This window comes from Nocardioides kongjuensis, assembly GCF_013409625.1.
Taxonomy (GTDB): Bacteria; Actinomycetota; Actinomycetes; order Propionibacteriales; family Nocardioidaceae; genus Nocardioides; species Nocardioides kongjuensis.
Map to the genome: position 1 here is coordinate 5284017 of NZ_JACCBF010000001.1, position 230686 is coordinate 5514702.

Annotated in this window: 205 protein-coding genes, 1 tRNA gene, 1 pseudogene and 2 riboswitches (1 of these 209 running past the window's edge); of the genes and pseudogenes, 133 read left to right on the plus strand and 74 right to left on the minus strand. The window is 72.4% G+C overall.

The genetic code is table 11. From position 1 onward, the window contains the following. The first annotated feature begins 174 nt into the window (after positions 1–174). Genes truA through BJ958_RS25420 form a run of 4 tightly spaced genes read left to right on the plus strand, consistent with a single transcriptional unit; the run spans position 175 to position 2590 of the window. Positions 175–1053, plus strand: coding sequence for a tRNA pseudouridine(38-40) synthase TruA (gene truA / locus BJ958_RS25405; protein ID WP_179729551.1), 879 nt, complete (start codon positions 175–177; stop codon positions 1051–1053). Further along, positions 1050–1649 (plus strand): methyltransferase, encoded by a 600-nt coding sequence (locus BJ958_RS25410; protein WP_179729552.1) that lies wholly within the window; start codon positions 1050–1052, stop codon positions 1647–1649. Before truA ends, BJ958_RS25410 begins: the two co-directional genes overlap by 4 nt. Before the next feature lie 24 nt (positions 1650–1673). Then, positions 1674–2348, plus strand: a complete 675-nt coding sequence (locus BJ958_RS25415; protein ID WP_179729553.1) for an SIMPL domain-containing protein — start codon at positions 1674–1676, stop codon at positions 2346–2348. Between the two features lie 2 nt (positions 2349–2350). Further along, a complete protein-coding gene (locus tag BJ958_RS25420) occupies positions 2351–2590 on the plus strand; it encodes a hypothetical protein (RefSeq protein ID WP_179729554.1) in 240 nt (79 codons plus the stop codon). On the opposite strand, the gene BJ958_RS25425 is transcribed toward BJ958_RS25420, so the two are convergent. Beyond that, positions 2580–3254: a maleylpyruvate isomerase N-terminal domain-containing protein gene (locus tag BJ958_RS25425; protein WP_179729555.1), complete on the minus strand. Its 675-nt coding sequence runs from the start codon at positions 3252–3254 to the stop codon at positions 2580–2582. The two genes, BJ958_RS25420 and BJ958_RS25425, sit on opposite strands and share 11 nt — an antisense overlap. Before the next feature lie 74 nt (positions 3255–3328). On the opposite strand from BJ958_RS25425, the gene BJ958_RS25430 reads away from it, so the two are divergent. The 6 genes from BJ958_RS25430 (at position 3329) to BJ958_RS25455 (ending at position 10365) form a co-directional block, all read left to right on the plus strand. Continuing rightward, positions 3329–3877 (plus strand): PadR family transcriptional regulator, encoded by a 549-nt coding sequence (locus BJ958_RS25430; RefSeq protein WP_179729556.1) that lies wholly within the window; start codon positions 3329–3331, stop codon positions 3875–3877. Further along, positions 3874–4599 carry an ATP-binding cassette domain-containing protein gene (locus BJ958_RS25435; protein WP_179729557.1) on the plus strand — a complete coding sequence of 242 codons (726 nt, stop codon included), beginning with the start codon at positions 3874–3876 and terminating at the stop codon, positions 4597–4599. Before BJ958_RS25430 ends, BJ958_RS25435 begins: the two co-directional genes overlap by 4 nt. Further along, the gene (locus BJ958_RS25440) at positions 4596–7325 is read left to right on the plus strand and encodes an FtsX-like permease family protein (protein WP_179729558.1); all 2730 of its coding nucleotides are present in this window, start codon (positions 4596–4598) and stop codon (positions 7323–7325) included. The genes BJ958_RS25435 and BJ958_RS25440 overlap by 4 nt, the downstream gene beginning before the upstream one ends. A gap of 53 nt (positions 7326–7378) precedes the next feature. Further along, on the plus strand, positions 7379–9079 hold the full coding sequence (locus tag BJ958_RS25445) for an ATP-binding cassette domain-containing protein (protein ID WP_179729559.1): 1701 nt from the start codon (positions 7379–7381) through the stop codon (positions 9077–9079). Continuing rightward, positions 9076–10113, plus strand: coding sequence for a GNAT family N-acetyltransferase (locus BJ958_RS25450; protein ID WP_179729560.1), 1038 nt, complete (start codon positions 9076–9078; stop codon positions 10111–10113). The genes BJ958_RS25445 and BJ958_RS25450 overlap by 4 nt, the downstream gene beginning before the upstream one ends. A gap of 69 nt (positions 10114–10182) precedes the next feature. Continuing rightward, positions 10183–10365 (plus strand): DUF5302 domain-containing protein, encoded by a 183-nt coding sequence (locus BJ958_RS25455; RefSeq protein WP_141800140.1) that lies wholly within the window; start codon positions 10183–10185, stop codon positions 10363–10365. 9 nt (positions 10366–10374) lie between these two features. On the opposite strand, the gene BJ958_RS25460 is transcribed toward BJ958_RS25455, so the two are convergent. Beyond that, entirely contained in the window at positions 10375–11562 is a 1188-nt protein-coding gene (locus BJ958_RS25460) for a S1C family serine protease (RefSeq protein ID WP_179729561.1), read from the minus strand. A 324-nt stretch (positions 11563–11886) separates the two neighbouring features. On the opposite strand from BJ958_RS25460, the gene BJ958_RS25465 reads away from it, so the two are divergent. Next, on the plus strand, positions 11887–12939 hold the full coding sequence (locus BJ958_RS25465) for a type IV toxin-antitoxin system AbiEi family antitoxin domain-containing protein (RefSeq protein WP_179729562.1): 1053 nt from the start codon (positions 11887–11889) through the stop codon (positions 12937–12939). A gap of 151 nt (positions 12940–13090) precedes the next feature. On the opposite strand, the gene BJ958_RS25470 is transcribed toward BJ958_RS25465, so the two are convergent. Next, complete coding sequence (locus BJ958_RS25470; protein ID WP_179729563.1) at positions 13091–14719, minus strand: long-chain-fatty-acid--CoA ligase; 1629 nt, start codon at positions 14717–14719, stop codon at positions 13091–13093. 92 nt (positions 14720–14811) lie between these two features. Here BJ958_RS25470 and BJ958_RS25475 point away from each other — a divergent pair, with 92 nt between their 5' ends. Together BJ958_RS25475 and BJ958_RS25480 are read left to right on the plus strand one after the other, a co-directional pair. Continuing rightward, positions 14812–18669, plus strand: a complete 3858-nt coding sequence (locus BJ958_RS25475) for a Pls/PosA family non-ribosomal peptide synthetase (RefSeq protein WP_343052805.1) — start codon at positions 14812–14814, stop codon at positions 18667–18669. 1 nt (position 18670) lies between these two features. After that, a complete protein-coding gene (locus BJ958_RS25480; protein WP_179729565.1) occupies positions 18671–19972 on the plus strand; it encodes a M1 family metallopeptidase in 1302 nt (433 codons plus the stop codon). Positions 19973–19979: 7 nt separating this feature from the next. On the opposite strand, the gene BJ958_RS25485 is transcribed toward BJ958_RS25480, so the two are convergent. Both BJ958_RS25485 and BJ958_RS25490 read right to left on the minus strand, forming a co-directional pair. Beyond that, the gene (locus tag BJ958_RS25485) at positions 19980–20612 is read right to left on the minus strand and encodes an HAD family hydrolase (protein ID WP_179729566.1); all 633 of its coding nucleotides are present in this window, start codon (positions 20610–20612) and stop codon (positions 19980–19982) included. A gap of 14 nt (positions 20613–20626) precedes the next feature. Next, positions 20627–21916 (minus strand): citrate synthase, encoded by a 1290-nt coding sequence (locus BJ958_RS25490; RefSeq protein WP_179729567.1) that lies wholly within the window; start codon positions 21914–21916, stop codon positions 20627–20629. 314 nt (positions 21917–22230) lie between these two features. Between BJ958_RS25490 and rplM the strand changes: the two genes are divergently transcribed. From rplM to BJ958_RS25525, 7 genes are all read left to right on the plus strand, one after another. Next, positions 22231–22674: a 50S ribosomal protein L13 gene (gene rplM, locus BJ958_RS25495; protein ID WP_141800134.1), complete on the plus strand. Its 444-nt coding sequence runs from the start codon at positions 22231–22233 to the stop codon at positions 22672–22674. Positions 22675–22713: 39 nt separating this feature from the next. Further along, entirely contained in the window at positions 22714–23214 is a 501-nt protein-coding gene (rpsI, locus tag BJ958_RS25500; RefSeq protein ID WP_179729568.1) for a 30S ribosomal protein S9, read from the plus strand. A gap of 102 nt (positions 23215–23316) precedes the next feature. After that, complete coding sequence (glmM, locus tag BJ958_RS25505) at positions 23317–24672, plus strand: phosphoglucosamine mutase (protein ID WP_179729569.1); 1356 nt, start codon at positions 23317–23319, stop codon at positions 24670–24672. Positions 24673–24723: 51 nt separating this feature from the next. Beyond that, on the plus strand, positions 24724–25623 hold the full coding sequence (locus tag BJ958_RS25510; protein WP_179729570.1) for an ABC transporter ATP-binding protein: 900 nt from the start codon (positions 24724–24726) through the stop codon (positions 25621–25623). Beyond that, positions 25620–26411 (plus strand): ABC transporter permease, encoded by a 792-nt coding sequence (locus BJ958_RS25515; protein ID WP_179729571.1) that lies wholly within the window; start codon positions 25620–25622, stop codon positions 26409–26411. Before BJ958_RS25510 ends, BJ958_RS25515 begins: the two co-directional genes overlap by 4 nt. A gap of 62 nt (positions 26412–26473) precedes the next feature. Continuing rightward, on the plus strand, positions 26474–28711 hold the full coding sequence (locus BJ958_RS25520) for a hypothetical protein (RefSeq protein WP_179729572.1): 2238 nt from the start codon (positions 26474–26476) through the stop codon (positions 28709–28711). Between the two features lie 10 nt (positions 28712–28721). Next, positions 28722–30143, plus strand: coding sequence for a serine/threonine-protein kinase (locus tag BJ958_RS25525; protein ID WP_179729573.1), 1422 nt, complete (start codon positions 28722–28724; stop codon positions 30141–30143). On the opposite strand, the gene coaA is transcribed toward BJ958_RS25525, so the two are convergent. Continuing rightward, a complete protein-coding gene (coaA, locus tag BJ958_RS25530) occupies positions 30130–31125 on the minus strand; it encodes a type I pantothenate kinase (RefSeq protein WP_179729574.1) in 996 nt (331 codons plus the stop codon). The genes BJ958_RS25525 and coaA overlap by 14 nt on opposite strands. 74 nt (positions 31126–31199) lie before the next feature. Between coaA and glmS the strand changes: the two genes are divergently transcribed. From glmS to tsaD, 10 genes are all read left to right on the plus strand, one after another. Further along, the gene (gene glmS, locus BJ958_RS25535) at positions 31200–33044 is read left to right on the plus strand and encodes a glutamine--fructose-6-phosphate transaminase (isomerizing) (RefSeq protein ID WP_179729575.1); all 1845 of its coding nucleotides are present in this window, start codon (positions 31200–31202) and stop codon (positions 33042–33044) included. A gap of 13 nt (positions 33045–33057) precedes the next feature. Beyond that, entirely contained in the window at positions 33058–33411 is a 354-nt protein-coding gene (locus BJ958_RS25540; protein WP_179729576.1) for a holo-ACP synthase, read from the plus strand. Next, entirely contained in the window at positions 33411–34847 is a 1437-nt protein-coding gene (locus BJ958_RS25545) for an NAD(P)H-hydrate dehydratase (protein WP_179729577.1), read from the plus strand. The genes BJ958_RS25540 and BJ958_RS25545 overlap by 1 nt, the downstream gene beginning before the upstream one ends. Before the next feature lie 5 nt (positions 34848–34852). Then, positions 34853–36016 carry an alanine racemase gene (gene alr, locus BJ958_RS25550; protein WP_179729578.1) on the plus strand — a complete coding sequence of 388 codons (1164 nt, stop codon included), beginning with the start codon at positions 34853–34855 and terminating at the stop codon, positions 36014–36016. Continuing rightward, positions 36013–37110 carry an alpha/beta fold hydrolase gene (locus BJ958_RS25555; protein ID WP_179729579.1) on the plus strand — a complete coding sequence of 366 codons (1098 nt, stop codon included), beginning with the start codon at positions 36013–36015 and terminating at the stop codon, positions 37108–37110. The genes alr and BJ958_RS25555 overlap by 4 nt, the downstream gene beginning before the upstream one ends. Further along, on the plus strand, positions 37107–38033 hold the full coding sequence (gene tsaE / locus BJ958_RS25560) for a tRNA (adenosine(37)-N6)-threonylcarbamoyltransferase complex ATPase subunit type 1 TsaE (protein WP_179729580.1): 927 nt from the start codon (positions 37107–37109) through the stop codon (positions 38031–38033). Before BJ958_RS25555 ends, tsaE begins: the two co-directional genes overlap by 4 nt. Positions 38034–38186: 153 nt before the next feature. Beyond that, the gene (locus tag BJ958_RS25565; RefSeq protein WP_179729581.1) at positions 38187–39338 is read left to right on the plus strand and encodes a glycoside hydrolase family 16 protein; all 1152 of its coding nucleotides are present in this window, start codon (positions 38187–38189) and stop codon (positions 39336–39338) included. Positions 39339–39379: 41 nt separating this feature from the next. Continuing rightward, the gene (tsaB, locus tag BJ958_RS25570) at positions 39380–40003 is read left to right on the plus strand and encodes a tRNA (adenosine(37)-N6)-threonylcarbamoyltransferase complex dimerization subunit type 1 TsaB (protein WP_179729582.1); all 624 of its coding nucleotides are present in this window, start codon (positions 39380–39382) and stop codon (positions 40001–40003) included. After that, positions 40000–40458 (plus strand): ribosomal protein S18-alanine N-acetyltransferase, encoded by a 459-nt coding sequence (rimI, locus tag BJ958_RS25575; protein ID WP_179729583.1) that lies wholly within the window; start codon positions 40000–40002, stop codon positions 40456–40458. The genes tsaB and rimI overlap by 4 nt, the downstream gene beginning before the upstream one ends. Further along, positions 40455–41519: a tRNA (adenosine(37)-N6)-threonylcarbamoyltransferase complex transferase subunit TsaD gene (tsaD, locus tag BJ958_RS25580; RefSeq protein ID WP_179729584.1), complete on the plus strand. Its 1065-nt coding sequence runs from the start codon at positions 40455–40457 to the stop codon at positions 41517–41519. Before rimI ends, tsaD begins: the two co-directional genes overlap by 4 nt. 353 nt (positions 41520–41872) lie before the next feature. Here the strand turns inward: tsaD and BJ958_RS25585 are convergent, their stop codons facing one another. Further along, the gene (locus BJ958_RS25585) at positions 41873–43048 is read right to left on the minus strand and encodes a THUMP-like domain-containing protein (protein WP_179729585.1); all 1176 of its coding nucleotides are present in this window, start codon (positions 43046–43048) and stop codon (positions 41873–41875) included. 35 nt (positions 43049–43083) lie between these two features. Continuing rightward, on the minus strand, positions 43084–45213 hold the full coding sequence (locus tag BJ958_RS25590) for an MMPL family transporter (RefSeq protein WP_179729586.1): 2130 nt from the start codon (positions 45211–45213) through the stop codon (positions 43084–43086). 198 nt (positions 45214–45411) lie between these two features. Here BJ958_RS25590 and groES point away from each other — a divergent pair, with 198 nt between their 5' ends. Both groES and groL read left to right on the plus strand, forming a co-directional pair. After that, complete coding sequence (groES, locus tag BJ958_RS25595) at positions 45412–45705, plus strand: co-chaperone GroES (RefSeq protein ID WP_179730389.1); 294 nt, start codon at positions 45412–45414, stop codon at positions 45703–45705. 81 nt (positions 45706–45786) lie between these two features. After that, the gene (gene groL / locus BJ958_RS25600; RefSeq protein ID WP_179729587.1) at positions 45787–47412 is read left to right on the plus strand and encodes a chaperonin GroEL; all 1626 of its coding nucleotides are present in this window, start codon (positions 45787–45789) and stop codon (positions 47410–47412) included. 155 nt (positions 47413–47567) lie between these two features. On the opposite strand, the gene BJ958_RS28870 is transcribed toward groL, so the two are convergent. After that, the gene (locus tag BJ958_RS28870) at positions 47568–47903 is read right to left on the minus strand and encodes a YciI family protein (protein ID WP_179729588.1); all 336 of its coding nucleotides are present in this window, start codon (positions 47901–47903) and stop codon (positions 47568–47570) included. A gap of 51 nt (positions 47904–47954) precedes the next feature. Between BJ958_RS28870 and BJ958_RS25610 the strand changes: the two genes are divergently transcribed. The 3 genes from BJ958_RS25610 (at position 47955) to BJ958_RS25620 (ending at position 51315) form a co-directional block, all read left to right on the plus strand. Continuing rightward, positions 47955–48815 carry a GNAT family N-acetyltransferase gene (locus tag BJ958_RS25610; protein ID WP_246319100.1) on the plus strand — a complete coding sequence of 287 codons (861 nt, stop codon included), beginning with the start codon at positions 47955–47957 and terminating at the stop codon, positions 48813–48815. Positions 48816–48898: 83 nt separating this feature from the next. Further along, a complete protein-coding gene (locus BJ958_RS25615; protein WP_343052806.1) occupies positions 48899–50311 on the plus strand; it encodes a cytochrome ubiquinol oxidase subunit I in 1413 nt (470 codons plus the stop codon). Beyond that, entirely contained in the window at positions 50308–51315 is a 1008-nt protein-coding gene (locus tag BJ958_RS25620) for a cytochrome d ubiquinol oxidase subunit II (protein ID WP_179729590.1), read from the plus strand. The genes BJ958_RS25615 and BJ958_RS25620 overlap by 4 nt, the downstream gene beginning before the upstream one ends. Before the next feature lie 11 nt (positions 51316–51326). On the opposite strand, the gene BJ958_RS25625 is transcribed toward BJ958_RS25620, so the two are convergent. Then, on the minus strand, positions 51327–51797 hold the full coding sequence (locus BJ958_RS25625) for a cupin domain-containing protein (RefSeq protein ID WP_179729591.1): 471 nt from the start codon (positions 51795–51797) through the stop codon (positions 51327–51329). Positions 51798–51861: 64 nt separating this feature from the next. Between BJ958_RS25625 and BJ958_RS25630 the strand changes: the two genes are divergently transcribed. Next, positions 51862–52458, plus strand: a complete 597-nt coding sequence (locus BJ958_RS25630) for a TetR family transcriptional regulator (RefSeq protein ID WP_218865971.1) — start codon at positions 51862–51864, stop codon at positions 52456–52458. Here BJ958_RS25630 and zwf read toward each other — a convergent pair. Next, entirely contained in the window at positions 52427–53905 is a 1479-nt protein-coding gene (gene zwf, locus BJ958_RS25635; RefSeq protein ID WP_179729593.1) for a glucose-6-phosphate dehydrogenase, read from the minus strand. The two genes, BJ958_RS25630 and zwf, sit on opposite strands and share 32 nt — an antisense overlap. Positions 53906–53947: 42 nt before the next feature. On the opposite strand from zwf, the gene guaB reads away from it, so the two are divergent. The 5 genes from guaB (at position 53948) to BJ958_RS25660 (ending at position 58025) form a co-directional block, all read left to right on the plus strand. After that, entirely contained in the window at positions 53948–55474 is a 1527-nt protein-coding gene (gene guaB, locus BJ958_RS25640) for an IMP dehydrogenase (protein ID WP_179730391.1), read from the plus strand. A gap of 72 nt (positions 55475–55546) precedes the next feature. Continuing rightward, the gene (locus BJ958_RS25645; protein WP_179729594.1) at positions 55547–55921 is read left to right on the plus strand and encodes a hypothetical protein; all 375 of its coding nucleotides are present in this window, start codon (positions 55547–55549) and stop codon (positions 55919–55921) included. Between the two features lie 30 nt (positions 55922–55951). Further along, positions 55952–56116 carry a GNAT family N-acetyltransferase gene (locus BJ958_RS25650; RefSeq protein ID WP_179729595.1) on the plus strand — a complete coding sequence of 55 codons (165 nt, stop codon included), beginning with the start codon at positions 55952–55954 and terminating at the stop codon, positions 56114–56116. Positions 56117–56208: 92 nt separating this feature from the next. Beyond that, positions 56209–57315, plus strand: coding sequence for a GuaB3 family IMP dehydrogenase-related protein (locus BJ958_RS25655; RefSeq protein WP_179729596.1), 1107 nt, complete (start codon positions 56209–56211; stop codon positions 57313–57315). After that, positions 57315–58025: a carbon-nitrogen hydrolase family protein gene (locus BJ958_RS25660; protein ID WP_179729597.1), complete on the plus strand. Its 711-nt coding sequence runs from the start codon at positions 57315–57317 to the stop codon at positions 58023–58025. Before BJ958_RS25655 ends, BJ958_RS25660 begins: the two co-directional genes overlap by 1 nt. 21 nt (positions 58026–58046) lie before the next feature. On the opposite strand, the gene BJ958_RS25665 is transcribed toward BJ958_RS25660, so the two are convergent. Next, positions 58047–58625 carry a TetR-like C-terminal domain-containing protein gene (locus BJ958_RS25665; RefSeq protein WP_218865972.1) on the minus strand — a complete coding sequence of 193 codons (579 nt, stop codon included), beginning with the start codon at positions 58623–58625 and terminating at the stop codon, positions 58047–58049. 100 nt (positions 58626–58725) lie between these two features. On the opposite strand from BJ958_RS25665, the gene BJ958_RS25670 reads away from it, so the two are divergent. The 7 genes from BJ958_RS25670 to BJ958_RS25700 all read left to right on the plus strand — a co-directional run bounded on the left by BJ958_RS25670 (position 58726) and on the right by BJ958_RS25700 (position 65386). Beyond that, on the plus strand, positions 58726–59877 hold the full coding sequence (locus BJ958_RS25670; RefSeq protein WP_343052807.1) for a phosphotransferase family protein: 1152 nt from the start codon (positions 58726–58728) through the stop codon (positions 59875–59877). Further along, positions 59874–61049 (plus strand): Rv3169 family protein, encoded by a 1176-nt coding sequence (locus BJ958_RS25675; protein WP_179729599.1) that lies wholly within the window; start codon positions 59874–59876, stop codon positions 61047–61049. The genes BJ958_RS25670 and BJ958_RS25675 overlap by 4 nt, the downstream gene beginning before the upstream one ends. Positions 61050–61077: 28 nt before the next feature. Continuing rightward, positions 61078–62532 (plus strand): aldehyde dehydrogenase, encoded by a 1455-nt coding sequence (locus tag BJ958_RS25680; protein ID WP_179729600.1) that lies wholly within the window; start codon positions 61078–61080, stop codon positions 62530–62532. Positions 62533–62607: 75 nt separating this feature from the next. Further along, a complete protein-coding gene (locus BJ958_RS25685) occupies positions 62608–62997 on the plus strand; it encodes a nuclear transport factor 2 family protein (protein WP_179729601.1) in 390 nt (129 codons plus the stop codon). Continuing rightward, the gene (locus tag BJ958_RS25690; RefSeq protein ID WP_179729602.1) at positions 62990–63985 is read left to right on the plus strand and encodes a phosphotransferase family protein; all 996 of its coding nucleotides are present in this window, start codon (positions 62990–62992) and stop codon (positions 63983–63985) included. Before BJ958_RS25685 ends, BJ958_RS25690 begins: the two co-directional genes overlap by 8 nt. Further along, the gene (locus tag BJ958_RS25695) at positions 63982–64740 is read left to right on the plus strand and encodes a methyltransferase domain-containing protein (RefSeq protein ID WP_179729603.1); all 759 of its coding nucleotides are present in this window, start codon (positions 63982–63984) and stop codon (positions 64738–64740) included. The genes BJ958_RS25690 and BJ958_RS25695 overlap by 4 nt, the downstream gene beginning before the upstream one ends. 73 nt (positions 64741–64813) lie before the next feature. Next, complete coding sequence (locus tag BJ958_RS25700) at positions 64814–65386, plus strand: lipocalin/fatty acid-binding family protein (protein WP_179729604.1); 573 nt, start codon at positions 64814–64816, stop codon at positions 65384–65386. Here BJ958_RS25700 and BJ958_RS25705 read toward each other — a convergent pair. Both BJ958_RS25705 and BJ958_RS25710 read right to left on the minus strand, forming a co-directional pair. Next, on the minus strand, positions 65376–68390 hold the full coding sequence (locus tag BJ958_RS25705; RefSeq protein WP_179729605.1) for a BTAD domain-containing putative transcriptional regulator: 3015 nt from the start codon (positions 68388–68390) through the stop codon (positions 65376–65378). The genes BJ958_RS25700 and BJ958_RS25705 overlap by 11 nt on opposite strands. 32 nt (positions 68391–68422) lie before the next feature. Continuing rightward, a complete protein-coding gene (locus BJ958_RS25710; RefSeq protein WP_179729606.1) occupies positions 68423–68809 on the minus strand; it encodes a cupin domain-containing protein in 387 nt (128 codons plus the stop codon). A 180-nt stretch (positions 68810–68989) separates the two neighbouring features. Here BJ958_RS25710 and BJ958_RS25715 point away from each other — a divergent pair, with 180 nt between their 5' ends. The 7 genes from BJ958_RS25715 (at position 68990) to BJ958_RS25745 (ending at position 79430) form a co-directional block, all read left to right on the plus strand. Beyond that, on the plus strand, positions 68990–70621 hold the full coding sequence (locus BJ958_RS25715) for a succinic semialdehyde dehydrogenase (protein WP_179729607.1): 1632 nt from the start codon (positions 68990–68992) through the stop codon (positions 70619–70621). Beyond that, a complete protein-coding gene (locus tag BJ958_RS25720; protein WP_179729608.1) occupies positions 70618–72333 on the plus strand; it encodes a GMC oxidoreductase in 1716 nt (571 codons plus the stop codon). Before BJ958_RS25715 ends, BJ958_RS25720 begins: the two co-directional genes overlap by 4 nt. A 295-nt stretch (positions 72334–72628) precedes the next feature. Further along, on the plus strand, positions 72629–74212 hold the full coding sequence (guaA, locus tag BJ958_RS25725) for a glutamine-hydrolyzing GMP synthase (RefSeq protein ID WP_179729609.1): 1584 nt from the start codon (positions 72629–72631) through the stop codon (positions 74210–74212). A 71-nt stretch (positions 74213–74283) separates the two neighbouring features. Further along, positions 74284–74703, plus strand: coding sequence for a hypothetical protein (locus BJ958_RS25730; protein WP_179729610.1), 420 nt, complete (start codon positions 74284–74286; stop codon positions 74701–74703). Positions 74704–74842: 139 nt separating this feature from the next. Continuing rightward, entirely contained in the window at positions 74843–77449 is a 2607-nt protein-coding gene (locus BJ958_RS25735; protein ID WP_179729611.1) for an EAL domain-containing protein, read from the plus strand. Beyond that, positions 77446–78333, plus strand: a complete 888-nt coding sequence (locus tag BJ958_RS25740; RefSeq protein WP_179729612.1) for a DUF1295 domain-containing protein — start codon at positions 77446–77448, stop codon at positions 78331–78333. The genes BJ958_RS25735 and BJ958_RS25740 overlap by 4 nt, the downstream gene beginning before the upstream one ends. After that, the gene (locus BJ958_RS25745; protein ID WP_179729613.1) at positions 78330–79430 is read left to right on the plus strand and encodes an FAD-dependent oxidoreductase; all 1101 of its coding nucleotides are present in this window, start codon (positions 78330–78332) and stop codon (positions 79428–79430) included. The genes BJ958_RS25740 and BJ958_RS25745 overlap by 4 nt, the downstream gene beginning before the upstream one ends. A gap of 147 nt (positions 79431–79577) precedes the next feature. Here BJ958_RS25745 and BJ958_RS25750 read toward each other — a convergent pair whose 3' ends face one another. Then, entirely contained in the window at positions 79578–79721 is a 144-nt protein-coding gene (locus BJ958_RS25750; RefSeq protein ID WP_174245237.1) for a GPGG-motif small membrane protein, read from the minus strand. 89 nt (positions 79722–79810) lie between these two features. Beyond that, complete coding sequence (locus BJ958_RS25755) at positions 79811–80251, minus strand: DUF5709 domain-containing protein (RefSeq protein WP_179729614.1); 441 nt, start codon at positions 80249–80251, stop codon at positions 79811–79813. A gap of 43 nt (positions 80252–80294) precedes the next feature. On the opposite strand from BJ958_RS25755, the gene BJ958_RS25760 reads away from it, so the two are divergent. After that, positions 80295–80900, plus strand: a complete 606-nt coding sequence (locus tag BJ958_RS25760) for a DUF4126 family protein (RefSeq protein ID WP_179729615.1) — start codon at positions 80295–80297, stop codon at positions 80898–80900. A 20-nt stretch (positions 80901–80920) separates the two neighbouring features. On the opposite strand, the gene BJ958_RS25765 is transcribed toward BJ958_RS25760, so the two are convergent. Beyond that, the gene (locus tag BJ958_RS25765) at positions 80921–82087 is read right to left on the minus strand and encodes an ROK family transcriptional regulator (protein ID WP_179729616.1); all 1167 of its coding nucleotides are present in this window, start codon (positions 82085–82087) and stop codon (positions 80921–80923) included. Positions 82088–82240: 153 nt separating this feature from the next. On the opposite strand from BJ958_RS25765, the gene BJ958_RS25770 reads away from it, so the two are divergent. The 3 genes from BJ958_RS25770 to BJ958_RS25780 are packed head-to-tail and all read left to right on the plus strand — an operon-like array spanning position 82241 to position 85427. Further along, entirely contained in the window at positions 82241–83332 is a 1092-nt protein-coding gene (locus BJ958_RS25770) for a sugar ABC transporter substrate-binding protein (protein WP_179729617.1), read from the plus strand. Then, positions 83332–84156, plus strand: a complete 825-nt coding sequence (locus tag BJ958_RS25775; protein WP_179729618.1) for an ATP-binding cassette domain-containing protein — start codon at positions 83332–83334, stop codon at positions 84154–84156. The genes BJ958_RS25770 and BJ958_RS25775 overlap by 1 nt, the downstream gene beginning before the upstream one ends. Then, positions 84153–85427, plus strand: coding sequence for an ABC transporter permease subunit (locus tag BJ958_RS25780; protein ID WP_273520271.1), 1275 nt, complete (start codon positions 84153–84155; stop codon positions 85425–85427). Before BJ958_RS25775 ends, BJ958_RS25780 begins: the two co-directional genes overlap by 4 nt. On the opposite strand, the gene BJ958_RS25785 is transcribed toward BJ958_RS25780, so the two are convergent. The 4 genes from BJ958_RS25785 to BJ958_RS25800 all read right to left on the minus strand — a co-directional run bounded on the left by BJ958_RS25785 (position 85424) and on the right by BJ958_RS25800 (position 92627). Next, entirely contained in the window at positions 85424–88024 is a 2601-nt protein-coding gene (locus BJ958_RS25785; RefSeq protein WP_179729619.1) for a bifunctional FO biosynthesis protein CofGH, read from the minus strand. The genes BJ958_RS25780 and BJ958_RS25785 overlap by 4 nt on opposite strands. 116 nt (positions 88025–88140) lie before the next feature. Then, on the minus strand, positions 88141–90276 hold the full coding sequence (locus tag BJ958_RS25790) for an MMPL family transporter (protein WP_179729620.1): 2136 nt from the start codon (positions 90274–90276) through the stop codon (positions 88141–88143). Between the two features lie 165 nt (positions 90277–90441). Continuing rightward, entirely contained in the window at positions 90442–91590 is a 1149-nt protein-coding gene (locus BJ958_RS25795; RefSeq protein ID WP_179729621.1) for an acyl-CoA dehydrogenase family protein, read from the minus strand. Beyond that, complete coding sequence (locus BJ958_RS25800; RefSeq protein ID WP_179729622.1) at positions 91590–92627, minus strand: LLM class F420-dependent oxidoreductase; 1038 nt, start codon at positions 92625–92627, stop codon at positions 91590–91592. Before BJ958_RS25800 ends, BJ958_RS25795 begins: the two co-directional genes overlap by 1 nt. 153 nt (positions 92628–92780) lie before the next feature. Here BJ958_RS25800 and npdG point away from each other — a divergent pair, with 153 nt between their 5' ends. After that, positions 92781–93485, plus strand: a complete 705-nt coding sequence (gene npdG / locus BJ958_RS25805) for an NADPH-dependent F420 reductase (protein ID WP_179729623.1) — start codon at positions 92781–92783, stop codon at positions 93483–93485. 72 nt (positions 93486–93557) lie between these two features. Here the strand turns inward: npdG and BJ958_RS25810 are convergent, their stop codons facing one another. From BJ958_RS25810 to BJ958_RS25820, 3 genes are read right to left on the minus strand one after another with little or no spacing between them, the layout of a single operon-like run. Beyond that, a complete protein-coding gene (locus BJ958_RS25810; RefSeq protein WP_179729624.1) occupies positions 93558–94100 on the minus strand; it encodes a YbaK/EbsC family protein in 543 nt (180 codons plus the stop codon). Then, positions 94097–94414: a hypothetical protein gene (locus BJ958_RS25815; protein WP_179729625.1), complete on the minus strand. Its 318-nt coding sequence runs from the start codon at positions 94412–94414 to the stop codon at positions 94097–94099. The genes BJ958_RS25810 and BJ958_RS25815 overlap by 4 nt, the downstream gene beginning before the upstream one ends. After that, positions 94411–95613: a PspC domain-containing protein gene (locus BJ958_RS25820; protein WP_179729626.1), complete on the minus strand. Its 1203-nt coding sequence runs from the start codon at positions 95611–95613 to the stop codon at positions 94411–94413. The genes BJ958_RS25815 and BJ958_RS25820 overlap by 4 nt, the downstream gene beginning before the upstream one ends. Positions 95614–95757: 144 nt before the next feature. Between BJ958_RS25820 and BJ958_RS25825 the strand changes: the two genes are divergently transcribed. Genes BJ958_RS25825 through BJ958_RS25840 form a run of 4 tightly spaced genes read left to right on the plus strand, consistent with a single transcriptional unit; the run spans position 95758 to position 98966 of the window. Continuing rightward, entirely contained in the window at positions 95758–97062 is a 1305-nt protein-coding gene (locus tag BJ958_RS25825; RefSeq protein ID WP_179729627.1) for an ATP-binding protein, read from the plus strand. Next, positions 97055–97714: a LuxR C-terminal-related transcriptional regulator gene (locus BJ958_RS25830; RefSeq protein WP_179729628.1), complete on the plus strand. Its 660-nt coding sequence runs from the start codon at positions 97055–97057 to the stop codon at positions 97712–97714. The genes BJ958_RS25825 and BJ958_RS25830 overlap by 8 nt, the downstream gene beginning before the upstream one ends. Further along, positions 97711–98574, plus strand: a complete 864-nt coding sequence (locus BJ958_RS25835; protein WP_343052808.1) for a M15 family metallopeptidase — start codon at positions 97711–97713, stop codon at positions 98572–98574. The genes BJ958_RS25830 and BJ958_RS25835 overlap by 4 nt, the downstream gene beginning before the upstream one ends. A 32-nt stretch (positions 98575–98606) precedes the next feature. Continuing rightward, positions 98607–98966: a hypothetical protein gene (locus BJ958_RS25840; RefSeq protein WP_179729629.1), complete on the plus strand. Its 360-nt coding sequence runs from the start codon at positions 98607–98609 to the stop codon at positions 98964–98966. 220 nt (positions 98967–99186) lie between these two features. Here the strand turns inward: BJ958_RS25840 and BJ958_RS25845 are convergent, their stop codons facing one another. After that, positions 99187–100251 (minus strand): type IV toxin-antitoxin system AbiEi family antitoxin domain-containing protein, encoded by a 1065-nt coding sequence (locus BJ958_RS25845; RefSeq protein WP_179729630.1) that lies wholly within the window; start codon positions 100249–100251, stop codon positions 99187–99189. 389 nt (positions 100252–100640) lie between these two features. On the opposite strand from BJ958_RS25845, the gene pcrA reads away from it, so the two are divergent. Then, positions 100641–103082, plus strand: coding sequence for a DNA helicase PcrA (pcrA, locus tag BJ958_RS25850; protein WP_179729631.1), 2442 nt, complete (start codon positions 100641–100643; stop codon positions 103080–103082). Positions 103083–103178: 96 nt separating this feature from the next. On the opposite strand, the gene BJ958_RS25855 is transcribed toward pcrA, so the two are convergent. After that, positions 103179–104330 (minus strand): M23 family metallopeptidase, encoded by a 1152-nt coding sequence (locus BJ958_RS25855; RefSeq protein WP_218865974.1) that lies wholly within the window; start codon positions 104328–104330, stop codon positions 103179–103181. 341 nt (positions 104331–104671) lie between these two features. Here BJ958_RS25855 and sucC point away from each other — a divergent pair, with 341 nt between their 5' ends. Then, the gene (gene sucC / locus BJ958_RS25860; RefSeq protein WP_179729632.1) at positions 104672–105838 is read left to right on the plus strand and encodes an ADP-forming succinate--CoA ligase subunit beta; all 1167 of its coding nucleotides are present in this window, start codon (positions 104672–104674) and stop codon (positions 105836–105838) included. Positions 105839–105855: 17 nt separating this feature from the next. Next, positions 105856–106752, plus strand: coding sequence for a succinate--CoA ligase subunit alpha (sucD, locus tag BJ958_RS25865; RefSeq protein ID WP_179729633.1), 897 nt, complete (start codon positions 105856–105858; stop codon positions 106750–106752). A 65-nt stretch (positions 106753–106817) separates the two neighbouring features. Here the strand turns inward: sucD and BJ958_RS25870 are convergent, their stop codons facing one another. From BJ958_RS25870 to BJ958_RS25885, 4 genes are all read right to left on the minus strand, one after another. After that, positions 106818–106985 (minus strand): hypothetical protein, encoded by a 168-nt coding sequence (locus BJ958_RS25870; protein ID WP_179729634.1) that lies wholly within the window; start codon positions 106983–106985, stop codon positions 106818–106820. A gap of 172 nt (positions 106986–107157) precedes the next feature. Next, positions 107158–108597: a hypothetical protein gene (locus tag BJ958_RS25875; protein WP_179729635.1), complete on the minus strand. Its 1440-nt coding sequence runs from the start codon at positions 108595–108597 to the stop codon at positions 107158–107160. After that, entirely contained in the window at positions 108590–109099 is a 510-nt protein-coding gene (locus BJ958_RS25880; protein WP_179729636.1) for a SigE family RNA polymerase sigma factor, read from the minus strand. The genes BJ958_RS25875 and BJ958_RS25880 overlap by 8 nt, the downstream gene beginning before the upstream one ends. Positions 109100–109189: 90 nt before the next feature. Beyond that, positions 109190–111139 carry a SigE family RNA polymerase sigma factor gene (locus BJ958_RS25885; protein ID WP_179729637.1) on the minus strand — a complete coding sequence of 650 codons (1950 nt, stop codon included), beginning with the start codon at positions 111137–111139 and terminating at the stop codon, positions 109190–109192. Positions 111140–111276: 137 nt separating this feature from the next. Between BJ958_RS25885 and BJ958_RS25890 the strand changes: the two genes are divergently transcribed. The 5 genes from BJ958_RS25890 to BJ958_RS29255 all read left to right on the plus strand — a co-directional run bounded on the left by BJ958_RS25890 (position 111277) and on the right by BJ958_RS29255 (position 116171). Continuing rightward, the gene (locus tag BJ958_RS25890) at positions 111277–112596 is read left to right on the plus strand and encodes a cell division protein PerM (protein ID WP_179729638.1); all 1320 of its coding nucleotides are present in this window, start codon (positions 111277–111279) and stop codon (positions 112594–112596) included. Between the two features lie 18 nt (positions 112597–112614). Continuing rightward, positions 112615–113238 carry a phosphoribosylglycinamide formyltransferase gene (gene purN / locus BJ958_RS25895; protein WP_343052831.1) on the plus strand — a complete coding sequence of 208 codons (624 nt, stop codon included), beginning with the start codon at positions 112615–112617 and terminating at the stop codon, positions 113236–113238. A gap of 12 nt (positions 113239–113250) precedes the next feature. Continuing rightward, a riboswitch (ZMP/ZTP riboswitch) is annotated at positions 113251–113326 on the plus strand. A 28-nt stretch (positions 113327–113354) separates the two neighbouring features. After that, entirely contained in the window at positions 113355–114956 is a 1602-nt protein-coding gene (gene purH / locus BJ958_RS25900; protein ID WP_179729640.1) for a bifunctional phosphoribosylaminoimidazolecarboxamide formyltransferase/IMP cyclohydrolase, read from the plus strand. A 31-nt stretch (positions 114957–114987) separates the two neighbouring features. Further along, positions 114988–115857 (plus strand): bifunctional methylenetetrahydrofolate dehydrogenase/methenyltetrahydrofolate cyclohydrolase, encoded by an 870-nt coding sequence (locus tag BJ958_RS25905; protein WP_179729641.1) that lies wholly within the window; start codon positions 114988–114990, stop codon positions 115855–115857. After that, positions 115746–116171 (plus strand): DUF3017 domain-containing protein, encoded by a 426-nt coding sequence (locus tag BJ958_RS29255; RefSeq protein ID WP_179729642.1) that lies wholly within the window; start codon positions 115746–115748, stop codon positions 116169–116171. Before BJ958_RS25905 ends, BJ958_RS29255 begins: the two co-directional genes overlap by 112 nt. Before the next feature lie 76 nt (positions 116172–116247). On the opposite strand, the gene BJ958_RS25915 is transcribed toward BJ958_RS29255, so the two are convergent. Continuing rightward, complete coding sequence (locus tag BJ958_RS25915; RefSeq protein WP_179729643.1) at positions 116248–117234, minus strand: malate dehydrogenase; 987 nt, start codon at positions 117232–117234, stop codon at positions 116248–116250. A gap of 96 nt (positions 117235–117330) precedes the next feature. On the opposite strand from BJ958_RS25915, the gene BJ958_RS25920 reads away from it, so the two are divergent. Continuing rightward, on the plus strand, positions 117331–117987 hold the full coding sequence (locus BJ958_RS25920) for a hypothetical protein (RefSeq protein ID WP_179729644.1): 657 nt from the start codon (positions 117331–117333) through the stop codon (positions 117985–117987). Between the two features lie 20 nt (positions 117988–118007). On the opposite strand, the gene BJ958_RS25925 is transcribed toward BJ958_RS25920, so the two are convergent. Further along, positions 118008–119090 carry an MIP/aquaporin family protein gene (locus BJ958_RS25925; RefSeq protein ID WP_179729645.1) on the minus strand — a complete coding sequence of 361 codons (1083 nt, stop codon included), beginning with the start codon at positions 119088–119090 and terminating at the stop codon, positions 118008–118010. 154 nt (positions 119091–119244) lie between these two features. Between BJ958_RS25925 and BJ958_RS25930 the strand changes: the two genes are divergently transcribed. The 8 genes from BJ958_RS25930 to BJ958_RS25965 all read left to right on the plus strand — a co-directional run bounded on the left by BJ958_RS25930 (position 119245) and on the right by BJ958_RS25965 (position 129936). Next, on the plus strand, positions 119245–121434 hold the full coding sequence (locus tag BJ958_RS25930; protein WP_179729646.1) for an NADP-dependent isocitrate dehydrogenase: 2190 nt from the start codon (positions 119245–119247) through the stop codon (positions 121432–121434). Positions 121435–121469: 35 nt separating this feature from the next. Further along, entirely contained in the window at positions 121470–122105 is a 636-nt protein-coding gene (locus BJ958_RS25935; protein WP_281367468.1) for a DNA alkylation repair protein, read from the plus strand. Between the two features lie 65 nt (positions 122106–122170). After that, entirely contained in the window at positions 122171–125680 is a 3510-nt protein-coding gene (locus BJ958_RS25940) for an ATP-binding cassette domain-containing protein (protein ID WP_179729647.1), read from the plus strand. A 61-nt stretch (positions 125681–125741) separates the two neighbouring features. After that, positions 125742–126971, plus strand: a complete 1230-nt coding sequence (locus tag BJ958_RS25945; RefSeq protein WP_343052809.1) for an MFS transporter — start codon at positions 125742–125744, stop codon at positions 126969–126971. 66 nt (positions 126972–127037) lie between these two features. Beyond that, the gene (trpS, locus tag BJ958_RS25950) at positions 127038–128126 is read left to right on the plus strand and encodes a tryptophan--tRNA ligase (RefSeq protein ID WP_179729648.1); all 1089 of its coding nucleotides are present in this window, start codon (positions 127038–127040) and stop codon (positions 128124–128126) included. After that, positions 128126–128632 carry a 2'-5' RNA ligase family protein gene (locus BJ958_RS25955; RefSeq protein ID WP_179729649.1) on the plus strand — a complete coding sequence of 169 codons (507 nt, stop codon included), beginning with the start codon at positions 128126–128128 and terminating at the stop codon, positions 128630–128632. Before trpS ends, BJ958_RS25955 begins: the two co-directional genes overlap by 1 nt. Before the next feature lie 18 nt (positions 128633–128650). Then, positions 128651–129712: a YihY/virulence factor BrkB family protein gene (locus tag BJ958_RS25960; RefSeq protein ID WP_179729650.1), complete on the plus strand. Its 1062-nt coding sequence runs from the start codon at positions 128651–128653 to the stop codon at positions 129710–129712. Further along, on the plus strand, positions 129709–129936 hold the full coding sequence (locus tag BJ958_RS25965; protein WP_179729651.1) for an SCO4848 family membrane protein: 228 nt from the start codon (positions 129709–129711) through the stop codon (positions 129934–129936). Before BJ958_RS25960 ends, BJ958_RS25965 begins: the two co-directional genes overlap by 4 nt. An 8-nt stretch (positions 129937–129944) precedes the next feature. Here BJ958_RS25965 and BJ958_RS29260 read toward each other — a convergent pair whose 3' ends face one another. From BJ958_RS29260 to BJ958_RS25985, 4 genes are all read right to left on the minus strand, one after another. Continuing rightward, entirely contained in the window at positions 129945–131225 is a 1281-nt protein-coding gene (locus BJ958_RS29260) for an adenylate/guanylate cyclase domain-containing protein (RefSeq protein WP_179729652.1), read from the minus strand. Positions 131226–131355: 130 nt separating this feature from the next. Further along, complete coding sequence (locus BJ958_RS25975; RefSeq protein ID WP_141800047.1) at positions 131356–132099, minus strand: succinate dehydrogenase/fumarate reductase iron-sulfur subunit; 744 nt, start codon at positions 132097–132099, stop codon at positions 131356–131358. Continuing rightward, positions 132096–134159, minus strand: a complete 2064-nt coding sequence (locus tag BJ958_RS25980; RefSeq protein WP_179729653.1) for a fumarate reductase/succinate dehydrogenase flavoprotein subunit — start codon at positions 134157–134159, stop codon at positions 132096–132098. The genes BJ958_RS25975 and BJ958_RS25980 overlap by 4 nt, the downstream gene beginning before the upstream one ends. A 13-nt stretch (positions 134160–134172) precedes the next feature. Next, positions 134173–134814, minus strand: a complete 642-nt coding sequence (locus BJ958_RS25985) for a succinate dehydrogenase cytochrome b subunit (RefSeq protein ID WP_246319103.1) — start codon at positions 134812–134814, stop codon at positions 134173–134175. A 282-nt stretch (positions 134815–135096) separates the two neighbouring features. Here BJ958_RS25985 and BJ958_RS25990 point away from each other — a divergent pair, with 282 nt between their 5' ends. Both BJ958_RS25990 and BJ958_RS25995 read left to right on the plus strand, forming a co-directional pair. Continuing rightward, positions 135097–137391 carry an FdhF/YdeP family oxidoreductase gene (locus BJ958_RS25990; protein ID WP_343052810.1) on the plus strand — a complete coding sequence of 765 codons (2295 nt, stop codon included), beginning with the start codon at positions 135097–135099 and terminating at the stop codon, positions 137389–137391. Next, positions 137375–138364: an FUSC family protein gene (locus tag BJ958_RS25995; RefSeq protein WP_218865976.1), complete on the plus strand. Its 990-nt coding sequence runs from the start codon at positions 137375–137377 to the stop codon at positions 138362–138364. The genes BJ958_RS25990 and BJ958_RS25995 overlap by 17 nt, the downstream gene beginning before the upstream one ends. Here the strand turns inward: BJ958_RS25995 and BJ958_RS26000 are convergent. Further along, on the minus strand, positions 138354–139244 hold the full coding sequence (locus tag BJ958_RS26000; protein WP_179729655.1) for a LysR family transcriptional regulator: 891 nt from the start codon (positions 139242–139244) through the stop codon (positions 138354–138356). The genes BJ958_RS25995 and BJ958_RS26000 overlap by 11 nt on opposite strands. Before the next feature lie 54 nt (positions 139245–139298). On the opposite strand from BJ958_RS26000, the gene BJ958_RS26005 reads away from it, so the two are divergent. Then, on the plus strand, positions 139299–139880 hold the full coding sequence (locus BJ958_RS26005) for a DinB family protein (protein ID WP_179729656.1): 582 nt from the start codon (positions 139299–139301) through the stop codon (positions 139878–139880). A 35-nt stretch (positions 139881–139915) separates the two neighbouring features. Next, the gene (locus tag BJ958_RS26010; protein WP_343052811.1) at positions 139916–140548 is read left to right on the plus strand and encodes a DUF1345 domain-containing protein; all 633 of its coding nucleotides are present in this window, start codon (positions 139916–139918) and stop codon (positions 140546–140548) included. A gap of 17 nt (positions 140549–140565) precedes the next feature. Here BJ958_RS26010 and BJ958_RS26015 read toward each other — a convergent pair whose 3' ends face one another. After that, entirely contained in the window at positions 140566–141615 is a 1050-nt protein-coding gene (locus BJ958_RS26015; RefSeq protein WP_179729657.1) for a glycosyltransferase, read from the minus strand. Positions 141616–141709: 94 nt separating this feature from the next. On the opposite strand from BJ958_RS26015, the gene BJ958_RS26020 reads away from it, so the two are divergent. After that, entirely contained in the window at positions 141710–142096 is a 387-nt protein-coding gene (locus BJ958_RS26020; protein WP_179729658.1) for a VOC family protein, read from the plus strand. A gap of 8 nt (positions 142097–142104) precedes the next feature. Here BJ958_RS26020 and BJ958_RS26025 read toward each other — a convergent pair whose 3' ends face one another. Then, positions 142105–142545 carry a hypothetical protein gene (locus tag BJ958_RS26025; RefSeq protein ID WP_179729659.1) on the minus strand — a complete coding sequence of 147 codons (441 nt, stop codon included), beginning with the start codon at positions 142543–142545 and terminating at the stop codon, positions 142105–142107. A 168-nt stretch (positions 142546–142713) separates the two neighbouring features. Here BJ958_RS26025 and BJ958_RS26030 point away from each other — a divergent pair, with 168 nt between their 5' ends. From BJ958_RS26030 to BJ958_RS26050, 5 genes are read left to right on the plus strand one after another with little or no spacing between them, the layout of a single operon-like run. After that, complete coding sequence (locus BJ958_RS26030; RefSeq protein ID WP_343052812.1) at positions 142714–144447, plus strand: methylmalonyl-CoA mutase family protein; 1734 nt, start codon at positions 142714–142716, stop codon at positions 144445–144447. Further along, positions 144444–146618, plus strand: a complete 2175-nt coding sequence (gene scpA, locus BJ958_RS26035) for a methylmalonyl-CoA mutase (RefSeq protein ID WP_179729661.1) — start codon at positions 144444–144446, stop codon at positions 146616–146618. Before BJ958_RS26030 ends, scpA begins: the two co-directional genes overlap by 4 nt. Then, complete coding sequence (gene meaB, locus BJ958_RS26040) at positions 146618–147607, plus strand: methylmalonyl Co-A mutase-associated GTPase MeaB (RefSeq protein WP_179729662.1); 990 nt, start codon at positions 146618–146620, stop codon at positions 147605–147607. The genes scpA and meaB overlap by 1 nt, the downstream gene beginning before the upstream one ends. A 19-nt stretch (positions 147608–147626) precedes the next feature. Beyond that, positions 147627–148811, plus strand: a complete 1185-nt coding sequence (locus BJ958_RS26045; RefSeq protein WP_179729663.1) for an amidohydrolase — start codon at positions 147627–147629, stop codon at positions 148809–148811. 38 nt (positions 148812–148849) lie between these two features. Then, entirely contained in the window at positions 148850–149452 is a 603-nt protein-coding gene (locus BJ958_RS26050) for a DUF3060 domain-containing protein (protein WP_179729664.1), read from the plus strand. Positions 149453–149509: 57 nt separating this feature from the next. Here the strand turns inward: BJ958_RS26050 and BJ958_RS26055 are convergent, their stop codons facing one another. From BJ958_RS26055 to BJ958_RS26070, 4 genes are all read right to left on the minus strand, one after another. Further along, positions 149510–150802: an ABC transporter permease gene (locus tag BJ958_RS26055; RefSeq protein WP_179729665.1), complete on the minus strand. Its 1293-nt coding sequence runs from the start codon at positions 150800–150802 to the stop codon at positions 149510–149512. Continuing rightward, on the minus strand, positions 150799–152010 hold the full coding sequence (locus BJ958_RS26060) for an ABC transporter permease subunit (RefSeq protein WP_273520241.1): 1212 nt from the start codon (positions 152008–152010) through the stop codon (positions 150799–150801). Before BJ958_RS26060 ends, BJ958_RS26055 begins: the two co-directional genes overlap by 4 nt. Continuing rightward, on the minus strand, positions 152007–153521 hold the full coding sequence (locus BJ958_RS26065; protein ID WP_179729666.1) for an ABC transporter ATP-binding protein: 1515 nt from the start codon (positions 153519–153521) through the stop codon (positions 152007–152009). Before BJ958_RS26065 ends, BJ958_RS26060 begins: the two co-directional genes overlap by 4 nt. Positions 153522–153659: 138 nt before the next feature. Further along, positions 153660–154748, minus strand: coding sequence for a BMP family ABC transporter substrate-binding protein (locus tag BJ958_RS26070; RefSeq protein WP_273520239.1), 1089 nt, complete (start codon positions 154746–154748; stop codon positions 153660–153662). 160 nt (positions 154749–154908) lie between these two features. Here BJ958_RS26070 and BJ958_RS28290 point away from each other — a divergent pair, with 160 nt between their 5' ends. Together BJ958_RS28290 and BJ958_RS26080 are read left to right on the plus strand one after the other, a co-directional pair. Further along, on the plus strand, positions 154909–155370 hold the full coding sequence (locus BJ958_RS28290; protein WP_379146101.1) for a cytidine deaminase: 462 nt from the start codon (positions 154909–154911) through the stop codon (positions 155368–155370). Beyond that, positions 155367–156653, plus strand: a complete 1287-nt coding sequence (locus tag BJ958_RS26080) for a thymidine phosphorylase (protein WP_179729668.1) — start codon at positions 155367–155369, stop codon at positions 156651–156653. The genes BJ958_RS28290 and BJ958_RS26080 overlap by 4 nt, the downstream gene beginning before the upstream one ends. On the opposite strand, the gene BJ958_RS26085 is transcribed toward BJ958_RS26080, so the two are convergent. From BJ958_RS26085 to BJ958_RS29265, 3 genes are read right to left on the minus strand one after another with little or no spacing between them, the layout of a single operon-like run. Next, positions 156654–158072, minus strand: coding sequence for a YlbE family protein (locus BJ958_RS26085; RefSeq protein WP_179729669.1), 1419 nt, complete (start codon positions 158070–158072; stop codon positions 156654–156656). After that, entirely contained in the window at positions 158069–159544 is a 1476-nt protein-coding gene (locus BJ958_RS26090; protein WP_179729670.1) for an AllF/FdrA family protein, read from the minus strand. The genes BJ958_RS26085 and BJ958_RS26090 overlap by 4 nt, the downstream gene beginning before the upstream one ends. Next, entirely contained in the window at positions 159541–160290 is a 750-nt protein-coding gene (locus tag BJ958_RS29265) for an oxamate carbamoyltransferase subunit AllH family protein (RefSeq protein WP_179729671.1), read from the minus strand. The genes BJ958_RS26090 and BJ958_RS29265 overlap by 4 nt, the downstream gene beginning before the upstream one ends. A gap of 191 nt (positions 160291–160481) precedes the next feature. Between BJ958_RS29265 and BJ958_RS26100 the strand changes: the two genes are divergently transcribed. The 12 genes from BJ958_RS26100 to bar all read left to right on the plus strand — a co-directional run bounded on the left by BJ958_RS26100 (position 160482) and on the right by bar (position 176319). Next, a complete protein-coding gene (locus BJ958_RS26100; protein ID WP_179729672.1) occupies positions 160482–161711 on the plus strand; it encodes a PucR family transcriptional regulator in 1230 nt (409 codons plus the stop codon). Between the two features lie 189 nt (positions 161712–161900). After that, positions 161901–163265 (plus strand): uracil-xanthine permease family protein, encoded by a 1365-nt coding sequence (locus tag BJ958_RS26105; protein ID WP_218865977.1) that lies wholly within the window; start codon positions 161901–161903, stop codon positions 163263–163265. Then, entirely contained in the window at positions 163262–164128 is an 867-nt protein-coding gene (locus BJ958_RS26110) for an FAD binding domain-containing protein (protein ID WP_179729673.1), read from the plus strand. The genes BJ958_RS26105 and BJ958_RS26110 overlap by 4 nt, the downstream gene beginning before the upstream one ends. Further along, positions 164125–164625, plus strand: a complete 501-nt coding sequence (locus BJ958_RS26115) for a 2Fe-2S iron-sulfur cluster-binding protein (RefSeq protein WP_179729674.1) — start codon at positions 164125–164127, stop codon at positions 164623–164625. The genes BJ958_RS26110 and BJ958_RS26115 overlap by 4 nt, the downstream gene beginning before the upstream one ends. Continuing rightward, positions 164622–167012 (plus strand): aerobic carbon-monoxide dehydrogenase large subunit, encoded by a 2391-nt coding sequence (gene cutA, locus BJ958_RS26120; protein WP_179729675.1) that lies wholly within the window; start codon positions 164622–164624, stop codon positions 167010–167012. Before BJ958_RS26115 ends, cutA begins: the two co-directional genes overlap by 4 nt. Next, positions 167009–167641, plus strand: coding sequence for an SRPBCC domain-containing protein (locus BJ958_RS26125; RefSeq protein ID WP_179729676.1), 633 nt, complete (start codon positions 167009–167011; stop codon positions 167639–167641). The genes cutA and BJ958_RS26125 overlap by 4 nt, the downstream gene beginning before the upstream one ends. 61 nt (positions 167642–167702) lie before the next feature. Beyond that, complete coding sequence (locus tag BJ958_RS26130; protein ID WP_179729677.1) at positions 167703–169088, plus strand: amidase; 1386 nt, start codon at positions 167703–167705, stop codon at positions 169086–169088. 237 nt (positions 169089–169325) lie between these two features. Further along, positions 169326–171404, plus strand: a complete 2079-nt coding sequence (locus BJ958_RS26135; protein WP_179729678.1) for a hydantoinase/oxoprolinase family protein — start codon at positions 169326–169328, stop codon at positions 171402–171404. Position 171405: 1 nt separating this feature from the next. Then, positions 171406–173403, plus strand: coding sequence for a hydantoinase B/oxoprolinase family protein (locus tag BJ958_RS26140; protein ID WP_179729679.1), 1998 nt, complete (start codon positions 171406–171408; stop codon positions 173401–173403). Positions 173404–173422: 19 nt separating this feature from the next. Next, the gene (locus tag BJ958_RS26145; protein WP_179729680.1) at positions 173423–174163 is read left to right on the plus strand and encodes an SDR family oxidoreductase; all 741 of its coding nucleotides are present in this window, start codon (positions 173423–173425) and stop codon (positions 174161–174163) included. A gap of 90 nt (positions 174164–174253) precedes the next feature. Continuing rightward, on the plus strand, positions 174254–175189 hold the full coding sequence (locus BJ958_RS26150) for a carbamate kinase (protein WP_179729681.1): 936 nt from the start codon (positions 174254–174256) through the stop codon (positions 175187–175189). 23 nt (positions 175190–175212) lie between these two features. After that, a complete protein-coding gene (bar, locus tag BJ958_RS26155; RefSeq protein ID WP_179729682.1) occupies positions 175213–176319 on the plus strand; it encodes a barbiturase in 1107 nt (368 codons plus the stop codon). Between the two features lie 77 nt (positions 176320–176396). Here the strand turns inward: bar and BJ958_RS26160 are convergent, their stop codons facing one another. Both BJ958_RS26160 and BJ958_RS26165 read right to left on the minus strand, forming a co-directional pair. Beyond that, positions 176397–176801, minus strand: a complete 405-nt coding sequence (locus BJ958_RS26160) for a VOC family protein (RefSeq protein ID WP_179729683.1) — start codon at positions 176799–176801, stop codon at positions 176397–176399. A 61-nt stretch (positions 176802–176862) separates the two neighbouring features. Then, complete coding sequence (locus BJ958_RS26165) at positions 176863–177609, minus strand: helix-turn-helix transcriptional regulator (RefSeq protein WP_179729684.1); 747 nt, start codon at positions 177607–177609, stop codon at positions 176863–176865. A 124-nt stretch (positions 177610–177733) separates the two neighbouring features. Between BJ958_RS26165 and BJ958_RS26170 the strand changes: the two genes are divergently transcribed. The 4 genes from BJ958_RS26170 to BJ958_RS26185 are packed head-to-tail and all read left to right on the plus strand — an operon-like array spanning position 177734 to position 182260. After that, complete coding sequence (locus tag BJ958_RS26170; RefSeq protein WP_179729685.1) at positions 177734–178213, plus strand: (2Fe-2S)-binding protein; 480 nt, start codon at positions 177734–177736, stop codon at positions 178211–178213. Further along, the gene (locus BJ958_RS26175) at positions 178210–180663 is read left to right on the plus strand and encodes a xanthine dehydrogenase family protein molybdopterin-binding subunit (protein ID WP_179729686.1); all 2454 of its coding nucleotides are present in this window, start codon (positions 178210–178212) and stop codon (positions 180661–180663) included. The genes BJ958_RS26170 and BJ958_RS26175 overlap by 4 nt, the downstream gene beginning before the upstream one ends. After that, on the plus strand, positions 180660–181517 hold the full coding sequence (locus tag BJ958_RS26180) for an FAD binding domain-containing protein (protein WP_179729687.1): 858 nt from the start codon (positions 180660–180662) through the stop codon (positions 181515–181517). Before BJ958_RS26175 ends, BJ958_RS26180 begins: the two co-directional genes overlap by 4 nt. Before the next feature lie 2 nt (positions 181518–181519). After that, positions 181520–182260 carry an SRPBCC family protein gene (locus BJ958_RS26185; protein WP_179729688.1) on the plus strand — a complete coding sequence of 247 codons (741 nt, stop codon included), beginning with the start codon at positions 181520–181522 and terminating at the stop codon, positions 182258–182260. Between the two features lie 46 nt (positions 182261–182306). Here BJ958_RS26185 and BJ958_RS26190 read toward each other — a convergent pair whose 3' ends face one another. From BJ958_RS26190 to BJ958_RS26220, 7 genes are read right to left on the minus strand one after another with little or no spacing between them, the layout of a single operon-like run. Further along, positions 182307–183014 (minus strand): hypothetical protein, encoded by a 708-nt coding sequence (locus BJ958_RS26190; protein WP_179729689.1) that lies wholly within the window; start codon positions 183012–183014, stop codon positions 182307–182309. Next, a complete protein-coding gene (locus tag BJ958_RS26195) occupies positions 183011–183937 on the minus strand; it encodes a vWA domain-containing protein (protein WP_179729690.1) in 927 nt (308 codons plus the stop codon). Before BJ958_RS26195 ends, BJ958_RS26190 begins: the two co-directional genes overlap by 4 nt. Then, positions 183934–185004: a VWA domain-containing protein gene (locus BJ958_RS26200; protein WP_179729691.1), complete on the minus strand. Its 1071-nt coding sequence runs from the start codon at positions 185002–185004 to the stop codon at positions 183934–183936. Before BJ958_RS26200 ends, BJ958_RS26195 begins: the two co-directional genes overlap by 4 nt. Continuing rightward, positions 184977–185501, minus strand: a complete 525-nt coding sequence (locus BJ958_RS26205; RefSeq protein WP_179729692.1) for a hypothetical protein — start codon at positions 185499–185501, stop codon at positions 184977–184979. The genes BJ958_RS26200 and BJ958_RS26205 overlap by 28 nt, the downstream gene beginning before the upstream one ends. After that, positions 185485–186375 carry a DUF58 domain-containing protein gene (locus BJ958_RS26210; protein WP_179729693.1) on the minus strand — a complete coding sequence of 297 codons (891 nt, stop codon included), beginning with the start codon at positions 186373–186375 and terminating at the stop codon, positions 185485–185487. The genes BJ958_RS26205 and BJ958_RS26210 overlap by 17 nt, the downstream gene beginning before the upstream one ends. 7 nt (positions 186376–186382) lie before the next feature. Continuing rightward, the gene (locus BJ958_RS26215) at positions 186383–187441 is read right to left on the minus strand and encodes an AAA family ATPase (RefSeq protein WP_179729694.1); all 1059 of its coding nucleotides are present in this window, start codon (positions 187439–187441) and stop codon (positions 186383–186385) included. 30 nt (positions 187442–187471) lie between these two features. Beyond that, entirely contained in the window at positions 187472–188287 is an 816-nt protein-coding gene (locus BJ958_RS26220; RefSeq protein WP_179729695.1) for an RDD family protein, read from the minus strand. Positions 188288–188342: 55 nt separating this feature from the next. On the opposite strand from BJ958_RS26220, the gene BJ958_RS26225 reads away from it, so the two are divergent. The 6 genes from BJ958_RS26225 to hemQ all read left to right on the plus strand — a co-directional run bounded on the left by BJ958_RS26225 (position 188343) and on the right by hemQ (position 195020). Next, the gene (locus tag BJ958_RS26225; protein ID WP_273520219.1) at positions 188343–189347 is read left to right on the plus strand and encodes a stage II sporulation protein M; all 1005 of its coding nucleotides are present in this window, start codon (positions 188343–188345) and stop codon (positions 189345–189347) included. Positions 189348–189370: 23 nt separating this feature from the next. Further along, positions 189371–190714: a protoporphyrinogen/coproporphyrinogen oxidase gene (locus BJ958_RS26230; RefSeq protein WP_179729696.1), complete on the plus strand. Its 1344-nt coding sequence runs from the start codon at positions 189371–189373 to the stop codon at positions 190712–190714. Between the two features lie 63 nt (positions 190715–190777). Beyond that, positions 190778–191491, plus strand: coding sequence for a hypothetical protein (locus BJ958_RS26235; protein WP_179729697.1), 714 nt, complete (start codon positions 190778–190780; stop codon positions 191489–191491). 62 nt (positions 191492–191553) lie between these two features. Next, positions 191554–193617, plus strand: a complete 2064-nt coding sequence (locus BJ958_RS29270) for a histidine kinase (RefSeq protein ID WP_179729698.1) — start codon at positions 191554–191556, stop codon at positions 193615–193617. Continuing rightward, positions 193614–194273 carry a response regulator transcription factor gene (locus BJ958_RS26245; protein ID WP_179729699.1) on the plus strand — a complete coding sequence of 220 codons (660 nt, stop codon included), beginning with the start codon at positions 193614–193616 and terminating at the stop codon, positions 194271–194273. Before BJ958_RS29270 ends, BJ958_RS26245 begins: the two co-directional genes overlap by 4 nt. A 21-nt stretch (positions 194274–194294) precedes the next feature. Further along, positions 194295–195020 carry a hydrogen peroxide-dependent heme synthase gene (gene hemQ, locus BJ958_RS26250; RefSeq protein ID WP_179729700.1) on the plus strand — a complete coding sequence of 242 codons (726 nt, stop codon included), beginning with the start codon at positions 194295–194297 and terminating at the stop codon, positions 195018–195020. Positions 195021–195051: 31 nt separating this feature from the next. Here hemQ and BJ958_RS28305 read toward each other — a convergent pair. Together BJ958_RS28305 and lysX are read right to left on the minus strand one after the other, a co-directional pair. Further along, positions 195052–195672: pseudogene (locus BJ958_RS28305) on the minus strand (DUF998 domain-containing protein); the annotation flags it as partial. Next, positions 195666–198935, minus strand: coding sequence for a bifunctional lysylphosphatidylglycerol synthetase/lysine--tRNA ligase LysX (gene lysX / locus BJ958_RS26255; RefSeq protein ID WP_179729701.1), 3270 nt, complete (start codon positions 198933–198935; stop codon positions 195666–195668). The gene lysX and the pseudogene BJ958_RS28305, both read right to left, overlap by 7 nt. Before the next feature lie 185 nt (positions 198936–199120). Between lysX and BJ958_RS26260 the strand changes: the two genes are divergently transcribed. From BJ958_RS26260 to msrB, 3 genes are read left to right on the plus strand one after another with little or no spacing between them, the layout of a single operon-like run. Further along, on the plus strand, positions 199121–199570 hold the full coding sequence (locus BJ958_RS26260; protein WP_179729702.1) for a cysteine dioxygenase: 450 nt from the start codon (positions 199121–199123) through the stop codon (positions 199568–199570). Further along, positions 199567–200016, plus strand: a complete 450-nt coding sequence (locus BJ958_RS26265) for a rhodanese-like domain-containing protein (RefSeq protein WP_343052813.1) — start codon at positions 199567–199569, stop codon at positions 200014–200016. Before BJ958_RS26260 ends, BJ958_RS26265 begins: the two co-directional genes overlap by 4 nt. Positions 200017–200052: 36 nt before the next feature. Beyond that, the gene (msrB, locus tag BJ958_RS26270; protein WP_179729703.1) at positions 200053–200466 is read left to right on the plus strand and encodes a peptide-methionine (R)-S-oxide reductase MsrB; all 414 of its coding nucleotides are present in this window, start codon (positions 200053–200055) and stop codon (positions 200464–200466) included. Here the strand turns inward: msrB and BJ958_RS26275 are convergent. Next, entirely contained in the window at positions 200429–201178 is a 750-nt protein-coding gene (locus tag BJ958_RS26275; protein WP_179729704.1) for a TetR/AcrR family transcriptional regulator, read from the minus strand. The two genes, msrB and BJ958_RS26275, sit on opposite strands and share 38 nt — an antisense overlap. 104 nt (positions 201179–201282) lie before the next feature. On the opposite strand from BJ958_RS26275, the gene BJ958_RS26280 reads away from it, so the two are divergent. The 3 genes from BJ958_RS26280 to BJ958_RS26290 are packed head-to-tail and all read left to right on the plus strand — an operon-like array spanning position 201283 to position 205136. Then, positions 201283–202749: an MFS transporter gene (locus BJ958_RS26280; protein ID WP_179729705.1), complete on the plus strand. Its 1467-nt coding sequence runs from the start codon at positions 201283–201285 to the stop codon at positions 202747–202749. Positions 202750–202789: 40 nt separating this feature from the next. Beyond that, positions 202790–204016 (plus strand): zinc metallochaperone AztD, encoded by a 1227-nt coding sequence (gene aztD / locus BJ958_RS26285; RefSeq protein WP_179729706.1) that lies wholly within the window; start codon positions 202790–202792, stop codon positions 204014–204016. A 28-nt stretch (positions 204017–204044) separates the two neighbouring features. Then, positions 204045–205136 (plus strand): DNA polymerase domain-containing protein, encoded by a 1092-nt coding sequence (locus BJ958_RS26290; protein WP_179729707.1) that lies wholly within the window; start codon positions 204045–204047, stop codon positions 205134–205136. On the opposite strand, the gene BJ958_RS26295 is transcribed toward BJ958_RS26290, so the two are convergent. The 6 genes from BJ958_RS26295 to pdxY all read right to left on the minus strand — a co-directional run bounded on the left by BJ958_RS26295 (position 205133) and on the right by pdxY (position 208657). Next, positions 205133–205393 (minus strand): hypothetical protein, encoded by a 261-nt coding sequence (locus BJ958_RS26295; RefSeq protein ID WP_179729708.1) that lies wholly within the window; start codon positions 205391–205393, stop codon positions 205133–205135. The genes BJ958_RS26290 and BJ958_RS26295 overlap by 4 nt on opposite strands. Positions 205394–205506: 113 nt before the next feature. Beyond that, a complete protein-coding gene (locus tag BJ958_RS26300) occupies positions 205507–206034 on the minus strand; it encodes a hypothetical protein (protein ID WP_179729709.1) in 528 nt (175 codons plus the stop codon). Positions 206035–206076: 42 nt separating this feature from the next. Then, positions 206077–207189 carry an ATP-dependent DNA ligase gene (locus tag BJ958_RS26305; protein ID WP_179729710.1) on the minus strand — a complete coding sequence of 371 codons (1113 nt, stop codon included), beginning with the start codon at positions 207187–207189 and terminating at the stop codon, positions 206077–206079. Positions 207190–207231: 42 nt separating this feature from the next. Beyond that, positions 207232–207636, minus strand: coding sequence for an HNH endonuclease signature motif containing protein (locus BJ958_RS26310; RefSeq protein WP_179729711.1), 405 nt, complete (start codon positions 207634–207636; stop codon positions 207232–207234). Between the two features lie 44 nt (positions 207637–207680). Next, positions 207681–207756: transfer RNA gene (locus tag BJ958_RS26315), tRNA-Thr, on the minus strand. A 37-nt stretch (positions 207757–207793) separates the two neighbouring features. Beyond that, positions 207794–208657 carry a pyridoxal kinase PdxY gene (pdxY, locus tag BJ958_RS26320; protein ID WP_179729712.1) on the minus strand — a complete coding sequence of 288 codons (864 nt, stop codon included), beginning with the start codon at positions 208655–208657 and terminating at the stop codon, positions 207794–207796. Between the two features lie 134 nt (positions 208658–208791). Between pdxY and BJ958_RS26325 the strand changes: the two genes are divergently transcribed. Together BJ958_RS26325 and BJ958_RS26330 are read left to right on the plus strand one after the other, a co-directional pair. After that, a complete protein-coding gene (locus BJ958_RS26325; protein WP_179729713.1) occupies positions 208792–210447 on the plus strand; it encodes a GMC family oxidoreductase in 1656 nt (551 codons plus the stop codon). After that, the gene (locus tag BJ958_RS26330; RefSeq protein WP_273520206.1) at positions 210444–212006 is read left to right on the plus strand and encodes a succinic semialdehyde dehydrogenase; all 1563 of its coding nucleotides are present in this window, start codon (positions 210444–210446) and stop codon (positions 212004–212006) included. Before BJ958_RS26325 ends, BJ958_RS26330 begins: the two co-directional genes overlap by 4 nt. A 30-nt stretch (positions 212007–212036) precedes the next feature. On the opposite strand, the gene BJ958_RS26335 is transcribed toward BJ958_RS26330, so the two are convergent. Beyond that, complete coding sequence (locus BJ958_RS26335; protein ID WP_179729714.1) at positions 212037–212480, minus strand: Hsp20/alpha crystallin family protein; 444 nt, start codon at positions 212478–212480, stop codon at positions 212037–212039. Between the two features lie 77 nt (positions 212481–212557). Here BJ958_RS26335 and BJ958_RS26340 point away from each other — a divergent pair, with 77 nt between their 5' ends. After that, positions 212558–212845 (plus strand): MerR family transcriptional regulator, encoded by a 288-nt coding sequence (locus BJ958_RS26340; RefSeq protein WP_179729715.1) that lies wholly within the window; start codon positions 212558–212560, stop codon positions 212843–212845. Here the strand turns inward: BJ958_RS26340 and BJ958_RS26345 are convergent. From BJ958_RS26345 to BJ958_RS26370, 6 genes are all read right to left on the minus strand, one after another. Beyond that, positions 212833–213618 carry a dioxygenase family protein gene (locus BJ958_RS26345; protein ID WP_179729716.1) on the minus strand — a complete coding sequence of 262 codons (786 nt, stop codon included), beginning with the start codon at positions 213616–213618 and terminating at the stop codon, positions 212833–212835. The two genes, BJ958_RS26340 and BJ958_RS26345, sit on opposite strands and share 13 nt — an antisense overlap. 69 nt (positions 213619–213687) lie before the next feature. Then, a complete protein-coding gene (locus BJ958_RS26350) occupies positions 213688–214350 on the minus strand; it encodes a uracil-DNA glycosylase (RefSeq protein WP_179730407.1) in 663 nt (220 codons plus the stop codon). A 361-nt stretch (positions 214351–214711) separates the two neighbouring features. Further along, positions 214712–216163, minus strand: coding sequence for a pyridoxal phosphate-dependent decarboxylase family protein (locus tag BJ958_RS26355; protein WP_179729717.1), 1452 nt, complete (start codon positions 216161–216163; stop codon positions 214712–214714). Further along, complete coding sequence (locus BJ958_RS26360; RefSeq protein ID WP_179729718.1) at positions 216153–217460, minus strand: MFS transporter; 1308 nt, start codon at positions 217458–217460, stop codon at positions 216153–216155. The genes BJ958_RS26355 and BJ958_RS26360 overlap by 11 nt, the downstream gene beginning before the upstream one ends. Continuing rightward, the gene (locus tag BJ958_RS26365; protein WP_218865980.1) at positions 217457–218641 is read right to left on the minus strand and encodes an alpha/beta fold hydrolase; all 1185 of its coding nucleotides are present in this window, start codon (positions 218639–218641) and stop codon (positions 217457–217459) included. Before BJ958_RS26365 ends, BJ958_RS26360 begins: the two co-directional genes overlap by 4 nt. A 70-nt stretch (positions 218642–218711) precedes the next feature. Beyond that, a complete protein-coding gene (locus tag BJ958_RS26370) occupies positions 218712–220136 on the minus strand; it encodes a trehalose-6-phosphate synthase (protein WP_179729719.1) in 1425 nt (474 codons plus the stop codon). Between the two features lie 100 nt (positions 220137–220236). On the opposite strand from BJ958_RS26370, the gene BJ958_RS26375 reads away from it, so the two are divergent. Both BJ958_RS26375 and BJ958_RS26380 read left to right on the plus strand, forming a co-directional pair. After that, positions 220237–221517, plus strand: a complete 1281-nt coding sequence (locus tag BJ958_RS26375) for a sensor histidine kinase (RefSeq protein WP_179729720.1) — start codon at positions 220237–220239, stop codon at positions 221515–221517. 10 nt (positions 221518–221527) lie between these two features. Beyond that, on the plus strand, positions 221528–222190 hold the full coding sequence (locus tag BJ958_RS26380; protein ID WP_179729721.1) for a response regulator: 663 nt from the start codon (positions 221528–221530) through the stop codon (positions 222188–222190). Here the strand turns inward: BJ958_RS26380 and BJ958_RS26385 are convergent. Then, positions 222175–223185: a Gfo/Idh/MocA family protein gene (locus BJ958_RS26385; protein WP_179729722.1), complete on the minus strand. Its 1011-nt coding sequence runs from the start codon at positions 223183–223185 to the stop codon at positions 222175–222177. The genes BJ958_RS26380 and BJ958_RS26385 overlap by 16 nt on opposite strands. Before the next feature lie 120 nt (positions 223186–223305). Here BJ958_RS26385 and napA point away from each other — a divergent pair, with 120 nt between their 5' ends. The 5 genes from napA (at position 223306) to BJ958_RS26410 (ending at position 226898) form a co-directional block, all read left to right on the plus strand. Further along, a complete protein-coding gene (napA, locus tag BJ958_RS26390) occupies positions 223306–223608 on the plus strand; it encodes a nucleoid-associated protein NapA (RefSeq protein ID WP_179729723.1) in 303 nt (100 codons plus the stop codon). Between the two features lie 3 nt (positions 223609–223611). Beyond that, on the plus strand, positions 223612–224145 hold the full coding sequence (locus tag BJ958_RS26395) for a LytR C-terminal domain-containing protein (protein WP_179729724.1): 534 nt from the start codon (positions 223612–223614) through the stop codon (positions 224143–224145). A 71-nt stretch (positions 224146–224216) separates the two neighbouring features. Next, complete coding sequence (otsB, locus tag BJ958_RS26400; RefSeq protein WP_379145852.1) at positions 224217–225068, plus strand: trehalose-phosphatase; 852 nt, start codon at positions 224217–224219, stop codon at positions 225066–225068. Between the two features lie 78 nt (positions 225069–225146). Next, positions 225147–225291, plus strand: a riboswitch (SAM riboswitch). 10 nt (positions 225292–225301) lie between these two features. After that, complete coding sequence (gene thrC / locus BJ958_RS26405) at positions 225302–226588, plus strand: threonine synthase (RefSeq protein WP_179729726.1); 1287 nt, start codon at positions 225302–225304, stop codon at positions 226586–226588. Between the two features lie 31 nt (positions 226589–226619). Further along, positions 226620–226898: a MoaD/ThiS family protein gene (locus BJ958_RS26410; RefSeq protein WP_179729727.1), complete on the plus strand. Its 279-nt coding sequence runs from the start codon at positions 226620–226622 to the stop codon at positions 226896–226898. Positions 226899–226961: 63 nt separating this feature from the next. Here BJ958_RS26410 and BJ958_RS26415 read toward each other — a convergent pair whose 3' ends face one another. After that, positions 226962–228563, minus strand: a complete 1602-nt coding sequence (locus BJ958_RS26415) for an AMP-binding protein (RefSeq protein ID WP_179729728.1) — start codon at positions 228561–228563, stop codon at positions 226962–226964. 88 nt (positions 228564–228651) lie between these two features. On the opposite strand from BJ958_RS26415, the gene BJ958_RS26420 reads away from it, so the two are divergent. Continuing rightward, on the plus strand, positions 228652–229119 hold the full coding sequence (locus BJ958_RS26420; RefSeq protein WP_273520198.1) for an OsmC family protein: 468 nt from the start codon (positions 228652–228654) through the stop codon (positions 229117–229119). A gap of 3 nt (positions 229120–229122) precedes the next feature. Here BJ958_RS26420 and BJ958_RS26425 read toward each other — a convergent pair whose 3' ends face one another. Next, on the minus strand, positions 229123–229791 hold the full coding sequence (locus BJ958_RS26425) for a hypothetical protein (protein ID WP_179729730.1): 669 nt from the start codon (positions 229789–229791) through the stop codon (positions 229123–229125). An 87-nt stretch (positions 229792–229878) separates the two neighbouring features. Between BJ958_RS26425 and BJ958_RS26430 the strand changes: the two genes are divergently transcribed. Further along, on the plus strand, positions 229879–230686 hold the 5' portion of the coding sequence (locus BJ958_RS26430; RefSeq protein ID WP_179729731.1) for an SGNH/GDSL hydrolase family protein. The gene runs 29 nt beyond the window's last position; 808 of the gene's 837 nt are visible here — the first part of the coding sequence; it begins with the start codon at positions 229879–229881; its stop codon lies beyond the right edge, outside the window.

A 230686-nucleotide genomic window follows, 5' to 3' on the forward strand; every position in this document is an offset into this window, starting at 1 on the left:
GCGTGGTCTGGACTGAGCGGAGCGAGCGACCGAGGAACGAGGGAGCGAGCGCAGCGAGGGAAGACCACGCGCCAAAGGGCGCCCGACATGCGAGCGAAGCGAGCCAGACAAACACCGTGAGTTGTGTTGGGCACCGCACCAACCCCGCGCAAAAGGTTCCCCTAGGCTGACCCGGTGCGCCTGCGGATCGACCTCGCCTACGACGGCGGTGACTTCCGGGGCTGGGCGTCACAGCCGGGACTGCGCACGGTGCAGGCCGAGCTGACCGCCGCACTGACGACCGTGCTGCGGCTGCCCGAGGGCTCGCTGCGGGTGACCTGCGCGGGCCGGACCGACTCGGGCGTGCATGCCCGCGGGCAGGTCGTGCACGTCGACGTACCCGAGGACCCGGAGGAGGGCTCGCCCACCGCGGCCCGCCAGGTCACGCAGCTCGACGTCCTCGCCCGGCGGGTCAACGGGGTGCTCGACAAGACGGTGCGGGTACACCGGATCAGCGAGGCGCCCGACGGGTTCGACGCGCGGTTCGCGGCGCTGTGGCGGCGCTACGCGTACCGGATCGTCGACGACCCGGCACGCGCGGACCCGCTGACCCGCAACCACGTGCTCTTCTGGCCGCGCCGGCTCGACGTCGCCGCGATGGACGAGGCCGCACGCTCGCTCGTCGGGCTCCACGACTTCGCCGCGTTCTGCAAGCACCGCGAGGGTGCCACGACGATCCGCACCCTGCTGGAGTTCGGCTGGACCCGCACCGACGACGGCCTCGTCGTCGGGCACGTGAAGGCCGACGCGTTCTGCCACTCGATGGTGCGTGCGCTGGTCGGCTGCATGATCGCCATCGGCGAGGGGCGCCACGACCCCGCCTGGGCAGTGGAGATCCTCACCGGGCGCCGGCGCGACCAGGGCGTGATCGTCGTACCGGCGCACGGGCTGACCCTGGAGGAGGTCGCCTACCCCGACGCCGCCGGGCTGGCGGCGCGGGTGGCGCAGACCGCGGCCCGTCGTACCCACGCGGAGACGGACGGAGCCGAAGGGGCCGAGGGGGCCGAAGGGTGAGCGACGAGCACTACTTCTCCGCCGACCCGTCGGTCGCGTTCCAGCGCGCGCCGGTCGAGGCCGACGTCTGGGGCCACGGGCTGCGGCTGGTCAGCGGGTCCGGTGTGTTCGCACAGGGCCGTCTCGACATCGGTACGTCGGTCCTGTTCCGCGAGACCGAGCCGCCCGCCGGTGGGCGGATCCTCGACCTCGGCTGCGGGTACGGCGTCATCGGGATCGCCTGCGCCGTCGCGGCCCCCACGGCCACGGTCACCGCGGTCGACGTCAACCAGCGCGCCGTCCTGCTCGCCAACGAGAACGCGGCCGCACTCGGTCTCGCCGACCGCTACACCGCGCTGGTCCCGGAGCAGGTCGACCCGGCGGAGACCTACGACGAGATCTGGTCGAACCCGCCCATCCGGATCGGCAAGACGGCGCTGCACGAGCTGCTGCTGACCTGGCTGCCGCGGCTCGCGCCCGGGGGTCGCGCGGTGATGGTGGTCGGCAAGAACCTCGGCGCCGACTCGCTGCAGCGGTGGCTCGGCGAGCAGGGGTACCCGACCGAGCGGATCGCCAGCGCCAAGGGGTTCCGGGTCCTCGAGACCCGTCGCGCCTGACCGGGCGGTGCCTAGAGTGGCGCCATGCCGACCGAGTTCACCGTGCGCGGGTCGCACTCCGCCTTCCAGCCGCCCGAGCGCGGCACCGCGCAGGTCACGCTGTCCTTCCAGGGCCCCGCGCTGCAGCCGGTCTACGACCGCGTCGCGGCCGACCTCGAGGCCGTGAAGGCATCGGTCCGGGAGCTTCACGACCCGGCCGCCGGTCCCGTGACCTGGTGGTCCACCCAGCACGTGCGGACCTGGGCCGAGCGGCCCTGGAACCAGGACGGCAAGCAGCTCCCGCTCGTCCACCACGCCAGCGTCGGTGTGCAGGTGAAGTTCCGCGACTTCGCGCGGCTCACCAGCTGGGTGGGCGGGCTGGTCGGTTCGGCCGAGGGCTTCCATCTCGACGGCGTGCAGTGGGCCCTGACCGAGGCGCGCCGGGTCGAGCTCGAGCACACCGTCCGCGCCCGCGCCGTGCAGGACGCCGCCCGTCGTGCCCAGGAGTACGCCGACGCGCTCGGCCTCGGACCGGTGCGGCCCGTCGCCGTGGCCGACGCCGGCATGCTCGGCCCGGGCATCTCGCCGATGGGCGGCGCCGCCCCGGCGGCGTACCTGAGGATGGCGGCCAAGGACACCGGCGGTGGCGCCGAGCTGGAGCTCTCGCCCGAGGACATCGAGGTCTCCGCGGAGGTCGACGCCCGCTTCGTCGCGGACTGATCGTGCCCGCTCCCACGCTGTCCGACATCGCCCGGCTGCTCGACCGGCGCGGCGAGCTGACCCACGAGCGGGCCGCCGTCCTGCAGCAGGCGGCCGCGGCCGACCGCCCGGAGCGCTACAAGTGCACCCACCCGGAGCTCGCCGGCGCCGGGTGGTCGCACCCGTGGCCGGACGAGGAGATGTACCCGCACGCCTGCTGCCGGCTGCACGAGCACTGCCCGGCGGAGTGGGTCAGGACGTGACCTTCGCCTGGGCGAGCACGTCGGCAGCCGGACCGGCCGCCGGCATCCGGCCCCAGAGCATGAGCAGCAGCTCCGCGGCCGGGGCGGCCAGCTCGACCGGCTCCCCGGCGGCGTCGGGCTCGAGGACCAGCGAGCGGTCCAGGTCGGTGGCGACCAGGCGCACCGGCGCGGGCAGCGGCTCGGTGCGGCCGAGCCGCACCTGGCGGGGGTAGAAGAGCGTCGCGACCTCGTCGACGCCGTCCCAGCCGAGCTCGGGGCTCACCCGCCATTCGGCCGTGCGTGCCTGGGAGTCGAGGGCGTCGTGCAGGTGCATGGTGACCTCGTGGAGCTGGCGCCGCCGCCAGAAGCCGGCCCGCGAGTCGGGGCCGAAGGTCCACACCGGTGCGTCGGGTGCCGTGTGCCGGAGCACCTCGAGCAGACGACCGGCCGCCGCCCGGTAGCCGTCGACCAGCGCATCGCGCTCCAGCCCGGGGGCCGGGGTGTCGCCGTCGGGGGAGTGGTCGGTGACGGCGTGCGTCGCCCAGGCGTGCACCCACCGGGTGTGCTCGCCCAGGTCGGCGAGCGTCCAGCCCGGGCAGGCCGGGACGGGGGCGGCGAGGTCGCCGGTCGCGAGCACGTCCGCGAAGTCGCCGGTGGTCTTCTCCAGCAGGTCGATCCACTCCATGGCGAGATCCTTGCAGGCGCCGACGACGGCGTGCCGCTGGACATATGGATACGCCGTATGCATACTCCGTACTCATGTCCATCAAGCACGGTCTCCTGGCGCTCCTGGCGCCGGGCCCGAAGTACGGCTACCAGCTCAAGGCCGAGTTCGAGGCCACGACCGGGTCGGCCTGGCCGCTGAACATCGGGCAGGTGTACTCGACCCTCCAGCGCCTCGAGAAGGGCGGCCAGATCGAGGCCGACGGGGAGCCGGACGACGACGGGCGCGTGGTCTACGCGCTCACCCCGGCCGGGCGCGAGGAGCTCGCCGGCTGGTTCAGCTCGCCGATCGCGCAGGAGTCGCGCCCGCGCGACGAGCTCGCGATCAAGCTGGCGATGGCGGTGAACACCCCGGGCGTCGATGCGCGCGAGGTGGTGCAGGCCCAGCGCCGCCAGGCGATGAGCTCCCTGCAGTCCCTGACCCGCGTCAAGGCGTCCGTCCCGGACGAGGACCTGGCCCGGGTGATGGTGGTCGACTCGCTGATCTTCGCCGTCGAGGCCGAGGTCAGCTGGCTCGACCGGTGTGAAGCCCGGCTCCGCAAGGCCCGAACCGCAAAGACCCCCGAGAAGGAGGCCGTCCAGTGACCGCCAACCCCGTCCTGGAGATTCGCAACGCCGGCAAGGTGTACGGCGTCGGCGAGACCCTGGTGACCGCCCTGCACGCCGCCACGCTCACCGTGGGCGCGGGCGAGCTGGTCGCCGTACGCGGTGCCTCGGGCTCCGGCAAGAGCACCCTGCTGCACCTGGCCGGCGGCCTCGACGCCCCCAGCTCCGGCGACGTCCTCGTCGAGGGCCAGTCACTGGGCGGCCTGTCCCGCAAGGACCTGGCCCGGCTGCGCCGCCGCTCGATCGGCTACGTCTTCCAGGACCTCAACCTGGTGCCGTCGCTGAGCGCTGCCGAGAACATCGCGCTGCCGCGCGAGCTCGACGGCACCTCGGCCACCGAGGCCCGGACCGAGGCGCTCGCCGCGCTCGAGGAGATCGGGCTGCGCGAGGTCGCCGACCGGTTCCCGGACGAGATGTCCGGCGGCCAGCAGCAGCGGGTCGCGATCGCCCGCGCCCTGATCGGACCGCGGCGCCTGGTGCTCGCAGACGAGCCGACCGGGGCGCTGGACAGCGAGACCGGAGAGGGCGTGCTGCGCCTGCTCCGGGCGCGTTGCGACGCCGGTGCCGCCTGCCTGCTGGTCACCCACGAGCCCCGGCACTCCGCCTGGGCCGACCGCGTGGTGTTCATCAGCGACGGCGCCATCGTCGACGAGACCACCGCCGACGCGCCGGCCGTCCTCGACCTCGGGGCGCTGACGTGAGCGTGTGGAAGCCCGCCCGGCGGATGGCGCGACGCTCGATCCGCCGCAACCTGGCGCGATCGATCCTGATCGCGCTGCTGATCGGGCTGCCGGTCGCGGTGGCCACGTTCAGCGACGTGCTCTACCGGTCGAGCGACTCGCCGGTGGCGTACGCCGAGCGGAACCTCGGCAGCGCCGACGCCAAGCTCGTCGTCACGCCGGCGGAGCGGATCAAGTACTTCGAGCTCGTCTCCGAGTGGAGCGGTGGCTACGACACCGTGGGCGAGCGCGATCCCGCCACGGTCGACCTGGACCGCCTGCTGCCGCCCGGCACCCGGACCGAGGTCGCATCGTCCAACGACGGCGGGGCGTTCCTGCTGCTCCGCAAGGGTGACCGGTACGCCGAGGCGTCGCTCGCCGAGGCCACGATGCCGTCGGCCTTCCAGCCCGATCGCGTGCAGCTGCGTGACGGGAAGTACCCCGGGCCCGGCGAGGTCGCGATCACCCAGGGGGCCGCGGACAAGCTCCGCGTCGGCCCGGGCGACGTCGTCACCGATGATCTGACCGGCACCCGGATCACGGTCAGCGGCGTCGTCCGCGACGAGCAGTGCCTGCGCTGCACCGACGTCTACGCCCAGCCGGGGCAGGAGATCGTCCCGAGGCGCCAGGCTGACGGGCCCTACGACACCACCTCGACCTACCTGGTCGACCTGCCTCCCGGCGTCAGCGCGAACGCACTCGCCCACCGGCTCGCGGAGCACGGGGTCGTGCTCTACCCGCGCGACACCTACGTCCACCGCGACCAGTACCAGGCCTGGGACGAGCCGGTCACCCTCGACCAGGTGCGCGGAGCCGCGCTCACCACCCTGATCGTGGGCCTGGGCCTGCTCGAGGTGATCCTGCTCGCCGGCGCGGCCTTCGCGGTCGGTGCCCGCAAGCAGGTCCGCGACATGGGCCTGATCAGCGCCGGGGGTGCCTCGCCGCGCCAGCTGCGCGCGGTGCTGCTCGTCCAGGGCGCCACGCTCGGCGTGATCGGGACCGTCGGTGGTGTCGCCGTCGGCCTGGTGGTCGCACGGCTCGGCTGGCCGTTGTGGGAGTGGCTGAACGGCTCGACGATCCCGGTCTTCCGGCTCGGCCCGGAGGTGCTGATCGCGGTCGTGGTGGGCGTGCTGTCCGGAGTCCTCGCGGCCGTCGTCCCCGCCATCGGCGCCGCGCGACGTCAGCCTCTGGACGCGCTGTCGGGGAGGTTCCGCATCACCCGGGAGCGATCGCGCCGGGTCGCGCTCGTCGGCGCCCTCGGGATCGGGACCGGCATCGTCCTGGGCCTGGTCGGGAGCGGCATGATGGCCTCCGACTTCGCGGCGTACGCCGACGCGCTCACCACGGCCCGGCTCACGGGGATCTCGCTCCAGCCGCCCAGCCCGACCGTTCCGATCGCCCTCGTCCTCGCCGGGGCGGTCCTCGGCGTTGCCGGCCTGGTGCTCGCGATGCCGTCGCTCCTCGGCCTGCTCGGCAGGTTCGGGGCCCGGCTGCCGCTGCCCGGACGGTTGGCAGTACGCGACGCCGACCGGCACCGGCACCGCACCGGACCGGCGACCAGCGCGATCATGCTGGCCGTCGCCGGCTCGGTGGTCGCGGCCTTCGCGATGACCGGGTCGGCACGGGCCGACGAGGCCCTCTGGTTGCCGGACCAGCCGGAGCACACGATGCGGGTCTACACGCAGTACGGCACCGACCAGGCCGAGAACGCGGCGATCACCAGCGCCGCGGTCGAGCGGGCGGCAGCGGTCCTCCCCGAGGCCCAGGTGCTGGCCCCCTCCGAGCTCGGCTACGCCATCCCGGAGTCCCAGCAGGAGCAGGGCCTGGCGCCGATCCAGCCGATCTGGTTCGACGACCACGTCGGCTGCGACTCCAGTTGCATCACCTACGGAAGCGCCGGCACGGCGGCGATCGCGGACCCGACGCTGGTCCGGCTCACCCTCGGGAGGGACCTGAACGCCGCGGAGCGGGCGGCCCTCGAGCGGGGTGAGGTGCTCGTCACCTCGCCGTCGATGATCGACGCCGACGGCAACGCCACGGCGAGCCTCTTCTACAAGGACGAGGCCGGCTCGGAGGCCAGCTCGGAGGAGGACGCCCCGACGCTCGCGCTGCCCGCCGTCGCTGCGCCGCGCACGACCTTCTACACCTCGCTGCCCGGCGTCTTCATGAGCGCCGAGACGGCCGCCGCGAACGGACTGGTGACCAATCCCGAAGCCACCCGGCTGATCGCCTACGCCTCCGACGCCACGCCGGCGCAGGTGAAGGCCGGGCTCCGCGCTGCGCGGGAGGGACACCGGGCGGGCGCCTCGATCGGTGAGCCGTACCACGACGACCACCGCCTCGGCCTGCTCGTCGTCGGCGGCATCGCCACGCTGGTCACCCTGATCGGCGTCGCCATCGCCGTCGCCCTCTCCGCGGCCGAGGGCCGGCGCGAGCTGGCGACCCTGTCCGCGGTGGGAGCCGATCCCGCCGTACGACGCCGGCTGGCCGGCGCGCAGGCCCTGGTCATCTCGGGGGTCGGCGCTCTGGTCGGGGTGGTGCTCGGGAGCTTCGTGTCCTACGCCCTGCGGGCGACGTTCGGCGCGCCGTCCTTCACGGTGCCCTGGGCGAACCTCGCGGGCGTGGGGCTCGGGGTCCCGGTGCTCGCGGCACTGGTCACGGCGGCGTGCACGCGCTCGCGGGTGCCGATGCTCGAGCGCCGGGCGTGATTCGGGGTTAATCGGTTCGCAGCCGGCGGCCTCTTCGCGGACAATCGACCCTCGTGGGTCATGTGGAGGTCGCCGGCGTCCGGTACGAGCTGCCCGACGGGCGGGTGCTGCTCGACGACGTGTCGTTCCGGGTCGGTGAGGGCGCCAAGGTCGCGCTGGTCGGCGCCAACGGCGCCGGGAAGACCACGCTGTTCCGGATCATCACCGGCGACCTGCAGCCCCACGCCGGCGCGGTGACCCGCTCCGGCGGGCTCGGGGTGATGCGGCAGATGGTGGACCGCGGCCTGGGCGAGGAGCCGACGATCGCCGACCTGCTGCTCGGTCTCGCGCCCGAGCGGGTCCGGCGCGCCGCCGCCGAGGTCGACCGCTGCGAGCTGGCGCTGATGGACACCGACGACGAGGCCACGCAGCTGGCCTACGCGCACGCCCTGGCGGAGTACGCCGACGCGGGCGGGTACGACGTCGAGGTGGTCTGGGACGTGTGCACGGTCAAGGCGCTGGCGCTGCCCTACGACCGGGCGAAGTACCGCGAGCTGCGCACGCTCAGCGGCGGCGAGCAGAAGCGTCTCGTGCTCGAGTACCTCCTCGCCGGACCGGAGGAGGTGCTGCTGCTCGACGAGCCCGACAACTTCCTCGACGTACCCGGCAAGATCTGGCTCGAGCAGCGCATCGCCGCCTCCGACAAGACGATCCTGTTCATCAGCCACGACCGCGAGCTGCTGGCCAACGCCGCCACCCACGTCGTCACCGTCGAGCTCGGCGCGGGCGGCGGGGGCAACAGCGTCTGGACGCACCCGGGCGGCTTCGCGTCGTACCACGAGGCGCGCAAGGACCGCTTCGCCCGCTTCGCCGAGCTGCGTCGTCGCTGGGACGAGGAGCACGCCAAGATCAAGGCCCTGGTGCTGCGGCTGAAGATCAAGGCCGAGTACAACGACGGCATGTCCTCGCAGTACCGGGCGGCGCAGACCCGGCTGCGCAAGTTCGAGGAGGCCGGCCCGCCGACCGAGCAGCCGCGCGAGCAGCAGGTGACGATGCGGCTGTCGGGAGCGCGCACGGGCAAGCGCGCGGTCGTCTGCGAGGAGCTCGAGCTCACCGGGCTGATGAAGCCGTTCGACCTCGAGGTCTGGTACGGCGACCGGCTGGCTGTGCTGGGCTCCAACGGCTCCGGCAAGTCCCACTTCCTGCGGCTGCTCGCCGCGGGCGGCACTGATCCCGACGTCGAGCACCGGCCCGTGGGCGACGTGCCGATCGCACCGGTCGCGCACACGGGCCGGGCCCGGCTGGGTGCGCGGGTGCGGCCCGGCTGGTTCGTGCAGACCCACGAGCACCCCGAGCTGGTCGGACGGACCCTGGTCGAGATCCTGCACCGTGGCGACGGCGTTCCCAACGGTCGGCAGGGGATGGGCCGTGAGCAGGCGAGTCGGGTGCTCGACCGCTACGAGCTCGCGGCCAGCGCCGAGCAGCCCTTCGAGTCGCTGTCGGGCGGGCAGCAGGCCCGCTTCCAGATCCTGCTGCTCGAGCTGTCCGGCGCGACGCTGCTGCTGCTCGACGAGCCGACCGACAACCTCGACGTGCAGTCCGCCGAGGCGCTCGAGGAGGGGCTGGCTGCCTTCGACGGCACCGTCGTCGCGGTCACCCACGACCGGTGGTTCGCCCGCGGGTTCGACCGGTTCTGCGTCTTCGGCGCCGACGGCACGGTCTACGAGTCCGACGGCCCGGTCTGGGACGAGGGACGGGTGGCGCGGGCCCGGTGAGCGACCTGCAGATCACCCAGATCGGTCCCGACGACGAGCCCGGGCTCGCCGCCTGGTCCGCCGTGGTGGCCGCCTCGGAGCGTCACGAGCTCGGAGTGCACGCCACGACGGCCACTGCGCAGGAGCAGGCCGTGCTGGTGCGCGACGCCGGCCGGCAGCGGCGGGTGGTGCTCCTGGCGGGGCGCGTCGGCGGGGAGACCGTCGCTGCCGGCTGGCTGTCGCTGCGCCTGCTCGACAACCTCGACGGCGCCGAGATCGACGTCCACGTCCGTCCCGACGTGCGACGGCGCGGACACGGTTCGCGCATGCTGCGCCGGGTCGAGTCGGTGGCCGCCGCGGCCGGCCGGTCGCGCTTCGACACGCGCGCGCAGTGGCTCGAGGGAGGTCCCGCCGACGGGGCGGGGATGCCCGGGATGGAGTTCGCTCGGGTCCACGGCTACCGCTTCGGCATCGGCGAGGTGCAGCGTGAGTTGCCGCTGCCCGTTGCGGCCGACCACCTCGCGCGGCTCGCCGCCGCGGCCGCACCGCACCACGCGGCGTACCGGATCCGGACCTGGTCCGGCCCGGTGCCCGAGGACCTGGTGGCCGGTTGGCTGGCCGTGTCGACCACCCTGATGACCGAGGCGCCTGCGGGCACGGTCGAGCGCGAGGACCTCACCGCGGACGTCGCGGCGCACCGGGAGGCGGAGGCTGCGCAGGCACGCCAGCGGCGCACCCCCTGGCACGCCGTCGCCCTCGACCCGTCCGGCGAGGTGGTCGCGCAGTCGATGCTGATGGTCCCCGAGCACGACCCGGTCTTCGTCCACCAGTGGGGCACGCTCGTGCGTCGCGACCATCGGGGCCACCGGCTCGGGCTGGCCCTGAAGGTCGCCAACCTGCGTGCCCTGCAGCACGATCTCGACACCGAGGGCCGTCGGGTGGTCACCTGGAACGCCGAGGACAACGGTCCGATGATCGACATCAACGAGCGGCTCGGCTTCGTGGCGACTGCCCGGTCGGCTGACCTGCAGAAGATCGTCGCCCCGCCCCGTTAATCCCTTGGTTCCCGGGCGACGGGATGCAACGGTGGGGGAGTCACCCTCAGTTGCTGCGGAAGGACGACCATGACTGCCAACGGCGCGAACGACGATCTCAAGGCGAAGATGCGCGAGGCCCTCGACCGCAAGAACCACAAGGAGCAGGGCGTCCACGCGGACGGGCCCACCAAGGAGAAGGCCCACGGCTCCGAGGTGGTCGGCGGTGCGCCCAAGATGCACCGCCGCAAGGCTGGGGGCGGCGGCTCCTAGGCCCAGGTCCTAGGAGTCCGAGCCGAGCTTGAGCTCGGTCGTGCTGTCCTTGCCGTCACGCAGGTAGGTCACCTTGACCGTGTCGCCGGGGCGGTAGGCGCGGATCGTCGCGATCAGTGCCTCGCTGCCGTCGATCTGGTGCGAGTCGATCGCGGTGATCACGTCGTCCTGCTTCAAGCCGGCCGCGGCCGCGGCCGAGCCCTTCTCGAGCTGGGCGATGCGGGCTCCGGTGAGCGTCGTGTCGCTCGAGCCCGCCGTACCGGACACGTCGGAGACCTGGATGCCGAGCCGGGCGTGGGTCGGGGTCTCGCCGGCGCGGAGCTGGTCGATGATCGGCAGCACCTCGTCGATCGGGATCGCGAAGCCCAGCCCGATCGAGCCTGCCTCGGCGCCCTGACCGGAGCCGGTCGAGCGGATCGAGGCGTTGATGCCGACCAGCTGGCCGTCCATGTTGACCAGCGGGCCGCCGCTGTTGCCCGGGTTGATGGCCGCGTCGGTCTGGATGGCCGGGTACGCCGTGGCGTTGCCCTGCGCGTCACGCGCGACCTCGACCGGGCGGTCGAGCGCGCTGACGATGCCGCTGGTGACCGTGGCGTCGAGGCCGAACGGCGACCCGATCGCCACCACCTGCTCGCCCACGTCGAGGTTGCTCGACTTGCCGATCGTGATCGGCTTGAGGTCGGAGACGCCCTCGACCTTGACCAGGGCGGTGTCGGTGAGCGGGTCGGTGCCGACCACCGTCGCCCGCACCTTCTTGCCGTTGCTGAACGACACCGTCACCTCGGCCTGGTCGGCTGGGATCTGCCCACCGAGCGTCACCACGTGGTCGTTGGTGAGGATCGTGCCGCTCGTGTCGAGCACGACGCCCGACCCGCTTCCGGCCGCCCCGCCGCCGCTGACCTCGAGGGCCACCACCGACGGCAGGACGGCCGCCGCGACCGACTCCACGCTGCCCGACGCCGGCTTGGGGTTGCCGTTGTCGACCACGGAGAGCGGTGCGGTGGCGGAGCCGCCGGAGCCGCCCGTGGCGTTGTCGTAGATCGCGGCCGTCGCGATCCCCGCCCCGCCGCCGACCACCAGGGCGCCGGTCAGCACCGCCACTGCGAACCCGGACCGGCGCGGACGTCGCTGTGGGGGCGGCGTCTGCCCGAACGGGGCCGGCGGGAACGGGGGCGGCGGCGGCAGCAGCTGGGTCATGCCTCCACTGTGCGAGCGGTCCCTGTGAGCGCCCTGAGTGCGCGTTGAGGACTTCTGATGAGTGGTGCCCGGCGGCGCGGCCCGGTCGGGCTGTAACACGTTGATCACTGCACTTCCCCGCGCCAGTCAGCAGATCTGGGCCATGTGACGGGCGTTTTCTGCTGGGAACGGGCGACCAGTGGCGCGAACCACGTGTTACATCACCCGCCACACGAGCCCCGCGCCAGGACACCGGGCCTCCCCAGAGGGCCTCGGCCTCGAGGTGGTCCACAGGCCGGCCGGACCGTACGGACGCCGGGGCTTCGGGGGCGGATCGTGTCCGGGGTGAACGCTCGGGTCGTAGCACTGATGGGTGCGCAGTGGGGACTGGTCACCAGGCGGCAGGCGATGCGAGCCGGCATGGCCGGGCACCGGATCGACAGCCTGGTTCGCTCAGGAACGTGGGTCGCGGTGCGACGCGGGGTGTACGCCGAAGCGGCGTACGTCGCTGCGCTGACGACGCACGTGCAGCGGCGAGTGCTGGCCGACCGCGCGGTGAGCCTGCGGATCCACGGCCCCCATGCGATGTCCCATCACTCCTCGGCCCACCTCCAGCAGCTGGACGTGCTCCGCGAGCAGGAGCCGCGCACACACATCGGCCGGCCCGGCGTCGCGGGTTCGCACGTGCGCGACGCGGTGCAGTACCACCTGGCGCCGTATGCGTCCGATCAGGTCGTGCACGTCGACGGCGTGCCGGCGCTCGATGGGGCGCGGACGAGCCTCGACATCGCTCGCGAGCACGGCTACCTGCACGGTCTGGTCGCCGCGGACTCGGCCCTCCGGTCGGGTGCGACGCGCGCCGACCTCGAACGAGCGGCGAGTGCGATGACACGGTGGCCGCACGTGAGCGTGGTGAACGATGTCGTCGCTTCCGCATCGCACCTGACCGACTCGATCGCGGAGTCTCTCGGCCGGGACTTCGTCACCGAGCTCGGGTACGGCGTGCCACAGCCGCAGTTCGGCCTCACCGCCGACGGTCGGACCGCGTGGTGCGACCTGCGCCTGGGAAGGCACTTCTTCGAGGTCGACAGCAGGCTGAAGCTGCGCCTCGTGAGCGCAGGCGGCTTCTCCGTGAAGGACCCCGAGGAGACGCTGTGGGAGGAGAAGCTGCGCCAGGACTTCGTCACCGGATTCAAGACCGGCATGTCACGGCTGACCTGGAATGACTTCTTCGGTCGGCAGCGCCGGATGGCGCTCGAGCGCTGTCGGCGCGAGTACCTCGACACCTGTTCCCGCTTCGGCATCGACGCCTCCGACCTCGCGCCGTTCCGTCCACGGCACCCCAAGCCGCGGCTCGTCGTACGACGTGGACCGGTGCTGCCGCCGTGGTCGCCGTGACGGCCGGGGCGCGGGCTGTAACACGTGGTTCGCTGCTCTGCTCGGCGCTTGTCCGCAGGGATGGGCCGGAAAGTGGGCGGATCCTGCTGAGAACCGCCGACCAGTGAGGCGGACCACGTGTTACAGCCCGCCTGGCCGGGCCGCGCCGCCCTCAGACCTGGCGGGCCTGGTCCTCCCAGTACGGCTTGCGCAGCTCCCGCTTGAGGATCTTTCCGGTGGGGTTGCGGGGGAGCGCGGTGATGATGTCGACGGACTTCGGCGCCTTGTAGTGCGCGAGCCGCTCGCGGGTCCACTCGATCAGCTCGGTCTCGGTGGCGTCCGAGCCCTCCTTGAGCGCCACGACGGCCTTGACCGACTCGCCCCACGTCGCATCGGGTACGCCGATCACCGCGACCTCGAGGACACCCGGGTGCTCGGAGAGGACCCGCTCGACCTCGGGGGAGTACACGTTCTCGCCGCCCGTGATGATCATGTCCTTGAGCCGGTCGGAGACGAAGACGTAGCCGCCCTCGTCGACGTGGCCCATGTCGCCGGTGCGGAACCAGCCCTCGGCGGTGATCACCTCGGCGGTGGCCTCGGGCTTGTTGAGGAAGCCCTTCATCAGCTGCGGGGTCTTCAGCCAGATCTCACCGTGCTCACCCACGCCGACGTCCGTCAACGACGCCGGGTCGACGATGCGGACCTCGCACTCCGGCAGCGGCTTGCCGGCCGAGACCAGCCGCTCGGGGTGGCCGGACGACTCGGCGGTGCGGTGGTCCTCGGGCATCAGGTGGGTGGCGACGCCGGCGACCTCGGTCAGGCCGTAGACCTGGATGAAGTCGGTGTCGGGCCAGGCCTGCATCGCGGCGCGCAGCAGCGGCGGCGGCATCGGCGCGGCGCCGTACGTGTAGGTCTTGAGCAGCCCGAAGAGCTTGACCGCGTCGGGGCCGGCCTGCAGCACCTGGGCGAGGACGGCCGGCACCAGGAAGGTGCGGTTGGCGCCGGCCATGATCGCGCCGGCCAGCGAGGCCGCGTCGGGCTCGCGGGTCATCACGCTGGGGATGCCGTCGTGGATGCCGAACAGGACGTAGGACGACCCGCCGACGTGGAAGAGCGGCATCGCCACCATCGACTTGTCGCCGGGCTCGAACCCCCAGCCGTCGTGTCCGTTGATCGTGTGCCGGACCATGTTGCGGTGCGTGAGCATCACGCCCTTGGGCCGCCCGGTCGTGCCGGAGGAGTACATGACCAGGCACACGTCGTCCTCGAGCACGTCGGGCCCGTCGTCGCACGGCGTGGACGAGGCGAGGAACTGCTCGTACTCGTCGTCCTCGCCGCCCTCGGGGGTGACCTCGATGATCTTCTGCACGTTGGGCAGCCGGTCGCGGATCGCCGCGATCGTCGGCATCAGCTCGCGGCCGACGAAGAGCACCTTCGCGCCGGAGTCGTTGACGGCGTAGTCGATCTCGTCGCCGGCCGAGCGCCAGTTGATGATCGCGTTGGCCGCGCCGATCGATCCCGCGGCGAGGCTGATCTCCACGCAGGCCGGGTGGTTCTTGTCGAGGAAGGACACGACGTCGCCGCGCGCGATGCCGAGGTCGCGCAGTCCGCCGGCCGCGCGGTGCACGCGGTCGTGCCACTCCTTCCAGGTCCAGGTGCGGCCGAGGTAGGTCATCGCCTCGGCGTCCGGCGTGGCCTCGGCCCAGTAGTTGAGCCGGTCCTCGACGTAGGTCGGCTCGGGCGGCGTTGCGGGCGGCCAGGCCTTGGTCGGTGCGGTGGTGGACTCCGTCGTCGCGCTCACCTCGCAGATTGTGTCCCAGGTCACAAACCGGCACAACCAGCCGCGCCCCGACACGCCATCCTCCGTTCACCTGCATCGACGAGGATCGAGAGGTGAACCCCCTGCTCCGCGGCGCCGAGGCACCCGCGCCGCGCACGCTCGTCGAGGCCTTCCGGCGCACCGCGGCCGCCCACCCCGACGCGATGGCGCTCGACAGCGGCAACGACACCGTCACCTACGCCGAGTTCGCGGAGGCCGCCGAGGTCGTCGCCCTCGAGCTCGCGGAGCTCGGGATCGGACCGGGGGACAAGGTCGGCGTCCGGCTGCCGTCGGGCACGACCGACCTGTACGTCGCCATCATGGGCGTCCTGTTCGCCGGCGCGGCCTACGTCCCGGTCGACGCCGACGACCCCGAGGAGCGCGCCCGCCTGGTGTTCGGCGAGGCGCAGGTCGCCGCGCTGATCGGCGCGGGCCTGGTCATCGAGTCCCGCCGCGAGGCGGCAGCGCGGGCCCGGCGCGACCCCACGCCGGAGGACGACGCCTGGGTGATCTTCACGTCCGGCTCGACCGGCACCCCCAAGGGCGTCGCGGTCACCCACCGCAACGCCGCGGCCTTCGTCGACGCCGAGTCGCTGATGTTCCTGCAGGACGACCCGGTCGGCCCGGCCGACCGCGTGATGGCCGGCCTCAGCGTCGCGTTCGACGCGAGCTGCGAGGAGATGTGGCTGGCCTGGCGGTACGGCGCCTGCCTGGTCCCCGCGCCCCGCGCGCTGGTGCGCAGCGGCGTCGACGTCGGCCCGTGGCTGACCGCCAACGACATCACCGTCGTCTCCACGGTCCCGACCCTGGTCAGCCTGTGGCCCGACGACGCGCTCGAGCGGGTCCGGCTGCTGATCCTCGGCGGCGAGGCGCTCCCACCCGAGCTGGCCGCTCGCCTGGTCAGGCCCGGTCGCGAGGTGTGGAACACCTACGGCCCCACCGAGGCGACCGTCGTCGCGTGCGGCGCCCTCGTCGACGCCGAGGGGCCGGTGCGGATCGGCCTCCCGCTGGCGGGCTGGGACCTGGTCGTGGTCGACCCGGCGAGCGGCGAGCCCGTCGGGGAGGGCGAGCGCGGCGAGCTGATCATCGGGGGCGTCGGCCTGGCGCGCTACCTCGATTCCGCCAAGGACGCCGAGAAGTACGCGCCCATGCCGACGCTCGGCTGGGAGCGCGCGTACCGCAGCGGCGACATCGTCGTCAACGACCCCGCCGGCCTGCTCTTCGCCGGCCGCGCCGACGACCAGGTCAAGGTCGGCGGGCGCCGGATCGAGCTCGGCGAGATCGACTCCGCGCTGCTCGCGCTGCCCGGGGTGAGCGCGGCCGCGGCCGCCGTGCGCCGCACCAGCACGGGCAACCAGCTCCTCGTCGGCTACGTCACGACCACCGCGGAGTACGACGCTGCTGCGGCCACCGCCCACCTGCGGGCCACGATGCCGGCCGCGCTCGTTCCCCGGCTCGCCGTGGTCGACGACATCCCGACCCGCACCTCCGGCAAGGTCGACCGTGACGCGCTGCCGTGGCCGCTGGCCGCCGCCGACCCCGCGGACGCCGGCCTGCACGGCACCGCGGCCCGGATCGCCGAGGTCTGGCAGAAGGTGATCGGTGCCGCGCCCGACGGCCCGGGGTCCGACTTCTTCGACCTCGGCGGCGGCAGCCTGACCGCCGCGCAGGTGGTCACCCTGCTCCGCGCCGACCACGCCGAGCTGACCGTCGCCGACCTCTACGAGAACCCCACCGTCGACGGCCTGGCCGCGTTCCTCGACTCCCTGGAGCCGAGCGCACTGGCCGAGCAGAGCCGCAAGGTGAAGCCGATCCCGCGCAAGACCCAGGTCGGCCAGGTGCTCGCGGTCCCGTTGCTGCGCGCCCTGGCGGCGCCGCGCTGGATCGCCGGGATCCTCACCCTCGCGCGGCTGGGCCACGACGTCCTCGACGTCGCCTGGCTGCCCGTCGTGCCGTGGTGGGCGCTCGCCCTGCTGCTCGTCGTCCTGGTCAGCCCGCCGGGACGGATGTTCGTGGCCGCCAAGCTCGCCCAGGCGGTGCTCGCGGGGGTGAAGCCGGGGGCGTACCCGCGTGGCGGCAAGGTGCACCTGCGGATCTGGACCGCCGAGCGGCTGGCCGACGAGCTCGGCGCGACCCGGCTCGCCGGGGCGCCGTACATCACCTGGTACGCGCGCCTCCTCGGCGCCAAGGTCGCCCGCGGCGCCGACCTGCACTCGCTGCCGCCCGTCACCGGCCACCTGACCGTCGGCAAGGGCGCCTCGATCGAGCCGGAGGTCGACCTGACCGGGTACTGGATCGACGGCGACACCCTCCACGTCGGCGGCATCCGGATCGGGCGCCAGGCCCGGGTCGGCACCCGGTCCATGCTCTGCCCGGGCGCGGTGGTCGGGGACGGTGCCGAGGTGGCGCCGGGCTCGGCGGTCTTCGGCGAGGTGCCGACCGGGGAGTTCTGGTCCGGGGCACCGGCGGTCCGGATGAGCTCGGTCGCCCGTGGCCCGTGGGCCGAGCGCCCGCCCGCGTCCCGCCGTTCGCTGCGCACCTGGGCGGCGGCGTACGGCGTCGTCGCCGGCCTGCTGTCGTGCCTGCCCGCCGTCGCGGTGCTCGTCGTGGCCGTCCCGGTCCTGCTGCTCGCCGACATCGGCGGCACGACCAGCGCCGGGGACGCGGCCGCCGCGCTCGCGCCGTGGTTGCTGCCCGCCGTGCTCGCCGGCTTCGTGGTCCTGGCCGCCCTCGTCCTCGGCGCCGTGCGGCTCCTCGCCCTCGGCGTGAAGGCCGGGGCGCACCCGCTGCAGAGCCGACCGGCGCTGTGCGTGTGGTCGACGATCCGGGTGCTCGACGAGGCCCGGACCTGGCTGTTCCCGCTCTACAGCTCGCAGCTCACGCCCGGCTGGCTGCGACTGCTCGGCGCGAGGATCGGCAAGGACGTCGAGGCCTCGACCGCGCTGATGATCCCGTCGCTGGTGAGCGTCAGCGACCAGGCCTTCCTCGCCGACGACACGCTGATCGGCGGCTACGAGCTCGGCGGCGGCTGGCTGCGCGCGGAGCGGGTCAAGGTCGGCAAGCGCGCCTTCGTCGGCAACTCCGCGATGGCCGCGCCCGGCCGCAAGGTGCCGAAGCGGTCGCTGGTCGCGGTGCTCTCGGCGGCCCCGGCCCGCGGCACGGTCAAGGCCGGCGAGTCCTGGCTCGGCAGCCCGCCCGCACCCCTGCGCCGTGCCGCCCAGGGATCCGCCGACGAGCGCACCTACGCCCCACCGACCCGGCTCAAGGCCGCCCGTGCCTGCTGGGAGGTCGCCCGGCTGCTGCCCGTCACGCTCGCGGTGTCGCTGCACGTCGCCGTCGTCCTCGCGACCCTCGCGGTGTGGGACCGGTGGGGTGCGCTCGCCGGACTGCTCGTCGTACCGCTCCTGCTGTGGGCGGCCGGCCTCGTCGCCGGCGTGGTCGCGGTGCTCGCCAAGTGGCTGCTCGTCGGCCGGGTCCGCGCCGGGTCGCACCCGCTGTGGAGCTCGTTCGTGTGGCGCAACGAGCTCGCCGACACCTTCGTCGAGGTCGTCGCGACGCCGTGGTTCGCCGGCCTCGCGACGGGCTCGCCGCTGATCGCGGTGTGGTTCAGGGCGTTGGGCGCGAAGGTCGGCCGCGGCGTGTGGTGCGAGTCGTACTGGTTGCCCGAACCCGACCTCGTCGACCTCGGCGATGGCGCGACCGTCAACCAGGGCAGCGTCGTGCAGACCCACCTGTTCCACGACCGGCTGCTCGCCACCGACACCGTCCGGCTGCACCGCGGTGCCACGCTCGGGCCCAACTCGGTGGTGCTGCCTGCGGCGTCGTTGGGCAAGCACGCTACGGTCGGCCCGGTGTCGTTGGTGATGAGGGGGGAGTCGGTGCCGGACAAGACGCGCTGGATCGGCAACCCCATCGGTCCGTGGGCCGAGTGAGATGCCGCACCTGCCCACCGCAGACCCGTACCTGCCCGGCCACGGCGACCCGTCGTACGCCGTGCGGCACTACGACCTCGACCTCGCCTACGTCCCCGACGGCAACCGCCTGACCGGTACGGCGGTCCTCGACCTGGTCGTTCGCGAGCAGACCGCACGCCTGGTCCTCGACCTCGCACACCTGCGGGTGTCGAAGCTGCGGATGGAGGGCGCCCGGGTCAAGAAGTGGTCGGCGCGCGGCCACCGGCTCGTCCTGCAGCTCGACCGCCCGGTCGACGCCGGCACGGAGCTGACGCTGACGGTCGTGTATGGCGGATCGCCGAGGCCCGTCATCGACAAGCACCAGGGTGACGCCGGTTGGGAGGAGCTCGAGGACGGCGTGATCGTCGCGGCCCAGCCGCACGGCGCGCCCACGTGGTTCCCGTGCAACGACCGGCCCGACGACAAGGCGACCTACCGGATCGCCCTCGCCGCGCCCGCCGGCTACACCGTGGTCGCCAACGGCACCCTCGCCGCGCACCAGCGCCGTGCCAGCGGCGAGAGCTGGACCTGGGTGATGGACCGGCCGATGGCGACCTACCTCGCGACCGTCCAGATCGGCCGTTACACCACGACCGAGCACGACGCCCGCACCCGCACCATCGGGCCTCCCGATGCCGACCTGGTCGACTCCTTCGACCAGCAGCCCGCGATGCTCGCCTTCTTCGAGCGCGTCTTCGGGCCCTACCCCTTCGACGCGTACGCCGCCGTGATCACCGACGACGACCTCGAGATCCCCCTCGAGAGCCAGAGCCTGTCGACCTTCGGCCGCAACTTCTGCTCCTCCGACTGGTCCCAGGTCCGGCTGATCGCCCACGAGCTCGCCCACCAGTGGTACGGCAACGCCGTCACCCTGCGTCGCTGGCAGGACATCTGGCTGCACGAGGGTTTCGCCTGCTACGCCGAGTGGCTGTGGTCGGAGGAGAGCGGCGGCCCGCGCACCTGCGACGAATGGGCCCGCCACCACCACGAGCGGCTCGTCGACCTGCCCCAGGACCTGCTCCTCGCGGACCCCGGCCCGGAGCTGATGTTCGACGACCGCGTCTACAAGCGCGGCGCTCTCACCCTCCACGCCCTGCGCGTCGCGGTCGGCGACGACGCCTTCTTCGCCGTCCTGCGCGACTGGGCCTCCTCCCGCGCGGGGGAGTCGGTCACCACCGAGGACTTCCTCGAGCTCGCCTCCGCGCACACGGGTGCCGACGTGGCGGCGCTGCTGCGGCCGTGGCTGTACGACGTCGCTCTGCCGCCCTACCCGCGGGGCTGACGGTCCGCTAGGCGGGCGCCAGGCCAAGCGTCACGAGCTCCTCGCGCAGCGAACAGGCGTCGGTGAACACGATCCCGGCCATCCCGACCGTCCGCGCCGCCTCGACGTTCGACGCCTTGTCGTCGACGAACACCAGCTGCTGCGGCGCGAGGCCGGAGCGCTGTGCGGCGAGCAGGTAGATCCGCGGGTCGGGCTTGGCGATGCCCTCGGTGCCCGAGACGACGACGTGGTCGAGCAGGTCGAGGAGCTCGAAGCGTCCGGCGGCATGGGCGTGGTAGAGCTCGTGGGACCAGTTGGTCAGGCCGCACTGGGGCACACCGGCGGCGTGCAGGTCGCGCACGACGGCGACGGACGCGGGGAGCTCGGTCAGCGCGGCGGCGAAGTTCCGGTGGTAGGCGCGGGCGTGCGCCGACCACTCCGGGTGGGTGCGGTCGAGCTCGGCGAGCGCCTCGGCCCAGGGCCGCCCGGCGTCGCAGGCGTGGTTCCAGGAGCCGAAGTCGAACTCGGTGAGGAACCGGTGCGCCTCGGCCTCGCCGACCCCCGCGGCCACCGCGTCGAGCGGGCGCCAGTCGATGAGGACGTTGCCCAGATCCCACACGACCCCGACCACTGCGGTGGTCGGGGTCGGGTCACGATGCATCTGCGGGGGCGTGGTCAGGCCCAGCGCTCCTCGGCGGGAACGAAGGTCAGGCCGCGGTCGCCGGTGTAGATCTGCTTCGGGCGGGCGATCTTCTGCTCCTTGTCGCCGGTCAGCTCCAGCCACTGCGCGAGCCAGCCGGGGGTGCGACCGATGGCGAACAGGACCGTGAACATCTCGGGCGGGAACTCGAGCGCCTCGTAGATCAGGCCGGAGTAGAAGTCGACGTTGGGGTAGAGGCGCCGCTTGACGAAGTACTCGTCCTCGAGCGCGATCTTCTCCAGCTCCTGGGCGACCTCGAGCAGCGGGTTGACCCCGGTGACCTCGAAGACGTCGTCGCAGGCCTTCTTGATGATCTTGGCGCGCGGGTCGTAGTTCTTGTAGACCCGGTGGCCGAAGCCCATCAGGCGCTCTTCGCCGTTCTTCACGCCCTCGATGAAGGCGGGGATGTTGTCCTTGGTGCCGATCCGGCGCAGCATCCGCAGCACCGCCTCGTTGGCGCCGCCGTGCAGCGGGCCGAAGAGGGCGCCGATGCCGGCGGCCACGGCGGAGTACGGGTCGACCTGCGAGGAGCCGACCGAGCGGACCGCGTTGGTCGAGCAGTTCTGCTCGTGGTCGGCGTGCAGGATGAAGAGCACGTCGAGCGCCTTCACGATGCGCGGGTCGCCGGCGTACTTCGACTCGCTCATCTTGAACAGCATCGAGAGGAAGTTCTCGGCGTACGACAGCTCGTTGTCCGGGTAGACGTACGGCTTGCCCTGCGCGTGGCGGAAGGCCCAGGCCCCTAGCGTCGGCATCTTGGCGATCATCCGGACGATCTGGATGTGCCGGTTCTCCGGGTCCTCGATGCGGGCGGACTCCGGGTAGAACGTCGAGAGGGCCCCCACCGACGCCATCAGCATCCCCATCGGGTGCGCGTCGTAGCGGAAGCCCTCCATGAAGCCCTTCACGTTCTCGTGCACGAACGTGTGGTAGGTGATCTCGTGCACCCAGGCGTCGTACTGCTCCCTGGTGGGCAGCTCGCCGTGGATGAGGAGGTACGCCACCTCGAGGAAGTTGGACTTCTCGGCGAGCTGCTCGATCGGGTACCCGCGGTACTCGAGGATGCCCTTGTCGCCGTCGATGTAGGTGATGGCGCTTCGACAGGAGGCCGTGTTCACGAAGCCCGGGTCGTAGGTGGCGAGGCCCGGCTCGTCGTCGTTGAGCTTGATCTGCCCGAGGTCGGCGGCCTTGATGGTGCCGTCGGTGATCGGGATCTCGTACTCCGCGCCGGTGCGGTTGTCGCGTACGGTGAGAGAGTCAGTCACCCTTGCAACCTAGTCGCCCACGTCACCGTGCCAAAAGGCGGTGTCCCGAAGCGTGGTTCCGGGGCCCGGGATTTGCCCGTCGGTGACGCAGCACCGTAGCCTTGCAGGTCGCGTCTTCTGCCGCTTCGTACGCCGCCCTCCGGGCCGGTCGTCGGGGCAGACCCGGATCGCTCACGGATCGTCGAGAGACGAGCGTGCGTGGGCCGGGCTGAGTTCGTCAGGAGACGTCGCCCGAGCGGCCCACCCGGACCGTGACGGCACACCCGGGCGGCGACCGTCGTGCGGGCAACGAACTAGCAAGGAGGGTACGCACCATGCGCACCTACGCTCCGAAGCCCGGCGACGTCGAGCGCGCCTGGCTCGTGATCGACGCGACCGACGTCGTCCTCGGTCGCCTGGCTGTCACCGCCGCCAACCTGCTGCGCGGCAAGCACAAGGCGATCTTCGCTCCGAACGCCGACACCGGTGACTACGTCATCGTCATCAACGCCGACAAGGTCGCCCTGTCCGGCAACAAGCGTGCCGACAAGATGGTCTACCGCCACTCGGGCTTCCCGGGTGGTCTGACCGCGACCCCGATCGGCGAGGTCCTCGACAAGGACGCCCGCAAGGCCGTCGAGAAGGCCGTGTGGGGCATGCTGCCGAAGAACCGTCTCGGCCGGCAGATGATCAAGAAGCTGAAGGTCTACAGCGGCCCGGCTCACCCGCACCAGGCCCAGAAGGCCGTCCCCTACGAGATCTCCCAGATCTCCCAGTGACTTCTCGACAGATCTGAACGGACTGAGGACTAATCAATCGTGACTGAGAACACCACCGAGGTCGAGGAGACCTTCGAGACCGACGAGCAGGGTGTCGCCTACACCAGCGAGACCGCTCCGTCGGCCGTCGCCGACAACCGCCCCGTGACCGTCGCCCCCGGCGCGGCCACCGGTCGCCGCAAGGAGGCCGTCGCCCGCGTGCGCATCGTCCCCGGCACCGGCAACTGGACCATCAACGGTCGGACCATCGAGGACTACTTCCCCAACAAGCTGCACCAGCAGGTCGTCAACGAGCCGTTCGCGGCTCTCGGCCTCGAGGGCCGCTTCGACGTGATCGCCCGCATCCACGGCGGCGGCATCACCGGTCAGGCCGGCGCCCTGCGCCTCGGCGTGGCCCGCTCCCTCAACGGGGTCGACGTCGAGGCCTACCGCCCGACGCTGAAGAAGGCCGGTCTGCTGACCCGCGACGCCCGTGCGACCGAGCGCAAGAAGGCCGGTCTCAAGAAGGCCCGCAAGGCTCCGCAGTACTCGAAGCGCTGATCTCTCCGGAGATCTCACGACAGGGCCACGCACCGCAGCCGCGGTCCGTGGCCCTGTCGCCATTTCCAACCGAATTCCACCGAACAACCGCAGGGGGAGCACGTGCCGCGCATCTTCGGGACCGACGGCGTCCGTGGCCTGGCCAACGACAAGCTGACGGCCGAGCTGGCCGTCGACCTGGGCAGCGCCGCGGCCCGGGTGCTGGTCGAGCACGGCGGCTACAGCCGCCCCCGCCCGCTCGCCGTGGTCGGTCGTGACACCCGGATCTCCGGGCAGTTCCTCGAGCACGCCGTGGTCGCGGGCCTCGCCTCGGCCGGGGTCGACGTGCTGCGCCTGCGGGTGCTGCCGACGCCGGGCGTCGCCTACTTCACCGACGCGCTCGGCGCCGACGTCGGCGTCGTCATCAGCGCCTCCCACAACCCGATGCCCGACAACGGCATCAAGTTCCTCGCCCGCGGCGGCGTCAAGCTCGACGACGCCCTCGAGCGCGAGATCGAGGCGCTCCTGGGCCAGGACTGGGACCGGCCCACGGGTGCGTCCGTGGGCCGCGTGACGCCGTACGGACCCACCGTCAAGGAGTACGTCGACCACCTGGTCCGCACCCTCGACGCCCCGATGGGCAAGCCGCTCGCCGGGCTCAAGCTGGTCCTCGACTGCGCCCACGGGGCCGCCAGCGAGGTCGGCCCGCGCGCGCTCACCGCGGCCGGCGCCGAGGTCGTCACCATCGGTGCCTCGCCCGACGGCCTCAACATCAACGACGGCTGCGGCTCCACGCACCTCGAGCCGCTGCGCAAGGCCGTGCTCGAGCACGGTGCCGACGCCGGCTTCGCGGTCGACGGCGACGCCGACCGCTGCCTGGCCGTCGACCACACCGGCGAGGTCGTCGACGGCGACCAGATCATGGGCATCCTCGCCCTCGCCCTGCGCGAGGCGGGCGGCCTGGTCGACGACACGCTCGTCGCCACCGTGATGAGCAACCTCGGCCTGCTCCAGGCGATGGAGCAGGCGGGCATCGACGTCGTGCAGACCGCCGTCGGTGACCGCTACGTCCTCGACGAGATGCGCCGCGGCGGGTTCAGCCTCGGTGGCGAGCAGTCCGGTCACGTCATCATGCGCGAGCACGCCACCACCGGCGACGGCATCCTCACCGCACTCCACGTCGCCCGCCGGATGGCCACCACCGGTCGTTCGCTGCGTGAGCTCGCCGGCGTGATGACGCGCCTCCCGCAGGTGCTCGTCAACGTCGCCGGCGTCGACCGCGCCCGCACGGACGACCCGGCGCTGCTCGAGGCCGTGGCCGGCGCCGAGGCCGAGCTCGGCACGTCCGGCCGGGTGCTGCTGCGCCCCTCGGGCACCGAGCCGCTGGTCCGGGTGATGGTCGAGGCCCCCACCGCCGAGCAGGCCGACGCGGTCGCGCAGCGGCTCGCGGACGTCGTACGGGAGCGCCTGGCGCTCTGAGCGGGTTGCCCGGGGTGACGACCCGTTGCGCCTGACTGGCAAGGTGTCACCATGAGTGCCCCCTCGCTGGCCATCGAAGGCCTCACCAAGCAGTTCGGTGCGGTCCGCGCGGTCGACGACCTGACGTTCACCGTGCGGCCGGGTGTGGTCACCGGCTTCCTCGGCCCGAACGGCGCAGGGAAGACGACGACGCTGCGGATGCTGCTCGGCCTGACCAGGCCGAGCGCGGGCCGGGCGCTGGTGGGCGACAGGGAGTACGCCGCCCACCCGCGGCCCGGACGTGTCGTCGGGGCCGCACTGGAGGCGTCGAGCTTCCACCCGGGGCGCACCGGCCTGGCCCACCTCGAGGTGTTCGCGCCGCAGGTGGGGGTCTCCCGCAACCGCTGCCGGCAGCTGCTCGAGGCGGTCGGCCTCGACCACGCGGCCAAGCAGCGGGTCGGCAAGTACTCCCTGGGCATGCGCCAGCGCCTCGGCCTGGCGACCGCGCTGCTCGCGGACCCGCCGGTCATCGTCCTCGACGAGCCGACCAACGGGCTCGACCCCGAGGGCATCGTGTGGATCCGCCGGCTGCTGCGGCAGTTCGCCGGCGAGGGGCGCACGGTGCTCGTGTCCAGCCACCTGCTGCGCGAGGTCGAGGCCAGTGTCGACGAGGTGGTGGTCATCGCCGAGGGCCGGCTGCGGCACGCCTCGACGCTCGCCGAGCTGCGCACCCGGGCCACGCCGGCGGCGTACGTCGCCGGACCGCGCCCCGAGGCCCTCGCCGCTCTCGCGGCCGACCGTGGCTGGGTGGCCACCGCGAACGGCGACGGGCTGGTCGTCGACGGTGCGACCGCGGCCGAGGTGGGTGCCGCAGCGCACGCGGCCGGGATCGAGCTGCACGAGCTGGTCCGCCGCGACGTCGACCTGGAGGCGCTCTTCTTCGAGCTCACCCGGCCGGAGGCGGAGCGATGAGGGCGGCGCTGCTGGCGGAGTACCGCAAGCTCGTCACCACCCGGATCTGGTGGCTGATGCTCGTCGTGATGGTCGGCTACCTCGCCTTCATCGGCGTCGCCGTCGCTGCCTCCTTCGTCTTCGTCCCCGACGGCGCCGAGGCGCCGCTCGTGGGGGAGGACGCGGCGCGGGCGACGTACGCCCTCGTCAACGGCGTCGGCTACGTCTTCCCCCTGGTGATCGGCAGCCTCGCGATGACCACCGAGTTCCGGCACAAGACCATCACGCAGAGCCTCCTCGTCGAGCCGGACCGCACGAGGTTCCTGCTGGCCAAGCTGGCCTCCGTCGTCCCGATCGGGCTGGTGGCCGGCCTCCTCGGCCAGGGCGCCGTGGTCGCCGGCGGGGCCCCGCTGCTCGCCGCGCAGGGCGACGGCGCCTTCCTCGGCGACGGCGACGTGCTGTCCGGGCTGGCGCTCGGCGTGGTCGTCGTGGCGCTGTGGGCCGTCATCGGCGTCGCCTTCGGCAGCTTGGTGCCCAACCAGGTCGCCGCGATCGTGGTCATCCTCGCGTTCACCCAGTTCGTCGAGCCGATCGCCCGGCTCGGGCTCGGCCAGGTCGACGCGCTCGCCGGCGCCGCCGCCTACCTGCCCGGTGGCGCCGCCGACTCGCTCATCGGCGCATCCTTCCTCGGCAGCACCGGCACCGTCGACCTGCTGCCGCGGTGGGCGGCGGCCCTGGTGCTGGTGGGGTACGCCGCCGGGTTCGCGGTGATCGGCAGGCTGACCACCCTGCGTCGTGACATCGGCTGAACCGGAGACCTCCTCGCCCTTAGGCTGACCTCGGGTCTCGGGACGACCTCGTGGGGGATGGCATGGCGAGACTGCGGGCATGGGCCCTGGGGACCGCAGGTGTGCTGGTCGGGAGCCTGCTGGCGGTGCTGGGGACCGCGGGTTCTGCGGGCGCCGCGGCCGCGCCGTGCACCGGTGCGGTGCCGCCGGGCCTGACGCGCTTCGTCTGGGACGGGAGCACCGGCAACGGTCGTTGGGACACAGCGACGAACTGGACCGTCGAGGGCGTGGCCGACAACGACGGCAAGCCGAACTACTTCGGGACGCCGGCCAGCGACGACAGCACGACGGGCTACGTGTGCATCCCGTCGGGCAGCGGCACCATCAGCCTCGACGGGACGGTCAACGTGCACGTGATCGCCTTCGTCGTCGGTTCCGACACCACCCTCGACGCTACGGGGAACGCGCGCATCTGGGTCTACGGCCACACGGATCCCGCCAAGGACTTCGACTCCTCGATCGCGGCGACTGCCAGGGTCAGCCTGCGGAATGCGACGCTCGGTGGGCCCGGGGCGATCGACGTCGCCGGAACCGTCGAGTGGGGGCGTGCGGGCAGCGGTGTCTCGACGCTCGACAACGACCTGTGCGCCTTCCTCCAAGGAATGGGGCAGGCGGTCCAGGCATGCTCGGGCATCGCGGTGTCGGGCGTCCTGAGCGTCCAGTCGGGGGGCCTGCTCGAGGTCGGGGGCCGCGGCGTCAACCTCTTCGACGGCTACTCCGTCGACGTCCAGTCGGGTGGTCGCCTCAGGATCTCCGGATCCGGGTACGTCGCCGCCGACCGCGACACCGCGATCACGATCGAGTCCGGCGGAACCCTCGAGCTGGCGGGCGACGCCAGCGTGTTCGAGGGCAAGACCAACAACCCCCTCGACACCGACCTGGCCGCGCTGACCAACAACGGGACCGTGGTCAAGTCGGCCGGCACCGGGGCGAGCGCCCTCAACGTCGACTACACGGGCAGCGGGAAGGTCGACGTGCGCACCGGCGGCCTCAGCATCGCCGGCACCGCGCCGATCACCGGCGACCTGCGCGCCGGCGCGCGCCTCGGTACGGCGTCCTGCGGTGACCCCGGCCCGGCGAGCGACGCCGCCCGCCCGTGCCTGCCCGCCACCAGCGCCAAGGACCCCCAGGTCGCCGTGCTGTCGCCGCAGCAGGCCGTGTCCGGCGTCGTGCTCCAGGAGGGGGCGGTCCCTGCGGCGAACGGGGACCTCCAGCCCGCCGTCAGCATCGCGGCCCCGGCCGTGCCGAGCACGCTCTACCTCGAGCTGCAGGACTCCCGGCCCGCGGCGGAGCTGACGGTCTTCCGGTCCCGCCCCGGGCTCCAGCAGCGGATCCCGCTGTGCGGTGCCGGGGGAACGCTGCCGGCCGGTGTCAGCGCCTGCATCGTCGGGCGCCGCGGCTCCGGCGGGCGCTCCCAGCTCGAGGTCGTCACGACCGACCCCAGCGGCCTGTGGAGCCTGCGTCCCTCGGCGGTCGACTTCGTGCGCCTGGTCGACCCGCTGGTCGGTGCCCGCGAGGGTTGCGCGGTCAGCCAGCCGTCGTACCCGTTCGTCGCCCGGGAGCAGGTCCGGCTGCTGCAGGGCGGCGGCTACGCGCTCTACTTCTCCGCCACGGAGACCGCCGCGACCGCCGGGGCGCCGGTTCTCACCGGTGTCGCCGGGCCCGGCGTCACGCAGGTGCCGATCCCGGTGACGGGCAACGGCTGGGTCGCGGTCGTCGCGACGGGCGTCAACGGACAGCCCGAGTCGACCGGGTCGTTCCGGGTGGTCGCCACACCGGCCGTGAGCTTCCGCAAGCGCAGCCGCGCGGCGGTCGCCGGCCGGCCGTTCGTGATCGAGGGCCGGGTCAAGCCGAAGGGGCGTCGTACCGTCGACCTGTACGCCGTCCGTGTCACCGGCAGCAGCGGGATCCTGGCCCGCACCAAGGTCCACGTGCGTACCGACAGGAAGGGCCGGTTCCGCGTCGTCCACCGGCCGAGCAGGGCCGGGCGCTGGGTGTACGCCGTCCAGGTGCGCGGCAAGGGCGCGCTGAGCACGGCGATGTCGCGGCAGGCCGTCCGGGTCAGCGTCCGCGCGCCCGCCCCGGCCCCGGCGCCGACCGTGGTCCGCAACGTCCGGGCCGCCGAGACCACCACGACCGCACCGTCGGCGCCGTCCCCCGGGGCCGAGCCGCCGGTCGACCCGCTGGACCTGATCGGCCCCTTCTACCCGGGCCGGGTGCAGCGGGCCGCCGCGGCCTGCCGGTTCCAGGTCGCCCGGTGAGGTGCCGATGATGTTCGGCGTCGTCGCCGATCGGTACGAGCTGCTCGAGATCGTCGGTAGCGGTGGCATGGGCGTCGTGTACCGCGCCCGCGACCGGGTCCTCGGCCGCACCGTCGCGGTCAAGGTGATCCGCCAGGAGCTCGTCGACGACGAGTTCGTCCGGCGCTTCGAGCGCGAGGCCGCGATCCTCGCGCGGGTGCGCTCGCCGCACATCGTCGTCGTCTTCGACTACGGCAGCAGCGACGGCCAGTTCTACCTCGTCACCGACTTCCACGCCGACGGCGACCTGGTCGGCTGGCTGGAGCAGCACGGCCCGATGCCGCCGCGGCTCGCGGCGGAGGTCACCGCCGCCGTCGCCGAGGGGCTCGCCGACGCGCACGCCGCCGGCGTGGTCCACCGCGACGTGAAGCCCGGCAACGTGTTGCTGTGGCGTCGCGGCGAGCAGCTGCTCCCGGTCCTCGCCGACTTCGGCATCGCCACCGCCGAGGACGGCGGGATCACCGTCACCGGCGGCGTTCCGGGCAGCCCGCCGTTCATGGCGCCCGAGCGGCACCTCGGGCAGGCGGCGACGGCGGCCACCGACATCTACGCCCTCGGCTGCCTGCTCTACAACCTGCTGACCGGCCGGCCGCCGTACGACGGCACCAGCTTCCAGGCCGCGAACGCCCACATCAACGACCCCGTCCCGCACCTCCCGGCCGACCTCGAGCGGGTCGCGGGCCTCGACGCGATCGTCGCGCGGTGCATGGCGAAGGCACCGGAGGACAGGTACCCGACGGTCAGCGAGGCCGCCGAGGCGCTGCGAGCGTGGATCGCGGCCGGTACGCCCGTCCCGACGGCCCCGGCCACCGTGACCACGCCACCGCCGCTCCCGCCCGAGCCCGGGCCGGGACCAGCACGACGGCGGGTCCTGCCCGTGGTGCTCGCTGCCGCGGCACTGGTGGCGGTGCTCGGGGGCGGGGCCTGGTGGCTGGGGCGCGACGAGCCGTCGGTGGCCGGGGCTCGGGATCCGGTGACGACCGGGACACCGACCGTCGAGCCCGAGGCCCGGTTGATCCCGGTGGACGGAGCGTGCGGCTACGTCGTGACGGTGCAGGGCAGGGAGGTCCAGGTCGCCTGCCGGTGGTTCGACGTGCGGGCCCGGGGGCTGAGTGCCGGTGCGTCGGTCACGGTCGAGCTCGAGCTCGCGGTCGACGGCAGGTACTCCGACGACGTGGCCCGGACCCGCCGCACCGTCGCGGCCGACGGGACCGTTGATGTCGGGCAGCACGAGGCCGTGAGCGAGTACGACGGCCTGTGCCCGAGTGGCACCTGCGCCGGTGGGTTCCCGGTGGCCGACCGGGCGACCGGGGCGCGGCTGACCGTCCGCGACGAGGACGGGAAGCGGCTCGTGCGTGTGAAGTACGTGCTCGCGGACCTCAGATCTTCCTGAGCCGCACGTACTGCACCGCGTGGTCCGCCGCCTTGCGCAGCACCAGCGTCGCCCGGGACCGGGTCGGCAGCACGTTCTCGGTCAGGTTGGGCCCGTTGATCGAGTCCCAGATCCGGCGCGCCTCGTCGACGGCGGAGTCGTGGCTGAGGGCGGCGTAGCGGGCGAAGTAGGAGTTGGGGTCGCGGAACGCGGTCTCGCGCAGCCGCAGGAACCGGTCGACGTACCACTCCCGGATGTGGTTGGTGTTGGCGTCGACGAAGATGGAGAAGTCGAAGAAGTCCGACAGGCCCAGGCCGGTGCGGCCGTCCTCGCGGACCCGGGCGGGCTGGAGGACGTTGAGGCCCTCGACGATGACGATGTCGGGCCGTTTCACGACGACCCTCTCGTCGGGTACGACGTCGTAGACCAGGTGGGAGTAGACCGGCGCCTCGACCTCGTCCTTGCCGGACTTGATGTCGATGACGAACTTGAGCAGCTTGCGGCGGTCGTAGGACTCGGGGAAGCCCTTGCGCTGGAGCAGCCCGCGCGCCTCGAGCTCGGCGTTGGGGTAGAGGAAGCCGTCGGTGGTCACCAGCGCGACGTTGGGGTGCTCGGGCCAGCGGGCCAGCATCTGCTGCAGCACGCGCGCGGCGGTCGACTTCCCGACCGCCACGGAGCCGGCGAGGCCGATCACGAAGGGTGTGCGCGGGGGAGTGCGACGGTGCAGGAACTGCTCCTGCTCGTGGTGCAGCCGGGTCGCGGCGTTGACCCGCAGCGACAGCAGCCGGGACAGCGGCAGGTAGACGTCGCGGATCTCGTCGAGGTCCAGCGAGTCGCCCATGCCGCGCAGTCGGACGACCTCCTCGCTGGTCAGCGGGCTGCCCTGCTGGCGCCACTCGTTGGCCAGGTCGGCCCAGGTCGCACGGTCCAGCTCGACGTACGGCGAAGCCTCCCGCGACGACTCCTCGCCGTGGTGGGTGTCCGCCGGGGTGCCCGTCGTCATGGCGCCGATTGTTCCAGCCGGACCCGGAGGTGGGTCCGGCGCATCCCCGATCCGGACCCGTAGACTGGCCGATCATGTGCGGGATCGTCGGATACGTCGGGCCTCAGTCGGCCCAGGACACCGTCATCGACGGTCTCCGCAGGCTCGAGTACCGCGGCTACGACTCCGCGGGGGTCGCCGTCGTCCACGAGGGCACGCTGAGCGTCGAGAAGCGGGCGGGCAAGCTCGCCAACCTCGAGAAGGTGCTCGGCGAGCAGCCGATGCCGGTCGCCGAGGTCGGCATCGGCCACACCCGGTGGGCCACCCACGGCCCGCCGAACGACGTCAACGCCCACCCCCACACCGGCCCCGCACGCCGGGTGGCGCTGGTGCACAACGGCATCATCGAGAACTTCCTCGACCTGCGTGCCCGCCTCGAGGCCGACGACCACGAGCTGCTCTCCGACACCGACACCGAGATCGTCGCCCAGCTCCTCGAGCTGCAGGTCCAGTCCGGGGAGGACCTGACCACCGCGATGCAGCGCGTGTGCCAGACGCTCGACGGCGCGTTCACGCTGGTCGCGATCGATGCGGGGGAGCCCGGCAAGGTCGTCGCCGCGCGCCGCAACTCCCCGCTGGTGGTCGGGCTGGGCGAGGGCGAGAACTTCCTCGGCTCCGACGTCGCCGCCTTCATCGAGCACACCCGCGAGGCGCTCGAGCTCGGCCAGGACCAGATCGTCGTGATGACCCGCGACGCCGTGGAGGTCACCGACTTCTGGGGCCGCCCGGTCGAGGCGCGCCGCTTCCACGTCGACTGGGACCTGTCGTCGGCGGAGAAGGACGGCCACGACTGGTTCATGCGCAAGGAGATCTTCGAGCAGCCGCGGGCCGTCGCGGACTCCCTGATCGGCCGTCGTACGCCGTCCGGGCAGCTGCAGCTCGACGAGATGCGCCTGGCCGACGAGGAGCTGCGCGACGTCGACAAGATCATCATCATCGCGTGCGGGACCTCGTTCTACGCCGGCATGGTCGCCAAGTACGCCATCGAGCACTGGACCCGCACCCCGGTCGAGGTCGAGCTCGCCTCCGAGTTCCGCTACCGCGACCCGATCATCGACTCGACCACGCTGATCGTCGCCATCAGCCAGTCCGGCGAGACCGCCGACACCCTGCAGGCTATCCGCCACGCCCGCTCGCAGCGGGCCAAGGTGCTGGCGATCTGCAACACCAACGGCTCCTCGATCCCGCGCGAGTCCGACGCGGTGATCTACACCCACGCCGGCCCCGAGATCGGCGTCGCGTCGACCAAGGGCTTCCTGACCCAGCTGGTCGCCTGCTACCTGCTCGCGCTCTACATCGCCCAGGTCAAGGGCACCCGGTTCGGCGACGAGATCGACGAGATCATGCGCCACCTCGAGGCGATGCCCGACCACATCGAGACCGTCCTCGGCACCGCGGAGCAGGTGTACGCGCTCGCCGCCGACCACGCGAGCACCCGCTCGGTGCTCTTCCTGGGCCGGCACGCCGGCTACCCGGTCGCCCTCGAGGGCGCGCTCAAGCTCAAGGAGCTGGCCTACCTGCACGCCGAGGGCTTCGCCGCCGGGGAGCTCAAGCACGGCCCGATCGCGCTCGTCGAGGACGGGCTGCCGGTGCTGTGCGTCGTACCCCCCAAGGGCCGCGACCACCTCCACGGCAAGATGCTCAGCGGCATCCAGGAGGTGCGCGCCCGCGGCGCCCGCACCATCTGCCTGGCCGAGGAGGGCGACCACTCCATCGAGCCGTACGCCGACGCCCTGATCCGCCTGCCCAAGGTGCCCGTGCTGCTCCAGCCGCTCGTCTCGATCGTGCCGCTGCAGCTGTTCGCCTGCGAGTTGGCCACCGTGCTCGGCCACGACGTCGACCAGCCGCGCAACCTCGCCAAGTCCGTCACGGTCGAGTGACGGGGCTGACCTGATGCCTGTCGTCGGCGTCGGCATCGACGTGTGCGAGATCGCCCGCTTCGAGGAGTCCTGCCGTCGTACGCCTGCCCTGGTGACCAAGCTGTTCACCGAGGCGGAGCGCGACCTGCACATCCGGTCGATGGCGGCCCGGTTCGCGGCCAAGGAGGCGCTCGCCAAGGCCCTGGGCGCCCCGCGGGGGATGTCGTGGCACGACGCCGAGGTGGTCTCCGAGGAGTCCGGCCGGCCCCGGTTCGTGCTGCGCGGCACCGTGCTCGCCGAGGCCGACGCGCTCGGCGTCACCTCGGTGCACCTCTCGCTCACCCACGACGGCGGCATCGCGTCGGCCGTGGTCGTGCTGGAGTCCTGATGCTGCACGCGCACACCGTCGAGCAGGTCCGGGCCGCGGAGGCCGACCTGCTCGCCCGGCTGCCCGAGGGTGCGCTGATGCAGCGTGCCGCCGCCGGGCTGGCGTACGCCGTGCTCGACTTCCTCGGCACCGCCTACGGCCGCCGGGTGCTGCTGCTCGTCGGGTCCGGTGACAACGGCGGTGACGCCCTCTACGCCGGCGCGCTGCTCGCCCGGCGCGGTGTCCAGGTGGAGGCGTGGCTGCTGTCCGACGCAGCCCGCGCCGCCGGCGTCGACGCGCTTCGGGCCGCCGGTGGCACGGTGCTCGCAAGCCCACCGATTGGGCAGAGACCGCACGCCCCGGCCTCCGAATTCCGCGGTTTGGTCCCAAACCGCGCAACCTTCGACGTGGTGGTGGACGGCATCGTCGGCATCGGCGGACGGCCAGGCCTGCGTCCCGAAGCAACGAAAGCGCTCGAAATGCTGGCCGGGATCCCGGTCGTGGCCGTCGACACCCCCTCGGGCGTCGACGTCGACACCGGCGAGACCGACGGGCCCCACGTGGTCGCCGACCTGACCGTCACCTTCGGCACCCACAAGACCTGCCACCTGGTCGACCCGGCCGCCCGGGCGTGCGGCGCGGTCCACCTCGTCGACATCGGCCTCGACCTGCCCGACGCCCCGGTCGAGGCACTGCAGGCCGCCGACGTCGCGGCGCTGCTCCCGCGTCCCGCGGCCGACGCCCACAAGTACACCCGCGGCGTCGTCGGCGTCCGCGCCGGCTCCGCCACCTACCCCGGTGCTGCCGTGCTCAGCGTCTCCGGTGCCGCGTGCGGGCTCGCCGGCATGGTCCGGTACGACGGCGACCCGGCGGCCCTCGACCAGGTCCGCGCCGCGCACCCCGAGGTCGTCGGTCCCGGCCGGGTGCAGGCGTGGGTGGTCGGCTCCGGCAGCGACGCGGGCGCCGAGGACGCCGTACGCCGCTCGGTCGCCGACGACGTGCCGCTCCTGATCGACGCCGACGCGCTCGCCTTCGCCGACCTCGCCCGCGGCCGCGCGACCGTGCTCACCCCCCACGCCGGCGAGCTGGCCCGGCTGCTCGACGTCGAGCGTGCCCAGGTCGAGGCGCGGATGCTCGAGCACGCCCGCCTCGCCGCGCGCCGGTACGACGCCGTGGTGCTGCTCAAGGGCCGGCACACCGTCGTCGCACGACCCGACGGGCAGGTCCGGGTCACCACGACCGGCACCCCGTGGCTGGCGACGGCCGGTGCCGGCGACGTCCTCGGCGGCCTGGTCGGCGCGCTGCTCGCCGCCGGCCTCGACCCCTTCGACGCCGCCTCGGCCGGCTCGTGGCTGCACGGCGCCGCCGCGACGCTGGCCGCCCAGGACGGCCCGATCGTCGCGAGCGACGTGGCGGCGGCCCTGCCGGTGGTCCTCGGGTCCCTGGTGGGAACATAGGCAGCATGGAGCGCCCGCCCCTCGGCCCGGCCGGGATCGTCGTCGACCTGGCGGCGGTCCGGGCCAACGTGCGGGTGCTGCGCGCCACGGCCGGCGTACCGCTCATCGCGGTCGTGAAGGCCGACGCCTACGGACACGGCATGGTCGCCTGCGCCCGGGCCGCGCAGCAGGGCGGCGCGCAGTGGCTGGCGACGGCGACCGTCGAGGAGGCGCTCGCCCTGCGGGCTGCCGGTCTCGACGGACCGGTGCTGTGCTGGCTCAACGGCCCGGGGAGCGACTTCGCCGCGGCGGCGGCGGCCGGCATCGACCTGACCGCCCACAGCGTGGCCGACCTCGACGCCATGGCCGGCGCGTTCGCCGGCCGCACCACACCGGCGCGGGTCCAGCTCAAGGTCGACACCGGCCTGTCGCGCAACGGCGCGCCCCGGGCGGCCTGGGCCGAGCTGTTCGCCAGCGCCCGGGCCGGTGAGGAGGCCGGGACCTGGCAGGTCACCGGCGTCTGGTCGCACTTCGCCTGCTCCGACGAGCCCGACCACCCCGCCAACGACCGCCAGGAGCAGGGCTTCCGCGAGGCGCTCGCGCTCGCCGAGGAGCACGGCCTGCGACCGCAGCTGCGCCACCTCGCCAACTCCGCCGCCGCGATCCTGCGGCCGTCGTCCCGCTTCGACGCCGTGCGCTGCGGCCTCGCGGTCTACGGACTCGACCCGGCGCCGGGGGAGGCCACCGACATCGGGCTGGTCCCGGCGATGACCGTCACCGCCCCGCTGCTCTCGGTCAAGGACCTCGTCCCCGGGGATGCCGTCTCCTACGGCCAGCGGTGGGTCGCCGAGCAGCCGACCACGGTCGGCCTGGTCCCGGTCGGGTACGCCGAGGGCATCCCGCGCAACGCGGGTCGGCCCGACGCCCCGGACCAGGCCGCGACGGTCGGCATCGACGGCAAGTGGCGACCGATCCGTGGCACGGTGTGCATGGACCAGGTGGTCGTCGACCTCGGGGGCGACCGTCCCTCACCCGGCACCGAGGTCGTCGTGCTCGGCCCGCCGGGCGCCGGGGGCCCGACCGCCCAGGACTGGGCGGAGGCGTGCGGGACCATCAACTACGAGATCGTCACCAGGATCGGGGGCCGGATGTCCCGCAGGTACGTCGACTCCGAAGGAGCCGTGGGATGAGCCGCCGCGGACGCGTCGTCGGGTCCCTCGCGGGCGCCCTCGGTGTCGCCGCAGGCACGGCGGCCGTCGGCATCCTGCGCCAGCAGCGGGCGATCAGCCGCCGGGCGGGCGAGGACATCCCGTTCGGGTCGCTGCGCTCGACGCCGGTGACGGTGGTCGCCGACGACGGCCTGCCGCTCCACGTCGAGGTCGACGAGGTCGAGCCCGTCGCCGGGTCCGGCCCGGTCGACCGGCTGCTGCGTCGTACCAGGTCCGACACGCCCCCGGTCACCGTCGTCTTCGTCCACGGCTTCTGCCTCAACCTCGACTGCTGGCACTTCCAGCGGGCGGCGTACCGCGGCCTGGTCCGCACCGTCTACTACGACCAGCGCTCCCACGGCCGCTCCGGCAGGTCCGACCGTGCCCACGCGACCATCGACCAGCTCGGCCGCGACCTGCACCGGGTCCTCGAGGAGGTCGTGCCCGACGGTCCGGTCGTGCTGGTCGGCCACTCGATGGGCGGCATGTCGATCGTCGCCTTCGCCGAGCAGTTCCCGGAGCTGATCGGCACCCGCGTCGTCGGCGTCGGCCTGATCTCGACCACCGCCGGCGGCCTCGACCCGAGCAGGATGCTGCTGCCCATGCTGCCGGCCCGCCTCGCCGGTCCGCTGGCGGGCAGCGCCATCCGCACCCTGCACCTGGGCCACCGCGCCGTCGACTCCCTGCGTCGTGCCGGCAGTGCCGTCGCCACTGTCGCCACCGACCGGTTCGCGTTCGGGGGCGACGCCCCGCGCGGCTACGTCGAGTTCGTCGACGACATGCTCGCCGCGACCCCGTTCGAGGTGGTCGCCGCCTTCTTCCCGCACTTCGCCGGCCTCGACAAGTTCGACTTCGTCGAGGTGCTCGGCCGGGTCCCCACCTCGGTCATCTGCGGCACCGACGACCGGCTGACGTCGATCGGTCATGCCCGCAAGCTGCAGTCGCGGATCCCCGGGTCACGGTTGCTCGAGTGCGAGGGAGCCGGTCACATGGTGACCATGGAGCGCCACGAGCTGGTCAACGCCGAGCTCGACCAGCTGATCACCGCCGCCTCCGCGAGGGCAGCGACGCGATGACGCTGGAGACGAGGCGCGTCGGCCCCGAGGCCGCCGCGGAGGTGCTGGCCGTGGTGAAGGCCGCGTTCGCGGACCGCCCGGCCCTCGACCCGCCGGCCGACGCCCTGGCCGAGACCGAGGACTCCATCGCCGCGATGCTCACCCCGAGCGGCGGTCTGCTCACGCTCGACGACGGGCGCCCGGTCGGCGCCCTGGTCCTCGACCCGGTCGAGGACGACGTCTACCTGCGCCGCGTGAGCGTCGACCCGGCCGCCCAGGGCCACGGCCTCGCGCACGGCCTGGTCCGCGCCGCGCTGCTCGACATCGCCCGCGCCGGTGCCCGCCGGGTCCGGCTGCTGGCCCGCCAGGAGCTGCCGCGCACCATCGGGTTCTGGCGTGAGCTCGGCTTCGTCGAGACCGGCCGCCACGCGCCGTACGTCGAGATGGCGCGGCCGGCGCCGGTGGTCGTCGACGTGCCCGGTGCCGACGACATGCGCGAGCTCGGCCGCCGGGTGGCGGCGTACCTCACCGGTGGCGACGTGCTCGTCCTCAGCGGTGAGCTCGGCGCGGGGAAGACCACGTTCACCCAGGGCCTCGGTGAGGGGCTCGGCGTGCGGGGCGGGATCACCTCGCCCACCTTCGTCATCTCGCGGGTGCATCCCTCGCTCGGCGACGGTCCCGAGCTGGTCCACGTCGACGCCTACCGCCTCGGCGGCCGGGCCGAGCTCGACGACCTCGACCTCGACACCGACCTCGACGAGGCCGTCACCGTCGTGGAGTGGGGGACCGGGATCGCCGAAGGCCTGGCCGAGGCCCGGCTCGAGGTGCGGATCACCCGTGCCACGGGACAGACCGTCGCCGACCCCGAGGCCGACCCGCGCGTCGTCGAGCTCGACGGCATCGGCGCCCGGTGGCTCGACACCGACCTGCGACCGATCGGCTGACCGGACCCGGGACTTCGTCCCTCGCGGGCGGGGACCCCCCGCCCGGACCCGATGGCCCGTTGAGGGCAGCGGAGTCGGGCCGCGCACCCGATCCGTCGACCCCTTCCTGATTCCTACGGTGATGACCGAGGGAATTCTTGGGGGGAACGAACGATGCGTTCTGTACGACTGCTCCTGGTCGCCGTGCTGGTGGCCGCCACGATCGGCCTGGTCGAGGGCCCGGCCTCTGCCGACGAGGCCCGGCCGGTGCTGGACCGGGTCGCCTCGCGCGCCGGCCAGCACGTGGTGTTCAAGGGCCGCGCCAAGCCGCGCCAGGTGGTCAGGCTGCAGGCCCGCGGGCCGTCGTACTGGACCACGGTCGGCAAGGACCGCGCCTCCCGCAAGGGCGCCTTCCGGATCTCCGTCCCCTATCCCGACCAGCCGCGCACCTTCCGGGTCGTGGCCGGCGGCAAGGTCAGCGGGACCCGCAAGGTCGTCCCGGTCGCCACGTCCTCGCTCAAGCCGAAGCCGCCCGCGCCGAGCGACACCTGCGGGGTCCGGCCCGAGCGGGCCGAGGGCGGCTACTACGCCTGCACCTTCCGCGACGACTTCGACGGCACCGCGCTGGACCGCAGCAAGTGGATGGTCCAGGAGACCCGGATCAGCGGCATGTACGGCGGCAGCCAGGGCTGCTACGTCGACAACGACCGCACCGTCGGCGTCTCGTCCGGCCTGCTCCGGCTGACCTCGACGATCCTGCCCGAGCAGTTCCTGTGCCGGAGCCCGTACGGCTCGTGGATGACCAACGCCGAGGTGTCCACCGTCGCCACCCGGTCGATGTTCACCCAGGCCTACGGCCGCTTCGAGGCGCGGATCAAGATGCCCGCCGAGTCCGGGATCGCCGGCTCGCACTCGGCGTTCTGGCTCTACCCGCAGGACCAGGCCTACGGTCGCTGGCCCGCCTCGGGTGAGGTCGACATCGCGGAGTGGTTCTCGGGCCTGCCCGCCAACGTCTACCCGTCGGTGCACTACGCCGGTGAGAACACCGCCCTGAGCTCCGGCTACTCGTGCCGGATGCCGACCTCGTCGACGGCCTTCCACGACTACGCGGTCGAGTGGACGCCGAGCGTCATGCGGTTCTACTACGACGGCACCCTGTGCTACTCCCACTCCTGGACGCCGACCGGGATGAGCGCACCGCAGCCGTTCGACAAGCCGTTCTACGTCGTCCTCACCCAGGTCTGGGGCCTGGGCTGGAACACCCGTGCCGCCGGCATGCCCGACACGTCCACGCTGCTCGTCGACTGGGTCAAGGCCTGGGAGTAGGCGTGGCGGTGGGCGGGCCACCGGGCCGGTAGCCTCGGAGCGTGCTGCTCGCCTTCGACACCGCCTCCTCGACGGTCACCGTCGCGCTCCACGACGGGACCGACGTGGTCGCCTCGGCGACCTCCGGCCAGGGCATGAAGCACGGCGAGCAGCTCGCCCCGCTCATCGAGCAGGTGCTCGCGCGCGCCGGTGCGGAGCCGGCCGCCCTGACCGGCATCGCCGTCGGCGTCGGTCCCGGCCCGTTCACCGGGCTCCGGGTCGGCCTGGTCACCGCCCGCACGATGGCCCACGTGCTCGGCGTACCCGTCCATGGGGTGTGCTCGCTCGACGTCCTCGCCCTCGAGGCGGTCGAGACCGGTGCCGTCACCGGCGCGTTCGTCGTCGCCTCGGACGCCCGGCGCAAGGAGGTCTACCTCGCGTCGTACGACGCCCGCGGTGCCCGCCTCGACGAGCCGGTCGTCGACAAGCCGGTCGTGCTGGCCACGGACGCACCGGTGGTCGGCGAGGGCGCACGCCTCTACCCCGACGCGTTCCCCGACGCCCGCGGTCCCGAGCGGCCCGACGCCGCCTGGCTGGCGCGCGGCGTGGTCGCCGGCCGGTTCACGGTCCTCGGCTCGGAGCCGCTCTACCTCCGGCGTCCCGACGCGGTGGCGTCCGCGCGATGAGCACCACCACCCGCCCCGCAGCCGCCGCCGACGTCGCGGCGATCGTCGCGCTCGAGGCCGACTCCTTCCCGCTCGACCCCTGGTCGGAGAACCTGGTCGGCGAGGGTGTCCGCGGGGCGCTGCCGACCGTCACCTACCTCGTCGCCGAGGACGACGGCACGTTCGCCGGCTACGCGGTGCTCAGCGTGGTCGACGTCGACGCCGAGCTCCAGCGGATCGCGGTCCCCGAGGAGCTGCGTCGTACGGGCGTCGCCACGGCGCTGCTCGCCGCCGTCCACGCCGCGGCGGCTGACGGCGGTGCCGAGCGGCTGCTGCTCGAGGTCCGCGAGGACAACCTGGCAGCGCGCCTCTTCTACGAGCGGCACGGGTTCGCCGAGCTCGGGCGACGCCCGCGCTACTACCGCGACGGCACCGACGCGCTGGTGCTGAGCGCACCCGTCACAATGGTCCCGTGACGACCCGCGACGAACCCCTGGTCCTCGGCATCGAGACCTCGTGCGACGAGACCGGTGTCGGCATCGTCCGCGGCCACACCCTGCTCGCCGACGCCGTCGCGAGCAGCGTCGAGGAGCACGCGCGGTTCGGGGGCGTCGTCCCCGAGGTCGCGAGCCGGGCCCACCTCGAGGCGATGGTGCCGACCATCCAGCGCGCCTGCGACACCGCCGGCGTGGCGCTGTCCGACGTCGACGCGATCGCAGTGACCCACGGCCCCGGCCTCGCCGGCGCGCTGCTCGTCGGCGTCGCGTCCGCCAAGGCGCTCGCGCTCTCGCTCGGCAAGCCGATCTACGGCGTCAACCACCTCGCCGCCCACGTCGCCGTCGACCAGCTCGAGCACGGTCCGCTGCCCGAGCCGTGCCTCGCGCTGCTCGTGTCCGGCGGGCACTCCAGCCTGCTCAAGGTCACCGACATCACCGGCTACGACGGCGGCGTCGACCCGATGGGCGCCACCATCGACGACGCCGCCGGCGAGGCCTTCGACAAGGTCGCGCGGCTGCTCGGGCTGCCGTTCCCCGGCGGCCCCCACATCGACCGGGCGGCTCGCGAGGGCAACCAGGTCGCCATCGACTTCCCGCGCGGTCTCAGCACCCGTCGCGACCTGGAGCGGCACCGCTTCGACTTCTCCTTCTCCGGCCTCAAGACGGCCGTCGCCCGCTGGGTCGAGGCCCGCGAGCGCTCCGGCGAGCCCGTGCCCGTCGCCGACGTCGCCGCCTCCTTCCAGGAGGCCGTGTGCGACGTACTGGTCCGCAAGGCCCTCGACGCCGCCAGCAGCGAGGGCATCGAGGACCTGATGATCGGCGGCGGCGTCGCCGCCAACTCCCGGCTCCGCGCACTCGCCGAGGAGCAGGCGACCAAGCTCGGCATCCGGGTCCGCGTCCCGCGCCCCGGCCTGTGCACCGACAACGGCGCCATGGTCGCGGCCCTCGGCTCGACCATGGTCGCCCGGGGCCGGACGCCCTCGACCCTCGACCTGCCGGCCGACTCCAGCCTGCCGGTCACCGAGGTGCTGGCGGGCTGAGGCTCTCGTCGCCCCGGGGTGATACGGATCGCCTCGCGGGCGGCGGCCGCCCGACGGCGCTGTAACACGTGGTTCGCCGCTCTTCGCGCCCCGTGTCGCCTGTAGCGGACCCGTACAGGCTCCCTTTCCGGTGGTCTTGGGGCTGGTAGTGCAGCCAACAACGTGTTACAGCGCTTCGAGGGGCGGTCGGCCGGCCGGAGGGCGCTGTAACACGCGGTTCGCCGCTCTTCGCGCCCTGCGTCGCCTGTAGCAGACCCGCACAGACCCCACTTCCGACGGTCTTGGGGCGGCTAGTGCAGCGAGCAACGTGTTACCAAGTCGCCAGCCGAGCCGCCCACGCCGCGACCGGACCCTCAGAACGGCTCGACGAGCAGCGCCGTCCCCTCACCGGACACCCGGGTCAGCACGATGGTCGCCTCGGCGTCGCCGCTCAGTGCGAGGCGCTTGCGCAGTGCCTCGGGGGAGACGTCGACGCCGCGCTTCTTGATGGTCAGCCGGCCGATGCCGCGTTCGCGCAGGGCTGCCTTGAGCTGCTTCTCGCGGTAGGGCAGGGTCTCGAGGACCCGGTAGCTGCGGGCGAACGGCGTACGGAACGGCTGGTCGGCGGTCACGTAGGCGATCTTCGGGTCGACCAGGCCACCGTCCACGCCGGCCGCCACGGCGGTGACCAGGCCGGCGCGGATCACCGCGCCGTCGGGCTCGTAGAGGTAGCGGCCGACCGCGCGCACCCCGACGACACCCGGGCCCGGGTCCTCCTCGTCGGTGATCGTGGCCAGGCCGCCCTCACCGATCACGGTCGCGCGGCGGGCGACGGTCGCCGTACGGCCCGCCCACAGGGCGGCCTCCTTGACCTCCCCGTCGTCGCTGACCCACTCGGCCTCGACGCCGTCGGGCACCAGCGCGTGCGGGATGCCGGGAGCGACCTTGACGCAGGCATCGCGGCGGAGCAGGTCCTCGACCCAGGTCCACGGCGGGGTCCAGTCCTCGACCCGGAAGCTGCGCCCGGCCCCGGACCGCCGCGCCGGGTCGGCGAAGGCGAGGTCGAAGCCGCTGTGGTCGACGGTCGTGGCGTCGGCGACCTGGACGGCTCCGGGCAGCCCGAGCGCGGCCAGGTTGGCCTCGGCGACGGCCACCCGCACCGGGTCCAGGTCGACGCCCGCGCACACGATGCCCGCCGCAGCGGCGGCGACCAGGTCGCCTCCGATCCCGCAGCCCAGGTCCACGAGGGTCTGCGTCCCGAAGGCCGCGGCGCGCCCGGCCCGGTGCCGGGCGACCCGCAAGCGTGTCGCCTGCTCGAGGGCGTCGGGGGTGAAGTACATGCGCGCTGCCAGGTCGCCGAACTTCGCGACCGCCCGTCCGCGCAGCTCCACCTGGGTGAGCGCCGTCGCGGCCCGCTCCGGTGTCGTCGTACGACGCAGCGCGGAGCCGGCCGCAAGCGCAGGTGTGCCGTCGGCGACCAGGGTGGTGGCCTCGGCCAGCAGCGCCTGCCCCTCGTCGGTCAGCAGCCACCGGAAGTCGTCGAGGTCCACCCCCCGATCCTGTCAGGTCCCCTCAGGGCGTCGCCTCACGGCGTGGGGACGAGCTCCCTCTCGGGCTCCTCGTCGCGCTTCTCGTCGCCGTGGCCCGGCCACCACGCGGCGTGGCCGATGAGCGCGGTGAGCGCCGGCGTGAAGAACATCGCCATCACGAAGGCGGCGACGCAGATGCCGAACGCGATCGCGAAGCCCATCGAGGTCATGAACGAGTTGCCGGCCAGCATCAGCGAGGCGAAGGTGCCGGCCAGGATCAGGCCGGCCGCGGCGATCGTCGGGCCACCGTGGTGGATCGCCTTCGCCGCCGCCTCGCGTGGGGTCAGGCCCTCGCGGGCCTCCTCGCGCAGCCGGGCCACCATCAAGATGTTGTAGTCGGTGCCGAGCGCGACCACGAACAGGTAGATGTAGATCGGCAGGATGAAGATCAGTCCGTCCGCGCCACCGATGAGCTGGAACACGATCGTCGTCGCGCCGAGCGTCGCCGCGAAGCCGAGGCCGACCGAGACCATGAGGTACCACGGTGCGACCAGCGAGCGCAGCAGCAGCGCGAGGATGATCAGGATGATCGCCGCGGCGACGGGGAAGACCACCTTGTAGTCGCGGTTCATCGCGGCCTGGAAGTCGACGAAGATCGCGGTCAGCCCGCCGACGTACGGCGTCGTGCCGTCCGGTGCTGCCTTCTCCGCTGCCGGACGCAGGCCCTCGCGTACGTCGTCCAGCGCGTCGTCGGACGACGGGTCGTGCTCGAGCGTGGTCATGAAGATCGCGGTCCTGCCGTCGGGCGCCGGGATCGGGTCGGCGACGTCGCTGACGCCCTTCGCGTCGGCCAGGGCGGCCTTGAACGCCGGGAAGGTCGCGGGGTCGAGCGCCTCGTCGGAATGCAGCACGACCGGGGCGGGCTGGGTCGCGCCGGCGGAGAAGCCGCCCTCCTCGAGGGTCTTCGAGGCCTTCGCGGACTCGATGTTCTTCGCCGAGCTGGACGAGCCGATGTCGAAGGTCGGCGTGAAGCTGAGCGCGAAGATCGAGAGCACCAGCAGGGCACCGCCGGAGACGAGCGCGTAGCGGACCGGGCTGCGGCCGACGGCGTTGCCGATCTTCTCGAACCGCGCACCCTTGGACGCGATCCGCCACTTCTTCGACGGCCAGAAGAAGGCGCGCCCGACGACGGTGGCGAAGGCCGGGATGAGGGTGAGCGCCGCGACGACGGACACCGCGACCGCGATCGCGAGCGACGGCCCGATCGAGCGGAACATGCCGAGCGTCGAGAGGAGCAGGGCCATGAACGCCGCCACGACGGCGCCGCCCGCGGAGGCGATCGCCTCGCCCGCCCGCTCGATGGCGTGCGCCACCGCTGCGCGGTGCTCCTCGCCCTCGCGCAGGCGCTCGCGGTAGCGGAAGACGAAGAACAGCACGTAGTCGGTGCCGACACCGAACAGCACCACGATCAAGATGACCGTCGTCGACGGGTCCTTCTGCAGGCCGAACACCTTGGCGGCGATGTCGATCAGGCCATTGGCCATCGGGGTCATGAACGCGATCACGGCCACCAGGGGCAGCAGCGTGATCAGCACGCTGCGGAAGATGATGCTGAGGAGCAGCACGATGAGGACGACGGTCGCGAGCCCGACGATCGCCTCGGCGTTTCCGCTCGACTGGATCTGGTCGTAGCTCTGGGGCAGGGAGCCGGTCGTCTGTGCTCGCAGGCCCGTGCCGTCGGTCGCCTTCTTCAGCTCGTCGCGCAGGTCCTTGACCTGGTCGAGCTCCTTCTCGTCCTGGCCGGTCACGCCCTCGGCGAGGGCGAGGTTGGAGATCGCGACCTCGCTCGTGGGGGAGAGCAGCGGCTCGCCGGCGGAGGTGAACACCTTCGGCAGGTCGAGGCCCTGCATGATCTCGCCGATCTTCGCGACGTCGGTCTCGGCGAGCTTCGCTCCGTCGGTGCGGTCGAAGACCACGGTCGCGCCGGAGTCGGTCTGGTCGGGGAACGCGTCGGCCATCAACGTGGCCGCCTTGATGGAGTCGTAGGAGTCAGGGAGGAAGTCCGCCTGGTCCGTGGTCGCCTCCACCTTGGGGTGGAACATCACGACGAGGACGGTCGCGACCAGCCACGCGGCGATGACGTACCAGGGGCGACGGGACACGAGACGGCCGAGGGCACCGAACATGCCAGGAACGCTATCGGCGCCCAGGGGGCTCGGGTCAACCGACTTTGGTAGGTCCTCGCCACATCCCGGAGCGGGGTGCCTCTGGCACTCCCTTGCGGAGAGTGCTAGTTTCGTTTCTGGCACTCTCACCGCGAGTGTGCCAGCGCAGGTCACCTGCAGGACACACCCAGACAGTCTTAGAAAGTGGAGGTCGACATCGTGTCGGTCAACATCAAGCCGCTCGAGGACCGGATCGTCGTCAAGCCCCTCGAGGCCGAGCAGACCACCGCCTCGGGTCTGGTCATCCCCGACACCGCCAAGGAGAAGCCCCAGGAGGGCGAGGTCCTGGCCATCGGCCCCGGCCGCGTCGACGACAACGGCAACCGCGTCCCGCTCGACGTCGCCGTGGGTGACAAGGTCATCTACAGCAAGTACGGCGGCACCGAGGTCAAGTACGCCGGCGCCGAGTACCTCATCCTCTCGGCCCGCGACGTCCTCGCGGTCATCGCCTGAGCTGAGTCTCGTACCGCCCGGGACGTCCGCATCCGTGCGTGACGTCCCGGGCGTTCGGCTTTCCACCCAAGGAGTGAAGTAGTGCCCAAGATCCTGGAGTTCGACGAGAACGCCCGGCGCGCCCTCGAGCGCGGCGTCGACGCCCTCGCCAACACCGTCAAGGTGACCCTCGGCCCGAAGGGCCGCTATGTCGTGCTCGACAAGAAGTGGGGCGCCCCGACCATCACCAACGACGGCGTGACCGTCGCGCGTGAGGTCGAGCTGGACGACCCGTTCGAGAACCTCGGTGCCCAGCTCACCAAGGAGGTCGCGACCAAGACCAACGACGTCGCCGGAGACGGTACGACGACCGCCACCGTCCTCGCCCAGGCGCTGGTCCACGAGGGCCTGCGCGCCGTCGCCGCCGGCTCGAACCCGATGGGTCTCAAGCGCGGCATGGACGCCGCCGCGGCCGCCGTGGCCGACGCCCTCAAGGCCGCCGCCCGCGAGGTCGACGACGAGAAGGACATCGCCTCCGTGGCGACCGTCTCCTCGCGCGACAGCCACATCGGCGACCTGCTCGCCGAGGCGTTCGGCAAGGTCGGCAAGGACGGTGTCATCACCGTCGAGGAGTCGAACACCCCCTCGACCGAGCTCGAGTTCACCGAGGGCATGCAGTTCGACAAGGGCTACATCTCGGCGTACTTCGTCACCGACGCCGAGCGCCAGGAGGCCGTGCTCGACGACCCGTACATCCTCATCCACCAGGGCAAGATCAGCGCGATCGCCGACCTGCTGCCGCTGCTGGAGAAGGTCGTGCAGGCCGGTCGTCCGCTGTTCATCCTCGCCGAGGACGTCGAGGGCGAGGCGCTCTCGACGCTGGTCGTCAACAAGATCCGCGGCGCTTTCAACGCCGTCGCGGTGAAGGCCCCGGCCTTCGGCGACCGCCGCAAGGCGATGCTGCAGGACATCGCGGTCCTGACCGGCGGCCAGGTCGTCTCGCCCGAGGTCGGCCTCAAGCTCGACCAGGTCGGTCTCGACGTGCTGGGCCAGGCCCGCCGCGTCGTGGTCACCAAGGACAACACCACGATCATCGACGGTGCCGGCTCGGACACCGAGGTGGCGGGTCGCGTCGAGCAGATCAAGAAGGAGATCGAGGCGTCCGACTCCGACTGGGACACCGAGAAGCTCCAGGAGCGGCTGGCCAAGCTCTCCGGCGGTGTCGTGGTGATCAAGGTCGGTGCGCACACCGAGGTCGAGCTCAAGGAGAAGAAGCACCGGATCGAGGACGCCGTCTCCGCGACGCGCGCCGCGATCGAGGAGGGCATCGTCCCCGGCGGTGGCTCGGCGATCATCCACGCCGCGGCCGCGCTCGACGGCGACCTGGGCCTCACCGGTGAGGAGGCCGTCGGCGTCCGCATCGTCCGCAAGGCCGTCGAGGAGCCGCTGCGCTGGATCGCCGAGAACGGCGGCGAGAACGGCTACGTCGTCACCCACAAGGTGCGCGAGCTCGGCGTCGGCAACGGCTACAACGCCGCCACCGGTGAGTACGGCGACCTGCTCGCGCAGGGCGTCATCGACCCGGTCAAGGTGACCCGCTCGGCGCTGGCCAACGCGGTCTCCGTCGCCGGCATGCTGCTGACGACCGAGACCCTGGTCGTCGACAAGCCCGAGGACGAGGAGCCCGAGGCGGCCGGTCACGGCCACGGGCACGGCCACGGCCACTGAGCCTCGCTCGAACGCTTCGGCCCGCCGCACCTCCGGGTGCGGCGGGCCGCTGCGTCTTGTGCCGGGTCGGCGGTTTCCGGGTGCTGGTTCGGGCCGGGTCGGCGAGTTCCAGGAGCCGGCTCGGGCCGGGGCGGCGGAGCGGGGCGGCCGAGCGGTCAGTCCCGGCCGCGCAGGAAGCTGACCCGCATCGGTCGCAGCTCGGGGGTCATCAGTCCGCCCGCGACCGCGGGGTCGGCCATCATGATCGCCCGCGCCGCGTCCTCGTCGTCGGCCTCGAAGATCGAGATGCCGGTGTTGACGTCGCCGAAGGTCGGGCCGGCGAGGACCAGCACGCCGTCCTCGAGGAGCTGGGCGAGGTAGCCGGCGTGGGTCTGCATCAGTGCTGCCTCCTCCTCGGTGATGGTGGCGACGAAGCGCTCCCGCGGCGGGTGGAGGAGGTAGATCCAGCTCGGCACCGTGCCACGGTCGCACAGCGTCGGCGGTGTCGTCACCCGAAACATTGATGATCGCCCCGGGACATGGATGTCTGGCATGGTGAGGACATGTTGTGGCGCGTGCGAGCCGGACTGCCCGACCGGCCCGGAGCCCTGGCGCAGCTGGCGGCTGCCTGCGGCCGGGCCGGGGTGAACATCCAGACCGTCCAGGTCTTCCCCGAGGGGACCTCGGTCACCGACGAGCTGGTGCTGCAGGTGCCGCAGGACTGGACGCCAGCGCAGCTGCGCGAGCTCGTGACGGCGGCGGGCGGCGAGGCGGTGAGCGCCGTGCCCGTGACCACGGCGGCGCTCGAGGACCAGCCGACCCGCTACGTGCAGGCGGTGCGCGCGATCATCGCGCAGCCGGCGACCTTCCCCGAGGTGGCCGCGCACCTCTTCGACGCCGACGTCGCGCCCAGCGACGGGTCGGAGGACGTGCTGGAGATGACGATCGGCGCGTCCACGACGATCCAGGTGCGCCGCAACACCCCCTTCACGTCCATCGAGCGCGCCCGGGCCGCGGCGCTGGCCGAGCTGGTGGGGGAGGTGCTGGCCGCGCAGGCCCCGCCGGCGCCGCACCAGCCGGCTGCCGGGGACCCCGACTTCGTCACGAACGGCGCTGTCGTGTCCGCGCTGGCGGGAGGCAAGGTCACCGGCCGGGCCGAGTTCACGCCGAGCGAGGGCGACGAGCCGTGGCCGGTGGACCTGTGGGTCGACCCGGCCTGGCACCGCCGCGGTGTCGGCACCCGGCTGCTCGCCGACATCGCCCGGGCTGCGCGCTCCGCCGGCGCGGAGGAGATCGTGCTGACCGCGCCCTCGGACACCAAGGCGGTGCTCCCGATGGTGCTCGCCGCGGGCATGCGCGGCCGGATCCGGATGGCGGGGGAGTCGCTCACCGTGCGGATCGCGCTGAGCGACCTGCGCCGCTGAACCGGTCCTGACGGGGGCTCGTGTGGCCGACACGACACCCGCCGTCACTTTGTGAACACATTCACAAGCGGTACGGTCGAGGAGTGCTGACCCCCCACGTCGTCACCGCCACCCTCGCCCGCCTCGCCACCGAGGCCGAGCCGCCCGGCCTGCTTCCTGCCCGCGAGCAGATGGCCCTCTCGCTGGGCTGGCACATCGTGCTCGCCTGCTTCGGCGTCGCGTTCCCCGCGATGATCTTCGTGATGCACCTGCGCGGCATCCGGCGCAACGACGCGGTCGCGCTCGGCCTCGCGAAGCGCTGGGCCAAGGTCTCGGCGGTCCTCTTCGCGATCGGCGCCGTGTCCGGCACCGTGCTCAGCTTCGAGATGGGCCTGCTCTGGCCCGGCCTGATGGGGACGTACGGCGACGTGCTCGGCCTGCCGTTCGCGTTCGAGGGCCTGGCGTTCTTCCTCGAGGCGATCTTCCTCGGCATCTACCTCTACGGTTGGGGCCGGATGCCCGCCAAGCGGCACGTGCTGATGGTCCTGCCGATGGCGATCACCGGCATCATCGGCGCCTACTGCGTGCTCGCGGTCAACGCCTGGATGAACGTGCCGACCGGCTTCCGGCTCGTCGAGGGCCAGGTCACCGACGTCGAGCCGTGGAAGGTGCTGTTCAACCGGCACGCCTTCCTCCAGTTCGCCCACATGTGGGTCGGTGCCTACATGCTGACCGGGTTCTCGGTCGCGGGCGTGTACGCCGTCGGCATGCTCCGCGGCCGCCGCGACGCCCACCACCGGCTCGGCTTCCTGGTCCCGTTCGTGTTCGCGTCGGTCGCAGCCGTGACCCAGCCGTTCGTCGGTCACGTGCTCGGCTTCGGCCTCGACGAGCGGCAGCCCGCCAAGCTGGCGGCGTTCGAGCTGGCCGAGACCACCGAGAGCCCGTCGCCGCTGCGGCTCGGCGGCATCCTCGTCGACGGCGAGGTCAAGGGCTCGATCGACATCCCCTACCTCGGCTCGCTGATCGCGATGAACTCGCCCGACAAGCCGGTCCCCGGCCTCGACACGATCCCCGAGGAGGACCACCCGCCGGTCAACATGACCCACCTGGCCTTCCAGACCATGGTCGGCATCGGCACCCTGCTCGCGGCCGCGGTCGTGCTGTTCTGGTTCCAGCGCCGTCGAGGGCGCGACCTGCTCGAGAGGCGCTGGTTCCTGCGCTTCGTCGCCGCCGCCGGACCGCTCGCGGTGATCGCCCTCGAGGCCGGCTGGATCGCGACCGAGGTCGGCCGCCAGCCGTGGATCGTCTACGACGTCCTGCGCACCACCGACGCCGTCGGCGACTACACCGCCAGCCTGTGGTGGCTGCTCGGCATCAGCACCGTCGTCTACACCGCGATGACGATCGGTGCCGTCGTCGTGCTCCGCTCGATGGCCCGCCGCTGGCGCGCCGGCGACGCCGACCTGCCCAGCCCGTACGCCCCCGAGGTCGCGGCCGCCCCGGAGGTGGAGGCATGAGCCTCGAGCTGGCCGTCGCGGCCGCCCTCTTCGTCGGAGTCATCGCGTACGCCGTGCTCGGCGGCGCCGACTTCGGGTCCGGCTTCTTCGACCTCACGGCGGGCAGCAGCAAGCGTGGCGCCGAGCTGCGAACGCTCGTCGACCACAGCATCGGCCCGGTGTGGGAGGCCAACCACGTCTGGCTGATCTACGTCCTGGTGATCTGGTGGACCGGCTTCCCCGAGTCCTTCGCCGCGGCCATGTCGACGCTGGTGCTGCCGCTGCTGCTGGCCCTGCTCGGCATCGTGCTGCGCGGCGCCAGCTTCGCGTTCCGCAAGTACGCCGCCACGCTGGCCCAGGCCCGGCTGTTCGGGATCGTGTTCGCGACCTCGTCGATCATCACGCCGTTCTTCCTCGGCACCGTCGCCGGCGCCATCGCCTCGGGCCGGGTCCCGCTCGACGGCACCGGCGACCGCTGGTCGTCCTGGGTCAACCCCACCTCGCTGTTCGGCGGGGTGATCGCCGTCGGCACCTGCGCCTTCCTCGCCGGCACCTTCCTCGTCGCCGACGCCCGCCGCAGCGGCCACGACCGGCTCGCCGACGAGCTGCGGGTGCGTGCGCTCGGCGTCGGTGCGGCGACCGGTGCGGTCGTGTTCGCCGCGCTGGTCCCGCTCGACCACGACGCCCCGACCCTCGCTGCCGGGCTCGAGGGCCGAGCGGCGCCGCTGGTCGTCCTCGCCGGGCTGGCCGGGCTGGGGACCATGGTGCTGCTGTGGACCCGCCGGTACGCCGTCGCGCGGATCACCGCCGTCCTCGCCGTCGCCGCCGTCTTGTCCGGCTGGGGTGTGGGCCAGTACCCGTGGCTCCTCGTCGACGAGGTCACCATCCACGACGCGGCCGGCGCCACCGCCACGCTGCAGGGGCTGCTCGTCGCGGTGGGGCTGGCGGTGGTGGTCGTCGTGCCGCCGCTGGCCTACCTCTTCAAGCTCACCCAGTCGGAGGAGTGGTCGCGCCCGGACCACTGAGGTCCGACCGGTCAGAACGGCGGCGGTCCGACGATCTCGATGCCGCCGTTCTGCTCGGCGCTGGCGGCGATGCGGTGGAAGTCGACGACGCACGCCGACCCCGCCAACGGCTCGCTGGCGCCGCGGTAGAACGGCTCACACCTGCAGGACGGCTGGATGCCGAGCACCTTCGCGGTCGGGCTCGTGACCACGAACGCGTGGGGAACGCCGGCCGGAACCATCGCGAAGTCGCCGGGGCCGAGCGCGTGCTCGTCGTCGACGATGCGGTACCGGATCCGTCCTTCGAGGACCCACATCGACTCCGAGACCGGGTGCGTGTGGACCGGGGTCCACTTGCCCTCGACCATGTCGACCTCGATCAGGCTGATGTCTCCGTCTCCGGCGCCGAGCTTCCAGGTGAAGACCCCGCCACCGAAGAACCACCGCTGCTCGCCCTCGCCGGTCCGGCGGACCACGGGCGCGGGCGTCGTCGATCTCGTCATCGCGGACTCCCTTCCTCTTCGTGGGACTGTAGTCCCATGATGAGATTCGCATACCATGTACATCGTGTCAACGGACTACACGGCATCGGGGCGGATGCGGCAGAAGCAGCGCACCCGTGACCAGCTCGTCGCGGCGGCGCGTGACCTGATCGCCACCGGCAGCACGCCGCGCGTCGAGGAAGCCGCTGAGGCGGCCGGCATCTCCCGGACCACCGCGTACCGCTACTTCGCGTCGCGTGCCGAGCTCCTCGTGGCGGCGTACCCCGAGACAGGTGCCGCTTCGGCGCTCCCCGACCCTGCGCCGGCGGACGTGGAGGAGCGGGTGGCCGCTGTCGCCGACTTCGTCATCGATCGCGTGCGGGTCGCCGAGCCGCAGCAGCGCTCGATGCTGCGGCTCTCGCTGGACGGCCGCCCGCACGAGCTCCCGCTTCGCCAGGGGCGCGCGATCGCGTGGTTCGAGGAGGCGCTCGCGCCGCTCGCCGGATCGATCAGCGACGACGGCGTCCACCGGCTCGCGCTCGCGCTGCGGGCGGCCTGCGGCATCGAGACCCGGGTCTGGCTGACGGACGTCGCCGGACTGGAGCCGGCGGACGTCGACGGCCTGCAGCGGTGGATGGTCGACGCGCTGGTCAGGCAGGCGGTCGCGTCGCCGCCGGCCTGAGCCCCTCGTCCGGCGCGTGGTTGCCGAGGCGCCAGCCGCCGAGCGGCAGGTCGAGCGCCGACGCCGGTCCCCACGTGCCGGCGGCGTACGGCTCCACCGGTGGGCGGCGGTCGAGCACCGGCTGGAAGATCTCCCAGATCCGGTCCACCTCCTCGGAGCTGATGAACAGGGTGCGGTCGCCGCGCATCACGTCGAGCAGCAGGCGCTCGTAGGCCTCCAGCGGATCGGCGCCGGGGACGTCGCCGACGAGGTCGAGGCGGAACACGCCCTCGACGACGGCCATGTCCGGCCCGGGCCGCTTGGCGCGCACGTCGATGGCGATCCGCGGCTGGTCGGCCAGCTCGATCACCAGCTCGTTGGGCTCGGGGTTCCCGCCGCCCTCGGGCTTGAGCCACCGGTGCCGCGGGTCGCGGAACCGGACCGTGATCGTGCGACGCCCGTCGGCCAGCGCCTTGCCGGTGCGCAGGTAGAACGGCACGTCGCGCCACCGGTCGTTGTCGATCCAGACCTCCGCGGCCACGAAGGTCTCCACGTGCGAGTCGGGCGCCACGTCGGGCTCGTCGCGGTAGCCGTCGTACTGGCCGAAGACGACCCGCTCCGGGTCGATCGGCCGGACGGCGGAGAACGTCGCGGCCTTCGCGGCGCGGATCGCCGACGCGCGGAACGCGTGCGGGTCCTCGAGCGCGACGAAGCCGAGCAGCTGCGCGAGGTGCGTGGTCACCATGTCCTTGAGGCAGCCGGTGCCCTCGTAGAAGCTGCCGCGGCCCTCGACCGTGAGCTTCTCGGGTACGTCGATCTGCACCGACTCGATCGAGTGCCGGTTCCACGCCGGCTCGAACAGGCCGTTGGCGAAGCGCAGCGCGAGGATGTTCTGCACCGCCTCCTTGCCGAGGAAGTGGTCGATGCGGAACACCTGGTCCTCGGCGAACGCCGAGCAGAGCACGTCGTGGAGCTCGCGGGCGGTCGCGAGGTCGGTGCCGAACGGCTTCTCGGCCACCAGCCGGGAGCGGTCCACGAGGTCCTCGCGGTGGAGCATCCCGACCATGCCCTTGACCGCGCCGGGCGGGACCGAGAGGTAGAGCAGGCGGCGCACGTCGCCCAGCAGGCAGCCGCAGCGCGCGAGGATCCGGTCCTCGGCGTCGGCGACCGCCCGGGCGAGCGCCGTGCCGTCGTCGGCCGAGGACGCGACGAAACGGGTCCGCTCGAGCAGGGGGCCGGCCACGGACTCGTCGACGTCGCCGACGAACTCGGCCAGGGCGTCGCGGACGTGGCGGCGGAAGTCGTCGTCGCTGCCGGGGGAGTGGCGACCGCTGCCGATCACCTCGACGTGGTCGGGAAGCCGGCCTGCGGCGGCCAGCCGGTACAGGCCCGGGAAGAGCTTGCGGGCGGCCAGGTCGCCGGTCGCGCCGAAGAGGACGAGGACGTGCGGGGAGAGGTCGGAAACCACCGTCCCAGCCTCCCGGATCCGTCAAGGGGCGAGCGCTGCGTGATGCGGCTCACGCCCTACACTGGTCAAGTGGAGGTCCCCGACAAGTTCGCTGCACTCGGTCTCACCTACGACGACGTCCTGCTGCTGCCGGGTCATTCCGACCTGGTGCCGGACGACATCGACACCACCTCGCGGTTGACCCGCGAGATCTCGCTGAGGTCGCCGCTGATCAGCGCCGCGATGGACACCGTGACCGAGTCGCGGATGGCGATCGCGATGGCGCGCCAGGGTGGCATCGGCATCCTGCACCGCAACCTCTCCGCCGAGGAGCAGGCCTACCAGGTCGACCTCGTCAAGCGGACCCAGACCGGGATCATCTCGAACCCCGTCACCATCGGCCCCGACGCGACCCTCGAGGAGCTCGACCGGATCTGCGGCGAGTACCGCGTCTCCGGCCTCCCCGTCGTCGACGCCGACAACCGGTTGCTCGGCATCTGCACCAACCGCGACCTGCGGTTCACCCCCGTCGCGGAGTGGGCCACCACCAAGGTCGACGAGGTGATGACCCCGATGCCGCTGGTCACCGGCAGCACCGGCATCTCCCGGGACGACGCCACCGCGCTGCTGCGCAAGCACAAGCGCGAGCGGCTCCCGCTCGTCGACGCCGACGGCCGCCTCGGCGGCCTGATCACGGTCAAGGACTTCGTGAAGTCCGAGCAGTTCCCGCTCGCCTCCAAGGACGGCGACGGCCGGCTCATGGTCGGTGCCGCGATCGGCTACTTCGGCGACGCCTGGGAGCGGGCCACCGGCCTGATCGAGGCCGGCGTCGACGTGCTCGTCGCCGACACCGCCCACGGGCACGTCACCCTGCTGCTCGACATGGTCCGCCGGCTCAAGTCCGACCCGGCCACCAAGCACGTCCAGGTCATCGGCGGCAACGTCGCCACGCGCGAGGGCGCACAGGCGTTCGTCGACGCCGGCGCCGACGCCGTCAAGGTCGGCTTCGGCCCCGGCTCCATCTGCACGACCCGGGTCGTCACCGGATGCGGCGTCCCGCAGGTCACCGCGGTCTACGAGGCCTCGCTCGCGGCCGGGCCGGCCGGCGTACCCGTCATCGCCGACGGCGGCCTCCAGCAGTCCGGCGACATCGCCAAGGCCATCGTCGCCGGCGCCGAGTCGGTGATGATCGGCTCGATGCTCGCCGGCTGCGAGGAGTCGCCCGGCGAGGTCGTCTTCCACCAGGGCAAGCAGTACAAGGCCTACCGCGGCATGGGCTCGCTCGGCGCCATGTCGAGCCGCGGCAAGAAGTCCTACTCCAAGGACCGCTACTTCCAGGCCGAGGTCACCAGCGACGACAAGATCGTCCCCGAGGGCATCGAGGGCCGGGTCGCCTACAAGGGCCCGCTCGCCGGCGTCGCCCACCAGCTCCTCGGCGGCCTGTCGCAGTCGATGTTCTACGTCGGCGCGCAGACCATCCCCGAGCTGCAGGCCAAGGGCCGGTTCATCCGGATCACCTCGGCCTCGCTCAAGGAGAGCCACCCGCACGACATCGAGATGACGGTCGAGGCGCCCAACTACCACCGGTAGGCGGCTTCCCGGCTCCCGGGTATGCCCTGCCGATGCGGCGGTACTGCATCGGGAGAGGCGGAGGGAGCCGAGATGGACGTCGAGAAGTGGTTCGCAGAGGCGAGCGATCCCGGGTGGATCGCGGTCTACGTGATCGTGGCGCTGCTGGTGATCGGCATCCTCGTGCTGGTCGCAACGCGACAGCGGCGCGAGCACAACCGTCACCGCGCGGACGAGCTCCGCACGCAGGCGCGCCAGCGCGAGGGAACCGTGCGCCGGCGCGACGCCGAGGCACGGCAGCTCGCCGCCGAGTCGGAGCAGGCCCGCGCGGAGGCGGACCGGCTCGAGGCCGAGGCACAGGAGAAGCGGGCCGTGTTCGAACGCGAGCGCGCCGCCCAGCAGCACCGGCTGCGCGAGGCGGACAAGCTGGACCCCCGCACGACCGGACGGCACGAGGGCGACCGCTGAGGCGAGGACGCTCCGCCTAGGCTCGACGGTGTGAGCGACCTCGCCATCCGCCCCTTCCGCGAGACCGACTGGCCGGCGGTGGCGGCGATCATCACCGAGGTGCTGAGCGCCGGTGAGACGTACGCCGTCCCGGTGCTCGACGACGCCGAGCTTCGAGGTGATCGGCACCGTCCCGGGCGCCTTCCGGCGACCTGACGGAAGCCTCGCCGGGCTGCACCTCATGTTCGTGGACCTGGCCCGGGGCCGCGGAGTGCGGGCCTGACCTCGCGCACCGATATCCTCACGTCGTGAGCGACATCGAGATCGGCCGCGCCAAGCGGGCCCGGACGGCGTACTCCTTCGACGACATCGCGATCGTGCCCTCCCGGCGCACGCGTGACCCCGAGGAGGTCAGCGTCGACTGGCAGATCGACGCCTACCGCTTCTCCCTGCCGATCCTCGCCGCGCCGATGGACTCGGTGATGTCGCCGAGGACCGCGATCGACTTCGGCCGCTTCGGTGGCCTCGGGGTGCTCAACCTCGAGGGCCTGTGGACCCGGTACGACGACCCGCAGCCGCTCCTCGACGAGGTCGCCGGGCTGCAGGGAGTCGAGGCCACCCGCCGCCTGCAGGAGATCTACACCGAGCCGATCAAGGCCGAGCTGATCACCGAGCGGCTGCGTGAGGTGCGCGAGGCCGGCGTGACGGTGGCGGGCTCCCTGTCGCCGCAGCGCACCAAGGAGTTCGCCAAGACGGTGACCGACGCCGGCGTCGACCTGTTCGTCATCCGCGGCACCACCGTCTCGGCCGAGCACGTGTCCAGCCAGGCAGAGCCGTTGAACCTCAAGGAGTTCATCTACGAGCTCGACGTCCCGGTCATCGTCGGCGGCTGCGCGACCCACCAGGCCGCCCTCCACCTGATGCGCACCGGCGCGGCCGGCGTCCTGGTCGGCTTCGGCGGCGGCGCCGCCCACACCACCCGCACCGTCCTCGGCATCTCCGTCCCGATGGCCTCCGCCGTCGCCGACGTCGCCGCCGCGCGCCGCGACTACCTCGACGAGTCGGGCGGCCGCTACGTCCACGTCATCGCCGACGGCTCCATCGGCACGTCCGGCGACCTCGCCAAGGCGATCGCGTGCGGCGCCGACGCCGTGATGGTCGGCTCGCCGTTCGCCCGCGCCACCGACGCCCCCGGCCGCGGCTTCCACTGGGGCGCCGAGGCGCACCACGCGGACCTGCCCCGCGGCCAGCGGGTCCAGTTCGACCAGGTCGGCACCATCGAGGAGATCCTGTTCGGGCCCTCCCGCGTCGCCGACGGCACGATGAACCTGGTCGGCGCCCTCAAGCGCTCGATGGCCACCACCGGCTACACCGAGCTCAAGGAGTTCCAGCGCGTCGAGGTCGTCGCGCACTGATGCTCGTCGCCGCCGCCCAGGCCGAGGCCCGCGCCGGCGACCTCGCCCACAACGTCGCCACCGCCGCCCGTCTCGTCCGTGAGGCGGGTGGGCGGGGCGCTCGGGTGGTGGTGCTCCCCGAGGCCTTCCTGACCGGGTACGACGCCAGCGCGTTCTGCGGCGACGTGCCGACCCCCGTCGACCTGGCCGGCCCGCTGCTCGACCCGCTGCGCGCGGCCGCGGCCGCAACCGGCGCCACGGTGGTCGCCTCCACCGCGCTGCGCCGCGACCACGGCCGGACCCTCGCGTCGGTGGTCGTCGAGCCCGACGGCACCACCTCGGCGCCGTACGACAAGCAGCACCTCGACGGTGACGAGCCGACCTGGTTCGTCCCCGGGGAGCACCCCGCGACCATCACCGTCGACGGCGTCGTGCTCGCGCTGTCGATCTGTCGCGACGGCAGCATCCCCGAGCACGCCGCGACCGCCGCGGCGGCCGGAGCCTCGGCGTACCTCGCCTCGGTCGCCTACTTCCCCGGCGGCGCCCGTCGCCTCGACGTCACCTACGCCGCCCGCGCGCTCGACCATCGGATGCACGTCGTGGTCGCCGGCCTGACCGGACGGTGCGGACCGTCCACCTTCATCGGCGGCTCCGCCGTCTACGGTCCCGACGCCGAGGCGCTCGCGCGGCTCGGTGACGAGGAGGGCCTGGCGCTCGCCGAGATCCGTTGAGGACGGGCCGGCTCGACCGGGTCAGGGGCGCAGGCTGCGCGCCAGGCTCGCGGTGAGCCGGTCGACCCAGGCGTCGTCGAGCTGTCCGGGCGTCAGCAGCACCCCGGCGATGATCGTCCCGATGATCGTCTGGATCAGGTCGTCGGCCCGGGCGTCGGGGTGCGCCTCGCCGGCCGAGACCGCGACCGCGAGCCGCTCGTCGATCGCCCGGAACGACCCGGCGAAGCGCTCCAGCATGGCCGTGTGCAGGTCGGGCCAGGTGCTGATCTCGGCCAGCAGGGCGGGCAGCGCGGCCGCGCCGACGGGGGAGCAGAGGGCGTCGCGGGCGCCCCGGACGATGCCGGCGAGGTCCTCCTCCAGCGGCCCGCCGAGGTGCATGTCGAGGGCGAGCTCGCTGGGGAACGCGGCCTCGTGGACGAGGTGGGGGAGCGCGGTCCAGCGGCGGTAGAGCGCCGCCTTCGTCGTACCGGCCCGGGCGGCGACGGCCGCGCCGGTGACGGCGGCGTACCCGCCCTCGGCGAGCAGGGCGCGGACCGCCTCGAGAGCGGCCTGCTCGATCCGCGGGTCCCGCGGACGGCCGGTCGCACGGGTTGCGGACATTTCCGTCCCCATGACCTCTTCCCCTCTTTCGATACCGAGGGTACCGTAACGCTCGACGTGACGTAGAACACGTTCTAGCAGTGTCGAGCCAGGAGGACCCGTGAGCGAGTTGCCCGCAGAGATGGCCGAGATGACCCTGCAGCGGTCGAGCCGCGACCAGGGTGCGGTCCACGACCGCCTCGAGGAGTGGCTCGCCGGCGTGCTGCCCGCCGGCGCCGAGCCGGTCGTCACGCTCCACGCGGGCGTCGACAGCAACGGCATGTCGAGCGAGACCGTGGTCCTCGACCTCACCCACACCGTCGACGACGAGCGGGTCACCGAGGAGCTGATCGCCCGGGTCGCCCCGGCGCCGGAGGACCTGCCGGTGTTCCAGGAGTACCGCCTCGGCGACCAGTACGACGCCATGCGACTGGCCTCCGAGCTGACCGACGTGCCGGTGCCGACGGTGCGCTGGATGGAGCCCACCGGCGAGGTGCTCGGCACGCCGTTCTTCCTCATGGACCGGATCGCGGGCGTCGTCCCGCCCGACGTGCTGCCCTACACCTTCGGCGACAACTGGCTCTTCGACGCCTCGCCCGAGGAGCAGGCCCGGCTGCAGCGCGCCAGCATCGAGGTGCTGGCCCGGCTGCACGCCATCCCCGACGCCGCCGCCACCTTCGCCTTCCTCGACCCCGCCGAGGCCGGGTACGACGGTGCGACCCCGCTGGCCCGCAACATCGCCAAGACCCGCGCCTGGTACGACTACGCCGTCAACGCCCCCGAGGGCAGCCCGCGCTCCCCGCTGGTCGAGCGCGGCCTCGCGTGGCTCGAGGCCAACCTCCCCGACGAGAGCGCCGACCCGGTGCTGGTCTGGGGAGACGCCCGCATCGGCAACGCGATGTACGACGACTTCCGCCCCGTCGCGGTCCTCGACTGGGAGATGGCGACCCTCGGCACCCGCGAGATGGACCTGGCCTGGATGGTCTTCGCCCACCGCGTCTTCCAGGAGATCGCGACCATGCTCGGCCTGCCCGGCATGCCGGACTTCCTCGACGAGGACGCCGCGCGGGCGACGTACGCCGAGCTCAGCGGGGTCGAGGTCGGTGACCTGACCTGGCACCAGCTGCACGCCGCCGTGCTGTGGGCCTGCGTCTTCATGCGCACCAGCGCCCGCCAGGTCCACTTCGGCGAGATCGAGAGGCCCGAGGACCCCGAGTCCGTCTTCCACCACCGCCCGCTCTTCGAGCGGCTCCTCGAGGAGGTCGGCGCATGAGCACGCGCAACGACCACGGCCTGCACGGCGAGTACTACGGCGTCGGGCCGCTCGACGAGTTCCCGATCCACCAGCTCCCGCGTCCCGTCGCCTGGGCGGGCAGCAGCGACCGCAACTTCTACGACCGCTGCTACCTCAACGCCCACGACCGCACCGGCGACCTGTTCCTCATCACCGGCCTCGGCTTCTACCCGAACCTCGGCACCAAGGACGCCTACGTCCTGCTCCGTCGCGGCGACGAGCAGACCGGCCTCCACCTCGGCGACGCCGCCGACCCGCGCGGCGCCGACCGGATGGACCAGCAGGTCGGGAACTACCGGATCGAGGTCGTCGAGCCGCTGCGCAGGCTGCGCGTCGTGCTCGAGGAGACCGAGGGCATCGCGATGGACCTGACCTGGGAGGGCTCCTTCCCGGTCGTCCAGGAGCTGCCCCACGTGATGCGTCAGGGCAGTGGTACGACGCTCGACGCGCAGCGCTTCGCCCAGGTCGGCACCTGGGAGGGCGTGCTCAGCGTCGACGGCACCGACATCGCCGTGACCCCGGACCGCTGGGTCGGCACCCGCGACCGCTCCTGGGGCATCCGGCCGGTCGGCGAGGCGGCGCCCGCGGGCAAGCCGGCCGACCCGGCCTTCGAGGGCATGTGGTGGCTCTACCTGCCGCTGCGCTTCGAGGACTTCTGCATCGTGATGATCATCCAGGAGACGCCCGACGGCTTCCGGACGCTCAACGACTGCACCCGCACCTGGAAGGACGGACGGGTCGAACAGCTCGGCTGGCCGCGCGTCGAGATCCGCTACGGCCCGGGCACCCGCGTGCCGACCGGCGCGACCGTCACCTGCACGACGCCCGAGGGCAAGGAGCTGGTGCTCGAGGTCGACTCGTTGCTGCCGGTGCCGATCCACGTCGGCGGCGGGTACGGCGGTGACTCCGACTGGACCCACGGCATGTGGAAGGGCGCCGCGTTCACCGAGCGGCTGACCTACGACATGCACGACTCGGCCGTCGCCGGGCGCGTCATGTTCGGCGTGATCGACCACGTCGGTCGGGCCACCGTGCACGGCGCCGGCGCCGGCGTGCCCGAGGGCAGCGAGGGGTGGGGCCTCTTCGAGCACGGCGCCCTCGGCCGGCACGACCCCAGTGGCTTCGCCGACTGGTTCACCCTCGCCCCCTGACCCCGCACCACCCGAAAGGAACACCCTCATGACCCTCGACCGCGACGCCCTCTTCATCGGCGGCACCTGGGCCAGGCCCGCCACCGACGCCGTGCTGGAGGTGGTCTCCCCGCACTCGGAGGAGGTCGTCGCACGGGTGCCCGAGGGGTCGACCGCCGACATCGACCTCGCGGTCGCCGCTGCCCGCAGGGCCTTCGACGAGGGCCCGTGGCCGCGGATGAGCCCGGCCGAGCGGATCGACGTCGTGCAGAACCTGTCCGGCCTGTACGCCGCGAAGCTGGAGGAGATGGCGACCATCATCTCCACCGAGATGGGCTCGCCGATCTCCTTCAGCTCGCTCGCCCAGGCGCCGGCGCCGTGGATGCAGATCGAGGCCTTCCTCGGCATCGCGCGCGAGTTCCCGTGGGAGGAGCGGCGCGCGGGCGTGCTCGGCGCGGACGTCGTCGTGCGACACGAGCCGGTCGGCGTCGTCGCGGCCATCCCGCCGTGGAACGTCCCGCAGTTCACGATCCTGTCCAAGGTCGTCCCGGCGCTGCTGGCCGGCTGCACCGTCGTCGTGAAGCCGGCGCCCGAGACCCCGCTCGACGCCTACCTCCTCGCGGAGCTGCTCGTCGAGGCCGGCGTGCCCGAGGGTGTCGTCTCGATCGTGGCCGGTGGTCGTGAGGTTGGCGAGCACCTGGTGCGCCACCCCGGCGTCGACAAGGTCGCGTTCACCGGCTCCACCGCCGCCGGGCGCAGGATCGGCGCGATCTGCGGTGAGCAGCTCAAGCGGGTCTCGCTCGAGCTCGGCGGCAAGTCGGCCGCGATCATCCTCGACGACGCCGACGAGGCCGCCGCGATCGAGGGCCTGAAGTTCCTCGGCGTGATGAACTCCGGCCAGGCCTGCGTCGCCCAGACCCGCGTGCTCGTCTCGCAGGAGCGCCACGACGCCTTCGCCGCTGCCCTGGCGTCCGCCATCGGTGCCATGAAGGTGGGCGACCCGCTCGACCCCGCCACCGAGATCGGCCCGATGGTCGCGCAGCGCCAGCAGGAGCGCGTGGCGTCCTACATCCGGATCGGCCAGGAGGAGGGCGCCCAGCTGCTGACCGGCGGCGAAGGCCGCCCCGAGGGCCTCGACCAGGGCTGGTACGTCCGCCCGACCGTCTTCGCCGGCGTCGACAACAAGATGCGCATCGCCCAGGAGGAGATCTTCGGCCCGGTCCTCTCGGTCATCCCGTACGTCGACGTGGCCGACGCCGTCCGGATCGCCAACGACTCGGAGTACGGCCTCGCCGGCACCGTGTGGACCGCCGACCAGGAGGCCGGCCTCGAGGTGGCCCGCGGCGTGCGCACCGGCACCTACGGCGTCAACACCTACACGATGGACTTCGCGGCGCCGTTCGGCGGCTTCAAGGCCTCCGGGCTGGGCCGCGAGTTCGGTCCCGAGGGCCTGGCGCAGTACACCGAGGCCAAGTCGGTGTACCTGTCCGCGCCGGCGATGTAGGCGGCTGCAAGCCCGCTGCAAGGCTGTCGGCGCAGGCTCGGTACTGCCACAATGAGCCGAGCCGAGGAGCCCGCGATGTCCCAGCAGCCGGTGGTCGACCGATTCCTCGAGGCCGTGCGCCTCGCCCGCATCGACGAGTGCGACGACGTGTGGGCGCCGGGCGCGACCCTCGCCGCGACCGTCCCGAACTGGCGGTTCCACCGGACCGGGCCGGAGCAGATCCGCGCGACCTACCGGGGCTGGTTCGCCGACCCGGGGCGGTTCGAGGAGTTCCGCCGCTCACCGGTGGCGGGCGGTGAGGTCGTGGAGTACCTGCTCACCTGGACCGAGCGGGGGATTCCTCACGCCGCGCACCACCTGCACTGGCTCGAGGTCGCCGACGACCGGATCGTCGCCGACGTGGTCGTCTGCGGGGGCCGCTGGCCGGCGTCCCTGCTGGCCGAGATGGAGGCCGCGGATGCCTGAGCGTCCCGTCCTCGACTCCGTCGCCGCCCTGCTCGACGGCGTGACCGATCGCGCGGCGCTCGACGCGCCGGGGAAGTCGGGAGCGGTTCTCGAGCGGGTGCGGATCGAGGGGCGCCCGTACGTCGTCAAGTACCTCGACCACGAGGCCGACTGGTCGCTGCGGGCGGCGGGGGTGCCCGGGTCCCCGACGGTGGCGCTGTGGGAGCGGGGGATCCTCGACGCGCTGCCACACGAGATCGTCCAGCCGATCGTCGCGGTCGCCCACGACCGGGATCGGCCGACACTCTCTGTCGTGCTCATGCACGACGTGGGTCCGTGGCTGGTGCCCGCCGTCGACGAGCCGATCAGTGCCGAGCAGAACACCCGCTTCCTCGACCACATGGGCGCGCTGCACGTCACCTTCTGGGAGACGGGGCTCGACGTCGACGTCGTCACCCCGCGCAACCGCTACCTCGAGCTGTCCCCGCGGATGGCGGCCGCCGAGGCCGCGCTCGGCTCGACCCACCTCGTGCCGAGCCTGGTGGCGGAGGGCTGGCCGCGGCTGGAGTCCGTGGCGCCCCGGGCCGCGGCGGTCGTCGTCCCCCTGGTCGAGGAGCCGGACCCTCTGCTGGCAGCGCTCGCGGCGACGCCGCAGACCTTCGTCCACGGCAACTGGAAGCTCGACAACCTCGGCACCGACGATGCGGGCCGCACCGTTCTCCTCGACTGGGAGACCCCGGGCCGGGGAGCGGGCACTGCCGACCTGGCGTGGTACCTCGCCATCAACTGCCGCCGGCTGCCGGTCAGCAAGGAGCGGGCGATCGACGACTACCGCGCTGCGCTCGAGCGCCGCGGCGTCGCGACCGAGCCGTGGTGGGAGCGGCAGCTCGCGCTCGCGCTGCTCGGTGCGCTCGTGCAGTTCGGCTGGGAGAAGGCGCTGGGTGGGTACGACGACGAGCTGGCGTGGTGGGAGGAGCGAGCCGTCGAGGCGGCGCCCCTGCTGCGATGAGCGACGCGATGCGGGAGGCCTACGACGTCGCCGCGCCCGCGTGGCGCGCAGGTCCGGCACGGCTCTACGCCCGGCTGGCCGCGGCCCTGGTCGACGGCCTCGACCTGGCCGGTGCCGCGGTGCTGGACGCCGGTGCCGGCACTGGCGTGGCCGGAGACGCGGCGCGTCGAGCCGGGGCGGCGCGGGTGGTCGCGGTGGACCTGGCCCCGGCGATCCTGCAGCGCCCGCCGGTCCTCGCGGTCGCTGCCGACCTGGCCCGCCTGCCCTTCGCCGACGGGTCCTTCGACGTCGCGCTGGCAGCCTTCAGCCTCGGCCACCTGACCGACCCGGTGCCGGTGCTCTCGGCGCTGCGCCGGGTCGCGTCCGTGCTCGCCGCCTCGGCCTTCGCGCAGGGCTGGACGCACCCGGCCAAAGACGTCGTCGGGCAGGTGCTCGCCGCGCACGGGTACCGGCCGCCGGACTGGTACGTCGCGTTCAAGGCCGGCTCCGAGCGCCGCATCGGCGACCCGGACCGGCTGGCCGCGCTGGTGTCCGCGGGCGGCTACGGGTCGGTCGCGGTCGACCGGGTCGAGGTCGCCACCGGCCTCGCCGATCCGGCGGACCTGGTCGCCTGGCGGCTGGGGATGGCCCACCACGCGCCCTTCGTCGCAGGCCTGCCTCCTACCGAGCGCGAGGCCCTTCGGGAGGAGGCCGCCCGGCTGCTGGACGGCGCGCCGCCGGTCGTCGTGCCGATGATCGTGGTCCGCGCACGATGAGCCCCAAGATCGGGCATGGCCGCACGCCTCGTCGGTGCCACGCTGGACGGGTTGTCCCGACGGAGGAGGAGCCATGCGCACGCGTTTCGTTCTTGGACTCGGTACGGCGGTCGCGGCCTGCGCGGTGCCCGCCGCGACCGCGGTGGCCCAGCCCATCGACAAGGGTCACTTCCACGACTCGTTCACCAGCGAGGTCTACGACTGCGACGAGACGCCGGCCCAGGACGCCATCGACGTCGAGGGCAGCTTCGTGCTCAACCAGCGCGGCTCGTCGCCGTTCCCGTACTACCGCGAGAGCGTGCACGGCTCGGTCGTGACGACCAACCTCGACACGGGAGGCACGTTCACCAACGTCTTCTCGGCCAGCAGCCGGGACCACACCATCGTCGACAACGGCGATGGCACCATCACGATCACGGTGTTCGCCTCGGGCGGGTCCCGCTACTACGGCGCGGCCGGGACGCTTGTGCTCAAGGACCCCGGGCAGACCCGCTTCGCGTTCGACATCGACTACAACGGCACGCCGGGCGATCCCGAGGACGACGTCGAGGTGCCGGACTCGTTCCGTGTCGTGAGGTCGTCCACGGGGCACAGCGACTTCTCCGACCGCGACTTCTGCGCCGACCTGGTGCAGTTCACCTCGTAGCTGCTGAACGCTCGACGGCCGCTGCCAGCTGCTCGGCGCGGGTCAGCCAGCGGTCCTCCCCGAGTGCAGCGCCGGTGCTGGCGGCCCACCACCAGGCCTCGATCCCGACCGCGTGCTCGACCCGGCCGAGGTCGCGCCACGCCGCCGCCCGGTCGACCGGCTCGCCGAGCGCGTGCGCGGCCCGGTGGACCAGGAGTCGGGCGCAGGCGTCGTAGCGGGGAACCCCGGCGGCCGCAGCGGCGTCGGCGAGGGCCTGGGCCACTGCGAGGGCGGGCTCCGGTTCCTCGCGCAGCAGGTGGACCTGTGCCTGCAGCAGCTGCAGCTTCATCGCCAGTCGCCACCCGAACACGAGGTCGCCGACCAGGGTCGCGCGGGCCCGGTCGAGCAGCGCGGCGGCGGCGTCGGGGTCGCCCGCGCGCAGCCGCTCCTCGGCCAGGTCCTCGAGCGCGGCGACCAGCACCTCCGGGATCACGACACCGTCGACCGCCTCCTCGGCCGCCTGCTGGTGGGCGTCGACGCCAGCCGCGACGTCGCCGAGGTTGCGCAGCACCCAGCCGGAGAAGTTCACCCCGCGCCCGGCGAAGCGGGGGACGTCGCGGCGCTCGACCTCGGTCGTGTAGCCGCGGAAGCAGGCCAGCGCCTCCGCGGCCCGGCCCGCGACGGCGAGGGTGTGCCCGGTGAACAGCAGCGCGTGCAGCGAAGCGGCCGTGTGCGCGACGCCGACCCCCGGCCGGGTCGCGGGCCGGAGCAGGGCCAGTGCGGCGTCGACCTCGCTGCGGTGCGCATGCAGCACCCCGAGCCAGGCCGCTGCCTCGATCCGGTCCTCGCCGGTCGCCTCGACCAGGGCGGTGCCGAGCCGCTCCCGGGCCCGGTCGAGCTCGCCGCGGGCGTGCAGGATCCGCCCGGACGCGACCAGGCAGCGGGTGCGCGACGCAACGTCGTCCGCCGCCAGCGTCCCGTCCTCGGCGTACGACGCGGCGTCGTCGAAGCGCCGGTCGAAGTACGCCGCCCACGCCGCCGTCTCCCAGCGCATCGGCCCGGAACGGGTGGCCGCGAGCGCGTCCTCCTCGGCATCGCGGTAGCGCCGACGCCGGATCCGGACCCGGGCCCGGGCGAGGAGGGTGTCGTCGTCGGCCGCCAGCGCGAGCGACTGGTCGAGCAGGTCCTCGGCGGTCGCGTGGTCGAAGCGCTCCGCGGCCCGGCCGGCGGCCGTGCGCAGCGCCCGCGCCGCGAGCTCCCCGTCGCCGCCGAGTCGGGCGTGCTCGGCGACGGTGGCCGGGTCGGCGTCGTGGCGTCGGGCGAACGCCCGCCCTGCCTCGCGGTGCAGGAGCGCGGCCCGGCCGGCGGTGGTACCGGAGACGAGGGCGGTGCGGACCAGGTCGTGCCGGAACCGCAGCCGGCCCGCGACCTCGACCAGCAGGCCGCTGCGAGCCGCGCGCTCGGCGTCGGTCAGGACGGCCAGGGTGCTGCGCCCGAGGATGCCTGCGAGCAGGTCGATGTCGAGGTCGCCGCCCAGGACGGCGGCGGTGCGCACCAGCTCGCCGGCGGAGCCCAGGTCGTCGCAGCGGGCGGTCACCGCGGCGACGAGGGACTCCGGTAGGTCGCCGGACGGCGCCGACGCCAGCTCGGCGAGGAAGAGCGGGTGGCCGCCCGAGCGCGCGTACAGCTCGTCGGCTCGCCGTTCGCCGACCAGCGCCGCGACGTGCGTCCGGTCCAGCGGACCGAGCCCGACGTGGTCGGTGGCGGGGAGGTCGTTGCCCTCCGCCGGGCGGGCCCCGAGCACGACGACGAGGGGGAGCGGACGGCGACGCAGGTGGGCCAGCCAGTCGGCCAGCGTCGGTCCGGCCAGGTGCGCGTCGTCGACGACCAGGACGAGCGGACGGTCCGCGGCGATCCGCGCGAGGGCACGGGTGAGCGCGGCGTAGAGCACGGACGGCCCGAGGGCGGGGTCGACGGAGCGGGCGGCGTCCGTGGAGCCGAGCAGGGCCTCGTGGTCGGCGTCGTCCAGGTGCTCGGCCAGGGCTGACAGGACGACGTCGAGCGGTGCCGCCCGATCGAGGGGACCGCAGGTCCCGAGCAGCACCCGGTCGCCCGCCGTACGACGAGATGCGGCCCAGCTGGTCAGCAGGGTGGTCTTCCCGATCCCGGCCTCGCCGGACACCACGGCGACCCGCGGCGCGTGGTCGGCGACAGCCCTGGTGACCAGCGAGTCGAGGTGCGCGAGCTGGCTGTCCCTGCCCACGAGCGCGGGCACGTGGGTCGCGGACCGGACGACCGGCAGCTCCCCGCGCAGGATCGCGGTGTGCAGCGCCGCCGTCTCCTCGTCGGGGTCGACGCCGAGCTGATCGGCCAGGGTCTCGCGCAGCGCGGCGTGCACCGCGAGCGCCTGGGCCGGGCGGCCCGACGCCGCGTGGGCCCGCATCGCCGTGCGAGCGGCCTGCTCGTCGAGCGGGTCCTCGACCAGGTCCGCCGTGGCCAGCTCCAGGGCGTCGCGCCACTCGCCGGCCGCCAGCAGGCTGCTCGCCGCGACCCGGCGGGCGCGCTGCACCAGCCGCACCGCCGCCGCCTGCTCGGCCGCGGCCCACGCCGCCTCGGGCCGCACCTCCGGCACCGGTCCTCGCAGCAGCGCGAGCACCGCCCGGGCCGCCGCGGTCGCCGCCCCCGGCTGCCCGGCCGCGTGGCGGCGCTCCGCCTCCCGGGTCACCGCGTCCAGCTCGACCAGGTCGCACCAGTCGGCGTGCAGGCGGTAGCCGCGGTCGGTCCGCTCGAGGCGCTCGCGACCCAGCAGGCGTCGTACCCGGCTCGCGAGGACCGCGACCTGGTCGCCGGGGCGCCGCGGCTGGTCGTCGCCCCAGAGCGCGTCGACGGCGGCCTCGACCGGGACGCTCGCCCCGCGGGCGAGCGCCAGCAGCAGGAGGAACCCGCGGGCCTTCCTGTCCAGCTGTGCGACGTCGAAGCCGTCGACGGTGAGTTCCCCGAGCACACGCACGGCGAGTGCGCTCACACGCGCCATCCTAGGCCGCGCGAGCGCCCGGCTCAGGGCTTCGCGTAGTTCGAGGCTCCCCACCAGTCGACGACCACGACCGGCTCGTCGCCGATCACCCAGGCGTCGTGGCCCTCCGGCAGCGAGGTCACGTCACCGGGGCGGGCGACCAGCTCGGTGCCGTCGGCCATCAGGATCCCGAGCTCGCCGCTGACGTGGTACTGGAAGTGCGGTGCCTCGCACAGGTCGGTGCCGGCGATCGGCTTCACGTGCTCGGACCACCGCCAGCCCGGCTGCAGGACCAGCCGGCCGATCGGCGTGCCGCCGACGGTGAGGATCTCGGCGACGCCGCGCTCGAACGAGCGGGTCTCGTCGGGGGTGCCGAAGCTCTTGTGCTCGGTCCGCTGCGTGCTGGCCGGGTGCTGGTGGTCGATGCTCATCGCGGTCTCCTGGTGCTCGGGGGCGACGCCTCTCGTCGCCGTGCCGACGAGCCTGCGCCGACCCACTTGCAGCCGGTTTGCAGCGGATCCGGCCCCCTTGACACGGGGGATGGATGTGTAAAGCGGCACATCTGCTACCGATCAGTAGATTCGGTGACTGCGGTCACCTACCCTCGTCCCATGAGCGAAGCGATTCCCGGCTCCGGCGCGTCTTCCGACGGCCCGGTCGTTGACGGTCCGCACGACCCCGAGCACGACCCGCGGGCGTCCTACGCCCTCGAGCCGGAGTACGTCGCCCGGCTGACCGACCGGATCCTCTCGACGACGGGTGCGACCAGCCAGGTCTTCTCGCCGATCAACGGCGCCCCGGTCGCCAACATCCCGCAGTCGAGCACCGACGACGTCGCCGAGGCGTTCCGCCGTGCGCGGGTCGCGCAGGCCGCGTGGGCGCGGGTGTCCGTCGACGAGCGGGCCCGGATCCTGCACCGGCTGCACGACATCGTGCTCGACCGCCAGGCCGAGATCATGGACCTGATCCAGCTCGAGTCCGGCAAGGCCCGCAAGCACGCCTTCGACGAGCCGCTGCACATCGCGCTCACCGCGCGCTACTACGCCCGCACCGCCCACCAGCACCTCGACACCCAGCGCCGCCCGGGCGTCGTGCCCGTGCTCACCAGGGTCGAGCTCAACCGGGTGCCCAAGGGCGTCGTCGGCATCATCTCGCCGTGGAACTACCCGTTCACGATGGCGCTGTGCGACGGCCTCCCCGCCCTGCTCGCCGGCAACGCCGTGGTCGCCAAGCCCGACGCCCAGACCATGCTGTCCGCGCTGCTCGGCGCCCAGCTGCTCGAGGACGCCGGCTTCCCGCGCGACCTGTGGCAGGTCGTGGCCGGACCCGGCCGTGAGCTCGGTACGCCGATCATCCAGCGCGCCGACTACATCTGCTTCACCGGCTCCACCGCCACCGGCAAGATCATCGCCAAGCAGGCGGCCGAGCGGCTGATCGGCTGCTCGCTCGAGCTCGGCGGCAAGAACCCGATCCTCGTGCTGCGCGACGCCGACGTCGAGCGAGCCGCCGAGGGCGCCGTGCGTGCCTGCTTCTCCAACGCCGGCCAGCTGTGCGTCTCCACCGAGCGGATGTTCGTCGCCGACGCCGTCTACGACCGCTTCGTCGAGCGCTTCGTCGCCCGCACCAAGGCGATGAGCCTCGGCGCGACGATGGACTGGGACGCCGACATGGGCACCCTGATCTCGGCCGACCAGCTCGAGACGGTCACCGCCCACGTGGAGGACGCGGTCGCCAAGGGTGCCCGGGTGCTCGCCGGCGGCAAGGCGCGGCCCGACCTGGCGCCGTACTACTTCGAGCCGACCATCCTCGAGGGCGTCACCCCGGAGATGACCTGCTTCGGCAACGAGACCTTCGGGCCGGTCGTGTCGATCTACCGGTTCCACGACGAGGCCGACGCGATCGCCCGCGCCAACGACGGCGAGTACGGCCTCAACGGCTCGGTCTACACCCGCGACACCGTCCGCGGCCGCGCGATCGCCCGCCAGGTCAAGTGCGGCACGGTCAACGTCAACGAGGCCTTCGGCGCGACCTTCGCCAGCATCGACGCCCCGATGGGCGGCATGCGTGAGTCCGGCATGGGCCGGCGCCAGGGCAGCGAGGGCATCCACCGCTACACCGAGACCCAGTCGGTCGCGACGCAGCGGCTGATCCGGTTCGGCCCGATGCTCGGCATGTCCGACGAGGGCTACGCCAAGTTCATGACCGCCTCGCTGCGGCTGATGGACAAGCTGGGCCGCGCATGAACGACTTCGACTACGACGTCCTCGTCATCGGGTCCGGCTTCGGCGGCTCGGTCACCGCACTGCGGCTGACCGAGAAGGGCTACAAGGTCGGTGTCCTCGAGGCAGGTGCACGGTTCACCGACGCCGACTTCGCCGACAACTCCTGGGACCTGAAGAAGTACCTCTACGCGCCCTCCGCCGGGTGCTACGGCATCCAGCGCATCGACATGGTCAAGGACTGCCTGATCCTCGCCGGCGCGGGCGTCGGCGGCGGCTCGCTGGTCTACGCCAACACGCTCTACGAGGCGCTCGACCCGTTCTACAAGGACCCTTCGTGGGCGCACATCACGGACTGGAAGGCCGAGCTCGCGCCGTACTACGACCAGGCGAAGCGGATGCTGGGCGTGGTCACCTACCCGCGGATGACGCCGTCGGACGAGGTGATGAAGAAGGTCGCCGACGAGATGGGTGTCGGCGACACCTTCCACGCCACGCCGGTCGGCGTGTTCTTCGGCGGTCCCTCGCAGTCGCCGGGCGACTCGGTCGAGGACCCGTACTTCGGTGGCGTCGGGCCGCGGCGCAACACCTGCACCGACTGCGGCGAGTGCATGACCGGGTGCCGGCACAACGCGAAGAACACCCTCGTCAAGAACTACCTCTACCTCGCCGAGCAGAACGGTGCCGAGGTGCACCCGCTCACCACGGTCACCCGGGTCCGGCCGCTGGCCGGCGGCGGCTACCGGGTCGACACCCGGTGGACGAAGGCAAAGCTGTCGCGTCGCAGCGCCACGAAGACGTTCACCGCGGAGCAGGTCGTCTTCTCGGCGGCCGCCCTCGGCACCCAGAAGCTGCTGCACCGGCTCAAGGCGACCGGCGACCTGCCGAACGTCTCCGACCGGCTCGGCCACCTCACCCGCACCAACTCCGAGTCGATCCTCGGCGCGATCGCGCCGCAGGGCGCCGACGTCGACTACACCGACGGCGTCGCGATCACCTCGTCGTGGCACCCCGACGAGCACACCCACATCGAGCCGGTGCGCTACGGCAAGGGCAGCAACGCGATGTCGCTCATGCAGACCGTGCTCACCGACGGTGACGGGCCCGACCCGCGCTGGAAGGTGTGGCTCAAGGAGCTGTGGAAGGAGCGGCGCCGGGTCCGTGACCTCTACGACGTCAAGCACTGGTCCGAGCGGGTCGTGATCGCGCTGGTCATGCAGTCGGTCGACAACTCGATCACCACCTTCCCCAAGCGGGTCGCGGGGAAGTGGATCCTGTCGTCCAGGCAGGGACACGGCGAGCCGAACCCGACCTGGATCCCGGCCGCCAACGACGCCGTGCGCCGGATGGCGGCGGTCATGGGTGGCGGCACCGCCGGCGGCACCATCGGCGAGCCGTTCAACCGTCCGCTGACCGCCCACTTCATCGGCGGCTGCACCATCGGCGACAGCCCCGCCACGGGCGTCGTGGACGCCTACCAGCGGATGTACGGCCACCCCGGCCTGCACGTCGTCGACGGCTCCACCATCTCGGCCAACCTCGGCGTCAACCCGTCGCTGACCATCACCGCCCAGGCCGAGCGGGCGATGGCGTACTGGCCCAACAAGGGCGAGGCCGACACCCGGCCCGCCCTCGGCGAGGCCTACGTGTCCATCGAGCCGGTAGCGCCCCGGGCGCCCGTCGTGCCTGACGACGCGCCGGCGGCCCTGCGCCTGCCCATCGTGGGCGTGAGCTGAGGCTCCTGGGGTTCCTGTGCTCTCGTGGGGCGCTCTCCGGCCGGTCCGGGGAGCGCCCCAGAACTTTTCCCAACTTGTTCGGGACCGGCGTAACTCGCCCCTCACGGCCTCGTTGATCTGAACGAGCCCGGGAATTCACGCTCCCTCCCGAAGCCCGGGCTCGGTCCAGGCACTGTCCATCAGCTGCGTGGACAATCAGGGCCCGGCCACCCTCCCTCCCCGGCCGGGCCCTGGTGCGTTTTCCGCGGTGCGACGCCGGTTCGGGACCACGGGCGGACGCCGATACGATTCGCCCATGACGGCCGAGGAGACGCAGCCCGAGCACGACCTGGTCCTGGTGGTGGACTTCGGGGCCCAGTACGCCCAGCTGATCGCCCGCCGCGTGCGCGAGGCGCGGGTCTACTCCGAGATCGTCCCGCACACGATGTCCGTGGCCGAGATGGTCGCCCGGAACCCGAAGGCGATCATCCTGTCCGGCGGTCCGTCGTCGGTGTACGAGGACGGCGCCCCGGCGGTCGACCCGGCCATCTTCTCGGCGGGTCCCTCCGTGTTCGGCATGTGCTACGGCTTCCAGCTGATGGCCGCCCACCTCGGCGGCACCGTCTCGGCGACCGGTGCCCGCGAGTACGGCCGCACCCGGGTCAACGTCCACCACGCCGGCACCCTGCTCAACGGCATCCCGGCCGAGCACAACGTGTGGATGTCCCACGGCGACTCGGTCAGCGCCGCCCCCGAGGGCTTCGCCGTCCTCGCCTCGACCGAGGTCACCCCGGTCGCCGCGTTCGAGGACGTCGACCGCGGCCTGGCCGGCGTCCAGTGGCACCCCGAGGTGCTGCACTCCGAGCACGGCCAGAAGGTCCTCGAGCACTTCCTGTGGGACATCGCCGGCTGCCGCCAGACCTGGACCATCGGCAACATCGCCGAGGAGCAGATCGCCCGCGTCCGCGAGCAGATCGGCCCCGACGGCCGCGCCATCTGCGGCCTGTCCGGCGGCGTCGACTCCGCGGTCGCCGCGGCGATCGTGCAGAAGGCGATCGGTGACCGCCTGACCTGCGTCTACGTCGACCACGGCCTGATGCGCAAGGGCGAGACCGAGCAGATCGAGCGCGACTTCGTCGCCGCGACGGGCGCCAAGCTGGTCATCGTCGACGCCGAGAAGCAGTTCCTCGACGCGCTGGCCGGCGTCTCCGAGCCGGAGACCAAGCGCAAGATCATCGGCCGCGAGTTCATCCGCGCCTTCGAGGGCGCCGAGCTGGAGGTGGTCAAGGGCGCCCCCGAGGGCAGCAAGGTGGGCTTCCTCGTCCAGGGCACGCTCTACCCCGACATCGTCGAGTCCGGCCACGGCGCCGGGACGTCGACCATCAAGTCCCACCACAACGTCGGCGGCCTGCCCGAGGACCTCGAGTTCGAGCTGGTCGAGCCGCTGCGCGAGCTGTTCAAGGACGAGGTCCGCGCCGTCGGCGCCCAGCTCGGCCTGCCGAGCGTCATCGTCCAGCGCCAGCCCTTCCCGGGCCCCGGCCTGGGCATCCGGATCATCGGCGAGGTCAACCGCGAGCGCCTCGACATCCTGCGCGAGGCCGACGCGATCGCCCGCGAGGAGATGACCGCCGCCGGCCTCGACGGCGACATCTGGCAGATGCCCGTGGTGCTGCTCGCCGACGTCCGCTCGGTCGGCGTCCAGGGCGACCACCGCACCTACGGCCACCCGGTCGTGCTGCGCCCGGTCACCTCCGAGGACGCCATGACCGCCGACTGGGCGCGGCTGCCCTACGAGGTCCTCGAGAAGATCTCGACCCGGATCACCAACGAGGTCGCCGAGGTCAACCGGGTCACCGTCGACATCACCTCGAAGCCGCCGGGCACCATCGAGTGGGAGTGACCCGCCGGGTCGGCTGACCCGGTTGCTGCTGCCCCGCGCGGGTACCTCCGGTGGGCAGCAGGAGGTGTGCCATGGGCGGAGCAGGTCTGCCGTGGATGGTGTTCGGAGCGATCGCTGCGGTGCTCGCGTGCGCCGGGGTGCTCGTGATGGTGCCGTGGGTGCGCGCGGAGATGGCGCGCGAGGACGAGCTGGCGAGCCGCGATCGCGACGTGCTGGGCTACGAGGTGCCCGAGGGGCAGGACCCCACCGCGATCCTGGCCGCGCTGTCGCTGGCGGGGATCACCGCCGCGCCGGTGCTGCGTCACGGGCGCAGGCTGGTGCTCATCGACGAGCGGGGGCAGCGTGACTCCGTCGTACGACGCAGGGCGCGCTCGGTGATCGCGCACGCGCCGCTCAACACGCTGGGTGACCCGGCGCCGCCCCACGTGGTGCGCTTCCTCGACGAGCCCGACCCGGCCGACACCCGCGACCAGCCCGAGGTGGGCACCTGAGCCGCGGGAGCGTGTTCGGCGCCCGACTGCGAGAGCGGACATTCCGCCGCGCGCGGCCGTGGTGCTTCGTACGATGGTCGCCGGGAAACATGCCGGCCTTGGGGAGGGGTGTCGCGCGGTTCCCGGGAGCGAGGTCGCCATGGCATCGGGTGCTGCGCAGACACTGACTGCGGAGCGGATCGCGCGTGCCCTCGAGCAGGGGGACGTCGTCGTCCACTACCAGCCCTGCTACGACCTGCGCACCGGCGAGATCGTGGCGGTCGAGGCGCTCGCCCGGCTGTTCGACCGCGACAGCGGGGAGCTGGTCGAGCCGGCCGGCTTCCTCGAGCCGCTCGAGGAGTCCGGGCTGGTCGTGCACCTCGACGAGATGGTGCTCGCCGCGGCCGCGACCCAGGTGGCGCAGTGGCGGCGGCTGCCTGCGGGGGAGCGGCTGTGCCTGGCGGTCAACCTGTCACCGGCCGACCTCGACGACCCGATGCTGCCGCAGCGCTTCCGCGAGATGACCGAGGCGGCGGGACTGCCGCTCGACGCGGTCATCGTCGAGCTCACCGAGACCCTGCTCTCGCGCACCGGGCAGGGCCACGAGCAGGTGCTCGCCGAGCTGGCGGCGCTCGGCTGCAACGTCACCCTCGACGACTTCGGCACCGGCAACGCGAGCTTCGACTACCTGCGCCGGTTCCGGGTCGACGGCGTGAAGATCGACCGGTCCTTCGTGCAGTTCCTCGGCTCGGGCGGCCCCCACGAGCGGATGGCCGAGTCGCTGGTGCGCTTCTGCCTCTCGCTCGGGGTGCACGTCGTCGCCGAGGGGATCGAGCGCCCGCAGCACGTCACGGCGCTGCGCCGGCTGGGCTGCCCGTTCGGGCAGGGCTTCTTGATGAGCCGCCCGCTGGACGCCGTGGCGCTGGGCACCCTCCTGCGGGAGGACCGGCTCCCACCCGGCCTGGCCCACCCGGTCGACCGCGCCGACCTGCCTGCCCTCACCAGGGTCCCCGGCACGACCGAGCCCTCGGTGCTGGAGCGGCTGGTCCCACGGGTGCTGGCCGGACTGGTCAGCCTGGTCCTCGTGCTGGTGGCCGCGATCGTGGTCACGGGCCGCGCCGACACCGACGCCTCCCTGACCAGCGCGGCGGAGAACCGGCTCGAGGCGATCGACTCGCTCGCGGCCCGCGGCGTGGACCTGCGGCTGGGCGGGCTCGCCGACGCCGTCACGACGTTCAGCCGCAGCGGCGCCGTACGACGGGCCGTGGTCAGCGGCGACCCGGACCAGATGGACCTCGCGCTCGCCGCGCTCGGCTCGGCGACGACCAATGCCTACAACACCTCGCTGTACGACGCCTCCGGCACCATGCTCGACCTCGCGCCGCCGCAGCGCGACCCGCAGGTGGTCGGCCAGAACTTCTCGTTCCGCGAGTGGTACCGACCGGCGAGCCGTCGCGACACGGCGTACGTCTCGCAGGCCTACCAGCTGATGACGCCCGACCACACCTGGGCGATCGCCGTCGCGGCAGCGGTGCGCGACCCGGGTGGCCGGATCCGCGGGTACGTCGTCGCGACCCTCGCCCTCTCCGGGATCCAGGCCGAGATGGAGGCGATCTTCCGCCAGTACGGCGTCGCGGTGACCGTCGTCGACCGGCACGGCACCACGCTCGCCGACTCCGGTGGCCAGGTCGGCGTCATGACGAAGGACCCGCGCCTGCTCCGCGGCCGCGCCGCCGACGCCACCGGCGACGGCGACCGGCTGTGGGCGGTCAGCGAGGTCTCCGCGATCGGCGGCTGGCTGCTCGTCGAGCAGGACCGCGACGCCGCGGTCGGCACCGTCGACGGCGGCACCGACCCGCTGCTCGCCGGGCTGGTGGTGGGGATCGGCTTCGTGCTCGTCCTGCTGTGGCTGGCGACCGACGCCCGGCGCCGGCGGCTCAAGGCCGACCTGCGCCGGTCGAACGCGTGGCTGGCCTCGATCCTCGGTGCGACGCCGACACCGGTGCTGGTCAGCGACACCGAGGGCCGGGTCCACCAGGCCAACGTCGCCGCGGCCGAGCTGCTCGGCGTACCGGTGCACACCCTGCGCGGCCAGACGGTGGGCAGCTGGCTGACCACCCGCGACCAGCCCGCGACCGACGGGGGAGCGTTCTCCGCGACCGTCGTGACCCGTAGCGGCGACGTGCGCCTGGTCGAGGTCCAGGTCCGCGACCTCACCGGTCCCAACGGCGAGCCGATGCGGCTGCACGCCCTCGTCGACGTGACGCCCCACCGCGAGGAGCAGGACCGGCTGCGCGCCCAGAGCCGGGTCGATCCGCTGACCGGCGTGGCCAACCGGATCGCGCTGCAGGAGGCACTCGCCGCGGCGTCCGCGCCCGGTCGGTCGCCGCACGCCCTGGTGATGCTCGACCTCGACAGGTTCAAGTCCGTCAACGACGACCTCGGGCACGCCGCCGGCGACAGCGTGCTGTGCGCGGTGGCCGACGTGCTGACCGACGCCGTGCAGCCCGACGACACCGTCGCCCGCGTCGGCGGCGACGAGTTCGTGCTCGTCGTGCGCCTCGACGAGCGCACCAGCCACACCGTGGTCGCCGAGCGCCTGCGCAGTCGCGTCCAGGAGGTCCTCGACGCACACCCCTTCGCCCTGCACGTCCCGGTCGGGGTCAGCGTCGGGTCGGCCGCGGTCGGCCCCGACGGGCGTGACGCCGACGAGCTGCTGCGGCTCGCCGACGTGCGGATGTACGACGCGAAGCGGCGGCGCCGATGAGCAGGGGAGCCTCGCTGGCCCGGGTCGGGCTGGCGTACGTCATCGCGTTCGGCGTCGCCAGCGCCTGGCTCGCCCGGGGACCCGACACCCGCTGGCTGTGGCTCGACGGGCTGATCGCCGACCTGCTCGCCACGCTCGTGGTCTTCGTGGCCAGCCGGATCCACCACAACTCCAGCTTCTACGACGCCTACTGGAGCGTGCTGCCGCCGTACCTCGCCCTGTGGTGGTGGCTCGCCGCCGACGTCGCCCTCGACGACGCCCGCGCCTGGCTGGTGCTCGGCGTGATCGCGCTGTGGGCGGTCCGGCTCACCGCCAACTGGGTGCGCACCTTCCCCGGTCTGCACCACGAGGACTGGCGCTACCCGCTGGTCCGCGAGCGCGCCGGGCGCCTCGAGCTGCTCGCCGACCTCGTCGGCATCCACCTGGTGCCGACCCTGCAGGTCTTCCTCGGCCTGGTGCCGGCGTACGTCGTGCTCACCCGCCCCGGTCCCGGCCTGCGCTGGCTGGACGGCCTCGCCCTCGTCCTCGGCGTCGGCGCGGTGCTCCTCGAGCTGGTCGCCGACGCGCAGATGCACCGGTTCGTGCAGCAGCGGGTCCCCGGCCAGGTGATGGATCGCGGCCTGTGGGGCTGGTCGCGACACCCGAACTACTTCGGCGAGATCTGCTTCTGGTGGAGCCTGGCGCTGTTCGGCATCGCCGCCTCGCCCGCGGACTGGTGGTGGCTGCCGGTCGGCGGCGTCGCGATGGTCGCCATGTTCCTCGGCGCCAGCATCCCGATGATGGAGCAGCGCAGCCTGGCGCGGCGGCCGTCGTACCAGGACGTCGTGGACCGGGTCCCGGTGCTGGTGCCGCGCCCCCCGTCGTGGGCGCGGAAGCCGGCGTGAGGCGGCCCCGCGTCGTGGTGGCCGGGCTCGGGGACAGCGGCCTGCTGACCGCGATCCACCTGGCCCGCGCAGACGTCGACGTCGTGGGCATCTCCAGCAAGCCCGGCCTGGTGAGCGGCCAGGAGCTCGGCCTGCGCCTGGCCCGTCCGGAGGCGTGGGCCCGCGACTACCGGATCGGCTTCGACCGGTTCCGCCGCCTCGACCACGCCGAGCTGGTCCACGGCGAGCTGACCGGGCTCGACCTCGCCGCCGGGAGCGTCACCGTCGGTCCCCGCTCGATCGGGTACGACGTCCTGGTGGTCGCCACCGGCGTCAGCAACGGCTTCTGGCGACTGCCGGGGTTCCAGACCGACGCCGACGTGACCACCTCGCTCGCCGCCGACCACGCGCGTCTGGGCGCCGCTGCCGACATCCTCGTGGTCGGCGGCGGCGCGGCCGCGGTCAGCACTGCGCTCCAGACCGCCACCCGGTGGCCGGCCGCGTCCGTCACCCTCGCGTTCCCGGGGGAGCGGGCACTGCCCCAGCACCACCCCCGGGTCTGGGACGTCGCCCGGCGTCGGCTCGACCGGGCAGGGGTCGTGCTGCGTCCGGGCCACCGGGCCGACGTCCCCGACGACTTCGCCGGGGACGAGATCACCACCGGTCCGGTCGCCTGGGCGAGCGGCCAGGCCGCCACCGATGCGGACGCGGTGGTGTGGGCGATCGGACGGGTGCGGCCCAACACCGGCTGGCTGCCGCCGGAGCTGCTCGACGACGCCGGCTTCGTGCGGGTCGAGCCGACGTTGCGGGTCCCCGGCGCCGACGGCGTCTTCGCGATCGGCGACGTCGCCGCGACAGACGCACTGCGCTCCTCGGCGCGCAACCGCGCCGACCGGCTGCTGGCGGCCAACATCCGTGCCCACCTCGCCGAGCGGCCGCTGCGCGCGTACGAGCCGCCACGCCGGCGCTGGGGATCGGTGCTCGGCCCCGAGGCCGACGGGCTGCGGGTGTTCGCGCCGTCGGGTCACCCGTTCCGGTTCCCCGCCTGGTCGGTGCACCGGGTGCTGCAGCCGTGGATCGTCCGGCGCGGGATCTACCGGGGCGTGAGGTCGCCCTGACGTGCCGGAACGCTGCGCAGGGCTCGGGCGAACGACGACGTCGTCCGCCCGAGCCCTGATCTGGAGGTCGCACCCCGAGGGGAGCTGCCTCGGGAGACGCTGGTCAGTCCCGCCTGCTACGCGACGGCGCCACTGACCAGCGGTCCCCTAGGTGAAGAGGCTGACCCCACCGGGTCCGACCAGCAGGCCGACCACGATCAGCACGATCCCCCAGAGCAGCTCACCCCGGAACAGGCTGAAGATGCCGGAGACCACGAGGATCACCGCCAGGATCCACAAGATGAGTGCCACGATTTCCCTCCTTCGTCGGGGCCGTTCTGGCCCGGACGTGAGGTACCCCGCGCCGCGGTGGGCAGACGGTTCGCCTGCCACGCCGTCGATCAGGCCCGGTCCTCGTCGATGACGTGCACGGCGGCCTCCTCGGCGCTGGCCGCGGCGCCGTCGATGCCCACGTCCTCGGCGACGAGGTCCTTCTCCACGTCGTCGCCGAGCCCCTGGTCGGGCTCGACCAGCCGCCCGGCACGCTCGTCGCCCACCTCCGCCTCGGGGTCGGTGGCCATGCCGGGATCTTCGTCGGCAGCCGGATCGACGTCCGGCTCCTCCTCGGCCAGCCGCGCGTCGAGCGGTTGCGGATGCGCCTGCTCCCAGGGGGTGTTGCCGTAGCGCTGGGCTGCGGAGTACTTCTCCGGCGGGGAGTACCCGCGGTCCAGCTCGTCGTCGACGTCGTCGTCGGCCAGGGTGTCCTCGGGCTGCAGCTGGGTCTCGTCGTCGACGCTGTAGCCCTCGTACTGCTCGTCGTCGTTCGGCTCGTTGGTCGTCATGCGCCTGCGGTACCCCCGCATCCCGGCGTCCTACGCTGTGCGCGTGGAATCACTCGCCCTGGCGTTCTCCTCGGGCTGGGCCAGCGGGATCAACAGCTACCTGGTCGTGCTGGTGCTCGGCCTGGCCGACCGGCTGGGCTCCTTCGACGAGGTCCCGGACGTGCTGGCGCGTTGGGACGTCCTCGCCGTCGCCGCGCTCATGTACGCCTTCGAGTTCGTCGCCGACAAGATCCCCTACGTCGACTCCGCCTGGGACGTCGTCTCGACGCTGATCCGGCCGGTCGTGGGCGGTGCGGTCGGCGTGCTCATCGCCGGTGACTCGGGCTCGATCAGCGAGCTGGTCGGCGGCACGGTGGGCGGTGGCAGCGCGCTCGCGGCGCACTCGGTCAAGACCGGCACGCGGATGGCGGTCAACACCGTGCCCGAGCCGTTCAGCAACATCGGCCTCAGCATCGGCGAGGACGTCGCGGTGCTGGCCGTGGTCGCCTTCGCGGTCGAGCACCCGTACGCCGCGGCGTCGATCGCCGCGCTCCTCCTGCTCGCCGGCGTGGTCCTTCTCTGGCTGGCCTGGCGGACCGTACGACGCGGCTGGGCCCGGTTCCGCGCCTGGCGCGAGGGGCGGGCCGCGGCGCGCACGCCGACCGGCTGAGCGGCCGGGGCCCGGTCGGCTCAGTCGACGAGCAGCTCGGTCCGCTCCGCGGCGAGCAGCGCGGCACCCAGCAGTGAGGCCCGCTCGCCGAGTCGGCTCGCGACGACGGGGGTGAGCGCGAGCGTGTCGAGGGCGTGGCGCCGCAGGCCGGTCCGGACCGACTCGAGCAGCAGCTCGCCGGCGCGGGCCATGTCGCCGCCGATGACGACGACCGAGGGGTTCATCAGGTTGACCACGGCGGCCAGGCCCCAGCCGAGGTGCAGGCCCGCGTCCTCGAGGGCCCGGCGGGCCAGGACGTCGCCGGTCTCGGCGGTCGCGATGATCTCGTCGAGGCTGGCGCCGGGGAGCTGGCTGGCGAGCAGGCCCTGGACGGCCTGCACGGAGGTGTAGGTCTCCAGGCAGCCGCGGCTGCCGCAGCGGCACAGGGGTCCCTGCTCGTCGAAGGTCAGGTGCCCGATCTCGCCGGCGCTCCCGGCCGTGCCCTGGAACAGCTCGTTGCGCAAGATGATGCCGGCACCGACACCGGAGGAGATCTTCACGAACACCGAGCTGTCGGTGCCGCGTCCCTCGCCGATCCGGTGCTCGGCGAGGGCGCCGAGGTTGGCGTCGTTCTCGACGTCGACGGGGGAGCCGAACGCCTCGGAGCCGACGGTGCGGGCGTCCACGTTGCGCCAGCCGGGGAAGATCGCGGCGCTCTGCACGACGCCGTCGGTGACGGGCGCCGGGAGGCCGAGTCCGACGTGGCGCAGGGCCGCCCCGGCGGGTCGCAGCTCGTCGGTCATCGCGACCGCGAGCGCGAGCGCCTCCTCGTGGGGGAACTCCGGTGGGATGGCACGTCGCTCCTCGGCGAGCACCCGGCCGGTGAGGTCGCCGATCGCGACCGCGAGGTGGCTGTGCCCGAAGTCGACGCCGGCGACGATGCCGGCCCCCTCCGAGAGGCGTACGGCGGAGCCGCGGCGCCCGCTGCCGGCCTCGGTGTCGACCAGCCCGGCCTGCCCGAGGTCGCGCACGATGTTCGACACCGTGGCCCGGGCCAGCCCCGTCGCCCGCGCGAGCTCGGCCTGGGTGAACACCGTGGCCGCCTCGCCGTCGGTGGTCGAGCGCAGCACGTCGAGCACGCGGCGCTGGTTCGCCGCGCGCAGCGACGCGGTCGATCCCGGCGCGTGGTCGCTGCGCTCCGACGTCATGGCGACACTGTGCACGCACTCGTCGTAATGGTCAAGCAATGGCCACAAAGCAGCATGCAACCCAGAAATGACGAACTTTGTGTTCAAGTCTTGACGTCTACGGTGTGAGCCACAACACTCGAACCACCGCTCAATGTCCGATCGAGGAGAGCCATGTCCACTTCAGCTCGTCGAGTTGCCGCCGCCGGTGCGGCCCTGTTCCTCGGTGCCGTCGCGCTCAGCGCGTGCGGCGCCAATGACGCCGAGAAGGGCGGTAGCGACGGTGGCAAGGCAGGCACCATCGCGCTGCTCCTGCCGGAGTCGAAGACCACCCGCTACGAGGCCCACGACCGCCCGCTGTTCGAGGCGAAGGTCAAGGACCTGTGCAGCGACTGCAAGGTGCTCTACTACAACGCCGACCAGGACGAGGCCAAGCAGGCCCAGCAGATGACCACCGCCCTGGACCAGGGCGCCGACGTCGTCGTGCTCGACCCGGTCAACGGCGAGGGCGCCACCGGCATGGTCGACGAGGCGAAGGGCCAGGACGTCCCGGTCATCGCCTACGACCGGTTCATCGAGAACGCCGACTACTACATGTCCTTCGACAACGAGACGGTCGGCAAGATGCAGGCCCAGGCGCTCGTCGACGCGATGGGCAACAAGGGCGACATCCTCATGCTCAACGGCGCCCCCAGCGACCCGAACGCCGCGCAGTTCAAGGCGGGTGCGCACAGCGTGCTCGACAGCAGTGGGGTGAAGATCCTCGCCGAGTACGACAACCCGGACTGGAGCCCGGAGAACGCCCAGCAGTGGACCACCGACCAGCTCAACAAGTACGACCCGGCCAAGATCGGAGGCGTGTACGCCGCCAACGACGGTCAGGCCGGTGGCGTGATCGCCGCACTGACCGACCACATCGCGGCCGACAAGCTGCCGCCGATCACGGGCCAGGACGCCGAGGTCGCCGCGATCCAGCGGATCATCGCGGGTGAGCAGACGATGACGATCTACAAGCCGATCCCGATCGAGGCCGAGACCGCCGCCGAGGTGGCCGTCCTGCTCGCGCACGGCGACGACGTGCCCGGCACCACCGACACCGGCATCGCGAAGTCGGAGTACAAGAGCGTGCCGTCGTACATCTTCACGCCGATCGTGGTCACCAAGGAGAACGTCGCCAGCACGATCATCGCCGACGGCTTCTACAAGGCCTCGGAGATCTGCACCGGTGAGTACGCGAAGGCCTGCACGGAGGCCGGCGTCTCCTGATGTCCGTCATCGAGAACGAGGTCGCGGTCAGGGGCACGGGCGAGGTCGTCCTGTCCCTGACCGGGATCAACAAGCGTTTCGGCGCCGTCCAGGCGCTCACCGACGTCGCGCTGACCGTCCGGGCCGGCGAGGTGGTCGCCCTCGTGGGCGACAACGGTGCGGGCAAGTCGACGCTGGTGAAGACCATCGCCGGCGTCTACCAGCCCGACGCCGGGGTCATCGAGTTCGCCGGGTCGCCGGTCACGGTCGCCGGCCCGGCGGGTGCCCAGCACCTCGGCATCGCCACGGTGTTCCAGGACCTCGCGCTGTGCGACAACCTCGACGTCGTCGCCAACCTGTTCCTGGGCAAGGAGCACCACCTCGGCCCGGTCATCAACGAGGTCACCATGGAGCGGGAGGCCTGGCGGCTGCTGCGCAGCCTGTCGGCCAAGATCCCCTCGGTGCGGATCCCGGTCGCCGGCCTGTCCGGCGGCCAGCGGCAGACCGTCGCGATCGCGCGCTCCCTGGTCGGCAACCCGAAGGTGGTCATGCTCGACGAGCCGACCGCCGCGCTGGGTGTCGCGCAGACCGCCGAGGTGCTCAACCTCGTCGAGCGGCTGCGCGAGCAGGGCCTCGCCGTCATCCTGATCAGCCACAACATGGCCGACGTGCAGGCGGTGTCCGACCGGATCGTCGTCCTGCGCCTGGGTCGCAACGCCGCGGAGTTCCGCACCGAGGAGGCGACCACCGACCAGCTGGTCGCCGCCATCACCGGCGCGTCCGACAACGTCGTCGCCCAGCGCGCCGCCCGCCGCGCCGGCCACCCCGAGGGGGACCACTCGTGACCGACCAGCTCACCAACCAACCTGCCGGCCAGACACCCGGCCAGACGCCCGCGGTCGATGCCACCGACGAGCGGCTCGTCCGGGTCGTCTCGCCCGGCGACTACCTGCGCCACCTCGCGGGCCGTCTGCGCGGCGGCGACCTCGGCATGCTGCCGGTCGTCCTCGGCCTGGTCGCGATCTGCGTGTTCTTCTACAGCCAGGAGCCGACGTTCCTGTCCTCGCGCAGCCTGGTGACCATGACGCTGTACGCCGCACCACTCGGCGTCATCGCCCTCGGCATCGTGCTCGTGCTGCTGCTCGGCGAGATCGACCTCAGCGTCGGCACGGTCTCCGGGTTCACCTCGGCGACCACGGCCGTCATGTTCGTCGGCCACGGGCAGTCCCTGGCGTTGTCGATCCTCGCCGCGATCGCGCTCGGTGCCCTCATCGGTGCCGGGTACGCCGTGCTCTTCGTCTGGGTCGGCGTCCCCAGCTTCGTGTTCACCCTGGCGGGCCTGCTCGCCTTCGAGGGTGCCCTCTACTGGGTGCTCGGCGACCAGGGCACGATCAACCTGCCTCGTGACTCCGGGCTGCCGGTCTTCACCCGGCAGAAGTTCCTGTCCGACGGGCAGGGCTACGCGCTGGTCGCGGTCGTGGTGGCGGTCTACGTCGGCTCGCGGCTGTGGAGCATCCGCCAGAAGCGCGCTGCCGGCCTCACCCCGCCCAACCTGCTCGCGGTGATCATCAAGGGGGCGGCCCTGGCGGTCGGCCTCGGCTGGCTGACCTACTACCTCGGCATCGACCGCGGCTGGGGCTACCTGCCGGTGCTCTTCGCGGGCCTGGTCGTGGTCGTGGACCTGCTCCTGCGGCGTACCCGCTGGGGGCGCTACGTCTACGCCGTCGGCGGCAACGAGGAGGCGGCCCGCCGCGCCGGCATCCGCGTCGGCCTGGTCTACGGCTCGGTGTTCGTGCTCTGCTCGACCTTCGCCGCCCTCGGCGGCGTGCTCGTCGCCGGCCAGCTCACGACGGTCTCCCAGTCCAGCGGTACGACGGACACGAACCTCACGGCGATCGCCGCCGCCGTCATCGGCGGCACCAGTCTCTTCGGCGGCCGCGGCTCGGCGTACTCCGCCCTGCTCGGCATCCTCGTGCTGCAGGCGATCCGCACCGGCCTCAACCTGATGAACGTCGACTCCGACGTCCGCCTGATCGTCACCGGTGCGGTGCTGCTGCTCGCGGTGGCGATCGACTCCGTGGCCCGCCGCGCCCGCTCCAGCAGCGGCAGAGGCTAGGACACGCCCGAGCGACCCGCCCGCACGGGGGGCTCACCGTAGAGCGTGGTGCGTTCGCGCACCGGCCGGTCGATGCCGGCGCCGATCTCGGTGAGCTCCTCGACGGTCTTGGCGGAGCCGTGCTCGGAGCCGGCCATCCGGGAGATGGTCTCCTCCATCAGGGTGCCGCCGAGGTCGTTGGCGCCGGCGTTGAGCATGGCGCGGGTGCCGTCGACGCCGAGCTTGACCCAGCTGGTCTGGATGTTGGCGATCCGGCCGTGGAGCAGGATCCTGGCCATCGCGTGCACGGCGAGGTTGTCGCGCAGCGTGGGCCCGGGACGGGCGACGCCGGCGAGGTAGATCGGGGCGCTGGTGTGCACGAACGGGAGCGGCACGAACTCGGTGAACCCGCTGCTGCCGTTCTCGGCCGCGGTGTCCTGGACCTGCTTGAGGACGCCCAGGTGCCCGACCCAGTGCCGCGGGTTGTCGACGTGGCCGTACATCATCGTGCTCGTCGTGGGCAGCCCGATGCGGTGCGCGGTGGAGACGATCTCGATCCAGGTCCGCGCGGGCAGCTTGCCCTTCGTGAGCACCCAGCGGACCTCGTCGTCGAGGATCTCCGCGGCCGTTCCCGGCAGGGATCCGAGGCCGGACTCGCGGGCCTTGATCAAGAAGTCCTCGATCGACAGGCCGGTGCGGGCGGTGCCGTTGACGACCTCCATCGGGCTGAACGCGTGGACGTGCATGTCCGGGACCCGCTGCTTGACCGCGGCCGCGATGTCGAAGTACGCCGACGCGGGCAGCTCGGGGTCGATGCCGCCCTGCATGCAGACCTCGGTGGCGCCGAGGTCCCAGGCCTCCTGCGCCCGGTCGGCGACCTCGGCGTACGACAGCGAGTAGGCGTCCGCGTCGGTGCGGCGCTGCGCGAACGCGCAGAACCGGCACCCGACGTAGCAGACGTTGGTGAAGTTGATGTTCCGGTTGACGACGTAGGTGACGTCGTCGCCCACGACCTGCTTGCGCAGCGCGTCGGCCAGCCGGACGACCTCGCGCAGCAGGTCGCCCTCGGCGGTCATCAGGGTCAGCGCGTGCTCGTCGGACAGGTCGACCAGGCCCGACTCGGCAGCGGCCTCGGCCGCGCGCAGGGCGTCGCCGCCCTCGGCGTGCAGGACCGCCGGAGCACCGTCGATCAGCCCGGTGACCGCTGCCGCCTCACCGACCGCGGCCCAGTCGCCGTAGACCGACCCGAAGTCCGAACGGCGGTCGTCGGTGCGGCCCCCGGCCGGGCCGTCGTCGTCGATGGCCGCGTGCAGGTCGGTCCGACCCCGGCCGTGGTCGGCCTCGAAGCCGCCGTCGGGCTCCTGCCACGGCAGCCCGCTCGGCCGCACCTCGGGGATCGCCAGCCCGTCCGGGCCGGCGAGCGCGGCGACGTGCGCGTGCAGCCGCGGGTCGATCCAGGCCTCGCCGCGCTGCAGCGACCCGACGACGTACTCCGGGTGCACGGTCAGCCGCGGCCGCAGCTCGAACCCGCAGGTCGCGGTGATCGAGCGCAGCCGGTCGAGCGAGGGCCACGGGCGCTCGGGGTTCACGTGGTCCGGGGTCAGCGGCGAGACGCCGCCCCAGTCGTCGACCCCGGCGTCCAGCAGGGCCTTGCACTCGCTCAGGTCGACGAGGTTGGGCGGCGCCTGGATCCGGGCCCGGGGGCCGAGCACGAGCCGGGTGACCGCGATCGCCGCGCGGTACTCGGCGAGGTCGAGGTCGTCGACGTGGCGCATCGCGGTGTCGGGCTTGGCCCGGAAGTTCTGGACGATGACCTCCTGCACGGCGCCGTAGGCCCGCGAGGTCGCGCGCAGCGCGAAGATCGTCTCGGCCCGCTCGCTCAGCGTCTCGCCGATCCCGACCAGCAGTCCGGTGGTGAACGGGATGCCGTGGCGCCCGGCGTCCTCGAGGACCCGGAGCCGGACCTCGGGGTCCTTGTCGGGCGAGCCGAAGTGCGCCAGGCCCCTGGTCTCGAACAGGCGGCGCGAGGTGGTCTCGAGCATCATCCCCATCGACGGGGAGACCGGCTTGAGCCGGTTGAGCTCCTCCCACGACATCACGCCGGGGTTGAGGTGCGGGAGCAGCCCGGTCTCCTCCAGCACCCGGATCGCCATCGCCCGGATGTAGGCCAGCGTCGAGTCGTAGCCCTGCTCGTCGAGCCAGGCCTGGGCCTCGGGCCAGCGGTCCTCCGGGCGGTCGCCGAGGGTGAACAGCGCCTCGAGGCAGCCGAGCTGGGCGCCCCGGCGGGCGATGTCGAGGATCTCGTCGGGGGACAGGTACGGCGCCCGCCCCTCGCGCGCGGCCTGGGTCGGGGTCTCCACGAAGGTGCAGTAGTGGCACCGGTCGCGGCACAGCCTGGTGATCGGGATGAACACCTTCGGCGAGTACGTCACGATCCCGGCGCGCCCTGCGGCGACCAGGCCCGCGTCGCGGACCTTCGCCGCAGCCGCGGTCAGCCGGTCGAGCTCCGCGCCGGTCGCGGCGAGCAGAGCGGTCGTCTCCGCGACGTCGAGCGCGGCACCGCGCTCGGCGCGGGCGAGCGCCCGGCGGACCTGCTGGGGGGTGGGCACCTCGGACATCACGACGAGCGTAACGGGTGGACGCCCGAGGTAGAACAAGTTCTACCCATTGGTCGGACGTCCACCCGTCAGGATCCGAACGATCGGTGGTCGGTCGGTGGTCGGTCGGGGGTCGATCAGTCGAGCGCCGGCACCCTCTGCTCCTCGGCCGCCGGGGGTCCCGCCACCGCGGCGTCGCCCCGGTCGAGCTTGCTCGGCCACCAGATCTTGCCGCCCAGGTCGAGGTTCAGCGCGGTGACCAGGACCGAGCGGACGATCAACGTGTCGAGCAGCACGCCCAGTGCGACGGTGGTACCGAGCTGCAGCGTGAACGTCAGCGGCATCGTGGCCAGCATCGCGAAGGTCGCGGCCAGCACGAGGCCGGCCGAGGTGATCACGCCGCCCGTCGAGGAGAGGGCGATCAGCGATCCGCGCCGGGTGCCGTGGGTCGCTGCCTCCTCGCGGACCCGGGTCATCAAGAAGATGTTGTAGTCGATGCCCAGGGCGACCAGGAAGACGAACGCGAACAGCGGGTAGCCCGGATCGGTGTGCCCGCGTCCGTACACCAGGTCGAAGACCAGTCCGGAGATGCCGAGCGCTGCGCCGAACGACAGGATCACGGTGCCGATGAGCAGGACCGGCGAGAGGATCGAGCGCAGCAGTCCGGCCAGGATCAGCAGCACGGCTCCGAGGACGATCGGGATGATCACCTTGTTGTCCCGTGCCGACGCATCCATGATGTCGATCGAGACCGCGGTCATGCCGGTCGTCAGGGCATCGGCACCGGGCACCTCGTGGACGGCGGCACGCACGTCCTTGACCGCCGTGGTCGCCTTGTCCGAGTAGGGGTCGCTGGTCAGGTCGGCGACGATCAGCGCCGTGCCGTCCTTGCTCGCGACCTGGATCGGCGTGGAGATGCCGTCGACCCCGGACATCGCGGCGATGACGTCGTCCGCGCGGTCGGCGTTCGCGACGACCTGGATCGGCGTGCTGGCGTCGACGAGGCCGTGCTCGACCAGGATCGTCTGCCCGATCACGGAGTCCTGGTCCTTGGTGTACTGCTCGTCGCTGGGGATGCCGCCCGTGTCGAGGCGCAGGAAGCCCAGGCACAGGAAGGCCAGCACGAGGGCGGTGCCGGCCCACACCGCGCGCGGGCGCGGGGCGATGCCCCGGCCGACCTTCGCCCACAGGCCGGAGGCCGTCGGCTCGGAGCTCCCGAAGTGGGGCACGAACGGCCAGAACACCCAGCGACCGCAGATCACCAGCAGAGCGGGCAGCAGGGTGACCATCACGACGAAGGTGACCGCGATGCCGACGGCGTTGGCCGGACCCATGCCGGCGGTCGAGTTGAGGTCGGCGAACATCAGGCAGAGCAGGCCGACCACGACGGTCGCGGAGCTGGCCAGGATCGCCGGGGCGGCGCGGTGCAGGGCGAACGCCATCGCCTCGTGCCGGTCCTCGTGGCGCCTCAGCTCCTCGCGGTAGCGCGCCACCAGCAGCAGGGCGTAGTCGGTGCCCGCGCCGATCACCAGGACGGTGAGGATGAACTGCGTCTGCCCGTTGACCGTGAGGCTGGTGTTCTTGGCGAGCAGGTAGAGCACGCCCATCGCGGCGCCGAGCCCGACCACCGCAGTGATGATCGGCAGCAGCCACAGGATCGGGCTGCGGTAGGTGACCAGCAGGATGAGGACGACGACACCGAGCGTGATCAGCAGCAGGTTGCTGTCGCCCGAGGAGAAGATCGTCGCTGCGTCGGCGCTCTGGCCACCCGCGCCGGCCAGGTAGGACTTCACGCCGTCGATCGCGATGATCTTGTCGATCTTGGGCTTGAGGTCGGGCAGCTCCTCCCAGAGCTTGTCGCCGTAGTTGACGGTGAACTCGAGCTTGGCGACCTTGCCGTCCTCGGACACGAAGGGCGCCGGGATGCCGGCGGCCTTCGCCCCCTCGGGGGTGAGCACGTTGCTGACGCCGTCGAGCTCGCCGATCTCTCCGGCCTGCTTCTCGATGTCCGCGAGGTCGGCCTGGGTGAGGCCGGACGCGCGGTAGTAGACGACGGTCGTGCCGACGTCGTAGGGGTCCTGGAACGCCTCGAGCTTCTCGAAGGCCTTGGTGGACTCGGCGCTCTCGGGCAGCCAGGACTCCGTCTCGTTGTTCTGGACGTCGATGAGCTTGCCTGCCAGGGAGGCCAGGCCGCCGGCGATCACGATGACCGCGACGAGGACGATCCACTTGGTGACGGGGCCGGTCAGCTTGCCGGCGATCTGACGGTGCATGTGAGGAACTCTTCCAGTGAGGACCGACATCGGCATCGGGGATTTCTCCGTGATGACCCTGAGATCACCCCGGAATCATCGCCGACGGGGAACTGCTTCCTCACCTACGTCGAACGACGGCCCCGGATCTCGACATCCGGGGCCGTCGTTCGTCGCTGCCGTGGCTCACAGGCCGAGGAAACGTCCGATGATCTCCTTCTGGATCTCGGTCGTGCCGCCGTAGATCGTCTGGATCCGGGTGTCGGCGTACGCCTTGGCGATGGGGTACTCGAGCATGTAGCCGTAGCCGCCGTGCATCTGCACGCCCTGGTCGACGATCTTCTTCTGCAGCTCGGTGGTCCACCACTTCGCCATCGACGCGAGCGCGGTGTCGACCTCGCCCTTGTTGAGCTGCTCGATGCAGTGGTTGACGAACACCCGCGCGATGTAGGCCTCGGTGGCCATCTCGGCCAACGTGAAGCGGGTGTTCTGGAACTTGCCGATCGGCTTGCCGAACGCCTCGCGGGTCTTCACGTAGTCGAGGGTCAGGTCGAGGACGTGCTCGATCGCGGCGATGGCGATCGTGGCGATCGAGACCCGCTCCTGGGGCAGGTTCTGCATCAGGTAGATGAAGCCCTGGCCCTCCTCGCCCAGCAGGTTGGCCTTCGGCACCTCGACGTCGTCGAAGCTCAGCTCCGCGGTGTCCTGCGCCTTGAGGCCGAGCTTGTCGAGGTTGGTGCCGCGGGTGAAGCCGGGCATCCCCTCCTCGACGACGAGCAGGCTGATGCCGTGGGCGCCGGCCTCGGGGTCGGTCTTGGCGACGACGATGACCAGGTCGGACAGGATGCCGTTGCTGATGAAGGTCTTCGACCCGTTGAGGACGTAGTGGTCGCCCTTGTCGACAGCGGTGGTGCGGATGCCCTGCAGGTCCGAGCCCGCGCCGGGCTCGGTCATCGCGATCGCCGTGATGATGTCGCCGGACACGGTGCCGGGCAGCCAGCGCTGCTTCTGCTCCTCGTTCCCGATCGCGACCAGGTACGGCACGATGATGTCGGTGTGGACGGCGAAGCCGGGGCCGCTGGCGCCGGCGCGGGCGCACTCCTCGGCCACGATCGCGTTGTAGCGGAAGTCCTTGATGCCGGGACCGCCGTACTCCTCGGGGACCTCGAAGCCGAGGATCCCGGCGTCGCCGGCCTTGCGCCACACCTCGCGGCTGACGATGCCGTCCTTCTCCCACTGCGCGTGGAAGGGGACGACCTCGCGCTCCAGGAACGCGCGGACGCTCTTGCGGAAGTCCTCGTGCTCGGTCTCGTAGATGCTGGGACGCTCGGGCATCAGCTCACCCACTCCTTGACCTGTGCGATGGTGCCGGCCGGGTCGTCGGACGCCGGCGAGACGGACAGGTTGGTCACGCCGGACTCCTTGAAGGCGGCGATCCGCTCCTGGACGTACGACGCCGGGCCGACCAGGTTGCCGGCCTCGAGCCACTCCAGCGGGACCAGCGCCTCGGCCTCCTTCTTCTTGCCCGACAGGTAGAGGTCCTGGATCTCCTTGGCCTCCTTCTCGAAGCCGTACTCGCAGGCGAGCTGGTTGTAGAAGTTCTTGTCGCGCGCGCCCATGCCGCCGACGTACAGGGCGTAGAGGGGGCGCATGAAGTCGAGCAGTGCCTTGGTCTCGGGGCCCTCGCCGATCGCGACCATGCCGCCGGCGCAGATCTCGAGCGGCTTCAGCCCGGCCGAGCGCTTCGCCGCGCCGGCCGCGAGCGACTCGCCCCAGACCTCCTTCGCCTTCTCGGGGTAGTAGAGGAAGGGCAGCCAGCCGTCCGCCACCTCCGCGGTCATCGCGACGTTCTTGTCGCCCAGCGCCGCGACCCAGATCGGCAGGTCGGCGCGCTCGGGGCGGTTGAGCAGCTTGAGCGGCTTGCCGAGCCCGAGGCCCCGGCCCTCGGGGAGGGGGACCTGGATCGTCTTGCCCTGGAAGTCGAGGCGCTCGCCGCGCAGGCCGGCCCGGAGCACCTCGATCACCTCGCGGGTGCGGGTCAGCGGGCGGTCGTACGGCAGGCCGTGGAAGCCCTCGATGACCTGCGGGCCGGACGCGCCGAGGCCGAGCACCGCCCGGCCGCCCGACACGTTGTCGAGGCCGGCCGCGGTCTGCAGCAGGGCGCCCGGGGTGCGGGAGTAGACGTTGAGGATGCCGGCGCCGATCTCGACGGTCTCGGTCTTCGCGGCGAGGTAGCCCATCAGCGTGGGGGCATCGAACCCGTACGGCTCGGCGACCCAGATCGTGTCCAGTCCGGCCTTCTCCAGAGCGACGACCTGGTCGGCCGACTCGCGCGGGTTCCCCGCGTAGACGAGGGGCATCGACAGCTTCATGAACAGTCCCTTCCGGCCTGGCGGCCACGGTGACGAGGCGCCGGTGATCCGTCACCGACAGCACAACTGTGACAGTAATACTGTCACAATGTCCATGGTTGCCGTCGGTGAGACGGGCCGCAGCCGACCATCGCCCGCGTGATAGGAGGAAGCGTGACTTCTGAGAACGCCCCCACTCGCTACACCGTCGCCGTCATCGGCGGCACCGGCCCGCAGGGCAAGGGCCTGGGCTACCGCTTCGCCCGCCACGGCCACGACATCGTGCTCGGCTCGCGCGCCGCCGAGAAGGCCGAGGCCGTCGCTGCCGAGGTGACCTCCCGGCTCGCCTCCGTCCCCGGAGCGGGAACCGCCCGTGGTGCGGCCAACGCCGACGCGATCGCCGCCGCGGACGTGGTCCTCCTCGCCGTCCCCTACGACGGCCACGACGAACTGGTCGCCTCCCTCGCCGAGGGAGGTGCGCTCGACGGCAAGACGGTCATCTCCTGCGTGAACCCGCTCGCCTTCGACAAGCGTGGCGCGCACGGCCGGGTCATCAACGGGGGTGAGGGCTCGGCCGCCGAGTCCGCCGCCGAGCTGGCTCCCGAGGCCACGGTCGTCGGTGCCTTCCACAACGTCGCCGCCCCCGCGCTGTGGGGCGAGGACGACTTCCTCGACGAGGACGTGATCGTGGTCGGCGACTCCGTCGAGGGCAAGCAGGTCGCCATCGACCTCGCCGCCTCCGTGACCGGCCGCCCCGGCGTCGACGGCGGCAAGCTCCGCCTCGCCCGCGTCCTGGAGCCCTTCACCGCCGTGCTGATCTCGATCAACCGGAAGTACAAGACCCACTCGGGCATCCGGGTCACCGGCCTCGACCACTGACCCCGGTTCGGTCCGACGACCGGGTTCGGCGTCCGGCGGGCCGCAGCACGACGATCTCGGTCGTCGAACCCCTCAGCCGGCCAGCCCCTCGACCACCTCGGCGCCGGGGGCCTGTGCGAACAGGTCCCCGGGCACGAGCAGCTTGGAGCGACGCAGGCCGGAGCCGATCACGGCCCACTCCATCTCGGGGACCCGGGCGTCGACGAGCAGCCGCCAGCCGGTCGGCAGCCCGACGGGAGTGATGCCGCCGTACTCCATCCCGGACTCGGCCACGGCCCGCTCCAGCGGCAGGAACGACGGCTTGCGCACGTCGAGCAGCCGCTTGACCGAGTGGTTGACATCGGCGCGGGTGTCGGCGCGGACCAGGCAGGCGGCGACCCGCTCCTCGCCCTCCCGCTTGCCGGCGACCAGGACGCAGTTGGCGCCGGCCGTCATCGGCAGGCCGTACGCCGCGCTCATCGCGGCCGTGTCGGCGTGCTCGGGATCGATCTCGACGACCGCGATCCGCTCGGCTCCCGGCCATGCGGCCAGGGCCGCGGCGACCGGTGGGGCGACCAGCTCGGGGTGGTCCAGCGCGACGAGCGAGGCCAGCCCGGTCAGCTGGGGGAGCGTCACTGCCAGCCCCGCATCTGGTGCCCGTCCCAGCCCTGCTGGTCCCAGCCCTGGTCGTGGTGACGGCCGCGGAGCACCGAGGCGATCAGCCCGGCCGCGCCGGCCGCGAGCCAGGGCAGGCCCATGATCCAGCCGTTCTCCTCGATCTGCACGGTGTCGCTGGTGGCCAGCGCCCACACGACCAGCAGGCCGGTGAAGGCGACGCCCATGACCAGGTGGCCGGTGTTGACCCGGTGCCACCCGGACCGCCGAGCGCTCTTGGCGTCCGCGGACCGCTCCTCCCGGGGGATCTCGGTGGTGTGCTCGTCGTGGCTCATGCTGCGCTCCGGAACTCGATCTGGCCGAGGTCGAGGTCGGCGTCGATGGTCAGGGTGGGGTCACCGGCGACGGTGCCGTTGTCGCCGCGGAAGTCGTCGCTCGTGGTCTTGCCGAACATGGCCACCTCGCCGGCGTCGATGGTGCCCCGGGCCTCCACGTTGAGGCCGTCCTCCGGCACGATCACGAGGATGTGGCCGACGCCGACCTCGAGGTCGAGCGTCCTGCCATCGAGGTTCTCGAGGTCGCGGATGTCGGTCAGGTCGATCCGGAGCTCGCCCACGCCGAGGTCGTAGGAGCTCTTCAGGTCCGAGGCCTGCTGCAGGACCGGGCGCTCCTGCCCGACCTCGACGCTGTCGGCCACCGAGGTGATCGCGGTGGTGCCCGCCGCGAGCAGGCCGACCAGGATCAGGCCGCCGGCCCGGCCGTAGAACGCGCCGACCAGCAGCATCAGGCCGGTGACGCCCAGCACCGTCGCGGGGTAGGCCGACGGGGTGATGTCGACGCCGGCGAGGTCCAGCGTGGCGAGGGTGCCGAGGCCGAGGGCGGCCAGGCCGAGCGTGAACGGGAACAGCAGCGGGCCGCGCTTGCGCGGGTCGACCGGGCGTCGGTAGGCCGGGGCCGGGGTCCGGTACGCCGAGTAGGTCGGGCCGGGAGCGCCCGGCTCAGGCGCCGGCGGCGGGGGAGGGCCGACCGGGGTGCCGCGCAGCCACGGGTGCGGCGGGCCGCCGGGCCTGACGGCATTCTTGCCGGCGAGCACGACGATCAGGAGCAGCCCGATCGCCAGCGGCGGCCACGGGAAGCCGGGGCCACCGACGGTGTCGCCGATCACCGAGGCGATGGCGACCACGCCGCCGATGATCAGCGCCGCGGTGCGGATGCCCTCGTCGACGCGGACCACCGTGTCCTCGGTGCCCTCCTCGGGCACGAACAGCCAGCACACGGCGTACAGGATCAGGCCGCCACCACCGAAGAACGTGAGCACGACGAACGCGACCCGCACCAGGAGCGGGTCGATGTCGAGGTGGCGCGCGATGCCCGCGGCGACGCCGGCGACCTTGCGGTCGTCGCGGCTGCGCCGGAGCCGGGCGAGGTCGCGGACCTCGTCGCGGGTCACCCGCGGGCCGTGGTCGCCGGGTTCCCGGCCGGGGCCGGGCTGCCCGGGCTGCCCTGGCTGCTCGGTGTCGGTGGGTGCGTTCATGTCCTCAAGCCTGCTCGGTGGACGGCCCGTGGACCATCGGGGACAGCCCTGATCCTGCCGCATGTCCCCGGGGGAGGGATCAGGGTCGGTTCAGGGTCGTTCCCCCTGCTGAGGCCGGATCGGCTGTGTGACGATGGGAGCACCATGTCGACCACTGCGCCCCTGCCCGCTCCGCCAGCGCCGCCCCGCGACGTGCGGCGGGCCTGGCGCGACCTGCGCGAGCCGATGATCGGCGGCGTCGCGGCCGGGCTCGCCGCCCACCTCGGTGTGTCCGTGCTGCTGGTGCGGGCCGCCTTCGTGATCGCCACGGTGGTCGGCGGCTCCGGCGTCATGGTGTACGCCGCGCTCTGGATCCTGCTCCCCGCCGGCCCTCCCGCGGAGTACCTCGCGCCCGGCCTCGCCAGCGCGACCCGCGACGGGCGTCGTCCGGGACGCCGGGGCCGCCGGCTCTCCGACGTCGGTCCCGTGATCACCTTGGCCGTCCTCGGCATCGGCGCGGTCTTCACCATCGAGGCGCTGCTCGGCACCGGCTGGTGGATCTGGCCGCTCGGCATCGCCGTCGTCGGCGTCGCGCTGCTGTGGCGCCAGGCCGACGAGGCGCAGCGTGAGCGCTGGCTGGACGCGACCGGCAAGGTCGACCCGGTCCGGCTGGTGCTCGGCGGCGGCGGTTGGGCGGCGTGGGCACGGATCGGCGCGGGCGTCGTCCTCGTCGTGGTGGCCCTGGTGCTCTTCACGGTGCGCGACGGCTCGGTGGCGGTCGCGCGCGACGCGACGCTGGCGGTCGTGCTCGCGTTCTTCGGCGTCGCGATCGTGCTCGGACCGTTCGTCTACCGGTTGATGTCCGACCTGACCGACGAGCGCGCCGAGCGGGTGCGCACCCAGGAGCGCGCCGACGTCGCCGCGCACCTCCACGACTCGGTGCTGCAGACCCTCGCCCTGATCCAGAAGAACCCTGCTGACGCCGCCCGCCTCGCCCGTGCCCAGGAGCGCGACCTGCGCGCCTGGCTGTACGCCGGGGAGTCCCTGGACGAGGCCACCGTCGCCAGTGCGCTGCGGGCCGCGGCCGCCGAGATCGAGGACGCGTACGGCGTCACGGTCGACGTCGTCGCGGTCGGCGACTGCGACTACGACGAGTCCGCCCGCCCGATCGTCCAGGCGGCCCGGGAGGCGACGACCAACGCCGCCAAGCACGCCGGTGTCCCGCGCGTCGACGTCTACGCCGAGATCACCCCCGCCGGCATCGACGTCTTCGTCCGCGACCGGGGCGCGGGCTTCGACCCGGACGCCACCCCGGAGGACCGCCTCGGCGTACGACGCAGCATCATCGACCGCATGGAGCGCCACGGCGGGCGGGCCGAGATCAGGTCCGCGCCCGGCGAGGGCACCGAGGTGCGGCTGCACATCGACCACACCCCGGAACCGTCGAAGCAGAAGGAGAACCATGAGTGACCCGGTGCGCGTGGTCGTCGTCGACGACCACGCCATGTTCCGCCGCGGCGTCAGCGCCGAGCTCGCTGCCACGGGCACCGGCCGGGTCGAGGTCGTGGCCGAGGCCGCCGACGTCGACGAGGCCGTCGCCGCGGTCGTCGCGCACCGGCCCGACGTCGTGCTGCTCGACGTGCACCTGCCCGGCGGCGGCGGCGTCGAGGTGATCCGCCGGGTCAAGGACGGCGACGTCCGGTTCCTCGCGCTCTCCGTCTCCGACGCGGCCGAGGACGTCATCGGCACCGTCCGCGGCGGTGCGCGCGGGTACGTCACCAAGACGATCACCGGGCCCGAGCTGGTCGACGCGATCACCCGCGTCTCCGAGGGCGACGCGGTGTTCTCGCCGCGGCTGGCGGGCTTCGTGCTCGACGCCTTCGCCGGTGCCGGCCTCTCCGCCGACCTCGCGAGCGTCGACGAGGACCTCGACCGGCTCACCGAGCGCGAGCGCGAGGTGATGCGCCTGATCGCCCGCGGCTACTCCTACAAGGAGGTCGCCAAGGAGCTGTTCATCTCGATCAAGACCGTCGAGACCCACATGTCGTCGGTGCTGCGCAAGCTCCAGCTCTCCTCGCGCCACGAGCTGACCCGCTGGGCCTCGGACCGGCGGCTGCTGTGAGGCCGGTCGCCGCGCTGCTCGCGGCGACCCTGCTGCTCGCCGGCTGCTCCGGAGGTACGACGGCCGCACCCGTCCCGCCCTCGTCGGGCCAGGTCGCTCCCTCCGGGACCGACCCGAGCGCGTCCCCGACCGCCTCGCCGGGCTCCGGTCCGGCGTACTCCACCTGGCGGCTCGGTGCCCACGTCCTGCCCCGCACCGCCCAGGGGTTCGGCGAGATCCGGCCGACCCCGAAGGCGCTGCGGGTGCGCCGCTACCCGACGACCGACCTGCTCCCGCCGCCCGCCGACGGGCGGTTCCACTCCAGCGTCGGCCCGGTCACCGACGCCCTCCGCGAGCGGATGGGGGAGACCTGGTCGCCCGCGTGCCCGGTCGCACTGGCCGACCTGGCCTACGTCAACGTCTCCTTCCGCGGGTTCGACGGCCTGGCCCACACCGGCGAGCTGGTGCTCGCGGCGTCGGTGGCCGACGACGTGGTGTCCGTGTACCGCGCCCTGTTCGCGGCCGGCTACCCGATCGAGGAGATGCGGCTGCCGACGACCGCCGACCTCGAGGCGCCGCCGACCGGCGACGGCAACGACACCGCTGCGCTCGTGTGCCGGGCGGCGCGCGGGCAGACGTCGTGGTCGGCGCACGCGTACGGCCTCGCGATCGACGTCAACCCGTTCCTCAACCCCTACCGCAAGGGCGACGTGGTGCTGCCCGAGCGCGCGTCGGCGTACCTCGACCGGACCCGGACCCAGCCCGGCATCATCCACCCCGGCGACCTCGTCGTCCGGGAGTTCGCGCGGATCGGCTGGACGTGGGGTGGCTCGTGGAGCTCGCTGAAGGACTACCAGCACTTCACGGCGACCGGTCGCTGAGACCGGCCCCCCGGCTGGATAGGGTGCGGGACATGGAGACCCTGCGCCTGATCCTGCTCATCCTCCACATCCTGGGCTTCTCGGCCCTGATCGGTGGGCTGCTGGCGCAGGCCGGCCCCGGCGACAAGAAGGTCACCGGCGTCATGCGCGACGGCATCGGCACGGCGTTCCTCGCCGGCCTGCTGCTCGTCGGCGTCCTCGAGGGCGGCGACGACCCCGTCAACCACGCCAAGGTCGCCGTCAAGCTCACCATCGGCCTGGTGCTGCTCGTGCTCGTGATGGCCAACATGCGCAAGGCGAAGATCCCCAACGGGCTGTGGGCCGGGCTCCTCGTCCTCGCCGTCGCCGAGGTCTGCATCGCCGTCCTCTGGTCGCCCGTCCACAGCAGCTGATCCGGCTCGGGCGAGGCGCTGTAACACGTTGTTGGCTGCTGTAGCGGGCTCGTGTCGGCTGTAACACGTCGTCCGCTGCTGTAGCGGACCCGTGTCGTGTGTTCAGGACCCGTACAGCGCCGGTTCAGCGACGTCTTGGGTCGCATAGAGCCGCGAACCACGTGTTACATGCCGCCGTAGCGACGACGCTGCCAAAGCCGTCGTCCAGGGTCGGCCGGACTCAGGCCGCCCAGCGATCCCAGCCCATGAGGCGGTAGCCGGGCCGGTGGAGCCGCGGCCGCGGTCGCGGGCCCCGAGGCCGGTACGGCGCGAGGTCGGCCACGCCGGTGCCGAATCGCTCGCAGGTGGCCAGGTACTCCCTCAGCATTCTCGACCGACCCTGCTCGACTCCCGGTCCCCAGACGTCGGCCCAGGCCACCCGGCAGACCCCCAGCTTGAACCCGGTGACGAAGTCCTGGCGCCCCTTCTCGGACCACAGGACCTCGGTCGGCGGGCGTTCGGCGTACCCGCCCTCGACGGGGGCGAGGATCTTGACCTTGCCGTCGAACTCGTAGATCTGCCGCCCGAGCCGGAGATCGCACCACACCGTGCGGCCATCGGCGGTGAGACCGAACTGGACCTCCGGGACCCCGAATCCGAGACTCTCCACCAGGTCTCGCAACAGCGTCTCGCCGATGGAGTCGGTGTCGGGCGAGGCGGATGCGATGACGTCGGCGATCACGGTCGAGTGCGGCCAGCAGTACATCTGCCGCGCCACCGCCAGCAGCTCGGTGCGAGTGACGCCCATCCTCATGGCCGAGTCGACGGCGACCAGACCGTGCAAGTAGCCATGCTCGCGGGCGATGTCGAGCGCGGTGCGCGCCAGCCCGAGCATCGGCATGCCGCCGACTCGGCACGTCTGCTCCGGTGGGTACGGCGCGAGGTGGTGCGCGATCCCGTGACGCCGGTGTGTGCCGACCAGACCGGGATGGGTGAGGTGGGAGGTGGGCTCCGGCTCCCGCAGGACGGGCAGCTCGAGCGGGTAGGCAGCCGAGTGGTGGCTCAGCAGGTGCGGATCTCGTACGCGCAGGCTAGCTGCCCGATCAGCGAGCATGCGCTGCTCCGCGTGGGTGGTCAGCGAGTCGACGTACGCTCGCTCCCCATAGACCCCGCGCCGGACGGCCACCCAGGTGCCGGTCCTCACGAGGCGGTCGATCTGCTCGCGCGACATGCCGGCGCTGATGGCCTGCGCGCGAGTGACCAGGCCCCATTGCGTGCTCATCACGGCGATGACTCGGCTGTTCATGGCGAGAACCTTCCGACGGCAGGGCCGCCACCGCCGCCGCCGTTCCTGCCTGCTGTGGACGGGCGGGTCCCTGCGCGTGCCGGTGGAGAACGGACGGCCTTCGGTGGTGCGCAGGAGGCCGATGGGATCGCGATGCCGGCGGGTGGAGTCGAGAGCGGAGCGCGGGCTTGTAACACGTAGTTCGCCGGCCTGGCGGGCCCGTACCGGCTGTACCGGGCCCGTGCGAACCACCTTCGGCGAGGTCACAGGCCCGGTAGTTCCGCGAACCACGTGTTACATCCGACTCGGGTCGCCCAGAGCCGCGAACCACGTGTTACAGCGCGGCGGCGCGCCCCGGACCCGACCACGACGTACGACACGTCGGCGGGGCGCCGTAGGCTGGTCGGAGCATGACTGAGACCACCGCCGCGCCGTCCGCACTCACCGCCGAGTCCCTGCTCGAGGGGCTCAACGAACCGCAACGCGCGGCCGTCAAGCACGAGGGCTCACCGCTGCTCGTGGTCGCCGGCGCGGGCTCGGGGAAGACCCGGGTGCTGACCCGGCGGATCGCCTGGACGATCGCCGTCCGCAAGGCGCACCCGGGCTCGATCCTCGCGATCACCTTCACCAACAAGGCCGCCGCCGAGATGAAGGAGCGGGTCGCCGACCTGATCGGCAACCGCGCCCGGATCATGTGGGTGAGCACCTTCCACTCCGCCTGCGTGCGGATCCTGCGCAAGGAGGTCGAGCACCTCGGCTACGAGCGGCTGAAGTCGAACTTCTCGATCTACGACACCCAGGACCAGAAGCGGCTCATCCAGCTGGTCTGCAGCGACCTCGAGCTCGACCCGCGCCGCTACCAGCCGGGTCCGGTGCTGCACTGGATCAGCAACCAGAAGAACGAGCTGCGCGATCCCGACGAGGTCGCGGCCGAGGCCCGCAACTCGATCGACGAGACGTACGCCGCGGCGTACAAGTCCTACCAGCGGCGCCTGCGCGAGGCGAACGCCATGGACTTCGACGACCTGATCATGGAGACGGTCCGGCTGTTCCAGCTCAAGCCGGAGATCCGCGAGACCTACCGGCGCCGGTTCCGGCACATCCTGGTCGACGAGTACCAGGACACCAACCACGCCCAGTACGCCCTCATCCACCAGCTCTGCGGCCAGGACCTCGAGGAGCACGACCCGACCACCCTCGACGGCCTGCCCGCCCACCGGGTGGCGCCCTCCGAACTCATGGTCGTCGGTGACGCGGACCAGTCGATCTACGCCTTCCGGGGTGCCGACATCCGCAACATCATGGACTTCGAGAAGGACTTCCCCGACGCGGAGACGGTCCTGCTCGAGCAGAACTACCGCTCCACGCAGACCATCCTCACCGCCGCCAACGCGGTCATCGAGCGCAACGAGGGCCGCAAGCCCAAGCGGCTGTGGTCCGACGCCGGCGACGGCGAGAAGATCGTCGGGTACGTCGCCGACGACGAGCACGACGAGGCCCGGTTCGTCTCCGGCGAGATCGACAAGCTCACCGACGGCGGCCTGCGTCCCTCCGACGTCGCGGTGTTCTACCGCACCAACGCGCAGTCCCGCGTGTTCGAGGAGATCTTCGTCCGCACCGGGATGCCCTACAAGGTCGTCGGCGGGACCCGCTTCTACGACCGCAAGGAGATCCGCGACGCGCTCGCCTACCTCCGCGTGCTGGTCAACCCCGACGACCAGGTCTCGCTGCGCCGCATCGTCAACACCCCGCGTCGCGGCATCGGCCAGCGTGCCGAGGCCGCGATCGGTGCCTTCGCCGAGCGGGAGCGGATCACCTACTGGGAGGCGCTGCAGCGCGCCGACGAGGCCCCCGGCCTGGCCACGCGCAGCCAGACCAGCATCGAGTCCTTCGTGAAGATGCTGCAGGAGCTGCAGCAGATGGTCGAGGCCCGGGAGCGGCCCGACGTGATCCTCGAGACCGTGCTCGACCGGTCCGGCTACCTCGTCAGCCTCGAGAACTCCGACGACATGCAGGACGAGACCCGGCTCGAGTACCTCGCCGAGCTCGTCGCCGTCGCCCGCGAGTTCGCCGAGGACCCGGTCGCCGGCCCCTCCGCCGACCCCGCCGACGTCGACGCCGGCATCCTCGAGCCCGGCCTGGGCGACTTCCTGGAGCGGGTGGCGCTGGTCGCCGACGCCGACCAGATCCCCGACGCGCCTGACGACGACCCGGACGCTCCCGAGGACCAGGGCGTGGTCACGCTGATGACCCTGCACACCGCCAAGGGCCTGGAGTTCCCGGTCGTCTTCCTCACCGGCATGGAGGACGGCGTCTTCCCGCACTCACGCGCCCTCGGCGACCGCCCGGAGCTGGAGGAGGAGCGGCGCCTGGCGTACGTCGGCATCACCCGCGCCCGCCAGCGGCTCTACGTCTCCCGTGCCATGGTCCGCTCCGCCTGGGGCGCCCCCGCCATGAACCCCGGCTCCCGCTTCCTCGGCGAGCTCCCGATCGACCTCGTCGACTGGCGCCGCACGGAGGCCGACCAGACCCGCTGGTCGCGGCCGTCGTACGACTCCGCTCGCTCGGGCGGTTCCGACGACTACGCCGGCAACCGCTTCGGTACGCCGACCGCCGCAGGCCGCCGCAACTTCAGCTCCGCCGCCGCCCGCGCCGACGCCGCCGCCAAGTCCAAGCCGGCCCGCCCGATCCCCGTCCTCGCGCCCGGCGACAAGGTCACCCACGACTCGTTCGGTCTCGGCACGGTCGTGTCGGTCGAGGGGGTCGCGGAGAAGTCGGTCGCGTCGATCGACTTCGGCTCCGACGGCGTCAAGCGGCTGCTGCTGCGCTACGCGCCGGTGGAGAAGCTCTGACCGCTGCCGGAACTGTGGCCGGGCGTGAGAGTGCCCCGGTCGGGGCGTCTCGATACGCCCTCGCCCAGGGGCTCGGGCTGCTCGACGACCTCGGCGTCAGGGGGTGACGCCGTGCTGCCGCAGCGCGGCGTCCGGGTCGACCGGGTCGCCGCCGCCGGGGCGGACCTCGAGGTGCAGGTGCGGGCCGGTGACGTGGCCGGTGCTGCCGACGTACCCGATGACCTCGCCCGCCCGGACGGTATCGCCGGCGGAGACGTTGAAGGAGGTCTGGTGGCAGAACCAGAGCTCGGTGCCGTCCTCGAGGGTGATGACGGTCTTGTTGCCGTAGGCGCCGTCGAAGCCGGCGGAGGTGACCGTGCCGTTGGCGACGGCGCGGATCGGGGTGCCCGGAGGCGCCGCGAAGTCGAGGCCGGTGTGGTAGTTGGACCAGAGGCCGTACTCGCCGAAGGTCGCGGTCAGGCGGTAGCTGTCGAGCGGCAGCACCCACTTGTTGAGCGCGATCTCGGTGGCTTCCTTCTGGGCCTTGGCGGTCAGGTCGCTGAGCGCGGTGGTGCGCTCGGCGGCAGACCGCTCGGCCTCCTTGACCAGGTCCGAGCCGGCACCCTGGGCGAGGGCGTCGCGGTCGGAGTCGCGGCTCACGGTGGCGGTGCGGGTGCCGACCGCGGAGGAGCCGAACGAGCCGGTCAGGGCGTTGGGGGAGGTGGCCCGGTCTCCGGCGGAGGCCAGCTGGGGGTCGGCGGAGGTGACGACGCCGCCGACCGCGATGGCGATCGTGGCGACACCGACGGCGACGGGCAGCGTCGGCAGGCCGCGGAACAGCGGGCCGGGCGAGCCGGCGTGCTTGACCGCGCGGCGCTTGCCGGCCGGCTGGACCGCCCGCAGCGTGGTCGAGGAGTCCGAGAGCGAGTCGGCGAGCGGGATGTCACGCAGCGCGGGCAGCTCGACGGTCGGCATCCGGTCCAGGGAGCGGACCGGGGTCACGGCCTCGGCGGCGAGGGTCGGCTCGACGACGGCCTCGACCGCCGGCGTGACCACGGGCTTGGCGACCGGGACGACCGGGACGATGGTCGCGAGCGGCTCGGCGGGGACGGCGGGCCGGGCGACGCGCTTGCCGACGTACGTCGACGGGGTCTCCTCGGTCGCGACCCGGTGGGCCACGCGCTTGCCGACGTACGACGATCCGGCAGAAGGGGAGCCGAGAGGCGATTCCGGGCGCGGCGCGTTGTGGTCCGCTCGGTGGTTACCCATCGACTGCTGACTCCTTGGGGGACGATCGTGCAGGCGCGTTCCGCCCTTTGTGCCCGGCTGCTGGCGCCCCGAGTGACGGCTCCGGCCGAGGTGGCCGTCTGGTGACAGCCGGGTGAAACGTGCGTGCCGACCCTAACCGATGCCGGCACGGCCCCGAAATCGTAGGTCCCGCTCCTGGGGACAGTCAGGCGAACGTCGAAACCCGCCGTCGGCGTGAGCCCTGTCACGTCGGGTCCAGCCAGCGGCTCCCGGACTCGTCCTACTGGTGGGTCAGGACTATCGTGCCCGGGGGTGTGCCGCTGTGCGCACCGAACCTCTGACCAAGACGTGAGGACGTATCAGTGGACCTGATGGAGTACCAAGCGAAGGAGCTCTTCGCGAAGCACGGAGTGGCCACCACCCTCGGCACGGTCGTCGAGACCGCCGAGGAGGCGCGGGCCGCGGCCGAGCAGATCGGCGGCGTGACCGTCATCAAGGCGCAGGTCAAGGCCGGTGGCCGTGGCAAGGCCGGTGGTGTCAAGCTCGCGAAGACGCCGGACGAGGCCTTCGAGCACGCGTCCAACATCCTCGGCATGGAGATCAAGGGCCTCACGGTCAACCGCGTCCTGGTGACGCCGGCGACCCCGCCGGAGGAGGAGTACTACTTCTCCTTCCTGCTGGACCGCTCCAACCGCCAGTACCTCTGCATCGCGTCCGTCGAGGGTGGTGTCGAGATCGAGGAGGTCGCGAAGACCAACCCCGACGCCGTCAAGAAGATCGGCATCGACCCGGGCAAGGGCGTCGACGCGGCCAAGGCCCGCGAGATCGCGACCGAGGCGAAGTTCCCCGAGCCCGTCTTCGAGCAGGCCGTGAAGATGATCGAGGACCTCTACAAGGTCTTCGTCGAGGAGGACGCCACCCTCGTCGAGGTCAACCCGCTGGCCCGCCTGGCCGGCGACAAGCTCGAGGCCCTCGACGGCAAGGTGTCGCTCGACGACAACGCCTCCGAGGTCCGCCACCCCGACCACGAGGAGTTCGAGATCCGGGAGGAGGCCGACCCGCTCGAGGCGAAGGCCAAGGACCTCGGTCTCAACTACGTCAAGCTCGACGGCCAGGTCGGCATCATCGGCAACGGCGCCGGTCTGGTCATGAGCACCCTCGACGTCGTCGCGTACGCCGGCGAGAACCACGGCGGCGTGAAGCCGGCCAACTTCCTCGACATCGGCGGCGGCGCCAACGCGCAGGTCATGGCCAACGGTCTCGACGTCATCTTGAACGACGAGCAGGTCAAGTCGGTCTTCGTGAACGTCTTCGGCGGCATCACCGCGTGCGACGAGGTCGCCAACGGCATCAAGGGCGCCCTCGAGCTCCTCGGTGACAAGGCCACCAAGCCGCTGGTCGTCCGCCTCGACGGCAACAACGTCGAGCAGGGTCGCGCGATCCTCAACGAGCTGAACCACCCGCTCGTGACGCAGGTCGACACCATGGACGGCGCGGCCGACAAGGCCGCCGAGCTGGCGAACGCCTGAGATAGAGAGCAGGGAACATGAGCATCTACCTCAACAAGGACAGCAAGATCATCGTCCAGGGCATCACGGGCGGCATGGGTGCCAAGCACACCGCCCTCATGCTCGACTCGGGCGCGACGATCGTCGGTGGCGTCAACGCGCGCAAGGCCGGCACGACCGTCACCCACAAGGACCACGACGGCAACGACGTGGAGCTGCCGGTCTTCGGCACGGTCGCGGAGGCCATGAAGGAGACCGGCGCCAACGTGTCGGTCCTCTTCGTCCCGCCGGCGTTCACCAAGGACGCCGCGATCGAGGCCATCGACGCCGAGATGCCGCTGATCGTGGTCATCACCGAGGGCGTCCCGGTCCAGGACACGGCCGAGGTCTGGTCCTACCTGCAGGGCAAGTCCACCCGGATGATCGGCCCCAACTGCCCCGGCATCATCACCCCGGGCGAGTCGCTGGCCGGCATCACGCCGCACACCATCGCGGGCAAGGGCCCGGTCGGTCTCGTCTCCAAGTCGGGCACGCTGACCTACCAGATGATGTACGAGCTGCGTGACTTCGGCTTCTCGACCGCCATCGGCATCGGCGGCGACCCGATCGTCGGCACCACGCACATCGACGCGCTCCAGGCCTTCGAGGAGGACCCGGAGACCAAGGTGATCGTGATGATCGGCGAGATCGGCGGCGACGCCGAGGAGCGGGCCGCGGACTACATCAAGGCCAACATCACCAAGCCGGTCGTCGGCTACGTCGCGGGCTTCACCGCTCCCGAGGGCAAGACCATGGGCCACGCCGGCGCCATCGTGTCGGGCTCCGCGGGCACCGCCCAGGCGAAGAAGGACGCGCTCGAGGCCGTCGGCGTCAAGGTCGGCAAGACGCCGTCCGAGACCGCCGCGCTGGCTCGGGAGATCCTGCAGTCGCTCTGATCCGAGCATGACGAAGGCCCGCCACCCCCTCGGGGGCGGCGGGCCTTCGTGTGTCGTGCGCGGACTCAGGGGATCGGGCCCCCGCCGGAGTGGGGCGCCCGCCAGGTGGAGGCATCGGCCTTGCTCGCCTCGTGGGCCCGCTCGATCGCCGCGGCCTGCTGGCCGTGCCGGTTCGCCCAGGTCCACAGGGCGGTGGCGATCACGACGACGGCGATGGCGAGGATCCAGTACATGAGCCGATGATGCGCCTCGACTCAGCTTTCGGCAAGCCTTCTCGCGGCGCTCGGCAGCATCCGCTCGACCAGTGTGCCGCCGACGAAGTCGTGGTCCTGGCCCACCGCATCTGCCCCGGGTGGGCGAGGTCGCCGTTGCCGTCGAGGTCCTCGTCGCCGAGGTGGAGCGGGATCAGCAGCCGGCGTCGGTGAAGGCGCACATCGCGTCGACTACCGGTGCTGCGTCGTCGGAGATCGCCTCGACGACCTCCTGCTCGCGGCCCTGCGGGTTGCCCGCGTGGCCGCCGCGGTTCTCGATGAGGACGGCCCGGCCGACCCGCACGACGAGGGTCGTGTCGCCGAACGGCGTGGGGCCGCCGGTCGCCTGCTGCCAGCCCAGGACGGCGAACGCCTCGTCGCCGGCGTCGACGTCGCGGACCTCCCAGCGGGGGACGGTGCCGTCCTGGTCGGCCGGTCCCTCGGGACAGGCCTCGAAGACAGCGGCGATCGCGGCCGTGGCCTCGGCGGCGGCGTCCTCGCTCGGGTAGGTGGTGACCTGACGGAAGCGGACGTCCTCGACGTCCACCCACTCGGCAAGGAGCCGGTCGGAGCGGCGCGGCTCGGTCGCCGAGGTGTCGCAGGCGACCAGGGCGATCGGGTCCAGGCCGCGCATCGGCCCGGTCAGCGGCTGGTCGGTCTCGTTGCCCGTGGCCGGCCACCCGGAGGCGAGCGGGAAGTCGTCGGCGATCCGGGTCCCGGGCGCGGCCGCCGGGTCGGTGGGCTCGTTCGCGCCCGGCTGGAGCCGGTCGGCGGCGATCGGGACCATCCGCTCGACCGGCGTGCCGTCGGTGAAGTCGTAGTCCTGCCCGATGACGGTGGAGCCGAGCACCGCGATCCGGGAGCCGACCCGGACCAGGCCGGTCTCGGCGATGAACGCCAGGTCGCCGCTGTCGTCGAGCGACGACGGCACCGGCCCGTAGTGGGCGTCGATGACCTGGGCCTCGCTGTCCTCGAGCCCGGTGTCGACCGGCCGCGGGTCGAAGGAGGTGTAGTCGGGACTCTCGGTGGCGGCGACCTGGTCCGAGCAGTCCCGCACCCAGTCGGCGATGGTGTCGTAGGCGGCCGCCGCGCTCGCGGCGTCGGGGAACTGCGCGATCGCCTCCCCGAAGTGGTCCCCGGTGATCTCGACCGACGGGTCCTGGGTGTTCCGCAGCTCGAAGTCGCGCTGGAACACCGCCGTCGCGCCGAGGCCGGTCAGGCTCTCGCGGGCGCACAGGTGGAACCCGCCCTGGCCGTCGCCCTCGGACGTGGTGGTGGCGAACCAGTCCTCGACGCCGTTGTAGACGGTGTCGTCGTCGGTGAGCAGGTCGTGCTGGCTCAGCGGGCCGCTGCGGGCCGGGTCCTTGGTGGCCAGGTCCTTGTCGGGACCCTGGTTGCCCGTGAGCAGCAGGACCGGCGCGGTGACGGTGGCGACGGCGAGGGCAGCGCCGCCCGCCACGAGGGCCGTACGACGCCGGCGGATCCGGTCGCCGCGGCGACGTACGTCGGCAGCAGAGAGCGGCATGTCTCCTCCTGCGCGGCCGAGCTCGGCCCCGAACCGGGTGAGCTCCTCGATGGGGTCGTGATCAGGCACGGGTCGCACCTCCTCCCGCCAGGCCGGGCTCGTCGGCGAGCAGGGCGGCGAGCGCCGCCCGGCCGCGACTGAGCCGCGCCTTGATGGTTCCCTCGGGTACGCCGACCTCGGCCGCGACCTGCTGGACCGGGAGGTCGGCGATGTGGTGGAGGACCAGCGCCTGGCGCTGGGCCTCGGGAAGCTGGCGCAGCGCGGCGACGAGGGCCACGTGGGACTCGTCGACGGCGCCCGTCGTGCCGACGGGCTGCAGGGCCCGGTCGGGGGAGCGCTCGCCACGCTTGCGGCGACGCCAGCGGCTCACGGCGAGCCGGTGGGCCGTCGTGCGCACCCACGCCTCGGGGTACTCGGCGCGGTCCAGCTTGCGGCGGTGTGCCCAGGCGCGGGCGAACGCCTCCTGGGTGCAGTCGGTGGCCTCGTCGAGGTCACCGATCATGGCGTAGACCTGTCCGGTCACCCGGCGGAACGAGGTCGCGTAGAACTCGTCGAACTCGGCTGCGTCCACGTCGACCTCCTCTCGTCCACCGCGATCGCGGATCTGTCGAGATGGATACGCCCGAGCCCGGGAGCCGGTTGCGTGGCTCCCGGAACTTTTCTACGGAGCGTAGGGAGTCGTTCGCGCCAGCCGCTCCAGGGCGCGCTGGGCGAGCGCGACGAAGTCCTCGTTGGCCATGCTGGCCTTGGGGGCGGCGACGTAGGCGAGGACGGACACGGCGGTGCCCTGGCGGAGCACCGCGACGTCGTACTCGATCGTGCGGTCGCCGGGCAGTGCGGTGCTCAGGTGCCAGGCGGACAGCGCCTGCGGGCCCTTGCCCGAGGTGAGCAGCTCCTGGACCTCGGTGCCGGCGGTCGCGTCGAGGTCGGGGCAGGCGGTCATCTGCTCGCGGAAACGGGTCACGAACGCGCCCGCGGCGCCGGACGGCAAGGTGCCCACGGTCTGGGTGAGGCCGACCTGCGGCGGCAGCTTGGCGCCGCTGAACACGAAGGTGCGGAACTCGTTGGCCTTGATCTCCTGGTCGCGGAAGGTGCCGTAGAGGTGCACGGTGTCGCAGCCGATCGCGCCCGCGTCGATCCGGTCCTCGGTGAGCTTGGCGGCCGGCGTGCCGACCCAGGGGCCGGGGTCCGGGGTGATCGGCGGCAGGTCGATCTCGGAGAGCATCCAGCTCGTCGTGGCGGTGGGGTACGGCGTGCGCGGGACCGGGCTCGGGTCCGGCGTCGCACAGGCGCCGGCGTCGGGCAGCGCACAGATCCGGGTGACCGCCGTCGCCAGCAGCCGGGCCATGCCGGCACCGTTGGCCTTCGCCGGGGGCATCGTGGTGGCCAGCGAGGTGACCGTGGTGAACAGGCCGGTGCGGGCCACGCCGACGACGTACGTCATCGCCTCGGCGCGCGAGCGCAGCACGAACAGCGTCGACTGGTCGCCCACGCCCGGCAGCTCGGAGGTGCTCACCAGCTGGGTGCGCGGCGCCGCGGTCTCGTCCTCGACGGGGGAGGGGCAGGTGGCGAACCAGCGACGGGCGTGCCGGTAGGTGCGGATCGCACGCTGCTCGGAGGAGGAGGCCTCGGCGACCTGGACGACGTTGCGGGGCGCCTTCGGCTTCGTGCTGTCGCGGAAGGTGCGGACCCAGGCGGCGGTGCCCTGCGGGTCGGCGTACCGGGTCGGCTGGCACGGCAGCACCAGGCCGTTGCCGCTGGAGTTGTCGCTGGTCGTGCCCTGCTGCCACCCGCGGCCGGTCACGGCCTCCTGGACGGCGTCGACCGGGACCAGCGAGGTGTCGGGCAGCGTGGTGATGGCGGGACCGGCCGGCGGCGGGCCGCCCGCGGCGGGCACGCCCTCGCGGTCCAGGCTCGGGCGCACGCCCGTGCTGTCGGCGGCGATCGCGCCGCCGGCGACGAGCGCGACGACGGCCACGGCGCCGCCGACGACGGTGTGGGCGCGGCGGCGGGCCGCGCCGGCGCGGCGGATGATCGTGACCCGCGGCCAGGTCACCGTGCGGGTGGCGTCGGCGAGCCCGTTGAGCGCGAGCGGGATCGCCGAGGTCGGGATCTCGAGCGCGGTGGCGAACTGGGCGGCACCCTGCTGGAGCTCACGCTCGGCCGCCTCGGCGGGCAGCCCGATCTCGTGGGCCATCTCCTCCATGGTCACCGCGGCGAGCTGGGTGAGCAGCAGCGCCTTGCGCTGGACGACGGGCACGGCGCCGAGCGCCTCGAGGGTACGGCGGGTCTCCTCGCCGAGGTCCTTCTTGCGGTGCCAGGGCCGGGTGCTGGCGCGCCGCAGCGCCTTGCGCCAGGCGTCCGGTCGCACCGCGGACTCCGGCTCGGACAGCCGCCCGGTCTTGCGCCAGTGGTGCCAGGACACGACGAACGCCTCGCGCACCGCGCTCCGGGCGACCGCCAGGTCGCCGGTCAGGGCGAAGGTCTGCAGCAGCAGCCGGTCGCGGGCGTCCTTGTAGAAGGCGTCGAAGCTGCTCGTCAGGTCCGCGCTGGAGACGTAGGCGGACCGGGGCTGCTCGGCGCTCGGGGTCACCTGGTCGTCCGCGGTCATGGCCGCACCAACCTACGCGGTCAGCGGTCACCGGCTCCAACCCGTGTCGCGGTGGCGGTCGTCTCGTCGTCGTGTCTCGGGGCTCCCCGGCGTGGCGGGCCGAACCGGCCGGTCCGGCGCGTGAAGATGGGCGGACCATGACGTCCCTCCAGTCGCCGCCGGCACGCCGCAGTGGACCCGGGCGCTCCGGGGCCGCCTCGGACGCCGACCTGCGCCGTCAGCTGGCCACGACCCGGCCGCTCGTGCCGACCGCCAGCATCGGCGGCATCGTCGCCGCGGGCGCGCCGCTGCTGGTCTGCATGGCGATCGCCGTCGTCGGCTGGTTCCTCACCGACGCCGGGGGCGAGGGCGCCCCCAGCGGTGCGCTGCGGGTGGGCGCCCACGGCTGGCTGATGGCGCACGGGTCCACCGTCGCGATCGAGGGCGTCCGGATCACCGCGATGCCGCTCGGCCTCACCCTGCTGTGCGCCTGGGTGGTGTGGCGGGTCGGGCACCGGGTCGGCGAGTCGATCTCCGGGCACGGCCCCGACGCCGACCGGATCGCCGACGGCGCCCGCGACCTCACCGTCCCGTACGCCGCCGGCCTGTTCGCCGTCGGGTACGCCGTCGTCGGCGTGCTCACCACGTCGATCGCCGCCACCGCCGCCTCCGCGCCGTCCGAGGCGCGGGTCGTGCTGTGGTCGGTCCTGCTCGGACTGGGGGTGGGCGGCCCGGCCATCGCGTTCGGCTCCGGTCGCGCGGCGATCTGGCTGCCCGTCGTACCCCCCGCGGTGCGCGACTCCGCCCTCGTCGCTCGGCGGATCCTGTCCCGCTGGGCGCTGATCTGCCTGGTCGCGCTCGTGGCGGGCTTCGTGCTCGACTTCTCCACGGCGGCCAACGTGGTCTCGCAGCTGCACGCCGACGCCGGCGCGGTGCTGCTGATGACCGTGCTGACCCTGCTCCTGCTCCCCAACGCGCTGCTCTTCTCCAGCGCCTACCTGGTCGGTCCGGGCTTCACCGTCGGCACCGGCACCACGGTCTCCACCACCGCGGTCGTGCTCGGCCCGCTGCCGATGTTCCCGCTGCTCGCCGCGCTGCCCGACCAGGGCTCCCAGCCGTGGTGGACCGACTGGCTGATGCTCACCCCGATCCTGCTCGCCGCCCTCGTGGCCGGCCAGGTCCAGCGCGACCGGCCGGTGCTCGCCTGGGACCGCGCCGCGATCCGCGGCTGCGCCGGTGGGATCAGCGCGGGCGTCGTGCTCGCGATCCTCTCGGGCTTCGCCGGCGGGGCCGTCGGGCCGGGCCGGATGCAGGACGTCGGGCCCTACGTCTTCGACGTCCTGCTCCACGCGATCACCTCGTTCGGCATCGGCGGCGTGGTCGGTGCGCTGGTCGTGTGCTGGTGGCAGCGCGACGCCGACGGCCGGGTCCGCTCGGCCCTGCGGGCCGTCCGTGCGCGGCTGCCGCGTCGTGGCTGACGGTTCGGAGGTCCTAGAATCCGGGCCGTGCCCGCCCGTCCTCGCATCGTCGTCCTCGTGTCGGGCTCCGGCACCAACCTCCAGGCACTGCTCGACGCCAGCGCCGATCCGGCGTACGGCGCCCGTGTGGTCGCCGTCGGCGCCGACCGTGACGGCATCGAGGGCCTGGCCCGCGCCGAGCGGGCCGGCATTCCGACCTTCGTGGCGAGGGTGAGCGACCACAGCAGTCGCGCGTACTGGGACCGCGCGCTGGCCGACAAGGTGGCCGCCTTCGAGCCCGACCTCGTGGTGCTGGCGGGGTTCATGAAGCTGGTGGGGGAGAAGTTCCTCGACCGCTTCGGCGGCATGACCGTCAACACCCACCCGGCCCTGTCCCCGTCGTTCCCCGGCATGCACGGTCCCGCGGACGCGCTTGAGTACGGCGTGAAGGTCACCGGCGCGACCCTGTTCGTGGTCGACGCCGGCGTCGACACGGGCGCGATCGTGGCCCAGACCGTCGTACCGGTGGAGGACGACGACACCGTCGAGTCGCTCCACGAGCGGATCAAGGTCGCCGAGCGCGCGATGCTCGTCGAGTCGGTCGGCCGGATGGCCCGCGAGGGGTTCACGGTCGAGGGCCGGCGGGTTCGCCTCGGCGGCTGAGCCGCCGTAGAATCGGCGACACACGACTGGCGCAGGTGGGCCACCACCAGGGAGTGACGAGTCGGCATCGATCGCCTGGGTGCCCTCATCGAGACGAACGACCGATGAGGAGCCCGATGTCCACCACGCCCGACCGGATCAAGATCAAGCGCGCGCTGGTCTCCGTCTTCGACAAGACCGGCCTCGACGAGCTGGTGCAGGGCCTCGCGGCCGCCGGCGTCGAGCTCGTGTCGACCGGCGGATCGGCCGCCCTCATCGAGGGCCTCGGCCTCCCGGTGACCAAGGTCGAGGACCTCACCGGCTTCCCCGAGTGCCTCGACGGCCGCGTGAAGACGCTGCACCCGCGCGTGCACGCCGGCATCCTCGCCGACCGTCGCCTGCCCGACCACGTCCGGCAGCTCGAGGAGCTCGAGGTCGCGCCGTTCGACCTGGTCGTGGTCAACCTCTACCCCTTCGCCGCGACCGTCGCCTCCGGCGCGGGCGTCGACGACTGCATCGAGAAGATCGACATCGGCGGTCCGTCCATGGTCCGCGCCGCCGCGAAGAACCACCCGTCCGTCGCGATCGTGACCGACGGCGCCGACTACGCGAAGGCCCTCGAGGCCGCGCAGGGCGAGGGCTTCACCTACGACGAGCGCAAGGCGCTGGCCGCCAAGGCGTTCGTCCACACCGCGACGTACGACGTCCAGGTCGCCTCCTGGATGGGCTCGGTGCTCACCGACTCCTCCGAGGGCACCGGTTTCCCGGCCTGGATCGGCGGCACCTGGGACAAGCAGGCGGTGCTCCGCTACGGCGAGAACCCCCACCAGCCCGCCGCGCTGTACCGCTCCGGCTTCGGCCCCGGCGGCCTCGCCGCCGCCGAGCAGCTGCACGGCAAGGAGATGTCCTACAACAACTACGTCGACACCGACGCGGCCCGCCGCGCGGCGTACGACCACGGCGACCTGCCGACCGTGGCGATCATCAAGCACGCCAACCCGTGTGGCATCGCCGTCGGCGCCGACGTGGCCGAGGCCCACCGCCGCGCCCACGAGTGCGACCCGGTCTCCGCCTTCGGCGGCGTGATCGCCACCAACGTGCCCGTCTCGGTCGAGATGGCCCGGCAGGTCGCGGAGATCTTCACCGAGGTCATCGTCGCCCCCGGGTACGACGAGGGCGCGGTCGAGGTGCTCCAGGGCAAGAAGAACATCCGGATCCTCGTCGCCGAGCCGCTGGCCCAGGGCGGTGTCGAGACCCGCCCGATCAGCGGCGGCCTGCTCCTGCAGCACGCCGACCGCTTCCAGGCCGAGGGCGACGACCCGGCCGGCTGGACGCTCGCGACCGGCGAGGCCGCCGACGAGGCCACCCTGGCCGACCTCGCCTTCGCCTGGCGCTCGGTCCGCGCGGCCAAGTCCAACGCGATCCTGCTCGCCAAGGACGGCGGCGCGGTCGGCATCGGCATGGGCCAGGTCAACCGGGTCGACTCCTGCAAGCTCGCCGTCGAGCGCGCCAACACGCTCGTCGAGGGCCCTGCCGGATTCGTCGAGCGGGCGCGCGGCTCGGTCGCGGCGTCCGACGCGTTCTTCCCGTTCTCCGACGGCCCGCAGATCCTGCTCGACGCCGGCGTGAAGGCGATCGTCCAGCCGGGTGGCTCGGTGCGCGACGAGGAGACCATCGCGGCGTGCGCCGCCGCCGGGGTCACCATGTACTTCACCGGCACCCGTCACTTCTTCCACTGAGCCCGACCGGCGCTCTGAGAGGATCGACCACGTGACTGCACAGAAGCTCGACGGCAACGCCACGGCGGCCGCCATCAAGGACGAGCTCCGCGTCCGGATCGAGAAGCTGCGCGAGCAGGGGATCACCCCCGGGCTCGGCACGGTCCTGGTGGGCGACGACCCCGGTTCGCGGTGGTACGTCAACGGCAAGCACAAGGACTGCGCGGAGGTCGGCATCGCCTCGATCCGCGTCGACCTGCCCGAGGTCGCCACGCAGGAGGAGATCGAGGAGGCCGTCGCCGGTCTCAACGCCGACCCTGCCTGCACCGGCTACATCGTCCAGCTCCCGCTCCCGCGCGGCCGTGACGAGAACCGGGTGCTCGGCCTGATCGACCCGGCCAAGGACGCGGACGGGCTGCACCCGACCAACCTGGGCTGGCTGGTGCTCGGCAACGAGGCGCCGCTGCCCTGCACGCCGTACGGCATCGTCGAGCTGCTGCGCCGCCACGACGTCCCGATCGCGGGCGCCGAGGTGGTCGTGGTCGGTCGCGGCATCACCGTCGGCCGCCCGCTCGGGCTGCTGCTCACCCGGCGCTCCGAGAACGCCACCGTGACCCTGTGCCACACCGGCACCGTCGACCTCGCCGCCCACGTGCGCAAGGCCGACATCGTGGTCGCGGCCGCGGGCGTGCCCGACATCATCACCGGCGACATGGTCAAGCCCGGCGCGGCCGTCCTCGACGTCGGCGTGAGCCGGGTCGACGGCAAGATCGCCGGCGACGTCGCCGCCGACGTCTGGGACACCGCCGGGTGGGTCTCGCCCAACCCGGGCGGCGTCGGTCCGATGACCCGCGCGATGCTGCTGGCCAACGTGGTCTCCATGGCCGAGAAGCAGGCTGCGAACGGGAAGGCAGCGCGCTGAACGACGAGCCCCACGAGACCCCCGAGCTCCCCGAGGAGCCGCGCCGGTACCCCTCGACGATCGGCGGCGCCTGCTACATCGCCGTCCTGCTCGTCGTCGGTGTCGGCCTGGTCGTCGCGGCCGCCTCGGACTGGCGGGTCGGCCTGCGGATCATGTCCGGCGGACTGCTCGTCGCCGCCGCGCTGCGGCTGGGGCTGCCGGAGAAGGACGCCGGCATGCTCGCCGTACGGCACCGGTTCCTCGACGTCGGGATCCTGGTCGCCGTCGCGGTCGGTCTCATCCTGCTCGCCGGGAGCATCCCCGAGCAGGGGTGAGAGCCTCGCAGGTACGACGAAGGGCCGGTGCCACGCGGCACCGGCCCTTCGTCGTACGGCTGTGATCAGCGGGTGATCAGATCAGGCCCAGCTCGGTGACGGCGGCCTTCTCGTCGGCCAGCTCGGCGACGGACGCGTCGATCTTGCCGCGCGAGAAGTCGTCGATCTCGAGGCCCTGGACGATGCTCCAGTCGCCGTTCGCGGTGGTGACCGGGAAGGAGGAGACCAGGCCCTCGGGGACGCCGTAGGAGCCGTCGGAGACGACCGCCATCGAGACCCAGTCGCCGGCCGGGGTGCCGTTCAGCCAGTCGCGGGCGGCGTCGCAGGTCGCGGACGCGGCCGACGCGGCCGAGGAGGCGCCCCGGGCGTCGATGATCGCGGCGCCGCGCTTGGCGACGGTCGGGATGAAGGTGTCGGCGATCCAGGCCTGGTCGTCGACGACCTCGGCGGCGTTCTTGCCGGCGATCTCGGCGTGGAAGATGTCGGGGTACTGGGTGGCCGAGTGGTTGCCCCAGATCGTGATCTTCTTGATGTCGGTGACGGCCGAGCCGGTCTTGGCGGCCAGCTGGGAGATCGCCCGGTTGTGGTCGAGGCGGGTCAGCGCCGAGAACCGCTCCTTGGGGATGTCGGGGGCGTTGCTCGCGGCGATGAGCGCGTTGGTGTTGGCCGGGTTGCCGGTGACACCGATGCGGACGTCGTCGGCGGCGACGGCGTTGAGGGCCTTGCCCTGGGCGGTGAAGATCGCGCCGTTGGCGGACAGCAGGTCGCCGCGCTCCATGCCCGGGCCGCGCGGGCGCGCGCCGACGAGCAGGGCGAGGTTGACACCGTCGAAGATCTTCTCCGGGTCGGAGCCGATCTCGACGCCGGCCAGGTTCGGGAACGCGCAGTCGTCGAGCTCCATGACGACGCCCTCGAGCGCCTTGAGCGCGGGCTCGATCTCGAGCAGGCGCAGCTCGACGGGACGGTCACCGGCGATGGCGCCGCTGGCGATGCGGAAGAGAAGGCTGTAGCCGATCTGGCCGGCAGCGCCGGTGACGGCGACCTTGAGCGGGGTGGTGCTCACGAGGAAACTCCTTCAAGGAACTCGATGGACTCCCGCGACGCTAGCAGCGCGCAGCCCCGCGCGGGGAGCCGGTCCGGGTGCTGCGACGATGACGCCATGCGGACACGTGCCACGGCGGCTCTCGCGGCGCTCACCCTCAGCGGGGTCGTGCTGGCCGGTTGCGGGTCGGCCTCCGCACCCAGTGCGCCGACCGGCGTCGACGGCCTGGTGATCCCGACCCCCGACCCGGACCCTGCCGACTTCGTGGCCCGCATCGACAACCCGTGGCTCCCGCTCGCCGTCGGCTCGAGGTGGGAGTACGCCGACCTCGCGACCGGTGCGGCCACCCTCACCGTCACGGTGGAGGCCGGGCCGTCGGTCGACGGCGTCGCGACCACCGCCCTGGTCCGCACGGGTGCCGACGGCACCGTCGTGCGCGACCTGTATGCGCAGGACCGCGCCGGCAACGTGTGGTGGTTCGGCCGCGAGGGCCAGTGGCAGGCGGGGGAGGGCGGCGCGGAGGCAGGTCTCGCCATGCCCGCCGCGCCCCGCTTCGGCGACGGCTTCCGCACCGCCTCCGCACCCGGCCTGTCCGAGGTCGCCACGGTCGACGCCCGCGACGAGGAGGTCACGGTCCCGCTGGCGACGTACCACCGCACGGTCACGCTCGACGTGGAGGACGCCACCGGCGTCCGGGTCGAGATCTACGCCCGCGGCGTCGGGCTGGTCCGGACGGACGAAGCGGGCCTCGTCGCGTACGACGAGGCCCGCTAGGTCACTGCTGGGTCAGGCGGTCACTGCGGCGGGCGCACCTGCGTCTGGTCGCTGGCCGGCGGGGCCCATCCGGTCTGCGGGTCCGACGAGGACGGCGAGGACGGCGAGGACGGCGCCGCGGGAGCGGCCGGCTGCTGGGCCGGGATCCACTGCTGGGCGGCGGGGTCCCACTGCCAGCCGTCCTGGATGATCGGCTGAGCCTGCTGGACGGGCTGCCCGGCCTGGCCCGGCTGGGCCTGGTGCTGCCCGTAGGCCTGCTGCTGGCCGTAGGTCTGCTGGTTCCACTGCTGGGTGAAGCCCGGGTCGGACGAGCCGCCGGCGCCGAAGTTCAGCCCGGAGCCGGGGACCGGGTCGGCGCCGCGGCCGAAGACCAGCGGGTACAGCAGGCCGGCGACCGCGCCACCGATCAGCGGGGCGACGATGAACAGCCAGAGCTGGACGATCGCGTCGCTGCCGGAGAAGAACGCGACGCCGATGGAGCGGGCCGGGTTGACCGACGTGCCGGTCGCGGGGATGGCGACGAAGTGGATGGCCGCGAGGGTGAGGCCGATGGTGAGCGGGGCCATGGAGGCCACGGCGCGGTTGCGCTCGTCGGTGGTGCCGAGGATGACCGTCACGAAGATGAAGGTCAAGATGAGCTCGATGAGCAGCGCGCCGAGCAGCTCGACGCCGCCGTGGTCGCCGAAGCCGTTGGAGCCCAGCGGGTCGCCGAACTCCCAGCCGAAGTCGCTCGAGAGCGCGGTCAGCGCGAGCAGGAGGCCGCCGACCAGGCCACCGACGACCTGGGCGACGCTGTAGAGGCCGGCGTCCTTCCACGAGATCCGGCCGCCGAGCGCGGCGCCGAGGGAGACGGCCGGGTTGAAGTGGCCGCCCGAGACCCGGCCGAAGGTGTAGGCCATCGCGACGATCGCGATGCCGAACGTCAGGCCGATCGAGGTGATCGCGAACAGCCCGGCGAGACCGGTGGTGTCGCTCGACGCGTTGCTGAAGATGACCACCGAGCCGCACCCGAGGAAGACGAGCACCGCCGTGCCGAGGGCTTCGGCCGCGATCTTCTGGACGAGGGTGGGGGGTGTGGACGTGTCCACTGCTTCTTCTGACATGGGCTGGACCTTCTCCTCCGTGGGGCTCCCGAAAACCGCCGGGTTACACGAACCACCCTAGTCATTACTGTGGCCACCGAAGGGGACGTGCGCCCCGGCATCAGGTATCTTGACGTCAAGAATCCCACCCACGGCCCAGGAGTGACGCCCGGACATGTCGAGCATCATCTACACCCACACCGACGAGGCGCCGCTGCTGGCGACGTACTCCTTCCTGCCGATCGTCGAGGCCTTCGCCGCCAAGGCCGGCGTCGCGTTCGAGACCCGCGACATCTCCGTCGCGGCGCGCATCCTCGCCCAGTTCGGCCTGGCCGACGACGCGCTGACCGAGCTAGGTGAGCTCGCCAAGACGCCCGAGGCGAACATCATCAAGCTGCCCAACATCTCCGCCTCCATCCCGCAGCTGAAGGCCGCGATCAAGGAGCTGCAGGAGCAGGGCTTCGCCGTCCCGGACTACCCCGAGGCGCCGGCGAGCGCGGAGGAGAAGGAGATCCGGGCCAAGTACGACAAGGTCAAGGGCTCCGCCGTCAACCCGGTCCTGCGCGAGGGCAACTCCGACCGCCGCGCGCCCGCGTCGGTCAAGAACTACGCGAAGACGCACCCGCACACCAACAAGCCCTTCACCGAGGGCTCGAAGACCAACGTCGCCACCATGGGCGAGCACGACTTCGCGAGCAACGAGAAGTCCGTGACCCTGGCGCAGGACGACGTGCTGTCGATCGTCCTCGAGACGGCGGCCGGCGAGACCGTCGTGCTCAAGGACGGCCTCAAGGTGCTCGCCGGCGAGATCGTCGACGGCACCAAGATGGAGGCGGCGTACCTGCAGGCCTTCCTCAAGAACGCCATCGCCGAGGCCCAGGCCCAGGACGTGCTGTTCTCGGTCCACCTCAAGGCGACGATGATGAAGGTCTCCGACCCGATCATCTTCGGCCACGTCGTGAAGGCCTTCTTCTCCGACGTCTTCGCGCAGTACGGCGACCAGCTGGCCGCCGCCGGCCTCTCGGCCAACGACGGCCTCGGCGCCATCCTCGCGGGCCTCGACGCCCTCGAGAACGGCGCTGAGATCAAGGCCGCCTTCGACGCCGCCCTGGCCGCCGGCCCGCGCCTGTCCTACGTCAACTCCGACAAGGGCATCACCAACCTGCACGTGCCCTCCGACGTCATCGTCGACGCGTCGATGCCCGCCCTGGTCCGCAACGGCGGCCGCCTGTGGGGCGTCGACGGCGGCGAGGACGACACCCTCGCGGTCATCCCGGACTCGTCGTACGCCGGCGTCTACCAGGCCGTCATCGACGACGTGAAGAAGAACGGCCCCCTGGACCCGGCGACCATCGGCACCGTCCCGAACGTCGGCCTGATGGCGCAGGCGGCCGAGGAGTACGGCTCGCACGACAAGACCTTCGAGATCGCCGAGGCCGGCACCGTCCGCGTCCTCGCCTCCAACGGCGACGTCCTCATCGAGCACGACGTCGAGGCCGGCGACATCTGGCGCGCCTGCCAGACCAAGGACATCCCCGTCCAGGACTGGGTCAAGCTCGCGGTCACCCGCGCCCGCGCGTCGCAGACGCCGGCGATCTTCTGGCTCAACGAGTCGCGCGCGCACGACGCCGAGCTGATCAAGAAGGTCAACGCCTACCTGCCCGAGCACGACACCGACGGCCTCACCATCGAGATCCTCTCGCCGGAGCTCGCGACGTCGTACTCCCTCGAGCGGATGCGCAAGGGCGAGGACACCATCTCGGTGACCGGCAACGTGCTGCGCGACTACAACACCGACCTGTTCCCGATCCTCGAGCTCGGCACGTCGGCCAAGATGCTCTCCGTCGTCCCGCTGATCGCCGGTGGCGGTCTGTTCGAGACCGGTGCGGGCGGCTCGGCGCCGAAGCACGTGCAGCAGCTGGTCGAGGAGAACTACCTGCGCTGGGACAGCCTGGGTGAGTTCTTCGCGCTCGTCCCGTCGCTGGAGAAGTACGCCGAGCAGGCCGGCGCCCCCGCCGCCCAGGTCCTCGCCGACGCTCTCGACCGCGCCACCGGCACCTTCCTCAACGAGGACCGCTCGCCGGGCCGCAAGCTCGGCACGACCGACAACCGCGGCTCGCACTTCTACCTCGCGCTCTACTGGGCCGAGGAGCTGGCGAACCAGTCCGCGGACGCCGACCTCGCGGCCGCGTTCAAGCCGCTCGCCGAGACGCTGCGTGCCAACGAGGCGAAGATCGCCGAGGAGCTCATCGCCGTCCAGGGCAAGCCCGCCGACATCGGTGGCTACTACTACCCGGACGCCGCGAAGACCACGGCCGTGATGCGCCCGAGCGCGACGCTCAACGAGGCCCTGGCCGCGTTCTGATCGAGTCACCGCTGACAGCCGCGGTCCGCACCTCGCTGCGGGCCGCGGCTGACGCGTCCCTGGCGCCGGGACAGCAGGCGTACATGAAGTCCGCGATGCCCTTCCTCGGCGTCCGCGTCCCCGAGGTGCGCCGCCTGGTCCGCGGCCTCGTGAAGGACCTCGGCATCACGGGCCCCGCCGAGCTGACCGCCGCCGCGCGTGAGCTCTGGGACGACGCGACCCACCGCGAGGAGAGGTACGCCGCGGCGGCGCTGCTCGGCCTGCGACCGCTGAAGGGCGACCTGGGGCTGGTGCCCTTCCACGAGCACGTCGCGCGCACCGGTGCGTGGTGGGACCACGTCGACGAGGCCGCGCACCGGATCGCGGACCTGCACGACGCGCACCCGGTCGAGACCGCGCAGGTCGTGCGCCGCTGGTCCACCGACGACGGGTCCTTGTGGGTGCGCCGGCTCGCGATCATCTCCCAGCTCGGCCGCAAGGACCGTGTCGACCTCGACCTGCTGGTCGCCGTCCTCGAGCCCAACCTCGCCGACCCCGAGTTCTTCATCCGCAAGGCCGTCGGCTGGTCCCTGCGTGAGGTGGCCAGGGTGCACCCCGACTGGGTGCGCGCCTACGCCGCCGCCCACGACCTCAGCCCGCTGAGCCGGCGGGAGGCCCTCAAACACCTGTGATCGGGCCGTCGGGCCGGAAGATATTCGGAGGCGAACTGTCGGCGCCGGAACCTACGCTGGTTCCGATGACCACGACGCTGACCCGCCCCGATGCTCGCGAGCGGCCCGCCGTCGGTGGCGACCCGGCGCGTCGCGTCGACTGGCGCCGCCTGCGCACGCCGGCCGCCGGCTTCGCCGTGGGCGCGGTCGCGCTCGCGGCACTCGGGCAGGCCCTCGGCACCGTCGTGGCCGGCCGCATCGCCGATCACCCCACCGGGACCCTGGTCGCCTGGCTCGCGGTCTTCGTCGTGGGTGCCGCGACCGTCGACACCGCCGGTCGCGTCGTGTGGGCCGGGGTGGTCGACCGGGCCGAGGGGCGCCTGCGCGGAGACCTGCTCAGCGCCGCGCTCCAGCAGCCGCTCGAGCACCTCACCGAGCAGGCGGTCGGCGAGGTCCTCGACCGGGTCGACGACGACACCCACGAGGTCGGCACGCTGCTGCGCCAGCAGATCTGGATGGCGATGCGCACCGGCTTCGCGTCCGTGCCGATGTGGCTGGTCGCCGGCTTCACCTGGTGGCCCGCGTTCCTGCTGTTCCCACTCGTCGGCGCGGTCACGGTCTGGGTGATGCGCCCGGCGCTGGTCGAGATCGCCCGCCGCAAGGTGGTCGAGGAGGCCGCGTGGACCGACCACGCCGCCGCGCTGGAGGAGGGCGTCGCCGGGCGCGACGACCTGCGCACGAGCCTGGGCCAGGCGTTCGCCGTACGCCGTCTCGCGCAGCTCTCCGCCGACGTCCACGAGAAGTTCCGCCGGGTGCTGATGGTCGAGGCCCGGCTGGCGATCAAGGTCGGCCTGCTGCTCCACGGGCTGCTCGCCGCGATCGCGATCTGTGGGGTCGCGCTGGTCAGCGGTGACCACCTCGGCGTCGCGCGGCTGGTCACCCTCTTCCTGGTGACGACGATCTTCGTCGGCCAGATCAACAACCTGGCCCACCAGCTGCCCGACATCCAGGCCGGGCTCGGCGCCGTGCTCCGGCTGCGCCAGCTGCTGGCCGTCGAGGCCGAGCCCGAGGGCGGTGAGGCGGTCCCGTCCGGCGCGCTCGACCTGCGCATCCGTCATCTCGACTTCGCCTACAACGAGAGCTCGTTCGCGCTGCGCGACGTCACGCTGTACGTCGAGGAGGGCCACACCCTGGCCCTGGTCGGCCGCACCGGCTCGGGCAAGTCGACCCTCGCGTCGCTGCTCTCGCGCGCCGCGGAGCCGCCGCCCGGCACGATCTTCCTCGGCGGGGCCGACATCACCACGCTCGACCTCCACGAGCTGCGCCGCCGGGTCGGCGTCGTCACCCAGCGCACCGAGATCCTGGCCGGCACGCTGGCCGACAACATCACGCTGTTCGCCGCCGTCTCGCGCGAGGAGGTCGAGGCGGCTGTCGCCGAGCTCGGCCTCACCGACTGGGTGGCCGGCCTGCCCAACGGCCTCGACACCCTGCTCGGCCCCGGCGGCACGACGCTGTCGGCGGGGGAGGAGCAGCTGGTCGCCTTCGCCCGGCTGCTGGTGCGCCACGTACAGGTCGTCGTCCTCGACGAGGCCACCGCCCGGATGGACCCGGTCACCGAGGCCCGCGTCGTCGCGGCCGCCGACCGGCTGATCAGCGGCCGCACCGGCATCCTCGTCGCCCACCGGCTCAGCACCATCGAGCGCGCCGAGGCGGTCGCGGTGCTCGACCACGGCACCGTGATCCAGCACGGCCCGCGCGACGAGCTCGCCGTCGTCGAGGGCCCCTTCCGCCGGCTGCTCGCCGCGAGCGACACCGAGGGCTTCGCCGACGCCGAGCTCGAGGCGGTCGAGACCGGGTCCGCGGTCGGTGGCCGCCGTCGTACCGGAGCTGCGCCGCAACGCCCGGAGGTCGGCGCGGGCTCCTCGCTCGCCCGCGGCACCTGGAACGCCTTCTGGGTGCGCCCGTGGTGGGGCGCGTGGTCGGTGCTGCTGTTCCTCGGCGGCACGATCTTCGCCCCGCTCGGTGCGATCACCGGCTTCGTCTGGGGCAAGGTCGTCGAGCGGCTCGAGGCGGGGGAGTCCGCGACCTCGCTGGTCGTCGTGCTCGTCGTCAGCCTGCTGGTCGCGCCGATCCTGCTCGCCGACGCCTTCCGCCGCTACCCGCGGTGGTGGATCGAGGTCATGCTCCGCGTGCGGATGTCCGTGCTCCTGGGCCAGGTCCGCAGCGAGCGGCTGCCGCGCACGCCGCCCGGTGAGGTGGTCGCGCGGTCGATGGACGCCGACCGCTACGCCCGGTACGCCGACCGCTGGGTCGACTTCGTCAACGGGCTCCTCATCGCCGCGATCACCATGGTCGCCGGCGGCACGTGGCTCGCCGGCGGTGTGCTGCTGGCCGTGATGGTGACCAGCGCGCTGGCCTCCTCGGTCGGCCGCCCGATCGCCGGCCGCTCGGCCGCCCGGTCGTCGGCCGCCCGGGCGCGGTTCGGCCGCGCCGTCGTCTCGGCCGTCGAGTCCGCGCGGACCGTGAAGCTCGCCGGTCGCACCCCGCAGGTCCACGCCCACCTCCGCCAGGTCGACGACGGCCGCGTCGAGGCGGCGGTGTTCGAGCACCGGGTGCAGGCCGTCCTCGACGGTGTCCCGATCGTGATGGTCCAGGTCGGCGTGGTCGCTGCATGGGGGCTGTACCTGTGGGACGTCTGGGGGCTGGCCACCGCACTGCTCGTCGCCACGGCGGTCAACGGGTTCGACTGGTTCGGCCGGGTCGCCGGCGCCGTCGTGACCGAGGCCCCCGGCACCCGCGCCTGGCAGCGGGCGACCGCGGGATTCGCCGGCGGCCGCGACCTGATGGCGATGGCCGAGGGCATCGACCTGGTCGCGGGTGTCGCCCCCGACCCGCCCGTGCCGACGCGGGTGCCGCTCGAGCGGCTCGAGCTGGCCGGCTACACCGCGGTCCACGACGACGGCACGATCGGGGCCACCGGCGTCGACCTGAGCGTCGAGCGTGGCGAGCTGGTGCTGCTGGTCGGCCAGGTCGGGTCCGGCAAGTCCAGCCTGCTGTCCTCGCTGGCCGGCCTGATCGACCACCGCGGTGCGCTGCGCTGGAACGGCCAGGAGGTCACCGCCCCCGAGACCTTCCTGCGCCCCAGCCAGGTCGCCCACGTCGCCCAGGTGCCGCGGGTGCTGTCGGGCACCTTCGCCGACAACATCCTGCTCGGCCACGACCGCGACATCGCCGGGCCGGTCGAGACCGCCCGGATGGCCGAGGACGTCGCCGACGCCGGCGGTCCCGACGCCGTGATCGGGCACCGCGGCGTCCGCCTGTCCGGTGGGCAGGTGCAGCGCCTCGCGCTGGCCCGGGCCCTGGCCGCCGACGCCGAGCTGCTGCTCGCCGACGACGTGTCCAGCGCGCTCGACGCCGCCACCGAGATCGAGCTGTGGGCGGCGCTGCGCGAACGGCACACCACGGTCATCGGCGCGACCTCCAAGCGCGCTGCGCTGGCCCAGGCCGACCGGGTCGTCGTCCTCGTCGACGGCGAGGTCGCCGCGATCGGGCCGTGGCGGGACCTCGCGGGTGACTGGGGTCACCTCGCCGGCTGACCGGGACGAAGACATCCGACGTCCCGGAATAGGACGTCGTCCGCCCCGGTTACGATCCCCCGTGACCTCCTCGCCGACGACGACCTCGACCGAGGGGCGCCCCGAGGTGTCCCACCACCGACCCGCGCTGGCGATCCTGGCGCTCGCGGTCGGCGGGTTCACCATCGGGACCACCGAGTTCATGACGATGGGCGTGCTGCCCGAGATCGCCCACGGCGTCGACGTGTCGGTGCCGGACGCGGGCCACGTGATCTCGGCGTACGCGCTCGGCGTCGTGGTCGGCGTGCCGATCCTGGCGTTCTTCAGTGCCGCCCTGCCGCGCCGGGCGATGCTCGTCGGCCTGATGGCCGCGTACGCCGCCTTCAACCTGCTCAGCGCCGCCGCTCCGGGCTACGAGGTGCTCGCGGTGGCGCGCTTCCTCGACGGCTTGCCGCACGGCGCCTACTTCGGCGTCGCGAGCCTGGTCGCCGCCAGCCTGGTCGTGCCCGAGCGGCGTGGGCGGGCGGTGGCGAGCGTGATGCTCGGGCTCTCGGTCGCCAACGTCGTCGGCGTGCCCCTGGCCACCTTCCTCGGCCAGCAGGTGGGCTGGCGCACGACGTACCTCCTCGGCGGGCTGCTCGCCCTCGTCACCGTCGCGATGGTCCTGGCTGCGGTGCCGTCGGTCCCGGGCGACTCCGAGGCGAGCGGACGCAAGGAGGCCCGCGAGTTCTTCGGCAGCCTGCAGGTCTGGCTGACGATGGCGGTCGGCGCGGTCGGCTTCGGCGGCATGTTCGCCGTCTACTCCTACATCGCCAAGACGGTCACCGTCGTCGGCGGCCTCGAGCGCGGCACGGTGCCGTTCTTCGTCCTCGCCCTCGGCCTCGGCATGGTCGTCGGGACCTGGCTCGCGGGCGAGCTCGCCGCCTGGTCGGTCTACCGCAGCCTGCTGCTGTCCGGGGTCACCGGCATCGTGCTGATGCTCGTCTACTACGCCGCCGCGCCCCACGGCTGGCTGCTGCTGCCGGTCGCCTTCCTCGTCACCGCCACCGGCTCGGTGCTCGTCGTCAACCTGCAGCTGCGGCTGATGGACGTCGCCGGCGACGCGGTCACCCTCGGCGCCGCCATGAACCACGCCGCGCTCAACATCGCCAACGCCCTCGGCGCCTGGCTCGGCGGCCTGGTCATCGCGGGTGGGCACGGATACCGCTCACCGGCCCTGGTCGGTGCCGGCCTCGCCGCTGTCGGTACGGCGATCCTGGTGGTCTCCGCGGTCGTCCACCGTCGCCAGGGTGTCGCTGCGGCTCCTGCCTGAGGTCGAGCAGTCCGCGGGAGGCGGGGGCTTTACGCGCGGCTCGACCCGCCTGAGAGAATCCCTCCCATGTCCGCCACCACCGAGCACCCGCCCGTGCCGGAGACCGCGCAGCCGGCCGTGCCCGAGGGAGCCGCGCGCCCGCGCGTGCTGTCCGGGATCCAGCCGACCGCCGACTCCTTCCACCTCGGCAACTACATGGGCGCGTTGCGGCAGTGGGTGGACCTGCAACGCGACCACCAGCCGTTCTTCTTCATCGCCGACCAGCACGCGATCACGACCGACTGGGACCCGAAGCTGCTGCGCGAGCGCACCCTGCGCAGCGCCGCCCAGCTCCTCGCCGCGGGCGTCGACCCGGAGAAGTCGGCGATCTTCGTGCAGAGCCACGTCCCCGCGCACGCCCAGCTGGGCTGGGTGCTCAACGGCCTGACCGGCTTCGGCGAGGCCCGGCGGATGACGCAGTTCAAGGACAAGTCGGCCAAGGGCGGTGAGGGCGCGGCGAGCGTCGGCCTGTTCGCCTACCCGATCCTGATGGCCGCCGACATCCTGCTGTACCGGCCGCACTACGTGCCGGTCGGCGAGGACCAGCGCCAGCACCTCGAGCTGACCCGCGACCTCGCGCAGCGCTTCAACGGCCGGTTCAAGAAGACCTTCCGGCTGCCGGAGCCCTACATCCTCAAGGCGACCGCGAAGATCTACGACCTGCAGGAGCCGACCAAGAAGATGTCGAAGTCGGGCTCGGGCCCCAACGGCATCATCGAGATGCTCGAGGAGCCGGCCCGCTCGGCGAAGAAGATCCGCTCGGCGGTCACCGACTCCGGCACCGAGATCCGCTTCGACCAGGAGGAGAAGCCGGGTGTCAGCAACCTGCTGACCATCTACTCGGCGCTCACCGGCGAGAGCATCCAGGCCCTCGAGGAGCAGTACGCCGGCAAGATGTACGGCGACCTCAAGAAGGACCTCGCCGAGGTGGTGGTCGGGTTCGTGACCCCGTTCCGGGACCGCACCCTCGAGCTCCTCGACAACCAGGACCACCTCATGCAGGTGCTCGCCCAGGGCGCCGAGACCGCCAACGCGGTCGCGGAGAGCACGCTGCGCGACGTCTACCAGCGGATCGGGTTCGTGGCACCGGTGGAGCGTCGTACGGAGGCCGGCTGATGCCGGTGATCGGCGTCGCGGTCGCCATCCCGGAGCCGTGGGCCACCGAGCTGGTGGACTACCGGCTGCGGATCGGTGACCCCACCGCCGAGGGCGTGCCGAGCCACATCACGCTCATCCCACCGACCGAGCTGCCCGACGGGCTCGACGAGATCGAGGCCCACCTGGCCGCCGCGGCGACCGAGGTGGCGCCCTTCCGGGTGCACCTGCGCGGAACGGGTACCTTCCGGCCCGTGTCGCCCGTGGTCTTCGTCAGCCTCGCCGAGGGAATCTCGCAGTGCGAGCAGCTCGCTGCCGCCGTACGCCGGGGGCCGCTCGCCGTCGAGCTCGAGTACCCCTACCACCCGCACGTCACCGTCGCCCACCACCTCGACGACCCGACCCTGGACCGGGCGTTCGACGACCTGGCCGGCTTCGACTGCGCGTTCGACGTCACCGACTTCCACCTGTACGTGCACCACGAGCAGGAGGGCTGGCGCTCGACCCGCACGTTCCCGCTCGGCTGACCCGGACCGGAGGCTCCCATGAAGCTCGTCGAACGCGCGAAGGCGAAGGTCGCCGAGCTCCGTGAGCGGTGGCCGCTGGTCGACCACGCGGTGCGCACGCAGGAGCACTACAGCGCCGTGCAGGGCAGCCAGCAGGCCGGCGGGGTGACGTACTTCGGCTTCCTGTCCGTCTTCCCGATCCTGGCCCTCGCGTTCTTCGTGGTCGGCTGGGTCGCCCACGTCTACCCCGACGCCCAGGACACCCTCGTCAAGGCGATCGACGAGGTGCTGCCCGGGCTGGTCGGCAGCGGCGACGGCCAGGTCGACCTCACCGACATCCAGGACGCCGCCGGGACGGTGGGCATCATCGGCCTCGTCGGTGTGCCGTACGCCGGGCTGGGCTGGCTGTCCTCGGTCCAGTCGGCCCTGACCGTGCTCTTCGAGATGCCCACCCGACTGCGCCCGAGCTTCGTCATGGGCAAGGTGCGCGACCTGGCCACCCTCGCGGTCCTCGGCGTCGTGCTGTTCTCCAGCGTGATCGCCTCGGCGGTGCTCACCCGGTTCTCCCGCGGCCTGCTCGACCTGGTCGGGATCGGCGCCCAGCTGGGCTGGCTGGTGGCCGTCCTCGCGGTGCTGCTCGGCCTCGCCGCCTCGGCGCTGCTGTTCTTCTTGATGTTCCGCATCCTCGTGGCGCCCTCGCTGCCGGACCGGGCGCTGTGGTCGGGGGCGGTGCTCGGTGCGCTCGGCTTCGAGGTGCTCAAGCAGCTCTCGGGGCTGCTGCTCACCAGCACCCGCGGACAGCCGGCCTTCCAGGCCTTCGGGATCGCGCTGATCCTGCTGGTCTGGATCAACTACTTCTCCCGGGTGATCCTGTACGCCGCCGCGTGGGCCCAGACCAGCCCGCTGGCGGACCGCCCGCCGGTGCCGGTCCCCGCCGCCACCGCGATCGCGGCGGCCGCGACGTCCCGCCCCGACGCGGACGAGGGCGCCACGGGCTCGCGGGCGCCGGGCCTGCTCGCGTTCGCCGCCGGCAGCGTCGCGGGGGCGCTGGTCGCCCGGGTCGGTCGTCGTACCCCACGGTCTGGGAGACTGGGCAGGTGAAGTTCGAGCGCAAGCACGCCATCCTGCTCCTCGCCGTCGCGGCCTGGAACGTCTTCTCCTTCGGCAACTTCGCCAAGAACCTCTACCAGGCGTACGACGCGGGGGAGGACCGTGCGACGGGCTACTGGGTCGCCCACACCGTGCTGATCGTCGTGAACTTCGTGATCGCCGGCCTGCTCGGCTCGCTGGGCTGGAAGGCGCTGCGGGCCTCGAAGGACGCCTGAGGTGATCCCTACGCAGGCGCCCCCAGCAGGAAGTACGTCGTCATCAGACCCTTGCCCTTCACATCGACCACCTGCGGGTCGCTGAACATGTAGCGGTCCTCGAGCAGCGCGTGGGTCGCCTCGGAGACCTGGATCCGGTGCGCCCGGCCGTGGGACTCCATCCGGCTGGCGGTGTTGACCGTGTCGCCCCACAGGTCGTAGGTGAACTTCCGCTGCCCGATCACGCCCGCGACCACCGGGCCGGAGGCGATCCCGATCCGCATCGCGATCGGGCTCGGCCACGACGGTGAGAGGCGGGTGAGCGTGCGTTGCATGTCGAGCGCCAGCTCGGCGAGCGAGGCGGCGTGGTTCTCGTCGGGGACCGGCAGGCCCGCGACGGCCATGTAGGCGTCCCCGACCGTCTTGATCTTCTCGATGCCACGCAGGTCGCACAGCGCGTCGAACTCGCGGAACATCGTGTCCAGGAGGCCGACCAGCTCCTCGGCGGGCAGCGCCTCCGAGACCGGCGTGAAGCCGACGATGTCGGAGAAGAGCACGCTCACGCTCGGCGCCGAGTCGGCGATCGCGCCGGGCTCGGTGCGCAGCCGCTGGGCGATCGGCACCGGCAGCACGTTGAACAGCAGCTCCTCCGAGCGGGCCCGCTCGAGCTCGACCGCGCGCTGCCGCTCGAAGGCGGTGCGCCGCAACCGCTCGAGCGCGTAGCCGACGATGACCGCGATCGTGCTCAGTCCGATCGTCGGCGCGACGATCGTCTCCAGCTGGTCGGTCCCGCGGGGGAGGGTGAGGCTGACGGCGGCGTAGATCGCGACGGCCGCACCGGTCGCGTGCATCCGCATCCGGAGCAGCCCGATCGCGCCGATCAGCGTGACCGTCCCGGACGTGTGGACGTACGTCGCGGGCAGGTCCGCCGTACGGGCGAGCACGGTCCCCAGCAGCACCATGATGAAGCCGACCAGGACCACCGCGCACAGCTGGAGGTGGCGGGCCACGAAGGCGGCCCGCCGCACCAGGACGGCGGCGACCAGTAGCGCCGGCGTGGCGATGGCGAACCGGATCACCGCGGCGGCCTCCGCGTCGCCGGACCCGACGACCAGGAAGTCGACGCCGCCGTAGACGACCACGAAGAACACGGCCACCCACACGGCGATCCGGGCCTGGCGCAGGCCGGCCGCGTCGTCGTACGCCCGGAACTCACGCTCTGCGTCGGGCTGGTCGAACTCCAGCATCCAGCGCCCCATGTGCAGCGCGTGCCGCTCCTGCAGCCACCCGCTGAGCACCTTGACCCCCACAGCGGAATCGTGCCAGCCCCGCCGACCCGGCGCCTAGGGACCCGAAAAACACGCCGACCCGGCGGAAAGTGGCTCGTGCGAGGCTATTTTCTGCCGGGTCGGCGCGAATCTGACGCCAGTTCCTGCCGGGTCAGTGACCGTTCTTCAGCGCGGTGCGCAGGTCCTTGTTGAGCTGGGAGATCACGTCGAGCGGGATCTCCTTCGGGCACGCCGCGGCGCACTCACCGATGTTGGTGCAGCCACCGAAGCCCTCGTGGTCGTGCTGGCCGACCATGTCGACGACGCGCGACCAGCGCTCCGGCTGACCCTGCGGCAGCTCGCCGAGGTGGGTGATCTTGGCACCCAGGAACAGCGAGGCGGAGCCGTTGGGGCACGCGGCGACGCAGCCACCGCAGCCGATGCAGGTCGCGACGTTGAACGCCCGCATCGCCTTGTCGCGCGGCGCCGGCACCGAGTTGGCCTCGGGCGCCGAGCCGGTGTTGGCCGAGATGTAGCCGCCGGCCTGGATGATCCGGTCGAACGCCGAGCGGTCGACGACCAGGTCCTTGAGCACCGGGAACGGCTCGGCGCGCCACGGCTCGATGGTGATGGTGTCGCCGTCGTTGAACGAGCGCATGTGCAGCTGGCAGGTCGTGGTGACCTCCGGGCCGTGCGCCTGGCCGTTGATCATCAGCGAGCACATGCCGCAGATGCCCTCACGACAGTCGCTGTCGAACGCGACCGGCTCCTCGCCGCTGGTGACCAGCTGCTCGTTGAGCAGGTCGAGCATCTCCAGGAAGGACATGTCGGAGGAGACGCCGTCGAGCTCGTAGGTGTGCATCGCACCCTTGGCGGCGGCGTTCTCCTGACGCCACACCTTGAGAGTGACCTTCACTTGTAGCTCCTCTGCTTGAGCTCGATAGCGGTGTAGATGAGGTCTTCCTTGTGCAGGACCGGCTTGCCGCCCTCGTTGGAGTCGCCGCCCCACTCCCAGGCCGCGACGTAGGCGAACTCGTCGTCGTGGCGCAGCGCCTCGCCGTCCTCGGTCTGCGACTCGGCACGGAAGTGGCCGCCGCAGGACTCGCGGCGGTTGAGCGCGTCGATGCACATGAGCTCGCCGAGCTCGATGAAGTCGGCGACGCGGTTGGCCTTCTCGAGGTCCTGGTTGAGCGAGTCCGGGGAGCCGAGCACGCGCACGTTGGACCAGAACTCCTTGCGGAGCGCCTTGATCTTCTCGATCGCGAGCTTGAGGCCCTCCTCGGTGCGCTCCATGCCGCAGTACTCCCACATGATGGAGCCGAGCTCCTTGTGGATGGACTCGACCGAGCGGGTGCCGTTGATCGACATCAGCTTGGCGACGCGCTCGTTGACGGCGTCCAGCGCGGCCTTGACCTCGGGGTGGCTGTCGTCGATCTTCTCGAACGGGCCGTCGGCGAGGTACTCGCGGATGGTGTTCGGGAGCACGAAGTACCCGTCGGCGAGACCCTGCATCAGGGCGGACGCACCGAGGCGGTTGGCGCCGTGGTCGGAGAAGTTGGCCTCACCGGTCACGAACAGGCCGTCGATGTTGGAGCGGAGCTCGTAGTCGACCCACAGGCCACCCATGACGTAGTGCACGGCGGGGTAGATGCGCATCGGCACCTCGTACGGGTTCTCGCCCGTGATCCGCTCGTACATGTCGAGGAGGTTGTCGTACTTCTCCTCGACGCCGTCCTTGCCGAGACGCTTGATCGCGTCGGCGAAGTCGAGGTAGACGCCGCGACGGACCATCTTCGTGGTGCCGTCGGGCTGCTGCTCCTCGATCGCGGGACCGACACCGCGGCCCTCGTCGCACATGTACTTGGCCGCACGCGACGCGATGTCGCGGGGGACCAGGTTGCCGAAGGACGGGTAGATGCGCTCGAGGTAGTAGTCGCGGTCCTCCTCGGGGATGTCCCGCGGGTCCTTGTCGCAGTCCTCGGCCTTCTTGGGCACCCAGATCCGGCCGTCGTTGCGCAGCGACTCCGACATCAGGGTCAGCTTCGACTGGTGCGCGCCCGAGATCGGGATGCAGGTCGGGTGGATCTGCGTGTAGCAGGGGTTGGCCATGTAGGCGCCCTTGCGGTGCGCACGCCAGGCCGCCATCACGTTGGAGCCCATCGCGTTGGTCGACAGGTAGAAGACGTTGCCGTAGCCGCCCGAGGCGAGCACGACGACGTCGGCGAGGTGGGTCTCGATGTCGCCGGTGACCATGTCACGGGCGACGATGCCGCGCGCCTTGCCGTCGATGACGATCAGATCGAGCATCTCGTGGCGCGTGAACTGCTGCACGGTGCCCGCGGCGACCTGGCGCTCCATGGCCTGGTAGGCGCCGATGAGCAGCTGCTGGCCCGTCTGGCCACGCGCGTAGAACGTCCGGGACACCTGGACGCCACCGAAGGAGCGGTTGTCGAGGAGGCCGCCGTACTCGCGGGCGAAGGGGACGCCCTGCGCGACGCACTGGTCGATGATGTTGGCCGAGACCTCGGCGAGGCGGTAGACGTTCGACTCGCGCGAGCGGTAGTCGCCGCCCTTCACGGTGTCGTAGAAGAGGCGGTACGTCGAGTCGCCGTCCTCGCGGTAGTTCTTGGCTGCGTTGATGCCGCCCTGGGCGGCGATCGAGTGGGCCCGGCGCGGGGAGTCCTGGTAGCAGAACGACTTCACGTTGTAGCCGGCCTCGCCGAGCGTGGCGGCGGCGGCGCCACCGGCCAGGCCGGTGCCGACGATGATGATGTCGAGCTTGCGGCGGTTGGCCGGGTTGACCAGGCGGTTCTCGAACTTGCGGGTCGTCCAGCGCTCGGCGATCGGGCCGGTGGGGGCGTGGGGGTCGACGAGCTTCTCGCCGAGCTCGTAGTAGCCCGCGGCGTCGTCGGAGGTCTGGACCGACGGCTGGTTGGTCGCGGTGAGACCGGGGAGGTAGTGAGTTCCTGCAGCCATGTTCGTTGGCCCCTTACTTCTCGATGATGCCGACGAGCACGGACAGCGGGACCAGCGAGAAGCCGCCGGCGACCACGATGGCGACGACCCAGCCGGCCGCGCGGGCACGGGCCCGCGACGTGGCCGAGTTGGTGAAGCCGAGCGTCTGCAGCGAGCTGAAGGTGCCGTGGTGCAGGTGGAGGCCGAGGGCGAGCATCGCCAGCAGGTAGATGATCGTCATCCACCAGGTGTCGAAGGTGTCGACGACCAGGGCGTACGGGTTGTTGCCGCCGGTGTCGCCGTTGCTGGGGTTGATCTTGACGATCGTGAAGTTGAGCAGGTGCCACACCAGGAAGATCAGGATCGTGACGCCGCCCCAGCGCATGGTGCGCGAGGAGATCGACGAGCCGGCGTTCTTCTTGACGACGTACTTCACCGGGCGGGCCTTGGCCGCGCGGCTGGCGAGGATCGCCGCGCACGCGATGTGGACGATGACGGCGACGAGCAGGCCGACGCGCATGATCCACAGGAAGCCCTCGTGGGGGAGCATCGGCTCTCCGAGCTCGCGCAGGTGGTGGGCGTACTCGTTGAACGAGTCCTCACCTGCGAAGGCCTTGAGGTTGCCGTACATGTGCCCCAGCACGAAGCCGATGAACAGCAGGCCACTCACGGCCATGAGCAATTTCAGGGCGATGGTCGTGCGTGCTGCACGGCTGCCCTTCACCAGTTGAGGACGCGTCGTCGATGCCACGGGGGGCCACGCTACTCCCGCTACCGACCAGTAGGTGACCGGGATCATGTGAGATATGCACGTAAGGCAAGCCTAACTCGCGACACGTCTCGGCGGAACCGGCCCGCGGGCGCCGGGCGGCGTCGCCGCGCGAGTGATCACCGTTGTTTATCAACTGATGGCCGAATGATGTTTGACGACGCGGACGGACCGAGGGACCCTGCAGAGGTGAGCAAGACGCGGCCGGACGTTGACCCCCAGGACGACCTCAAGGTCACGCCGCCGAAGACGTACGCCGCCGGCGTGCCCGCCGTCGCGCACGCGATGGAGTACTCCCTGGCCCAGGCCGGCCCGAAGCGCACCCTGCTCACCCTGCTCAGCCTCAACCAGGCCGAGGGCATCGACTGCCCGGGCTGTGCGTGGCCGGACCCGAAGCACCGGCACAAGAACGAGTACTGCGAGAACGGCGCCAAGCACGTCAACGACGAGGCGACCACGCGCCGGGTCACCCGGGAGTTCTTCGCCGAGCACTCCGTGGCCGAGCTCGACACGAAGTCCGACATGTGGCTCAACCACCAGGGCCGGCTGACCGAGCCGATGGTGAAGCGCCCCGGCGCCACCCACTACGAGCCGATCGGCTGGGACGACGCGTTCGGCATCATCGCCGACGAGCTCAACGGCCTGGCCTCGCCGGACGAGGCGATGTTCTACACCTCGGGCCGCCTCAACAACGAGGCCGCCTTCCTGCTCCAGCTCTTCGCCCGCTCCTACGGCACCAACAACCTGCCCGACTGCTCGAACATGTGCCACGAGTCGAGTGGCTCCGGGCTGGGGGAGACCCTGGGCATCGGCAAGGGCAGCGTGTCGCTCGACGACATCCACGAGTCCGACCTGGTCTTCGTCGTCGGCCAGAACCCCGGCACGAACCACCCGCGGATGCTCTCGGCGCTCGAGCAGACCAAGCGCAACGGCGGCCGCGTGATCGCGGTCAACCCGCTGCCCGAGGCCGGCCTGATCCGGTTCAAGAACCCGCAGAAGCCCAGCGGGGTGGTCGGCAGGGGCACGCCGATCGCCGACGTCTTCCTCAAGATCCGCCCCGGCGGTGACCTGGCGTTCTTCCAGATGCTCAACCGGCTGCTCCTGGAGGCCGAGGACGCCGCTCCCGGCACCGTGCTCGACCACGACTACATCGCGGCCAACACCATCGGCTTCGAGGAGTTCGCGGCCCACACGCGCACCGTCACCTGGGAGCACGTGCTCGAGGCCACCGGTCTCACGCGGGAGGAGATCGAGGGCGTGCTGCAGGAGGTGCTCGCCGCCAGGAGTGTCATCGTGTGCTGGGCGATGGGCCTGACCCAGCACAGGCACGGCGTCCCCACCATCCGTGAGCTGGTCAGCTTCCTGCTGCTGCGCGGCAACCTGGGCCGACGCGGTGCCGGTGTCTGCCCGGTCCGCGGGCACAGCAACGTACAGGGTGACCGGACCATGGGCATCTGGGAGCGGGTTCCCGACAGCTTCCTCGACGCGCTCGGGCGTGAGTTCTCCTTCGAGCCGCCGCGCCGTCACGGCTTCGACTCGGTGGCCGGCGTGCGGGCGATGCGCGACGGCAGGGCCCGCGTCTTCGTCGGCGTGGCCGGCAACTTCGTGCGCGCCATGTCCGACAGCGACGTCACCGAGGCCGCCCTGCGGTCGTGCTCGCTGACCGTGCAGATCTCCACCAAGCTCAACCGCTCCCACACCGTGTGTGGAGAGACCGCGCTGATCCTGCCGACGCTGGGCCGCAGTGACCGCGACGTGCAGGCCACCGGCGAGCAGTTCGTGACCGTCGAGGACTCGATGAGCGAGGTGCACCAGTCCCGCGGCCGGCTCGACCCCGCCTCGCCCGACCTGCTGAGCGAGGTCGCGATCATCGGGCGGCTGGCCCGCCGCACCCTCGGTGAGGGCGGGACGATCCCGTGGGAGGACTTCGAGGCCGACTACGCGCTGGTCCGCGACCGGATCGCCCGCGTGGTGCCCGGCTTCGACGACTTCAACGCGCGGGTCGCCGTACCGGGCGGCTTCCGGCTGCCCAACCCGGTCAACGAGGGCCGCTTCCCGACGCCCAGCGGCAAGGCCGTCTTCACCTGCAACGCGCTCGACCACCTCGACACCCCGCCGGGCCACCTGGTGCTGCAGAGCCTGCGCTCGCACGACCAGTGGAACACCATCCCGTACGCCATGAACGACCGCTACCGCGGCATCCACGACGCCCGGCGGATCGTGATGGTCAACCCCGACGACCTCGCCGAGCTCGGCCTCGCGGACCGTGACCTGGTCGACATCGTGAGCATCTGGACCGACGGCAGCGAGCGCCGTGCCGAGGGCTTCCGGGTCGTCGCCTACCCGGCGGCGCGCGGGTCGGCGGCGTCGTACTACCCGGAGACCAACGTGCTGGTCCCGCTGGACAGCGTGGCGGAGGTCAGCAACACGCCCACGTCGAAGGGCGTGATCGTGCGGCTGGAGCGCGTTGCCGCAGCCGGCTGACCGGCGCCACGCGGCGCGGGTCGCGCTCGGCCTGCTCGTCCCGGGCCTGGTCCTGCTGGCGCTCGGACGACCCGAGCTGGTGATGTACGCCGCCTTCGGCTCCTTCGCCGGCATGTACGGCCGGCTCGAGGGCCGCGCGGAGCGGCTGCGCCACCAGTTCCACGGTGCCGGGATGCTGGTGACCGGCGTCGGCTTGGGCGCGCTGCTCTCGGCCGGCGGCGCCGGACCGGGTGCCCTGGTCCTCGCGGTCACGGCGTTCGCGACCCTGGGCTCGCTGGCCACCGACGGCCTCGGCCTGCGCCCGGGCGGTCCCTTCTTCGGCATCTTCGCGCTCGGCGCGACGGCCTCGGTCAGCGCCGACCTGGTCAGCCCGGCCGGGGCGGTCCTGATCTGCGCAGGTACGGCGGCCTGGTGCCTGGCGCTCGGCGTCGCGGACCGCGCGGAGCGGCCGATCCCCGCGGCCCGGCCGGACGGCCTGCCCGTCGGCGCACTCCGGCAGGCCGGCCGCTACCTGCTGGCGACCTCGGTGGCCGGGGTCGTGGGCATCGGGCTGGGGATCGACCACGCGAACTGGGCGATGACCGCGGCCGCCGTACCGCTGGCGATCGTGACGGCGGGGGAGCCGCCGGACCTCGCCGCCGTCCTGGACCGGGCGGCGCACCGGATCGCGGGCACCTTCGTCGGGCTCGTCGTCACGGCGGCGGTGCTGCTGCCCGAGCCGCGGCCGGCGCTGCTGGCCGTCGTGGTGATGGTGCTGGTCTTCCCGACCGAGCTGTTCATGGCCCGCCACTACGGGCTGGCGCTGGGATTCTTCACGCCGCTGATCATGATCATGACCGAGCTCGCGGCCCCGTCGGATCCCGTCGACCTGCTGCTGGCGCGCGGGGTCGACACCCTGATCGGCGTGGCGGCCGGCGTCGCGGCCGCGGCGCTGGTGCGCGGACGCGCAGGAGTGCCGGCGCTCAGCCGCTGAGGCTGACGCCGCGCGCGGCCTCGACGAAGGCGCGGGTCAGCAGCGACTCGGGCCCGTGCCCGGCCAGGACGAGACCCACCTGGTAGGTACGACGGGGCTTGGGCAGCGGGATCGCGCGCAGCCCCTCGGGCACACCGAAGGTCGGCAGCCAGGCGTGCGGCACCACGCTGCACAGGCCCATGGACGCGACGTGGGCATAGACCGCGGACACCGTGTCGGTCTCGACCACCACGTGCGTGTCGATCCCGGTGTCGGCGAGGTGGCCGTCGATGATCCGCCGGTTCTGCATGTCGCCGGTCAGCAGGCACAGCGGCGCGTGGGCTGCGTCGGCCCAGGTCACGGTGTCGGCGGCACCGTGCTCACCGTCGATCGGGGTCAGGAACAGGTACCGCTCCCGGTAGAGGGGAACCACGCGCACCTTGCCGAGGGGCTCGCCGTCGACGTAGGTCATCCCCACGTCGATGTCGAAGTCGTTGAGGCGACGCACGATGTCGCGCGACGACATCGACAGCAGCCGGAATCTCGTCAGCGGGTGCTGCTCGCGCATCGGCGTGGTCAGCAGCGAGGCCACGCTCAGCGCCGTCGGGATCGCACCCATCCGCAGGGTGCCGGTCAGGCCGCCGTGCATCGCGGCGATGGTCTGGTCCAGCGAGTCGCGCTCGGCCAGCATCCGCTGCGCCCAGTGCAGCACCTGCACGCCCTCGGGGGTGAACCCCTCGAACCGCTGTGCGCGCTTGACGATCTGCACGCCGAGCTCCTGCTCGAGCTTGCGGATCCCCGCCGACAGCGCGGGCTGCGTCACGTGGCACGCCTCGGCCGCCCGGCCGAAGTGGCCCTCGCGCGACAGCGCGGCGAGGTACTCCAACCGGCGCAGCAGCATGGGGACACCCTAGGGTTCCCCGGACCTGCGGTCCCGGATGGCAGAGTGCGACGCATGAGCGACAGGTCCGCCAACGACGGCGTCGGGTCGGAGTCCGGCCTGGCACAGGACGCGTTCGCCCCCAGGTGGGCCGAGGACGACCGCCCACGCATCCCGCGGGTGGCCGGCGAGCGTGAGGCGCTCGCGGCGTACCTGGACCACTACCGGGCGACGGTCGAGATGAAGTGTCGCGGCCTGAGCCCGGAGCAGGCGCGGGCCCGGTCCATGCCGCCGTCGACGATGTCGCTCCACGGCCTGGTCCGCCACCTCGCCGGGTGTGAGCGCTGGTGGTTCCAGCAGAACTTCGAGCGGCGCGACGTGCCGTTCCTGTTCTTCACCGACGACAACCCCGACCTCGACTTCGACCTGTCCGCCGACGCGGACTTCGACGCCGACCTGGAGACCTGGCGCGAGGAGTGTGCCGTCTCGCGCGAGATCGTCGCCGCTCACGACCTCGACGACACCGCGCGACCGCTGGACTGGTACGAGGACGTCGACCTCCGCTGGCTGGTGCTCCGGATGATCACCGAGTACGCCCAGCACTGCGGACACGCCGACCTGCTTCGTGAGGGGGTCGACGGGAGGACCGGAGCCTGAGCAGCGTGGTGGGGAGCGCACCTAGGCTGTGCCGGGTGAAGCGCCCACCCCTGATCGCCACCGCGTGGCCGCGGCTGCTCTCCGCGGTCGGTGCGGGGGCCGTGGCCGCACTCCTCGGCTCGCTCGTCGACCTCCAGCTCGCCGTGCTGCTGGCGATCGCCCTCGCCGGGGCGGTCTACATCGTGTTCGGCTGGGTCGTGCTGTGGCCCATGGACGCCGACGCGACCCGGGTCAACGCGACCCACGAGGACCTCAGCCCCGGGCTCGACGAGGTGGTCGTCGGCGCGGCCGCGCTGGGCGGGCTCTGCGGCGTGATCGTGCTGCTCCTCGTCGGCAGCTCGGTGTCCGGGCAGACGGACGCAGCCGTCGCGCTGGGTGGGGTGTTCGCGGCCTGGGCGTCGCTGCACCTGATGTACGCGACCCGCTACGCCCACCTCTACTACTCGGACACCCCGGGCGGGATCGACTTCAACGGCCCGGAACCGCCGGCCTTCCGGGACTTCCTCTACTTCAGCTACAACCTCGGCATGACCTACCAGGTCTCCGACACCGCCGTGCAGAGCAGTGCGATCCGGGCAGTCGTGCTGCGCCACTGCCTGCTGTCCTACGTCTTCGGCGCGGCCATCCTCGCCACCACCATCAACCTGGTGGTGGGGATCGTCTCCTGACCCGGGCGGGCGAGGGGTCAGGCGACGACCGGCGCCGGCAGCGGGTACGACGACGCCACCAGCTCGTCGACGGCGTCGGCCCAGGTCCGGCGCAGCGCCCGCTCCCGGCCCGCCGCGCCGAGCAGGTGCCGGTGCGGGTCGGCGGCGACCGCGGTGACGGCGCGGACCAGGTCGCGGGGGTCGGTGGCGTCGTACAGGACCCCGGTGTGGAGGTGCTCGACCACGTGGCGTGCGCCTCCGGCCCGGGGCGCGACGACGGGCACGCCCGAGCCCCCGGCCTCGCGCAGCGCGTGGCAGTCGGTCTCGTGCTCGCCGGGGTGGACCAGGACGTCGAGGGTCGGCAGCGCCACGGTCAGGTCGCCCCCGGACAGGGGACCGGTGAACCGTGCGTTGGGGAGGCGTCGGGCCAGCCACTCGCGGTCGGGTCCGCTGCCGATCACGACGAGCCGGACACCGGGCACGTCGGCCAGTGCCGCCAGGCGGCGTACGCCAGCCGCCTTGTGCAGGCCGCCGACGTACCCGACGACGACCTTGGCGCTTCCGGACCTCGCGCGCGACCAGGACTGGTGCAGCCACGGGTCGCGCAGCGTGGGGGTGAACGCGAGCGGGTCGACGCCGGGCTCCCACGAGGTGGCCTCGACGCCCAGCTCCGCGGCCCGGCCGACCATCCACGGCGAGGTCACCATGACCCGGTCGGCGCGCTCGGCCACCTTGGCCCGCCAGTAGTCGGCGGCCAGGTCGAGGACGGGAGACTGCTCGACCGCCAGGGTCGGTACGCCGGCCCGCGCGGCGTGCTTGAGCGCCTTGCGGCCCACGGCGCGGGGGGAGTGGACCTGCACGAGGTCGGGTGCGAACCGGTCGATCGCGTCGCGCACCTGCGCGCCGGTGGGCTCGAGCGGGCGGACCCGGACGACGTCGCAGCCCCGGTAGCTCGCCAGGCCGGGGCCGGGCGCGAGGATCTGCACGTCGTGGCCACGGTCGACCAGCCGGTCGACGGTCGCCTTCAGGGTCGTGGTCGTGCAGTCGAGCGCCGGGTAGAACGACTCGGTGGCCAGGACGATCCTCATGGCCCCAACGGTGAGTGGCCGACATGGCGGGACGCCACCGGCCGGGTGGCGTCGGGGTGAACGGTTGTCGGTGCTCGCACCTAGCGTGGGTCGCATGGACATGAAGCTCGAGCTGGTGGCCGTGCCCGTGACCGACGTCGACCGGGCCAAGGAGTTCTACGTGCGGGCCGGCTTCCACGCCGACCACGACCACACGGTCAGCGAGGAGGTCCGGTTCGTGCAGCTCACGCCACCCGGGTCGGCCTGCTCGATCGCGATCGGCAAGGGCCTCACCACCATGACGCCCGGGACGCTCGACAACCTGCAGGCGGTGGTCGCCGACGCCGACGCGATCCGCGCCGACCTGGTCGCCCGCGGCATCGACGTGACGCCGGTGGACGACCAGCCGTGGGGCAGGTTCGTGTACTTCTCCGACCCCGACGGCAACCGGTGGTCCCTCCAGCAGCTGCCCGACTGGTCGGGACAGGCCGCTGGCGAGTGACCTCGGCGCTACTCGGCAGCCCGGTCCGCGGCGGGCTCGTCCCCGGCGCCCACGGTCCGCGGCGGCAGCTGGCCCTCCTGGATGGCCCGCGCGACCGAGCCGATCTGCTCGCCGCTCTCGCGCCAGCCCCCAGCCGGGGCGTCCCACCAGATCGTGAAGCCCCGGCGGGCCTCGATCGTCCAGTGCGCACCGAACGCGACCCGGGCCAGCGCGGCGAACGGGATGAGCAGCAGGAGCAGCAGGAACTCGAACGCCACGAACAGCGCCAGGATGATGAAGGGAAGGGCGAGGATCAGCAGGACGATCGCGATGATCGCGCTGACCGGGTCGTCGCCGAGACCGTTGAGGCCGTCGAGCGGACCGGAGCCCGGCGCCTTCAGGCGTCGTCGCCACGGCACCCAGCGTCGGGTCACTCGCCAGGTCTGGCCCTCGGGATCACGCACCTTCACGCGGTGGATCGTAGGGCGTGGCCGGTCGCAGGTCGGGTGTCTCCTCGGATCCGGGCGAGCGTGGCCAGAACCTAACGAGTGCTTGGTGAGTCTCCCGCTACGTTCCGGTAGCCGGAGATATCTCACACCTCGGTGACACGGGCGCTGGCACGGATAGGCTTGCCGCTTGTGACTGACTCGCCCCTGACGCTGGCGCAGCCCGAGGACGCGCACACGCGCGCCGAGTGGGAAGCCGCCACGGCCGCCGTGCTGCGCAAGACGCGCAAGCTCGGCGACAGCGACCCCGACAGCGCCGTGTGGGAGAAGCTGACCCGCACCACCCTCGACGGCATCGGCATCACGCCGCTCGGCCTGCCCGGCGGTCCCGCGACCGCCGTGCGCCCGACGCGCCACGGCGCCTGGGACATCCGCAGCCTGGTCTCCGGTCCCGACGCCAAGCTGGCCAACGAGGCGGCTCTGGTCGACCTCGACGGAGGTGTGACCAGCCTGTGGCTGGCCGCCGACGCCGACACCGACGTGGCCGCGACGCTGAAGGACGTGCTGCTCGACCTGGCCCCCGTGGTCCTCGACGCGCCCTCGGCGACGACGAAGGTCGCGGAGGCGTACCTGGCCCTCCCCGGCGCCAAGCACCCCGACAGCAACCTCGGGATCGACCCGCTCGGCGTGATGCTGCGCGAGATCCCGCTGGCCGTCGACGAGGCCGTCGCAGAGCTGCAGACGCTGGCCCGCAAGGCGAACCAGAACGACGTGCGCGCCATCGTCGTCGACGCCACCGCGGCCCACGACCTCGGCGCCAGCGACGCGCAGGAGCTCGGCTGGTCGATCGCGGTCGGCGTCGCCTACCTGCGCTGGCTGACCGACCACGGCCTGTCCGTGGCCGAGGCGGCCGACCAGGTCGAGTTCCGCTATGCCGCCACCGACGAGCAGTTCCCGACCATCGCCAAGCTGCGGGCCGCCCGCGTGCTCTGGGCTCGCGTGCTCGAGCTCAGCGGGGTCGACACGCCGCTCGCCCAGCGCCAGCACGCCGTCACCAGCCGGCCGATGCTCAGCAAGTACGACCCCTACGTCAACATGCTGCGCGGCACCGTCGCGGCCTTCGCCGCCGGTGTCGGTGGCGCCGACGCGGTCACGGTGCTGCCCTTCGACAGCGCCAACGGCCGCCCCGACGCCTTCGGGCGCCGGATCGCGCGCAACGTCAACCACCTGCTCATCGACGAGTCCCACGTCGCCGCGGTCGCCGACCCGGCCGGTGGCGCGTACGCCGTCGAGCAGCTCACCGCCGACCTGGCGGCTGCCGGTTGGGCGGAGTTCCAGCAGCTCGAGTCCGAGTGGGAGGACGGCCACGACTTCGACCCGTTCCGCGCCCGGATCGCGGCGGTCGTCGAGAAGCGCGAGGCCGACATCGCCCGCCGCAAGCGCCCGCTCACGGGCCTCAGCGAGTTCCCCAACCTCGGCGAGACCCTGCCCGAGCGCGACGCGGACCCGCTCAACGACCGGGTCCGCCGCTACGGCGCCTCGTTCGAGGCGCTGCGCGACGAGCCCGCCGCGCAGCCGGTCTTCCTCGCCACGCTCGGCACCATCGCCCAGCACACCGCCCGGGCCACCTTCGTGAGCAACCTGCTCGCCGCCGGCGGCATCGCCGTCGAGGTGGCCGGTGCGACCGCGGGCGTCGACGAGCTCGTCGCTGCCTACCGATCGTCGGGCGGCCAGCCGGTCGTCTGCCTCGCCGGCACCGACGCGGCCTACGACGACTGGGGTGCCGCGGCGGCGGCCGCCCTGCGCGAGGCGGGCGCCCGCCACGTGATCATCGCCGGCAAGGCGACCGACTACGTCGACGACAGCGCGGCGATGGGTGTCGACGCGCTGGCGTTCCTCAACCGGACCCGGGAGGCCCTCGCATGAGCATTCCGAAGAGCTTCGCGGGCCTCTCGCTCGCTGCCGACCAGGCCGCGGCCGCCGCGCCGCACGTGCCGACCGGGGAGGGCTGGAAGAGCCCCGAGGGCATCGAGATCGCGCCGTCGTACGGCCCCGCGGACGTCGCCGCCCTCGCCGCCGATGGCTCGCTCGACACCTACCCGGGGCTGAGCCCGTTCCTGCGCGGGCCCTACCCGACGATGTACACCACCCAGCCGTGGACCATCCGGCAGTACGCCGGGTTCTCCACCGCCGAGGAGTCCAACGCCTTCTACCGCCGCAACCTCGCGGCCGGCCAGAAGGGCCTGTCGGTCGCCTTCGACCTCGCGACCCACCGCGGCTACGACTCCGACCACCCGCGCGTGCGCGGCGACGTCGGCATGGCCGGTGTCGCGATCGACTCGATCTACGACACCCGCACCCTCTTCGACGGCATCCCGCTGGACCAGATGTCCGTCTCGATGACGATGAACGGCGCGGTGCTCCCGGTGCTCGCGCTCTACATCGCCGCGGCCGAGGAGCAGGGGGTGAAGCCGGAGCAGCTCTCGGGGACGATCCAGAACGACATCCTCAAGGAGTTCATGGTCCGCAACACCTACATCTACCCGCCGGCGCCGTCGATGCGGATCATCTCCGACATCTTCGCCTTCACCAGCCAGAAGATGCCGCGGTTCAACTCGATCTCGATCTCCGGCTACCACATGCAGGAGGCCGGGGCGACCGCCGACCTCGAGCTGGCGTACACGCTGGCCGACGGCGTCGAGTACATCCGCGCCGGCCTCGAGTCGGGCCTGACCATCGACCAGTTCGCACCGCGCCTGTCCTTCTTCTGGGCGATCGGCATGAACTTCTACATGGAGGTCGCCAAGATGCGCGCGGCTCGGGCCCTGTGGAGCCGGCTGGTGCGCCAGTTCGACCCGCAGAACCCGAAGTCGCTGTCGCTGCGGACCCACTCGCAGACCTCCGGCTGGTCGCTGACCGCGCAGGACGTGTTCAACAACGTCGGGCGTACGGCGATCGAGGCGATGGCCGCGACCCAGGGCCACACCCAGTCGCTGCACACCAACGCGCTCGACGAGGCGATCGCGCTGCCGACCGACTTCTCGGCCCGCATCGCCCGCAACACCCAGCTGCTGCTGCAGCAGGAGAGCGGCACGACGTACTCCATCGACCCGTGGGCCGGCTCCTACTACGTCGAGAAGCTCACCCACGACCTCGCCGAGCGCGCGTGGGCCCACATCCAGGAGGCCGAGGCCGCCGGTGGCATGGCCGCCGCGATCGAGCAGGGCATCCCGAAGATGCGCATCGAGGAGGCCGCGGCGCGCACCCAGGCGCGGATCGACTCGGGCTCGCAGAAGGTCATCGGCGTCAACACCTTCCGGCTGCCGGCCGAGGACCCGCTCGAGGTGCTCAAGGTCGACAACGACGAGGTCTACCGCCAGCAGGTCGCCAAGCTCGAGCGGCTGCGCGCCGAGCGCAACAGCGACGACGTCGAGGCCGCCCTGCACGCGCTGACCCGCAGCGCCGAGAGCGGCGACGGCAACCTCCTGGACCTCGCCGTCAACGCCGCCCGCGCCAAGGCGACCGTCGGTGAGATCTCCGACGCGATGGAGAAGGTCTACGGGCGTCACCAGGCGGTCATCCGTACGATCAGCGGCGTGTACCGCGACGAGGCCAACCTGGCCAACGACGGCGAGGGCGACACCCTCGTCGCCCAGGCCCGCCAGGCGACCGACGAGTTCGCCGAGGAGGAGGGTCGCCGCCCGCGCATCCTGGTGGCCAAGATGGGACAGGACGGCCACGACCGCGGCCAGAAGGTGGTCGTGTCCGCCTTCGCCGACCTCGGCTTCGACGTCGACGTGGGCCCGCTGTTCTCCACGCCCGAGGAGGTCGCGCAGCAGGCGATCGACGCCGACGTGCACATCGTCGGTGTGTCGTCGCTCGCCGCCGGCCACCTCACCCTGCTGCCCGCGCTGAAGAAGGCGCTGGCCGAGCAGGGCCGTGACGACATCATGGTCGTCATCGGAGGCGTGATCCCGCCCGACGACGTCCCGACCCTCAAGGAGATGGGCGCCGCCGCGGTGTTCCTCCCCGGCACGGTGATCGCGGAGTCCGCGCTCGACCTGCTGGCGAGGCTGCGGGCCACGCTCGGTCACTGATGCAGGTCGACGACCTGCTCGCCGGCCTGCGTGCCGGTCACCGCGCCACCATGGCGCGTGCCATCACGCTGGTCGAGTCGACCGCGCCCCGACACCGCCAGACCGCCCGCGACCTGCTGCTGGCGCTCGCCGCCGATGCCCCGACCCGGACGCCCGCCGTCCGGGTCGGCATCTCGGGGGTGCCCGGCGTCGGCAAGTCGACCTTCATCGAGGCGCTCGGCGGCCTGCTCACGGCCGCCGGGCACAAGGTCGGTGTGCTCGCCGTCGACCCGTCGTCGGTGCGCACCGGTGGCTCGGTCCTCGGCGACAAGACCCGGATGGCGACGCTCTCGGCCCACCCGAACGCGTTCATCCGGCCCTCCCCGTCAGCCGGCACCCTCGGCGGCGTCGCCCGCGCGACCACCCAGGCGATGGCGGTCCTCGAGGCTGCCGGGTACGACGTCGTGCTGGTCGAGACCGTCGGCGTCGGCCAGTCCGAGGTCACCGTGGCCGGGATGGTCGACACCTTCTTGTTCCTCACCCTGGCCCGCACCGGCGACCAGCTGCAGGGCATCAAGAAGGGCATCTTGGAGATCGCCGACGTCATCGCGGTCAACAAGGCCGACCCCGACGACCCGGCGCGTGAGCAGGAGGCGCGCGTCGCCGCCCGCGACCTCGCCGGCGCGTTGCGCCTGGTCCGCGGCCACGCCGAGTGGGCACCTCCGGTCGTCACCTGCTCCGGCCTCACCGGGGCCCGGGTCGACGAGGTCTGGGAGCAGGTGCTGATGCACCGTGCCCACCTCGGCGCCGACGGGCTCGCCCACAAGCGCGCCGAGCAGCAGCTCGACTTCACCTGGGCGCTGGTCCGTGACGAGCTCGACCAGCGGCTGCGCCACAGCGCCGGCGTCCGGGCCGTGCAGGGCGACGTGCGCGCGGCGCTGCTGGCCGGCGAGCTCACCGCACCCCTCGCCGCGGACCGGCTGCTGGAGGCATACGACAGCGATCGCTGAAGCGGCATAGGGTGGGAAGGTGGTGGATGCAGCGCTGGCCCTGGTCGACTCCGTCGTCGCGAAGTACGACGACGAGCTGGTTGAGCTGCGCCGTGACCTGCACCGGCACCCCGAGGTGTCGTGGCAGGAGCAGCGCACGGCCGACCGGGTCGTCGAGCACCTCGAGCGGCACAGCTGGCGGATCACCCGGATGCCGCGCAGCGGCATCGTCGCCGACCTGGGGGAGAGCGGGCCGACCGTCGCCCTGCGGGCCGACCTCGACGCGCTGCCCGTCGCCGACCTGACCACCGACCCGTGGACCAGCAGCGTCCCCGGCGTCGCCCACGCCTGCGGCCACGACGTCCACACCAGCGCCCTCGTCGGCGCCGGCCACGCGCTCGCCGAGCTGCACGCCCAGGGCCTGCTGCACCGGCGGGTGCGGCTGCTCTTCCAGCCCGCCGAGGAGGTCATGCCGGGCGGTGCGCGCCACCTGATCAACCACGGCGCGATCGAGGGCGTCGACCGGATCTTCGCGCTGCACTGCGACCCGTCGGTCGACGTGGGCGCGGTCGGACTGCGGTCCGGCCCGATCACGAGCGCGGCCGACCGGATCGACGTACGCCTCGAGGGCAACGGCGGACACACCTCGCGCCCCCACCTCACCGGCGACCTCACCTTCGCGCTCGCCAAGATCACCAGCGAGCTGCCGGCCGTGCTGAGCCGCCGGATGGACCCGCGTGCCGGCGTCAGCGTCGTCTGGGGGATGCTCCGCGCCGGTTCGGCCGCCAACGTCATCCCCGACCACGGCATCGCGAGCGGCACTGTCCGGATCCTCGACGCCGAGGCCTGGGCCTCGTGCGAGGCTGTGGTCCGCGAGGCGGTGCTCGACATCGTGCGCCCCTACGGCATCACCGCCAACGTCGACTACCTCCAGGGCGTGCCGCCCGTCGTCAACGACCGTGCCAGCGTCGCGATGATCGCGGCGGCCGCCGACGACCTGCTCGGACTGCACCACCGCACCGAGGTCGAGCAGAGCCTCGGGGGAGAGGACTTCGGCTGGTACCTCGAGCAGGTCCCGGGCGCGATGTTCCGCCTCGGCACCCGCAGCCCCGGCGGCCCGACCTTCGACCTCCACCAGGGAGACTTCGAGGTCGACGAGGCGGCGATCGGGTACGGCGCCCGGATGCTCGCCGGCGTCGCGGTCAAGGCCCTCGCCCAGCCGTAGCTGGTTTCGGCCCGCCGGCCCCTGGCAAGGGTGCAGGCATGTCTCGGACCCTGTCTGCCCCTGCCTCCGGCCTCGCCACCACCCTCGCCACCGCCGCCCTGATCGGTGCCACCGTCGCCGCGCTCCCGGCCCCCGCACACGCGGCCGTCACCCTCGACTGCACCGGTGGTCCGGTCACGATCGACGACAGCACCGAGGACTACACGCTCACCGGCGCCTGCTCGGCCGTGATCCTCAACGGCAGCAACCTGACCGTCACCCTGACCAGCGCCACGACCGTGATGGTCACCGGCGCCAACGTCGACGTGACCGCCACGGGCGCCATCGGCCCCGTCGTCGTCACCGGGTCCAACAGCTCGCTCACCGCTCCCGCCGCACCGTCCGCCCGCGTGGACGCCAGCAACGTCGACCTGCGCGTCCCGGCGCTGGACCGTGCAGTGCTCGTCGGGTCGAACAACAAGGTCGTCGCCGACCAGGGTGCGACGGTCAAGGTCAAGGGCGCCAACAACCGCGTGAAGTACCGCAAGCTCGCCAAGGTCGTCGTCCGCGGCGCCAACAACACCGTCAAGGTGCGCGCCGGCAGGACGAAGGTGAGCGTCCGGGGCGCCAACAACGTGGTGCGGGTGCACCGCCGCGGCTGAGGCTGGTGCAGGAATCGCCTCTGAGGAGGTGATTCCCGCGGCGGCGCACCCGGAGGGCTAACCCTTCCGGTACGGCACGCCGTCGGCGGCGGGGGCCCGGGAGGCGCCGACGAGGCCGGCGACGGCGATGATCGTGACGACGTACGGCAGCATCAGCATGAACTGGCTGGGCACCGGCGAGCCGATCACCGACAGCGCGAGCTGCAGGTTGGACGCGAAGCCGAACAGCAGCGCCGCGAGGGTCGCGCGGACCGGGTCCCAGCGACCGAAGATGACAGCGGCGAGGGCGATGTAGCCCGCGCCGTCGGTCATCTCCTCGCCGAACTGCGGCACCGACACCAAGGTGTACGTCGCGCCGCCGGCACCGGCGATCAGGCCGGCGATGAGCAGGGTGGTGTAGCGGGTCCGGTTGACCTTGATGCCGACGGTGTCGGCGGCCTTCGGGTGCTCGCCGACCGCGCGGACCCGCAGGCCCCACTTGGTGCGGTAGAGCGCCCAGGCGACGACCGCGACGGCGACGTACATCAGGTAGACGAGGATCGTCTGCCGGAACAGCACCGGGCCGATGACCGGGATCTGGCCCAGGACGGGGATCGGCAGCCGGGAGAAGTGCTCGGGGGCGTTGAGCTTGTCGGGGTTCTCGGTGAGCACCTGGCCGTAGAGGAAGCTGGTCAGGCCGATCACGAGCACGTTGAGGACGACGCCGACGATGACCTGGTCGACGAAGTAGGTGATCGCGAAGAAGCCGAGCACCAGCGCGACGAGCCCGCCGGCGACCATCGCGGCGACCAGGCCGCCCCACGGGGAGCCGACGATGGTGCCGACCATGGCGGCGGCGAACGCGCCGAACAGCAGCTGGCCGTCGATGGCGATGTTGACGACGCCCGCGCGCTCGCCGAGGACGCCGCCGAGGGCGCCGAAGACCAGCGGCACGGCCAGGGTGATCGAGCCGCCCAGCAGGCCGACCACGGTCAGGCTGTCGCCGGCCGCGGCCCAGGTGAGGAACGCGGTCACCGCGAGGAAGGCGAACAGGCCGACCAGCCACAACGGCGTACGACGCCCGCGGCTGACCAGCAGCGCGGACGCCGCGGTGCACACGGCGAGCAGCACGACCAGCGTCGCGACCGTCGCCGTCGACGGCAGGGTGATCTCCGGCAGGTCGAAGAAGTCGGTCTCCGCGGCCAGCTGGAAGGTGGTGTCGCCCGAGCGGGCGCCGAGGGCGACCAGCAGCGCGACGAGGAGGGTGACGACACCCAGCATGATCGGGGCCTTGAGCGCCGTGCGGAGCGGTACGGCGACCGGCTCGGCCGCGTCGGCGGGGACCGGGACGGTGATCTTGGTGTCGCTCATGCCGTCGCCTCCTTCGGCAGCCGGAAGATAGCTCGCACCAACGGGGGAGCGGCGATGAACAAGACGATCAGCGACTGGATGACCAGCACGATCTCGACCGGGATGCCCTCGGCGGCGGCCATCGAGAAGCCACCGGCCTTGAGCCCGCCGAACAGCAGCCCGGCCGCGAGGATGCCCAGCGGGCGGGACCGGCCGAGCAGTGCCACCGTGATCGCGTCGAAGCCGATGCCGGCGTCCATGTCGACGGTGACGCCGCTGGTCGTCGTGCCGAGGATCTGGTTGACACCCGCCAGGCCGACCAGCGCGCCGGCGATCAGCATCACGACCAGGTAGGTGCGGCCGACGTCGATGCCGGCGGCCCGGGCGGCGTCGGGGTTCTCGCCGACGGCGCGGAAGCGGAAGCCGAGCGCGGACTTGTTGAGCAGCCACCACACGACCGCGACCGCGACGAGTGCGAGCAGGAAGCCGGCGTGCAGGTTGAACCGGTCGCCGAGCAGCTTGGGCAGGATCGCCGACTCGGGCATCGCCTCGGACTTGGGGTTGAGCGAGCCCGGCGCCTGGAGCAGGCCCTGCTTGGAGAGGGCGTAGAAGACGAGGTAGTAGCCGACGTAGTTGAGCATGATCGTGACGATCACCTCGTGCGCGCCGCTCTGGGCCTTGAGGAAGCCGGCGATGCCGGCCCACAGCGCACCGGCGAGTGCGCCGGCGAGCACGGCCAGCGGCAGGTGCAGGACGATCGGCAGGTCCGCATTGACCCCGACCCAGCCGGCGGCGGCGCCGGCCAGCAGCATCTGGCCGCGGCCACCGATGTTGAACATGCCGGCGCGGAAGGCCAGGCCCACGCCCAGGCCGGCCAGGATCAGCGGGCCGGAGAACTTGAGGGTCTCGGTCAGCGGGCGGATCCGGCCCTGGAAGCCCTGCAGGTTGGTGTTGTAGACCGCGCCGCGGAACAGGGCGGTGTAGGCGTCCGAGATCGAGGTCCAGACCGCGCTGAAGAAGTCACCGGGCCGGGCGCCGATGTAGCCCGCCGTGGTGCGGACGTTCTCGTCGGTCAGCAGGATCATCAGCGACCCGACGACCATGGCGAGGACGACCGACAGCACCGCGACCATCGCGTTGCCCGCGACGATCTCGCGCAGCACGCCGTCGAAGCGCCTCGGCGTGCCCTTCGGCGCCTCGCCGAACTCGGTCTTCATGTCGGTGCTCACGCGGCACCACCTTCCGGGCGCTCGCCGGCCATCATCAGGCCGAGGGTCTCGCGGGGTGTGTCGGCCGGGACGATGCCGACCACCTGCCCGCGGTAGAGGACCATGATCCGGTCCGAGAGGGCGACGATCTCGTCGAGCTCGGTGGAGACCAGCAGCACTGGTACGCCGGCGTCGCGGGTCGCCACCACCTGCTTGTGGATGAACTCGATCGAGCCGACGTCGACACCGCGGGTCGGCTGGGCGGCGACGAGCAGGTTGAGGTCGCGCGAGAGCTCGCGGGCGACCACGACCTTCTGCTGGTTGCCGCCCGAGAGCTGGCTGGCCCTCGCCTGGATGCCGGAGGCGCGGACGTCGTACTCGGTCAGCTTCTGCTGGGCGAAGTCCTCGAGGAAGCCGGTGCGGACGGTGCCGGCGGACACGAACGGCTTGCCGTGGCTGCGGTTGAGCATGAGGTTCTCGGCGATCGTGAACTCGCCGACCAGGCCGTCGACCTGGCGGTCCTCGGGGATGAAGCCGACGCCCGCGTCGAGGATCTTGCGCACCGACCTGCCGACCAGCTCGTGCTCGCCGAGGCGGATCGATCCGTGGACGTGCGCCTGCAGTCCCATGATCGCCTCGGTGAGCTCGGTCTGCCCGTTGCCCTGGACGCCGGCCACGCCGAGCACCTCGCCGCGCGCGATGGAGAAGCTGATCCCGTCGAGGTGGCTGTGCCCGGCGTCGTCGGTGACCCGCAGGTCGCGGACGACGAGTGCGTCGGGCCCGGGCTGCGCGGGCTCCTTGTGGACCGTCAGCTCGACCGGGCGACCGACCATCAGCGCGGCCAGCTCGGCGTTGGTGGCGGTCGGGCTCGCCTCGCCGACGACCGCGCCGCGGCGGATCACGGTGATCCGGTCGGCGATCGCCCGGACCTCGCGCAGCTTGTGGCTGATGAAGACGATGGCGGTGCCCGACGCGCGCAGCTGGCGCATGATCTCCATCAGCTCGTCGGTCTCCTGGGGCGTGAGCACCGCGGTCGGCTCGTCGAACACGAGCACGCGGGCGTCACGGGAGAGCGCCTTGATGATCTCGACACGCTGCTGGACGCCGACGGGCAGGGTCTCGACCAGGGCGTCGGGGTCGACGTCGAACCCGAACCGCTGGGAGATCTCCCGGACCCGCTGACGCGCGGCGTCGAGGTCGAGCGTGCCGGCGAAGCCGGTGCTCTCGTTGCCGAGCATGACGTTCTCGGCGACGGTGAAGACGGGGACCAGCATGAAGTGCTGGTGGACCATGCCGATGCCGGCGGCCATGGCGTCACCGGGCCCGGACATCTTGAGGGGCGCGCCGTCGAGGAAGATCTCGCCCTCGTCGGCCTGGTAGAGGCCGTAGAGGACGTTCATCAGGGTCGACTTGCCAGCGCCGTTCTCGCCGAGGAGGGCCAGGATCTCGCCCTCGTTGACGGTGAGGGAGATCCGGTCGTTGGCGACCAGGGGGCCGAAGCGCTTGGTGATGCCCCGGAGTTCGAGCGTCATGGAGGGATCCTCTCGGAGCGGACGATCAGTTGCCAGCAAATGCGCCGTGAACGCCTGGGCGTCTCCGGCGCGGAATGCGTCCGGGGGAGGTCGTTGCCGACCTCCCCCGGACCCTGCGTCAGCGCAGGTGAGCCGTCGTCACTTGTCGAGGTACGACGTCACCGGGATGCTGCCGTCGATGATGCCCTGCTTGACCTTGTCGAGCTCGCCCTGGAGCGAGGGGTTGACCTTGGACTCGAAGTTGTGGAACGGCGCGAGGCCGACACCGTCGTTCTCGAGCGTCCCGACGTAGGCCTCGGGGTCGAAGTCGCCCTTGCCGGCGGCAACGACGGTCTCGATGGTCGAGGTCTTCATGTTCTTCAGGATCGAGGTGAGGACCAGCGACTGCGTGTTGGGGTCGGTCTCGTAGAAGTCCGCGTCGACGCCGATCAGCGCGACGTCCTTGCCGGAGTCCTTGATCGCGGTGAGCGCGCCCTGGTAGATCGGGCCACCGACCGGCAGGATCACGTCGGCGTTCTTGTCGAGGATCGACTTGGCGGTGTTGGTCGCCTTCTCGTTGGCGTCGAAGCCACCGGTGAAGACGCCCTTGTCGTTGCCCTCCCAGCCGATGAGCTTGACGTCCTTGCCCTTCTCCTTGTTGTAGTAGTCGACGCCCTGCTTGAAGCCGTCCATGAAGATGGTGACGGTCGGGAAGGGCTGGCCACCGTAGGTGCCGACGGTGCCGGTCTTGGTGTAGTCCGCCGCGGCGTAGCCGGCGAGGAACGCGGCCTGCGCGGTGTCGTACAGGATCGGCTTGATGTTGTCGGCGTCCTTGTTGCCGTCGAAGTCGTTGTCGGCGGCGTCGTCGATCAGGACGTACTCGATGTCGGGATTGGCCTTCGCCGACTCGACGGTCGCGGCGGACAGCGCGAAGCCGACGGTCACGATCAGGTCGCAGCCCTGGCCGACGAGGTTCTCGAGGTTCGGCGCGTAGTCCTGGTCGGTCTTCGACTGGACGTCCTTGTAGTCGGTGCCGAGCTCCTTGGCGGCCTCCTTGAGGCCCTCGTAGCTGAGCTGGTTGAACGACTTGTCGTCGAAGCCGCCCGCGTCCGAGACGATGCAGGGGAGGAAGTCGCTCTTGGCCGAGCCCTTCTTGTCCTCGTCGGGAGCGTCGCCACACGCGGCCAGGGCCGCGCTCGCCATGAGCGCCACGGCCGCGGCGGCCGTCGTCCTCTTCCAGGTCTTCACAGATGTCCTCCAGATCGACGCCCGGCTCCACGTGGCAGGGCAGATAGTGGTTCTGGTACTCCGGGTGCATCCTCACCCAAGGACGCGATTGCGGGAAGCGCATTCGTCGAAACGGTTACCAACTTGGGACATTTCCCGTCGAAACCTGCCCGTGCGCAAGATCCTCGCGATCGTCTACCTTGGCCGGGTGGTCGACTGGGACAGCCTCACGCAGGCGGCGAACGACATCGCCGCACGGGCCTACGCGCCGTACTCCGGCTACCGGGTGGGCGCGGCCGCGCTCGCCGACGACGGTCGCCTGGTGGTCGGCTGCAACGTCGAGAACGCGGCGTACGGCGTCACGCTGTGCGCCGAGTGCGGGCTCGTGTCACAGCTGCACGCCACCGGCGGGGGCCGGCTGACCCATTTCGTGTGCATCGCCCTCGATCCGCGCGGCGCCGGCGACGTGATCATGCCGTGCGGCCGCTGCCGCCAGCTGCTGTGGGAGAACGGCGGTGCCGCGCTCGAGGTGCTGACCCCGCAGGGCGTGCTGTCGATGGACGCCGTGCTGCCGCAGGCGTTCGGTCCGGCCGACCTCGAACGGGTCACCGGCATGGACACGACTGGTACAAACGCCTCGTGAGCAAGCACGACGCCGTCGAGGTCATCCACGCCAAGCGCGACGGGGGCACCCTGACCACCAGCCAGATCGACTGGATGGTCGACGCCTACACCCGCGCCGCCGTCGCCGACGAGCAGATGTCCTCGCTGCTGATGGCGATCCTCCTCAACGGCATGGACCGTCGAGAGATCGCCGACTGGACCGCGGCGATGATCGCCTCCGGCGAGCGGATGGACTTCTCCTCCCTGTCGCGGCCCACGGCCGACAAGCACTCCACGGGCGGCGTGGGCGACAAGATCACGCTGCCGCTGGCGCCGCTGGTCGCGGCGTGCGGGGTCGCCGTGCCCCAGTTGTCGGGGCGGGGCCTGGGCCACACCGGCGGCACCCTCGACAAGCTGGAGTCGATCCCCGGCTGGCGCGCGCTGCTCTCCAACGAGGAGATGCTGGCGCAGCTCGAGTCGGTCGGCGCGGTGATCTGCGCGGCCGGCGACGGCCTCGCGCCCGCCGACAAGAAGCTCTACGCCCTGCGCGACGTCACCGGCACCGTCGAGGCGATCCCGCTCATCGCCTCCTCGATCATGAGCAAGAAGATCGCCGAGGGCACCGGTGCGCTGGTGCTGGACGTCAAGGTCGGCTCCGGGGCGTTCATGAAGGACGTCGACAAGGCACGCGAGCTCGCCGAGGTGATGGTCGCGCTCGGCAAGGACGCCGGCGTCCACACCGTCGCCCTGCTCACCGACATGTCGGTGCCGCTCGGGTTCACCGCCGGCAACGCCATCGAGGTCGCCGAGTCGGTCGAGGTGCTCGCCGGCGGGGGACCGGCCGACGTCGTCGAGCTGACCCTCGCCCTGGCCCGCGAGATGCTCGCCGGTGCCGGCCGCGACGACATCGATCCCGCCGACAAGCTGGCCGACGGCTCCGCGATGGACGCCTGGCGCCGCATGATCCAGGCCCAGGGTGGCGATCCCGACGCCGAGCTGCCGGTGGCGCGCGAGCAGCACGTCGTCGTGGCGCCCGCCGACGGCGTGCTCACCCGCCTCGACGCCCTGGCGGTCGGTGTGGCCGCCTGGCGGCTGGGTGCGGGCCGCGAGCGCAAGGAGGACCCGGTGCAGGCCGGAGCCGGTGTCGTGTGGCACGCCCGTCCCGGTGACGTGGTGCGCGCAGGGGAGGCGCTGTTCACCCTGCACACCGACACGCCCGAGCGCTTCGAGCGGGCGCTCGCCTCGCTGGAGGGTGGCTACGAGGTGGCAGCGGCCGGGACGCCGTTCACGCCCCGGCCGCTGGTCATCGACCGCGTGAGCTGATCAGCCGCGCGCCCGGGTGCGCCGGGCGAGCTCGGCCAGCGCAGCGGGGAAGATCGACGCGGGCGGGGTGACCAGGCCGGCGCCGACCTGGCCGACGCCGGCGACCTTGCCGGCCATGCCGGTGTTGATCTGCGGCAGGATGCCGGTCCGGCACACCGAGGTGACGTCGATGCCGGTGGCGGCACCGGCGAAGTCGAGGACCGGGATCGGCCAGCGGTTGTTCTCGCCGATCGTGATCTCCCGCATCCGGCGGCTGGTGGCCAGCGCGTCGGGCACGGTGCCGCCGACGAACCGCACGATGGCGGGCGCGGCGGCCATGGCGAATCCCCCGATGCCGGCGGTCTCGGTGATGGCCGAGTCGCCGATGTCGGGGTTGGCGTCGTCCGGGCCGTAGTCGCCGAGGAACAGGCCGTCGGCGAGCTGCGCCGGTCCGGTGAACCACTGGTCGCCGGTGCCGGAGACCTGGATGCCGAAGTCCGTGCCGTTGCGGGCCATCGCGACGACCATCGTCGAGCCGGGCACGTCGCGCGCGGCGTCGAGCGCGAGCTTGCAGGCCGGCATCGCGACGTTGAGGAAGAAGTGGTCGTTGCCGCCCATGAACGCGAACGCCTCGGCGACCTCCTCCGAGGACCGCGAGGAGCGGACCATCGACGGCGCGATGTCGCGCAGCAGCATCAGGGTCCCGGCGCGGTTGCGGTTGTGCGCCTCGTCGCCCATCTGCAGCATCTGGCCGAGGATCGCGGTCGCGTCGACCGGACCCGCGGCGGAGACGGCCTCGCCGAGCAGCGGGCCGAGCACGTCGCGCATCCAGCGCAGCCGCTCCAGCACCTCGGGGCCGTAGGCGCCGTAGCGCAGCACCTTGCCGAGTCCCTCGTTCAGCGAGCAGTAGGTACGACGCCCCGTGGCCGGGTCCTCGAGGACGAACATCCACATCGACGGCGAGACCACGCCGGCCATCGGGCCGACCGCGCTGCGGTGGTGGCACGGCTCGAGGGACACGTTCGCACCCGAGGCGAACAGCGCCTCGGCGTCCTCCGGGTCCTCGACCAGGCCCTCGAAGGCGGCCGCGCCCATCAGCGCACCGCGCAGCGGGCCGGACGCGCGCGCCCACTCGATCGGCGGACCGGCGTGCAGGAACTGGCCCTTCTCGAGGCCGAGCAGCTCGGAGGCCGGCGCGACGCCGACGAGCATGGCCTGCACGTCGAGCATCCGGGAGACCGCGAGGGCGTTGGCGTCGCGGCGCAGCGGGTCGGCGGCCACGGTCGCGAGGTCGTCGGCGGTGCCGTCCATCGGCGGCTTCCACTCGACCCGCTCGACCGGCACGGCCTGGTTGGCCACGGCGGTGGCGAACATGTCGGCGCCGACCGCGGCGACGGCGGTGGGAGCGGTGCTGGGCAGGCTGACGGTTCGGGCGGTCATCGGGCGGCTCCGTTCACGAGGGCGATCGCGCGGCGGGTGGCCGCGGCGTTGGACAGGTGGACCTCGGCGCCGGCGGCGGCGAGCGCCTCGGCCTGACGGGTGAGGCCCTGCGGGTCGGTCGACGTCCCGACGCAGGCGACGACGACGGGCACCTCGCGCACCGCGCGGGCAGCGGCGATCGCCGGGGCGAGCTCGGCGGCGGGGTCGTCCTGGGCGCCGTGACCGAGCACGACGTCCATCAAGATGACGGCGGTGTCGGGGTCGGCGGCCACCTTGGCGAGGTGCTCGAGGCGCAGCGTGGGGTCGATCATCGGGTGCGCCCGGCCGCGGGTGAGGCCGTCGTCGCCGAAGTCGATCATCACGTGGCCGTCGGCGACCAGGCTCGCGTCGAGCGCGAGCTCCGGCGAGAGCGGGATGTTGCTGCGGATGCCGCCGAGCTCGGCCGCGGCGAGCAGCATCGCCTCGTCGCACAGGGTGCCGCCGACGAACAGGCCGCGCAGCGCGGTGCCGCCGTCGGGGGCGGGGGCGGCGGGGGTGCCCCACACCGGCCACTCGGGCACGGCGACGCCGAGGTCGCCCAGCAGCGCCTCGGTCTGCGTGGTCAGGTCGGGCTGGCCCGCGCCGAGCAGCGCGAAGCGCACCGGCGTGCCGAGGTCGGCGGCGTACTTCTCGACGGCGGCGGCCACCTCGGCGGCCGGGGGCTTGGACACGACGACGACGTGGCCGACCGAGGGGTCGGCGTCGAGGCGGTCCAGCGCGGTCCGGGTGGAGATGCCGCCGATGGCGGCGGACAGGTCGCGCCCACCGACACCGAGCGCGGCGGCGACGCCGACACCCGCGGCGTCGAGCAGCGCCAGGACCTGCTGGCAGCCGGTGCCGGACGCGGCGACGATGCCGACCTGCCCCGGCGTGACGGTGTTGGCGAAGCCGAGGCCGACGCCGCCGACGACCGCCGTGCCGCAGTCCGGGCCCATCACGAGCAGGCCGCGGTCGCGCGCGAGCCGCTTCATCGCGAGCTCCTGCTCGACCGGCACGTTGTCGCTGAAGATCATCACGTCGACGCCGGCGTCGAGGGCGTCCATCGCCTCGACCAGGGCCGAGGCGCCGGGGACCGACACCAGCGCCAGGTCGCCGCCCGCCCGGCGCAGCGCGGAGGCGGTGGTGCGTGGCGGCTCGGTGACCTCGCCGCCCGGCGAGCCCTTCCGGGCCGCGGCCAGGGCGGCGTCGACGGCGGCGAGCGCGGCAGCGAGCGCCGACTCGTCGTCGAGCCGCAGCGCCACGACCATGTCGTTGGTGCTGGTGGCAGGCAGCGTGAAGCCCATGCCCTGGAGCACCTCCACGTTCAGCTCGGTGGCCATCGCCACCTGGGCGGCGGCGACACCGGGGGTGGCGGCGACGTCCCGGCTCACCTGCAGCAGCGCGACGCTGTCGGCGTACGCACCGGGCCGGATCTCGACGTGCTCGATGGTCATCGAGTGCTCCCTTCAAGGGCTTCATGGATGGGGGAAACGGGAAGTGCGAGGTGGGCGCCGAGGAGCATCCCGGCGCCCGAGGTGTGGCCGACGGCCAGCAGTACGGCGACCGCGGCGGCCTCGCCCGTGGCGAGGACCGCGCGGAAGGGCGCGATCGCCTCGCCGGCGACCGCGTGGCGCAGCAGTGCGGCGGACAGGCCGGTGGTGCGGGGGAGGTGCGCCTCGACCGCCCCGGCGAGCGCGGAGGTGTCGCGCCCGGCCGCCCGGGCGGCGACCAGCCAGCCGGCCAGCACGTCGTCGCCGACCGGGGTGAGCCCGTCGCCGCGGCCCACCAGGGCGGGGACGGCGGCCGGGTCGCCGGCGGCGAGCAGGTCGAGGGCGTCGGCCGGCAGCTGGTCGCGGGCGGGGGACAGGTCGGCAGCGAGTGGGGGGAGGGAGGAAGCGAGCCGCGGGACCGCGAAGGAGACCAGGCGCGTCACCGCGACCGCCAGCGGCCCGACCCGCAGCAGGCCGTCGCCCACGACGACCGGGTCGCCCACGGCGACCTCGGGCAGCTCGGCGAGCGTGGTCAGCACGCCGCAGGGAACGTGCACCGCGCCCCGGGCGAGCACACCGACGACGCCGACGACACCGCCGACGACACCGCCGACGACACCGCCGACGACACCGCCGACGACACCGCCGGCCGCGCCGCCGAGGTCGGCGTACACCGCCTGGCGCCCGGCGTGCACGACCACGCCGCTCACCGGTGGCTCCGCGAGCAGGGCACGCAGCGCCGGTGAACCGGCACCACCGACCGCTGAATCCACCCTTCGCACTTCTGGGACGCTAACGGCTGGGTAAGGTGCATCGAATGGTGAGCATTGCCAACGTCCGGGCAGAAGTCGGGCAAGAGTTGATAGCCACCGGCGGGGGCGGCATCCCGCACGATGGCGTCATGGACACGGAGGAGCTGGCCGAGGCGCTCGCCCAGCTCGTGCTGGCCGGGGCCGACCTCGGTGAGCTGGTCGCCGCGATCGGCGACGCCCTCGACGTGCACGTCGCGGTCACGACCACGGACGGCCGCGAGCGCGCGGCGCGCATCGACGACGCCATGCGCGAGCGGATCTCCGCGGCCGGGCTGACCGACGAGACCGGCCGGCTGCGGGTCGAGTGGCTGGGGGACCGGGGCGGCCACGAGGGCCAGCCGGTGGCCGGCGCCCACGTGCACCGCGAGCCGCTGGCCGCGCCCAACCAGGCCCTCGGCCACCTGGTCGCGGTGGCCGAGCACGGGATGGTGCCCCAGCAGGTCGTCGCGCTGCAGCGCGCGGCGACGGCCGTGTCGCTGTGGATCACCCGCGAGCAGGCGGTGTCCGCGGTGGAGAACAAGTACCGCGGTGACTTCCTGCGCGACGTGTTCCTCGGCCGCGCCGGCACCGACGACTTCGTCCGCGAGCACGTCGTCGGCTTCGGCTGGGACCTGAGCCGCCCGAGCGTCGTGCTCGCCGCGCAGATCGACCCGCAGCCGACGTACCAGGCCCCGGCCTCGGCCGAGGACCGCCGCCACTGGCAGGAGCGCTTCGCCAACGCCTGGCGCCAGGTCGCCGCCTCCGTCGACCGCGCCATCCCGATCGCCGACTTCGGCTCCGAGGTGGTGGCGGTGCTGCCGGCCGAGGACGCCGAGGCCACGGCCGCGCTCGTACGACGGCTGGTCGTCGCCGTCGCCGGTGACAAGGGCGGCGGGCGCCGTCCGTTCACCGCCGGGGTCGGCCGCGTGACGTCGAGCCCGTCCGGGCTGCCGGACAGCTACACCCAGGCGCGCCGCGCGCTCGAGGTCGGCAGGAGGTTCCGGGGACCGAGCACGACCACCTGGTTCGACGACCTCGGCCTGCACCGGCTGATCGCGATGGTGCCCGACACCGAGGAGCTGCGGGCCTTCGCGCACGACGTGCTCGGTGAGCTGGCCGGCTCCTCCGAGGAGGCGGTCACCCTGCGCGAGACGCTGCAGGTCCTGCTCAACACCAACTTCAACGTGGCCGAGGCCGCGCGCACGCAGTTCTTCCACTACAACACGATGCGCTACCGGGTCGGGAAGCTCGAGCGGATGCTCGGGCCGGTCGCGTCGGACCAGAACCTGCGTCTCGACGTCGCCGTCGCGCTGAAGGTGCTCGAGGTCGTCAGCCGGTGACTGCCGCGGACGTCGTGATGACGGCGGTGTGAACCGGTCGGGAATCGCGGGCAACTTCCGCCAGCAGTTCCCCGGGATCCTTTGGCGAATGTGGCCAGTGAGGTGTGATCTGGCCCTCAATAGGTTGGTGAGTCTCGGGAGCCCCTAGCGGGACCAGTGAGCACAGCCCCAGATTCAGGAGGACTCAGCATGTCGATGTTCAAGTGGGAGGTCGTGGATCCCGCGCCGGGCCAGCCGGTCGCGCCGAACCAGCGACTTCCGTGGGGTCGGACCGTAGGCCTGGGAGCACAGCACGTCGTCGCCATGTTCGGCGCGACGTTCGTGTTCCCGATCGTGATGGGCCTCGACCCGAACCTCGCCATCATGTTCTCGGGTCTGTGCACGATCGGCTTCCTGCTGATCTGCAACAACAAGGTGCCGAGCTACCTCGGCACCAGCGCGTCCTTCGTCGCCGGTGTGGCCGCCATCCGTGCGCAGGGTGGTGACTCGGCCGACGTCACCGGCGCGATCCTGGTCGCCGGCCTGGTGCTCGCCGCGATCGGAGTCGCCGTCCACTTCGCCGGCGCCGGCCTGATCCACAAGATCCTGCCGCCCGCCGTCACCGGTGCGGTCGTCATGCTGATCGGCTTCAACCTGGCGCCCGTCGTGGCCGGCATCTACTGGCCGCAGGACCAGTGGATCGCGCTCGCCACCGCGGCGTTCATGGTCTGTGCCGCCGTGCTGCTGCCGGGCTTCTGGTCGCGGATCGCGGTGTTCCTGGCCCTCGTGTTCGGCTACGTCGCCTCCGTGCTCGCCGACAAGATCTTCGGCGCGATCACCTCCGTGACGCCCGTGTCGGGTGGCCAGGCCGTCGAGCACGACCGCGTCTCCTGGGCCGGCGTGAAGGCTGCCGACTGGATCGGCTTCCCGAGCGGCAAGCTCGCCGACGGCGTCTCGGTCGTCCACGGCCCGAGCTTCTCGATGACCTTCATCCTGCTCGTCCTGCCCGGCGTCATCGCCCTCATCGCCGAGAACACCGGCCACGTGAAGGCCGTCGCCGAGATGACCGGCGACAACCTCGACCCGTACATGGGCCGCGCGATCGCCGCCGACGGCGCCGCCACCGCGTTCGCCAGCGTCTTCGGCGGATCGCCGACCACGACGTACGCCGAGAACATCGGCGTCATGGGTGCGACCAAGGTCTACTCCACCGCGGCCTACTACGTCGCCGGCGTCGTCGCGATCCTGCTCGGCCTGTGCCCGAAGTTCGGCGCGATCGTCAACGCCACCCCGGGCGGTGTCCTCGGCGGCATCACCGTCGTGCTCTACGGCATGATCGGCCTGGTCGGCGCCAAGATCTGGGTCGAGAACAACGTCGACTTCGGCAACCCGGTCAACATGGTCGGCCTCGCCGGCGGCCTGATCGCCGGCATCGGCGGCGTGACGCTCAAGATCACCGACGACTTCGAGCTCGGTGGCATCGCCCTGGGCACCATCCTCGTCATCGTCTTCTTCCACCTCGTGAAGGGACGCTCCGTCGACGCCACTTCGGGAGAGGTGACCAAGAGGCTGTGAAGCCCGCACCCTTCGACTACGCCCGGCCGGGGACCCTGGAGGAAGCCCTTCAGGCCCTGGCCGGGCACCCGGAGGCCAAGGTCCTCGCCGGAGGACAGAGCCTCGTCCCCCTCCTCTCGATGCGGCTGGCCGCACCGGCGGTGCTGGTCGACATCAACGACCTGCCCGACCTGGACCACGTCCGGGTCAGCGCCGACGGCGTCCGGATCGGCGCCCTCGCCCGGCACGCCGCGGTCCTCCGTGATCCCGACGTCGCCCGGGTGCAGCCGTTGGTCCCGCTCGCGCTGGCCAACGTCGCGCACGCGACGATCCGCAACCGCGGCACCACCGTGGGCTCGCTGGTCCACGCGGACGCGGCGGCCGAGATGCCGATGGTGCTGCGGCTGCTGGACGGCTCGCTCGACGTCGTCGGCCCCGGCGGGCGTCGTACGATCCCCGTCGCCGAGCTCTACGTCGGCCCGCTCGAGTCCAGCCTCCACCACGACGAGATCGCGGTCGAGGCGTTCTTCCCGGCGCTGGCCAAGCACACCGGGGTTGCGTTCGAGGAGATCGCCCGCCGGCACGGCGACTACGCCATGTGCGGTGTCGCGGCCGTCGTCACCGTCGACGGCGACCGGGTGGTGTCGGCCAGGGCCGGCTACCTCTCCGTCTCCGACATCCCGACCGTGGTCGACCTGACCGATGCCCTCGACGGCTCGATCAGCGACGCGTCGCTGGCTGCCGCCGCCGAGGTGGCGCTGGAGCAGCTCGAGCCGGAGACCGACATCCACGCGACGGCCGACTACCGCGCGCACCTCGCCCGGGTGCTGACCGCGCGGGTCGTGACCGCCGCCCACGAGAACGCACGGGAGGCACGCTCGTGACCGAGCAGACCCACCAGATCCGGCTCCACGTCAACGGCGTCGAGCACGAGGCGGCCGTGCCCGCCCGGCGGCTGCTGTCCGACGCGCTGCGCCACGACCTCGGCCTGACCGGCACCCACGTCGGCTGCGAGCACGGCGTGTGCGGCGCGTGCACCGTCCTGGTCGACGGCCAGCCGATGCGCAGCTGCCTGATGTTCGCGGTCTCCGCGGCCGGGCACGAGATCACCACCGTGGAGGGCCTGGCCCGGCCCGACGGCGAGCTCGGCCCGGTGCAGCAGGCGTTCCGCGAGTGCCACGGCCTGCAATGCGGCTTCTGCACGCCCGGCTTCCTGACCACGATCACCGCCGGCATCGCCGAGAACCCCGACCCGACCGAGGACGAGGCACGCGACATGGTCGCCGGCAACCTGTGCCGCTGCACGGGCTACCAGAACATCGTCAAGGCGGTGTGCCGCGCCGCCGAGCTGGCCCGCTCCGGCGAGGACGGTGCCGCGTGACGACCAAGATGATGGGCGCGAAGGTCCAGCGCGTCGAGGACGACCGGTTGGTGCGCGGCACGGGACGCTACGTCGACGACGTGGCCCCCGACGCCCTGCACGCCGCCGTGCTCCGCAGCCCCCACGCCCACGCGCGGATCGTGTCGATCGACGTCGACGCCGTCCTCGACATCGACGGCGTGCACGCCGTGTGGACCCACGAGGACCTCGAGGGCGCGATGGCGGACCCGCTGCCGCTGCTCATCCCGCACCCGACGCTGACCCACGGACGCACGCAGTACGCGCTGGCCAAGGACGAGGTCAACTACGTCGGCGAGGCGATCGCCCTGGTCGTCGCCGAGGACCGCTACGTCGCCGAGGACGCCCTCGCGCAGATCGTCGTCGAGTACGAGCTGCTGCCCGCCGTGGTCGGCATCGAGGCCGCCCGCTCGGCAGCGAACCTGGTCCACGACGACGTGCCCGGCAACGTGGCGGCGCGGATGGAGCAGTCCAACGGCGACGCCGCCGCGGCCATCGCGGCGGCGCCCCACACGCTCTCCCTCGACCTGAAGATCGAGCGCAGCGCCTGCATGCCGATGGAGGGGCGCGGCACCGTCGCGCGCTGGGACCCCGACCAGAACCGGCTGCAGGTGTGGACCTCGACGCAGACCTCCACCGGCGTGCGTGCCGCGGTCGCGGCCAAGCTCGGTCTCGACCTCGGCCAGGTCGACGTCATCACGCCCGACGTGGGCGGCGGCTTCGGCGTCAAGATCGTGCACCCGTGGCCCGAGGAGCTGCTCGTCCCGCTGGCCGCGCAGAGGCTCGGCCGGGCCGTGAAGTTCACCGAGGACCGCCGCGAGCACTTCATCTCCTCGGCCCACGAGCGTGCCCAGGAGCACCACGTCGAGGTCGGCTTCGACGACGAGGGCCGCGTGCTCGGCCTGGACGTCCGGTTCTGGCACGACCACGGCGCCTACACGCCGTACGGGCTGATCGTCCCGATCATCACCTCCACGCAGCTGCTCGGGCCCTACAAGCCGGGCGCCTACCACGTGCAGTTCGACTCGCTCTACACGAACACGGTGATCGTCACGCCGTACCGCGGGGCCGGGCGGCCGCAGGGCTGCTTCGTGATGGAGCGGACGATGGACGCGATCGCCGCCGAGCTGGGTCTCGACCGGGCCGACGTACGGGCCGCGAACTTCATCCAGCCCGACGAGTTCCCCTACGACCAGGGCCTGATCTTCCAGGACGGTCGCGAGCTGAAGTACGACTCCGGCGACTACCCGGCGATGCTCGACAAGATCAAGGAGCTCGTCGACTGGGACCACTTCGAGGACTTCCGCTCGGCGAAGGCCGCGGAGGGCAAGCGGGTCGGCCTCGGCCTGGCCTGCTACGTCGAGGGCACCGGCGTCGGCCCCTACGAGGGCGCGCACGTGCACATCGAGACCTCGGGCAAGGTCAAGGTCGCCACCGGCCTGACCTCGCAGGGCCAGGGCCACCAGACCGCGTTCGCACAGATCGTCGCCGACGAGCTCGGCGTGCGTTTCGAGGACGTCGAGATCACCACCGGCGACACCCGCCGGATGCCGTACGCCGTGGGCACCTTCGCTTCGCGTGCGGCGGTGATGAGCGGCTCGGCCATCCACCTCGCCGCGAAGCGCGCGAAGGAGAAGGCCCTGCGGATCGCGGCCGACGCGCTCGAGGCCGACGTCGACGACCTCGAGATCGTCGACGGCGTGGTGAGCGTCAAGGGCACCGACTCGTCCATCCCGCTGGGAACGATCGCCGTGCTGTCCAACCCGCTGCGCTACGCGTTCGACGAGGCGTCCAAGGCGGCCACCCAGTTCAACGTCGGCGACCCGACGAAGCCGCCGGTGGCCGAGGACGACGAGCCGGGCCTGGAGGGCAAGGACTTCTACTCGCCGCCGCGCTCGACCTTCGCCTCCGGCATGCACGCCGTGATCGTCGAGACCGACGTCGAGACCGCGGAGATCCGGATCCTCAAGTACGCCGTGGTCCACGACTGCGGCCACCTGATCAACCCGATGATCGTCGAGGGCCAGATCCACGGCGGCGTCGCGCAGGGCGTCGGTGGCGCGCTCTACGAGCGGATGGCGTACGACGAGTCCGGCCAGCTGCTCAACGCGTCCTTCATGGACTTCCTGATGCCGTACGTCACCGAGGTGCCGACCAGCATCGAGATCGACCACCTGGAGACCCCGTCTCCGCTCAACCCGCTCGGCATCAAGGGTGCCGGGGAGGCCGGCGTGATCCCCGGGTCCGCTGCCTTCGCCGCCGCCATCGAGGACGCCGAGCGGCTGCCCATCACCGCCATGCCCATCTCGCCGTCGGAGCTGTTCGCGCTCCGCCTGGCCCACGCCCCCCACGCTGAGGAGTCGAAGTGAAGATCTCCGGTCAGAACACCATCGCCGCCCCCGTCGAGAAGGTCTGGGACGCGATCCTCGACCCGCGGGTCCTGGTCGCGACCATCCCCGGCTGCGAGCAGCTCGAGGCCACGGGCGAGAACGCCTACGCCATGACGGTCAGCGCCGGTGTCGCCGCGATCAAGGGGACCTACTCGGGCTCCTGCCTGCTCGAGGACCTGCGGGCCGGTGACGGGCTGACCATGAAGCTGAAGGGCGCCGGCGCACCCGGCACCATCGACGCGACCGTGCTGGTGAGCTTCAAGGACGACGGCGGCCAGACCGTCCTGTCGTACGACGCCGACGCAGTCGTCGGCGGCATGATCGGCGGCGTCGGCCAGCGGATGCTGACCAGCGTCTCGCGCCGGATGGCCGCCGAGTTCTTCGGCAACGTGGAGAAGGTGATCGCCAACGGGCTGCCGACCGCGGCTGCCGGCGGCGCTCCGGTCGAGACCGTGTCGGCCGAGGGGGCGCAGGTCTTCGCGGCCCCGGCCAAGGTCTCGTCGGTCCCCTCGGTGGGCGGGGAGTCGTTCCTCATGGGCGTGGCCGTCGGCGGTGGCCTCGTGCTCGCCGGCGTCATCGTGGGCGGGCTGCTGGGCCGTCGGCGATGAATCACCCCACGAAGCTCCTCTCCTCCGCTTCGCTCTCCCGAACAACGTCGTGGGGACCCCGATGATCTCGGTCGACTCGACCGCACGGGACCAGGCGGCCGCCGTACGGCGTCGCGAGATCTCGGCGCGCGAGCTCCTCGACCTCCACCTCGACCGCATCGCCGAGCGCAACCCCGAGCTGAACGCGATCGTCTCGCTCGACGAGTCGCGAGCACGTGAGGGGGCGCTGGCCGCTGACGAGGTGCTCGCCTCGGGCGCCGAGGTGGGAGCGCTGCACGGCCTGCCGTTCGCGTTCAAGGACACGCACGCAGTGGGAGGCTGGCGCACGACGTACGGCTCCACGGTGATGGCCGACAACGTGCCGGAGCGCGACGAGCTGATCGTCGAGCGGGTGCGCGCCGCGGGGGCCTTCACGATCGGCAAGACCAACGTGCCGGAGTTCGCGGCCGGGTCGCACACCTTCAACAAGGTCTTCGGCACGACCCTGAACCCGGTCGACCCCACCCGCTCGGCGGGCGGGTCCAGCGGGGGAGCGGCCTGTGCGCTCGCCGCCGGCATGGTCCCGCTCGCCGACGGCTCCGACATGGGCGGCTCGCTGCGCAACCCCGCGTCGTTCTGCGGCGTGGTCGGGATGCGGCCGAGCCTGGGCCGGGTGCCCGAGTGGCCGCTCTACAACCAGTGGGAGACCACGTCGGTCGGTGGTCCGATGGCCCGCAACGTGCGCGACCTCGCACTGCTGCTGTCGGTCATGGCCGGCCCGGACCCGCGGGCCCCGCAGGCGCTGGGGACGCCGGGCGCCTCCTTCGCGGACCCGGCCGCCGCATCGCTGGCCGGGCTGAAGGTCGCGCTCAGCGTGGACCTCGGCGGCGCGCTCGAGGTCGACCACGAGGTGGCCGCCGTCGTCGAGGCCGCCGGCCGTGCCCTCGCCGGTGCCGGGGCGGCCGTCGGCTCGGCGTACCCCGACCTGTCGCTCGCCGAGGACACCTTCCGGACCCTGCGCGCCTGGCACTTCCAGGCCAAGCTCGGCTCGCTGCTGGCCGAGCACCCCGACGACTTCAAGCCGTCGCTGGCCGACAACATCCGTGCGGGGGAGTCGCTCACCGGCGCCGACGTCGCGCGGGCCTACACGCAACGCACCGCGCTGTCGGAGACGATGCGGGCCTTCTTCGGCGACCACGACGTCCTCGTGCTCCCGGTCTCCCAGGTCCCGCCGTTCCCGGCGACGCAGGAGTTCCCGACCGAGATCAACGGCAAGCCGATGGCGACCTACCTCGACTGGATGCGGTCGGCGTACTTCATCACCGTCACGGGCTGTCCCGCCATCTCGGTGCCCTTCGGGACCACCTCGTCGGGGCTGCCTGTGGGGGTCCAGCTGGTCGCCCGGCACGGCGCCGACCTGCAGCTGCTCGAGGTCGCGCTCGCCGTCGAGGAGCTGGCTGCTCGCTGAGCCCTGGTCGGTGTCGGGTCAGATTCACCGGCCGACCGGTGAAACTCGCGCTGGGACGAGGAAGCATCCTCGTCCCAGCGCTAGTTTTGTCGTCCAGGCGACAGTTTCACCGGCCGGCCGGTGAAACTGTCACCCCGCCAGACACCCACTCCGGGTGCAACATCTGCCCACGATCAGCCGATCCATCGGCAGAAGATGCCGTCGTGCAGCGCGACGTGGCTCACTTGAATGTGAGTCATGACAGCGAGGCGGATCAGGATCGGCATCGACACGGGCGGCACGTTCACCGACGTCGTTGCCTTCGACGAGGACAGCGGTGAGGTCGTCACGACCAAGACCCCGAGCACGCCGGGGAACCCGGCCGACGGGTTCCTGGCGGGCATCGACAAGGTGCTGGGGATCGCGGGGGCGCAGTTCGACGACGTCGTCGCCGTCAGCCACGGCACCACGGTCGCGACCAACCAGCTGCTCGAGGGCAAGGTGGACGCGCTCGGGTTCATCACCACCGAGGGCTACGAGGCGATGCTCGAGATCGCCCGGCAGTCGGTGCCGGACGGCTACGGCAACTCGTACTTCTGGGTGAAGCCGGACCGGATCGTGCCCCGGGACCTGGTCAAGGGCGTCGGCGGCCGGCTCGACTTCACCGGTGCGGAGATCCGCGCGTTCGACGAGGCGAAGGCCCGCGAGGTCGCCCGCTGGTTCAAGGCCAAGGGCATCGACACCCTGGGCGTCTGCTTCCTGCACGCGTACGCCAACCCGGCGCACGAGGAGCGGATGCGCGAGATCCTCGCCGAGGAGCACCCGGACGCCGTCGTCTCGATCTCCAGCGAGGTGCTGCGCGAGTACCGCGAGTACGAGCGCTCGATGACCACCCTGGTCGACGCCGCGGTCAAGCCGAAGCTGAGCCGCTACGTCAACAACATCAAGGACCGGCTCGCCGCGCAGAGCGGGCGGACCGTCCCGTTCTACGTGATGAAGTCCAACGGCGGCGTGCTCTCGGCCGACGAGGTCGTCCACCAGCCGATCACCACCGTGCTCTCCGGCCCGGCCGCCGGCGCCCTCGGTGCCGCGCTGATCGCCAAGGTCGCGGGCTTCGACAAGGTGCTCACCTCCGACGGCGGCGGTACGTCGACCGACGTCTCGGTCGTCATCGACGGCGACCCGACGCTGACCACCGAGGGCAGCGTCGGCGTGTACCCCTCCAAGATCCCGATGATCGACGTCGTCACCGTCGGCGCGGGCGGCGGCTCGATCGCCTGGCTCTCGCCCGAGGGCACCCTCAAGGTCGGCCCGCACTCGGCCGGCGCCGACCCCGGCCCGATCTGCTACCGCAAGGGCGGCTCCGAGGTCACCATCACCGACGCCCACGTCTTCCTCGGCCGGATCCCTCCCCACCTGCTCGGTGGCGAGATCCCGCTCGACGTCGACGCCGCCAGCGCGGCGATCCAGCAGCTCGCCGGCAAGCTCGGCATCTCCGCCGAGGCCTGCGCCACCGGGATCCTCGAGATCTCCGCGTGGAACCAGGCCAACGCGCTGCGCCAGGTGACCGTCAAGCGCGGCCTCGACGTCCGCGACTTCACCCTCACCACCTTCGGTGGCTCGGGGTCGCTGCTGCTGTGCCGCCTGATGGACATCCTCAACGTCCCGACCGTGCTGGTCCCGCCGAACCCCGGCAACGTCTCGGCCTTCGGCCTGCTCACCGTCGACGTCAAGAACGACTACGTGCAGACCCACGTCGCGCTCCAGGAGAACCTGGACCCGGCCGACCTGCAGCAGGAGTACGACGTCCTCACCGCCCGCGCCGCCGAGGCGCTGAGCAAGGAGGGGTTCGCGCAGGCCGACCACGTCTTCGTGCGGACCGCCGACGTGCGCTACTTCGGCCAGGCCTTCGAGGTGCGCGTCGGCGTGCCGGACGGGCCGGTCACCGAGGACACCCTGGCCACGGTCGCCGAGCGCTTCCACGCCGAGCACCGCGTCCTCTACGGCTACGACTTCTCCGGCGACGCGTCGCAGCAGGTCGAGGTCGTCAACCTGCGCGTCTCCGGCGTGGGCCCGATCAAGCGCCCCGAGATCCTGCGCGCCGACGGTGCGAAGCCGGCGCCGCAGCAGACGGGCTCGCGCTCGATCTGCTTCGACGCCGAGGCGGGGTACGTCGAGACGCCGGTCTTCTGGCGCACCGACCTGCCCGCCGGCCAGGTGCTCACCGGCCCGGTGATCATCGAGGAGTTCGGCTCCACCGTGCCCATCCACCCCGGCTTCACCGCCCGGGTCGACGACTACGCCAACATCATCGTGACGCGCTCGGAGGAGAGCTGACATGTGCCTGAGCTGCCAGACCATCCACAACGGCGCCGCACCGGCCGACCACGCGCACGACACCCACACCGGCTCGCGCCGCGCGCCCACCCAGTTCCCGTTCGGGACCCTGACCGCCGACGCCGGCCGCAGCGCCGACCCGGTGCTCGTCGAGATCGTCCAGGGCTCGCTCGCCGCCGTCGAGCACGAGGTCGAGACCGCCATCGCGCGGACCAGCCGCAGCCCGATGATCCGCGACGCGCACGACTTCCGCGCCGGCATCCACGACCGGCTGCTGCGCAAGCTGACCGGCCGCTCCTACTCCGCGCTCGTGCACCCGGTCGCCCGGGACTTCCCGATCGAGGAGATGCAGGAGGGCGACGTCTTCTTCCACAACGACGTCTACCTCTCCGAGGGCGGCATCGGCCACCTTCCCGACCTGTGCGTCACCGTCCCGGTGTTCGCCGGCCTGGATGGGGAGCGCCGCGTCGTCGGCTTCATCCAGGCCTTCGGGCACCACGACGACATCGGCGGCGCGGTGCCCGGCTCGATGCCCTCGCACGCCACCAGCGTGTTCGAGGAGGGCCTCGCGGTGCCCCCGATCAAGCTGTGGGACGCGGGCGTGCCCAACAAGGCCGCGCTGCGGATCATGACCCGCAACTCCCGGATGCCCGAGTCGCTCGCCGCCGACCTCGACGCCGAGTGCTCGGCGTGCCTGATGGGTGCACGGCGCCTGGGCGAGCTGTTCGACCGCTACGGCATCGAGACCGTCGAGGCCTGCTTCGACGCCGTCATCGACCGCTCCACCGAGACCTACCGCCGCGAGATCCTCTCCAAGATCCCCGTCGGCAGCTGGACCTGGGAGGACTACGCCGAGCACGACGGCGTCGACGAGCCGCAGCTGCACACCCAGCGGATCACGCTGACGCGCACGGCTGCCGACGACCCCGAGGGCGAGCGGCTGATCCTCGACTTCGACGGAACCGGTCCGCAGGCCAAGGGCCCGATCAACCACTGCGGCGACTACTCCGACGGCGTCTTCCTCAAGAAGTGGCTCGCGCCGATCCTGCGCAACCTCGCCGACACGCCGGAGCGGATGGCCGAGCTCGACGTCAACGAGGGCGTGGTGCCGCTGATCGAGATGCGGTTCCCGCCGCCGGGCACGCTGCTCACGCCGGTCTTCCCGGCACCGACCAACGCGCGCACGTTCGTCATCCTGCGCCTGCTCGGCGTGCTCGCCGGCGTCATCGCCAAGGCGGTCGACGGCAAGATGCCCGCCGACCAGGAGACGATCCGCTACACCGGCGTCTACGGCGAGGACCTCGACGGCCGCTCGTACCTCATGCGCGAGGTGCTCGGCGGCGGCTCCGGCGGTCGCTACTACGCCGACGGCGAGGACACGATCCACGTCGTACCGGACTCGCGGAACCTCCCCACGGAGTTCACCGAGTCGCGCTTCCCGTTCGTGGTCGAGTCGCTCGGCCTCGCCATGGACTCCGGCGGCGCCGGCCAGTTCCGCGGTGGCCTCGGCTACGAGAAGCACATCCGGATGCTCAAGGACGCCAACTTCATGTCGATCGCCGACCGCTCGATCCTCGCCTGCTGGGGCGTCAAGGGCGGCAAGGCGGGCAAGCCGTTCCAGGTCACCATCGACCCGGGCGGCCCGAACGAGCGCGAGGTCGACGCCCTCGCCGACTCCGAGCCCGTCGTGACCGGCGAGACCATCCGGATCCGCACCACCGGTGGCGGCGGCTGGGGCAACCCGCTCGACCGCGACCCGGCGCTGGTCGTGCGCGACGTCGTGTGGCGCAAGGTCTCCGCGGCGTCAGCGCTCGACGACTACGGCGTGGTCCTCACCGGCTCGCTCGACGACGACACCCTCGGGTACGACGCCGACGCGACCGCCGCCGAGCGGGCCTCCCGCCCGGTGCCCGCAGCCGACGACGCGTTCTTCGACCGCGGCCCCGGCTACGGCGTACTCGCCGGGGGCGCGACCGCCGCCGCGGTGGACGTGCTCTGAGGAACCACGGGAACCGACGATGAAGGTCGCGATCCTCGGGGGATCCGGCAAGACCGGTCGCGCCGTCGGCGCGGCCCTGGCCCAGGCGGGCGTGGCGACACGCCCCCTGGGCCGGGCCGCGTTCGACGACCTGCCGGCCGCCCTGGCCGGCGCGGACGCCGTGCACGTGATCGCCCCCAACCTGCACCCCGACGAGCCGGCGTACGTCGCCGCGGTGCTCGCCGCCGCCACCGAGGTCGGCATCGGCCGGGTGGGCTACCACTCGGTGGCCTCGCCCTACGTCCCCGCCATGCCGCACCACCTGGGCAAGGCCGTCTCGGAGGACCTGGTCCGCCGCTCCGGCCTGGCCTGGACGATCATCCAGCCCTGCGCCTACGTGCAGAACCTGCTGCCCGCCCTGCGCTCCGGCACCCTCGACGTGCCGTACTCCGTCGACACCCCGTTCGGGATGGTCGACCTGCACGACGTCGCCGCCGCGACCGCGGTCGTGCTCACCGGCGAGGCGCACGTCGGCGCGACGTACGAGCTCGGTGGGCCAGCCCTCGTCTCGATCGCGGACGTGGCCGCAGCAGCGGGTGTGACCGCCCGCCGGGTGCCTGCCGGGAGCGACGTGCACCCGTGGCTGCAGGCGATGTTCGACTACTACGACGACCACGGCCTGCCCACCGGCGGTGTCCCGCTGGCCGCCCTGCTCGGTCGTCGGCCCGCCTCGGTCGCCGAGGTCCTGGCCCGTGATCTCGCTGCCGATCCCGGGGCGTGAGGACCGCTGGCAGGTGTTGCCAGCCTTCTGCTCCGGAGTTGGCTGTTCCTCACGATGAACGAGGGTGATCCGGCTCACTAGGTTCGCTGCATGAGGATCCTGCTGGCGCTCGGCGGCAACGCGATGACGTCCCCCGACGGCAAGGCCCGTCCGGAGGACCAGATCGCGGCCGCGACCGAGGCGATGGAAGCCGTGGCCGACCTGGTCGCGGCCGGTGTCGACGTCGTCATCACCCACGGCAACGGGCCGCAGGTCGGCAACCTGCTCGTCAAGAACGAGCTGGCCGCCACCGTGGTCCCGCCCGTGCCGCTCGACTGGTGCGGTGCCCAGACCCAGGGCACCCTCGGCGACATCTTGATGAACGCCCTCGACGGCGCGCTCGCCGCCCGGGGCCTGACCCGGCCCACGGCCGCCCTGGTCACCCGCACCCGGGTCGACGCCGCCGACCCGGCGTTCGCGAAGCCGAGCAAGCCGGTCGGTCGCTACCTGTCCGCCGACGAGGCGCGCACCATGATCGAGCACGGCGAGACGTGGGAGGACCGCGGCGAGCGCGGCTGGCGGCGGATGGTCGCCTCGCCCGAGCCGCTCGAGGTCCTCGACGCCCCCGCCGCGGTTGCCCTCGTCGAGGCCGGCTTCGTCGTCATCGCCAACGGCGGTGGCGGCATCCCGACCGTCCGCAACACCGACGGCAGCCTGGCCGGCGTCGAGGCGGTCATCGACAAGGACCTGGGTGCCGCCCTGCTCGCCCAGGCGATCGAGGTCGACCTCCTCGTCATCGCCACCGACGTCGCGCACGCCGTGCTCGGCTTCGGCACCCCCGAGGCCGCCGACATCGGTCAGGTCAGCCTCGACCAGATGCGGAAGTACGCCGCCGACGGCCACTTCGCCGGCGGCTCCATGGGCCCGAAGGTCGACGCGGTGTGCCGCTTCGTCGCCAGCTCGGGTCGCCGCGGCGTCATCACCGACCTCGGCAGCATCCTCGCGGCCGCCGAGGGCCGCGCCGGAACCATCGTCACCCCCAACTGAAGAACCCCGAAAGGAACCCGACCATGCCTTCTGCCATCGAGGTCCGCAAGGTCCCGATCCACTCCGTCGCCGACGCGTCCGAGCTGGCCAAGCTCATCGACGACGGTGTCTTCAAGGCCGACCGCGTCATCGCGATCATCGGCAAGACCGAGGGCAACGGCGGGGTGAACGACTACACCCGGATCATCGCCGACCGTGCCTTCCGCGAGGTGCTCGTCGACAAGGGCGCCCCGGTCGACCAGGTCAAGCAGGTCCCGATCGTGTGGTCCGGCGGCACCGACGGCGTGATCAGCCCCCACGCCACCATCTTCGCCACCACCGACGTCGCCGAGGACGACCCGAGCCGCGAGGAGCAGCGCCTCACCGTCGGCTTCGCGATGAGCGAGCCGATCCTGCCCGAGGAGATCGGGTACGTCGCGATGATCGAGAAGGTCGCCGCCGGCGTGAAGGTCGCCATGGAGCGCGCGGGCATCACCGACCCGGCCGACGTGCACTACGTGCAGACCAAGACCCCGCTGCTGACCATCCACACCATCCGCGACGCGCACAGCCGCGGCAAGCAGGTCTGGACCGAGCACACCCACGAGTCGATGGACCTCTCCAACGGCGTCACCGGCCTCGGTATCGCCGTCGCCCTCGGCGAGATCGAGATGCCGACCGACGCCGACGTCATGAACAACCGCGACCTGTACTCCTCGGTCGCCTCCTGCTCCTCGGGCGTCGAGCTCGACCAGGCCCAGATCGTCGTCGTCGGCAACGCCAAGGGTGTCGGCGGGCGCTACCGGATCGGCCACTCGGTCATGAACGACGCCCTCGACCAGGACGGCATCTGGAACGCCATCAAGGACGCCGGCCTCGACCTGCCCGAGCGCCCGCACTCCTCCGACCTGCAGGGCCGCCTGGTCAACGTCTTCCTCAAGTGCGAGGCGTCCCAGAACGGCGAGGTCCGCGGTCGCCGCAACGCCATGCTCGACGACTCCGACGTGCACTGGCACCGCCAGATCAAGTCGTGCGTCGGTGGCGTCACCGCTGCCGTGACCGGCGACCCGGCGGTCTTCGTCTCGGTCTCCGCCGCCCACCAGGGCCCGGAGGGCGGCGGCCCCGTCGCCGCCATCGTCGACCTGGGCTGATCGCCGGGACCGACGTCCTCCCGGATCCCCGTCCCTGCCCACCGGCAGGGGCGGGGATCCGTCATGTCCGGGGAAGGTCAGCGCGCCGGCGGTGCGAAGACGCCGAACTGGTTGCCGGCCGGGTCCTTCAGGTAGGCGAACGTCGGCACGCCCGGGCCGACGTCCAGGTGCTGGCTCACGACGGTGCCGCCGAGCTGCTCGGCCGCCGCGCAGGTGGCCGCGACGTCGGCCACCAGGATGGAGAACACGGCGTGCCCGGGCATCTGCCCGGCGGTGCCGAAGACGCCCCCGGACGGCCCACCGCCCCCGGGGGCGGTGACCAGGCGGTAGTCGAGGCCGCCGGCCTCGGAGGCCTCGTCGGTGGCGAACGTCCAGTCGAACAGGCCGCCGTAGAACTTCTCGGCGGCGCCGGGGTCGTCGGTCGCGACCTCGAACCACGCGACGGTGCCGGGCGCGGGCGGGGCAAGGGGAGTGCTGGTCATCGGAGCTCCTCGGTGAGTGGAAGGGGGAACACGACCACCGTCGCAAGGCTTCGCGACAGCCCTATGTCGGAGTTCCCGACGCGATTCCGAGCAGCTCCTCCGGGCGCAGCGCCGACGCCGGCAGCGGCCCCAGCGCCTCCGCCAGGGCCGGGTCGCGCGGCCGCCGCGGGCCGCGGGCGAGCGCCGGCGTGCGCTCGGCCGACGTGATGCGGTCCATCCGGAAGACCCGGTCGTCCTCGCGCAGGCGGCACCAGGCGGTGAGGTACGACCCGCGCGGGCCCATCACGACGTGCTGCGGCTCGACCTCGCGCTCCGACTCGACGTGGTCCACGTCGACGTAGCCGATCCGCAGGACGTGCCCCTCCCGGACCGCCCGCCAGATGGTCTCGGCGACCTCGGCGTCGGGTGTCGCGCCGAGGGGGACGACGAGCCGCACCTTCGCCGCCGCTGCCCGGGCCTCCGCGAGGGCAGGGCCGGGCATCGCCGCGACGATCTTCTGCAGCGCCGACCGGGCGTCGCGCGCGAACAGCACGTGGGTGCTGCTGCTCAGTGCCACCGCGACCGCCGTCGCCTCGCGCGGGGTGAAGTTGAGCGGCGGCAGCGTCATCGAGGGGTCCAGGCTGTAGCCGCCCGTGCGGCCCTGCCGCGTCGCGAGCGGTACGCCGGCCTGCCCGAGCGCGCTCAGGTCGCGCTCGATCGTGCGGACGCTGACCTCGAAGTGCGCGGCGAGCTGGCTCGCCGTGCGCCCGCGCGGACCCGCGGCGCGCAGCTCCTCGACGAGGGCGTAGAGGCGGTCCGTCCGGTTCATGTCGGCAGGCTAGGCGCGAGCACGGACACCGCCCGAGGCACGCCGACCCTGCCACCAACCCGGCACCAACCACGCCTGCCTAGCGTGAGGCAGGTCACAGGTCCCTCACGCTCAAGGGAGAGTCATGACCCGGATCAGCCTCACCGTCGACGGTCAGCAGGTGACCGACGACGTCGAACCCCGCCTGCTGCTGGTGCAGTACCTGCGCGAGAAGCTCGGCAAGACCGGCACCGTCATCGGTTGCGACACCAGCAACTGCGGCGCCTGCACCGTCCACCTCGACGGCAGGAGCGTGAAGTCCTGCAACGTGCTGGCCGTCCAGGCCGACGGAGGGACGGTCACCACCATCGAGGGACTGGCCGGCGAGGACGGCGCGCTGCACCCCGTGCAGGAGGCCTTCCGCGAGTGCCACGGCCTGCAGTGCGGCTTCTGCACGCCCGGCATGATCATGCAGACCGTCGACCTGCTGGCCGAGAACCCCAGCCCGTCGGAGGAGGCCATCCGGCTCGGCCTCGAGGGCAACCTGTGCCGCTGCACGGGCTACCACAACATCGTCCGCGCGGTGCAGCACGCCGCGGGTACGACGGAGGGGGCGCAGGCATGACCGCCACCCAGGAGCCCACCCGGGGCGAGATCGGCCGCGACCGCCGCCGCAAGGAGGACCAGCGCCTCATCACCGGCCGCACCCGCTGGACCGACAACATCACGCTGCCGGGCATGCTGCACCTCGCGATGGTGCGCAGCCCGTTCCCGCACGCGCGGATCACCGGCATCAACACCGCCGAGGCCAAGGCCAGCCCCAACGTGGTGGCGGTGTTCACCGGAGCGGACCTCGGGGAGGGCCAGGGTGCGTGCATCAACGCGTGGCCCGTCGTGCCCGACCAGGTCACCCCCGCCCACCTGCCGATGCCGACCGACCGGGTCGCCTTCGCCGGCGAGACGGTGGCGGTGGTGGTCGCCCGCAGCGCCGCCGAGGCCCGCGACGCCGCCGAGCTGGTCGAGGTCGACTACGAGGAGCTCCCGGCCGCGCTCGACCTCAAGGAGTCGGCCGAGGCCCACACCAACGGCGGCGCGCTCGCGCACCCCGACCTCGGCACCAACGTCAGCGCCGTGTGGCGCTTCGACTCGGCCGAGGCCGGCACCGGCGGCGACGTCGAGCAGGCGATCGCCGAGGCCCGCGAGAACGGCATCGTGATCGAGCGGGAGTACCGCCAGCAGCGGCTGATCCCCGCGTTCATGGAGCCGCGCAGCGTCGTCGTGGACCCGACCGGCGAGCAGATCACCGTCTGGTCGGCGACCCAGGTGCCCCACATCCTGCGCTTCGCGATCGCGGCCACGACCGGCGTACCCGAGTCGAAGATCCGGGTGATCGCGCCCGACGTCGGCGGTGGCTTCGGCGGCAAGCTGCAGCAGACGCCGGAGGAGATGATCGCCTTCGCGGTGGCCCGCAAGCTCGGCAAGCCGGTGAAGTTCACCGAGACCCGCAGCGAGTCGCTGCTCACCGCCCACCACGGCCGCGACCAGTGGCAGCGGCTCACCCTCGCCGCGACCAAGGACGGTCACCTCACCGGCCTCAAGGTCGACCTGCTCGCCGACCTCGGGGCGTACGTCGCCATCGTCGGCGGCGGCGTGCCGGTGCTCGGGGCGTTCATGTTCAACGCGATCTACAAGTTCCCCGCCTACCAGTTCCAGACCACCAACGTCCTCACCAACAAGACCTGGACCGACGCCTACCGCGGCGCCGGCCGGCCCGAGGCGACGTTCGCGATCGAGCGGCTGATGGACGAGCTCGCGGCCGAGCTCGGCAAGGACCCGCTCGAGGTCCGCGAGATGAACTGGATCAAGCACGAGGAGTTCCCGTTCACCACGGTGGCCGGCCTCGAGTACGACTCCGGGAACTACGAGGCCGCCACCGCGCGCGCCAAGGAGATGTTCGGGTACGACGCGCTGCGCGCCGAGCAGGCCGAGCGCCGCGCCCGGGGCGACCGGGTCCAGCTCGGGCTCGGCGTGTCGACCTTCACCGAGATGTGCGGCCTCGCGCCGTCCCGGGTGCTCGGCAGCCTCAACTACGGCGCCGGCGGCTGGGAGCACGCCGAGGTCCGGATGCTCGCGACCGGCAAGGTCGAGGTCGTCACCGGGGCGTCCGCCCACGGTCAGGGCCACGAGACGGCGTTCAGCCAGATCGTGGCGGACCGGCTTGGCGTCCCGTTCGAGGACGTCGAGGTCCTGCACGGGGACACCCAGATCTCCCACAAGGGCCTGGACACCTACGGGTCCCGCAGCCTGGTCGTCGGCGGCGAGGCCCTGGTGCGGGCCGTCGACAAGGTGATCGAGAAGGCGCGGCCGGTCGCGGCCCACCTGCTCGAGGCCTCCGCCGACGACCTCGAGTTCAGCGACGGCCGGTTCACCGTCAGGGGAACCGACCAGGGGATGGCGATCACCGAGATCGCGACCGCCGTCTTCGCCGCGCACAACCTCCCCGACGGTGTCGAGGCGTCGATCGACTCGGAGGCGACGTACGACCCCGTCAACTTCAACTACCCGCACGGCACCCACCTGTGCGCGGTCGAGGTCGACACCGAGACCGGGCAGGTCCGGCTGCGCAAGTACGCCTGCTGCGACGACATCGGCAACGTCATCAACCCGCTCATCGTGTCGGGGCAGGTCCACGGCGGACTGGTCCAGGGCATCGCCCAGGCGCTGTGGGAGGAGGCGGTCTACGACGACAACGGCACCCTCGTGACCGGGTCGTTCGTCGACTACCTGCTGCCCACCGCGGCCGACACGATCAGCTTCGAGCTCGACCACACCACCTCGCCGGCGACCACGAACTCGCTCGGCACCAAGGGCGTCGGCGAGGCCGGCACGATCGCGTCCACCCCCGCGGTGGTCAACGCGGTCGTCGACGCGCTGCGCCCCTACGGCGTCCACGACGTCGCGATGCCGTGCACGCCGGAACGGGTCTGGCGGGCCATCAACAGCGGTGGGTCCGGGGGAGAGACGACCGAGGCCGCCGCACCCCACTTCGACGAGTCGGAAGGAGCAGCCCAGTGATCCCCGCAGCCTTCGAGTACGTCGCCCCGGCCACGGTCGAGGAGGCGCTCGCCGCGCTCGCCCAGCACGGCGACGACGCCAAGATCATCGCCGGCGGCCAGAGCCTGCTGCCGGTGCTCCGGATGCGCCTCAACGCGCCGGAGTGGGTGATCGACCTGGGCCGGATCGCGTCGCTGCGCGGCGTCCGCGACGGGGGAGACCACCTCGCGATCGGCGCGATGACCACGCACCACGACGTCGGCCAGGACCCGCTCGTGCACGAGCACGCGCTGCTGGTCAGCAAGGCCATCACGCACCTCGCCGACGCGCAGGTGCGCCACCGCGGCACCTTCGGCGGTGCCCTCGCCCACGCCGACCCGGCCGGTGACCTCGGCGCACCGGCGCTCGCGCTCGGTGCGACCTTCGTGGTCCAGGGGCCGGGCGGGACGCGGGAGATCGCGGCCGACGACTTCTTCGTCGACCTCTTCGAGACCGCGATCTCCGACGACGAGATCCTGACCGAGGTCCGGGTCCCGAAGCACGACGGCTGGGGGGCGGCGTACGAGAAGTTCGTCCGGATCGCCCACCAGTGGCCGATCGTCGCGGTCGCGGCGACCGTGCGGATGGAGGGCGACACCATCGCGGAGGCCCGGATCGGCCTGACCAACATGGGCTCGACGCCCGTGCGGGCCCGGGCCGCGGAGGCCGCGCTCGCCGGCGTACCGGCGACGGAGGAGGGGGTCGCCGCCGCGGCTGCCCTCGCCGCCGAGGGCACCAACCCGCCGAGCGACCTCAACGGCGACGCCGACTACCGCCGCCACCTCGCGACCGTGCTCACCCGACGGGCCGTGCTCGCGGCCGCCGGGAGGGGCTGACCTTGGACCTCAGCCACTCCTTCACCGTCCCGACGTCGCTCGACGCGACCTGGGCGCACTTCCAGGACATCGGCGCCCTCGCCGAGTGCTTCCCGGGGGCCCAGGTCACGGCGGTCGGCACCGACGACGACGGCGCCCCGACCTTCGAGGGCACCTGCAAGGTCAAGCTCGGCCCGATCGCGCTGGTCTACGCCGGCTCCGGCAAGTTCGTCGAGCGCGACGAGGCCGGCCACCGGTTCGTCGTGGACGCGAAGGGGCGGGACAAGCGCGGCAACGGTACGGCGGGCGCCACGGTCACCGTGACCATGGCGGCCGCCGACGCCGGCTCCACGCGGGTCGACGTCGTCACGGACCTGGCGATCACCGGCAAGCCCGCGCAGTTCGGGCGCGGTGTGATGCAGGACGTCTCCGACAAGCTGCTCGGACAGTTCGTGTCCTGCCTCGAGCAGCGCCTCGCCGCCGAGGCAGCGCCTGCTCCGGCCGCTGGGAGCGCCGCCGAGGAACCCACCGACACCGCGGCCGCCGGGAACCATCCCGAGCCGGCGGCCGCGGTACCCACGCCGCCTCCACGGCCCGCACCGGCAGCCGCTCCGCGGCCGGCCGCGGCCGAGGACGACGCCCTCGACCTCGGCTCCGCGGTGCTGCCGATCCTGGTCAAGACCTACGGCAAGCAGATCGGCGCGGTCCTCGCGGTGCTGGTCGCGATCGCGCTGCTGCGGCGTCGTCGGAGGCACCGGGGCTAGCCCCGGTGGCGCCCACGGCGGCGATCAACGTGGTGCAGCGGTGCGCCTACCACGCGTCCGGCCGGGTGTAGTCCTCGTCGTCGTAGAGGTCCTGGTCCTCGTGGCGCTGGTCGGCGCCGCGGTCGTTCTGCTCCTGCAGCCGGTCGCGGCGCGGGTCGGACTCGCCGGGGTCGCCGGGCTGCTGCGGCTGCTGGGGCGGCTGCTGGTCCTGGGGCTGCTGCGGCTGGTCCTGGTTCTGCTCGAGCTTCTCGCGCAGCCGCTCGTCGACCGCGCCGGCATCGGCGGTCTGCTCCTCGCCCCGCCCGGAGTCCTGCGGGCACCTGCCCGCGGCGAGCACGTCGATGCCGGCCTGGTACGCCGACCGCGCATCCTCGGTCGCCCCGGACTCGGCGGCGGCGTCACCCACCGCCTCGTGGGCGAGGGCCAGGTTGATCCGCACCGTGCACTCGTCGCGGTGCGGCACGTCCTCGAGGGCGTCGCGGTAGGCGGTGATCGCCTCGGCGTACCTGCCCTGGGCGTGCTCGGACGCACCCTCGTCGAAGGCCGCGACCCAGGACTCGAACCAGTTCAGCGTGCGGGTGCCGGCGAACTCGGCCGCCGCGCCGTCGAGGTCGCCGCGGTCGAAGGCGTCGCGACCGGAGGCGTTGGCCTGCAGCATCAGCGTCACCTTGAGTGCGTACGCCGCCACGAGCAGCACCGGCACCAGCCCGGCGAGGAGCAGCACCACCCGGAGCCGCCGGCGGGGGTTCGTCATCGGACCGCTCCCTTCCGCGGTGCCAGCACGTGCCGCGACGCCCACACCGCGCGCCAGCCGGCGTGCAGCTCCAGCAGCAGCAGGCCGAGCAGCAGGACGCCGAACAGCCAGGTCAGGTCGTGCTCGGCCGGGCGGTCGTGACCACCCGCGCCGTCGGAGTACGACGCCTCGAACGAGCGGGCGAGGTCGTCGAGACCGCCGGGCCGGGTGCGGTGCTCGAACCGGACGCCGAGCTGGTCGGCGATCTTCTGCAGCTCGTCGGTGTCGGCGTGGGACTGGGCGGTGTCACCGGTCGCGGGGTCCTGGACGAAACCGAGGTCACCGGTCAGGTCGTCGTCGGCCGGCATCGGGGCGCCCCGCTTCGTCCCGTAGCCGAGGACGGCTCCGCCCGCGACCTGGTCGGCCACCTGGTCGTAGGAGTCGACCCCGTCCTCGCTCGTGGTGTCCTCGCCGTCGCCGACGTAGACGACGATCCGGCGCCGCTGGGGTGCCTGCTCCGCGGACCGTTCGAGCAGGTCCTTCAGCTCCGGCACGGGACGGGTGGCGCTCGAGCCGGTGCCGTCCTTGGGCTTCTCCAGGTAGAGCGTCTCGACGGCCGCCCCGAAGGCGGCGCTGTCGGAAGTGAGGGGGAGCACCACGCGCGCGTCGGCGCCGAACGCGAGCATCCCGAACCGGGCTCCGGGCAGCGCCTCGGCGAGCGCGGTGAGGTCGGCCTTGGCCCCGGTGATGCGCGGCTGCTTGCCGTCGTAGTCGAGGGCCGCCATCGACCGGGTGCGGTCGACGACGACGATGACGTCGAGGTCGGAGAGCTGGGTGGGCACCTCGGCACGGCCGAAGCCGGGGCGCAGCACGATGACCACGAACAGCAGCACGATGCCGATCCGGCGGGCCAGCACGAGGACGGTCGAGGTGGTGGTGCTCATCGGCCCGCCCCGCTCCGGTCGCGCAGCACGAGCACGCCCTGCAGCACCCACAGCAGCACGAGCCCGCCGAGGCCGACCCCGACGACGACGGTGCCGAGGTGGGGCCGGTCGAGCACCTGCACGAGCGGCGGCCGCTTGATCGGCTTGGCGTCGAGGCGGGCGATCGCGTCGATGACCGCCTTGGTGCTGCCGTCGGCGCCGAGCATGGAGAAGGTGCCGCCGGTGCTGGTGACCGCGCTGCGGAACTGCTCTGCCGCGTCGGGCCGTTCGGCCGTCGCCGGCGCGGCGATGCCGTGGACGACCACCTTCTTCTCGCGGGCGTACGCCGCCGCGTCGGGCACGCTGAAGATCCCCTTGCCGATCGGCTCGTTGTCGGAGGCCAGCACGATCGCGCGGCTGCGGTCCTCGTCGTTGCGGTCGAAGCGCTGCACGCACGAGGCCAGCCCGTCGCCCATCTGGGACTGGATGTCCCAGTCCAGCACGGTGCCGGCGGTGAAGACGGCGTACTCGTCGCTGTAGACGTCGCCCGACGCGAACGCCTTCTCCGCCGCGTTGAGCTGCTCGAGCACGTAGGTGTAGTCGTCGGTCAGCGGGAACACGGTGATCGCGGCGCCGCTCCAGATCGTCAGCCCGATCCGCTCACCGCGCAGGCCCGAGATGATCGCGCGGAACTCGCGCAGCACGTCGGCGTCGACCTCCGCCATCGAGCCGGACGCGTCCAGGCACAGCACGATGTCGCGGGTGCGGTCCTCCTGGGTCATCGTCTGCCGCTGCTGCAGCCGCCCGGCCAACACCACCGCCCCGGTGCAGGCCACCAGCGTGGCCAGGGTCAGGCAGGCGCCGAGCACCACCTGGCGTCGCACGAGCGTGCGGTAGCGGGGGAGCGACTGCAGCCGTGCCGCGTGGGCGACGTACGACGCACCGGCGCGGCTCGGTCGCCGCCAGGGACGCAGCCACACCACGAGCAGCAGGAGCACGAGCGCGCCGAGCAGCAGCGAGAGCCACGGCCACCGGAACCCGGTCGTGTCGGTGTCCCACATCAGGCCGCGCTCCAGGCCGGGCTCCACGTGGCGACCAGGCCGCGCGCGCGATCGACGGCGGTGTCGAACAGGCCGTGGGCGAAGGTGCCGTCGGGGTCGTCGGGGGCGAACTCGGGCGGGTAGACCAGCTCAAGCACCTCGACCAGCGCGAACGGCGCCCGGTCGCGGAAGTCGGCCAGCGCCATGGTCCGCGCCGGAAGCGTGGTGACCGCGGCGACGTAGTCGCGGACCACCTCGCTGAGCTGCTGGTGCCCGTCGCGGGCGCTGATCTCGCCCGCGCCGACCCGGGCCTCGATGTGGTCGATCCGGGCCAGGTGCTGCTGGCGCACGTCGGGCAGCGGGACGCCCGCACGCGCGAGGCCCACCGGTCGTGGCGGCCGGGTGAACCACCACGCGAGCAGGTAGTAGGCGACCAGCGCGACGGCGAGCCCGACGGCGATCCACAGCCAGCGGTCGGCGTACCCGACCGGTCCGGTGAACTCCTCGGGCAGGTCGACGGCCAGTGCCTCAACGCCGGCGCGCATGGCGGTGCCTCTCGAGGAGCCGGAAGACGGCGGTGATCGCGGAGTCGTGGTCGCGGACCAGCTCGTGGGCGATGCCCAGCTGGTCGAGGCGGCGGCGCATCCGCTGGCCCTCCTCGTCGACGAGGGCGGCGAACTCCGCACGCAGCCGGGCGTCGCGCCGCAGCCAGCCGGGCACCTCGGCGTCGGCGTCGACGTCGACGAGGCGTCGGTCGGCGACGCTGCGCTGGGTGGGGTCGAGGTCGCCGACGGTCAAGAAGAGCACCTCGTGCTGCGCGGTCAGCCGGCGCAGCAGCATCGTGGACTCGTCGGAGAGGGTCACGTCGTCGGTGACGACGACGAGGATGGTGCGCCGGCGGACGGTGCGCACGACGTGGCGCAGCAGGCCCGGCAGGTCGCCGTGGGGCCCGTCGGGGGTGATCGCGTCGTGGACGGTGCCGAGCAGCCGCTCGAGGTGCAGCTCGCCGGCGGCCGGGCGTTCGACGTGGTGGCGCTCCTCGTCGCCGTGGACCAGCGCGACCAGGTCGCCGTGCTGGACGGCGAGGTAGCCGATCACGCCGGCGACCAGCACGGTGAGCTCGCGCTTGGCGACCGCGGCGTCGTTGAGCGCGGCCATGCTGCGGCCGGTCGAGACGCACAGCAGCACGGTGTGCTTGCGCTCGGCGACGTACCTCTTGACCAGCAGCTGGCGGCTGCGCGCCGAGGCCTTCCAGTCGATGTCCTTCACGTCGTCCCCGCGGACGTACTCGCGCAGGTCGTTGAAGTCGATCCCGCGCCCGACGTGGATCGCGGCGTACTCGCCCTCGAGCAGGCCCCACACCTTGCGGTGGGCGTGGATGGCCAGCCGTGACTTGATCCGCGTCAGGTGGGCCGTCACCGCGGGCTCACGGGGTCGGCACGGCCCGGAAGACGGCGTCGATGACCGTCTCCGGGCGGACGCGGTCGGCGAGCGCCTCGAAGCTGAGGTGGAGCCGGTGGCGCAGCACGCTGTGCCGCAGCTCGCGGACGTCCTCGGGGATCACGTAGTGGCGGCCCTGGACGACCGCCATCGCCCGCGCTGCCTGGAAGAACGCGATCGACCCGCGCGGACTCGCGCCGATCTCGACGTAGTTGCCGAGCTCGGGCCCGAGGAGCCCGGTGACGTCGCGGGTCGCCCGCACCACGGCGGTGATGTAGCGGCGGATCGCCGGGTCGACGTACACCCTGCGCACCAGCTCCTGCAGCTCGGCGACCTCGTGGGGCGTGACGACGGCGGGTACGTCGGTCATGTGCTGGCCCAGCGTGCCGTCGTCGATCCGCTCGAGGACCACCAGCTCGTCGTCCTCGGTGGGGTAGTCGACGATCTCCTTGAGCAGGAACCGGTCCATCTGGGCGTGGGGGAGGACGTAGGTGCCCTCCTCCTCGATCGGGTTCTGGGTGGCCAGGACCATGAACGGGTCGGGCAGCGGGTGGATGGTGCCGGCGATCGACGTCTGCCGCTCCTGCATCGCCTCCAGCAGTGCCGACTGGGTCTTCGCGCTCGCCCGGTTGATCTCGTCGAGCAGCACGAAGTTGGCGTGGACCGGCCCGAGCTGGGTCTCGAACTCGTGGCGGCGCGGGTCGTAGACCTGGGTGCCGATGATGTCGCTCGGCAGCAGGTCGGGCGTGCACTGGATCCGCGCGAACCGGGCGCTGACCGCTTGCGACAGCGTCGACGCAGCGAGCGTCTTCGCCAGGCCGGGCACGCTCTCGAGCAGCACGTGGCCCTCGGCGAGCAGGGTGACCAGGAGCGCCGTACGGACCCGGTGCTGGCCGACGACCCGGCTGGAGAAGGCGTCGGAGACCTTGCTGATCGCCTCGGTCGCGCGGGCCAGCTCGTCGACCGAGAGCGGCGTGCTCGGGTCGGCGGGCGTACGCCGGGTGCGGCCGGTGGGAGCGGTCGGCGGCTCGTTGACCTGCGTCATGCCGCCCAACCTACCCAGCGGGCGGGTGGGTCACCCCTGCTTGGTCAGCAGCCGCTGGCGCAGCCGGTCGTCTCGCCGCAGCCGCTCGAGGTCGCGCTCGCGGCGCTCGGCCACCACGGCTATCAGCACCAGCTCCGGCGGCGCCCCGGGCGGCGGGGGCGGGGCGACGTACGGCGCCACGTCGCCCAGCAGCGCCCGTCCGACCCGGTCACGCGAGACCGGGTCGAGGGTGGGCAGGCGAGCCAGGAACTGGCGCACCGCGAGCGCGGTGCCCGTCGGCAGCGCCGCCAGGTCGGTCCGCCGCGCCCAGGCCGCGAGCTGGGGTGGCATCGGCGGCGGGGGAGGCAGCCGCAGCGGGACCCGCTCGCGCACGACGTACGTGCCCGCGGCGTAGTCGCCCAGCCGCTTGCCGCGGGTGCTGAGCATGATCGAGAAGAACGCCGGCGCCCCCGAGAACGCGTAGATCTCCACGAACCCGATCAGCGCCCGCACCAGCGCGTGCTGGAAGCTGATCGGCCCGCCGTCGTCGCGGACCGTGCGCAGCCCGAGCGCCAGCTTGCCGAGCGAGCGGCCGCGGGTCAGCGTCTCCAGCGCGGTCGGGACGACCAGGAACGTGATGACCGACGTGAGCACGATGCCTGCCCCGAGCAGCGCCTCGTCGTGGGCGACCGACGCGCCGACCAGCAGCAGGATGTAGAGCACGACCAGGGTCACCACCGTGACCACGACGTCGATCAGCCCGCTCGCCATCCGCAGCCCGAGCGAGGCGGCCGGCAGGTCGAGCGCCACGCCCTCGCCGGTGACGAGGTCGTCGGCGGTGACGGTGGCGAAGTCGGAGGTGGGCATCGGGGGCAGCCTACGGCGACGGCGGGTTGGCGCGGGGGACGGATAGATTGACCGTGTGCCCCGCATCGACCTCGACGCGTACGTCGCCACCCACGCGGGGTCCTGGGCGCGCCTGGACCAGCTGGTGCGCCAGCGGCACCGCAGCGGTGCGGAGGCCGACGAGCTGGTCGACCGCTACCAGCAGGTCGCGACCCACCTGTCCGTCGTACGCACCTCGGCGCCCGACGGTGAGCTGGTGGCCCACCTGTCCTCGCTGCTGGGGCGGGCACGGATCGCGATGCTGGCCTCGCGGGTGCCGAGCTGGCGCGGGTTCGCGGGGTTCTTCACCGAGCGGTTCCCGGCGGCGCTCTACAACCTGCGCTGGTGGTGGCTGGGCTGCCTGGCCGGGAACGTGGTGGTCACCGCGGTGATGATGCTCTGGCTCGGCCAGCACCCGCAGGTCGAGCAGAGCCTGCTCTCGCCGCAGGAGGTCGACCAGCTGGTCAACAGCGACTTCGAGAGCTACTACAGCGAGAACGCCGCCGGCGCCTTCGCCACCCACGTGTGGGTCAACAACGCCTGGGTGAGCGCCCTGTGCATCGCGCTCGGGATCCTCGGGCTGCCGGTGCTCTACCTGCTGTTCCAGAACGTCGCGAACCTCGCGATCGTCGGCTCGATCATGATGCGCCACGACCGCGGCGAGCTGTTCTGGGGGCTGATCATCCCGCACGGCCTGCTCGAGCTGACGTGCGTGTTCGTCGCCGGCGGCGTGGGCCTGCGGCTGTTCTGGTCGTGGGTCGAGCCCGGGCAGCTCTCCCGGGCGGCGTCCCTCGCCAGGGCCGGACGTACGTCGGTCACCGTCGCTCTCGGACTGGCGGTGTGCCTGTTCGTGAGCGGCATCATCGAGGGCTTCGTGACGCCCTCGCCGCTGCCCACGTGGGCGCGGATCGCGATCGGCGTGCTCGCCGAGCTCGGCTTCCTCGCCTACGTCTTCGTGGTCGGCCGTGCCGCCGCCTCGCGCGGCGTCACCGGTGACGTCGCCGCGTCCTTGCTGGAGGACCGGGTCGCCACCCAGGCCTGACCGGTTGTCTCTAGGCTGGCCCCATGAGCCGGGCGGTCGTGGTGGGAGCGGGGATCGCCGGTCTGGGTGCCGCCCGCGCCCTCACGGAGGCGGGCAGCGACGTCCTCGTGCTCGAGGCGACCGACCGCCCCGGCGGCAAGCTGCGGGCCGGCGAGGTCGCCGGGGTCACGGTCGACGTCGGCGCCGAGGCGATGCTCCACCGGCGCCCCGAGGGCACCGCGCTCGCGGCGGCCCTCGGCCTGCCGATCACCCACCCGACGACGGCGACCTCACGGGTCTGGACCCGCGACGCGCTGCGCCGGCTGCCCCGCACCCTGATGGGCGCCCCGCTCGACCTCGACGACCTCGCCGGCACGGGCATCCTGTCGGCCGACGGCCTCGACCGCGCGCGCCACCAGGTCGTGCCGCACCCCGACGGCGACGTCTCGGTGGGCGACCTCGTCGGCCGGCGCTACGGCGACGAGGTGGTCGACCGGCTGGTCGAGCCCCTCCTCGGCGGCGTGTACGCCGGCCAGGCCCGCCGCATCTCCGCCCGCTCCGCCGCGCCGCAGCTGCTCGACCTGCTCACCCGTGACGAGGTCAGCGTGCCCGGGCCGCCCGCCGACGCACCGCCCGTGTTCGCCGCCGTCGACGGCGGCATGTGGCGCCTGCCCGCCGCCCTCGAGGCCGACCTCCGCGACCGTCCCGGTGTCGAGGTCCGCCACGAGACCCCGGTCACCGCGGTGCGCCGTACCCCCACCGGCTTCGTGGTCACCACCCCCGCGGGGGAGGAGCACGCCGACCACCTCGTGCTCGCCACGCCCGCCGCGCCGACCGCCCGGCTGCTCGCCGACCTCGCCCCGCAGGCAGCCCGCGAGCTGGCAGGGATCGCCTACGCCTCGGTCGCCCTGGTCACCTTCGCGTTCCGCAGCGACGACCCGGGCGTCGCCGAGGCGCTCGACACCGGCGCCTCCGGCTTCCTGGTCCCGCCCGTCGACGGCCGCCGGGTCAAGGCGTCGACCTTCTCCTTCGCCAAGTGGGACTGGGTGCGCGACGCAGGGGAGGGCCTGCTGGTGCTGCGCACCTCGCTCGGCCGGTTCGGCGAGGAGGACACCCTCCAGGTCCCCGACGAGGGGCTGGTCAGCGCCTCGCTCGCCGACCTCGAGCTGGCCACCGGCCTGACCGCGTCCCCGGTCGACGCGGTCGTCCAGCGCTGGGGCGGCGGGCTGCCGCAGTACTGGGTCGGCCACGCCGACCGGGTCGCCCGCATCCGCACCGCGGTCGCCGAGGTCCCCGGCCTCGCGCTGTGCGGGGCGGCGTACGACGGCGTCGGCATCCCCGCCACCATCGGCTCGGCCCGGGACGCGGTCGACGGCCTGCTCGCCTGAGGCGCCCGAACCTTGCCCCGTTGTCCCTGTCCCGCGGGACACCGGGCCCGGGATGCTCCTGTCATGACAGCTCAGACCCACGTCCCCCCGACCGCCCTCGACCACACCGCGCCGCACGACGAGCCGGTCGTCTACCCCCCGACCCGCTGGGCGTTGGCCGGTCTCGGCGCCGGCCTCGCCGGCGTCGGGGCGATCGTCTCGTCCTCGATGGTCAGCGCCGTCTACGACGACAAGTACGCCGGTGACGCCGACGCCATCTCCGAGGCACTCGGCGACATGGTGCCGCAGATGCTGGCCTTCCACCTGAGCGCGATGGTCGCCGCGGTGCTGCTGGTCCCGTTCGGCGCAGGCCTGTACCGCCGGCTCAAGGCGAGCACCCCCGCCGACAGCGCGCTCCCGCTCGTCGCCTTCTCGGGCGTGCTGGTCACGGCGGTCGTCCTGGTCCTGGGCGCGGGCCTCGACACCGAGTTCATCTTCTCCGCCGGCGACAGCGACATCCTGGTCTCCTCGAACGCCGCCATGTACAACCACTGGATCGGCACCGTCCCGTGGTGCTGGGGCCTGCTCGGCCTGTCCGGCATCACCCTCTTCGGCGCGGCCCGCCACGGCGGCGTCCCGAGGTGGATGGGCCTGGTCGGCCTCCTCGGCGGCGGCCTGACCCTGCTGCTCGGCATCTCTCCGCTGCAGTACATGGCCGGCATGACCGGCCCGATCGGCCTGCTCGTGATCGCGCTCGGCTTCCTCGCCGGGGACAAGGCGTTCCGCGGCCGCTCGTGAACGAACCCATCAAAACAGCCGGTCCGCACCGTGGGGGTGCGGACCGGCTGCAGAATGTGCCGGTGACCGTGCCGGTGCCGCAGCAGGCCGACACCCGCCCGCGCGGCCTGAGGGCCGTCGCGGTCCTCGTCGTACCCGCCCTCTGCGTTGCCCTGGTCCCGCTCGGCGCGTGGCTCGACATGGGGGCTCCCGAGACCGGCCCGGGACCCGAGATCGCCGGCGGTCCCGGCTGGCCGTGGCAGAGCCTGGGCGCGGCTCTCGGCGTGCTCGCCGGCATCGTCCTGCTCCACGACCGGAGGCAGAAGTTCGGCTGGCTGCTGGCCTTCTCCGGGCTGTTCTGGGCGCTCGACGGGCTCTCGCAGAGCTACGTCCAGGCCGGGCTCGGCGCGAGCTCGGCCTGGCCGGGGATGACCTTCGCGCTCTGGTTCCTGCTCCGGTTCACCTCCTACCTCACCTCGGTGACCGCGGTCGTGCTGCTCGTCTTCCCGACCGGCCGGTTCCTGCCGGGCCGGTGGACGCCGGCGTCGTGGACCGCTGTCGCCGCGATGGCGCTCAGCGGCGTCGCCTTCATCGTCGTGCCGGCCGAGGGCGACCACGCCCTCGCCGACCTGCCGACCGGCGTCGACGCCGACCCGACCACGCTCGGCTTCCTCACCGGCCACGAGCCGTTGGTCTCCTCGCTCGGCGTCGCGCTCGGCGCCGCCGGGTTCGTCTTCTCCCTGCTCACCGTGGTCGTGCGCTACCGGCGCTCACACGGCCTCGAGCGCGACCGGATGCGCTGGCTGCTGTGGAGCGTCGTGGTCATCGTGGCCGTCGTCGTGGTGACCCTCGCGGTCGACGTCCCGGGAGGCAGCTTCCTCGGTGCGGTCTCCGCCGCCGTCGTGCCCCCGGCTGCGATGACCGTCGCCATCGTCCGGCCCACCCTGGTCCCGATCCAGGACCTGCTCAGCCGCACGGTCGTGCTCGCCGCGATCCTCGTCGTGCTGGTCGCCACCGACGCTGCCGTGCTCGGCATGCTCACCCTCGTCCTCGACGACGAGCTGACCCAGGCCCAGGTCGTCGCGGTCGTGCTGGTCGTCTCGGTCGTGCTCTACGGCCCGCTGCGCCAGCGGCTCTCCGCCGGCATCCGTCGGGTGATGCTCGGCGAGCGCGGCAACAGGTACGACGCCGTGGCCGGCCTCGCCTCGACGCTGGAGAACACCGACGACACCGTCGAGCAGCTCGCCGCCGTCGCCCGCGCCGTGGCCTCCGCGTTCGCCGTCCCGTTCGTCAGCGTCGAGGTCGACCGCGGCCACGGCGAGCGGCTCGTGACGACCTTCGGTGACCGGCCGGCCGAGGTCCGCACGCTGCCGATCACCTGGCGCGACACCACCATCGGGCGTCTGGTCCTCCCGGCCAGGGGCCTGCGCAGCCGGCTCTCCGTGCGCGACGAGGAGCTGCTCGGCGACCTGGTGCGCCAGGCCGCCACCGCCGCCCGCACCAGCCAGCTCGCCGAGGAGGTCCAGCGCAGCCGCGAGCGGCTGGTCACCGCCCGCGAGGAGGAGCGGCGCCGGATCCGGCGCGACCTGCACGACGGCTTCGGTCCCGCGCTGAGCGGCATCGTCTTCCAGCTCGAGGCGGCCCGGATGACCGTCGACCGGGACCCGGCCCGGGCCCGCGGCCAGCTCGAGACGATCAGCTCGCAGGTGCAGGAGGTCGTCGCCGACGTACGACGCCTCGTGCACGACCTGCGTCCGCCGGCCCTCGACGACCGCGGCCTGGTCGGTGCCCTCCGGCAGCAGGCCGAGCACCTCGCCGTACCTCTCGACGTGACGGCCCCCGACGACCTCCGGCTCCCGGCGGCGGTCGAGGTCGCGGCGTACCGGATCGCGGGGGAGGCGCTCACCAACGTCGCCCGGCACGCCGACGCGAACGGTGTCCGACTGCTGGTCGAGACCGCCGACGACACCCTGGTGCTCGAGGTCGCCGACGACGGCCGCGGCATCCCCGCCGACCGGGCCGCCGGCGTCGGGCTCGCCAGCCTGCGCGAGCGGGCCGCCGAGCTCGGCGGCACCACCACCATCTCCAGCCCCCCGGGCGGCGGCACCGTCGTCCGGGCCCGACTTCCCCTGAGGAGCCCTGCATGAGCACCCCGATCCGCGTGGTCGTCGTCGACGACCACCAGATCGTCCGCGACGGACTCACCTCGCTGCTCGGCGCGCTCGACGGCATCGAGGTCGTCGGCTCCGCCTCCGACGGTCGCGAGGCGCTGCACGTCGTCGAGGACACCGCGCCCGACCTGGTGGTCATGGACATCCAGATGCCGCACCTCGACGGCATCGAGGCGACCCGGTTCCTCACCGGCCGCAACCCCGCGCTGCGGGTGGTCATGCTGACCATGAACGAGGACGACGACACGGTGCTCAGCGCGATCCGCGCCGGGGCGTGCGGCTACCTGCTCAAGGGCGCCGGCGCCGACGAGGTGCAGCACGCGATCCGCTCGGCCGCCGCCGGCGGGATGGTGTTCGGCGCCAGCCTCGCCGCCAAGGTCGCCGGCTTCTTCGCCGGTGCCCTCCCGACCCAGCGCGCCGACGACGACCCCTTCCCCGAGCTCAGCGAGCGCGAGCGGGACGTGCTCCAGCGCATCGCCGCGGGCCGGTCCAACGACGAGATCGCGGCCGCCCTCTACGTCTCCAACAAGACCGTGCGCAACACGGTCTCGGCCATCTACGCCAAGCTGCACGCCACCGGCCGTGCCGACGCCATCGTCAAGGCCCGGGAGGCGGGCTACGGTCGCGACTGAGGTGTCGGCACAATGGGAGGCATGTCGGACCCCCAGGCGCACATCCAGAGCAACGCGGCGAAGATCAACGAGCTCAACGACACCATCCGCTTCACCATGTGGTCGGTGTTCCGGCTCGAGCAGACGCTCGGTCCCGACGAGGTCGTTCGCAAGGACGAGACCGCCGAGCTGGAGGCCTTCCTCGCCGAGCTGGCCGCCGAGGACGTCGTCGTCCGTGGCCTGTACGACGTCGCGGGGCTGCGCGCCGACGCCGACCTGATGGTCTGGTGGCACGCCGCCGACAGCGACCAGCTGCAGGGCGCCTACCACCGGCTGCGCCGTACCGCCTTCGGGTCGCGGCTCGCCCCGGTCTGGTCGCAGATGGCACTGCACCGCCCCGCGGAGTTCAACCGCAGCCACCTGCCGGCGTTCCTCGCCGACGAGCGTGCCCACGCGTACGCCGCGGTCTACCCCTTCGTCCGCTCCTACGAGTGGTACCTCCTCGAGGACGCCGAGCGCCGCCGCCTGCTCGCCGAGCACGGCCAGATGGCCCGCGGCTACCCCGACGTGCGCGCCAACACCGTCCCCAGCTTCGCGCTCGGCGACTACGAGTGGATCCTCGCCTTCGAGGCCGACGACCTCACCCGGATCGTCGACCTGATGCGTCACCTGCGCGGCTCGGAGACTCGCCGCCACGTGCGCGAGGAGGTGCCGTTCTACACCGGTCGCCGCGTCGAGGTCGCCGAGCTGCTGACCCGGCTGCCCTGAGCACCAGCCAGCTCGGCGCCGCGGCCAGCCACACGGCGGTGAGGCTCACGCCGAGCCGCTGGACCAGGCCGAGGTAGGCCGCGCTGCCGTTGAGCAGCAGGGTCGCGGTCAGCACGGCGTCGATCGCGCCGCACAGCGCGGCGCCGACTCCCACGGCCAGCAGGACGAGCCGGCGCCGGTCCGCACCGTGGCGGCGCAGCGCGAGGCTGCAGGTCACCAGCACCACCAGGAAGGCGAGCGTCTCCAGGAAGCTGGACACGCCGTGCGGCTCGCTCACCTTGGCCCACCACGCCCCGGTGCCGGGGTCGGGGAGCGCCGCGCCGAAGGTGTACGACGTCGACAGCGGCACCGCCGCCTCGAAGACCGCGCACACCGAGAGCACGACGAGCGGGGCCCAGACCGCGGCACAGCGCCGGGTCAGGACCCACGACAACGCCGCCCCGGCCCCCAGAGCGACGCCGGCGACGACGTCGGCGATCCGGAACACGCGGTGGTGGGGCTGGCCGAGCGCGGACAGCTCGCTGATGAAGCTGGTGCGCAGGTCGGCGTCGACCGGGAGGACGAGCTGGAGCACCCAGTCGGCGTACCCGAGGCCGCCGACCACCAGGAGCGTGATCGCCAGCCACTGAAGGCGGCTGGGCGGCGTCACCACGCGGTCTCCTCGGCGTCGGGGCGCACCAGCGGGAAGGTCACCGTCGAGCGGATCGGGTCGCCCGACAGCAGCATGAGCAGCCGGTCGACGCCCATGCCGAGGCCGCCCGTCGGTGGCATGCCGACCTCCAGCGACTGGAGGAACAGCTCGTCGGTGACCATCGCCTCGGGATCGCCGCCGGCGGCGAGCAGGGACTGCGCCTCGAGGCGCCGGCGCTGCTCGACCGGGTCGGTCAGCTCGCTGTACGCCGTGGCGAGCTCCATCCCGAGCACGACCAGGTCCCAGCGTTCCGCGAGCGCGGGGTTGTCGTCGCGCGAGCGCGTCAGCGGGCACACCGAGGTCGGGAAGTCGGTGTAGAAGGTCGGCGCCACCGTCGTCGGCTCGACGAGCGCCTCGTAGAGCTCGAGCACGACCTGGTCGGCGCTCAGCCCGGCTCCCGCGATGCCGTGGGCAGCGGCCAGCTCGCGCAGGTCCTCGACCGGCGTCGCCCCGTCGACGCGGACGCCGAGCGCCGCCGACACCGCGTCGTGCACGGTCCGCACCGTCCAGGTGCCGTCGATCGGCAGCTCGTGCTCCTGGCCGTCCGCGTCGCGGTGCACCAGGACGGGCCGGCCGTGCACCGCGGTGGCCGCGGTGGTCACCAGCTCCTGGCACAGGTGCCGCATCGTCGTGTAGTCGCCGTGGGCGTCGTACGCCTCGAGCGCGGTGAACTCCGGGTTGTGGGTGCGGTCGGCGCCCTCGTTGCGGAAGACCCGGCCCATCTCGTAGACCCGCTCGACGCCGCCGACGCACAGCCGCTTGAGGTAGAGCTCGGGGGCGATCCGCAAGGAGAGCGGCAGGTCGTAGGCGTTGCTGTAGGTGGCGAACGGGCGGGCGTTGGCGCCGCCGTGGACCGTGTGCAGGACCGGCGTCTCGACCTCGAGGTAGTCCTGCCCGTGGAGGGTCTCGCGGATCGCGCGCAGCACCTCGGCCCGGCGCCGGAGGTGCTCGCGGGCGCTGTCGTTCATGGCGAGGTCGAGGTGGCGCTGGCGGACGCGGAGCTCGGGTGCCATCGGGCCGTTCACGTGCCCCGGCAGCGGGTGGAGGCACTTCGCGAGCATCCGCCAGGAGGTGGCGAGCACCGACCGCTCGCCGCTGCGGCTGGTGCCGACGGTGCCGTGCAGCTCGACGAGGTCGCCGAGGTCGCAGTCCCCGACGAAGACCTCGAGGGCCGGCGCGAGGTCGTCGGCCTCCAGGACGCATTGCACGCAGCCGTGCCAGTCGCGAAGCTCCACGAACACGACCCCGCCGTGGTCGCGGATCGCCACCAGCCGGCCGGCCACGGTCACCGCCGTCCCGTCCTCGGCCGCGAGGGCCGCGGCGGTCGAGGTCGGCCGCTCCCCGGCCGCCGGGTACGGCGCCCGCCCGGCCTGGGCCATCGACGACATCCGGTCCAGGCGGATCCGCACCTGCTCGGGCCGGCGCCGGCCTCGGGCGCGCAGCTCCTGGTGTGCCTCGACGGCCGCCACGATCTCGTCGGCCCGCTCCGGGGAGAGGTGCTCGGGCTCCAGCGGCCGCCGGGTCCGGATCCGCTCCGGGACGTCGATGAAGCCCTCGGCGATGCCGGCCGCGACGCCGACGCGGGGGATCATCCGCGCGTCGTCGTAGCACAGGAACCGGGGGAACCAGGCGGGCTCGTACTTCACGTTCGAGCGGTAGAGGGCCTCGAGCTGCCACCAGCGCGACAGCACGAGGAGCACCCGCCGCCAGCCCCGGAGCAGCGGGCCCGCGCCGATCCGCCCGCCCTCCTCGAAGACGGAGCGCAGGACCGCGAAGTTCAGCGAGATCCGGGCGATCCGGTGCTCGGAGCCGTGCTCGGCGATCGTGCTCACGAGGAACTCGATCACGCCGTTGGGGCCGTCGGGATCGCGCCGCATCAGGTCGAGCGAGATGCCGGACGTGCCCCACGGCACGAACGACAGCAGCGCGAGCACCGAGCCGTCGGGCGCCAGCGCCTCGGCGAGCAGGCACTCGCCGTCGGCCGGGTCGCCGAGACGACCCAGTGCCATCGAGAAGCCGCGCTCCGGCTCGTCGCCGCGCCACGCGTCGGCGAGCCGTCGCACCTGCTCCATCTCCTCGGGTGAGACCTGGTGGTGACGGCGGATCCGGACGGTCAGCCCGTGGCGCCGGGCCCGTCGTACGGCGCGCTGGATGGCCGGCAGCCGTGGCCGGCGCTGGTTGAAGTCGGCGACCTCGATGATCGCCTCGTCGCCGAGCTGCAGGGCGGTCAGCCCCGCCCGCTCGTAGTGGTGGGCGGCGCGCTCGCTCGCCCCGAGCACGGCGGGGGACCAGCCGTGGTCGCGCGCGAGCTGCTGCCAGCGGGCGATCGCGTCGGGCCACGACCCGACGTCGCCGATCGGGTCACCGCTGGCCAGGCACACGCCGACCTCGACCCGGTGCAGGACGACGGCCCGGCCGTCCTCGGAGAACACGGCGGCCTTGTCGCGGCGGGTCGCGAAGTAGCCGAGCGAGTCGTGGCGCCCGTACTCGTCGAGCAGCGCGCGCACCGCGCGCTCCTCGGGGGCCGTCAGCTTCGCGCGCATCGCCTGGGACTGGAACACGACGGCGAACGCGCCGAGCAGCGAGACGCCGCCGAGGAACCCGATCAGGTCGCTCACCCAGTCGTCCGGCCGGCCGTCGAACGCACGCGGGCCGATCACGCCACCGGTGGCGCGGTTGAGCGACCAGAGCAGCCGCTGGTCGCCCGGCAGGGTGCCGTGGAAGAGCTGGAGGAGGAGGAAGCCCAGGCCGATGCTCAGCAGCAGGCACGGCACGAGGACGGCGACCGCCTTGAGCACCGATCGCGACCGGACGCGGGTGTTGAACCCGTTGCGCGCGAGCAGCACCACGACGAGCAGCAGGGTGGCGACCGCGACCGCGACGTTGCTGCGGGGGCGGGCGGTGAACTCGCCCAGGGCGTCGGCCAGGTTGATGACCAGGACCCCGACCAGGATCCGCCAGCCCGCGCGCTTCCCGGTGCTCAGGGCGGCGGCGAGCAGCGCCAGGAAGGTGGCGTAGGCGAGGTTCGGCAGGATCAGCAGGACGTTCTCGCTGACGACGGTCAACGGCTCGCGCAACCCGTGGCGCAGCGAGGGGACCAGGCCGGCGACCGCGCAGACACCGGCCCACACGGCGACCAGGGTCGCGCTCGTCGACGGCACCGTGCGGACCAGGAGCTCGCGGAAGCCGGTCAGCCGGGCGGGAGCGACTGCTGGTCGAGACACCCGGGAACCCTACGACTCCGACCCCGGCTCGTCTCGTTTGCAAAGTCTATTGACTTAGTGCACTATGGATCCATGACCACCTCCCTCCCAGTCCTGCGTGGCACCCTCCGGGCGTCCGGGCTGTGTTGTCGCTGCTGTTGATCCGCCCCACCCGATCCAGCACCCACAACCCCCGGAGGACCCCCATGACCCAGCTCGCCGTCCTGCCCCTGCTCGAGGTCGTTCGCAACCACGCGGCCGACCCCGACCTGCTCCACCTGCTCGACCACGACCCGCACGAGCGCTCGTGGATCCGCCTGCTCACCACCGAGGACTACGAGCTCTGGCTGATCTCGTGGCCCGCCGGCGCCGCCACCGACTGGCACGACCACGGCTCGTCGTCCGGTGCCTTCACCGTCCTGGAGGGCCAGCTCACCGAGCACACCTTCGACGGCGGGCTCCAGCTGATCGACCTGGGTCCCGGCGACGGCAAGGCGTTCGGCGCGGGCTACGCGCACGACGTCCGCAATGCGACGGACCGCCCCGCCCTCTCGCTGCACGCGTACTCGCCGCGGCTGCACACCATGACCCGGTTCAAGTTCCACGGCGACCGGCTCGAGGTGCTCGGCGTCGAGCGCGCGGGGGAGGAGTGGTGAGCGCCCTGACCGCGGTGCCCGCGCCTGCGCCCGTCGCCTCCCCTGTCCGGTACGACGGCGTCGACGCCCTCCTCGCCGACGCCCGGTCCCGGCTCGACCGGATCAGCGCCCGGGCCGCCTTCCAGGAGCTGGTCGCCCTCGGTGCCCTGCTCGTCGACATCCGGCCCGCAGCCCAGCGGGCCCGCGAGGGCGAGGTCGCCCGCTGGCTGCCCGCCCTCGTCGTCGAGCGCAACGTGCTCGAGTGGCGCTTCGACCCGCGCAGTGACGCCCGGCTGCCCGAGGCGTCGTACGACCGACGGGTGATCGTGCTGTGCCAGGAGGGCTACACCTCCTCGCTCGCCGCCGACGCGCTGCGCAGCATCGGCATCGAGCGGGCCACCGACGTGATCGGCGGGTTCGCGGCCTGGCGCGAGGCCGGGATGCCGGTCTCCGGCGTCGCCGCCTGAGCGTCGTCGCGAGGGCTGCTGAGTACGCTGAAGGACATGGCATACGAGGTCGAGAAGACGGACGAGGAGTGGCGCGCCGAGCTGACTCCCGAGGAGTACCAGGTGCTCCGCAAGGCCGGCACCGAGCGGGCCTTCACCGGTGAGTACACCGACACCGAGACCAAGGGCGTCTACCGCTGCAAGGCCTGCCAGGCCAAGCTGTTCGAGTCCGACACGAAGTTCCACTCCGGGTGTGGCTGGCCGAGCTTCTACCAGCCGATCAGCGACACCATCGAGTACATCGAGGACAACTCGCACGGCATGAAGCGGGTCGAGGTGCGCTGCGCCAACTGCGGCTCGCACCTCGGCCACGTCTTCCCCGACGGCTACGGCACGCCCACGGGAGACCGGTACTGCATCAACTCGATCAGCCTCAGCCTCGAGCCGGCCGACGAGGTCGACCGGGGCTGACCGCCTGGCGGACCAGGCCGAGGACCAGCAGGTCCAGGCCGGCGGCGAACTGGGCGAGGTCGTCGTGCCGGCGGAACTGGTCCGCCATCGAGCGGATCCACGGGAGGTCGTCGTACGCCTCGCCCTGCCAGCGCTCGACGATGCGGTCGAGCTGCTCCTCCTGCGACAGCGTGGGGTCGACCGCGTCGTCCTGCGCCGACATCTCGGCGGCGACGCCGACGACGTAGCCCGTGATCGCGGTGCTGCCGTGGAACTGCTGGCGCGGGGAGAGGCCCATGGCCGCCAGGGCCCGGCCGACCTGCTCCCACACCCGCAGGGCGTTGGGACGGTCCGCGCCGCCCAGCCGTGACTGCGCCGCGAGCCACGGGTGCTCGTCCATCTGTGCGAACAGCGCCAGCGAGATCCGGCGCACCGTCGCCGCCGCCTCGAGCACCACCGCGTCGTCGGTGTCGAGCTCGACCTCCATCGGCGGCATGGGTGCGTCGTCCGCGGTCAGCGCGCGCCCGATCAGGGTGTCGCAGGCCAGGTCCAGCAGCTCGGCCTTGCCGGCGACGTACCAGTAGATGCTGCCCAGGCCGCCGCCCAGCTCGGCGGCCAGGCCGCGCAGGGTGAGGCCGCTGGTGCCGTCGCGGTCGAGCATCGCGATCGCGGTGTCGACGATCTGGTCGAGCGAGTGGGTCGCGCGGCGGGTCGTCCGAGGGCGTCCTGGCATGCCCTCAGCCTAGGGCGAGTTGACATTCTCGAACAACGTTCTATTCTCGAACAGGGTTCGAATCGAACGTCGTTCGAGAATCCTCGTCCTGAAGGGAGGCCGCCATGACCGCCACCACCGCGTCTCCGACGCCCACCACGCCGCGCGCCGCGAAGCCCACCACGCTCCGCGCCGCCGCGCCGGCGATCCTCGCCCTGTGCCTGACCATGCTCGTGGAGATGGTCGACAACTCCGTGCTGTCTGTCGCGCTGCCGACGATCGGCCGCGACCTCCCCGTCGGACCCACCGGCCTGCAGTGGATCGTCGGCGCCTACTCGCTCACCTTCGGCGGACTGTTGATGGTCGGCGGCACGCTCGGCGACAGGCTGGGGCGCCGCCGCACGCTGCTCGTCGGCATCGCCGGCTTCGGGCTGGCGTCCTCGCTCGTCGTGCTCGCGACCGAGTCGTGGCAGCTGATCGGCGTGCGTGCTCTGTGCGGCGTGTTCGCCGCCCTCATCGCACCCGGCACCATGTCCCTCGTCTTCCGGCTCTTCGACGACGACGAGCTGCGCCGGCGCGCGATCGGGCTGATCGTCAGTGTCGCGATGGTGGGCGTGATGGTCGGGCCGGTCCTGGGCGGCCTCGCCGTCAGCCACCTGCCGTGGCAGGCGCTGCTCGTGGTCAACGCCCCGGTCGCCGCCATTGCCTTCTGGGGGGTCGCCCGCGGCATCCCTGTCGACGACCCGGCCGAGCGTCGTACCGGTGGCGCGGACGTGCCCGGAGCCGTGCTCTCGGTCGCGATGCTCGGCCTGATCCTGTTCACCTTCACGCTCGGCGTCGACGCCGGCTGGACCGCGCCGGTCACTGTCGTCACGGCGAGCGCCGCGCTGGCGGCGGGCGTCGGCTTCGTGCTGCGCGAGCGCGCCGCGGCCGATCCGATGCTCGACCTGCGCCTGCTCGGCCGTCGCACCGTGCGCGGCAGCGCGATCCTGCAGACCGGCGTGATGGTCGCGATGGTCGGCGTCATGTTCGCCGCGACCCAGCTGTTCCAGTTCGCCTGGGGCTGGACGCCGCTGCAGGCCGGCCTGGGCACGCTGCCGATGGTCGCCGGCATGTTCGTCTCCGGGCCGGTCACCGATGCGCTCGTCGCCCGCCTCGGCCACCGGGCCACCGCCCTGGCCGGCAGCACGTCGCTGCTGGTCTCCCTGGCCGTCGAGTACGTCGCCCTCGGCGCCGGCTACCCGGTCTTCGCCGCCGGCATGGTGCTGCTCGCGGTGGCGGCGCGGATGGTGATGACGACGTCGGCGGTCGCGCTGATCGAGGCGCTCCCTGAGGACCACACCGGCATCGGCTCGGCCCTCAACGACACGGCCCAGGAGATCGGCAACGTCTTCGGTGTCGCCGTGGTCGGCACCGTCACCGCGGCCGTCATGGGCACCATGCTGCCGAGCGGGCGCTGGAGTGCCGCGGTGGTCGAGGAGTTCCTGCGCAGCCAGCGGATCGGGTTCGCGATCCTGGCCGGCCTGGTCGCCGTGATCACCGTGGTGGGCGGGCGCACCCTGACCGCCTCGAGGTCGACCGACGAGCACTGAGACTTGACCTGTTCCTGAATTGCATATGAGAATCATTCTCATGTTGATCCGATCCGGTGTCCCCGTCGTCCTCGGTGCCCTCGTCCTCGCCGCGTGCGGAGCCGAGCAGTCCACCCGCCCGTCGTCCTCCCCGTCACCGTCCGCCGGTGCGTCCGCGGCGGCGACGGAGGTGGACGGTCCGCGGCCCCGTCTCGCGATGACGTACGACGGCGGGGTGCTCGTCCTCGACGCCCGGACGGGGGAGGTGCTGCTCGACGAGGAGCGGGAGGGCTTCCTCCGCCTCAACCCCGCGGGGGACGGGCGCCACGTGCTCGTGTCCGGCGCCGGTGGGCTCACGGCACTCGACACGGGGGCCTGGACCGACGAGCACGGCGACCACGGCCACTCGTGGACGGGCGAGCCCCGGGTGACGGGCTTCAGGATCGAGGCCGAGGAGCCCGGGCACGTCGTGGCGCACCACGGCCGGACCACGGTCTTCGACGACGGCACCGGTGCGATCACGGCCTTCGACCCCGCCGACCTGGCGGACGGCACGCCGGAGGTCGAGACCTTCCGCGCCGCCGAGGCGCACCACGGCGTCGCCGTGCAGGACGGGCACGGCAACCCGATGATGACCGTGGGCGACGAGGAGTCGCGCTCCGGGATCCGCGTGGTCACGGCGGCCGGCAACGAGCTGGCCTCGTCCGACGAGTGCCCGGGCGTGCACGGCGAGGCGTTCGCCGGCGACGTCGCCCTGTTCGGCTGCGAGGACGGCGTGCTGCTCGTCGACGGACGCGAGGTCACCAAGATCGCCTCCCCCGACCCGTACGGCCGCATCGGCAACCAGGCCGGGCACGACACGTCGCCGTACGTGCTCGGCGACTACAAGGTCGACGCCGACGCCGAGCTCGAGCGACCGACCCGGGTCTCGCTCATCGACACCCGCGACGCCTCGCTGCGGCTGCTCGACCTGCCGGCCAGCTACAGCTTCCGCTCCCTGGGGCGCACGCCCGACGGCGACGCGCTGGTGCTCGGCACCGACGGGGCCCTGCACGTCATCGACGTCGCGGCTGCCCGGCTCAGCGCCTCCGTCCCCGTCGTCGCGGCCTGGCGGGAGCCGAAGGACTGGCAGCAGCCGCGACCGCTGCTCGAGGTGGTCGGGAGCACGGCATACGTCACCGAGCCCGCCACCCGGCAGGTCCACGTCGTCGACCTCGCCAGCCACCGCGTCGTCGACAGCATCGAGCTCCCGCAGGTCCCGGTCGAGCTCCGCGGCGTCAGCGGCTGAGCGCGAGGGCGTGTCCTAGGCTCGCCGCATGGCGAAGACCGCGGCGGCGATGGTCCAGGCAGGCGACCGCGAGGTCCGGGTGTCGAGCCCGGACCGGGTGATCTACGAGGCGACCGAGCGCACGCCCGAGGTCACCAAGCTGATGGTCGCCGAGTACTTCGTCGCGGTCGAGGACGGCCTGATGCGTGCCCTGCGCGACCGGCCGACCGCGCTCGAGCGCTGGCCCGACGGCTACCGCGAGGGCTTCCGGCTCTCCACCGGGTACGGCGACGACGGCGAGGGCTTCTACCAAAAGCGCGTCCCCAAGGGGGCTCCCGACTTCCTCGAGCCGGTGCGGATCACCTTCCCGTCCGGCCGCACCGCCGAGGAGATCTGCCCGACCGAGATCGCCGTACCCGTCTGGTGCGCCCAGATGGGCACCCTCACCTTCCACCCGTGGCCGGTACGACGCGCCGACGTCGACCACCCCGACGAGCTGCGCATCGACTTCGACCCCCAGCCCGGCACGACGTTCGGCGACGCCGTCCGCGTCGCCGGGGTCGCGCGCGAGCTCCTCGAGGAGCTCGGCCTGCAGGGCTACCCGAAGACCTCCGGCAACCGCGGCGTCCACGTCTACGTCCGGATCGAGCCGCGCTGGGAGTTCACCGACGTGCGGCACGCCGCGATCGCCTTCGGCCGCGAGCTGGCCAAGCGCGACCAGCAGGTCACCACGGCGTGGTGGAAGGAGGAGCGCGGCGAGCGGATCTTCATCGACTTCAACCAGAACAACCGCGACCGGACCATCGCGTCGGCGTACTCGCTGCGACCCAAGCCCGGCGCTCCGGTGTCGACCCCGATGACCTGGTCGGAGCTCGCGGCGGCGACCGACCCCGGTGCGTACAACCTGTTCACCGTTCCCGAGCGGGTGGCCGACGGCGACCCGTGGGCGGGGATCGACGACACGTCGTACTCCCTTGAGCCCCTGCTCGACCTGTGGGACCAGCAGGTCGCCGACGGCGAGGGCGAGCTGAACTTCCCGCCGGACTACCCGAAGATGCCGGGGGAGCCACCGCGCGTGCAGCCGAGCAAGAAGGTCGCCGAGCACTGGGACGCGGACGGCAACCGGGTCGAGGGGTCCTAGAGCCCCCGCACGACCTCCACCTCGCACAACCGGGCGAGGTCACCGCGCACCTGCCGGTCGAGGTGCGGGGTCTCCTCCGCGAGCATCAGGAGCACGACCTCGCGCACCGCGCGGCCGGGGTGCGCGATCGCCAGCGAGCGGACCGCGTCGACCGCACCGTCGCACACGTCGAGGGCGCCGTCCCGGTCGGCCGGCGCGAGGTGCGCGCCCGCGAGCGCCTCCAGGAGGCGGACGTCCAGGGTGTGCAGGACCGACATGACCGGACAACGACCTCCCTGGTGGGCGCGTTACGACGCTCCTCCAGCATCGTCTCGTCGACCGGGGGCGGCAACCTCGCAATTCGGTATCTGCTCGGCACCTGCGCCGCGGGTCAGGCCTGCTCGTGCTCCAGCAGGTGCAGGACGGGTACGCCGAGCTTGCGGCGCGCGCGTGAGGTCCAGTCGACGTGGAAGAACTCGGCGACCAGGTGGGGGCGGGTCAGGATGATCGACTCCCGGCCGTCGACCTCCTTCACCTTGCTGATCAGGGCGTCGACCGGCGGCTCGGTGACGATGGAGACGGAGCCGATGACCGCGCCCGCGGCGACCAGCGCCTCACGGGTCGTGGCGAGGTCGCGCTCGGCCTGGTCGCGGTACTCCCCGCGCAGCCGCTCGATCTCGTCGGGCGAGGGCGTGATGGGCGGGGCGATCAGGTCGGCGCCACCGATGACGCCGAGCGAGGCCTCGACGGCGGCCGCTGCGTCCGCCATCGGCAGCAGCACGTGGTACTGGACCTCGATCGTCGGGTCGTCGTCGAGCTCCTGGTGCAGGCCGCGGACCTGGGCGGCGTCGGCAGCGGTGAGCGCCTGCTCGATGAGCAGGACGACGGCGTACGGTTCCTCGCGGGGAGCGGTGCTCATGACACCATCCTGCCGTTCCCGTGGTCGCGCGTCAGCCCCCGGTCAGCCCCCGAGGACGTCCGCGAGGTCGTAGCGCACCGGCTGCTCGAGCTGGTCGTAGCCGCACGACTCCGGGTCACGGTCCTCGCGCCACCGCTTGAAGTGCGCGGTGTGGCGGAAGCGCCGGCCCTCCATGGCGTCGTACTTCACCTCGATCACGCGCTCGGGCCGCAGGGGCGTGAACGAGAGGTCCTTGCCCTGGCTCCACCGGCTCTGCGTGCCGGGCTGGCGGCCGGGGTTGGCGACCAGGAACTCCTGCCAGCGCCCCCACGGGTGGTCCTCGATCGGCACGACCAGCGGCTGCAGCTCGTGCCACAGCTCGGCCCGGCGCGCGGCGGTGAAGCTCGCGCTGACGCCGATGTGCTGCAGCTCGCCGCCGTCGTACAGGCCCAGCAGCAGGCTGCCGATCAGCGGGTTCCCGGGCGTGCTCGTCTTGTGCTCGCGGTAGCCGGCGAGGACCACGTCGGCGGTGCGCTCGTGCTTGATCTTCAGCATGGTCCGGGCGTTCGGTGCGTACGGCGCGCTCAGCGGCTTGGCCACCACGCCGTCGAGCCCGGCTCCCTCGAACTGGTGGAACCACTCCTCGGCGACCGCCGGGTCGGTGCTGGTGCGGGTGAGGTGGCAGCGGCCCTCGTCGGCGGACAGGTGGACGAGCGCCTCCTCGAGGGCCGCGCGCCGCTGCGCGAACGGCCGCTCCAAGTAGCTCTCGTCGCCCAGGGCCAGCAGGTCGAAGGCCACGAAGTCCGCCGGCGTCTGCTCGGCCAGCAGGTTGATCCGCGACGCAGCCGGGTGGATCCGCTCCTGCAGCACCTCGAACTGCAGGCGCCCCTTCCCGTCGTCGCCGTCGAGCGCCACGAAGATCTCCCCGTCGAGCACGCACCGCTCGGGCAGCTCGGCCCTCATCGCCTCCACCAGCTCGGGGAAGTAGCGCGTCAGCGGCTTGGTGTTGCGACTCGCCAGCTCCACCTCGTCGCCGTCGCGGAACACGATGCACCGGAACCCGTCCCACTTGGGCTCGAAGCTGAGCCCGAGGGGGTCGTGCTTCGCCGGGTCCGGTACGCCGGACACGGCCTTCGCGAGCATGGGCAGGACGGGCGGCATCACGGGCAGGTCCACGGTGGTGAGACTAGTCAGGATGCCGACACTCATCGCTGGGGATCAGTACGACTGGCCGTTGGCGTATCGCTCCCGCCGGAAGTGCCGGCCCTTGCCCCGGTTGCGGTTCTTGAACGTCGGGAGCTGGGAGTCGCAGTTGGGGCAGACCATGCGCAGGTTGTCGCGGTGGTTGTTGGTGGCATCGCCGTCGATGTGGTCGAGCACGAAGACCAGGGGGCGGTCGTTCCACTCCTCCGCGATGCCGCAGATCTCGCAGCAGCCGTGCTGGGCGTCGAGGAGGTAGCGCCGGATGTAGTGGCCCTTCTCGCCGGCAATGGATCCGATGCCTGTGCGCAGCCAAGCTGCGGTCTTGGCTGTGCGTTCGGCGGAACGTTGGCAGCGGTTGCTGCAGAACACCTTCTGGCTGGGCTTGGTGAGCGGGCTGCCGCACCCGAGACAGTTCGACATGGGCGGACCGTACTGAGTGGATCCGACAGAACCTGTCGGACCGGTGGAGCCGCGTGTCGGAATCGAACCGACGACATTCGCTTTACAAGAGCGACACTCTGCCAACTGAGTTAACGCGGCGTGCGCCCGAGTCCCACGGGCGCGAGGGCCATCGTAGTCAGCGCAGCTGCGTGACCTCGAACCGCTCGTCCGGTACGGCGATCGCGTCCTGCGCCGCGATCAGCCGCAGCTCCCGCTCGCCCGACTCCAGCGTCGCCGCGAGCACGTCGTACACCGACGCCACGGTCCGGCCCAGGGCGACGGCGGCGGAGCCGGTGCTGTGCAGGTGGGCGGTGAACAGGGCGGCGGTGATGTCGCCGGAGCCGTTGGCCTTCATGGGCAGGCGGGGCGTCTGCACGATCCAGGCGCCGTCACCGGTGACCGCGATCATCTCGATCACGTCGTCGGGAGCGCCGAGCCGCTCGACCGAGGTGACCAGCACGGTCGAGGGGCCCATCGACCTGACCTCGTCGGCGGCCTCCAGCACGGCGTCGAGGGAGGACGGGCCGGACAGCTCGTCGCGCCCGGTGATGAAGCCCAGCTCGAACTGGTTGGGCGTGAGGATGTCCGCGACCGGGACCACCGAGGAGCGGATGATCGGCGGGATCTCCGGGTTCACGAAGCAGCCCGACTTCGCGTTGCCCATCACCGGGTCGCAGGTGTACGTCGCGGCGGGGTTCGCCGCCTTCACCTTCTGCACGGCCTCGACGATCACCGCCGCCACGGCGGGGGAGCCCTGGTAGCCGGACAGCACCGCGTCGCACGTCGCGAGCACGCCACGGTCCTCGATGCCGGTGATCACCTCGGCCACGTCGGAGGGCGCGAGCAGCGGGCCGCGCCAGGCGCCGTACCCGGTGTGGTTGGAGAAGTGCACCGTGAACACCGGCCACACCTCGTGGCCCAGGCGCTGCAGCGGGAAGACCGCCGCGGAGTTGCCGACGTGGCCGTAGGCGACCGAGGACTGGATGGACAGGATCCGCACGGACGTCATCCTCCCAGCCGCCCCTCGTCAAGACGAGAACACGAAACACTTTCGTGAAGAAACTAGAACGCGTTACAGTGAGCCGGCCGGGCCCCCGAATGACCCCGGTCACACGAGCGAAGGATGGGAAGCGGATGGCGAAGCGCGCGGCGTACGGCAACGAGGCTGACTACGTGGTGGTCGGATCGGGCAGCTCCGGGTCGATCGTCGCCGGACGGCTGGCCCAGTCCGGTGCGAGCGTGATCCTGCTCGAGGCCGGCAAGTCCGACGACAAGGGCATGCACGGCTACTTCACGAAGAAGCCCGGCATGATCGGCCCGATGCACTCCGAGCCGCGGCTCGAGAGGCTCTTCGACTGGGGATACCGCTCGGTCCCGCAGCCCGGCCTCGACGGCCGCCGGATGCCTGCCCCGCGCGGCAAGGTCGGCGGCGGCTCGAGCTCGGTCAACGGCATGGTCTACGTACGCGGCAACCGCGCCAACTACGACTCGTGGGCGGCCGAGGGCAACGCCGGCTGGGACGCCGACAGCGTCAACGAGGCGTTCAAGCGCTACGAGGACTTCGAGGACGGCGAGAACGCCTACCGGGGCGCCGGCGGTCCGATCAAGATCACCCGCAACAAGACGCCGCAGGAGGCCAGCCTCCAGTTCATCCAGGCCACCGCCGACACCCTCGGCGTGAAGGTCCTCGACGACTACAACGCCGCCGAGCAGGAGGGCATCGCCCGGATGCAGCAGAACGCTGCCGACGGCCTGCGCTACTCCTCGACCCGCGGCTACGTCCACAACCTCGCGCCGCGCACGCTCGAGTTCCAGACCGAGGTCCACGTGACCAAGGTCGTCATCGAGAACGGCCGCGCCACCGGCGTCGAGGTCATCGACCAGGGCAAGGGTGGCGGCACCCGCCGGTTCATCAGGGCGGGCAAGGAGGTCATCGTCTCGGCCGGCTTCGCCAACAGCCCGCAGCTGCTGATGCTCTCCGGCATCGGCCACGCCGACCACCTCGCCAGCGTCGGCATCGACTGCATCGCGGACCTTCCCGTCGGCGACAACCTGCACGACCACCTGTTCCACCCGATGTCGTTCCACGTGCCGAGCGTCACGTACCGCGGCAACGCCTGGACCTTCTTCAAGGGCATGGCACGCGACCTGACCCGGGGCGGCTCGTTCCTCGACAACTCGGTCTTCGAGTCCGTCGGCTTCGTGCGTACGTCGGCCGCCACCGACATCCCGGACCTCCAGCTGCACATGCTGCCCTGGGCCTACCCGAGCCCCAACCAGGACGAGCCGATCCGCCACATCCCCGACGGCCGCCCGTCGCTGACCGTCTTCTCGACGCTGATCTACCCGAAGAGCCGCGGCACCCTGCGCCTCGCGTCGTCCGACCCGACGGCCGCCCCGCTCATCGACTACGGCTTCTTCCAGGACCCCGCCGACGTCGAGGTGCTCGCCGAGGGCACCGAGATGATCCGCGAGATCATGGCCTCGGCCGCGTTCGGTGGCGCGGTCAAGGAGGAGATCCACCCCGGACCGTCGATCCCCAACGGCAAGGAGCTGCGGGTCGCGCTCAAGAACCGGTCGACCTCCGTCTACCACGGCGTCGGCACCTGCCGGATGGGCGTCGACGAGCGCGCCGTGGTCGGCCCGGACCTCAAGGTGCGCGGCGTCGAGGGCCTGCGCGTCGCGGACGCCTCGATCATGCCGAGCATCACCGGCGGCAACACCAACGCCCCGTGCTACATGATCGGCGAGAAGGCCGCCGAGATCATCCTGGGCGGAGCCGACTGGTGAGCGCGGCGAAGCGCCCCGCCTCGGTCACCGACGAGCTCCTCGAGCGGCTGGTCGCCCGGGTCCCCGGCCGCAGCGGCGCGACCTGGAAGCTCACCGAGGTCTACACCGGCGAGGTGCTCGTCGAGCTCCCGCAGTCGACCCCCGAGGACATCGAGGACGCCTTCGCGAAGGCCCGCGCCGCCCAGGAGCTGTGGGCCCAGTGGCCGGTCGCCAAGCGGCTCGAGGTCTTCGACCGCGCGCACACGCTGCTCGTCGACAACGCCCACACCACCGCCGACCTGATCCAGGTCGAGAGCGGCAAGAACCGGCGGATGGCGATCGAGGAGACCTGCGACCCGCCGATGGTGATGTCGTACTACCTCAAGCGCGCCAAGAAGCTGCTCGCCCCGAAGAAGCACGGCGGCCCGGTGCCGATCGTGTCCGGCTCGACCGAGGTCCGCGTGCCCAAGGGCGTCGTCGGCATCATCGCGCCGTGGAACTTCCCGTTCGCGACAGGTCTCTCCGACGCGATCCCGGCGCTCATCGCCGGCAACGCCGTCGTGGTCAAGCCCGACAACAAGACGGCGCTCTCGCCGCTCTACGGCATCTCGCTGCTCGAGGAGGCGGGCCTGCCCAAGGGCCTGTTCCAGGTCGTGTGCGGTGAGGGCCCCGACGTGGGCCCGACCCTGATCGACAACGCCGACTACGTCATGTTCACCGGCTCGACCGCGACCGGCCGGGTGATCGGCGAGCGCGCGGGCCGCAACCTGATCGGCTGCTGCCTCGAGCTCGGCGGCAAGAACCCGATGATCGTGCTCGACGACGTGAACGTCGAGGAGTGGGTCGAGGGCACCACCTTCGGCGTCTTCGGCAACACGGGCCAGATCTGCATGCACATCGAGCGGATCTACCTGCCCGAGAGTCGGTACGACGAGCTCAAGTCGGCCTTCGTCACCCGGGCCGCCAACCTCGAGATCGGGGCGGCGTACGACTTCGGGCCGGAGATCGGCTCCCTGGTCAGCCCCGACCACCGCGACCGCGTCGCCTCGCACGTCGAGGACGCCGTCGCCAAGGGGGCGACCGTGCTCACCGGCGGGCGCGCGCGGCCCGACATCGGCCCGGCGTTCTTCGAGCCCACGGTGCTCGAGGGCGTCACCAAGGACATGCTGGCCGGCCACACCGAGACCTTCGGGCCGGTCGTCTCGCTGTACTCCTACCGCACCGTCGACGAGGCCATCCACCTCGCCAACGACACCGACTACGGCCTCAACGCCTCGGTGTGGAGCGGCGACCTGGCCCGCGCCGAGGCCGTGGCCGCGCGGATCGAGTCCGGCAACGTCAACATCAACGACGCGCTGGCGACGGCGTACGCCTCGAAGGGCTCGCCGTCGGGCGGCGTGAAGAAGTCCGGCGTCGGCGCGCGCCACGGCGACCAGGGCCTGCTCAAGTACACCGACGCCAAGAACGTCGCCGTGCTCAAGAAGCAGGTCATGGGACCCCGCCCGGGCCAGGCCTACGACGCGTACGTCAAGCAGATGCTGAGCTCGCTCAAGCTGATGCGGAGGCTCCGCGTCCGCTGAGCGTGTCGGCGGACGCGGAGCCCCTGCGGGTCAGGCCTCGATCGCCTCGTGGTCGGCCGCGGGGGAGGTGCCGGCGATCTCGATCTTGCGTGGCTTGGCCTTCTCCGCGACGGGGATGACCAGGCGCAGCACGCCGTCGGCGTAGGCCGCCTCGATCCGCTCCAGGTCGAGGTTGTCGCCGAGGACCAGCTGACGCGAGAACTGGCCGTGGGTCCGCTCGGACGCCAGGCGCTGCCAGTCGCCGTTGCCGGCGACCCGCTCGGCCTTGATGGTCAGCACGTTGCGCTCGACGTCGATGTCGATGCTCTCCTTGCTGATGCCGGGCAGGTCGAACTCGAGCACGAACTGCTCGCCCTGGCGCCAGGCGTCCATCGGCATCACGGCCGGCCGGTTCGTCGTACCAAGCCCGGCGCCCAGGAGCTGGCCGGCGAGCCGGTCGAAGTCACGGAACGGGTCGGTGGTACGCAGCAACATGACATGTCTCCCTTCGGGTTCACCGGCGTTCGGCCGGTCACTGGATCTGCAATGACCGTTATAGATAATCTGCCGTCATGAATCAAGGCACCGGGGAGTGGAACCGCGGGGTCTACGCGATCTCGGTCGCGGCGGACATGACCTCGCTGCAGATCCAGAACATCCGCGTCTACGAGCGCCGCGGCCTGGTGGAGCCCGCACGGAGCGCGGGCGGCACCAGGCTCTACAGCCGCGCCGACATCGAGACGTTGCACCGGATCCGCGACCTGCTCGCAGACGGGCTCAACCTGGCCGGGATCGCCAAGGTGCTCGAGCTCGAGGCCGAGGTGGCCCGGCTGCGGCGGCGACTGGCTCAGGCCACCTGAAGGCTGCGCTTCGACAGGCCCATCCAGAACCCGTCGATCACCTGGTCGCCGGGCTCGGTGGGGTCGGTCGCTGCGCCGAGGGTGACGAACAGCGGGGTGTAGTGCTCGACCGTCGGGTGGGCGAACGGCATGCCCGGCGCCTTGTCGCGGTACGACGCCAGCTCGTCGACGTCGCCGCGGGCCATCGCCTCGCCGGCCCAGGCGTCGAAGTCCGAGGACCATCCGGGGGCGGCGGCGTCGAGCTGCCACGAGGTCAGGAACGGCAGTCCGTGGGTGAGGAAGCCGGAGCCGATGATGAGCACGCCCTCGTCGCGCAGCGGCTTGAGCCGGCGGCCGATCTCCATCAGCCGCCCCGGGTCGTGGGTGGGCATCGACATCTGCAGGACCGGGATGTCGGCCTCGGGGTACATGATCTTCAGCGGCACCCACGCGCCGTGGTCGAGGCCGCGCGAGGAGTGCTGGTGGATCGGCTCGGTGCGCGGCATCATCGCGGCCACCTGCTTCGCGAACGCCGTGGCGTCGGGCGTCTCGTAGGTCATCTGGTAGTACTTCGGCGCGAACCCGCCGAAGTCGTAGACCAGCGGCACGCCGCTCGCGGTGAGCGAGAGGGGAGCCGACTCCCAGTGAGCGCTGACGATCAGGATCGCCTTGGGACGCGGCAGGTCGCCTGCCCAGGCGGCGAGCTGGCTCGACCACAGCGCATCGTCGAGGAGCGGGGGCGCGCCGTGCCCGATGTAGAGGGCCGGCATCCGGTTGCTGGTGTCCGTCGTCATGTCCACTCCAATAGTTGAGACTTCAACTATATTCCCCGACGTCGCTCGGGACAAGGGCGCCAGACGACGTCAGGCCGGCAGCGCCCAGTCGACCGGCCGCCCGCCGCGCTCCGTCAGCAGGGCGTTGACCCGGCTGAACGGCCGCGAGCCGAAGAACCCGCGCGAGGCCGACAGCGGTGAGGGGTGCGGCGACTCGACCGACGGGATCGGGCCCAGGTGCGGCTTGAGCGTCTGCGCGTCGCGTCCCCACAAGACGGCGGCCATCGGCGCGCCCGCCTCGGCCCGCCGGACGACGGCCTGGATCGCGCACGCCGTGACGTGCTCCCAGCCCTGGTTGCGGTGCGATCCCGGCTCGCCGGGCCGCACGGTCAGCACCCGGTTGAGCAGCATGACGCCCTGGTCGGCCCAGCCGGTGAGGTCGCCGTGGCCGGGCGGGACGAAGCCGACGTCGTTGGCCAGCTCCTGGTAGATGTTCGCGAGGCTGCGGGGGATCGGGCGTACGCCGCGGTCGACGGCGAAGCTGAGGCCGATGGGGTGCCCGGGCGTCGGGTACGGGTCCTGCCCCACGATCAGCACCCGGACGTCGGCGAGCGGGCGCCGGAACGCGCGGAAGACGTGCTCGCCGGCCGGGAGGTACGTGCGGCCCGCGGCGATCTCGGCGCGCAGGAACTGCCCGAGCGAGGTGACCCGGTCCTCGACCGGTGCGAGGGCCTCGGCCCAGTCAGCGGCCATCAGGCCCTGGTCGACGAGTCCCTGGAGAGCACCCACGGCCGAACCCTAGGACACCAAAGGTGTCGCGGTCCCCCCAGACCCCACCCCTCCAGAGGATCCGGCCGTGGTTGCTGCTCCCTGTCGCCGCGTGGCCGGCGCGCGCCCCTCTCCCTCCCAGGGGCGCACGGCCGGCGTACGGCGTAGCTCCGACGCGGATCTCGAGCCCTGCTGGTCCTCCGGGGGCACTCCCGGCAATGGGGTGCCGGATCCCGGTGGGGCTCCCTCCAGCGGGCCTGAGGTCCGCGTCGGTAGTGAGAAATCTACGGAGCGGGGAGGGGTGCGGGCATCGGGAAGGCGGCCGGGACCCGTTAGTCCTTTGGGACTATGTCCCGGACGCGAACGACCCGGTGACCGGCTCGGGGACAGGTCTGGCCAGCCGGTCGAGGAAGGCCACCAGCACGGCCTCCCGCAGCGCCGGCGGCGCGACGTCGAGCAGCGCGTTGACCGGAGCCATCCGCTCGGGCAGCCCGAGCGCACCGTCGTCACCGGCCAGGCCGCCCGCCGCCAGCAGCAGGTCGAGCTCGGCGTCGCCGAGGCTCGCCGGGTCGAGGGTGCGCAGCAGCTCGGCCACCCCCGCGTCGACCGGCACCGGTCCGGCGGCCCGCGCGGCCTCCACGGAGGAGCCGAGCGCGGCCAGGAAGGCCGTCGCGTCGGTGGCCGCGCTGATCGCGACGTGCAGGGACGGCGCCCGGTCGCCGTAGGACAGCTGGGGCTGGACGAACCACCCGCGCGCCGCCATCTCGTCGCACACGGTGAACACGTCGAGGTCCGCGTCGGCGGTCGCGGCGACCAGCGTCGACTCGGGAGTGGCCACCAGCGAGAGGCCCGGCAGGGCGGCGATCCCCGCCGCGATGGCGTCCGTGGCGCACAGCGCCTGCTCGGCCAGCCGGAGGTACCCGTCGTCGCCGATCGCCCGCACCGTCGCCCACGCCCCGGCCGTCGGGCCGCCCGAGCGCGTGGACTGCAAGGTGGCGTTGAGCATCGTGTAGCCCGGCCAGCCCGCGTGGGCGAAGTACTGCGGCCGGCGCAGCGCGGGGTCGCGGTGCAGCAGGAGCGAGGCGCCCTTGGGTGCGTAGGCGTACTTGTGCAGGTCGGTCGAGATCGAGGTGACGCCCTCGACGGCGAACGTCCAGGGCGTGACCGGCCGGCCCAGCCGGGCGGCGTACGGCAGCACCCAGCCGCCGATGCACGCGTCGACGTGGCAGCGCACGCCCCGGGCCGCAGCGGCCGCGGCGATCTCGGGGACCGGGTCGACCACCCCGTCGGCGTACGACGGCGCGCTCGCCACCACCAGCACCGTGCTGTCGTCGATGGCGGCCGCCACGGCCGCCGGGTCCGCGCGGTGGTCGGGGCCGGTCGGCACCACGACCACCCGGACGCCGAAGTAGTGCCCGGCCTTGTGGAAGGCGGCGTGCACCGTGTCGGGTACGACGATCGACGGGTCGCGGACGTCGGGTCGCGAGTCCCGCGCACCCTGCACCGCGAGCAGGCAGGACTCCGTGCCGCCGGAGGTCAGCGTGCCGACCATCGTCGCGGGGCCGTCGACCAGCGAGCGGGCGAAGGCCACCAGGTCGTTCTCCATCGCCAGCAGGCTCGGGAACGCCGTCGGGTCCAGGCCGTTGCTGCCGGCAAACGCGGCCACCGCCTCGCGGGCCAGGGCGTCGACCTCGGCCAGCCCGGCGTCGTAGACGTAGGCGAGGGTGCGCCCGCCGTGCACCGGCAGGTCGTCCTCCTGCAGTGCGGCCAGCCGGGCGCGGATGTCCTCAGGCGTCAACGAGATCGACCTCCCTCTCGTCGAGAGCGTAGCCACGGAGCCACCACAGGCTCGCCAGCACCAGCACCGCCGGCAGCACCGAGAAGCCGAGCGTGATCGCGGTGACCGCGGAGTCGGGCTGCACCACGTCGCCGCTGTCGCTCGACCGGTAGGACCCGAGCGCCAGCACCACCGCGAACAGGCCGGGTCCCAGCGCCAGGCCGAGGGTCTCGCCCGCGGTCCACACGCCGGTGTAGACGCCGACCCGCGACGACCCGGTGCGACGCGCGTCGACCGCCGCCGCGTCCGGGAGCATCGCCATCGGGAACACCTGCACGCCGGCGTACCCGACGCCGACCAGGCCGACCGCGGCGAACACCACGGCCGACGGTGCGTGCCCGGCGAGCACGGCCAGCGCGGCTCCGGTGGCGAGCACGAGCGAGGAGGCGAGGTAGCCCCGCTTCTTGCCGATCCGCTGTCCGAGCGCCGCCCACGCAGGCGTCAGCAGCAGCGCCGGGCCGACGAAGCACACGAAGAGGATGGTCGAGGCACCGTCGCGCTCGAGCACGTCACCCGCGAGGTAGTCGACGCCGGCGAGCATGCAGCCGGTGGCCAGCGCCTGCACGACGAAGGTGACGAGCAGCAGCCGGAAGTCCCGCGCCGCGGCGACGAGGCGGAGCTGGTCGCGCAGGCTGCCCGGGCCCGGCGCGACCTCGCCGATCCGCGCGCCGCGGGTGCCGCGGTAGGCGAGCAGCGCGCCGGTGACGATGATGGCGGCCATCACGAGGCCCATCACGCGGTAGCCGTCGCGCCCGCCGACCGCGTCCCGGATCGCCGGTGCGCTGGCGCCTGCGAGCAGGATCGTGAACGCGAGGATCGCCACCCGCCAGGTCATCAGCCGGGTGCGCTCGGCGTAGGAGTCGGTGATCTCCGCGGGCATGGCGACGTACGGCACCTGGAAGAACGCGTACGCCGTCGCGCAGGCCAGGAAGGCGACCAGCACCCACGCCGCGTCGAAGGCGCGCGAGCCGAGGTCGGGCCCGGCGAAGAGCACGGCGAAGCACACGCCCAGCGCCAGCCCGGCCCGCAGCAGCCACGGCCGCCGCGGTCCGCGCGGGTCGACCGTGCGGTCGCTGATCCGTCCCGCGACCGGGTTGAGGACGACGTCCCACGCCTTCGGCAGCAGCACGATCGCGCCCGCCAGCAGCGCGGGCACGGCGAGCGTGTCGGTCAGGTAGGGGAGCAGCATCAGGCCGGGGACGGTGCCGAACGCGCCCGTGGCGACCGAGCCGGCGCCGTACCCGATCCGGAGGCTCACTTGCCGAGCGCTCGTGACGCTGCCGAGGAGTGCCGCCGCTTGCGGTTGGTGCCGATGGGCGTGGCTGGGCGGTTGTCGGTCGACCACTCGGTGATCCACTCGTCCATCGCCAGCCAGGTGGTGGTCCGCGCGGCGCGGCCGGTCAGCATCCCGAGGTGCCCGCCGGGCACGACCTCGAAGCGGACCTCCGGCGACTTCGTCAGCAGCGGTACGACGGCCCGCACCGCCGGGACCGGCGCGATCCCGTCGGTGGACCCGCCGAACACCAGCACCGGGACGGTGATCTCGCCCAGGTCGATGGTCCGGTCGTCGAGCTCGAAGGTGCCGCTGGCGAGCTGGTTGCCCTTCGCGAAGCGGTGGTAGAGCTGTCCGAACGTGCGGCCCGGGTAGGCGATCATGTTCGAGGTGAAGTGGTCGACCGCCTCGACCTGCGCGAGGAACTCGCGGTCGTCGACGTGGGTCGCCAGTGCGATCGGCTTGGTCACCAGCTTCTGGAAGGCGGTGAGCTGGAAGGCCCACTTCACCAGCGGCTTCGGCGCCCCGCCGAGCATCTGGTAGCCCTTGGTGATCGGGCCCTTGCCGTTGAACAGGTTGAGCAGCGGCCGGAACGGCGCCAGCAGCGGCACCAGCGAGATGTCGATCGGCGAGCCGACGACCGTCAGGGACGCGACGGGCAGCTCCCCGGAGCGTTCGTCGGCCAGGGTGAGCAGCGAGAAGATGCCGCCCAGCGACCAGCCGATCACGTGCACCGGACGGCCGCCGGCGTGCTCGGACACGGCACGGATCGCGCTCGGCACGACCTCGTCCACCCAGTGCTCCATGCCGAGGTTGCGGTCGCGGAAGGACACCTCGCCGTACTCGACGAGGTACGTCGGGCGGCCCTCGGTCACGAAGTGCTCGACCAGCGAGCAGCCGCGGCGCAGGTCGTAGCAGCTCGACGGCGCGGCCAGGGGGGTGACCAGCAGCACCGGGTCGCCGTGCTCCTGGACGTGGCCGGACGGGCGGTAGTGGTACACCTCCCGCAGCGTGCCGTCGTCGATCAGCGTGCGCGGCATGGGACGCAGGTCGGCCACGCCGCCGTAGAGCAGCTTGTGGGCGACGTTGCTCGCGGCAGCGACGACCTGGTCCGGGGCGGGGAGCAGGCCGGCGCCCGGGACGGAGCGCAGGGGCACCAGATCCATGAGCGAAAACTACCGCGTGGTAGCCACTCGTGAGGCCGTCGTCCGGGGACCGGTGACCCGCCTCCCGGTCTCAGGAGAGGGTCGCCGGCCGCACCGACTTGGTGTGGCTGTGGCTGTCGTCCTCGAGCTCGGTCATGAAGCTGTCGGCCCAGGCCTTCACGTCGTGCTGCGCGATCTGGCGCCGCATCGCCTTCATCCGCCGGGTCAGCTCCTTGGGCTCGGCCTCGTAGGCCTCCAGCAGCGCCGCCTTCATGCCGTTCATGTCGTAGGGGTTGACCAGCCAGGCCTGGCGCAGCTCGTCGGCCGCACCCGCGAACTCCGAGAGCACCAGGGCGCCGTCGTCGTCGACCCGGCAGGCGACGTACTCCTTGGCGACCAGGTTCATGCCGTCGCGGTAGGGCGTGACGACCATGATGTCGGCGGCGCGGTAGAGCGCGGCCATCTCCTCGCGGGGGTACGACGTGTGCAGGTAGCTCACCGCCGGGCGGCCGATCCGGCCGAGGTCGCCGTTGATCCGGCCGACCAGGAGCTCGATGTCGTCGCGCAGGTTGCGGTAGTGCTCGACCCGCTCGCGTGAGGGGACGGCGACCTGGACGAAGACGGCGTCGTCCACGGTGAGCGCGCCGTCGCGGATCAGCTCGCCGAAGGCGCGCAGCCGGGCGTGGATGCCCTTGGTGTAGTCGAGCCGGTCGATGCCGAGGAAGATCTTGCGCGGGTTGCCGAGGGCGTCGCGGATCGCCTCCGCGCGCTCGGCGACCGCCTCGGAGCGGGCCAGCTCCTCGAAGCCGGCGGCGTCGATCGAGATCGGGAAGGCGGCGGCGCGCACGGTGCGGCCGTCGGGCAGGTAGACGAGGTCGCGGTGCGTCTTGTGGCCGACGCGCTGGCGGACCAGGCGGATGAAGTTCTGCGCGGCACCGGGCAGCTGGAAGCCGACCAGGTCGGCGCCGAGCAGGCCCTCGAGGATCTGGCGGCGCCACGGCAGCTGCTGGAACAGCTCGGCCGGCGGGAACGGGATGTGCAGGTAGAAGCCGATCCTCAGGTCCGGGCGCAGCTCGCGCAGCATCTGCGGCACCAGCTGCAGCTGGTAGTCGTGGACCCACACGGTCGCGCCGTCGTTGGCCAGCTCGGCGGTGCGCTCGGCGAAGCGACGGTTGACCTTCACGTAGGTGTCCCACCACTCGCGGTGGAACTCCGGCTTCGCGACGACGTCGTGGTACAGCGGCCACAGGGTGCCGTTGGAGAAGCCCTCGTAGTGCTCCTCGATCTCCTCGGCCGACATCGCGAGGGGCACCAGGTCGAGGCCGTCGACCTTGAACGGCTTGAACGCCTTCGTGCCTCCCGGCCAGCCGATCCAGACCCCGTCGTGGGCCCGCATCACGGGCTCGATGGCCGAGACCAGGCCGCCGGGTGACCGGCGCCAGTGGGCCTTCCCGTTGCGGTCGGTGACACGGTCGACGGGAAGGCGGTTGGCGACGATCACGAGGTCATGGCCCACGTGGTCACCCTAGTGGGAACGCGGTTGTCGGGCTGGCCCGACAGCAGGGTGTCGTGCTGGCAGGATTCAGCCGACGACCTCCACCGACCACGCTGGACCCATGACCGAGAACCCGGTGCTGCCCCCGCCCGCCCACCCGCCGACCCGGCGGTGGCTGCGGGACACCGGCTACGCCTTCGCGGCGCTGCCGCTCGCCCTCGTCGCGCTGGTGGTGGTGATCGCCTTCGTGTCCGCCGGGCTCGGCCTGGCCGTGGTGGTCGGTGGCGTGTTCGTCCTCGTCGTGGGGGTGTACGCCGCCCGCGGGTTCGCCCACGTCGAGCGCCGCCGCCTCGCGGTGCTCGTCGGGCGGCCGGTCCCGGAGCCGGCGTACCTGCGGGCGCGCCGCGAGGACGGCTTCTGGCGCCGGTCGCTGACGCCGCTGCGCGACCCGCAGTCGTGGCTGGACGTGGTGTGGTCGCTGGTCGGGTGGATCACCGCGACGGTGGCGTTCTGCGTGGCGATGGCCTGGTGGGCCTCGGTGCTCGGCGGGCTGTCCTACTGGTTCTGGGAGCGGTTCGTCCCGCGCGACGACAGCGATGCGCAGAGCCTGGCCGACCTGGTCGGGCTCGGCGACAGCCGGGCCGCCGACGTGGGTCTGGTGACCGGGATCGGCGTCCTCGCGCTGGTGACGCTGCCGTTCGCGATGAGGTTCGCGGCCGTCGTGCACGCGAGCCTGGCGTCGGTGCTGCTGACCAGCCGTGCCGAGCTGCAGGGCCGGGTGGCGCACGTCGAGGAGAGTCGGGAGTCCGCACACCGGGCCGAGGCCGAGTCGCTGCGCAGGCTCGAGCGCGACATCCACGACGGCCCGCAGCAGCGGCTGATCCGCCTCGGCATGGACCTCGGCCGGGCCCGGGTGCAGCTGGCCGAGGACCCCGCGACCGCCGCCCGCACCCTCGACGCCGCCGTGGCCCAGACCCGCGAGGCGGTCGAGGAGCTCCGTGCGCTGTCGCGGGGGATCGCCCCGCCGCTGCTGGTCGACCGCGGCCTGGCCGCCGCCGTCGCCGAGATGGCGGACGGCCAGCCGATCCCGGTCCGGGTCACCGCCGACCTGCCGCCGAGGCTTCCGCTCGCCGTCGAGACCGCCGCCTACTTCGTGGCGGCCGAGGCGCTGACCAACGTGGTCAAGCACAGCGGTGCCGACCGCGCCGACCTCGCACTCGCGCTCGTCGACGGGCACCTGGAGGTGACCGTCGACGACAACGGCTGCGGCGGGGCGACCGACGTGCCCGGGCACGGTCTCGCCGGCCTGCGCGAGCGTCTCGCCGGCGTCGACGGCACCCTGGTCGTCGCCTCGCCCGAAGGCGGCCCGACCCGGCTGCGTGCGCAGGTGCCGCTGCGGTGAGGATGGCGCCGTGAGGATCGTGGTCGCCGACGACTCCGTGCTGCTGCGCGAGGGACTCCAGCTCCTGCTCGCCGAGGCCGGGCACGAGGTCGTGGCAGCGGTGGGCGACGGGCCGGCCCTGGTCGACGCGGTGCTCGAGCAGCGACCGGACCTGGCGATCGTCGACGTACGGATGCCGCCCAGCCACACCGACGAGGGCCTGCGCGCTGCCGTGGCGTGCCGGAAGGCGTGGCCGCAGGCGCGGGTGCTGGTCCTGTCGCAGTACGTCGTCGCGTCCTACGCCGACGAGCTGCTCGCCACGGGGGAGGGCGGCGTCGGCTACCTGCTCAAGGACCGGGTCAGCGAGGTCCGGGAGTTCCTCGACGCGCTGGTCACGGTCGCCGACGGCGGCGCCGTGCTGGACCCGGTCGTGGTCAAGCACCTGATGGGCCGGCAGCGCGACCCGCTCGCCGCGCTGACGCCACGCGAGCGCGAGGTGCTCGCGCTGATGGCCGAGGGCCGCTCCAACGCTGCCGTCGCCGAGGCGCTCGTCGTGTCGCTGGCCGCGGTCGAGAAGCACACGCAGCGGATCTTCGCGAAGCTCGGGCTCAGCCCCGACGACGACCAGTCGCACCGTCGGGTGGTGGCCGTGGTGCGCTTCCTGCGCGCGGACCAGGCTCAGTCGCCGGGGTAGCGGATGCCCAGGTCGGCCCGCAGCGCGTCCATCTGGCGCAGGATCGTGAGCGTCTGCGCGTGCGGGACCAGCGGGCTCTCGCGGAGCCCGGCCCGGAGGCAGCGGTCCACCTCGGCCGCCTCGTTGCCGTAGCCGCGGCCGACCACCGGCTCGTCCCCGGTCAGCACGACCTGCTGCTCGGGACGGCCGACCGGCGTGAAGACCGCTGCGCGCGGGTGGTGGAAGTCGCCCTGCAGCTCGATCCGGCCCAGGTCGGTGGCGATCGACGCGGACCGGCTCGACCACGACGTCATCGATGCGTGCATCGTGGCGACGGCGCCGCCCGGGTAGCGCCCGGCGATCGCGACGTCGAGGTCGACACCACTCGGGCTGAGCGTGCCGACGCCGCGCAGCTCCTCGGCCTCGCCGAGCACCAGGTGGGCGAAGGTCAGCGGGTAGATCCCCATGTCGAGCAGCGCGCCGCCGCCGAGGTCCGGCGCGAGCAGGCGGTCCGTCGGGGGAGCGTCGACCCGGAAGCCCAGCTCGGCCGCCAGGTGGTACGGCGTGCCGAACCGGCCGCTCGCCAGCTCACGACGCAGCTCCCGGACGACCGGGTGGCACGCCGTCCACATCGCCTCCATGAGGAACCGGTCGTGCTCGGATGCGAGCCGCACCATCTCCTCGGCGTCGGAGGTGCGCAGGGTCAGCGGCTTCTCGCACAGCACGTGCTTGCCGGCCCGGAACGCCGCCCGGGCGCCGGCGAGGTGGAGGGAGTGCGGCGTCGCGATGTAGACCACGTCCACCGCGGGGTCGGCCACCAGCGCCTCGTAGCTGCCGTGGACGCGGGTGCCGCTGTCGCCGTACCCGCTCGCGAAGGCCTGCGCGGACTCCTCGCTCCTCGAGCCCACCGCCGCGAGCCGCGCGCCCGGGACCAGGGCCAGGTCGGCCGCGAACGACCGGGCGATCTTGCCGGTGGCGAGGATGCCCCAGCCGAGGGGGTCCGGGTTGCCCGTCATGCGCGTGAGCCTAGGGTGAGGGCGGCCGGCGCGGCCGAATGACATCGTTGTGATTCGCGGGTTACAGTACTGATCAGAAGACCTGTCGACCTTCCCCACCTGATGCGTCGAGGAGACCCCATGACCGCCGAGCGCAAGACCCAGGAGAACGCCGCCGACGCGGCCGCTCCCGGCGGCCTCAGCGACCGCGATCGCGCCATCCTCGAGTTCGAACGGCAGTGGTGGAAGTACGCCGGGGCCAAGGAGAGCGCCGTGCGTGAGCAGTTCGACATGAGCGCCACCCGCTACTACCAGGTGCTCAACGCGCTGATCGACCGCCCGGAGGCCCTCGAGGCCGACCCGCTGCTCGTGCGCCGCCTGCGGCGACTGCGCTCGCAGCGTCAGCGGCAGCGGTCCGCGCGGCGCCTGGGCTTCGAGATCTGACCCATGGCCACCGACACTCGCACCCGAGCCGAGCGCGGCGCCGTCCTGCCCTCGCCCGTGGTGCTGCTCAGCATCGTCGCGGTGGCCCTCGCGGCCATCGCCTTCGTCGCCACCCGTGGCGACGGTCCCGCCGAGCGCGACATCTCCGCCACCAAGGCGGCGGCCACCCCGACCGCCACCGCCGACGCGAGCGACGCGGCCACCGACCCGGCCACGACGCCGACCGAGGAGGAGAAGCCCGCGCCTCCGCCGGTCGTGCGCGGCGACCACACGGTCGTCGTCTTCAACAACACCGCGATCCGCGGCCTCGCCGGCCGGGTCTCGGAGAAGGTGGAGGCCGCCGGCTGGAAGGTCGGTGCCACCGACAACTGGTACGGCACCGTCCCCGCGACCACCGTCTACTTCCCCAAGGGCAAGAAGGCCGTCGCCCAGCAGCTCGCCCTGGACCTCGGCATCGCCCGGGTCCTGCCGGCCGACACCGACAGCGACATGAGCGACACGAACCTCACCGTCATCCTCACCGGCGAGCTGGACTGATCGCTCTGATCGGGCCGAGCATTCACCGACCCGTCATCCACTGTCACCGGTGACGTGATGGGATGGGGTGCGTGAGGTTCACGTCCGTCTCCGGTGAGCAGCGCTACGACGCGCTGGTTCGCGTCGCGTCGCGCACCGTCGTCGGCCTGGACTTCGACGGCACCCTGTCGCCGATCGTCGACGACCCGGCGCGCGCGCACATCCACCCGGACGCACCCGAGGTCTTGATGGCGCTGGCCGAGGAGGTCGCCGCGATCGCGGTGATCACCGGCCGCCCGGCACGTCAGGCGCTCGACCTCGGGGGACTCGAGGAGGTCGGCGACGCGCTCGAGGCGGCCGGCAAGGAGCTGTTCGTCTTCGGCCAGTACGGCAACGAGCGCTGGAGCTCCACCCACCGCCGGATCATGGGGGCCCGGCCCCCGCGCGGGCTGGCGACGTTCGAGCGGGACCTGCCCCGCGCGCTGCGCACGGCCGGTGCCAGCGACGCGTACGTCGAGGACAAGGGCCTCGCGGTCGCCGTCCACACCCGGCGGCTGGCCGACCCCGAGGGCGCCTTCGACCGGCTGCTGCCCCCACTGCGCGAGCTCGCCAGCCGGCACGGCCTGGTCCTGGAGCCCGGCAAGTCGGTGATCGAGGTCCGCTCGGCCGGCTCCCACAAGGGCATGGTCGTGCACCGGCTCGCTGCCGTGCTCGACGCCGACGGCTTCCTGTTCGCCGGCGACGACCTCGGCGACGTCGAGGCGTTCGAGGCCGTCGAGGAGCTCGGCCAGCGTGGCCTGGCCACGTTGCGGGTGTGCTCGGCGTCCGACGAGCAGAGCGCCCTCGTCGCGCTCTCCGACGTCGTGGTGCACGGGCCCACCGGCGTGCTGGACCTGCTCCGGCAGCTCACGAGCGACGCGCGCGCGGCCCGTCGTACGTCCTGAGTCTCATATTCCGGACGACAGTCTCGACATCCGGGACCCCGATTGGGTGTCCGCGGTGGATCGCCCCTAGGCTGAGCGTGCTCATCCAGAGGGACTGAGGGAACGGCCCTGAGAAGTCCCGGCAACCGCCGCGAACTCCCGTCTGACACCTGCTCGCAGGGGTCGGCGTCGCGGAAACGGTGCCAAATCCGACCCGCGCGAGAGTCGCCGGGACAGATGAGAAGGAGGAATCCATGAGCGCCGTTGTGACCGAGTCGCCCGAGACGACCGAGACCACCAAGCCGGGACTGCGCGAGGGTGCGTTCGGCAACGCGACCGCCCTGTCCTGTCGCGAGTGCGGCCACCAGGTCGACCTGGGCCCGTTCTACGCCTGTCCGGAGTGCTTCGGCCCGCTGGAGATCGCCTACGACTTCCCGAAGGTCACCCGCGAGGAGATCGAGGCCGGCCCGCGCAACATCTGGCGCTACAAGGCGCTGCTGCCGGTCCCGAGCGACATCGAGACCAGCCCCAACACCGAGCCCGGGTTCACCCGGCTGCTCAAGGCCGACAACCTCGGTCGTGAGCTCGGCATCGCCAACCTGTGGGTGAAGGACGACACCACCAACCCCACCAACTCCTTCAAGGACCGCGTCGTCGCCTGCGCCCTCAGCGCCGCCCGCGAGCTCGGCGCCAAGGTCTTCGCCTGCCCCTCGACCGGCAACCTCGCCAACGCCGTTGCCGCGGCCGGCGCCCGCGCCGGGATCAAGACGGTCGTGTTCATCCCGAGCAACCTCGAGCACGCCAAGCAGGTCAACTCCGCGATCTTCACCGACGGCCTGGTCGCCGTCGACGGCAACTACGACGACGTCAACAAGCTCGCCTCCGAGATCGCCGGCGAGGAGGAGGGCTGGGCCTTCGTCAACGTCAACGTGCGGCCCTACTACGCCGAGGGCTCGAAGACGATCGGCTACGAGATCGCCGAGCAGCTCGGCTGGCGCCTGCCCGACCAGGTCGTCATCCCGGTCGCGTCCGGCTCCCAGCTGACCAAGGTCGACAAGGCCTTCCAGGAGCTGATCAAGCTCGGCCTGGTCGAGGACAAGCCCTACCGGATCTTCGGCGCCCAGGCCACCGGGTGCGGCCCGGTCGCCACCGCCTACAAGGCCGGCACCGACGCGATCCGCCCGGTCAAGCCCGACACCATCGCCAAGAGCCTGGCCATCGGCAACCCGGCCGACGGCATCTACGTCCTCGACATCGCCCGCCGCACCGGCGGTGCCGTCGAGGAGGTCACCGACGACGAGATCCGCGCCGGCATCGTGCTCCTGGCCCGCACCGAGGGCATCTTCGCCGAGACCGCCGGTGGCACGACGACCGCGGTCACCAAGAAGCTCGTCGAGACCGGCCAGCTCGACCCGAACCTCGAGACCGTCGTCGTCAACACCGGCCACGGCCTCAAGACCCTCGACGCGATCGCCGACCAGGTCGGCGCCGCGGCGACCATCGCGCCGAGCTACAAGGCCTTCAAGGCCACCGGCATCTGAGCACACCCCCACCAGCAGAAGAGAGCGCACCATGGCAGTCAGCGTCCGGATCCCCACCATCCTCCGCACCTACACGGGCGGTGAGTCCGAGGTCAGCGCCACCGGCGCCAACCTGGCGGAGATCCTCGACGACCTCGACGCCAACTACGCCGGCATCAAGGGCCGGATCCTCGACGAGGACGGCAAGCTGCGCCGCTTCGTCAACGTCTACGTCAACAACGACGACGTGCGCTTCGAGCAGGAGCTCAGCACCCCGACGCCCGACGGCGCCGAGGTCTCGGTGATCCCCGCGGTCGCCGGCGGCTGCTGACTCACTCCGACGACGAAGGCCTCCACCGCAGCGGTGGAGGCCTTCGTCGTACCCGCGGAGGTCTCAGCCCAGGAGCTGAGCCGCCAGGGCTGCGCTGGCCGGGTAGTCGACCTTGCTGACGGGGGTGCGCGGCACCTCGTCGATGAACAGGATCGTCTTGGGCACCTTGTAGTTGGAGATCAGCGCCCGGCAGTGGTCGCGCACGTCGTCCTCGGTCAGCGTCGATCCCTCCCGCCGCTGGACCAGTGCGGTGACCTGCTGGCCCCAGCGCTCGTGCGGGGTGCCGACGACGACCGCGTCGAAGATGTCGTCGTGGCGCAGCAGCACCGCCTCGACCTCCTCGGGGTGGACCTTCTCGCCACCGGTGTTGATGCACACCGAGCCGCGGCCGAGCACCGTCACCGACCCGTCCTCCTCGCGGCGTGCGAAGTCGCCGGGGATCGCCCAGCGCACGCCGTCGATCTCCTTGAACGTCGCGGCCGTCTTGACCGGGTCCTTGTAGTAGCCGAGCGGAACCGGGCCGGAGCGGCCGAGCATCCCGTCGACACCCACCGGGCAGGGCTTGAAGTCGGCGTCGAAGACCTCGACCTGGTCGGTGACGGTGAACCGCGGCGCGCTCTGGCCGCCGTCGGTGCCGTCGTCCATCCGGGAGCCCGCGGCGCCGGACTCCGAGGAGCCGTAGGAGTCGAGGATGAACCGGCCGGGCAGGGCGCGGCGGATCTCCTCGCGCACGCCGTCGGAGAGGGGAGCGGCGCCGTTGGACACCGCGGCCAGGCTGGACAGGTCCCAGCGGTCGGGCTCGGCGAGGATCGCCTCGGCGACCGGGCGGCCCATCGCGTCGCCGAGGAAGGTCAGCGAGACGACCTTCGCCTTCTCGACGAGGTCCAGGATCTTGGCGGCGTCGAAGTGCGGCTCGGTGTAGAGCGCGACGGTCTGGCCGGCGACGTGCGCGTTGCCGAGGATCCACTGGCTGCCGCCGTGCATCATCGGGCCGCAGGCCAGCAGCACCATCGGGTTCTCGGTGGCGCTCGCCTCGGCGACCAGCTGCTCGACGGAGTCCAGCGGGGCGCCGTACCGCGCTGCGTTGAGGGCGGCGCGGATCAGGTCCTCGTTGCGCCACACCACGCCCTTCGGGTGCCCCGTCGTGCCACCGGTGTAGAGGACGTAGTGGTCGTCGGCGCTGCGGCCGGTGACCTTCCGCTCGGGGGAGGAGGCGGCGAGCGCGGCGTCGTACTCCTCACCGAGGACGATCGTGTGCCGCAGGGTCGGCAGGTCGAGCTCGGCCACCGCGGCGACGTGCTCGGGCGCGACGATGGTCGCGACGCAGTCGGCGTTGCCGTAGAGGTAGGCCAGCTCGTCGTGGAGGTACTTGTAGTTGATGTTGATCGGCACCGCGCGCGCCTTGAGGCAGCCGTAGAGCGCGTCGACCCACTCGATCCGGTTGGTCGAGTGGACGGCGACGTGCTCGCCGGGCTGGATCCCGAGCTCCACGAGGTGGTTGGCCAGGCGCGTGGCGCGCTCGTCGATCTCCGCGAAGGTCCACACCCGGTGGCCGGTGTGCACGGCCGCCCGGTCGGGCAGGGCGTCGGCCATGGCCTCGAGCACGTCGGCGAGGTTGATCGGGCGCGCAGCGGTGCCGGTGGTGGCGTCTGTGGTGGGGGTCACAGGAGAAGAGTGCCAAACTAGAACAAGTTCCTGCCAGTGGACGTCCCACTCCGTGCACCCTGTCCGTGCCGGTGGGGACAATGGCCCGGTGACCGACCACCACTACGCGCTCGACCTGGTCTGGCAGGGCAACCGCGGCACGGGCACCTCCGGCTACCGCGACTACGACCGCACCGTCCTGCTGACCGCGGCCGGCAAGCCCGACCTGCTCGGCTCCGCCGACCCCACCTTCCGGGGCGACGCCTCGCGGTGGAACCCCGAGGAGCTGCTGCTCGCCGCGCTCGCCCAGTGCCACCTGCTCTCGTACCTCCACTCCGCCGTCAACCACGGCGTCGTCGTGGTCGCGTACGACGACAGCCCGGTCGGCACCATGGAGCAGGTCGGCCAGGGCGGCCGGTTCACCTCGGTGACGCTGCGCCCGAGGGTGAGCGTGGCCGACGCGTCGATGGCCGAGGTCGCGCAGCGGATCCACGGCGAGGCCAGCGCCAACTGCTTCATCGCGGCGTCGGTGAGCTTCCCCGTCGGCCACGAGCCGACGGTGCTCGTCGCGGACTGACGCTCAGGCCCGGCGGATGGTCGGCAGCAGGTCGGCCAGCCGGGAGCTCGTCTCCGACGGATCGGCGGTGGTGATGGTCAGGTTCGCCACCCGACCGCCGGTGAGGATCATCAGCGAGGCGCCGTGCTGCGTGAGACTGCCGGCGGTGATCGAGTAGTGGATGACCCGGCCCGGGCCGGCGGCGGTGTCGACGTCCTCGACCCGGTCGATGGACGAGGTGACCGTCGCGTACTGCGAGCGCATCTCGGCCTCGGACGGCAGCGAGGTGCCGGCCGTGGAGACGTTGAGGTTCCCGGACAGGCCGACGAGGAACACGTCGAAGTCGTCGAGCGAGCTGGCGAACTGCTCGCGGGTCAGTCCCATCCGGTCCAGCAGCTCCTGGAGCTCGGTGCTGCGGGCCGTGCCCTGCAGGTCCTTCGCCGTCCACGGCGCCCAGCCCGCCGGAGCGGTGAACCGGATGCCGGCGCGCGCGGCGACGACGACGTTCGCCTTCCTCTGCTTCTTCTCCTTCGGCCTCGCCTGCGCCGACGGGGCGCTCTTCCCGCCGTCCGACGGACCGAGCGGTGAGGACGTCGACGGGATCAGGATCTTGTCCTCCTCGGCGACCGGTTCCCCGCCGCACCCGGCGAGCAGGACGGCGCAGACGAGCACGACCGAGAGACGCGAGAGCATGCCCGGATCGTAGGCGGGAGGTGCCCGACACCGGGGAGAAACCCCGATGCCACGGTCCGTTCAGGCCGGTCTGGTTCAAAGGCAGCCATGAGCCGCACCCGCACCTTCCTCGTCGCCGCCGGTGTCGCCCTCGCCGGGATCGGCGTGACGACCGGTGGTGGCCGCGAGCTGCTGCGCCGCCAGGCCGCGATCGCCCGCGCCCGGATCGGGAAGCCGCTGGGCGAGCAGGCGATCCCGGCCGACAAGGTCTGGAAGAAGAAGTCGTACGACGGCCCGCCGCTGCACCTGCTCGTCCTCGGCGACTCGATCGCCGCCGGGCTGGGTGCCGAGCGCGCCAAGGACACCCTCGGCGCGCGGATCGCGCGCGGCCTCGCCGGGGAGGTACGCCGACCGGTCGCGCTGCGGACCGCGGCGGTCGTCGGCTCCGAGAGCTCGGCGCTGGCCGGGCAGCTCGACGGGCTGCCGGCCGGGTACCGCGCCGACGTCGCGGTGATCGTGATCGGCGGCAACGACGTCACCCACCGGGTCCCGGTGGCGACCTCGGCAGCACAGCTGGAGGAGGCGGTCGCGCGGCTGCGGGCCGCCGGGACCGAGGTCGTGGTCGGCACCTGCCCCGACCTGGGCGCGCTGCGGCCGGTCCCGCAACCGCTGCGCTCGCTCGGCTCACGGATGTCGCGCCAGCTCGCGGCCGCGCAGGCCGAGGTCGCCGTACGCAACGGGGCGCACGCCGTCTCGCTCGCCCACGTCGTCGGCCCCTTCTTCATCACCAACCCCGACGAGATGTTCAGCCTGGACCGGTTCCACCCCAGCGCGCTGGGCTACAAGCGCACGGCCAAGGCGCTGCTGCCGTCGGTGCTGCTGGCGCTGGGGCACGCGGAGCGGGTGCCGTTCGGGC

Coding starts and splice junctions, on each gene's coding strand:
- BJ958_RS25415 (WP_179729553.1), top strand. CDS start 1,674: ATGCCGACCGAGTTCACCGTGCGCGGGTCGCACTCCGCCTTCCAGCCG.
- BJ958_RS25425 (WP_179729555.1), bottom strand. CDS start 3,254: ATGGAGTGGATCGACCTGCTGGAGAAGACCACCGGCGACTTCGCGGAC.
- BJ958_RS25430 (WP_179729556.1), top strand. CDS start 3,329: ATGTCCATCAAGCACGGTCTCCTGGCGCTCCTGGCGCCGGGCCCGAAG.
- BJ958_RS25455 (WP_141800140.1), top strand. CDS start 10,183: ATGACTGCCAACGGCGCGAACGACGATCTCAAGGCGAAGATGCGCGAG.
- BJ958_RS25460 (WP_179729561.1), bottom strand. CDS start 11,562: ATGACCCAGCTGCTGCCGCCGCCGCCCCCGTTCCCGCCGGCCCCGTTC.
- BJ958_RS25480 (WP_179729565.1), top strand. CDS start 18,671: ATGCCGCACCTGCCCACCGCAGACCCGTACCTGCCCGGCCACGGCGAC.
- BJ958_RS25485 (WP_179729566.1), bottom strand. CDS start 20,612: ATGCATCGTGACCCGACCCCGACCACCGCAGTGGTCGGGGTCGTGTGG.
- rplM (WP_141800134.1), top strand. CDS start 22,231: ATGCGCACCTACGCTCCGAAGCCCGGCGACGTCGAGCGCGCCTGGCTC.
- BJ958_RS25510 (WP_179729570.1), top strand. CDS start 24,724: ATGAGTGCCCCCTCGCTGGCCATCGAAGGCCTCACCAAGCAGTTCGGT.
- BJ958_RS25515 (WP_179729571.1), top strand. CDS start 25,620: ATGAGGGCGGCGCTGCTGGCGGAGTACCGCAAGCTCGTCACCACCCGG.
- BJ958_RS25520 (WP_179729572.1), top strand. CDS start 26,474: ATGGCGAGACTGCGGGCATGGGCCCTGGGGACCGCAGGTGTGCTGGTC.
- BJ958_RS25525 (WP_179729573.1), top strand. CDS start 28,722: ATGTTCGGCGTCGTCGCCGATCGGTACGAGCTGCTCGAGATCGTCGGT.
- coaA (WP_179729574.1), bottom strand. CDS start 31,125: ATGACGACGGGCACCCCGGCGGACACCCACCACGGCGAGGAGTCGTCG.
- glmS (WP_179729575.1), top strand. CDS start 31,200: ATGTGCGGGATCGTCGGATACGTCGGGCCTCAGTCGGCCCAGGACACC.
- BJ958_RS25540 (WP_179729576.1), top strand. CDS start 33,058: ATGCCTGTCGTCGGCGTCGGCATCGACGTGTGCGAGATCGCCCGCTTC.
- BJ958_RS25545 (WP_179729577.1), top strand. CDS start 33,411: ATGCTGCACGCGCACACCGTCGAGCAGGTCCGGGCCGCGGAGGCCGAC.
- alr (WP_179729578.1), top strand. CDS start 34,853: ATGGAGCGCCCGCCCCTCGGCCCGGCCGGGATCGTCGTCGACCTGGCG.
- BJ958_RS25555 (WP_179729579.1), top strand. CDS start 36,013: ATGAGCCGCCGCGGACGCGTCGTCGGGTCCCTCGCGGGCGCCCTCGGT.
- tsaE (WP_179729580.1), top strand. CDS start 37,107: ATGACGCTGGAGACGAGGCGCGTCGGCCCCGAGGCCGCCGCGGAGGTG.
- BJ958_RS25565 (WP_179729581.1), top strand. CDS start 38,187: ATGCGTTCTGTACGACTGCTCCTGGTCGCCGTGCTGGTGGCCGCCACG.
- rimI (WP_179729583.1), top strand. CDS start 40,000: ATGAGCACCACCACCCGCCCCGCAGCCGCCGCCGACGTCGCGGCGATC.
- BJ958_RS25590 (WP_179729586.1), bottom strand. CDS start 45,213: ATGTTCGGTGCCCTCGGCCGTCTCGTGTCCCGTCGCCCCTGGTACGTC.
- BJ958_RS25610 (WP_246319100.1), top strand. CDS start 47,955: ATGTTGTGGCGCGTGCGAGCCGGACTGCCCGACCGGCCCGGAGCCCTG.
- BJ958_RS25620 (WP_179729590.1), top strand. CDS start 50,308: ATGAGCCTCGAGCTGGCCGTCGCGGCCGCCCTCTTCGTCGGAGTCATC.
- BJ958_RS25625 (WP_179729591.1), bottom strand. CDS start 51,797: ATGACGAGATCGACGACGCCCGCGCCCGTGGTCCGCCGGACCGGCGAG.
- guaB (WP_179730391.1), top strand. CDS start 53,948: ATGCGGCTCACGCCCTACACTGGTCAAGTGGAGGTCCCCGACAAGTTC.
- BJ958_RS25645 (WP_179729594.1), top strand. CDS start 55,547: ATGGACGTCGAGAAGTGGTTCGCAGAGGCGAGCGATCCCGGGTGGATC.
- BJ958_RS25660 (WP_179729597.1), top strand. CDS start 57,315: ATGCTCGTCGCCGCCGCCCAGGCCGAGGCCCGCGCCGGCGACCTCGCC.
- BJ958_RS25665 (WP_218865972.1), bottom strand. CDS start 58,625: ATGTCCGCAACCCGTGCGACCGGCCGTCCGCGGGACCCGCGGATCGAG.
- BJ958_RS25675 (WP_179729599.1), top strand. CDS start 59,874: ATGAGCACGCGCAACGACCACGGCCTGCACGGCGAGTACTACGGCGTC.
- BJ958_RS25680 (WP_179729600.1), top strand. CDS start 61,078: ATGACCCTCGACCGCGACGCCCTCTTCATCGGCGGCACCTGGGCCAGG.
- BJ958_RS25685 (WP_179729601.1), top strand. CDS start 62,608: ATGTCCCAGCAGCCGGTGGTCGACCGATTCCTCGAGGCCGTGCGCCTC.
- BJ958_RS25690 (WP_179729602.1), top strand. CDS start 62,990: ATGCCTGAGCGTCCCGTCCTCGACTCCGTCGCCGCCCTGCTCGACGGC.
- BJ958_RS25695 (WP_179729603.1), top strand. CDS start 63,982: ATGAGCGACGCGATGCGGGAGGCCTACGACGTCGCCGCGCCCGCGTGG.
- BJ958_RS25700 (WP_179729604.1), top strand. CDS start 64,814: ATGCGCACGCGTTTCGTTCTTGGACTCGGTACGGCGGTCGCGGCCTGC.
- BJ958_RS25710 (WP_179729606.1), bottom strand. CDS start 68,809: ATGAGCATCGACCACCAGCACCCGGCCAGCACGCAGCGGACCGAGCAC.
- BJ958_RS25715 (WP_179729607.1), top strand. CDS start 68,990: ATGAGCGAAGCGATTCCCGGCTCCGGCGCGTCTTCCGACGGCCCGGTC.
- BJ958_RS25720 (WP_179729608.1), top strand. CDS start 70,618: ATGAACGACTTCGACTACGACGTCCTCGTCATCGGGTCCGGCTTCGGC.
- guaA (WP_179729609.1), top strand. CDS start 72,629: ATGACGGCCGAGGAGACGCAGCCCGAGCACGACCTGGTCCTGGTGGTG.
- BJ958_RS25730 (WP_179729610.1), top strand. CDS start 74,284: ATGGGCGGAGCAGGTCTGCCGTGGATGGTGTTCGGAGCGATCGCTGCG.
- BJ958_RS25735 (WP_179729611.1), top strand. CDS start 74,843: ATGGCATCGGGTGCTGCGCAGACACTGACTGCGGAGCGGATCGCGCGT.
- BJ958_RS25740 (WP_179729612.1), top strand. CDS start 77,446: ATGAGCAGGGGAGCCTCGCTGGCCCGGGTCGGGCTGGCGTACGTCATC.
- BJ958_RS25755 (WP_179729614.1), bottom strand. CDS start 80,251: ATGACGACCAACGAGCCGAACGACGACGAGCAGTACGAGGGCTACAGC.
- BJ958_RS25765 (WP_179729616.1), bottom strand. CDS start 82,087: ATGACGTCGGAGCGCAGCGACCACGCGCCGGGATCGACCGCGTCGCTG.
- BJ958_RS25770 (WP_179729617.1), top strand. CDS start 82,241: ATGTCCACTTCAGCTCGTCGAGTTGCCGCCGCCGGTGCGGCCCTGTTC.
- BJ958_RS25775 (WP_179729618.1), top strand. CDS start 83,332: ATGTCCGTCATCGAGAACGAGGTCGCGGTCAGGGGCACGGGCGAGGTC.
- BJ958_RS25785 (WP_179729619.1), bottom strand. CDS start 88,024: ATGTCCGAGGTGCCCACCCCCCAGCAGGTCCGCCGGGCGCTCGCCCGC.
- BJ958_RS25790 (WP_179729620.1), bottom strand. CDS start 90,276: ATGCACCGTCAGATCGCCGGCAAGCTGACCGGCCCCGTCACCAAGTGG.
- BJ958_RS25795 (WP_179729621.1), bottom strand. CDS start 91,590: ATGCCCGAGCGTCCCAGCATCTACGAGACCGAGCACGAGGACTTCCGC.
- BJ958_RS25800 (WP_179729622.1), bottom strand. CDS start 92,627: ATGAAGCTGTCGATGCCCCTCGTCTACGCGGGGAACCCGCGCGAGTCG.
- BJ958_RS25815 (WP_179729625.1), bottom strand. CDS start 94,414: ATGAGCCACGACGAGCACACCACCGAGATCCCCCGGGAGGAGCGGTCC.
- BJ958_RS25820 (WP_179729626.1), bottom strand. CDS start 95,613: ATGAACGCACCCACCGACACCGAGCAGCCAGGGCAGCCCGGGCAGCCC.
- BJ958_RS25825 (WP_179729627.1), top strand. CDS start 95,758: ATGTCGACCACTGCGCCCCTGCCCGCTCCGCCAGCGCCGCCCCGCGAC.
- BJ958_RS25830 (WP_179729628.1), top strand. CDS start 97,055: ATGAGTGACCCGGTGCGCGTGGTCGTCGTCGACGACCACGCCATGTTC.
- BJ958_RS25840 (WP_179729629.1), top strand. CDS start 98,607: ATGGAGACCCTGCGCCTGATCCTGCTCATCCTCCACATCCTGGGCTTC.
- BJ958_RS25845 (WP_179729630.1), bottom strand. CDS start 100,251: ATGAACAGCCGAGTCATCGCCGTGATGAGCACGCAATGGGGCCTGGTC.
- pcrA (WP_179729631.1), top strand. CDS start 100,641: ATGACTGAGACCACCGCCGCGCCGTCCGCACTCACCGCCGAGTCCCTG.
- BJ958_RS25855 (WP_218865974.1), bottom strand. CDS start 104,330: ATGGGTAACCACCGAGCGGACCACAACGCGCCGCGCCCGGAATCGCCT.
- sucD (WP_179729633.1), top strand. CDS start 105,856: ATGAGCATCTACCTCAACAAGGACAGCAAGATCATCGTCCAGGGCATC.
- BJ958_RS25870 (WP_179729634.1), bottom strand. CDS start 106,985: ATGTACTGGATCCTCGCCATCGCCGTCGTCGTGATCGCCACCGCCCTG.
- BJ958_RS25885 (WP_179729637.1), bottom strand. CDS start 111,139: ATGACCGCGGACGACCAGGTGACCCCGAGCGCCGAGCAGCCCCGGTCC.
- BJ958_RS25890 (WP_179729638.1), top strand. CDS start 111,277: ATGACGTCCCTCCAGTCGCCGCCGGCACGCCGCAGTGGACCCGGGCGC.
- purH (WP_179729640.1), top strand. CDS start 113,355: ATGTCCACCACGCCCGACCGGATCAAGATCAAGCGCGCGCTGGTCTCC.
- BJ958_RS25920 (WP_179729644.1), top strand. CDS start 117,331: ATGCGGACACGTGCCACGGCGGCTCTCGCGGCGCTCACCCTCAGCGGG.
- BJ958_RS25925 (WP_179729645.1), bottom strand. CDS start 119,090: ATGTCAGAAGAAGCAGTGGACACGTCCACACCCCCCACCCTCGTCCAG.
- BJ958_RS25930 (WP_179729646.1), top strand. CDS start 119,245: ATGTCGAGCATCATCTACACCCACACCGACGAGGCGCCGCTGCTGGCG.
- BJ958_RS25940 (WP_179729647.1), top strand. CDS start 122,171: ATGACCACGACGCTGACCCGCCCCGATGCTCGCGAGCGGCCCGCCGTC.
- trpS (WP_179729648.1), top strand. CDS start 127,038: ATGTCCGCCACCACCGAGCACCCGCCCGTGCCGGAGACCGCGCAGCCG.
- BJ958_RS25955 (WP_179729649.1), top strand. CDS start 128,126: ATGCCGGTGATCGGCGTCGCGGTCGCCATCCCGGAGCCGTGGGCCACC.
- BJ958_RS25960 (WP_179729650.1), top strand. CDS start 128,651: ATGAAGCTCGTCGAACGCGCGAAGGCGAAGGTCGCCGAGCTCCGTGAG.
- BJ958_RS25980 (WP_179729653.1), bottom strand. CDS start 134,159: ATGGCTGCAGGAACTCACTACCTCCCCGGTCTCACCGCGACCAACCAG.
- BJ958_RS25985 (WP_246319103.1), bottom strand. CDS start 134,814: ATGGCCGTGAGTGGCCTGCTGTTCATCGGCTTCGTGCTGGGGCACATG.
- BJ958_RS26000 (WP_179729655.1), bottom strand. CDS start 139,244: ATGCTGCTGCGCCGGTTGGAGTACCTCGCCGCGCTGTCGCGCGAGGGC.
- BJ958_RS26005 (WP_179729656.1), top strand. CDS start 139,299: ATGAGCGACAGGTCCGCCAACGACGGCGTCGGGTCGGAGTCCGGCCTG.
- BJ958_RS26015 (WP_179729657.1), bottom strand. CDS start 141,615: ATGAGGATCGTCCTGGCCACCGAGTCGTTCTACCCGGCGCTCGACTGC.
- BJ958_RS26020 (WP_179729658.1), top strand. CDS start 141,710: ATGGACATGAAGCTCGAGCTGGTGGCCGTGCCCGTGACCGACGTCGAC.
- scpA (WP_179729661.1), top strand. CDS start 144,444: ATGAGCATTCCGAAGAGCTTCGCGGGCCTCTCGCTCGCTGCCGACCAG.
- meaB (WP_179729662.1), top strand. CDS start 146,618: ATGCAGGTCGACGACCTGCTCGCCGGCCTGCGTGCCGGTCACCGCGCC.
- BJ958_RS26050 (WP_179729664.1), top strand. CDS start 148,850: ATGTCTCGGACCCTGTCTGCCCCTGCCTCCGGCCTCGCCACCACCCTC.
- BJ958_RS26055 (WP_179729665.1), bottom strand. CDS start 150,802: ATGAGCGACACCAAGATCACCGTCCCGGTCCCCGCCGACGCGGCCGAG.
- BJ958_RS26065 (WP_179729666.1), bottom strand. CDS start 153,521: ATGACGCTCGAACTCCGGGGCATCACCAAGCGCTTCGGCCCCCTGGTC.
- BJ958_RS26085 (WP_179729669.1), bottom strand. CDS start 158,072: ATGACCGCCCGAACCGTCAGCCTGCCCAGCACCGCTCCCACCGCCGTC.
- BJ958_RS26090 (WP_179729670.1), bottom strand. CDS start 159,544: ATGACCATCGAGCACGTCGAGATCCGGCCCGGTGCGTACGCCGACAGC.
- BJ958_RS26100 (WP_179729672.1), top strand. CDS start 160,482: ATGGACACGGAGGAGCTGGCCGAGGCGCTCGCCCAGCTCGTGCTGGCC.
- BJ958_RS26105 (WP_218865977.1), top strand. CDS start 161,901: ATGTCGATGTTCAAGTGGGAGGTCGTGGATCCCGCGCCGGGCCAGCCG.
- BJ958_RS26130 (WP_179729677.1), top strand. CDS start 167,703: ATGATCTCGGTCGACTCGACCGCACGGGACCAGGCGGCCGCCGTACGG.
- BJ958_RS26135 (WP_179729678.1), top strand. CDS start 169,326: ATGACAGCGAGGCGGATCAGGATCGGCATCGACACGGGCGGCACGTTC.
- BJ958_RS26140 (WP_179729679.1), top strand. CDS start 171,406: ATGTGCCTGAGCTGCCAGACCATCCACAACGGCGCCGCACCGGCCGAC.
- BJ958_RS26145 (WP_179729680.1), top strand. CDS start 173,423: ATGAAGGTCGCGATCCTCGGGGGATCCGGCAAGACCGGTCGCGCCGTC.
- BJ958_RS26150 (WP_179729681.1), top strand. CDS start 174,254: ATGAGGATCCTGCTGGCGCTCGGCGGCAACGCGATGACGTCCCCCGAC.
- bar (WP_179729682.1), top strand. CDS start 175,213: ATGCCTTCTGCCATCGAGGTCCGCAAGGTCCCGATCCACTCCGTCGCC.
- BJ958_RS26160 (WP_179729683.1), bottom strand. CDS start 176,801: ATGACCAGCACTCCCCTTGCCCCGCCCGCGCCCGGCACCGTCGCGTGG.
- BJ958_RS26165 (WP_179729684.1), bottom strand. CDS start 177,609: ATGAACCGGACGGACCGCCTCTACGCCCTCGTCGAGGAGCTGCGCGCC.
- BJ958_RS26170 (WP_179729685.1), top strand. CDS start 177,734: ATGACCCGGATCAGCCTCACCGTCGACGGTCAGCAGGTGACCGACGAC.
- BJ958_RS26175 (WP_179729686.1), top strand. CDS start 178,210: ATGACCGCCACCCAGGAGCCCACCCGGGGCGAGATCGGCCGCGACCGC.
- BJ958_RS26190 (WP_179729689.1), bottom strand. CDS start 183,014: ATGACGAACCCCCGCCGGCGGCTCCGGGTGGTGCTGCTCCTCGCCGGG.
- BJ958_RS26195 (WP_179729690.1), bottom strand. CDS start 183,937: ATGAGCACCACCACCTCGACCGTCCTCGTGCTGGCCCGCCGGATCGGC.
- BJ958_RS26205 (WP_179729692.1), bottom strand. CDS start 185,501: ATGCGCGCCGGCGTTGAGGCACTGGCCGTCGACCTGCCCGAGGAGTTC.
- BJ958_RS26215 (WP_179729694.1), bottom strand. CDS start 187,441: ATGACGCAGGTCAACGAGCCGCCGACCGCTCCCACCGGCCGCACCCGG.
- BJ958_RS26220 (WP_179729695.1), bottom strand. CDS start 188,287: ATGCCCACCTCCGACTTCGCCACCGTCACCGCCGACGACCTCGTCACC.
- BJ958_RS26230 (WP_179729696.1), top strand. CDS start 189,371: ATGAGCCGGGCGGTCGTGGTGGGAGCGGGGATCGCCGGTCTGGGTGCC.
- BJ958_RS26235 (WP_179729697.1), top strand. CDS start 190,778: ATGACAGCTCAGACCCACGTCCCCCCGACCGCCCTCGACCACACCGCG.
- BJ958_RS26245 (WP_179729699.1), top strand. CDS start 193,614: ATGAGCACCCCGATCCGCGTGGTCGTCGTCGACGACCACCAGATCGTC.
- hemQ (WP_179729700.1), top strand. CDS start 194,295: ATGTCGGACCCCCAGGCGCACATCCAGAGCAACGCGGCGAAGATCAAC.
- BJ958_RS26260 (WP_179729702.1), top strand. CDS start 199,121: ATGACCCAGCTCGCCGTCCTGCCCCTGCTCGAGGTCGTTCGCAACCAC.
- msrB (WP_179729703.1), top strand. CDS start 200,053: ATGGCATACGAGGTCGAGAAGACGGACGAGGAGTGGCGCGCCGAGCTG.
- BJ958_RS26275 (WP_179729704.1), bottom strand. CDS start 201,178: ATGCCAGGACGCCCTCGGACGACCCGCCGCGCGACCCACTCGCTCGAC.
- BJ958_RS26280 (WP_179729705.1), top strand. CDS start 201,283: ATGACCGCCACCACCGCGTCTCCGACGCCCACCACGCCGCGCGCCGCG.
- aztD (WP_179729706.1), top strand. CDS start 202,790: ATGTTGATCCGATCCGGTGTCCCCGTCGTCCTCGGTGCCCTCGTCCTC.
- BJ958_RS26290 (WP_179729707.1), top strand. CDS start 204,045: ATGGCGAAGACCGCGGCGGCGATGGTCCAGGCAGGCGACCGCGAGGTC.
- BJ958_RS26295 (WP_179729708.1), bottom strand. CDS start 205,393: ATGTCGGTCCTGCACACCCTGGACGTCCGCCTCCTGGAGGCGCTCGCG.
- BJ958_RS26300 (WP_179729709.1), bottom strand. CDS start 206,034: ATGAGCACCGCTCCCCGCGAGGAACCGTACGCCGTCGTCCTGCTCATC.
- BJ958_RS26310 (WP_179729711.1), bottom strand. CDS start 207,636: ATGTCGAACTGTCTCGGGTGCGGCAGCCCGCTCACCAAGCCCAGCCAG.
- BJ958_RS26325 (WP_179729713.1), top strand. CDS start 208,792: ATGGCGAAGCGCGCGGCGTACGGCAACGAGGCTGACTACGTGGTGGTC.
- BJ958_RS26335 (WP_179729714.1), bottom strand. CDS start 212,480: ATGTTGCTGCGTACCACCGACCCGTTCCGTGACTTCGACCGGCTCGCC.
- BJ958_RS26340 (WP_179729715.1), top strand. CDS start 212,558: ATGAATCAAGGCACCGGGGAGTGGAACCGCGGGGTCTACGCGATCTCG.
- BJ958_RS26345 (WP_179729716.1), bottom strand. CDS start 213,618: ATGACGACGGACACCAGCAACCGGATGCCGGCCCTCTACATCGGGCAC.
- BJ958_RS26350 (WP_179730407.1), bottom strand. CDS start 214,350: ATGGCCGCTGACTGGGCCGAGGCCCTCGCACCGGTCGAGGACCGGGTC.
- BJ958_RS26365 (WP_218865980.1), bottom strand. CDS start 218,641: ATGGATCTGGTGCCCCTGCGCTCCGTCCCGGGCGCCGGCCTGCTCCCC.
- BJ958_RS26375 (WP_179729720.1), top strand. CDS start 220,237: ATGACCGAGAACCCGGTGCTGCCCCCGCCCGCCCACCCGCCGACCCGG.
- BJ958_RS26385 (WP_179729722.1), bottom strand. CDS start 223,185: ATGACGGGCAACCCGGACCCCCTCGGCTGGGGCATCCTCGCCACCGGC.
- napA (WP_179729723.1), top strand. CDS start 223,306: ATGACCGCCGAGCGCAAGACCCAGGAGAACGCCGCCGACGCGGCCGCT.
- BJ958_RS26395 (WP_179729724.1), top strand. CDS start 223,612: ATGGCCACCGACACTCGCACCCGAGCCGAGCGCGGCGCCGTCCTGCCC.
- thrC (WP_179729726.1), top strand. CDS start 225,302: ATGAGCGCCGTTGTGACCGAGTCGCCCGAGACGACCGAGACCACCAAG.
- BJ958_RS26410 (WP_179729727.1), top strand. CDS start 226,620: ATGGCAGTCAGCGTCCGGATCCCCACCATCCTCCGCACCTACACGGGC.
- BJ958_RS26425 (WP_179729730.1), bottom strand. CDS start 229,791: ATGCTCTCGCGTCTCTCGGTCGTGCTCGTCTGCGCCGTCCTGCTCGCC.